Here is a 230686-nt window from a genome sequence, read left to right as displayed (position 1 = left end):
GAGCTGCTCGACCGTCTCGACCTCCAGACCGGCCGAAATCAGCTTGGCCTGGACGTCACGGCCGGTCTCGGTGGCCGGCAGGTCGACGTACTCCCGCAGCCAAGAAAGCGGGACCCGCATCAGATCTCCATCCCGAACGGCCGGGTGAACCGGACGTCACCCTCGACCATGTCTCGCATGTCCTCGACGTTGTGGCGGAACATCAGCATCCGCTCGATGCCGAACCCGAAGGCGAAGCCGCTGTACTTCTCCGGGTCGACGCCGCAGGCGGTGAGCACCCGCGGGTTGACCATGCCGCAGCCGCCCAGCTCGATCCAGCCCTCGCTGGAGCAGGTGCGGCAGGGCCGGTCGGGATTGCCGACGGACTCGCCCTTGCAGACGTAGCAGAGCATGTCCATCTCGGCGCTCGGCTCGGTGAAGGGGAAGAAGTTCGGCCGCAGCCGGGTCTTCATGCCCTCGCCGAACAGCGACTGGACCATGTGGTCCAGGGTCCCCTTGAGGTCGGCCATGGTCAGGCCCTCGTCCACGGCGAGCAGCTCGACCTGGTGGAAGACGGGCGTGTGCGTGGCGTCCAGCTCGTCGGTGCGGTAGACGCGGCCCGGGCAGATCACGTAGACCGGGAGCTCACGGTCGAGCAGCGAACGGATCTGGACCGGCGAGGTGTGCGTGCGCAGCACGACGCCGGACTCGGCGCCGCCGTCGGGCCCCTGGACGAAGAAGGTGTCGGCCTCACCGCGCGCCGGGTGGTCCGGGCCGATGTTCAAGGCGTCGAAGTTGAACCACTCCGCCTCGACCTGCGGGCCCTCGGCGACCTCGTAGCCCATGGCCACGAAGATGTCCTCGATGCGCTCCGAGAGCGTGGTCAGCGGGTGGCGGGCGCCGGCCGGGACGCGGTCGTACGGCAGCGTGACGTCGACGTCCTCCTCGACCAGCACGCGGGCGTCCCGTTCGGCCTCAAGCTCGGCCTGGCGGCCCGCCAGGGCCTTGTTCACGGCGCCGCGGGCCATGCCGACGCGCTTGCCGGCGTCGGCCTTGGCGTGCGGGGGCAGTGCGCCGATCTCGCGGTTGGCGAGGGCCAGCGGGGAGGCGGGGCCGGTGTGGGCGACCTTGGCCTCGTGGAGCGCGTCGAGGGAGTCCGCGGCGGCGAAGGCGGCGAGCGCCTCGTCCCGCATGCGCTCGATCTCTTCCGGTTTCAACGCCTCGACCTCGACAGGGTCGTACGACTTATTGGGTGCCGACATCTCTTCCCGTGCTTCCGATTGGCTGGATGGTCCCCGTGACCGACTCTGCGTACTGGCCTGTGAAGGACACAAAGGTGCCAAAGGCCGAGTCTAACGGGGTGGAGGTGTGCGAATGCGCCCGTGGGCCGTCAGGCGAGATACGCCGGGGCCGCCACGGGCAACGTAAATCGGAACTCGGCGCCGCCGCCTGCGGCCCGGCCGACCGTGATCGTGCCGCCGTGGGCCTCCACGATGCCCTTGACGATGTACAGCCCGAGGCCCGTGCCGCCGCGCTTGCTGCCCCGCCAGAAACGGGTGAAGACGCGGTTCATGGACTCCTCCGGGATGCCGGGCCCCTCGTCGCTCACGGTGACCGACGTGCCGGTCTCCTCGCCCTCGCGCGGGGACGGCGTGGGCGTGACGTCAATGGTGACGGTTCCCTCGCCGTGCCGCACGGCATTTTCGATGAGGTTGCTGAGCACCTGGTCGATCTTGTCAGGGTCGGCCCACAGCGCGGGCAGCGGCTGCTCGATGCGGAGCAGGAAGCGGTCGGCGCGCTGCCCGGCCGCGACGTAGGCCTGGATGTGCCGGGAGACGGCGGCTCCGATGTCCACGGGCTGGCGGCGCACCTCCAGCCGCCCGGAGTCGATCCTGGAGATGTCCAGCAGCTCGGCGATGAGGCGGGTGACCCGGTCCGCGTCGGCGTCGACGGTCTCCAGCATGAGCCGCTTCTGGTCGTCGGTGAAGCGTTCCCACTTGGCGAGCAGGGTGGCGGTGAAGCCCTTCACGGAGGTGAGCGGGGAGCGCAGCTCGTGGGCGACGGTGGCGATCAGCTCGGCGTGGCTGCGCTCGGTGCGGCGGCGGGCCTCGGTGTCCCGGAGGGAGACGACCACGCTGCGCACCGGCCCCAGCGGTTCGTCGCGCACGTAGCGGGCGGAGACCAGCACCTCACGGCCGCCGGGCAGCAGCAGATTGCGCTCCGGCTGCCGGACCCGGATGGCGAGCCCGCCGTACGGGTCGGTGAGCTGCCACCAGCGGCGCCCCTCCAGGTCCTCCAGGGGCAGCGCCTTCTCCAGGGACTGTCCGATGGCGTCGGCGGGCCGCACCGCGGTGATCCGCGCGGCGGCGGCGTTGAAGCAGGTCACGCGGCCGTGTTCGTCGGCGACGACGAGGCCGTCGGGCAGCTGGTCGGGATCGACGCTGGAGCCGGCGCACCGGGACGCGGGCGCGCCCCGCGCGTCCCGTCCTTCCGGCGCGGTGCTCGTGCCGGCCACACTCATCCCCGTACCCCACCTCTCAGACGGCGCAGGGCCCCGCGCTGGTCACCCTACTAGCTCTCGGTGACGGAGCGGCACCCTCCGGAGGCGCGCTGTGCACGGGCCGACGCGTAGAGACATACGGCGGCGGCGGTGGCCAGGTTCAGGCTCTCGGCCTTCCCGTGGATGGGGACGCGTACGACGGCGTCGGCGAGGTCGCGGGTCTCCTCGGGCAGCCCCCAGGCCTCGTTCCCGAACACCCAGGCGGTCGGCCCGCCCATGGTGCCCTTGTCCAGCTCCTCGTCCAGGTCGCGGTCGCCGGCCCCGTCGGCGGCCAGGACGCGTACCCCGGCCTCCTTCAGCGCGGCCACGGCCCGCTCGACGGGGACGCCGACGGCGACGGGCAGGTGGAAGTGCGAGCCGACGGAGGCCCGGACGGCCTTGGGGTTGTACAGGTCCACGGAGGCGTCGGTGAGGACCACGGCCTCGGCGCCGGCGGCGTCGGCGCAGCGCAGTACCGTGCCGGCGTTGCCGGGGTCCCGCACATGGGCGAGGACGGCGACCAGTCTCGGCCGGGCGGCGAGGACGTCCTCGAACGGGGTGTCCAGGAACCGGCAGACGCCGACCAGGCCCTGCGGGGTGACGGTGGTGGAGATGTCGGCGATGACCTCTTCGGACGCGAGGTGCACCCGGGCGCCGGCGTCACGCGCCGCGCCGATGATGTCGGCGTACCGCTCCGCGGCCTCCACGGTCGCGAACAGCTCGACCAGCGTCGCCTGTCCCCCGGCCCGGTGCCCGGCAGCCTCTCGCACGGCCTGCGGCCCTTCGGCCAGGAACAGCCGATCCTTGCCCCGGAAGTTCCGCTTGGCGAGGCGCCGGGCGGCGGAGACACGGGCGGACCTGGGGGAAATCAGCTCGGGAGAGACGGAGGGCATCCTTTTACCTTCGGCAACTGGTCGCGCCCCTCCAGGGGCGGGGGGCTCTGTCGGTATGCGGCTCCGCCGCGTGGGCGCGAGCAACGACGACGGGCCCGGCCGAACGACGTGCCGTGGGCCCCAACAACAGGACCCGCAAGCCATGACAGCCTGCGGGTCCTACAGTGAGCGTCGGCTCAGAGCCGGCGCAGCGTCACGCGGCCTTGGGGGCGTTCACGTCCGACGGCAGCGCCTTCTGCGCGACCTCGACGAGCGCCGCGAAGGCGCTCGCGTCGTTCACGGCCAGCTCGGCCAGGATCTTGCGGTCGACCTCGACGTTCGCGGCCTTCAGACCCTGGATGAAGCGGTTGTAGGTGATGCCGTTGGCGCGGGCAGCGGCGTTGATGCGCTGGATCCACAGCTGACGGAAGTCGCCCTTGCGCTTCTTGCGGTCGTTGTAGTTGTAGACCAGCGAGTGGGTGACCTGCTCCTTGGCCTTGCGGTACAGGCGCGAACGCTGACCGCGGTAGCCGGAAGCCTGCTCGAGGATCGCCCGGCGCTTCTTGTGGGCGTTGACTGCCCGCTTGACGCGTGCCACTTGTTAACTCCTTGTAGCGGGGTCGTGGTGGTACTCACACGACCCGGAATCGATTCGGTCCCGGTCCCGACGCACGGCGCTCAGAGCGCCGCCGCGTCACTTGCCGAGAAGCTTCTTGATCTTCGCGGCGTCGCCCGGGGCCATCTCGGCGTTGCCGGTGAGGCGACGCGTGACGCGGGACGACTTGTGCTCGAGCAGGTGGCGCTTGCCGGCGCGCTCACGGAGCACCTTGCCGGAGCCGGTGACCTTGAAGCGCTTGCTGGCACCGCTGTGCGACTTGTTCTTCGGCATAGCGCCGTTATCTCCTCGTCGGTGGCGCTCCGGTGCCCGGTCGTGAAACCGGGCACGATGGAGCGTCGCTCTCTTCTTTCGGTTACATCCTCGGGGACGTACGGCGACGTACATCCCCCGGGATCACGCCTCGGCAGGCTCCTCGGACGGCGCCTCAGCCTCGGCAGGGTTCTGCGACTTGCCGGGGTTCGCCTTCGCTTCGGCCTTGCGGGCCTCCTGCGCCTGGCGGGCCTCGGCCATCGCCTCGGTCTTCTTCTTGTGCGGACCGAGGACCATGATCATGTTCCGGCCGTCCTGCTTCGGGTTCGATTCCACGAAACCGAGGTCCTGGACGTCCTCCGCGAGCCGCTGCAGCAGTCGGTAGCCCAGCTCGGGGCGGGACTGCTCGCGACCACGGAACATGATCGTGATCTTGACCTTGTCGCCCTGCTTGAGGAACCGGACGACGTGACCCTTCTTGGTGTCATAGTCGTGCGGGTCGATCTTCGGCCGGAGCTTCATCTCCTTGATGACCGTGTGCGCCTGGTTCTTGCGCGCCTCACGGGCCTTCATGGCCGACTCGTACTTGAACTTCCCGTAGTCCATGAGCTTGCACACGGGCGGACGGGCGTTCGCCGCGACCTCGACCAGGTCCAGGTCGTACTCCTGCGCAAGCTCCAGTGCCTTCGCGAGCGGCACGATGCCGACCTGCTCGCCACTGGGACCGACAAGTCGCACCTCGGGAACGCGAATCCGGTCGTTGATGCGGGGCTCGGCGCTGATGGATCCTCCTCGGTAGCACCACACGGCGGTCTGGCGGACAGCCGCGTAACGTCTCTTTTCGTTAGACCTAACCGCGCCGAAGCACAAAAAATGCCCCGGACGATCACAGGCGGGGCTCCAAACAACCGGAGCACCGCCGCGATGCCGCGGGGCGCGCTTTCGGGCGACTCCATCGTCCGTACGGAACGATGGGGGCCGCCTGACCGGATGACCCGCCGTCCCGGGGGACGGTCAGGTGGGAGATCGGAGCCTCCACTTGTGGGCCGGACACAGTCATGTCCAGCCGGTCGTCCTCCAGATTAGCAGGGTCGCTTGACAAGGGCGAATTCAGGGGCGCCGGGCGCGACCACCTATGGTGTGGGGCATGAGTGACACCCCTGCCGAGTCTGCTGAGTCTTCAGAGGTCCCCGACTTCGACGCGATGACCCGGGACATCGCCGAGGTCCCCGCCGTCGAGGTGATCGTGACGGTCTCAGTCAACCTGATGAGCGCCGCCGCCGTGAAGCTCGGGCTGAGCGAGGAGGGCGAGAAGTACAAGGACCTGGACGAGGCCCGCAAGCTGATCACCGCGCTCGCCGGTCTGCTGGACGCGAGCGCGACCGAGATCAGCTCCTTCCACGCGGCTCCGCTGCGCGACGGCCTGAAGTCGCTCCAGCTCGCGTTCCGCGAGGCGTCGATCGTCCCGGACGAGCCGGGCCAGGGGCCGGGCGAGAAGTACACCGGCCCGATCTACGGCTGACCCGCTCCCTCACGACCGACCTGATCCTTCACGTACAAGGGCTCGCCCGGAGGCGTGGTCCCGGCCGGCAGCAGTGCCAGGTCGAGACCGCGCACCAGGCGGGCCCGCAGTGTTTCGTCGGCCGCCAGCCGCTCGGCGACAGCGCGGGCGGCCTCGGCGGGCGGCGCGGCCGGGTCGAGGACGAGGGCGAGGGTGCCGTCGGCCTGTCCGGGCCCGAGGTGGGCGCGCAGCACGGCGGGCTCCGCCGCCACCGCCGTACGGACGGCCCCCACCACGGCGGGGTCGGCGAGCGGGTCGATGCTGGTGCGGCCCTCGGCGAGGGCGAGCAGCGCCGGGCCGGTCAGTTCGAAGGGCACCGGTCCGGCGAGGTCGAGCACAACCGTGTCCGCCTTCTCGTGCGCCGCGGCCTGGAGGGCCTGGTGCAGGGGCACGGCGACCGGGCGGGCCGCGGGGTCCCAGCGGGCGAGGGAGTCGGTGGAGGTGAAGGCGGGCAGCGCGGTGCGGTCGCCGGCCTTCAGGGTGGGTACGGCCATGTCGCTGGTCTTCTCGCGGCGCAGCCCGTTCTCGTCCTCCTCGACCTCGCCGAGCACGGCGACGACGGGGACCAGCAGACGGGCTCCCCTGAGCGCCTCCAGGACGGGCCCGAGGGCGCTGCGGTCCTCGGCCCAGGCGGCCAGCGCCGCGCTCAGCCTGGGGTCGGCGGAGCCGTCGTCGTCGGAGAAGCCGGGGTCGGGAATGTTCTTGTTCGCCACGGTCCCCGACCCTATAGGGGGGAAACTGCTGGGCTTGTGCGGGGCCGGAAACCCCGGCGTCACCGCGTTCACAGGAATCTCAGTTTTCCCTGACCCGGCTCTAACCTTCGCCTAACAGGGCGCACAGCCCTGGCCCCGAGCATCGCGGCATGGAGTCCTCCAGAGCCCGCCGTGGCCGCCGTGCGCGCCCGTCCCGGCGCCGTGCCTTGCTGTGCACCGCGCTCGCCGTCGTCGCCGTGGGCGGGGTCACCGCCGGCGGCACGGTCTACGTGAAGGGCCGGGCGCGGGCCGGAGCCGGGGCCGTATCGTCGGCGGCGGCGCCCTCGGTCACCGCCTCGGCCGGGGCCGGAGAGGAGGCGTCCGTGCGGGAGCCGGCGGCGGTGGACCGGAAAGCGGTTCTGAGTGCCGCGATGGCGGGGGTCGAGGTGCCGTCGGGCGCGCGGGTGTCGGCGGCGGTGCTGGCACCCGGGTCCGGGGAGAGCGCCGTGTACGGCGACGCCTCCTTCGACACGGCGAGCATCGTCAAGGTCGACATCCTGGCCGCGCTGCTGCTCCAGGCGCAGGACGCGGGCCGACGGCTGACGGCGCAGGAGCGGGCGTACGCCACCAGGATGATCGAGAACAGCGACAACGCCTCGGCGACGGCGCTGTGGCACGCGATCGGGCGGGCGGCCGGGCTGGACGCGGCGAACGAGCGCTTCGGGCTGACGGACACCTCCGGCGGGGACGGTGAGCTGTGGGGGCTGACCCGGACCACCGCGTCGGACCAACTGGTCCTCCTCCAGCAGGTGTTCGAGGAGGACTCGAAGCTGAGCGCGGCCTCCCGGACGTATCTGCAGGGGCTGATGAAGTCCGTCGAGCCCGATCAGCAGTGGGGTGTGTCGGCCGCCGCCGAGGGCAACTCCTGGGCGCTGAAGAACGGGTGGCTGCCGCGCAGCACGACCGGGTTGTGGGACGTCAACAGTATCGGCCGGGTGACGGTGGACGGGACCGACTACCTGGTCGCGGTGCTGTCGGACGGCACGGCGAGCCAGGCGCGGGGGATCTCCCTGGTGGAGGAGGCGGCGAAGGCGGCGGTAGGGGCGTTTGGCGACAAATGATCCATCGCGTTCGGCCGTAAAAGGTCCAGTTGCCGTCGACCAAATGATCTAGCCTGCAAGGGACTTGACGATGAGCAGGCCCGGACGCCGGCCAATAGTCTGCCGAGCCGGCGTCCGGCCGCGGAAGGAGCCCGGTGCCTCCCGTACGCCCCACTCGCCGATCCCTCATAGCCGGTGGCCTCGGGGCCGTCGCAGCCGTCGCCGTTCCCCTGTCGGCTCCCGGACGCGCCTCGGCGGCCGGCCTCATCCCCATCCGGCTGGCCGGACCGACCGGGCCCGCACCGGTGGGCGCCGTGGAGCTGCACCTGGTCGACCGGTCGCGGACCGAACCCCGGTCGGACACGGGAGAGCCGCGTGAGCTGATGGTGACCGTGCACTACCCGGCCGCCGACGTACGTGGTCACGCGCCGCTGCCGTGGCTGCCGTCCGGTGCCGAGCGGGCGGTGAAGGCCCGCTTCGGCGGCGCGGTGGACGGTTACGCGCTGCCGTGGACGCACAGCGCGGACCGGGCGCCGGCCAGGCCGGGCCGCCGGCCGGTGCTGCTGTACTCGCCGGGCTACACCTCGGACCGCACGTTCAACACCCTCGTCGTCGAGGACCTGGTGTCCTGGGGGTACGTGGTGGTCACGGTGGACCACCCGTACGACTCGGGGGAGGTGGAGTTCCCCGACGGCCGCGTCGTGACCCGCCCCGAGCCGGATCCGGCCGGCCGGGCGGAGGCGGTCGCGGTGCGCGTCGACGACCTGCGGTTCGTGCTCGACCAGCTGGCCGTCGTGAACCGGGGCGGCAATCCTGACGCACAGCGGCGCCCGCTGCCCCGCGGTCTGTGCGGGAGCCTGGACCTCACGCGGACCGGCGCGTTCGGGCACTCCAGGGGCGGTGCCGCGTCGGCGGCCGTCATGTACCGGGACGAGCGGGTGCGGGCCGGCATCGACCTGGACGGCGCGCTGTACGGGCCGGTGGTCGAGCACGGTCTCGACCGGCCGTTCCTGCTGATGGACACAGCCGTGCACGACGGCATGGACCAGGACCCGACCTGGCACCCGTTCTGGGAGCGACTGCGCGGCTGGCGCCGCTGCCTGCGGCTCGCGGACGCCGACCACAACTCCTACACGGACCTCGTGGCCATCGCGCCCCAGGTCCCGGAGGTGGTGCGGCAGCAGCTGCAGGCCGGCACGATCCCCGCCGACCGGGCGGTGGCGGCCGTACGGGCCACGGTGCGGGCCTTCTTCGACCTCCAGTTGCGAGGCCGCCCCGACGCCGGGCACCTGCTGGACGGCGCCGCACCGCGCTACCCGGAGATCGGGTACATCGCCGGATAGCGGCTCAGGCCGCGTGTCGGCGGCCCCGCCACAGAATCACCCCGGCCACCAGCAGGACCCCGCCCGCGCCTCCCGCGAGCGGTGCCGCCCAGTCGGAGGGGCCGCTCGTGGCCCTGGGGGTGTCCGGGCCGGCGCCGAAGTACTTCTCGCCGTAGGACGCGGCCTTCAGGCCCCGGGGTTCGACCCGGGCGGCCGCCCTCAGGGCCGCCGCCGGGTCGATCATGCCGAACCCCCGGGAGTCGTCCCGGCCGCCGACCGGGGCGTCCCGCGCGGTGTCCTCCAGGAGCTTCTTGATCTGGGCGGGGGAAAGGCCGGGGTGGGCGGCCTTGACCAGGGCCGCCGCGCCGGAGACGAAGGCCGAGGCGGCGCTGGTGCCCCAGCCCGCGTAGTACTTGTGGTCGGGGTCGGCGATGACGACATCGACGCCGGGCGCGCTCACGGCCGCGTACCAGCGGCGGGTGGAGAAGGCGGCGCGGGTGCCGTACTTGTCCACGGCGGTCGCGGCGATGACGCCCGGGTAGGCGGCCGGGTAGGAGACGTGGTCGCCCTTGTCGCCGCCGTTGCCCGCGGAGGCGACGACGACCACGCCCTTCTTCAGGGCGTACTGCACCGCCTCGTCCTCGCCGGGTTCGGGATGGGCCGAGTTCGAGTCGTCGCCGAGGGAGAGGTTGATGACGTCGGCGCCGTGGTCGGCGGCCCAGCGGATGCCGTCGGCGAGGGCGCCGCCGCGGGTGGTGCGGGCCTTGGCGCGGGCGGGGTCACCGTCCTCCAGGATCACCCGGACCGGCAGGATCTTCGCCTCGGGGGCGACGCCCATGACGCCGTCGGTGCCGCCGGGACCGTGGCCGTGCCCCGCGATGATGCCGGCCATGGCGGTGCCGTGCCGGGCCCAGGTGCGGTCGCCGGGTCCGGCGCCGAAGCCGATCATGTCCTTGTCGGGCAGCACGTTGCCGTCGAGGTCCGGATGGCCGGCCTCGACGCCGGTGTCCAGGACGGCCACGGTGACGCCGCGGCCCTTGGTGGTCCGCCAGGCATCGTCCAGGTGGAGGGCGGTGAGGCCCCACTGCTGGGCGCGGATGCCGTCGGCGTGGGCGGCGGACGGCAGCAGGGCGAGGGGGACGGCGAGCAGCAGGCTCACCGCCGCCTTGGCGGCGTGCTGGGCCGGGTGCTTCATGAAGGCTTCTCCGTGGCCGTGCCGACGGTCTTGCGCAGGCGCCGTTCGATGCGGTCGGCCAGGCCCTGGGCCTCGTTGCCGAGGCCGGCCTGGGCCGGTGCCGTGGTGGCGCCGGAGCGGACGGCGTCCGCGGCGGGCTGGGGGGTGTCGACGGTACGGCCGTCGGCCCAGCCGGAGACGGCGTAGGCGACGACGGGGGCGTCGGTGAGGACCGAGACCGTCCACGAGGCCCGCTGCCGGTCGCCGAACCCGGCGGCGGCCGTGCCGGCGGCGGCGTACGGCCGGGGCATCAGGTCGGCGCGGCTGTCGAGGTGTTCGTCGCGGAAGCGGGCGGCGAGCGCGGACATGGCGGCGGGGTCGGCCTTGGTGAACAGCAGGCCGACGGTGGTGACGTAGGTCTGGGTGGCGTCGGTGTAGGTGGCGCGCAGCAGTCGCTGGCAGCCGACCGGGGCGAGGGCCTTGTGCAACAGCGGGTCGAAGGCGTGGGCGCAGCCGCTGTCCCGGGCGACGGCGATCCTGGTCCAGGTGCGGTCGGCGCCGCCGGGGCCGGCGCCCGTGCCCTCGACGGTGGGCGGGAACAGTTCGTCCACGGGCACGCTGTGCCAGAGGGTCCGGGCGGTGCCGAAGGCGTTCCCGGCGCCGTCCGTCCCGCCGTCCCCGGTGAGCCAACTGCCGGTCGCGGCACCACCGATGAGCCCGAGCCCGAGCACGAGGCAGGCAGCGGCGGCGACGGTGCGCGCCCCGACCCGGGGACGCGCCCGCCCCCCGAACCCCCCGAACCCCTCGGGCTCCCCGAACGACACGAGCGGCCGCCCGTCGGTTCCGGCCCCCCAGGAGTGAGCGGGGTCGGGAGCGGGACGCACGGGATGAGCGGGAGCCATGGGGGACCAGGCCCCGGCCACGGCCTGATCGCTCACCGGCCCGGGCGGCGGGACGACACCCCCCGCTGCCTGCCCGGGCGCGGACACCCCACCCATGCGGGGGTCCCCCGCCTGTCCAGGCAGCGGCACGCCACCCGTACCGGGATTCGCTGCCCGCCCGGACGCGGACATCCCACCCGCACGGGGGCCCCGCACCTGCCCCGGCGCGGACGCACCACCCTCGCGAGGCTCCCGCACCTGCCCCGACGCGGACACACGCCCCGCACGGGGATTCGCTGCCTGCCCAGGCGCCGGTGCGCCATCGGTGCGGCGGTCCGTCGGTGCTCCCGGGGAAGCAGCCGGAGCGGGGTCGGTGGGTGCCGAGTCGGGGTGGCGGGGAGCGGGTGCCGGAGGGCGCGGGGGCATCCGGCGTACGCGAGGACACCGGCGGAGTCGGGGACGTCGGCGCGGGCGAGGTCGACGGGCGGATCGGGCGCAGCCGTGCCGTCGTCTCCGACGGAGTTTCGGCCGGGGCCCCCTGTCCCCCGGGCTCCCTGCCCGGGCGGAGCCGGGCCGTGCCGGTCTCCGCAGCGGGCCCAGCGGTGGTCGCCGAAGGCGTCCGGGCCGGTGCGCCGATGGAGCCCGTGCTCGGCGGGGCGTCGGGGAAACGGGCCGAGGCGGGCGGTGGTGGCGGACTCACCGGGTCGGAGACCTCGGGTACGGCCGACGGGCGCGGGCGGTGGGCGCGCGGGACCGCGTCGGACGCGGGCCGTGCACCGCGCGGGGTGAAGACCGACGGCTCCTCGTCCGGGTCGTCGTCAAGGCGTGGCGGCGTGGAGGGCGTCGGCGGGCGCTGGGCCGGGGGCCCCGGGGGAGTCGACGGACGCCGTGGGACCGGGGCGTGGCGGGCTCCCGTGCTCATGCACCCCCCGTTTCCTCGTGCCCGGGCCGTCTCCTCGTACGCGGGCCGCTGTCGCTGCTCGGCCGCGCCCGGTGCGGAAGCTCCTTCCGGGCACGCATACCCGTACGGCCGGACCGGCATCCCGGTTCACGTGGTGGCCGGGCGGGTTCCGCCGTACGTGCGCGTCACTCTACGGGTTGTCCGGGAGAGAGGGAGAACCAGTCCACGCGCCGGGTGGCATCTGCCCGGAACGTCCCCCTACCCTGCGGTAATCCTGTCTGGCAGGCTTCCGTCATGACTGCGCGCGCCGCCGACCGGGCCCGTTACGACCGGGCCACCGCCCATCTCGACGCCCCTCTCGCGATCGTGGACCTGGACGCCTTCGACGCCAACGCGGACGACCTGGTCCGCCGCGCCGGGGGCAAGCCCGTGCGGGTCGCCAGCAAGTCGGTCCGCTGCCGGGCCCTGCTGGAACGCGTCCTGGCCAGGGACGGCTTCGAGGGCATCATGTCGTTCACCCTGGACGAGTCGCTCTGGCTCGCGCGTTCGGGGTTCGAGGACATCCTGCTGGCCTATCCGTCGGCGGACCGGGCCGGGTTCGCTGAACTGGCCGCCGATCCGAAGCTGGCCGGTGCCGTCACGGTGATGATCGACGATCCGGCGCACCTGGACCTCATCGACGCGGCCCGCGAAGGCGGACGTGAAGTGGTGCGGGTCTGCCTGGAGTTGGACACCTCGCTGAAGCTGCTCGGCGGCCGGGTCCGGGTCGGGGCCCGGCGTTCGCCGCTGCACTCCCCCGCCCAACTCGCCGAGCTGGCACGGTCCGTGGCCCGGCGGCCGGGCTTCCGGCTGGTGGGGATCATGGCGTACGAGGGGCACATCGCCGGGGTCGGGGACGCGGTCGCCGGGCGGCCCCTGCGCTCGCGGGCGGTCCGGCTGATGCAGGCCACCGCCCGGCGGGAGCTGGCCGAGCGGCGGGCCGCGGTCGTCCGGGCGGTCCGGGCGGTCGCCCCGGACCTGGAGTTCGTCAACGGCGGCGGCACCGGCAGTGTGCAGCACACCGCCGCCGAGGACGCGGTGACCGAGATCGCGGCCGGCTCGGGGCTGTACGTGCCGCGCCTGTTCGACAACTACACGTCCTTCACGGGCCGTCCGGCCGCCCTCTTCGCCCAGCCGGTGGTCCGGCGGCCCGGGGTGGGCGTCGTCACCGTGCTCGGTGGCGGCTATCCGGCCTCCGGCGCGGCCGGCCCCGACCGGCTGCCGGTGCCGTACCTGCCGGAGGGCTTGAGGTACGACCCGCAGGAGGGCCCCGGCGAGGTGCAGACCCCGCTGCTCGGCTCGCCCGCCGACGATCTGCTCATCGGCGACAAGGTGTGGTTCCGCCACGCGAAGGCGGGCGAGCTGTGCGAGCGGTTCGACACCCTGCACCTGATCGAGGGGGACACGGTGACGGCCGCCGTGCCCACCTACCGGGGTGAGGGGCGTACGTTCCTCTGAGTCCGCTGGGCCGCCCTACAGCGGCGTGACGTAGGCGCCGGCGATCCCGCCGTCCACCAGGAAGTCGGTGGCGTTGACGAAGGAGGAGTCGTCGCTGGCCAGGAAGGCGACGGCGGCGGCGATCTCCTCGGCCTCGGCGAACCGGCCGACCGGGATGTGGACGAGCCGGCGCGCGGCCCGCTCCGGGTCCTTGGCGAACAGCTCCTGGAGCAACGGGGTGTTGACCGGGCCGGGGCACAGCGCGTTGACCCTGATGCCCTCCCGGGCGAACTGCACGCCCAGCTCGCGGGACATGGCCAGGACGCCGCCCTTGGAGGCCGTGTAGGAGATCTGGGACGTGGCCGCGCCCATCCGCGCCACGAAGGACGCGGTGTTGATGATGGAGCCCTTGCCCTGGCGGCGCATGTAGGGCAGGGCGGCCTTGCAGCACAGGTAGACGGAGGTGAGGTTGACCTCCTGGACGCGCTTCCATGCCTCCAGCCCGGTCTCCAGGATGGAGTCGTCGTCGGGCGGGGAGATGCCTGCGTTGTTGAAGGCGACGTCGACACTGCCGTAGGTGTCGTACGCGGCCCGGAACAGCGCCTCGACCTGCTCGGGGTCGGTGACGTCGGTCTTCACGAAGAGCCCGCCGACCTCGTCGGCGGCGGCCTTGCCGCGCGCCTCGTCGACGTCCGCGCAGACGACGTGGGCGCCTTCGGAGGCGAGCCGGCGGGCGCTGGCGAGTCCGATGCCGCTGCCGGCTCCGGTCACGACGGCGGTACGGCCGACCAGGCGGCGGCAGACACTGTTGTCGGTCACGCTGTTGTCGGTCACGGTGCGGGGACCTCCGTGCTGAGGAAGACGTTCTTGGTCTCGGTGAAGGCGGTCAGGGCGTCGGGGCCGAGTTCCCGGCCGAGGCCGGACTGCTTGTAGCCGCCGAACGGGGTCCAGTAGCGGACGCTGGAGTGGGAGTTGACGGACAGGTTGCCCGCGCGGACGGACTGGGACACGCGCAGGGCACGGCCCACGTCCCGGGTCCAGATGGAGCCGGACAGGCCGTAGGGGGTGTCGTTGGCGAGGCGTATCGCGTCCTGCTCGTCGGTGAAGGGCAGCAGGACGGCGACCGGGCCGAAGATCTCCTCGCGGGCCGCCGGGCTGTCGTGCCGCTCGCCGGTGAGCACGGTCGGCGGGAACCAGAAGCCGGGGCCGTCGGGGGCCGTGCCGCGCAGGGCCGGGGCGTCGTCGGGGACGTACGACCGTACGCGCTCCAGCTGCCGGCCGGAGATGAGCGGGCCCATCTGGGTCTTCTCGTCGGCCGGATCACCCACGACCACGGCGGCCAGCGCGTCGGCGAGGAGGGCGCGGGCCTCGTCCAGCACCGCCTCCTGGACCAGGACGCGGGTGCGGGCGCAGCAGTCCTGGCCGGCGTTGTCCAGGAAGGAGAAGGGGTCGAGGGCGGCCTTGAGGTCGGCGTCGGCGAAGACGATGTTGGGGCTCTTGCCGCCGAGTTCGAGGGTGACCGGTTTGACCAGGCGCGCGCAGCGCTCCATGACCTCGCGGCCGGTGCGGGTGGAGCCGGTGAACACGATCTTGGCGACGTCCGGGTGGTCGACCAGGGCGCGTCCGGCGGTGGCGCCGTAGCCGGGCAGCACCTGGAAGAGGTGCTCGGGCAGATCCGCCTCCAGCGCCAGCTCGGCGAGGCGGAGCGCGGTGAGCGGGGTGGTCTCGGCGGGCTTGAGGAGGACCGCGTTCCCGGCCGCGAGCGCCGGGAAGGAGCCCCAGGCGGCGATCGGCAGGGGGAAGTTCCAGGGGGCGATGACGCCGATGACGCCCAGCGGTTCCTGGAAGGTGACGTCCCAGCCGCCGGGGACCGGGATCTGTCTGCCGACCAGGCGCTCGGCGCCGCCGGCCGCGTAGAGGAGCAGGTCGCGGGCGTTGCCGGCCTCCCAGCGGGCGTTACCGACGGTGTGGCCGGCCTCGCGGACCTCCAGCTGGGCGAGTTCCTCGGTGTGGGCGTCGACGGCGTCGGCGAAGCGGCGCAGCAGCCGGGCCCGGTCGGCGGGGGCGAGGGCGGCCCACCGGGTCTGGGCGCGGGCGGCGCGTACGACGGCGGCGTCGACGTCCTCGGCGGTGGCGGCCGGGACGGTGGCGACGACCTCTTCGGTGGCGGGGTCGAGGACCGTCAGCTCGTTCGGGTCGGACACGTGGTGACCTTTCACAGGCGTTCGAAGGAGCGGCGCAGCTCCCAGTCGGTGACCGCGGCGTCGAAGGCCTCCAGCTCGACGCGCGCCATGTTGCGGTAGTGGGCGACGACCTCGTCCCCGAACGCCGCCTGGGCGATCGGGCTGGTCCCCCACAGCTCGGCGGCCTCGCGCAGAGTGGTCGGCACCTGCGCGTAGTCGGCGGTGTAGGCGTTGCCGGGGCAGGGCTCGGGCAGCTCCAGCTTGTGCTCGATGCCGTACAGACCGGCCGCGACGAGCCCCGCGACGGCGAGGTGGGGGTTCACGTCCCCGCCGGGGAGGCGGTTCTCGAAGCGCAGGGAGCGGCCGTGACCGACGACGCGCAGGGCGCAGGTGCGGTTGTCGTGGCCCCAGGCGACGGCGGTGGGGGCGAAGGAGCCGGACTGGAACCGCTTGTAGGAGTTGATGTTGGGGGCGTAGAGCAGCGAGAAGTCGCGCAGCGCGGCGAGCTGTCCGGCGAGGAAGTACCGCATCACCTCGGACATGCCGTCGGGCCCGGCCATCGCGTTGGCGCCGTCGGCGTCGGCGAGCGAGAGGTGGATGTGGCAGGAGTTGCCCTCGCGCTCGTTGTACTTGGCCATGAAGGTGATCGAGACGCCCTCCTGGGCGGCGATCTCCTTGGCGCCGGTCTTGTAGAGGGCGTGCTGGTCGCAGGTGCGCAGGGCCTCGTCGTAGCGGAAGGCGATCTCGTGCTGGCCGGGGTTGCACTCGCCCTTGGCGGACTCGACGGTGAGGCCGGCGCCGGCCATGTCGTTGCGCAGGCGGCGCAGCAGGGGTTCGATGCGGCCGGTGCCGAGGATGGAGTAGTCGATGTTGTACTGGTTGGCCGGGGTCAGGCCCCGGTAGTTCGCGTCCCAGGCCTGCTCGTAGCTGTCCTTGAAGACGATGAACTCCAGCTCGGTGCCGACCTGGGCGGTGTAGCCGTGCCCGGCGAGCCGGTCGAGCTGGCGGCGCAGGATCTGGCGGGGGGCGGCGACGACCGGGGAGCCGTCGTTCCAGGCGAGGTCGGCGATGAGCAGCGCGGTGCCGGGGTGCCAGGGGACGCGGCGCAGGGTGGACACGTCCGGGTGCATGGCGAAGTCGCCGTAGCCGCGCTCCCAGGAGGACATCGCGTAGCCGTCGACGGTGTTCATCTCGGTGTCCACGGCGAGCAGGTAGTTGCAGCCCTCGGTGCCGTGGTGCAGGACCTCGTCGAGGAAGAAGCGGGCGGCGAACCGCTTGCCCTGGAGGCGCCCTTGCATGTCGGGGAAGGCCAGGACGACAGTGTCGATCTCACCGCTCGCGACCAGGGCGTGCAGTTCCTCGACGCCGAGCGGGGGTGTGCGGTCTGCCACGGAGAGCCTCCTTTGGCGCCATCGCGCTTTTTCGGCCGGGCCGGGAGCCATAAGGTATTGCTGCGAACCATTGCTTGGGAAGGGGGGTGGGCCCGGATGTCGCGGGAGACGGATGCGCGGACGGTGGCGGACCGGCTCGCTCCGGTGCTGCGGCCGGTGCGGGCGGGCAACGGCTTCGAGGAGGCGCTGGAGCAGGTCCTCCAGGTCGTACGGCTCGGTCTGGTGCCGGCGGGCGAGCGGCTGCCGGCCGAGCGGGAGCTGGCGGAGCGGCTCGGCATCAGCCGGGTGACGTTGCGTGAGGTGCTGAAGGTGCTCCAGGACCAGGGTCTGGTGGAGGCGCGGCGCGGGCGGTACGGCGGAACGTTTGTGCTGCCGCGCCCGGACGGGGGCGGCGAGGACGAACTGCGGCGCCGGATCGCCGAGGTCGACATCGAGGACGTGCTGCGCTTCCGCGAGGTGCTGGAGGTGGGCGCGGCCGGGCTGTGCGCGGCGCACGGGCTGACGGCGGAGCAGGCGGGGCGGCTGCGGGAGGCGCTGGACCGCACGCACGAGGCACCGCTGACGGACTACCGGCGGGCGGACACGCTGCTGCACCTGACGCTGGCCGAGCTGTGCGGTTCGCCGTCGCTGACCGCGCAGTACGCGGCGGTCCGGGCCACGGTCAACGACCTGCTGGACTGCATCCCGCTGCTGGTGCGCAACCTGGAGCACTCCCAGCGCCAGCACACCGCGCTGGTGGAGGCGGTGCTGGACGGGGACGCGGACGGGGCGCGGGAGATGACGCGCGAGCACTGCGCGGGTACGGCGGCGCTGTTGCGGGGATTTCTGGGGTGAGCGCTCCGCAAAGGTGATCGGATGAACCTTTGATGTCGAGGAGGGCAGCATGAGCGTACGGCCGCTGATCGGCGTGAGCACGTATCTGGAGTCCGGCGTGCGCTGGGGGGTGTGGGAGCTGGACGCGGTGCTGCTGGCGGCCGGCTATCCGCGGCTGGTGCAGCGGGCCGGCGGACTGGCCGCGCTGCTTCCGCCGGACGCGCCCGGACACGCCGGGGCGGCGGTGGCCCGGCTCGACGGGCTGGTCATCGCGGGCGGCCCGGACGTCGACCCGGCCCGGTACGGCGCCGAGCGCTCGCCGCGCACGGGGCCGCCCGCGCCGGAGCGGGACGCCTGGGAGCTGGCGCTGATCGACGCGGCGCTGGCGGCGGGCGTGCCGCTGCTCGGGGTGTGCCGGGGCATGCAGCTGCTGAACGTGGCCCTCGGCGGCACGCTCGTCCAGCACCTGGACGGGCACGCGGAGGTGGTCGGCGCCTTCGGCGAGCACCCGGTGAAGCCGGTGCCGGGGACGTTGTACGCCGGCATCGTGCCGGAGGAGCTGACGGTGCCGACGTACCACCACCAGGCGGTGGAACGGCTCGGCGAGGGCCTCGTCCCGTCGGCCTACGCGGCGGACGGCACGGTGGAGGCCGTCGAACTGCCGGCGGAGCGGGGGTGGGCGCTGGGGGTGCAGTGGCATCCGGAGATGGGCGAGGACCCGAGGGTGATGGCGGCGCTGGTCGCCGCCGCGGGCTGACCGCCGTTCCGCTTCCAGCCGCGTGTTCCCTGCGGGTTCCCGGTGGCTGGTCGCGCAGTTCCCGACGGGTCAGGGCTGAGCGCCGTTCCGCTTCCAGCCGCGTCTTCCCTGCGGGTCCCCGGTGGCTGCCCGCGCAGTCCCCGCGGGTCAGGGCTGACCGCCGTTCCGCTACCGGCCGTCTGTTCCCCGCAGGTCCCCGGTGGCTGGTCGCGCAGTTCCCCGCGCCCCTCCAGGGCGCTTCAGCCGCGGGTCAGGGACACGAGTCCCGCCGCGGGCCGAGCGCCGTTCCGCTTCCGGCCGCCTGTTCCCCGCCGCGGGTCCCCGGTGGCTGGTCACGCAGTTCCCCGCGCCCCTCCAGGGCGCTTCAGCCGCGGGTCAGGGACAGGAGTTCCCGGGCCGGGCCCGTGGGGCGGTGGCCCGTCGGCCATACCGCTCTCAGGTCCCGGCGCAGGGAGACGCCCTCGACCGGGATGCTGACCAGGCGCCGCATCCCCAGCTCCTCCCCCACCGCGAGTTCGCTGAGGACGGAGGGGCCCGCGCCGCTGACGGCGGAGGCCTTCACCGCCGTCGTGGAGGACAGCTCGATCAGCGGGCGGGCCAGGCCGCCGAGCGCCGCGTCCAGGACCTGACGGGTGCCGGAGCCCCGCTCGCGGAGGATCAGCGGGGTCTCGGCGAGTTCCGCCGCCGTCAGGGGCCGTCGGCGGCGGGCCCACGGGTGGGCGGGCGCGGTGACGACGATCAGCCGGTCGCGGGCGATGACCGTGGAGTCCAGGCCCGTGGGCACGGTCAGCCCCTCCACGAAGCCCAGGTCCGCCTCGCCGGCCAGCAGGAGTTCCGCGACCTTCGCCGAGTTCCCGGCGAGCAGCGAGACCGCGGTGTCGGGCCGCTCGGCGTGCAGGGCGAGGAGCCAGCCGGGCAGCAGGTACTCGGCGATGGTCATGCTCGCGGCGACGCGGAGCCGTGAGTCGCGCCGGTCCCGCAGCGCCCGCGCGCCCGCGTCGAAGGCCGCCGCCGCCTCCACCACCCGCCGGGCCCAGTCCGTGACCAGGGCGCCGGCGTCGGTGAGCCGGGAGCCGCGCGGCGAGCGGTCGACCAGGGCCACGCCCAGCTGCCGTTCCATGGAGCGGATCCGGCTGCTGGCGGCCGGCTGGGTGATGCCGACCTCGCGCGCCGCCGCGCCGAGACTGCCCAGCCGCGCCACCGCGAGCAGCAGCTCCAGCGCGGCGAGGTCCGGCACCCGGTGCGCCAGCGATTCCGTGGGGAGCCCCTCCGTCTCACTCATAAGACCAGCTTATGCCCTAGCCCCGTGGCCCCTGGTGGCGGCACCGCGCGCGGCCCGCTCAGCGGCGCGCTGCCCGAAGCGCTTCTGCCAGCACCCGTGGCGCTTGTGTCAGGGACGGGCCGTACCAGGTCAGATGCCGTCCGCTGACCAGGGCGCAGGGCAGCCCCGGGAACGCTTCCGGGCCGTCGTCGGCGGTGAAGCGGTACGGCTCGTCGGGCAGGACCACCACGTCCGGCTCTCGTGCGCGCAGCTCGTCGAGGGGGATCCGGGGATAGCGCTCGGGGTGGTGGGCGTACACGTGGTCCACGCCGAGGCGGGCGAGGACGTCACCCGCGAAGGTGTCCCGGCCGAGGACCATCCAGGGGCGCCGCCAGACCGGTACGACCGCGGTCCTGCGCTCCGCCGGCTCGGGCAGGGCCGCCCAGACGTCCTCCGCCTCGGCCAGCCAGCCGGGGCGGTCGGCCGCGCCGCACGCGGTGAGCACCCGGTCCAGCTCGGCGAAGGCCTGCGGCACGCTCCGCACCTCGGTGACCAGCACGTTCAGTCCGGCCGCGCGGAGGGCGTCGAGGTCGGGCGCGCGGTTCTCCTCCTCGTTGGCGATCACCAGGTCGGGGACGAGCCCGATGATCCGCTCCACCTCCGGGTTCTTCGTACCGCCGATCCGGACGACGTCCAGTTCCTCGGGACGACTGCACCAGCCGGTGGCGCCGACGAGGGCTCCGGGGAGGGTGACGGCCACTGCTTCGGTGAGCGAGGGGACGAGGGAGACGACGCGCACTACCCGGCTCCGGCAAGGGCAGCGCCCTGAAGGGGCGCGGGGAACCGCGCGACCGGCCCCGACGGCGCCGCGGACGGCGGACCGACCCGCACCATCCCGTGACCCTCCCTTCGAACCCTCAGCGAGACCTGTCGTGCATCGCCTCGATGTGCTCCGCCACCGCCACCACGATCACCCTCGTGTCCGGCACCGTCGCCCGCCACCGGTGCCGTACCCCGCCCGTCAGGTACAGCGTGTCGCCGCGCCCGAGCCGGTACGCGCGTCCCTCGGCCTCGATCTCCACCGCACCGTCGGCGACGTACATCAGCTCGTCGTTGCGGTGCTGGAACTCACGGCCGGCGTCGTGGTCGCCGGTGAACTCGGAGGCGTGCAGCTGGTGGTGGCCGCGCACCAGCGAGCGGGTCCGCGGGTCGTAGTCGCCGTCGGTGACGGCCTCGGCGCGGACGACGTCCACGCTGGCGGCCGGGTCGGCGGCGGCGAGGAGCTCGACGGCCGTGGTGCGCAGGGCGTCGGCCAGCTTCTCCAGGGAGGTACGGCTCGGGCGGGCCTTGTCGTTCTCGACCTGGCTGAGGAAGGGCACCGAGAGGCCGCTGCGCTCGGCCACGACGGCGAGGGTCAGTTCCAGCGCACGACGGCGCCGCCGGACGGCCGCGCCCACCCGCACGGGCTGCTGCTCTTTGTGGTCGCCCATCGCTCCGGCTCCCTCCCTCGCTCGTCGTGCCGCTCTCCGGGTGCCCGTTCCGGGGCACACCTCTTCCGATGACTTCTCTGCACCCTACGCATGTTCGGCAAACCGTTTCACGTGCCTGTCACATCCCTGACACTCCCGTGATCCCCGACCCCACGGTTCGCGCCAGCGCTCGGGGGCCGGGAGGCGCTCCCGGACCCGGTCACCCTGGAGGATGAACAGGCCGTCCAGCTGCGCCGGGCGTCCGGGCACGGGCCATGGCTCCTCACGGTGCGTGATTGGCCTGAACCTTCCGTGGGTGAAAGGCCGCGAGGGGCGGGCGGCACCGGACGCGTGTCGGCGTCCGGCGGCGCCCGCCCCTCGGGAGGCGGTCCGGGACGGTCAGGTCACCCGGCCGCCTGGCTCGTGGTGTCCTCCTTGGTGACCGGGGCCCACTTGTCGACGAGGCCGGGGTGCTGCCGCAGCCAGGCGCGGACGGCGTCCTGCTCCTTGCCCTTGCCGGCCTTCTGGATCCGCGCCTCCAGGCCGGTCAGCTCCTGCTCGGTCATCGAGAAGTCCTTCAGCCACTGGCCGACCTGCGGGTTGTCGGCGGCGAAGCCCTTGCGGGCGAGGGTGTGCACGCCGTCGCCCTCGCCCCAGGCGCCCCGGGGGTCCTTGAGCTTCTTCAGGTCGTAGTCGCTGTACGCCCAGTGCGGCGACCACAGGGTGACGACGACCGGCTGCTTCCTGGCGTAGGCGCGCTTGAGCTCGGCGAGCATGGCGGGCGTGGAACCGTCGACCACGTCGTACGTGCCCTGAAGGCCGTACTCCTTCAGCACCTTGTTCTTCAACAGGCCCGTCATGCCGGCGCTGGGCTCGATGCCGATGATCTTCCCCTGGAACTCGGACGCGTGGTCCTTCAGGTCCGCCAGGGAGTTCACGTCCTTCACGTAGGACGGTACGGTCAGCTCCAGGGACGTGGGGCCGTACCACTTGCCGAGGTCGTCCAGCCGCTCGCCGTACTTCGACCAGTACTCGGCGTGGGTCGTGGGCAGCCAGGAGTCGGTCTGGAAGTCGAGCTGGCCGGTGGCGAGCCCGGTGTAGAGCGGGCCGGCCGCGTACTGCGTGGTGGTCACCTTGAAGCCGCGCTCCTCCAGCAGCTCCTTCCAGAGGAAGGTGGAGGCGATGCCCTCGTCCCACGGGATGTAGCCGATCCGGATCTCCTTGCCCTTGCCGATGTCCGCGCCAGAGGCCTCGGAGGTGCCGACGGAGGAGCCGAAGATCCCGAGCCCGCCCGCGACCAGGGCGAGGACGACCACGCCGACGACGGCGACGGCAGGGCGCGGACGGTACGACCACGCGCGCGTGCGGGCCTTCGCGGCGGCCCTGCGGCCCAGCGGGGAGAGCTGGGTGCCGAGCGCGCCGGTGACGCGGTCCAGGTAGATGGCGAGGACGACGATGCCGACGCCCGCCTCGAAGCCGTAGCCGATGTCGAGTTGGCCGATCGCCTCGTTGACGGCGCCGCCGAGTCCGCCGGTGCCGACCATGCCCGCGATGACGACCATGGACAGGCCCAGCATGATCACCTGGTTGACGCCGGCCATGATGGTCGGCAGCGCGAGCGGGAGCTGGACGCGCCACAGGACGTCGCGCGGGGTGGTGCCGAACGCCTCGGCGGCCTCGACGAGTTCGGCGTCGACCTGGCGGATGCCCAGTTCGGTCATGCGGACGCCCGGGGCGAGCGCGAAGATCAGGGTGGCGACGACGCCGGCGGCGGTGCCCAGGCCGAAGAAGAGCATGGCCGGGATCAGCAGCACCATCGACGGCATGGTCTGGAGCAGGTCCAGGACCGGCCGTACGGCGGCGCTGACCGCCCTGGACCGGGCGGCCCAGATGCCCAGCGGGACCGAGATCACCAGGGCGATCACGGTCGCCACGAGCACCAGGGCGAGGGTGGACATGGCCCGGTCCCACAGGTCGAGCGAGTCGACCAGCGCGAAACCGGCGAAGGCGAGGGCACCGGAGAGCAGGCCGCGCAGCCACCAGGCGAGCACGGCGAGGATGCCGGCCATCAGCAGCGGCTCGGGGGCGGTGAGCACGGCGTCGATGCCGTCGTACATGCCCTCCATGACCGCCCGGACGGCGTCGAAGAGCCAGGAGAGGTGGTCGACCAGCCAGTTCACACCGGAGTCGACCCAGTCGCCGAGGTGGATCCTAGGCACGGCCGGCCACCTTTCCCCGCGGGTTGTCACAGGGCGCGGGACCGGCCGTCTCCTCGCCGAGGAAGCCGACCAGCCGCTGCCTGGGGACGACACCGACGACGCGACGCGCCTCGTCCACGACGGAGACGCGGTGGGACAGCCGGGCGCTGATCGCGCACAGCTCGGTGAACGGGGTCTCGCGGGTCGCGGTCTCGCAGCCGCACAGCGGGGCGTCGGCGGTGACCGAGGTGTCCATGAGGGCGCCCGCCGTCAGCACCCGGGACCGGTCGACGTCCTGGATGAAGGAGGCCACGTAGTCGTTCGCGGGGCGCAGCAGGACGTCCTCGGCGGTGCCGGTCTGGACGATACGGCCGTCGCGCATGACGGCGATGCGGTCGCCGAGCCGCATGGCCTCGTTGAGGTCGTGGGTGATGAAGACGATGGTCTTCCTCAGGGTCTTCTGGAGTTCCAGCAGCTGGTCCTGCATGTCACGGCGGATCAGCGGGTCCAGGGCGCTGAAGGACTCGTCCATCAGCAGCACGTCGGCGTCGGTGGCGAGGGCGCGGGCGAGGCCGACGCGCTGCTGCATGCCGCCGGACAGCTCGTCGGGCCAGGAGGTCTCCCAGCCGGCCAGGCCGCACAGGGCGAGCGCCTCGTCGGCGCGGCGCTCGCGCTCGGCGCGGGGCACGCCCTGCACTTCCAGGCCGTAGGCGGCGTTGTCGCGGACGCTGCGGTGCGGGAACAGCGCGAAGTGCTGGAAGACCATGCTGATCTTCTTCGAGCGCAGTTCGCGCAGCTCCCGGTCGGTGAGGGCGGTCAGGTCCTGGCCGTCGAAGCGCACGCTGCCCGCGGTCGGCTCCAGCAGCCCGTTGAGCGTGCGCAGCAGGGTGGACTTGCCGGATCCCGACAGCCCCATGACGACGAAGATCTCGCCGGCCTCGACGCGGAAGGAGGCGTCGATCACGGCGGCGGTCGTGCCGTCGGCGCGCAGTTCCGTCCGGTCGGCGCCCTCGCGCAGGCGTTCCACTGCTTCGTCGGGTCGTCTGCCGAACACCTTGTACAGGTGCTCCACCTCAAGCCTGGCTGACACGCGAACCTCTCGTCTGGCGGGGACAGGACAGAGGCCGCGCCTCCCCAGGCCGGGCCGGGTCAAACGCGCACGTGGCCGGGTTCACGGCGATGCGCGTGGCGCAACGCGTTCCGGCGGCGGGGGCCGCTGTCGGTGCCGTGCGGCATGATGCGTGCGTGACCGGACGACTCATGCTTCTCGACACCGCCTCGCTGTACTTCCGCGCCTACTTCGGCGTCCCGGACTCCGTGAAGGCGCCGGACGGCACGCCCGTCAACGCGGTGCGCGGGCTGCTGGACTTCATCGACCGGCTGGTCAAGGACCACCGCCCGGAGCACCTGGTGGCCTGCATGGACGCCGACTGGCGCCCGCAGTGGCGGGTGGACCTCATCCCCACCTACAAGGCGCACCGGGTCGCCGAGGAGCACGAGGGCGCGCCGGACGAGGAGGAGGTGCCGGACACCCTCGCCCCGCAGGTGCCGGTGATCGAGGACGTGCTGGACGCGATCGGGATCGCCCGCGTCGGGGTCGCCGGGTACGAGGCGGACGATGTCATCGGCACGTTCACCGCACGGGCCGGGGGCCCGGTCGACATCGTCACCGGCGACCGCGACCTGTACCAGCTCGTGGACGACGCGCGGGAGGTACGGGTGCTGTATCCGGTGAAGGGCGTCGGCACGCTCCAGCTGACCGACGAGGCGGCGCTGCGCGAGAAGTATGGCGTCGACGGGCGCGGGTACGCGGATCTGGCGCTGCTGCGCGGCGACCCGAGCGACGGGCTGCCGGGCGTGGCCGGCATCGGCGAGAAGACGGCCGCGAAGCTGCTCGCCGAGTTCGGTGACCTGGCCGGGATCATGGCGGCGGTCGACGACCCGCGGGCGAAGCTCACGCCGTCGCAGCGCAGGCGGCTCACCGAGGCCCGGCCGTATCTCGCGGTCGCGCCGAAGGTGGTGCGGGTCGCCGACGACGTGCCGCTGCCGGACGTCGACACGGCCCTGCCGCACACCCCGCACGACCCGGAGGCACTGGAGGCGCTGACGCACCGATGGGGCCTCGGCGGCTCCTTGCAGCGGCTGCTGACCACGCTCGCGGCGTGAGGCCGGTCCATATTCCGGCAAAGGGATCTCATCGAACGCCCATCGACGAGGTGGCGAATCGGCGCGAGGTGCTAACTTAGGTAACCCTAACCAACCCGCAGGAGGCCGTGATGGCAGAGCGTCCGGGACGAAAGCCGCGTAAGCCCCATACCGCCCAGGTGGTGCGCACCGAGCGGCTGACCCCGCACATGCAGCGCGTGGTGCTCGGTGGTGAGGGCCTGGCCGACTTCGCCGCGGACACCTGCACCGACCACTATGTGAAGCTGCTGTTCGGTGCCGCCGGTGTCACCTACCCGGAGCCCTTCGACCTGGAGCGGATCCGCGCCGAGTTCCCGCGCGAGCAGTGGCCGGTGACCCGGACCTACACCGTCCGCGCCTGGGACCCCGGGCAGCGGGAGCTGACCCTGGACTTCGTGATCCACGGCGACGAGGGCCTGGCCGGCCCCTGGGCCCTGCGTGCGCGGCCCGGCGACATCGTGCGCTTCATGGGCCCCGGCGGCGCGTACGCGCCCGACCCCGATGCCGACTGGCACCTGCTCGCCGGGGACGAGAGCGCGCTGCCCGCCATCGCCCGCGCCCTGGAGACGCTGCCCGCCGGTGCCCGTGCGCACGCGTTCATCGAGGTCTCCGGCCCCGAGGAGGAGCAGAAGATCGACACCGAGGTGCCGGTCGTCTGGCTGCACCGCGGGGACCGGCCGGTCGGCGAGGCCCTGCTGGAGGCCGTGCGCGGACTGGAGTTCCCAAAGGGCCGGCCGCACGCGTTCGTGCACGGCGAGGCGGGTTTCGTGAAGGAGCTGCGCCGGCTGCTGCGGGTCGAGCGCCAGATCCCGCGCGAGGACCTGTCGATCTCCGGTTACTGGCGGCTCGGCCACAACGAGGACGGCTGGCAGGCCTCCAAGCGGGAGTGGAACGCCCGGATCGAGGCGGAGCAGGAGGGCGGCCCGGCGGCGGCTGCCTGAGCGTGCGGAGGGGCGGCGGCACCCGGGAAGGGTGCAGCCGCTTCCGTACGCCCGGTTCCCCGTCCCCGCTCCCGCGGAGTCCCGCCGGGGTCAGTCACCCCGTACGCGCGCGTGCAGGTGCATGTCGTGCCAGCCGTCCTGGTGGAGGTAGGCACTGCGCTTGGTGCCCTCCAGGGCGAAGCCGGCCTTGCCGGCGACCCGGCAGGAAGCGGGGTTGGCGATCGCGTGCATGAGTTCCAGGCGGTGGAAGCCGATCTCCTCGAAGGCCCAGCCGGTCAGGGCCGTCGCGGCGCGCAGGGCGACGCCCCGGCCCCGCGCCCCCGCCACGGTCCAGTACGCGATCTCGGCGACGCCGTCACCGAGCACGATCTGGCGCAGCGCCACCCGGCCCAGCAGCTCGTCCGTGCCCTCGTCCACGACGGCCCACTGCGCCTCGCGCTCGTCCGCCCATCCCCTCCGCCACTGCGCGATCCATCCGGCGGCCTCTTCCGCGGAGTCGCAGGACCGGCCGTGCCAGTGGCGCAGCACCGGGTCTGTGAAGGCGGCGTGCACGGCGGGCGCGTCCTCGGCCCGCCACGGGCGCAGCAGCGTGCCGCCGCCGGCGGGGAGGGCGGGCTGCGGGGCACGGGCGAGGGCGCCGGGGGTCAGGACGGGGCTGGTGAGAAACGGCATGATCCCCATCCTGCCGAGTACGGGACCGGTGGACCGCCTCTTTCCGACGGCCACCGGGGTGACCGTGCCCCCGTACCCTTGACCCCGATGAGACGCCGTACCCCGCCCCCGCCCGCCCCGCTCCCCCAGCGCGAGGGCGTGGACCCCGTCCGCGTCCGGCTGCCCGCGGACGGGACGTGGGCCACCGTGCGGGAGCACCTGGTGCAGCGGCTGACGGGGGCTCCGGCCGGGGTGGTCGAGTCGATGTTCGCCGCCGGGCTGGTGGTCGGGGCCGACGGGCGGGCCGTGGCGCCGGACGCGCCGTACCGGCCGGGGATGTTCGTCTGGTTCCACCGCGAGCTGCCCGCCGAGGTGCCGGTGCCGTTCCCGGTGGAGGTGGTGTACCGGGACGAGCACATCGTGGTCGCCGACAAGCCGCACTTCCTGGCCACGACCCCGCGCGGTGCGCATGTCGCCGAGACCGCGCTGGCCCGGCTCCGGCGTGAGCTGGGCATTCCGACGCTGACGGCGGCGCACCGGCTGGACCGGCTCACCGCCGGGCTGGTGCTGTTCACGGTGCGGCCGGAGGAGCGGGGCGCGTACCAGTCGCTGTTCCGGGACCGGCGGGTGCGCAAGGAGTACGAGGCGGTGGCGCCGTACGATCCCGCGCTCGTCCTGCCCCGGACCGTGCGCAGCAGGATCGTGAAGGAGCGCGGGGTGCCGGCCGCGCGGGAGGTGCCGGGCGAGCCGAACGCGCAGACCCGGGTGGAACTGACCGGACACCGGGCCGGGCTCGGCCGCTACCGGCTCATGCCGGCCACCGGGCAGACCCACCAGCTCCGGGTGCACCTGACCGCGCTGGGCGTGCCCATCCTCGGCGACCCGCTGTACCCCGAGGTGACCGCCCCGGTACCGGCCGACGACTTCCGCCGCCCGCTGCAACTGCTCGCGCGCGGGCTGGAGTTCACCGACCCGGTCACCGGCAAGGACCACACGTTCACCAGCGCCCGCACCTTGCACGCGTGGACGTCACCCGAGACTTGGGCGAACGGGACCTAGCCCCGGCGGGGAAACCGCCCCACCGGCCGGCACGGACCCCGTGCTACGGACCTGGCCTCAGCGGGGCCCTGGGGTGGCACGGACCCATGAGACACGACCGGCGCCGCCGACGAACCCAAACCCTCGGACGCGGCCCGCCGGGGGGAACCGACCTGCCGAGGCGGCCGACCCCGCCGAACTGACCGATCCCACCGGCACGGCCCCCGCCGCACGAGACGCCGGTCCGCCGGGCGTGCGCCGGCGGGCTGAGGTGTCCCAGTCCGGCGGAGCCGTGCGGCACCGCTGTCACTCTCCGCGCCACCAGCGCAGCGCTCGCCCCCACAGACCCCGGGGGCGGGACGGTTCCGGGGCTGGAGGGGTGGGGGCCGGCGCGAAGGACGTACGGGCGGGTGCCGGGGTCGGCTCGGTGGCCGGGGCCGGGTCGCTGCCCAGGGTGCCGACCTGCCAGTCGGAGCGCTGCGGCGGGACCGGCATGGCACGCGGCGGCATGTCGACGTCCTGCTGCGGCTTCGGTTCGAAGCGCACCGGCAGGGCCACCAGGTGCCGGGAGGCGATGGACGACCGCCAGCGCAGGTCCTCCTCGGCGCAGTCGAGCTGGATGTCGGACAGCCGGGTGAGCAGCGCGTCGACGCCGACGTCGGCGATGGCGCGGCCGATGTCCTGGCCGGGACACTCGTGCGGGCCGCCGCCGAAGGCGAGGTGGGCGCGGTTGCCCTGCATGCTCGCGGACAGGTCGGGCCGCACCCGCGGGTCGATGTTGCCCGGTGCCGGCGCGAAGAGCAGCCCGTCGCCCTTGCGGATCCGCCGGCCGCCCAGCTCGGTGTCCTGCTTGGCGTAGTAGCCGAAGACCGTGCTGAACGGCGGCTCGTCCCACAGCGACTGCTCGATCGCCTCCGGCACGGTCATCTGGCCGCCGTTGAGCTGGGCCCGGAACCCCGGCTCGGTGAGGACCATGCGCAGCGCGTTGGCGAGCAGGTTCGCGGTGGCCTCGTAAGCGGCGAAGAGGACGACCCGCAGGTGTTCGCGGACCTCGTCGTCGCTGAGCCCGGCCGGATGGGTGAGGAGGTGGCTGGTGAAGTCGTCCTCGGGCCGGACCCGCCGCCGGGTGGTGAGCCGGCTGAGCGCGTCCATGACGTAGGCGTGGCTCTGGATGGCGGTCTCGGTGCCCTTGAGTGCGTCACGGGCGGCCTGCACCATCCGGTCGTTGTACTCCTCGGGCATGCCGAGGATCTCGCACATCACGGCCATCGGCAGGTGCTCGGCGAACTGGGAGACCAGCTCGGCCCGGCCCCGCTCGCAGAAGCTGTTGACCAGGATCTGGGTGTAGCGGCCGATGTGCCGGCGCACCCCGCGGTGGTCGATGGTCTCCATGGCCGCGGTGACCGCGCCGCGCAGCCGCTTGTGCTCCTCGCCCTCGGCGTGGGAGCAGATGGGCTGCCAGGCGATGTGCGGCATGAGCGGGTGGTCGGGCTTGACCATGCCCTCGCGCAGCGGGGTCCAGATCCGGCTGTCGCGGGTGAACTGCGAGGGGTTCCGCACGAGTTGCAGGTTCTCGGCGTGGCCGAGGACCACCCACATCGGTACGTCGTCGTGGAGCAGCACGGGTGCCACGGGGCCGTGCTCCTCCCGCAGGCGTTCGTAGAGGTCGCCGAGGTCCTCAGCGTCGGGGCCGTACAGCCGGCGCGGCATGCCGGGGCCGAGGCCGTGCGCGGGGCAGCCCGGTGGCGGACCGGAGAGGGTGTCGGGTGTCCCGGTCGGTGAGGGGGATTCAGGCGTCACAGTGGTCGCTCCGGGGCGGAAGGGGTCGGGGTCGGTGGGCTGCCGGTCAGGTGAGGGCGCCGGACATGGCGAGGGAGTGCAGGAAGCCCATCAGGGTCATCAGCACGTCCTTGCTGGAGGCCCGGCGCCGCACATCGCAGTCGATGATCGGGATGTCCGGGCTCAGGTCCAGGGCGGTGCGCAGTTCCTCGATCGGGTAACGGGGCGCGTCCGGGAAGGAGTTGACGGCGACGACGAAGGGCACACCGCCCTCCTCCAGCCGGCCCATCACGTCGAAGCTGACCTCCAGGCGCCGGGTGTCGACCAGGACGACGGCGCCGAGCGCGCCTTCGAACAGGCCGTTCCACAGGAACCAGAAGCGCTCCTGGCCGGGGGTGCCGAAGAGGTAGAGCACCAGTTTCTCGGTGATGCTGATCCGGCCGAAGTCCATGGCCACGGTGGTGGCCGTCTTGGACTCGGAGCCGTAGTCGTCGTCGACGCCGATGCCGGCCTGGGTCATGGTCTCCTCCGTGGTCAGCGGTCTGATCTCGCTGACCGAACCGACCATGGTGGTCTTGCCGACGCCGAAGCCCCCCACGATCACGATCTTCACCGCGGCCTGCGCGGTGTGCGGCAGGTGGTCCTCGGTGCGCGGGCCGGGGAGGGTGTCAGAGCCGTTGAAGTCCATGCATCACCGCTTCGAGGAGTGAACGGTCGGGGAGCGCCTGGCGGACGATGGGGGCGCGCGCCTGCACCAGTTCGGCCGTGATCAGCTCGGTGAGCAGGACGGTCATCGTGCTGAACGGCAGCCGGAGGTAGGCCGACAGCTCCGCCACGGACAGGGGGGTGTTGCAGAGCCGGAGCACCGCCGCCTGTTCCGGGGTGGCGGAGACCGGGGGCGCGGCGCGCGCCACGATCAGGGTCACCAGATCGAGTTCGGCGCGGGCGCCGTCGCCGGACCCGGTGACGGAGTACAGCCGTTCCGGGTTGTCGCCCGGCCCCTTGGCCTCCGCCGCCTCCGGCGACGGAGGCCGCGAGGGCTGCGGGGGCTGCGGCAGGCGCGGGGGCTGGGGAGCGGGCGGAGGCTGCGGCCGGCGCCGCGTGCGTCGTGGAGGGGTCATACGGTCTGCCCGTTCCGCCGGGGCGGACTGCTGAGATGGGCGCCGATCCGGACGACGAGGTCGCGCATCATGCCGCTCATCCGCCCCGGTTCGCAGGTCACGTCGGAGAGCACGGCGAGGTAGGCGTTGTCCCCCGCGTTCATGAGGTAGAAGTAACCGCCGTCGATCTCGAAGACGACGGTCTTCATGTCGCCGGCGCCGGGCAGCTCCTGGATGATGGCACTGGCCAGGCTCTGTACGCCCGCGCAGGCGGCGGCCACCCGGTCGGCGGCGTCGGGATCGCCGCCGTAGCGGGCGATGCGCAGCCCGTCGGCGGAAAGGACCACGATCATCTCGATGCCCGGCACGCCGTCGTTCAGCTGCTTGAGCATCCAGTCCAGGTTGCCTCGCTGCTGGATCACTTGAGGTCCCCCTCGTCGTCGGCCACAGTGGCGCCCTCGGCGGGGTCGGCCGGATCGTTGAGCAGATGCAGGTACTTGGTCGGGTGGAGCGTGAAGTCGGTCAGCTGGTGGGTGGGGGTGTCCGGGGGCATGCCCTCCCGCAGGCCGTCCCAGAAGGCCTCCATCCACATGCCCGGCGGCCGTTCCATGAGCTTCTTGCGCTCGGGGTCGATCTCGGGCTCGGGTTCCGGCTCCGCCTTCTTCTGCGACCAGATGGTCGGCCGGCCCTCGCGCTCGGCGCGTTCGATGGCGGCCTGTTCCGCGTACCGCTGACTGAGCGGGGTCTTGACCCGGCTGCGGCGCTGCGGGAGGCCGCCCGCGGTCCACTCGGTGACCTCGGGGACGTCGTCCTCCAGCGAGATCCCGGCGGGGATCTTGGGGCTGGTGGGACGGCGCTTCTTGGGCGGGCGCTTGGGGCCCTCGACGGCGTCCGCCGTGGGGATCTGGGCGGCGGCGGCCCCGATGCCGTGCGCGGCGCCGACGCCGGGTTCGGTGGTCGTCATGACCCGCGGCACCACGAGGATCGCGCGGACACCGCCGTACGCGGAGGAGCGCAGTGAGACGTCCATGTCGAACCGCTTGCAGAGGCGGCCGACGACGGCGAGGCCGAGGCGCGGGTTCTCGCCGAGGTTGTGCGCGTCCTCGCCGTTCTTGGCGTCCTCGATCATCCGCTCGATGCGGGCGCGGGACTCCTCGCTCAGGCTGACGCCGCAGTCCTCGATCTCGATGACGACGCCTGCCTGCACCTCGACGGCGGTGACGTGCACCTTGGTCGACGGCGGCGAGTAGCGCGTCGCGTTGTCGAGGAGCTCGGCGGCGGCGTGGATGACCGGCTCGACCGAGGTGCCCTTGATGTTGATGTTGACGATCGAGGCGAGGTTGATGCGGCGGTACTCCAGGATGCGGGACATCGCGCCGCGCAGCACGCTGTAGAGGGAGACCGGCTTGGGCCACTGGCGGCCGGGCCGGCCGCCGCCGAGGACGGAGATGGTGTCGGCGAGCCGGCCGATCAGCGAGGTGCCGTGGTCGATGCGCAGCAGGTCGTCGAAGACCTCGGGGTTGCGGCCGTGGTCCTCCTCCATCTCGCGGAGTTCGTAGGCCTGCTGGTGGACGATGGCCTGGACGCGCCGGGCGACGCTCACGAAGGAGCGCTCGGTGGCGTCGCGCATCGAGATCTCCTGGTCGGCGCCGCGCAGCGCGATGCGCACCAGCTCGCGGTAGCCCTCGGGCAGGCCGCGCAGTTCGGGGTCCGCGTCGAACACGTCGCGTACGACGTCCCGGAGCACCTGGCCGCGGCGCAGCCGGTAGAAGCCGGCGGGCAGGACGTCGGTGGCGAAGCGCTCCATCAGATCGTTGTGCGCGGCGATCCGCTGCTCCAGGTACGCGGTGTGCCGGGCGTGTTCGGCCCGTGCCTCGCGGAGCAGACGGCCGCGCCGGGCGGCCTCCCCGGCCGTGCCGAGGACCAGCAGGACGGCCAGTGCTCCGCACACGCCGACGGCGAGCCGGGCCGTGGGCGGTACCAGGGCGACGGCGGCCCCGGCCGCCGCGGCCATCACTATGGCCGGTGGCAACAGCACGCGCGCATAGGGACGTTCACGGCGACCGGGAGGCTTCTGAACACTCACCATGGATGCCTTCTGAGACGAATCGGCTGGGTTCGGGGGTGCTTGCGGGGGGAAGGTACACGGGGCTGAACGGGATGCATTCCGCATTTGGGAACAGACGCACGATTTACCTCAACTCGGTGCGCCGCGGGCGAGCTTAGTCCGACCGGATCATCGCCGTGTCATATTCGGCAAGCACCTGAAATCGCCCCGCGAGGGGAGTACTCTCAACTCCTTTTGCACGCTGGGCTTTTGCTCGCACACGAGGAGTAACCGCACACGGGTGTACGAAAGTCACTCACCGCGCGGAGTGAAATGACGACGGGGGCCGCACCTCGACGGGTGCGACCCCCGTTCCCTTCGCCGTGACCGCCATCCCCCGGTCACATCGAGCACCGCCTCCCCCGGCGACCACCGGGCGAAGACGGCCGGCACTCCGCGCCCGAGCAGGCTGCCACCCGCCGGCCGACGGGCAGCACGGTGATCCCGGCCCCGGTGGCGTTCCCCGCTCCCGACGCGGCCCTGGTACGCCGCGGGGCCCGGACCGCCCGGAGAGGACGGCCCGAGCCCCTGCCGGCGGGTCACCCCACGGACGAGTAGGCGACCACACCCCGCAGCAACTGATCGACGGCCTTGCGCGCGGCCTTGGCCACGGTCGAGCCCTCCACGGGAGCCGCCGCGGAGATCTGCCCGAGCACGTCGATGACCTGCTTGCACCACCGCACGAAGTCCCCGGCCGGCATCTCCGCCTCCCGCAGCACCTCGTCGAGCCCCTTGCCGGACGCCCACATGTACGCGGCCCAGGCGAACCCGAGATCCGGTTCCCGCTGCCCGACGCCCTCGCTCTGGTGGATCCGGAACTCCTCCTCCAGCCCGTCGAGCCGGCCCCAGATGCGGACCATCTCACCGAGCGCGGCCTTGGCCTTGCCGGAGGGCAGCTTCGGCGCCATGGCGTCGTCGCCGACGCGGGCCTCGTACACCAACGCCGAGACACAGGCGGCGAGTTCGGCGGGGGCCAGCCCCTCCCAGACCCGCTCGCGCAGGCACTCGCTGGCCAGCAGGTCCAGTTCGCCGTAGAGCCGCGCGAGCCGCTTGCCGTGCTCGGTGACCTCGTCACCGCGCAGGTAGTCCAGCTCGGTCAGCAGGGCCACGATCCGGTCGAAGGTCCGCGCGATGGTGTTGGTACGGCCCTCGATGCGCCGCTCCAGCTGCGAGGTGTCGCGCATCAGCCGGTGGTAGCGCTCGGCCCAGCGGGCGTGGTCCTCACGGTCGTTGCACCCGTGGCAGGGATGGGCGCGGATCGCCGTCCGCAGCCGTGCGATCTCCCGGTCGTCGGCGGCCTGGGACCGCTTCTTGCGCGCCCGCTCCGGCGGGATGTGCCCGGCCTTGGTCCGCAGCGCGGAGGCGAGGTCCCGACGCGACTGCGGCGAGCGCGGATTGAAGGTCTTCGGGATCCGCATCCGGTCCAGCGGCTCGACCGGCACCGGGAAGTCCATCGACGCCAGCCGCTTGACCTGCCGTTCGGCGGTCAGCACCAGCGGCCGCGGCCCGTCGTGGTGGTCGAAGCCGCGGTGGCCGTTGGACCGGCCCGCGGGCAGGCCGGGGTCCAGGACCAGGGCGAGGCCCGCGTACTTGCCGGTGGGCACATGGATGACATCGCCCGGCTTCAGCTTCTCCAGGGCGACGGCGGCCTCGGCACGCCGCTCGTTCGCGCCCTGCCGGGCCAGCTCGGTCTCCCGGTCCTTCAGCTCGCGGCGCAGCCGCGCGTACTCCTCGAAGTCGCCGAGGTGACAGGTCATCGAGGCCTTGTAACCGGCCAGCCCCTCCTCGTTGCGCTGCACCTGGCGCGAGATGCCCACGACCGACTTGTCGGCCTGGAACTGGGCGAAGGAGGTCTCCAGCAGCTCGCGCGAGCGGTGCCGGCCGAACTGCTCGACCAGGTTGACCGCCATGTTGTACGACGGCTTGAAGCTGGAGCGCAGCGGGTACGTGCGCGTGCCCGCGAGACCGGCGAGGTGCTCGGGGCTCATGCCGCGCTGCCACAGCACCACGGCGTGGCCCTCGACGTCGATGCCGCGGCGGCCGGCCCGGCCCGTCAGCTGGGTGTACTCCCCGGGTGTGATGTCGGCGTGCTGCTCGCCGTTCCACTTGACCAGCTTCTCCAGCACCACCGAGCGGGCGGGCATGTTGATGCCGAGCGCGAGGGTCTCGGTGGCGAACACGGCCTTGACCAGGCCGCGTACGAACAGCTCCTCCACGACCTCCTTGAAGGTCGGCAGCATGCCCGCGTGGTGGGCGGCGATGCCGCGCTCCAGGCCCTCCAGCCATTCGTAGTAGCCGAGGACGTGCAGGTCCTCGGTCGGGATGGAGGCGGTGCGCTCCTCGACCAGGGCGCGGACCTGCTCGCGTGCCTCCTCGTCGTTGAGCCGCAGGCCCGCGTACAGGCACTGCTGGACGGCGGCCTCGCAGGCGGCACGGCTGAAGATGAAGGTGATGGCCGGGAGCAGGCCCTCGGAGTCGAGCCGTTCGATGACCTCGGGGCGGCCCGGCGTCCACACGCGCGAGCGCTGTCTGCGCTCGCGCTCCCGGTCGGCCTCGCGCATCGCCCGGCCGCGCCTGCGGTCCTGGTACGACGGCCGGGTGGCCTCCATCCGGGCCAGTCGGACCAGGTCGGGATTGACGGCCTTCTTGTGGCCCTCGCCCTCCTCGAACAGGTCGTACATCCGCCGCCCGGCGAGCACGTGCTGGAACAGCGGCACGGGACGGTGCTCGGAGACGATCACCTCGGTGTCGCCACGGACGGTGTCCAGCCAGTCACCGAACTCCTCCGCGTTGGACACGGTGGCGGAGAGCGAGACCAGGGTCACCGACTCGGGCAGGTGGATGATCACCTCCTCCCAGACGGCGCCGCGGAAGCGGTCGGAGAGGTAGTGCACCTCGTCCATGACCACGTAGCCGAGGCCGAGGAGGGTCTGCGAGCCGGCGTAGAGCATGTTCCGCAGCACCTCGGTGGTCATCACGACCACCGGGGCGTCGGAGTTCACGCTGTTGTCGCCGGTGAGCAGGCCCACCTTGCCGGTGCCGTAGCGGCGGCACAGGTCGGCGTACTTCTGGTTCGACAGCGCCTTGATGGGTGTCGTGTAGAAGCACTTCTTGCCCTGCTCCAGGGCGAGGTGGACGGCGAACTCGCCCACGATCGTCTTGCCCGAGCCGGTGGGGGCGGCCACCAGAACGCCCTTCCCGGCTTCGAGCGCCTGGCAGGCCTCGATCTGGAAGGGGTCGAGGCCGAAGTCGTACATCTCGCGGAAGGAGGCGAGCGCGGTGGCCTGCTCGGCTGCCCGCCTGCGGGCTGCCGCGTACCGCTCGGCCGGTGAGAGGTCCTCTGTCATCGTACTTTCGAGCGTACCGGGCCCCACTGACAACAGGACGATCATTATCCGGATCACCCTGCGGACGACTGCCGGAGGGTGAGAAGAGCGGAAGAAACGCGACGGAGGGCCGGTGGGACACGGATGCCCCCGTCCTCGGGGGACGGGGGCATCGCGTGGCGGCTCGGTGAGGACTCAGGTCACGTCACGTCGTCGTATCCGTTGACCCGGTCGGTGCTCGTCTGCTCGGGCAGGGCCCGGGCGGCCGGGACGGGCTCGACGTCGCCGATGTCCTCGGGCGTGAGGTCCAGCTCGGAGGCCTCGTCGTCCGCCGGGCCCGCGGCCTCGCGACGGCGCCGACGCCTGTCGTTGAGCAGTGAGAAGGCGACCGCGCCGAAGTACAGCACCCAGATCGGCCCGGCGAGGGCCAGCATGGACAGCGGGTCGGTGCTCGGGGTGGCCACGGCCGCGAAGACCGTGATGCCGAGGATCATCGCGCGCCACCAGCCGAGCATGCGCCGGCCGGTCAGCACCCCGGTGAGGTTGAGCATGATCAGCAGCAGCGGCAGCTCGAAGGAGAGGCCGAAGACGACCACCATGCGGGTGACCAGCTGGAGCAGGTCGTCGAGCGGCAGGAAGTTCCTGATGGACCCGCTCGGCGTGAAGTCGATCAGCACCTTCGCGGTGGTGGGCAGCACCTTGTACGCGAAGAAGGCACCACCGAAGAACAGCGGGGCGCCGGTGAAGACGAAGGCGTAGGCGTACTTCTTCTCGTGCCGGTGCAGACCCGGCGCGACGAAGGCCCACAGCTGGTACAGCCAGATCGGCGAGGCCAGCACGACGCCCGCCATCAGGGAGACCTGCAGGGCCAGCGTGAACGGGGCGAGGAGACCGTTGATCGTGATCTCCGCGCACTGGTGCTTGCCGCTGGCCTTCGCCAGCTCCTCGAAGGTCTCCGGGCAACCGATCGAGTCGAGGATGGGCCTCGTCAGGAAGTTGATGATGTCGTTGTAGAAGAAGGCGGCGACGACCGTCACGACGACGATGGCCAGCATGGCCTTCGCGAGCCGGTTGCGGAGCTCACGAAGGTGATCCGCGAGGGGCATCCGCCCCTCGGGATCCTTCTCCTTGTTGCGGGCAGGCTTGAGCAACCCACGTCCTCATCTCGTGCGGCAGGCCGGGGGTTTCCGGCCGTGCGTCAGCGCTGGGTGGTGTCCGTCGGCTCGTTGACCGGCCGCGAGCTGGTCACGTCACCGGGGGCCGCCTGGATGGTGCGCTGCGCCGGAGGCTGCTCGCCCGTGGTGGGCGCCTGGGCGGACGCGTTGCCGCCCTCTTCCTTCATCGCCTTGGCCTCGCTCTTGAGGATGCGCGCGGACTTGCCGAGCGAGCGGGCCATGTCCGGAAGCTTCTTCGCGCCGAACAGCAGGATGATGACGACGAGGATGAGAATGATCTCGGGAGCTCCGAGCCTTCCGAACATAAGTCTTTACCTTCTCACCGAGGCGGCTGGGTGGGGTGCTGTCCGACCAGTCGGACATGTGTCCGATGGTCGTGCTGGCAGCGATCGTAACGCTCAGGGGTAAACGTGAGGCAATCCCCGTGCGTACTCCCGGTCCACGATGCGGGCCTCGTTCTCCACACCGCGACCAGCAGCGTACCTGTCCCCCAGGGCAGCATGACAGGGCGAAGTGACGCAAAGCGCTTGCGTCGCCGGTCTCACGGGCACCGTCCGGCACTGCTCACAGGGCGTCCACGGCGCGGGCCGCGCGCACGGACGCCCGCTCCAGATCCTCCGCAGCCCTGTTGATACGGCGTGCGGAGTCCGCGACCTGTTCCCCGAGGCGTCGCGCCTCCAGGAACACCCGCACGGCCAGCACCCCCAGGACGGCGACACCCAGGAAACCCATCGCTACCGCGAACATCGGCCAGAACATGACGCCGAGCCTAGACGCTCCGCCGACACGGAGCGCGGGCGGCTACACCGTGGAGTGCAGCCGCAGGGTCCTGACGCCGCCGCCGGTGAGCAGTTCCACGATCCGCTCCCCGGCGGGCTTGCGGACCGCGGCGCCGCAGTCGGGGCAGGTGAAGGAGTAGAACGTCGTCCGGCTGCTGGCGCCGATGGCGAGGCGCAGCGCGCCGGCGGCGAGCTCGAACCGGCCGCGGCAGTCCGGGCAGCCGGCCCTGAACATCACCGGGACCGCTCGTCTCATGCCGGCGAAGGCGGTCGCCACCGTCATCTCACCCGCACGCTCGCTCACAGGCCTCGCTCCTTCTTCCGGTCGTTCACCAGACGCGCCGCTGGGAGTGTGCCGCGTTGTGCCGTTCCACGTCCGCGGCGCCCCGGGGGCTTGTCGCGCGGTTCCCCGCGCCCTACGGACGCGCCTCACTGCCCGGAGCCGCCGGGGGCTCCGTGTCGTACGCCGCCAGCGCCTCCGCCGCCGCTCTCCGGGCGCTCTCGGCCAGCTCCGGCGGGGAGACGATCCGGCCGTCACGGCCGAGGCGCAGGGCGAGCCGGCGCAGGGAGGCCGGGTCGGGGGTGCGCAGAGTGATACGCAGCCCGCCGTCGGGAAGCTCATCGGCGCTGTCGTGCGGGTAGTACTCGGCGACCCAGCGACCACCGGGGCCGACCTCGACCACGACCTCGGGGTCCTCGGCGGCCGGGTGCACCAGCCCCTCGGAGAGGTCGCGCAGTTCTATCTCGGGCGGGGCCGAGGGCGCGTCGAGGATCCTGATCTCGGCGACCCGGTCGAGGCGGAAGGTGCGCCGGGCCTCGGAGCGGCGGCACCAGGCCTCCACATAGGTGTGGCCGACGCTGACCAGGCGGATCGGGTCGATCTCGCGCTCGGTGACCTCGTCCCGGGCCGGGGAGTAGTAGCGGATCCACAGCCGGCGGCGCTCGGAGATCGCCCGGTCGACGTCGGCGAACACACCGCCCTCGGACTCGAAGGTCACCGACAACCGGGAGCTGGCACCGGCGGCCTCACCGGCCGCGGCCTCCACCTTGGCAGTGGCCCGCAGCAGGGCCTGGCGGTCGCTCTCCCTGAGGCCGGGCAGGGTCGACACCGCGCGGGCGGCGACCAGCAGCGCGGTGGCCTCGTCGGCGGCGAGCCGGAGCGGTTCGGCCGCCTCCTCGCCGAGCGCGGCCGGGTTGTGCCACCAGATGCGCTCGCCGTCGGTGTCGATGTCCAGCAGGTCGCCGCCGCGGAAGCTCGTGCCGCACATGGGCAGCAGATCGAGATCGGCGACCAGCTCGTCCTCGGTGATGCCGAAGGCCCGCGCCACGTCGGCGATCCGGGCGCCGGGGCGCTCTCTGAGATACGTCACCAGGGAGAGCATCCGCCGCGTCTGGTCGATGGCGTTGACCGTCCTGGCCGGTTTGCCTGCCACAGTCCCGCTCCCCCTCAGCCCTTGGCCACGGCGCGCAGCCGGTCCACCACGTCGGCCCGCAGCTCGGCCGGCTCCAGGACCACCACGTCCGGCCCGAACTCCACCAGCCAGGCGTCCAGGCCGTGCCCGTACGGAATCTCCAACTCGTCCCAGCCGTCGCCGAGTTCCCGGACCTTGGTGGCCTTCGCCCGAAGGGGGTAACCGGCGCCGGAGCGCAGCCGGATCAGCGCCGAGCGGTCGGCTATCTCACCGGCCCAGCCCGCGACGGTCTCGCGCACGGTGACGACGTCCGGCACGGGCGCGGTGAAGCCCGTACCCCGGGAGCGGACCTTGCCGGTGATCCGGGAGAGCCGGAAGACGCGCTCGGCACCCCGGTCGCGGTCGAAGCCGGCCAGGTACCAGTGGCCGCGCCAGCACTCCAGCGCCCACGGCTCGACGTGCCGGGGCTCGGGGCGGGCGGCGGAGGCCTTGCGGTACTCGAAGACCACCGGGCGGCGGTCGCGGCAGGCCAGCATCAGCGGCTCGAAGGCGGCCTCGTGCACCGGGATGCGCGGCTCCAGGGCGCCGTGCGCCTCATAGGGGTCGACGTCCTCGGGGAGCCCGGCGGCGCGCAGCTTCTGCAGGGCGCCGCTGGCGGCCCCGGCCAGCCGGGCCTGCTGCCAGACCTTGGCGGCGAGGCCGAGGGCGGCGGCCTCCTCGGCGTCCAGGGTGATGGGGGGCAGGCGGTTGCTGTCGCGGCGGGCGAGGTAGCCGACCTCGCCGTCGAGGTTCTCGACGGTCTCGATGACCAGGCCCAGTTCCCGCAGGTCGTCCTTGTCCCGCTCGAACATGCGGTTGAAGGAGTCGTCGCTGCCCGCTTCCAGGTAGGCCTCGATGGACTCGCGCAGCTCCCGCTTGCTGAGCGGCCGCCGCGTCCCGAGCAGACACAGCGCGAGGTTCATCAGCCGCTCGGCCTTGGCAATGGCCATCGACGCCCTTCGCCTTCCCTATGGTGCTTCCGACCGATGACCGTACCGCTCCGCGGGGCGGTGACAAAAGCCGAGAGCCCATGCCCGAGCAGGCATGGGCCCCAGGTGATCGGTTCCGGTCGGACCCGGCCGGCCGATCGGGCGTGGATCAGACGCCGAGCAGGTCGACCACGAAGATGAGGGTCTCGCCGGGCTTGATCGCCGGGGTCGGGCTCTGGTTGCCGTAGGCGAGGTGGGCGGGGATGGTCAGCTGGCGGCGGCCACCGACCTTCATGCCCTGCACGCCCTGGTCCCAGCCCTTGATGACCCGGCCGGCACCCAGCGGGAAGCGGAACGGGGTGCCCCGGTTCCAGCTCGCGTCGAACTCCTCGCCGGTGCTGAAGGCGACGCCCACGTAGTGCACGGTGACGTTCTGGCCCGCCTGCGCGACCGGCCCGTCGCCCTCCCAGATGTCCTTGATCTCCAGGTCCGCCGGGGGCTCGCCGCCCGGGAAGTCGATCTCGGGCTTGTCGATGCTCACGTCAAAAGCTCCTGCTTGTGTACGACACGGAACGTGGACAGTCTTTCATCATCGCGGGCCTCCCGCCCGCCCCGGGCGCTACATCGCCGCGAGGATGTCCACCGTGAAGACGAGGGTGGAGCCCTTCTTGATGACTCCCCCGCTCGGCGGGTTGTCGCCGTACCCCAGGTCCGGCGGGACGACGATCAGGACCCGGCTGCCGACCTTCTTGCCGGTCAGACCCTGGGCGAGGCCCTTGACCGCCTGCTGCATCTGCTCCAGCGAGAACTGGCTGAGCCGGCCGGAGCCGTACGTCCGCTGGAAGGTCTTGCCGCCGTCCCAGACCAGGCCCTGGAACTGGCACAGGACCGTCTGGTCGGACTTCAGCTCGGGACCGTCGCCCTCCAGGACGTACTCCGACACGAGCTTCTTCGGCGGGTCTGCCTTGGGGACGGTGACCTTGGGCACCTGGCCGTCGGTGTTGGTGCCCACCTTCGGCAGGGCGGCGTCGTCCTGCGGGACCGGCGTGCCCTTGACGGAGCTCTTGGAGTTGAAGGAGTCGATCAGGTCGATGACGAAGACCAGCGTGTCGGTGCCCTTGATGCCCGCCTGTTCGTTGCCCTCCGTGCCGTAGCCCCAGGTGGGCGGCACGGCGATCTGGACGCGGCTGCCGGTCTTCTTACCCGCGAGGCCGTACCGCCAGCCGTCGATGATGCTGCCCTGGGCGAGCTGGATGACCAGGGGGCGCTTGCGGTCGTAGGAATTGTCGAAGACCTTGGCCGTGCTCCAGATCTGGCCGAGGTAGTTCGCCTGGATGAAGTCGTTCTCCGCGACCGTGCGGCCACTGCCCGTGATGAGCGTCTTCACCGCGAGGTTCTTCGACGGGTCGCCCGGTCCCTTGGCGACGGTCGGCTTCTCGCCGAACTTCGTCCCCGCCGTGACCGCCGGCAGCGGCCCGTCCACGATCTTGGGCGGGGGCGCGGACGACGCCGTGGCCGACGGTGAGGCGCCGGTCTTGCTGGAGTCGGACTTGTCGTCACCGCATCCGGCGAGCGTGACCAGTCCTGCGGGAACGGCGGCGAGGAGGAGTGAGCGTCGGCGCACGGAAGAGCCTCGTAATCGGTCGATCTTGCGGATGGCGTGCGCGCAACTCTACGACTTGAGCAGGGCGCCGTACGGGAAACGTACGGCGCCCGTGTGGCGTTCCGGCACGGGTGTGCCGGAACGCCTGACCCACCTCCCGATGACTACATTCCTGCGATGAGCTTCTCCACCCGGTCGTCCACCGAACGGAACGGGTCCTTGCACAACACGGTGCGCTGTGCCTGGTCGTTGAGCTTGAGGTGCACCCAGTCGACCGTGAAGTCCCTGCGCTGTTCCTGTGCCCGCCGGATGAAGTCGCCGCGCAGCCGGGCGCGAGTGGTCTGCGGGGGAACCGACTTGCCCTCGAAGATCTTCAAGTCGTTGCAGACGCGGGCGGCTTGGCCCTTCTTCTCCAGCAGGTAGTACAGGCCACGACGGCGGTGGATGTCGTGGTAGGCGAGGTCTATCTGGGCGACCCGCGGGTGCGACATCGTCATGTTGTGCTTGGCCCGGTACCGCTCGATGAGCTTGTACTTCATGACCCAGTCGATCTCGGTCTCGATGCGGTCGAGTTCCTCGTTCTCGATCGCTTCGAGGGTGCGGCCCCACAGGTCCAGGACCTGCGCGACCGTGCCGGTGCGGATGCCCCGGCGGTCGCAGAAGTCCACGGCCTTGTCGAAGTACTCGCGCTGCACCTCCAGCGCCGACGCCTCCCGGCCGCTGGCCAGGCGCACCTTGCGCCGGCCGGTGATGTCATGGCTGACCTCGCGGATCGCCCGGATCGGGTTCTCCAGGGTGAGGTCGCGCATCACGGTGCCGGCCTCGATCATGCGCAGCACCAGGTCGGTGGCGCCGACCTTGAGCAGCATCGTCGTCTCGGACATGTTCGAGTCGCCGACGATGACGTGCAGCCGGCGGTAGCGCTCGGCGTCCGCGTGGGGTTCGTCGCGGGTGTTGATGATGGGCCGGGAGCGGGTCGTCGCCGAGGAGACGCCCTCCCAGATGTGCTCCGCGCGCTGGCTGACGCAGTAGACGGCGCCACGCGGGGTCTGGAGCACCTTGCCGGCGCCGCACAGCAGCTGCCGGGTGACGAGGAAGGGGATGAGGATGTCCGCGAGCCGGGAGAACTCCCCGTGCCGGGCCACCAGGTAGTTCTCGTGGCAGCCGTAGGAGTTGCCCGCCGAGTCGGTGTTGTTCTTGAAGAGGTAGACGTCGCCTGCGATGCCCTCCTCGTGCAGGCGTCGTTCCGCGTCCACCAGGAGTCCTTCGAGAATGCGCTCGCCGGCTTTGTCGTGGGTGACCAGTTCGATCACGTTGTCACATTCGGGGGTCGCGTATTCCGGATGTGAGCCCACGTCGAGATAGAGCCGGGCGCCGTTTCGCAGAAAGACATTGCTGCTGCGGCCCCATGACACGACACGGCGGAAGAGGTACCGCGCCACCTCGTCAGGAGACAGGCGGCGCTGTCCCCTGAACGTGCACGTGACGCCGTACTCGTTCTCCAGCCCGAAAATGCGGCGGTCCATGAGGGAACATTACGCCCGATCCCCCGAGCTGAAACGGGGTTCGGCAGCACGATTTGGATCATTTTCCGATGAAGCCGCAACGATCCCGCCCCGCGCGGGAGCTGCGAGGACCCGTCCGGTGGCGAGCAGGACCAGCAGCGACACGGCCCCCGCGGCACCCGGCAGCGCAAAGCCCCACAGGGTGCCACCGGCCTGGACCACCGGCCCTGCCAGGCCCGTTCCCGCCGAGGCACCCACGGTGAACGTCGTCACGAGCCATGAGAACGCCTCGGTGACGGTCCCGCTCGGCGCGTGCCGGTCGACGATGATGAACGCGCAGGCGATGCACGGCGCCAGGAACACACCGGCGACCACGCTGAGCAACACCATGGCCACCGCGCCCGGCACCAGCATCAGCGGCAGGTAACACACCGCCAGAAGGGCCACCAGCACTCTGAGTCGCCGTTCGGGTGCGCCGCCCCACGCGCGGGCGCCGTAGACGGTGCCGCCGGCCAGCGCCCCGAGGCCCAGCCCTGCCATCAGCCAGCCGTACACCGCGTCGCCGCCGTGACCGTCCGCGTACGACACCGAGGCGACCGTGATGGAGCCCAGCGCGATGCCGACGAACAGGAAGGCGGCGAGCAGCACGAGCAGACCGGGCGAGCGCAGGGCACCCAGCCAGTGGGCCTCACGGGGGGCCGAGCGCCACGCGCGGGAGGGCGGCGAGAGCACGACGGAGAGCGCGCCGAGCACGCCCAGCAGGTTCAGCGCGAGCAGGGCGGCGCGCTCGTCCCACAGGGCCACGCAGAGGGTCACCAGCAGCGGGCCGACGGTGAACATGACCTCCTGCGCGATGGCGTCCATGGCGTACGCGGTGTGCACCTGCTCCTCGCGGCCCAGCACGGACGGCCACAGGGCGCGCAGGCCGCCCTCCAGGGGCGGGGTGAACAGGCCGGCCGCCGCGACGGCCGCATAGGCGAGCGGCAGCGGTGTGGTGCCGCAGAAGGCGAAGAGGGTCATGGCGAGGGCGGCGAGGACGGCCGCGGGCAGCTGGACGCGCGGCTGGCCGTACAGGTCCACGAGGCGGCCCAGCACGGGCTGGCCGACGGCGTTGGCGACCCCGTACACGGCGGCCAGGGCGCCGGCGAGGCTGTAGGTGCCGCCCTCGGCGCGGACGAAGAGCACCAGGGCGATGGCGGCGGTGGCGTTGGGCAGCCGGCCCACCAGGGTGCCGGTGAGCAGCCGCAGGGCGTGCCTCGCCCTCAGGATGTCCAGGTATCCCGTGGCCATGTCCTGCCCTCCGTGGCTCGCCGGGACGCCGTGACGGCCCGAAGTGTTACGTATAACGTCCCTCGTCATACGTACCATGTGCGCTGTTCGCACGTCCAGACGACGGGGAGTCAGTGGTGGCCCGCAGCAGCACGCGCCCGACCAGCCGGGACGTCGCCCGGGCGGCCGGGGTCTCCCAGGCCGCCGTCTCCCTCGTCCTGGGCGACAAATGGCGCGGCCGGGTGTCCGAGACCACCGCCGAGCGCGTCCGCGAGGCCGCGCGCGAGCTGGGCTACCGCCCCAACCTCGCCGCCCGCAACCTCCGCCTGGGCCGTACCCGTACCGTCCTGCTCGTGGTGCCCGCCCTGACGACGGAGTTCTTCGCCGGCGTCTACACCGGCGCCGCGCGCGTGGCCGCCGAACACGGCTTCGGCGTGGTGCTCTACCCCTCCCCCGAGGGCATCGGCCCGGCCCGCGACCCCTTCGCCTCCGCGCAGGCCGCCCTGGACGGCGTCATCGCCTCCTCCATGGCCGCCGACGCCCTCTCCGCGATCCGGGGCGACCAGCTGCCCCTGGTCATGCTCGACAGCGACCCGGCGGGCAGCCTGGGCGCCGCGACCGTGAACCTGGACATCGCCGACGGCGTACGGCAGGTCGCCGCCCATCTGCTGGACCTCGGCCACCGGCGGGTGCTGCACCTGGCCGCCGACGTGCCGTCCTGGACCTTCGAGGTGCGCGCGAGGGAGCTGGCCGCGCGCCTGGCCGCCGTGCCGGGCACCGAGGTCCGTACGGCCCGGGCCCCGATCTCCATCGAGGGCGCGCTCGCCGCCACCGAGGCCGCGCTCACCGCGCCGGGCCCCCGGCCGACGGCGGTGGTCTGCGACGACGACAAGCTCGCCGCCGGCGCCTACAAGGCGCTGCGCCGCCTGGGGCTGCGCGTCCCGGACGACATGTCCGTCACCGGCCTGGACGACCTCGCCCTGGCCACCGCCATCGACCCCGAGCTCACGACGGTACGGCTGGACGCAGAACTGTTCGGGGAACGGGGCATGCGGGCCCTGCTGGCGGTCCTGGAGGGCCGGGAGCCGGAGGGCGGGGACATCCCCGTCGAACTGGTCGTCCGGGGCTCCACGGCGCCGCCGCACGCGTCGGCGTGAAAAGCCGGGTGCCCCGGCCGGATCTCCGGCCGGGGCACCCGGCGACACGTGCCGCAGGCGGCTACTCCTCCTCGGAGTCCTCGGAGCCGTCCGCGCTCTCCGCCTCCGTGCTCGCGCCGTCCGCCGCCAGCAGACGGGCGAGCTGGCGGCCGACGATGCGCTTGAACTTGCGCTTCTGCGGGCGCGTACGGTCCAGTACGGCGACCTCCAGGCGCTCGGCGGGGATCTCCCGCTCGCTGCCGTTGGTGTCCCGGGACAGGGCCTGCACGGCCAGCTTGAGGGCCTCGGCGAGGCTCATGCCGTCGCGGTGGCGCTGGTCCAGGAAGCTGCTGATCTGCTCGGCGTTGCCGCCCACCGCGACCGAGCCGTGCTCGTCCACGATGGAGCCGTCGTGCGGCAGCCGGTAGATCTGGTCGCCCTCGGGGGTCTCCCCCACCTCGGCCACCACCAGCTCCACCTCGTACGGCTTCTCGGCCGCGGAGGAGAAGATCGTGCCCAGCGTCTGGGCGTAGACGTTGGCCAGGCCCCGGGCGGTGACGTCGTCGCGGTCGTAGGTGTAGCCCCGCAGGTCGGCGTAGCGGACACCGCCGATGCGCAGGTTCTCGTACTCGTTGTACTTGCCGGCCGCCGCGAAGCCGATCCGGTCGTAGATCTCGCTGAACTTGTGCAGCGCGCGGGACGGGTTCTCGCCGACGAAGACGATGCCGTCGGCGTACTGCAGCACGACCAGGCTGCGGCCGCGGGCGATGCCCTTGCGGGCGTACTCCGCCCGGTCGGCCATGGCCTGCTGGGGTGAGACATAGAACGGCGTCGACACCGGTTATCCGTCCCTTTCTGTCATGGTCACTGGATCACCTTCATAAGAACCGGGCCCGCGCTCAGAGCAGGGCGGCCTTGGGGCCGTCGGGCTCCTCCAGGCGCTTCTGGAGCACCGCGCGGGCGATCTCGGACGCCTCGTCCTCGGTGAGCCGGCGGAAGCCGTCCTCGGTGATCACGGTGATGATCGGGTAGATCCGGCGGGCGACATCGGGACCGCCGGTCGCCGAGTCGTCGTCAGCCGCGTCGTAGAGGGCCTGCACCACGAGGGTGGTGGCCTGCTCCTCGGTCAGGTCGTCACGGAACAGCTTCTTCATCGCACCGCGCGCGAAGATCGAGCCGGAGCCCGTCGCCGCGAAGTTGTGCTCCTCGGAACGGCCGCCCGTGACGTCGTAGGAGAAGATGCGCCCCTTCTCGCGGTCCAGGTCGTACCCCGCGAAGAGGGGCACCACGGCCAGGCCCTGCATGGCCATGCCGAGGTTGGAACGGATCATGGTCGACAGCCGGTTCGCCTTGCCCTCCAGGGACAGCTGGGCACCCTCGACCTTCTCGAAGTGCTCCAGCTCCAGCTGGAAGAGCTTGACCATCTCGACGGCCAGGCCGGCGGTGCCGGCGATACCGACGGCCGAGTACTCGTCGGCCGGGAACACCTTCTCGATGTCCCGCTGCGCGATCACATTGCCCATCGTGGCCCGGCGGTCACCGGCGAGCACCACGCCGCCGGGGAAGGTCACGGCCACGATGGTCGTGCCGTGCGGCGCCTCGATCACGCCCTTGGTGGGCGGCAGCTGCCGGTTGCCGGGCAGCAGCTCGGGCTGGTGCTCGGCGAGGAAGTCCATGAACGAAGAGGATCCTGGCGTCAGGAAGGCAGCTGGTAGACGCCCGGTGCCACGAGAGTTGGCTTCCACGAGTTTCCTTCCAGGTAGGCAACGGCACGACGGCCAACCTCGGGGTCGTCCCTCAATTTGCCGATGGCCGAGTTGCAGTTGAAGCACAATACGCCACGGACACTACCCGTCTTGTGGCAGTGATCCACATGCACGGGCGGGGCGTCCAGGCAGATCGCACACAGGCCCCGCTGAGAGGCGATCAACCTGTCACGCTCGGCCCCGGTCAAGCCGTAGTTGCGCTTCAGGTGGTGCTCTCGCCCCTTCGCCGCCTTGCATGTCCTGCAGAGCGTCGCCAGACCGTCTGAGGCACTGCGGTTCCGCGTCCACTCACTGTGCGGCTTGACCTGGCCGCACGTACGGCAGTACTTGTGCCCCGGGGGCGCATCCACTCTCGGGCGAACGTTGCGCCCCTTGGCCACCTGCCGTTGCTGGTGATAGGCAGCCGCGCACTCACGGCAATATGCCTGCCGCCCATCACGCATCGCCCTGTTCCGCGCGAACGCTGCTCGTGGCTTGTGTTGCTTGCACCGCGAGCAGCGCTTCACGCCTTCCTCGGTTGCCACCCCATTCCCCCCGCAACCTTCGATTCGAAGGAAGAACAGGCCTACTGGCCACCCTTCTGAACGAAACTCCGCACGAAGTCCTCTGCGTTCTCCTCCAAGACATCGTCGATCTCGTCCAGGACGGAGTCCACGTCGTCCGACAGCTTCTCGTGCCGCTCCTTGAGGTCCTCCGAGCCCTGCGCGTCCTGCGCCTGCTCCTCGACCTCCTCGGTGGACCGCGTGGCCTTCTGCTGGCCGCCGCCCGTGTCCTTGGTTGCCATAACCCTCACCCCGCTCAGTTCGCCTGCCGATCGGTGATGATCAGACCCTACAAGCCGGGTCCGACATCGGCCCCGCAGTTTCTGCAACGTACGGGGGCCACCCCGATGATTCCCGGGCGGTGGGGTTTCCACCCCGGCCGCCCGGGCGCACCGAGTACCCCCTGGCTCCGCTCACCCGCCGGACAGGACCCTGACCAGGTCTTCCGCGGTACGGCAGCGGTCCAGGAGCTCCTTGACGTGATTTCGCGTTCCGCGTAGCGGTTCCAGGGTTGGAACGCGCTGGAGCGAGTCGCGGCCGGGAAGGTCGAAGATGACCGAGTCCCAGGAGGCGGCCGCGACGTCGTCCGCGTACTGCTCCAGGCAGCGTCCGCGGAAGTACGCGCGTGTGTCGTCCGGCGGCTTCGTGCGGGCCCTGTCGACCTCGGACTCGTCCAGCAGCCGCTTCATGCGTCCGCGGGCCACCAGGCGGTTGTACAGGCCCTTCTCGGCGCGTACGTCCGCGTACTGGAGGTCGACCAGGTGCAGCCGGGCCGCGTCCCAGTCCAGGTTGTCGCGGCGGCGGTAGCCCTCCATCAGCTCCCGCTTGGCGACCCAGTCCAGCTCGCCGGCCAGGCTCATCGGGTCGTTCTCCAGCCGGGTGAGGGTGTCCTCCCAGCGGCTGAGGACGTCCTTGGTCTGGTCGTCGGCGTCGGCGCCGAAGCGCTCCTCGACGTACTTGCGGGCCAGCTCGAAGTACTCCATCTGCAACTGGACCGCGGTGAGGGTGCGCCCGCTGCGCAGGGTGACCAGGCGCTTGAGCGACGGGTCGTGCGAGACCTGGTGGAGGGTGCGCACAGGCTGGTCGACGGCGAGGTCCACGGCGATGAAGCCGTCCTCGATCATGGACAGGACCAGGGCGGTCGTGCCCAGCTTGAGGTACGTCGAGATCTCGGAGAGGTTCGCGTCGCCGATGATGACGTGCAGCCGCCGGTACTTCTCGGCGTCGGCGTGCGGCTCGTCGCGGGTGTTGATGATCGGCCGCTTGAGGGTGGTCTCCAGGCCGACCTCGACCTCGAAGTAGTCCGCGCGCTGGCTGATCTGGAAGCCGTGCTCGTGCCCGTCCTGGCCGATGCCGACGCGGCCGGCTCCGGCGAAGACCTGGCGGGAGACGAAGAAGGGCGTGAGGTGGCGCACGATGTCCGAGAAGGGGGTCTCCCGCTTCATCAGGTAGTTCTCGTGCGTGCCGTAGGAGGCGCCCTTGTTGTCGGTGTTGTTCTTGTAGAGGTGGATCGGCTGGGCACCGGGCAGCTGCGCGGCGCGCTCGGCGGCCTCGGCCATGATGCGCTCGCCGGCCTTGTCCCAGAGGACGGCGTCGCGGGGGTTGGTGACCTCGGGCGCACTGTACTCGGGGTGGGCGTGGTCGACGTAGAGACGTGCGCCGTTGGTGAGGATCACATTGGCCAGCCCGATGTCCTCGTCGGTGAGCTGGCTGGCGTCGGCGGCCTCCCGGGCGAGGTCGAAGCCTCGCGCGTCGCGCAGCGGGTTCTCCTCCTCGAAGTCCCAGCGGGCCCGGCGGGCCCGGTGCATCGCCGCCGCGTAGGCGTTGACGATCTGGGACGAGGTGAGCATGGCATTGGCGTTCGGGTGGCCGGGGACGGAGATCCCGTACTCCGTCTCGATGCCCATTACTCGCCGTACGGTCATGCGGCCCTCCTTGCCCGGCGGCACCCTCGGTCGTGGGCGCCGCTCACGTACCGCTGGCGCTCCGGTGCGTGTGCGGTGCCCGTCCCCGCACGGCGCGACTCGGCGGCAGGAACGAGCCTAGAACGCCTTTGCGCTGGTGGGGAGATCATTTGCGTCATTGGCTGCTCCGGTCGTGGCCCGAAAAACAGTCGGCTGCGGGTACCCACTGAGGGCACCCGCAGCCGCCCTGCCGTTACAGGTACTGACCGGTGTTCGCCACCGTGTCGATGGAGCGTCCGGTGTCCGCGCCCTGCTTTCCGGTGATGAGCGTACGGATGTACACGATCCGCTCGCCCTTCTTTCCGGAGATCCGGGCCCAGTCGTCCGGGTTGGTGGTGTTGGGCAGGTCCTCGTTCTCCTTGAACTCGTCCACGCAGGCCTGGAGCAGGTGCGAGACGCGGAGGCCCTTCTGGTTCTTCTCCAGGAAGTCCTTGATCGCCATCTTCTTGGCGCGGCCCACGATGTTTTCGATCATGGCGCCGGAGTTGAAGTCCTTGAAGTACAGGACTTCCTTGTCACCGTTGGCGTAGGTGACCTCCAGGAAGCGGTTCTCCTCGGATTCGGCGTACATGTGCTCGACCGCGGTCTGGATCATGCCCTGGACCGTGGAACCCTTGTCGCCGCCGTGTTCCGCGAGGTCGTCCGCGTGCAGCGGCAGACGCTCGGTGAGGTACTTGCCGAAGATGTCCTTCGCCGCCTCCGCGTCCGGACGCTCGATCTTGATCTTCACATCGAGCCGGCCGGGGCGCAGGATCGCGGGGTCGATCATGTCCTCGCGGTTGGAGGCGCCGATCACGACCACGTTCTGCAGGCCCTCCACGCCGTCGATCTCGGCGAGCAGCTGGGGGACGATGGTGTTCTCCACGTCCGAGCTGACGCCGGAGCCGCGGGTGCGGAAGAGGGACTCCATCTCGTCGAAGAAGACGATCACGGGGGTGCCCTCGCTGGCCTTCTCGCGGGCACGCTGGAAGACGAGGCGGATCTGCCGCTCGGTCTCGCCGACGTACTTGTTGAGCAGCTCGGGGCCCTTGATGTTCAGGAAGAAGCTCTTGCCCGCGGCCTGGCCGGTGACCTCGGCGACCTTCTTGGCCAGCGAGTTCGCCACGGCCTTGGCGATCAGTGTCTTGCCGCAGCCGGGCGGGCCGTAGAGCAGGACGCCCTTGGGCGGGCGCAGCTCGTGCTCCTTGAACAGGTCCGGGTAGAGGTACGGCAGCTCGACCGCGTCCCGGATGGCCTCGATCTGGTTGCCGAGGCCGCCGATCTGCTCGTAGCCGATGTCGGGGACCTCTTCGAGGACCAGTTCCTCGACCTCGCTCTTGGGCACGACCTCGTAGACGTAGCCGGAGCGGGGTTCGAGCAGCAGCGCGTCGCCGGCGCGGATGGTGACGTCCAGCAGCGGCTCGGCGAGCCGTACCACCCGCTCCTCGTCGGTGTGCCCGAGTACCAGGGCGCGCTCGCCGTCCTCCAGGATCTCCTTGAGGGTGACGATGTCGCCGACGCGCTCGAACTCCATGGCCTCGACCACGTTGAGCGCTTCGTTGAGCATGACCTCCTGGCCGCGCCGCAGCTCGTCGACCTCGACGCTGGGGCTGACGTTCACCCGGAGCTTGCGGCCGCCGGTGAAGATGTCGGCGGTGCCGTCCTCGTTGGCCTGCAGGAAGACACCGAAGCCGGCCGGCGGCTGGGCGAGCCGGTCGACTTCCTCCTTGAGGGCCACGATCTGGTCGCGGGCCTCGCGGAGGGTGTTGGCCAGTCGCTCGTTCTGGGCGGACACGCCGGCCAGGTTGGTCTGCAGCTCGACGATCCGCTCTTCGAGAATCCTCGTGTGGCGCGGAGAGTCGGCGAGCTTGCGGCGCAGGACGGCGATCTCCTGCTCAAGGTAGGCGATCTGCCCGGCCGGGTCGTCGGACCCGCGTCCCGGGCGGATGCCGCGGTTCATGTCGTCGTCGTGGGCTGCCACGGTCCTCACCTCCTCCAAGGGGAGCTGGACGCTTCCAGACCCTACCTGGGCTGGTGTCGATTGAAACCCCTAGATCACAAAGACTGTCAAGGTGTGTCGTCGGTCACCCGGTGCACACTCCCTCGCACGGAGGGGATACCCACTCAACGTGAAGGGAAAGCAGCTTGTTCCATGCATGGCGTGGTCGAATCCCTTCATTACTGACCGGAGTTGTCCGCACCCGACCGATCGGCCCGTATCCGGGCAGCACGCAGCGCGCTCGTACGATCATCACGCAGAGCGACGGCATCGGCGGATGGCGTCACCGCCGTGGCGGCCTGAAGTGATCGACCCGGCCGCCGGGGAACCCCTTTCCCGGTCCGGCGCTGGTACCCGAGCGGGCCGGGCCGGAAACCCCGCACCGGTCCCACACGGCAACAAACCGGGCGGAGGTAGGGTCGAGGGTGTTCAACAGCCGCTGGAGCGGACCCGGCTGGCCCTCGGGTGCCGGAACCGCCCGGCGAACCGACGGCAGGAGAGATGACCGTGCAGCAGGAGGCCCCGGGCGGCGAGGCGCTGGAGGTCTGGATCGACCAGGACCTGTGTACCGGCGACGGGATCTGCGCCCAGTACGCCCCGGAGGTGTTCGAGCTGGACATCGACGGGCTGGCCTATGTGAAGGGCGCGGACGACGAGCTGCTCCAGGCCCCCGGGGCGACCACGCCGGTGCCGCTGCCGCTGCTGACCGACGTGGTGGACTCGGCGAAGGAGTGTCCCGGCGAGTGCATCCACGTACGCCGGGTTTCGGACAAGGTCGAGGTGTACGGGCCCGACGCGGAGTGAGCCCGGTTCAGACGCTCTCGGTCCCGGCCGGGGTGGAGCGGAGGAAGGCGCTGCCGTTCCACCGCCACGAGGCCGGGGTCTTCACGTCCGGGCAGCAACTGGGCACGGCGTCCGAGGAGTAGCCGAGCAGCGTGGCGGAGACCGCACGCGCGCGGAGCGCGAAGTCGGTGACCGTGAGCCGTTCCTTCGGTTCGACGAGGGTGGCGACCACGCGGGGCTTGCCGCCGCCCGCGGAGCGGGTGAGGACGTAGACCCCGTCGGGCGGGGTGCCCATGGGGGCGTCGCAGTGCACCACCGCGACGGTCTCCGGCCTGCCGTCGCCGTCCAGGTCTCCGGTGGCCTTCTTGGCGACCACCGCCTTCACGGGGCCGCAGTCCAGCGGGAACCGCACACCCGCCGTGCCCGGCGGCGCCACGGCCGCGGCGGCGGACTTGCCCTTGGCGGCGGGGGCGGACTGGGCTGCCGTGGCCGATCCGGGCTGGATGACGGAGGAGAGGGCCACGACACCCGCGACGGCCGTGGCGGTGGCGACCCAGTGGATGGGCCGGGTCTGGGTGTGCGCGAGCTCCGGAACGGCGGATTGCTGCACGAGGAGCGTCTCCTGTGAGGGCTGTGCCGGTGGGATGGGCTGCATGGTGCCACACGTCACAGTGCGCGGGAACGGCGGGGTCCGGGATTCCCGGCCGGATCGTGCGCGGGCACACGCGCGCGTGGAGGGCATCGGTGCCGGTGCCGCGTCAACGAAAGGGCGCCGTGGCCGAGTTCCCGGATGCGGCCGGGAACTCGGGCACGGCGCCCTCGCGTTGTACCGGTGTGCGCCTGCCCGGTCAGCGGCCGGCGCCGCCGTCGGCGTTCGGTCCGGCGTAGTCCTCGCCGTAGGCGCCCTTCGCGGGGCGGCGGCGGCGCATGGGCGGCTCGACGCCGTCCGCGAGGCGGCGGGCGGTGAGCAGGAAGCCGGTGTGGCCGATCATCCGGTGGTCCGGGCGGACGGCCAGGCCCTCGATGTGCCAGTTGCGGATCATGGTCTCCCAGGCGGTCGGCTCGTTGAAGCAGCCGATCTCCCGGATGGACTCCACGGTCCGGGCGAGCTGGGTGGTGGTGGCCACGTAGCAGCACAGGATGCCGCCGGGGACGAGCGCCTTGGAGACGGCCTCCAGGCACTCCCAGGGGGCGAGCATGTCGAGGATGACGCGGTCGACGTCGGTGTCGGACAGGTTGTCCTGGAGGTCACCGACGGTGAGCTGCCAGGCGGGGTGCGGGCCGCCGAAGTAGCGCTCCACGTTCTGCCGGGCGATGTCGGCGAAGTCCTCGCGGCGCTCGTAGGAGTGGAGCATGCCCTGGTCGCCGATGGCCCGCAGCAGGAAGCTGCTGAGCGAGCCGGAGCCGACGCCGGCCTCCACGACGCGGGCGCCGGGGAAGATGTCGGCGAAGGCGAGGATCTGCCCCGCGTCCTTCGGGTAGACGACGGCTGCCCCGCGGGGCATGGACAGGACGTAGTCGGGGAGCAGGGGGCGCAGCGCGAGGTAGGCGACGTTGCCGGTGGTCCGGACAACGCTGCCCTCGGGAGCGCCGATCAGTTCGTCGTGCGGGAAGGAGCCCTTGTGGGTGTGGAAGTTCTTCCCGGCTTCGAGCGTGAACGTGTAGTGGCGACCCTTGGGGTCGGTCAGCTGTACCTGGTCCCCGACCTTGAAGGGCCCGCGCCTGCGGGCGGCACCGGTCGGTTCGGACATGTGACCAGCCTACCGGTTCCCTGCCGGGGGCTTGACCGGCGGAGGGGCGGTGCGAGCGTGCGTACCGCTGGTGCGGGCCGGGCGCGCGGTTCCCCGCGGCCCGCGCCGGGCGCCCCGGCTCCGGACCCTGTCAGGTCGGCCTTGCCATGGCCCTGACGAAGGCCCGTTCCACGTCGGCGGCGGACAGGACGCCGTAGATCTCGCCGGTCTCCTCCACCACCAGGTACTCGGTGGCCGGGGTGGCGCGCAGCACGTCCAGCAGTTCTTCGCCGGCCAGCTCGGCGGAGACCCGCATGCCGTCGGTCAGCTCCTGGGCGAGGCCGCTGACGGCGACCCAGGGGCGGCGGTGCTCGGGCACGCCGACGATGGCGGCCTCGCGGACCAGCGAGAGCGGGTTCCCGTCGGCGTCGACCACGACCAGTGCGCGGGCCCCGGCGGCGTTGGCCCGGCGCAGTGCCTCGGAGAGCGGGGTGTCGTTCTCCACCGGCACGGCCCGCCGGGTGAGGGTGCGGGCGCGCAGCTCGGGGAGGTGTTCGCGCAGCCGGGCCATGCGCAGGCTGTTGCCGGCGCCGGTCCAGATGATCGCGGCGAGGATGGCGGCGAGCAGGGCGTCGGTGACGGTGTCCATGCCGCCCACGTCCTCGCCGCTGCCGCCGAGGGCGCCGGACTGGTTGAGCAGGGGCAGGCCGATCAGGACGGAGACGGCGAGCGCGCGGCCGACCCAGGCGGCCGCGACCGTGCCGGTCATCGGCTTGCCGCTGATCTTCCACACGACGGCGCGGAGCATGCGGCCGCCGTCGAGCGGGAGGCCGGGAAGGAGGTTGAAGATCGCCACGATGAGGTTGGAGACCATCAGCCCGGCCAGCAGGACACCGGGTACGGTGCCGGGCTCCACGGGCCTCATGGCGAGGTAGAACAGGCCGGCCAGGGCGAGGGAGAGCAGCGGGCCGACGAAGGCCAGCACGAACTCCCGGCCCGGGGTCTCGGCCTCCTTCTCGATCTCCGAGACGCCGCCGAAGAACTGGAGCTGGATGCGGCGGACCGGGAGCTTGAAGCGGATCGCGGCGACCGTGTGGGCCAGCTCGTGGACCAGTACGGAGGCGTAGAAGGCGACCGCGAAGAAGAGGGAGACCAGGTAGCGGGCGGCGCCCAGCTCGGGCAGCACGCGGTCGAGCTGTCCGCCGAAGACCCAGGTGATCAGCGCGGCGACGAGGAACCAGCTCGGCGCGACGTAGACGGGGACGCCGAAGGGGCGGCCCATGAGAATGCCGCCGCCGGGTTCCTTGGGCCGCGGCTCGGGCGGCTCGCCCTTGGCGATGCCGGAGTGGGCGAGGGAACGGTGCTCGGGGGCGGCAGTGTGGTGCGTGGCGGCCGGGGCGGTGTCGGGCCGGGGGGTGTCGTCCGGGGCCCGGTGGTCCGGGGTCCGGTGGTCCGGGGTCCGGTGGTCCGGGGTCCGGTGGTCCGGGGTCCGGTGGTCCGGCTCGGCCGGGGTGTGGGCACCGGGAGCGCCGTCCGGACCGGGGGCACTGTCCGCTTCCCGCGCCCTGTCCGCGTCGGGCGTGCGGGCCGCGTCAGACGTGGGGGCCGCGGCCGTGTCGGTGGTGCTGCCGCTCGTACGGTCGTCCGTACTGTTTCGGCCGCCCGCCCCGCCGTTACCGCCGGTGCTGTCAGCGCCACCGGCACCGTCCGTACCGGGGCTGCTCGCCGTGGCCTCTTCCGTCGGCCGGTCGGCGGGGCCGGGGCGTCCGGTGGGCGCCGGTGCCGGCTCCTCGGTGCCGTGGCCGGCTCGGTCGGCGGGGCGCGGGGGTCCGGGCTCCGGGCCCGGGGGGTCGGTGGGTCCGGTCGCCGGGGCCGTAGGGTCAGCGGAGTGCTCGGCCGGCTCGTCGTTGCCGGACCGCGGCTGCCCGCTCCCGCCGCTCACGTCCACGGTGTCCCCTCGTTCGAAGCGTCCTTCCGCACCTGCCGGACGGAAGGGTCTCCTGTCGATGGTATGCGGCCGTGGTGGCACGTTCCGCCCCGGCACCCCCCGTGTTCGCCCCGGGGACGCGCGGTGGACGCGTGCGGCGACTGGGTCACTGTCAGTGGTGGGCCGTAAGGTCTGTGGACATGGACAGCAGCATCGACGAGGCGGCGGCGCAGCCGGGCGACGCCGTGCGGACGCCCCCGGCCACCCCACCCCGGACGCCGGAGCCCGCGATGCCCGCGGCCACGGAACCGGTGGGGGAAGCGGCGCCGCAGACGGCCCCGGTCCCGCCCCCGGCCGGTGCGGGCGAGGAGCGGAGCGCCATCGCGCCGACCTCCTTGTCGCCCTCCCGGGCCAGTGACTTCATGCAGTGCCCGTTGCTGTACCGGTTCCGGGTGATCGACCGGCTGCCGGAGAAGCCGAGCGAGGCGGCGACGCGGGGCACGCTGGTGCACGCCGTGCTGGAGCGGCTGTTCGACGCGCCCGCCGGGGAGCGGACCGCGCCCCGCGCCAAGGCGCTGATCCCGGGGCAGTGGGACCGGCTGCGCGAGAGCCGCCCGGAGGTGACCGAGCTGTTCGCCGACGACCCCGAGGGGGAGCGGCTGGCCGGATGGCTCGCCGAGGCCGAGCGGCTCGTGGAGCGCTGGTTCACGCTGGAGGACCCGACGCGGCTGGAGCCGGCCGAGCGGGAGCTGTTCGTGGAGGCCGAGCTGGAGTCGGGGCTGCGGCTGCGCGGGATCATCGACCGGGTGGACGTGGCGCCGACCGGCGAGGTGCGGATCGTCGACTACAAGACGGGCAAGGCCCCGCGCCCCGAGTACGCCGAGGGCGCGCTGTTCCAGATGAAGTTCTACGCCCTGGTGGTGTGGCGGCTGAAGCGGGTCGTCCCGCGCCGGCTCCAGCTCGTCTACCTGGGCAGCGGGGACGTGTTGACGTACGACCCGGTCCTCGCCGACCTGGAGCGGGTGGAACGCAAGCTGCACGCGCTGTGGGAGGCCATCAAGCAGGCCACACAGAGCGGGAACTGGCGGCCGCGGCCCACCAAGCTGTGCGGCTGGTGCGACCACCAGGCGCACTGCCCGGAGTTCGGCGGCACTCCCCCGCCCTACCCGCTGCCGGTCACGGCGCCCGGGCCCGGGACCGTGTGAGCCCGGAAAACGCCGGCAGGGCAGAATGGGGCCGGACTAGCGAAGGAGTGTCACGTGGCCATCCGCGTCCTACTGGTCGACGACCAGCCCCTGCTGCGTACCGGTTTCCGGATGATCCTGGAGGCCGAGCAGGACATCGCGGTCGTCGGCGAGGCCGGTGACGGTCTCCAGGCCCTCGACCAGGTGCGCGCCCTGCAGCCGGATGTCGTGCTGATGGACATCCGGATGCCGCGGATGGACGGCGTGGAGGCCACCCGGCAGATCACCGGGCCCGGCCGGGACGGCCCGGCCAAGGTGCTGGTGCTGACCACGTTCGACCTGGACGAGTACGTGGTGGAGGCGCTGCGCGCCGGGGCCAGCGGCTTCCTGCTCAAGGACGCGCCCGCCAACGAGCTGGTGCAGGCGATCCGGGTGGTCGCGGCCGGCGAGGCCATGCTCGCGCCGAGCATCACCCGGCGGCTGCTCGACAAGTACGCCACGCATCTGCCGTCCGGCGAGGAGCCGGTGCCGGACACCCTGCACACGCTCACCGACCGCGAGGTCGAGGTCCTGAAGCTGGTGGCGCGCGGACTGTCCAACGCCGAGATCGCGGCCGATCTGTTCGTCAGCGAGACGACCGTGAAGACGCATGTGGGTCATGTGCTCACCAAACTGGGGCTCAGGGACCGGGTGCAGGCCGCGGTGTACGCGTACGAGAGCGGTCTGGTGCGCCCCGGCGCGCAGTAGGACGGGGAAGACGGTACGACGGCGAAGCGCCCTCCCCCGCCGGGGGAGGGCGCCCTTTGCCGTACCGGCGTCAGCCCTTGCCGCGTCGCGCGGAGAACCGTCAGCCGCTCACACCGCGGCCGAGCTCCCAGAGCTGGAGCGTCGAGGAGGAGTTGAGGGCGTAGGCCACGCCCGTGACGTCGTCCCGGGCGGCGACGTACTGCTTGCCCTGCCACAGCGGAATGATCGGGACGTCGTCGGCGACCATGTCCTGAATCTCGGTCAGGCTCTTGGAGGCGCTGAGCCGGTCGGCCTCGCGGCGGGACTGCGGGATCAGCGTGCGCTGGATGGTGCCGTTGTTGTACGGCGAGCCGAGGGTGTTGTCCTTGTCGAGGAAGGGCGCGATGAAGTTGTCGGCGTCCGGGAAGTCGGGGAACCAGCCCATGCCGTAGACGTCGTACTTGCCCTTCTGCTCGGCGGGCCGGAAGGTCTTCCAGGGGTGGCCCTGGATGGAGGCGTCGAACAGGCCGCTGTCGTTGAGCTGCTTCTGCAGCACCTCGAACTCCTGCTTGGTGGCCGAGCCGTAGTGGTCGGTGGTGTAGTGCAGGGTCAGCTTCACCGGCGTGGTGACGCCGGCCTTGGTGAGCAGCGACTTGGCCTTGTCGACGCTGGGGTTGCCGTACTTGTTGAAGAACGAGTTGGAGTGGCCGGTGACGGTGGCCGGGACCAGCGAGTACAGCGGCTCGGCCTGGGTGCCGTAGACCTTGGAGACCAGCTCGCCGCGGTTGATGAGCTGGGCCATGGCCTGGCGCACGGCCTTGGACTTGACGCTGGAGGCGTCGGTGTTGAAGGCCAGGTAGCGGATCTCCAGGCCGGGCATGTCGACCAGGTCGACGTTCTCGTCGGTGCCGGCGTCCAGCTTCTGGATCTGCGCGGGCGACATGGTGCGGGTCATGACGTCGATGTCGCCCTTGTCGACCGCGGCGCCCATGGCGTCGGCGTCGGCGAAGGAGCGCAGCTCGACCTTGTCGTTGTTGACCGTCACGCTGCCCTTGTAGTTGGGGTTCTTGGTGAAGGTCGCGTCGACGATCGCGTTGTCCTTGACGTCGGCCTTGAAGGTGTACGGGCCGGAGCCGTCGACCTCGAAGCCGTCCCGCAGCTTGTCCTTCGGGTAGTCCTTCGGGCTGACGATGCCCGCGACCGGGGTGGACAGCTTGAACGGGAAGGTGGCGTCGGCCGTCTTGAGGTGGAAGATGACCTCGCGGTCGCCCTGTGTCTCGACGGTGTCGATGGTGTTCAGCAGGGCGGCCGGACCGCCGGCGACGTTGATGCGCAGCGCACGCTCGATGGAGTACTTGACGTCCTGGGCGGTCACCGGGTCGCCGTTCGCGAACTTCAGGCCCTCCCGCAGCTTGCAGGCGTAGCGCTCGCTGCCGCTGTCGGTGAAGGAGCAGCTCTCGGCGGCGTCCGGGACGGGATCGCCCTCGCCCTTGGGCTGGGCCATCAGGGTCTGCACGGACTGGCGCAGGATGTTCCAGGTGCCGACGTCGTAGGCGAAGGCCGGGTCGAGGGGCGCGGGGGCTTCCTTGGTGGCCGTGAACTGGTCCGTGGTACCGACGACGATGGCGTCCCCGCTCTTGCTCCCGCTGTCGGATCCGCCGCACGCGGCGAGAACCGGGGTGAGCAGGCCGGCCACCGCCGGCAGCACCAAAGTCTTGCGGTTCATGCGGGAGTTTCTCCAGAGCTGTTCGGGTCCGTGTATCCGGCATGCAGGGGTGACGCGGCGGATCACGGGGGTTCTCGGCGGTGTTCTCGCGATGAGATTAGTCCGCACCCGCAGCCGGGTTCGCAGCGGCGTAAGTCACTATCCATCACACAGCGGAACCGGTCGCGGACACACCGAAAACCCCGGCACCGACACGATCAGTGCAGCTTCCCATCAATCGGGACACAAGGGCGCACGGAATCACCACCAACAGGCCCGGACAGCACACTCGGCCATCGTTGTCGAGGCCCTTGGGTGTGAGGAACGTCACATACCCAACTGTGCGGCCAGTCAGCGGAATTCGGCCGCGCCGCTCCCGGTGAATTCTCCGCGGGTGTACTTCCCCGGAAATATGTCCAGCGCCGCCAATGGAGTTGGCACGCTGGGTGAACGGCTAGCGCATTTCCGTCATCAGACCCCGCAGAAATGCCAGGTCGACCTCTTCCAGGGAGGAGACGACGGTGCGTCCCTCGGCCGGGCCGATGGGGGCCACGGAGGGGACGGCGACCACCCGGCAGCCCGCGGCCTCGGCGGCGGCGACGCCGGTGGCGGTGTCCTCGACGACCGCGCATCTGGCCGGATCCGCACCGAGTCCGGCGGCGGCGAGCAGATACGGGTCCGGGAAGGGCTTGGTGCGGGAGACCTCGTCGCCGGCGATGGAGAGGGCGAAGTGGTGCGGCCCGAGGATGGTGAGCACACGGTCGATGATGCGCCGGTGGGAGGCGGAGACCAGGGCCGTGGGGACGCCGTGCAGGTGCAGTTCGGCGAGCAGCCGGGAGGCGCCCGGCATCAGCGGCAGCGTGCGGCCGATCCGGTCCTCGAAGCCCTCGTTGAGCAGCACGCTGAGCTCCGCGAGGGTGATGTCGGCGCCGGTCGCCTCGATGAGGAAGCCGGCGCTGCGGGTCATGGGGCCGCCGACCACGACGTGCCGCCAGGACTCGTCCAGCGTGTGGCCGAGGGCGGCGAAGACCTCGACCTCGACGTCCCACCAGAAGCCCTCTGTGTCCACCAGGGTGCCGTCCATGTCGAGCAGCACCGCCTGCAGGGCGGAGCCTTCGGCCGTACGGGTTCCGAGCGCGGGGACCGTACTGGTCATCCGGGCGCACCTCCTTGAGGGACGACCAGGCCGGTTCCCGGGCGGGGAACCGGCCTGCAGTGGACCGACCAGTGTACGACTTGTCCGATCAGTCTGCTGGGTGAGACACGCCTCACCGGGTGCGGGTGGGACACCCGTCCGGGCGTGCGGGGTGGGACACCCGTCACCGTGCGTTGAAGTACTTCGCCTCCGGGTGGTGGATCACGATCGCGTCCGTGGACTGCTCGGGGTGGAGCTGGAACTCCTCGGACAGGTGGACGCCGATCCGCTCCGGCCTGAGCAGTTCCGCGATCTTGGCGCGGTCCTCCAGGTCGGGGCAGGCGCCGTAGCCGAGGGAGAAGCGGGCGCCCCGGTACTTCAGGTCGAACATGTCCTCGATGGCGGCCGGGTCCTCGCCGCCGAAGCCGAGTTCGGCGCGCACGCGGGCGTGCCAGTACTCGGCGAGGGCCTCGGCCAACTGGACGGACAGGCCGTGCAGTTCGAGGTAGTCGCGGTAGGCGTTGGCCTCGAAGAGCTTCGCCGTCTCGGCGCCGATGCGCGAGCCGACGGTGACGACCTGGAGGCCGACGACGTCCGTCTCGCCCGACTCCTCCGGGCGGAAGAAGTCGGCCAGGCACAGGCGTCGGCCGCGGCGCTGGCGCGGGAAGGTGAAGCGGGTGCGCTCGTTGCCCTGTTCGTCCAGGATGATCAGGTCGTCGTCCTTGGACACACAGGGGAAGTAGCCGTGGACGACGGCCGCTTCCAGGAGGTTCTCGGTCTGGAGCCGGTCGAGCAGGCCGCGCAGCCGGGGCCGGCCCTCGGTCTCGACCAGTTCCTCGTACGTCGGGCCCTCGCCGCTGCGGGCCTGCTTCAGGCCCCACTGGCCCTTGAACAGGGCGCCCTCGTCCAGCCAGCTGGCGTACTCCTTGAGCTGGATGCCCTTGACGACCCGAGTGCCCCAGAACGGCGGCTCGGGGATCGGGTTGTCGGTGGCGACGTCGGAGCGGACGTGGCCCTCCTCCGGGCGCTCCTCGATCTCCACGGCGGCGGCCCGCACCCGGCGCTGCCTCAGCTCGGGCAGCTTCGCGCCGGGCACGCCCCGCTTGACGCCGATGAGGGCGTCCATGAGGCGCAGGCCCTCGAAGGCGTCGCGGGCGTAGCGGACCTCGCCCTCGTAGATCTCGTGCAGGTCCTGTTCGACATAGGCCCGGGTGAGGGCGGCGCCGCCGAGGATGACCGGGAAGCGGGCGGCGAGGCCGCGCTGGTTCAGCTCCTCCAGGTTCTCCTTCATGATCACCGTGGACTTCACCAGGAGCCCGGACATGCCGATGACGTCGGCCCGGTGTTCCTCGGCCGCCTCCAGGATCGCGGAGACCGGCTGCTTGATGCCCAGGTTGACGACGTTGTAACCGTTGTTGGACAGGATGATGTCGACGAGGTTCTTGCCGATGTCGTGCACGTCGCCGCGGACGGTGGCGAGCACGATCGTGCCCTTGCCCTCGGCGTCCGACTTCTCCATGTGCGGTTCGAGGTAGGCGACGGCTGCCTTCATGACCTCGGCGGACTGGAGGACGAAGGGCAGCTGCATCTGGCCGGAGCCGAACAGCTCGCCGACGACCTTCATGCCGTCGAGCAGGGTCTCGTTGACGATGTCGAGCGCCGGGCGGTCCTGGAGCGCCTGGTCCAGGTCGGCCTCCAGGCCGTTGCGCTCGCCGTCGATGATGCGCCGCTTGAGCCGCTCCTCCAAGGGCAGCGCGGCCAGTTCCTCGGCCTTGCCGGCCTTCAGGGACTTCGCCGTGGCGCCCTCGAAGAGCTGCATGAGCTTCTGGAGGGGGTCGTAGCCCTCGCTACGGCGGTCGTGGATGAGGTCGAGGGCGGTGCGGACCTCTTCCTCGCTGAACCGGGCGATCGGCAGGATCTTGGAGGCGTGCACGATCGCCGAGTCCAGGCCGGCCTTGACGCACTCGTCCAGGAAGACGGAGTTCAGCAGGATGCGGGCGGCCGGGTTGAGGCCGAAGGAGATGTTCGACAGGCCCAGCGTGGTCTGCACCGCCGGGTGGCGCCGCTTCAGCTCGCGGATCGCCTCGATGGTGGCGACTCCGTCCTTGCGGGACTCCTCCTGACCGGTGCAGATGGTGAAGGTCAGGGTGTCGATGAGGATGTCCTCCTCACGGATGCCCCAGTTCCCGGTCAGGTCGGCGATCAGCCGTTCGGCGATCTCGACCTTCTTCTCCGGGGTGCGGGCCTGGCCCTCCTCGTCGATGGTGAGCGCGATCAGTGCGGCGCCGTGCTCCCGCGCCAGCCGGGTGACCTTCGCGAACCGGGAGTCGGGACCGTCGCCGTCCTCGTAGTTCACGGAGTTGATCACCGCGCGGCCGCCCAGCTTCTCCAGGCCGGCCCTGATGACGTCGACCTCGGTGGAGTCCAGGACGATCGGCAGGGTGGAGGCGGTGGCGAAGCGGCCGGCCAGTTCCTCCATGTCGGCGACGCCGTCCCGGCCGACGTAGTCCACGCACAGGTCGAGCAGGTGCGCGCCCTCGCGGATCTGCTCCCGGGCCATCTCCACACAGTCGTCCCAGCGGCCCTCCAGCATGGCCTCGCGGAACTTCTTGGAGCCGTTGGCGTTGGTGCGCTCGCCGATGGCCAGGTAGGAGGTGTCCTGGCGGAACGGGACCGACTGGTAGAGGGAGGCGGCGCCCGGCTCGGGACGCGGGTCGCGCTCGGGCGGGGTGAGGTCCCGCACCCGCTCCACGACCTGGCGCAGGTGCTCGGGGGTGGTGCCGCAGCAGCCGCCGATGAGGGAGAGGCCGTAGTCGCGTACGAAGTTCTCCTGGGCGTCCGCCAGACCCTCGGGGTCGAGCGGGAAGTGGGCACCGTCCTTGGTGAGGATGGGCAGCCCGGCGTTCGGCATGCACAGCAGCGGGATGCGGGAGTGCCGGGTGAGGTAGCGCAGGTGCTCGCTCATCTCGGCCGGGCCGGTCGAGCAGTTCAGGCCGATCATGTCGATGCCGAGCGGCTCCAGCGCGGTGAGCGCGGCGCCGATCTCGGAGCCGAGCAGCATGGTGCCGGTGGTCTCGAAGGCCATCGAGCAGAGCAGCGGGACCTCGGTGCCGAGGCGCTCCATGGCGCGCCGGGCGCCGAGGACGGACGCCTTGGTCTGGAGCAGGTCCTGGGTGGTCTCGACGATCAGGGCGTCGGCGCCGCCGGTGAGCAGGCCCTCGGCGTTCGCCTGGAAGCCGTCCCGGATGGTGGTGAACCCGATGTGGCCGAGGGTGGGCAGCTTGGTGCCGGGTCCGATGGAGCCGAGGACCCAGCGGGGCCGGCCGTCGCGCGCCGAGAACTCGTCCGCGGTCTCCCGGGCGATACGGGCGCCGGCCTCGGAGAGTTCGTGGACACGGTCGGCGATGTCGTACTCCGCCATGGCCGCGTGGTTGGCCCCGAAGGTGTTGGTCTCGACGCAGTCGACGCCCACGGCGAAGTACGCCTCGTGGACGGAGCGGACGATGTCGGGGCGGGTGAGGTTGAGGATCTCGTTGCAGCCTTCGAGGTTCTGGAAGTCCTCGAGGGTGGGTTCCTGGGCCTGGAGCATCGTGCCCATGGCTCCGTCGGCGACCACCACACGGGTGGCGAGTGCCTCGCGGAGCGCGGACGCACGGGTCCGGCTGTCGGCGGAAGGGGACGTTGGCGACGAGGCCATGTAAGGGCTCCCTGGAGTGCGACGGCTGTCGGCTATGCGGCTGCCCGGCCCGGCCGGGTTGCCGCACGGCGTCAGAGTAACCGGGAGTCGGCTTGGATGGGCAGCGGCGTCCACGAGGCGGACGCCGGTGGCCCGCGTGCCACGCACAGATCACGTGTGATGTAACAGGTGCCGTCCGACCGTTAGCGGGAGGTCGGCATGGACCGGTAGTGTTCGACATTGCCGAACGGTGATTTTCAAACAGCGCCACGGCAGTCGAACGGGACGGAGGCAGGACGGCGATGGCACGGAACATCCAGTCGCTCGAACGGGCGGCGGCGATGCTGCGGCTGCTCGCGGGCGGCGAGCGGCGGCTCGGCCTCTCGGACATCGCCTCGTCACTGGGCCTCGCCAAGGGCACCGCCCACGGCATCCTGCGCACCCTCCAGCAGGAGGGGTTCGTGGAGCAGGACGACGCCTCCGGGCGCTACCAGCTGGGCGCGGAGCTGCTGCGCCTCGGCACGACCTATCTCGACGTGCACGAACTGCGCGCGCGGGCGCTGGTGTGGACCGACGACCTGGCCAGGTCCAGCGGGGAGAGCGTGTACCTGGGCGTCCTGCACCAGCAGGGCGTCCTGATCGTGCACCACGTCTTCCGGCCCGACGACAGCCGGCAGGTGCTGGAGATCGGGGCCATGCAGCCGCTGCACTCCACGGCCCTGGGCAAGGTGCTCTCCGCCTACGACCCGGTCGCGCACAGCGAGGCGCTGGACACCGAGCGGAAGGCGTTCACGGACCGCACGGTGTGCGACCCCGGCGACTTCGAGCACCTCCTCGACGTCACGCGCGCGCGTGGGTACGCGGCCGACGTGGAGGAGACCTGGGAGGGCGTGGCGTCGATCGCCGCGCCCATCCACGACCGGCGCCGGATGCCCGTGGGCGCGGTCGGCATCACCGGCGCCGTGGAGCGGCTATGCCGGGAGGGCGAGCTGCGCCCGGAGCTGATCGCCGCGGTGCGCGACTGTGCCCGCGCGGTCTCCCGCGATCTGGGCGCCGGGCGGTTCTGACCGCAGGGACGAGCGGGGAACGAACGCAAGAACCGGGACGACCGGGACGCCAGGCGGCGTTCCGGTCGTCGATCTACCCTGAAATCGGCAAAAACGGCCAGATCGTACGTCCGTGCACGAACGTTGATAACGCGCAGCGATCAATAACGATCCTGTTTTCGATAACAGAACTCTTGACTCACGTGTAACGCCGAAGCAAGACTCCCGTCCATCGGTCGGCATTGTCGAACACCTTCCGGCAATACGCGCTAGAGTGTGACAACGCCAAGGGCCGGCATCGCTCTCACCCCCGAGGGCGCCAGAACCCCCGCTGGGACCGGGGTTCGGCTTACCCCTGGACGAAGGACAAAGGAGTCGCGGGTGTCCAGCTCCGACATCTTCATCGGCGAGACCATCGGTACCGCCATACTCATCCTGCTCGGCGGCGGTGTCTGCGCCGCCGTGACGCTGAAGGCCTCCAAGGCCCGTAACGCCGGTTGGCTCGCCATCGCCTTCGGGTGGGGCTTCGCCGTCATGACGGCCGTGTACATCTCCGGACCGCTGTCCGGCGCCCACCTCAACCCGGCCGTCACCGTCGCCCTCGCCATCAAGGACGGCGACTGGAGCAACGTTCCGACCTACTTCGCCGGCCAGCTGCTCGGCGCGATGATCGGCGCGGCTCTGGTGTGGGTCACCTACTACGGCCAGTTCTACGCGCACCTGACCGACAAGGAGATCGTCGGCGGTCCGGGCGCGCAGGCCACGGCGGCCAAGGCGGTCGAGGCCGAGGAGCAGGCCGCCGGCCCGGTCCTCGGCATCTTCTCCACCGGTCCGGAGATCCGGAACGTGGTGCAGAACCTCGCCACTGAGATCATCGGCACGGTCGTGCTGATCCTCGCGGTCCTCACCCAGGGCCTGAACGACAAGGGCAACGGCCTCGGCATCCTGGGCGGTCTGATCACCGCGCTCGTGGTGGTGTCGATCGGTCTGTCGCTCGGCGGCCCGACGGGCTACGCGATCAACCCGGCCCGCGACCTCGGCCCGCGCATCGTGCACGCCCTCCTGCCGCTGCCCAACAAGGGCGGTTCCGACTGGAGCTACGCCTGGATCCCGGTGGTCGGTCCGCTGATCGGCGGCGCCATCGCTGCAGGCATCTACAACGTCGCCTTTGCTTGAGAAGCCTCTTGAGAAGCCTGACGAAGCACCGAGTCTTCGAGCACGCGCCGTACGTACAGCCCCATCACCACGGATCTTTCAGGAGCACACAGTGACCGACGCCCACACCGCAGGCCCCTTCATCGCGGCGATCGACCAGGGCACGACCTCCTCGCGCTGCATCGTCTTCGACCGGGACGGCCGCATCGTCTCCGTCGACCAGAAGGAGCACGAGCAGATCTTCCCGAAGCCGGGCTGGGTCGAGCACAACGCCAACGAGATCTGGACCAACGTCCAGGAAGTCGTCGCCGGGGCCATCGCCAAGGCCGGCATCACCCGGGACGACATCAAGGCCATCGGCATCACCAACCAGCGCGAGACCACCGTGCTGTGGGACAAGAACACCGGTGAGCCCGTCCACAACGCCATCGTCTGGCAGGACACCCGCACCGACGCGCTCTGCAAGGAGCTCGGCCGCAACGTCGGCCAGGACCGCTTCCGCCGCGAGACGGGCCTGCCGCTGGCCTCCTACTTCGCCGGGCCCAAGGCCCGCTGGCTGCTCGACAACGTCGAGGGCCTGAAGGAGCGCGCCGAGGCCGGTGACATCCTCTTCGGCACCATGGACACCTGGGTCATCTGGAACCTGACCGGCGGTGTCAACGGCGGCAAGCACGTCACCGACGTCACCAACGCCTCCCGCACCCTCCTCATGAACCTGCACACGATGCAGTGGGACGAGAAGATCTGCGAGTCCATCGGCGTGCCGGAGCAGATCCTGCCCGAGATCCGCTCCTCCGCCGAGGTCTACGGCGAGATCACGGGCGGCAAGCTCGGCGAGCTGCTCGGCGGGATCCCGGTCGCCTCCGCGCTCGGCGACCAGCAGGCGGCCCTGTTCGGCCAGACCTGCTTCTCCGAGGGCGAGACCAAGTCGACCTACGGCACCGGCACCTTCATGGTGATGAACACCGGCAGCAAGATCATCAACTCGTACGCCGGTCTGCTGACCACCGTCGGCTACAAGATCGGCGACCAGCCGACGGTCTACGCCCTGGAGGGCTCGATCGCCGTCACCGGCTCGCTGGTGCAGTGGATGCGCGACCAGATGGGCCTGATCTCCACCGCGGCCGAGATCGAGACGCTCGCGCTGTCGGTCGAGGACAACGGCGGCGCCTACTTCGTACCGGCCTTCTCCGGCCTGTTCGCCCCGCACTGGCGCTCCGACGCCCGCGGTGTGATCGCCGGCCTGACCCGGTACGTCACCAAGGCGCACCTCGCCCGCGCGGTCCTGGAGGCGACCGCCTGGCAGACCCGGGAGATCGCCGACGCCATGGTCAAGGACTCCGGCGACGAGCTGGTGGCCCTGAAGGTCGACGGCGGCATGACCTCCAACAACCTGCTGATGCAGACCCTCGCCGACGTCCTGGACGCACCCGTGGTGCGCCCGATGGTCGCCGAGACCACCTGCCTCGGCGCCGCCTACGCCGCCGGCCTCGCCGTCGGCTTCTGGTCCAGCACCGACGAACTGCGCGCCAACTGGCGCCGGGCCGCCGAATGGACCCCCCAGATGGACGCGGAGACCCGCGACCGTGAGTACAAGAACTGGCTCAAGGCCGTCGAGCGGACCATGGGCTGGATCGAGGACGAGAGCTGAGCGGCGCAAGACGGCTCAGACATCTCTGACGAGGAGTAAGTACCCGACATGACCAGTCAGTCCACCCTGCAGTCCGTGCCTGCCCTGGGGACGCACCCGGCCTCCGGCTCCAACCCGAGCCGGGCCGAGACCAGGGAGCAGCTCGCCAAGGCGTCGTACGACCTTCTTGTGATCGGCGGCGGCATCCTGGGCATCTCCACCGCCTGGCACGCCGCGCAGTCCGGCCTCAGGGTGGCGCTGGTCGACGCCGGCGACTTCGCCGGCGCCACCTCCTCCGCCTCCTCCAAGCTGCTCCACGGCGGTCTGCGCTACCTGCAGACCGGCGCGGTGAAGCTGGTGGCGGAGAACCACTTCGAGCGCCGTGCGGTCTCCCGCCAGGTGGCCCCCCACCTGGCGAACCCGCTCACCTTCTACCTCCCCGTGTACAAGGGCGGACCGCACGGCGCGGCGAAGCTCGGCGCGGGTGTCTTCGCCTACTCCGCGCTCTCCGCGTTCGGTGACGGCGTCGGCCACCTGCTCTCCCCCGCCAAGGCGGCGCAGGACGTGCCCGAGCTGCGCACCGAGAACCTCAAGGCCGTGGCCGTCTACGGCGACGACCAGATGAACGACGCCCGCATGGCGCTGATGACGGTCCGCGCGGCCGTCGAGGCGGGCGCGGTGGTCCTGAACCACGCCGAGGTCACCGGGCTGCGCTTCACCAGGGGCCGGGTCACCGGCGCCGACCTCAGGGACCGGCTGTCCGGCGAGGAGTTCGGCGTCAACGCCCGCCTGGTGCTGAACGCGACCGGCCCCTGGGTCGACCACCTGCGCCGGATGGAGGACCCGAACGCGGCGCCGTCCATCCGGCTGTCCAAGGGCGCGCACCTGGTGCTGAAGCGGACGTCCCCGTGGAAGGCCGCGCTCGCGACCCCCATCGACAAGTACCGCATCACCTTCGCCCTTCCCTGGGAGGACATGCTCCTGCTCGGCACCACCGACGAGGAGTACGAGGGCGACCCGGCGGATGTCTCGGTCAACGACAAGGACATAGCCCAGATCCTGGACGAGGCCGCGTTCTCCGTCCGGGACCAGCAGCTCCAGCGCGACCTCATCACCTACGCGTTCGCCGGTCTGCGGGTGCTGCCGGGCGGCCCCGGCGACACCGCCAAGGCCAAGCGCGAGACCGTGGTGACCGAGGGCAGGGGCGGCATGCTGTCCGTCGCGGGCGGCAAGTGGACGACGTTCCGCCACATCGGCCGGACGATCATGAAGAAGCTGGAGGCGCTGCCGGGGCACCCGCTCGGCGACGACTTCGAGCCGATCTCCTCGCTGCCGAAGAAGCTGCCGCTGCCCGGTGTCGCCAACCCGCGCGCGGTCGCCCACCGGCTGCTGGTCGACGGCCCGGCCCCGGGTCCGCGCATGGCCGCCGACACCGCCAGGCACCTGGCCACCCACTACGGCTCCCTGGCCTTCGACATCGCCCGCCTGGCGAACGAGAACCCGGAGCTGGCCGAGCGCGTCCACCCCGACGCACCGGAGATCTGGGCGCAGGTCGTCTGGGCCCGTGACCACGAGTGGGCCGAGACGCCGGACGACGTGCTGCGCCGCCGCACCACGCTGACCATCCGGGGCCTGGCCACGGACGAGGTCCGCGCCAAGGTCCAGGACCTGCTGGACAAGAAGTAGCGAGCGGGCGCGCAACACGCGGTGCAGGACAGCTGAGGGGCGGCCCCACGCCGACGGGGCCGCCCCTCCCGCTTCCCGTGCGCCGGAACGCGCTCCACGGCCCGGCAGCGCCGCCGCATAATGTGCTGACATCCGATGTCTGGGGCGACAGGAGGCCGGCCGTGGCAGTCACCGACGAGGCGATCGAGAAGATCAAGGGCATGATCGTCTCCGGTGCGCTGCGCCCGGGCGACCGGCTGCCGAAGGAGAGCGAGCTGGCCGCCGAGCTGGGCCTGTCCCGCAACTCCCTGCGGGAGGCCGTACGCGCCCTGTCGCTGATCCGCATCCTCGACGTACGGCAGGGCGACGGCACCTATGTCACCAGCCTCGACCCTCAGCTCCTGCTGGAGGCGATGAGCTTCGTCGTGGACTTCCACCGCGACGACACGGTGCTGGAGTTCCTGGCCGTGCGCCGCATCCTGGAGCCGGCCGCGACCGCACTGGCGGCCCCCCGGATCGACCCCGGGCAACTGGACGCGCTGGAGGCCCAGTTGGACGCGCTGGGCGCGGAACCGTCGGTGGAGCAGCTCGTCGCGGCCGACCTGGAGTTCCACCGGAGCATCGTGCAGAGCGCCGGGAACTCGGTGCTGTGCTCGCTGCTGGACGGGCTGTCGGGGCCCACCACGCGGGCCCGGATCTGGCGGGGGCTCACCCAGGAGGACGCCGTCGGCCGCACCCTGCGCGAGCACCGGGCGATCCTGGGGGCGCTGCGCGACCGGGACGCGGAGGCGGCGCGCTCCTGGGCGACCGTGCACATCGCGAGCGTGGAGCAGTGGCTGCGGTCCACGCTGTGAGCCTCCGTGCGGCCGGCTCTGCGAGTTGGCTGCTCGCGCGTGTTCCGCGGTGGTGAACGGGGCAGTGATCCGTTCACTCCCCCACGCAAGGGGGCTGCGGGCGCCCCCGCCGGACGCCGTAAGGTTGGTGAGTCAAGCGAGGGCACGTCGGAAGGAGGCACTGGGTGATCGAGCTGGAGGGGGTTCCCGAGCTGATCGACCCAGTCATGGTGGCCGCGTTCGAGGGCTGGAACGATGCCGGCGACGCCGCCTCCACGGCGGTCGCGCATCTGGAACGCGAATGGAAGGGCGAGGTCTTCGCGGCGCTGGACGCCGAGGACTACTACGACTTCCAGGTGAACCGCCCCACGGTGTTCATGGACGGCGGTGTGCGCAAGATCACGTGGCCGACGACGAGGTTGTCGGTGGTCCGCGTCGGCGGCGACAAGCCGCGCGACCTGGTGCTGGTCCGGGGCATCGAACCGTCCATGCGCTGGCGTTCGTTCTGCAACGAGCTGCTGGGCTTCGCGCACGAGCTGGGCGTGGAGCTGGTGGTCATCCTGGGCGCCCTGCTCGGGGACACCCCGCACACGCGTCCGGTGCCGGTCAGCGGGGTCACGTCCGACCCGGACCTGGCCCGCCGGATGGACCTGGAGGAGACCAAGTACGAGGGGCCGACGGGCATCGTCGGCGTCCTGCAGGAGGCGTGCACGCACGCGGGCGTCCCGGCGGTCTCGCTGTGGGCGGCCGTACCGCACTACGTCTCCCAGCCGCCCAACCCGAAGGCGACGCTGGCGCTGCTCAACCGCCTGGAGGACCTGCTCGACCTGCGCATCCCGCAGGGCGAGCTGCCCGAGGACGCGCGGGCCTGGCAGGTGGGCGTGGACCAGCTCGCCGCCGAGGACAGCGAGGTCGCCGAGTACGTGCAGACGCTGGAGGAGGCCCGGGACACCGCGGAGCTGCCGGAGGCGTCCGGCGAGGCGATCGCCCGTGAGTTCGAGCGGTACCTGCGGCGCCGGGACGTGGGCCCTCCGGGCGGGAAGCCGAGGCCTCCGGCGGCCGGGGGCGTGCCCAAGGACGAGGACGAGGACGGCCCGGAGGACTGAGGCCGCGGAAACCCGAGGGTACGGAAAGGGGCGGTTCCCGTGTCGGGAACCGCCCCTTTCCGTGTGGTGCCGGCGCGCTGCGGGCTGCCGCGGCAGGCCGTCGAGCGACTGGCAGCCCTCGTGGCTGGTCGCGCAGTTCTCCGCGCCCCTGGCGGTGCTTAGAGAGCCACTCCCAGCAGCGCGTCCACGGCACGCGTGACCACGCCCGGCGCACCTGTGTCCGTGCCGCCCTCCTGCTCCTGCTGGGCCGCCCAGCGGTCCACCGCGGTCAGGGCGGTGGGGGCGTCCAGGTCGTTCGCCAGGGCCTCGCGGATCTCCTCCACCAGCGCGTCGGCGGAGGGGCCGTCGGGGCGGGAGACGGCCGCGCGCCAGCGGGCGAGGCGGGCGACGGCGTCCTGGAGGACCTGGTCGGTCCACTCCCAGTCGGCGCGGTAGTGGTGGGCGAGGAGCGCGAGGCGGATGGCGGCGGGGTCGACGCCGTCACGGCGCAGCGCGGAGACGAAGACCAGGTTGCCCTTGGACTTCGACATCTTCTCGCCGTCCAGGGCGACCATGCCGGCGTGCACGTACGCCTTGGCCATGGGGAACTCGCCGGTGAGCACCTGGGCGTGCGAGGCGCCCATCTCGTGGTGCGGGAAGGCGAGGTCGGAGCCGCCGCCCTGGACGTCGAAGCCCATGCCGAGGTGGTCGAGGGCGATGGCCACGCACTCGATGTGCCAGCCGGGCCGGCCCCGGCCGAGGGAGCCGCCGTCCCAGCTGGGCTCGCCGGGCCGGGCCGCCATCCACAGCAGCGGGTCGACCGGGTTCTTCTTGCCCGGGCGGTCCGGGTCGCCGCCGCGCTCGGCGGACAGCAGCCGCATGGCGGCGGCGTCCAGGTTCGAGACCTTGCCGAAGTTCGGGTCGGACTCGACGGAGAAGTAGATGTCGCCCTCCAGCTCGTAGGCCGCGCCGAGGTCGCGCAGCCGCTCCACGAGCGGGACGATGCCGGGTATCGCCTCGACGGCGCCTATGTAGTGCCGCGGCGGGAGCATCCGCAGGGCGGTCATGTCCTCGCGGAAGAGGGCGGTCTCCTTCTCCGCGAGGGCGACCCAGTCGACGCCGTCCCGGTCCGCACGCTCCAGCAGGGGATCGTCGACGTCGGTGACGTTCTGGACGTAGTGGACCTGCCGCTTGGTGTCGAGCCACACGCGCTGAACCAGGTCGAACGCGTTGTAGGTCGCCGCGTGACCCATGTGGGTCGCGTCGTACGGCGTGATGCCGCAGACGTAGATACGGGCGACGGGACCGGGGTCGAGGGTGACCAGGCCGCCGGTCGCGGTGTCGTGGATCCTCAGGTCGCGGCCCTGACCAGGCAGGGCGGGGACCTCGGAAGCGGGCCAGGCATGCATGTACATGAGCCTAACCGGCGCCGAGCTGCGGATACGAACGGGATCGGGCTGGATGGCCGGTTCCGCGTTCTTGTGCCTCGGCGCCGGATGTGCTTACACGGGCGGCCAGGGGATGGCGGGCCACTCCCCGCTCGGCTCCGGATGCAGGCCCGAGGTGAGCAACCCGTCGACACGCGCGCGTGTGGCGTCGATCTCGGCCGCCGTGATCAGCGCGGCCAGCCGCCGGCCCAGCTCGCCCTCCAGGCCGTCCCGCAGCCCCTTGAGGACGTCGACGGCCTCCGGGGTGAGGGGTTCCCCGGCCCAGCCCCACAGCAGGGTGCGCAGCTTGTTCTCGACGTTGAAGGTGACGCCGTGGTCGATGCCGTACAGCCGGCCCTCGGCGGTGGGCAGCAGATGGCCGCCCTTGCGGTCGGCGTTGTTGATCACCGCGTCCAGGACGGCGAGCCGGCGCAGCCGCGCGTCGTCGGCGTGCACCAGCAGGGCGGTGCGGTCCTCGCCGACCTCGGCGAAGCCGATCGCCTTCCAGCCCGGCTCCGGCTCCTCGCCGTCGACCAGGGCGAGCAGCTCCGCCTCGGGGTGGACGTCGATCCACAGCTGGCACATGCCCTCGCCGTACGGCCCGTCGCGCAGCACGGTGGGCGGCACGAGCCCCCAGCCGGTGGCCTCGGAGACCTCGTAGGCGGCCACCTCGCGGCCCGCGAGGGTGCCGTCGGGGAAGTCCCACAGGGGGCGCTCCCCGGCCACCGGCTTGTACACGCAGGAGGCTTCCCGGCCGTCAAGGGCGACCGTGCAGAACAGCGCCGCGTTGGACGCCTCGCGGATCCGGCCGCGCACGGTCAGCTCACCCCGCGCGAGCAGCTCGGCGGGGTCGGGATCGGCCGTCACGCTCCGCGGCGGTATCCGTTCTGGCGCGGACATACATGTCCTTCCGGATCGAGCGGGAGGCTGCACAGCGGGCACGGTGGCCGCCCGGCGTTGACGATGTCGAGGGCGCGCTTGGCGAAGGCCCTGGCCTGCGCGCCGGTCAGCCGGACCCGCAGCATCGGGGGCCCGTTCTCCTCGTCCTGGAGCAACCGCTCCTCGGCCTCGGCCAGGTCCTCCTCGGTGTCGGCCTCCAGCTCCACGAGGGCCTGCGCCTCGACGATCATGCGCTGTTCCTCGCCGTCCCAGGCCAGGGCCATGGTGCCGACGCGGAACTCCTCCTCGATGGGGGTCTCCAGCGGCGCGGTGTCGGCGATCTCGGAGGGGGCCACGGCGGGGACCGCGGCGCTGCCGCCACTACGGCGTACGACCTCGTCGAGCAGTTCGTCCATGCGCTCGGCGAGCGCGGCGACCTGGGTCTTCTCCAGGACCACGCTGGTCACCCGGGGGCCTGCGGTGGCCTGGAGGAAGAACGTACGGCGCCCGGGCAGTCCGACCGTGCCGGCCACGAAGCGGTCCGGCTGGTCGTAGAGGAACACCTGACGGGACACGTCCTGTCTCCATTGATGTCGTGGTTTCGAGCGTTTCAGCGGTGCGGGCCGTGCGGACACGCGGTGGGGTGGGTCGCTTCACCCTACTGCGGCCGACGATCACGGTGCGCCCGCACCACCCCCGACCGGTGCGTCGCCCTCACCGGGTTCCTCGCGCGGGGCGAGCGAAGCGAAGTCCCCGGTGTCGCCGAGGCGGACGAGGAAGGGCCGCAGGCGGGTGTAGCGGATGGCGGTGACGGAACAGGGTTCCACGGAGATCCGCTGGAAGAGATCGAGGTGAAGACCGAGGGCGTCGGCGACGAGCGACTTGATGATGTCGCCGTGGGAGCACATCAGGTAGACGGCGTCGGCGCCGTGCTCTTGCTCCACGCGCGCGTTCCACTCGCGTACGGCCTCCGCGGCCCGGGTCTGCATGGCCCGCATGGACTCCCCGCCGGGGAAGGCGGCGGCGGACGGGTGGGCCTGGACGACCTCCATCAGCGGCTCGTCCTTCAGCTCGGCGAGCTTGCGGCCGGACCAGTCGCCGTAGTCGCACTCCCCGATCCGCTCCTCGGTGTGGACGGACAGGCCGGGGCGGGCCTCCAACAGGGGGCGTACGGTCTCCTGGCAGCGCTGGAGCGGGCTGGTGACGACCTCGGAGAGCGGCAGGCCGGCGAGCCGTGCGGGCAGCGCGGCGGCCTGCGCGGCGCCGCGCTCGTCCAGGGCGACGCCGGGCGTCCGCCCGGCGAGCACACCGGAGGTGTTGGCGGTGGAACGTCCGTGCCTGACGAGGATCAGCGTGGGCATGCGGACCAGGGTAGGTGCACGGAGGCGTGCGCCGGCGGCTGGGCGAAGGGAGAATGCGCAGCGTGATCGTGGACTGCGCCATATATCGGCACGGGCACCGCACCGAGGGGCCGGAGGACCTGTCCGACGCGCTCGCCGAGGCGCGGGCGGCCGGCGGCTTCGTGTGGATCGGGCTGCACGAGCCGTCCGAGCGGGAGTTCGACCTGGTCACCCAGGAGTTCGGACTGCATCCGCTGGCCGTGGAGGACGCCCTCAAGGCACATCAGCGGCCCAAGCTGGAGGTGTACGACGACTCGCTGTTCATGGTGCTGAAGCCGGTCGTGTACGAGCCCGAGAGCGACGCGGTCTCCGCCGGGGAGGTGATGGTCTTCATCGGCGACTGTTTCGTGGTGACGGTCCGGCACGGCGAGTGTTCGCCGCTGGCGGCGGTGCGGCACCGGCTGGAGGAGGAGCCGGAGATGCTCGACAAGGGTCCCACCGCCGTGCTGTACGCCATCGCGGACGCCACCGTCGACCACTACCTGGAGGTGGCGACGGAGCTGCAGACCGACCTGGACGAGCTGGAGGCGGAGGTGTTCCAGCCGGAGACCGGCGGTTCCCGCAACACCGCGTCCCGGATCTACACCTTCAAGCGGCAGGTCCTGGAGTTCCGCCGGGCCACCGGGCCGCTGGCGCTGCCGCTGGCCCGGCTGGCCGGCAACGGCCCGATGGGCGGCACGGTGCCCTTCGTGCACGACAAGGCGCGGCCGTTCTTCCGGGACGTGGGCGACCACCTCACGCGCGTGAACGAGTCCGTGGAGGCCCTGGACCGGCTGGTGTCGGACATCCTCTCCGCCCACCTGGCGCAGATGAGCGTGCGGCAGAACGACGACATGCGGAAGATCTCCGCGTGGGCGGCGATGGCCGCGGTCCCCACGATGATCGCGGGCATCTACGGCATGAACTTCGACCACATGCCCGAGCTGCACTGGCTGTGGTCGTATCCGGCGGTGATCCTGGTGATGGCCGTGCTGGAGGTGCTGCTGTACCGGCAGTTCAAGCGGCGCGGCTGGCTGTGAGCGCGGCTCAGGCGAACTCGGGGGCGGGTGCCGCCGGTCCGCCGAGGGCGTCGCGGCGCTCGGGCATGGTGAGGGTGACCATGCGGTGCCAGCCCGCGAGGCGTTCGTACGCGTACTGGGCGTGGATGCCGGCCGCGAGCAGCGCGGACCTGGTCCTCGGCCAGCGCAGGATGCGGCCCATGTGGGCCATGACGGCGAGGCTGACGTCCCGGTGGACGCGGATCTCGGTGAGCGCGCACGCGCGCAGGGTGCGCTGGATCAGCCGGCCGTGCCCGGCGGCGGCGAGGCGCAGCAGTTCCTCGTGGGTGTAGGCGAGGTGGTTGTCCTCGTCGTCGGAGATCATGCGGACGGCCCTGCCGATCTCCGGGTGGTCGGCGAAGTGCGTCCGGAGCAGTCCCAGCTGCTCGGCGGCGCGCTGTTCGGTGACCCGGCTGTGCGCGAGGTAGACGATGACGTCCCGCACGGTCAGCGGCTCGTCCCGGCGCAGTTTGTCGTGGGCGAGGCCGATGCCGTACCGCTCCAGGAGCATCGTGTAGTCGGTCTCGGGCGGGACGGGGACGGGGCTGAGGCCGCGCTTCTTCAGCAGGGCGGCGAAGATGCGCCCGTGCTTGTCCTCGTCGGCGCCGTGCCGGGCGATCTTCGGGGCCAGCGCGCGTTCGCCCTCCGGCACCAGCGCGGCGATCCGCCCGTTCTCCCAGCCGCCCTGGGCCTCCCCGCTGGCGGCGATGGAGCAGAAGAGCCGGAAGGACTCGTCGTTGTCGAGGATCTCCTGGAACAGGCTCTTGGCCGACAGCATGGCAGGCCCCTCTCCGCAGCTCCGCCGGACTCCGCGAGAACGGATCCCGCGAAACACGAGTCAAATGCGGCGTGGAGGGGGCCGCAACAGGGGTGCGGGCGCACTGACCCGAACGGAGGACGGCGCCCGCCGGGCGGGGCGCCGGGGGCGTGGACGGGGGGCGGGGTCGGCCGGCCCTCGGTGGGGTGGCGGGGGCGGCGGGCGTGTGGCGCTGGAGGCGGGACAGTACGGGGCGTGTGCCGCTGGAGGCGGGAAAGTGCGGGGCGCGGTCGTAACCGGGCGGTGCCGAGCGCGTTGTTCTGCGTGACGGCCGTGGCGGGGAAGACCCCCGAGCCCCCACCACGGCCGCTGACGTCCCTCAGGCGAGCCCGGCGCGCTCCAGGGCCTCGCTGCCGGCCCGCAGGGAGGCGATCCGCTCCTCCAGCGTGAAGCCGGCCGGGGCCAGGCTGAGGGTGGTGACCCCGGCGGCGGCGTATGCCTTCATCCGGTCGGCGATGCGGTCGACCGAACCCAGCAGCGTGGTCTTGTCGATGAGGTCGTGCGGGATCGCGGCCGCGGCGCCCTGCTTGTCCCCGGACAGGTACTTCCGCTGGATCTCGGCGGCCTCCTTCTCGTACCCCATGCGCTGCGCGAGCCTGTTGTAGAAGTTCTGCTTGGCGCTGCCCATGCCGCCCACGTAGAGCGCGGTGTACGGCCTGAAGGTGTCCGCGAGCCGGGGCACGTCCTTGTCGTCGCCGACCGCGAGCGGCAGGGTCGGGCACACGTCGAAGCCGTCGAGCGTCAGGCCCGCCTTCTCGCGGCCGGCGCGCAGATGGGTGATCGTGGTCTCCTCCAGGTGCTCGGCGGAGGGGAAGATCAGCAGCGCCCCGTCGGCGATCTCACCGGTCTGCTCCAGGTTCTTCGGGCCGATCGCGGCGATGTAGAGCGGGATGTGCTCGCGCTGCGGGTGCACGGTCAGCTTGATCGGCTTGCCCGGGCCGCCCGGCAGCGGCAGCGTCCAGTGCTCGCCCTCGTACGTCAGCCGCTCCCGGGTCATCGCCCTGCGGACGATCTCCACGTACTCGCGGGTGCGGGCGAGCGGCTTGTCGAACTTGACGCCGTACCAGCCCTCGGAGACCTGCGGGCCCGAGACGCCGAGGCCGAGCCGGAACCGGCCGCCGGAGAGCGAGTCGAGCGTGGCCGCGGTCATCGCGGTCATCGCGGGCTGCCGGGCCGGGATCTGGAAGATGGCCGAGCCGACGTCGATGCGCTCGGTCTGCGCGGCGACCCAGCTGAGCACGGTGGCCGCGTCGGAGCCGTAGGCCTCGGCGGCCCAGCACACCGCGTAGCCCAGCCGGTCGGCCTCCTGCGCCACGGCCAGGTTGTCGCCGTCCATTCCGGCACCCCAGTAGCCGAGGTTGATCCCGAGCTGCATGGCCGAATCCCCTTACCCATGAGTAACGTCCCTGTGCGGCAGACCTTAGCGCGGGGGTGGGTGCCGGGGGCAGGGTGCCCGGCTCCGGCGGTTCGCCGGTGGTCCCTGCGGTGGCACCTCGGTGATCCCTGCGGTTGTTCCTCGGTGGTCCCTCCGGTGGTTCGTCGACGGTTCCCCGGCTGCGGACCGGTGGCGGCCGGTCACGCAGGTCGCCGGGCGTTCGGAGCGCTCCGAACGGGTTGTCCACAGGCAACCCACCGCACCGGTTCTGGCCAGTAATCTCGCGGGCATGGAGCAGAGGCATCTCGGCCGGACCGGCCTGCGCGTGTCCCGGATCGGACTCGGCACCCTCACCTGGGGCCGGGACACCGACGAGCACGACGCCGCGGACATGCTGAAGGCGTTCTGGGAGGCCGGCGGCACCCTGGTCGACACCGCGGACGTGTACGGCGACGGGGAGGCGGAGTATCTGCTGGGCCGGCTCATGGACGGGCTGGTGCCGCGCCGTGACCTGGTCATCTCCACCAAGGCGGGCAGCGTGCCCGACCCCGACCGCCGCTTCGACGGCTCCCGCGGCCATCTGCTCGCCGCGCTCGACGCCTCCCTGGCCCGCCTGGGCACCGACTACGTCGACCTGTGGCACATCCACGCTTACGACCCCGACACCCCGCTGGAGGAGACGCTCCACGCCCTCGACCTGGCGGTCGGCAGCGGCCGGGCCCGGTACGCGGGAGTGTCCAATTTCTGCGGCTGGCAACTGGCCAAGGCGGCCACCTGGCAGCTCGCCGCGCCGGGCGCCCGCACCCGGCTGGCCAGCACGCAGATGGAGTACTCGCTGCTCCAGCGGGGCGTGGAGCGCGAGGTGCTGCCCGCCGCGCTCGACCTCGGGGTGGGCCTGCTGCCCTCCTCGCCGCTCGGCCGGGGCGTACTGACCGGAAAGTACCGGCACACCACTCCCCCGGACTCGCGTGGCGCCTCCGAACATCTGGCGCCGTTCGTGGAGCCGTATCTGGACGACACGGCGACCCGCATCGTGGACGCGGTGACGACGGCCGCCGACGGGCTCGCGGTCACCCCGCTCCAGGTGGCCCTCGCCTGGGTGCGGGACCGGCCCGGGGTGGCCGCGCCGATCGTCGGCGCGCGCAACGCACAGCAGCTCACGGCGGCGTTGTCAGTGGAGGCCCTTAGTCTTCCTGACGAGATCTGCCGGGCGCTGGACGATGTGTCGGCGCCCGTGCACCGCTATCCCGATCACGACTGGAGCACGCTGTGAGCACGGAGCCGGAGACCACGGAGGAAGCCGGGCCGGGGACGCCGGACACACCGGGGACCACGGAGCAGGGCACCGACGGGGCCGTCACGGCCAAGGGCACGACCGACACCGGCGACGCGGGTGCCGTCGGCGACTCGGGTAGGGCGGACGCCGTCGGCGGCTCCGGCGATGCCGAGGGTGGCGCCGCCGCTGCCGAGGGTGGCGCCGCCGAGTTGTCCGAGGCGGAGGCCGAGTTGGCCGCGCAGCGGGTCGAGCGGGAGCGGATCGAGCGGCGCAAGGCCGAGAAGGGGGGCCCGATCGACAGCGGCGCCAAGCTCAGCGGCAAGGCGGCCGACCTGCTCGCGGCGGTCCGGGCCGTGGAGAGCGGCGAGAAGCCGGTGGCCACGGTGTTCGCGGAGCCCGCACCGGCACCGCGCCGCCCCGCCCCGGAACCGGTGCGCAGGCCCCAGCCGGCCCCCGCCCCCGTCGCACCCAGCGGCCCCGCGCCGCAGACCGTCGACGCCGTGCGCGGCGTACTGGCCGAGGGCGGCGCGCCCGACACCCTGGCTCCCCAGGTCGCCGCGGCCCTCGGTGAGGGCGCCGACAGCGCCCTCCGGGAGGACCCCTGGCAGCTCCTCCGGGTCGGCGGCGTACGGCCGGACCAGGCCGACGGTTTCGCCCGGGCGCTGCTCGGCGCGGCCTGCGGCCCGGACGACGAGCGGCGGGGCCGCGCGCTGACCGTCTGGCTGCTGGAGCAGGCGGCCGTGGCCGGGCACACCGCCCTGGAGCTGCCCACGCTCACCGCGGCGCTCGGCAAGCAGGGCGTCCCGGACCCGGACGCGGCGGTGCAGGTGGCGCTCGCCGAGGGCGAGGCGCTGGTGTTCCAGGACGCCCTGGAGGAGCCCGGCGCCGCCGCGCCCCGGACAAGCGACGAGGACACCGACGAGGAGCGGGAGCGGCCCGTCCGGGTCCTCGTCGGCCTGGAGCGGTACGCGCTGGCCGAGGAGAGCCTCGCGGACGGCCTCGCCCGGCTGGTCAACTCCGTGGCCAAGGAGGCCGGGCAGGCCTGGGAGGCGACCGCGGCCGGGTTGTCCGGCGGTGCGGCCGAGCTGGCCCGCGCGGTCGCCGGCCACGGCCTGGTGCTGCACACCGGCGGGGAGGCGGCCCGCGCCGAACCGGCCGCGTTGCTCGGTGCGGCCCGTGCGGCGGGCCTGCGGGCCTTCGCCGCCTGCCACACCCCGGACGGGCGCCGGCGTCTGGCCGAGCGGCTGGGCGGGGAGCCGGCGGAGCACGGCGTGGGCACGGTCGCGGGGCTGCTGTCCGGGGCCGAGGGCCCGGGCCGCGACGCGGACGGCGCCCTGGAACTCGATCTGCTGATCGTGCCGGACGCGCCCCAGCTCGACGTGGAGAGCGCCGCGATGCTGGTGGAGTCGCTGCCCGACGGGGCGCGGCTGCTGCTCGCCGGCGACCCCGGGGTGCTCTGGTCGGCCGGTCCGGGCCGGGTCTTCGCCGACCTGCTCGCGGCCCGTGCCTGCCCGCAGATCGCCTCCCGCGTCCCCGACCCCGGCCCGCTCGGCGAGCTGGTCTCCGGCATCGGCGTCGGAGAGCTGAACCAGGTCGCGGCGCCGGGCAAGGAGATCGTCATCGTGCCGGTGCGCGACGCGGGCGAGGCCGTGCACCGGACGGCGCAGTTGGTCGCGGACTCGGTGCCACGGGCGATCGGCGTCCCGGCCGACCATACCGTGGTGATCACCCCGGGCCACGGCGGCGCCGCGGGCACCCGCGCCCTCAACGCCGCCCTGAAGGAGCGTCTCAACCCCGGCCCCGGCCGGTTCGGCGGCTTCGACCCCGGCGACCGGATCGCCTACTCCCCCGCTCCGGGGCGCACGGTGCCGGGTGTGGTGGTGAAGGCCGACGCCGACGGGCTGCACCTGTCGTGCGCCGGCGCCCCCGTTGTCGTACCGCGCGAGCGGGTGGAGGGCGGCGTCCGGCACGGCTGGGCGCTGACCGCGCACCAGGCGGTGGGCACCCGCTGGCCGGCGGCCGTCGTCGTCCTGCCCGGCGATGCCGCGCAGGCCCTCAGCCGCCCCTGGGTGTACACGGCGTTCGGCCGGGCGGAACGGCATCTGTCCGTCGTGCACGGCGTGGAACAGGCCCTGCCGAAGGCGGTGGCGGAGGTCCCGGCCAAGCCACGCACGACCCGCCTGCAGACGCTGCTGCGCACGCAGCTCCCGGCGACCTGAGGCTTCGCCCGCGCGCCTTCCGCGGCTGGCCTTCCGCAGCGGACCTTCCTCCGCACGTCGTCCTCCGCCGCGACCGGCGATCAGTCACGGCGGCGGAGTCCGGCGGTGCCGTACCGGCCCCAGGCCCACGGCACCGCCGCCCCGGTCACGTCCGCCCTGTCACTTCTCGACCTTGATCGGCTCCAGCTCCCCGTCCCCGTCCTCTTCTTCCTCGTCCTCGTCCTCATCGACGAAGTCGATGTCGTCCTCGTCGTCGGAGACCTCGTCGTCGAACACCGCGCTCACATCGAACCGGCACACCACCTGCTGCGGATCGATGTGTTCGAACGGCGCCTCCAGCCACTCCCCGGCCTCGGGCGCCTCCTCGGCCGCGGTGACCCAGAGCGTGGAGTCGCCCTCCTCCAGGCCGAACTCCTTGTGCCGGGAGGCGATCTCGTCCGGTTCGAACTCGCCAAAGAGGATGCCCAGCGCCCCCGGGACCGTCCCGGCGGCATCGTCTTCGTCCACGACGTCGTCGTACTCCGCCGCCTCGACCCGCTGGGCCTGGGCCAGCAGCCGCTGGGGTTCCGCCACGGTGTAGTCGCGGCGGATCAGCACACTGATCGCGTTCGGTTCCTCCGGGCCCGCGTACGGCGGCAGCGCTTCCTCGGCGCTGGGGATCTCGAAGGGGGTGACCTCGTCGTAGCGGTCGTAGAGCAGTTCGTCGTACGCCTCGGCGGCAGCGGCCAGCTGGTTGAACGCCTCGGACACGGCCGGGTCGTCCTCCCCCGACCTGCGTTCGACCGCGGCGAGATGACGGTCGAGCGCGGTCTTGACGGCCTCGGCGGCGGCGCGTACCTCGGCAGCGGTGGGCTGCGCAGCATCAGACATAGTGCAGACGCTATCCGTACCGGGCACCAGCCCGCACAATAGATGCGATGCCGGAATACGAATTTGTCGACGTGTACGTACCTCGCGGGGTCTCCCGCAAGGAGGCCACACGTCTGCTGACGGACCATGCCGAGTACGGACACTGGGAGTTGGACCGACTGAGCCTGTTGCGCGACGGCAGCCGCAGGGTGCGGTTGCGCCGACGGATCATCCGCCAGGTGCGCGCGACATGGTGACCGTGATCACAGGGTGAGTGTGGACAGCTGAACGGAGCGGGCCCCGCCGGCATGGCGGGGCCCGCTCCGTTCCGGGTCAGGCCCTGGCGCGCGCCTTGCGGTAGAGCACCGCGCCCGCGAGCAGCGCGCCCGCGCCGGCCGGGAGGGCGACGCCGAGCGGCACCTCGCTGCCCGTGTGGGCGAGCTGGGCCGTGCCCAGGGGCTGGCCGGATCGGCCCACCTGGGCCTCGACCTGGGACGTACCGTGCGTCCCGGAACCGCCGTTGCCGGTCTGGGAGCCGGTGCCGGTGCCGGGGTGGCCCGGACTGCCGGGCTTACCCGGCTTACCGGGCTCCCCGGGATGACCCGGCTGCCCAGGCTCTCCCGGCTTCCCTGGCTGGCCAGGCTCTCCCGGCTTCCCCGGATGCCCGGGCTCCCCCGGGTGACCGGGGTGCCCCGGGTGACCGGGGTGACCGGGGTGCCCCGGTTTCCCGGGCGGATTGCCGTACCCGCCTTCATTGGCGCAGTCGTTCCCCACCGCGGCGTTCCCCACCCCGATGACGTCGACGCTGTTGCCGCACACGTTCACCGGGACGTCGATCGGCACCTGCACGGTGTTGCCGGAGCCGACACCCGGCGATCCGCCGGTGTGGCCGCCCGCGTGCGAGCCGCCGGAGCCGCTGTGGTGACCCCCCGGTGCGCCGCCGTGGTTGGCGCACTTGTTGCCCGCCGACGGGTTCAGGAGCCCGACGACGTTCACGGTGTTGCCGCAGATGTTCACCGGCGCGTGCACGGGCGCCTGCACCGTGTTGCCGGACAGTACGCCGGGTGAGCCCCCGGCGGAGCCCGCCGCGCCCGAGTCGGCGTGTGCGTAGCCGCCCGCGGCGGCGATGACACCGGTCGCGGCGGCCATGGTCATCAGGCTCTTGCGCGTGCCCTGTCGCATGCTGAGATCCCCCCTGCCTTCCCTGTCTTCGATCCGTGAAGACCGGTCGGCCCCGGAGCGCATGGCGCGCGCTCCGAGGCCGACGGCTCGTAAAAGACGCCCCTCAGGGAGCCGGCGTCACTTGTTGACGCAGGCGTTGCCGAAGGCGGGGTTCAGGAGCCCGATCACGTTGATCGTGTTGCCGCACACGTTCACCGGGACGTGCACGGGCACCTGGATGACGTTGCCGGAGACGACGCCCGGGGAGTGCACGGCGGCACCCTGGGCACCGGAGTCGGCGACGGCCAGGCCCGCGCCCGCGAGAACCAGCCCACCGGTGGCAGCCGCAGCAGCGACGACCTTCTTGATCATTCTTCCTCCTAGTTGGCAATGCGACCCCAAGGCGCGGGGTCACATCGGATGTAACGAGGAGGGACTGATGAAGCTACGAGCCTATCGTCGCATTCACCCTTCTCAGTCGATCTCGTACGGCTGCCCGATTACCCGGGTGCGCGCCCGGCCCCGGCCCCGGGTGCGCGCCCGGGGCCGGGGCCGGGACTCAGGACGCGTCGATGAAGCGGTCGAGCACCCGCACGCCGAACTGGAGGCCGTCCACCGGCACCCGCTCGTCCACGCCGTGGAACATGCCGGCGAAGTCCAGCTCCGGCGGCAGCTTCAGCGGTGCGAAGCCGAAGCCGCGGATGCCGAGGTCGTCGAAGGACTTGGCGTCGGTGCCGCCGGAGAGCATGTACGGGATCGCCTTGGCGGTCGGGTCCTCGGCGAGCAGGGCGGCCTGCATGGCCTCGACCAGGGCGCCGTCGAAGGTGGTCTCGACGGCCTTGTCCGCGTGCACGTCCTCGCGGCGGACCTTCGGGCCGAGCAGTCGGTCGAGGTCGGCGAGGAACTCCTCCTCGTGGCCGGGCAGGAACCGCCCGTCGATGTGCGCGGTGGCCTCGCCCGGGATGACGTTGACCTTGTAGCCGGCGGTCAGCTGGGTGGGGTTGGCGGTGTTGCGCAGGGTCGCGCCGATGAGCTTGGCGATGCCGCCGAGCTTGGCGAGGGTGGACTCCATGTCCTCCGGGTCAAGCTCGGTGCCGAGCGCGTCGCCCAGTTCGTCGAGGAAGGCCCGGGTGGTCTTGGTGACCCGGACCGGGAACGTGTGCCGGCCGACCCGGGCGACGGCCTCGGACAGCTCGGTGATGGCGTTGTCGCGGTGGATCATCGAGCCGTGCCCGGCGGTCCCGGCCACGGTCAGCTTCATCCAGTGCATGCCCTTCTCGGCCGTCTGGATCAGGTAGAGCCGCCGCTGCTCGTTCACGGTGAAGGAGAAGCCGCCGACCTCGCTGATCGCCTCGGTGACGCCCTCGAACAGCTCGGGGTGGTTGTCGACCAGGTAGCGGGCGCCGTACGTGCCGCCGGCCTCCTCGTCGGCGAGGAAGGCGACGACGACGTCCCGCGGGGGCCGGCGCCCGCTGCGCAGCCGGTCGCGGACGACCGCCAGGGTCATGGCGTCCATGTCCTTCATGTCGACGGCCCCGCGTCCCCACACACAGCCGTCGGCGATCTCGCCGGAGAACGGGTGGTGGGTCCAGTCGACCGCGTTGGCCGGTACGACGTCCAGGTGGCCGTGGATGAGCAGCGCGGGCCGGGACGGGTCCTCGCCCTCGATGCGGGCCACCGTGGAGGCGCGGCCGGGGTGGGACTCGTAGATCTTCGGCTCCAGCCCGACCTCGGCGAGCTTCTCGGCGACCCACTCGGCGGCCTTGCGCTCGCCGGGGCCGGAGTGGTCGCCGTAGTTGCTGGTGTCGAACCGGATCAGCTCGCGGCAGAGGTCCACGACCTCGTCCTCGCCGGTGACGGTCCTGGCCGTGTCCGTCTCGCTCACGCTGCTTCCTCCCACTGTCACTGCTGGTGGTCCCTGTCATCCTCTCTCCGGTGCCGCCCCGGGCCCAAGACCGGTCCCGGCCCGTCACACGCCGTTCACGCGCGAGCGGCCCCGGGACCGGGGGTGATCAGGCACCCTCGAAAGCCTGGTAATGTTTCCTTCGTCGCCGCGAGGGAAACCCCGCCGGGGGAACCTCGCACGACAGACACCTTGTCCGGGTGGCGGAATGGCAGACGCGCTAGCTTGAGGTGCTAGTGCCCTTTATCGGGCGTGGGGGTTCAAGTCCCCCCTCGGACACCAGTGAGGCCCCTGCTCAGCAGGGGCCTTTCGCGTGCCCCGGCGCCGCTTCCTAGACTTGAGGGGTGGCCCGTCGCAACGACGAGGTCGAGGCACTCCTCCAGGAGTACGCCGATCTCATCGCGATCACCGGAGGCGACGCGTTCAAGGCGCGTGCCTACGAGAAGGCGGCGCGGGCGATCGGCGGGTATCCGGTGGACGTCTCGACGCTGGACGCGGACGGGCTGCGGGAGATCCCGAGCGTGGGCCGGTCGATCGCCGAGAAGGTGGTCGAGTACCTGCGCACGGGCACGATGGCCGTGGTGGAGGAGCGCCGGGCGAAGATCCCGGCGGGGGTGCGGGAGCTGATCACGATCCCGACCCTCGGGCCGAAGAAGGCGCTGCGGCTCTACGAGGACCTGCACATCTCCTCGGTGAGCGAGCTGGCAGCGGCCATCGAGGCGGACGCGCTGGCCGATCTGAAGGGCTTCGGCGAGAAGACGCAGGAGAACATCCGGCACGGGATCGAGCTGCTCCAGCGGGCGGGCGCGCGGGTGCCGCTGTCGCTGGCGCTGGACACCGCCGAGGAGATCGTCGCCGAGCTGTCCGCCGTGACGGGCTGCGAGCGCTGCGCGTACGCCGGTTCGCTGCGCCGGATGCGGGAGACCGTCGGCGATCTGGACGTGCTGGTCTCGGCGCGGCGGTCGGCACCGTTCATGGACGCGCTGTGCGAGCTGCCGGTCACCGCGGAGGTGATCGCGCGGGGCACGAAGAAGACGTCGGTGCGCACCGGCAAGGGGCTCCAGCTGGATCTGCGGGTGGTGCCGCCGGAGTCGTGGGGCGCCGCGTTGCAGTACTTCACCGGGTCCAAGGCACACAACATCCGTACCCGGACCATCGCCGTGCACCAGGGGCTGAAGCTCTCCGAGTACGGCGTGTTCGACACCGGGAGCGGGGAGTCGGTGGCGTCCCGCACCGAGGAGGAGGTGTACGCGCGGCTCGGCCTGCCGTGGATCCCGCCGACGCTGCGCGAGGACCGCGGGGAGATCGAGGCGGCGCTGGGCGACGGGCTGCCCGCGGTGGTGACCGAGCGGGACATCCGCGGCGACCTGCACACGCACACCGATCTCACGGACGGCCTGGCCTCGCTGGAGGCGATGGTGGAGGCCGCCGCCGGGCGCGGTCACGCGTACTACGCGGTCACCGACCACGCGCCCAACCTGTATATGCAGCGCATGACGGACGAGAAGATCCTCGCCCAGCGGGAGCGGCTGCGGGAGCTGGACGGCACCCGGCACCGGATGCGGCTGCTGCACGGCACCGAGCTGAACATCGGTCCGGACGGGGAGGTGGACTGGCCGGAGGAGTTCCTGGCCGGTTTCGATCTGTGCGTGGCCTCGCTGCACTCCCACTTCGACCTGGGCCGGGCGGCGATGACGCGGCGGCTGGTGCGGGCCTGCGAGCATCCGTACGTCAACATCATCGGGCATCCCACGACCCGGCTGATCGGCAAACGGCCGGGGGTCGACGCCGACTGGGACGAGGTGTTCGCGGCCTGCGCGCGCACCGGCACCGCGCTGGAGGTCAACGCCCAGCCGGACCGGCTGGACCTGCGGGACGAGGACATCCTGCGGGCCCGGGAGCACGGGGTGAAGTTCGCCGTGAACACCGACGCGCACTCCGTCCCGCACCTCGCGCAGCTGCGCTACGGCGTGGCCACCGCGCAGCGTGGCTGGCTCACCGGGGAGGACGTGATCAACACCTGGTCGCTGACCCGGCTGCGGAGGTTCCTGCGCAAGGGCGGGCGCGCCTGAGCGTCCGGGGTCACCGCAGGGCCCGTACCGTGAGCGTGCCGCCGTCGCCGTGCTCGACGCGGGTGCCGAGGGGGCGGGCGTAGCCGTCGAGGACCGTGCGCAGCCAGGCGGTGTCCTCGGCGGAGGCGGGCTCCAGGCGCAGCCGGCGCGACTGGAAGGGCACCATCCGCAGACCGGTCAGCCGGCCGGTGCCGGGCTCGGCCGACGCCAGGTACAGCAGCCGCAGGTCGTCGCGGTAGCGCTCGTAGCCGCCGATGCCCTCGTAGTCGTCGACGAGGTCGCCGCAGCCGTACAGGACGAGCCGGTCCCGGTAGACCTCCGGTGGGCGCGGGTGGTGGGCGGAGTGCCCGTGGACGACGTCGATGCCCGCGTCGATCAGCGCGTGGGCGAAGCGGATCTCGTCGCGGGAGGCGGTGTAGCCCCAGTTGGGGCCCCAGTGGACGGACGCGACGACGAGGTCGCCGGGCCGCCGCCCGGTGCGCCGCAGGCGGTCGGCGATGTCCTTCGCGGCGGCGGTGGTCGGCGCGGTGACGAGGGCCACGCCGGGGCGTTCGGCGGTGGCGGCCCAGCTGTGCGGGATGCCGCTGGACGGCATGCCGAAGGCGAAGACCAGGACGCGTCCGCCCTGGCGCAGCGGGACGGTCGCCGGGCGCCAGGCCGCGTCCGCGTCCCGGCCCGCCCCGGCGGTGCGCAGGCCGGCGGCGGCGAGGGAGTCGAGGGTGTCCGCGAGGCCGGGCGGACCGAAGTCGAGTACGTGGTTGTTGGCGAGGACGCAGACGTCGGGGCGGACGGCGGCGAGGCAGGGCAGGTTGTCCGGGTGCATCCGGTAGTGGACGCCTTTGCCGGGCGCGAAGTCACCGTCCCGGGTGACGGCGGTCTCCAGGTTGACGACCCGTACGTCCGGGGCGGCACGCTCCAGGACGGGCAGTGCCTCGCCCCAGGGCCAGGCGGGGTCCACGGGCCGGGGTACCGGTCCGTTCGCGGTCTCCGCCAGGGCCACGTAGTCGCGGGCGTCGCGGACGCAGTCCTCGCGCAGGGCCGCGTCGCCGGGGTGCGGGAGGATCTGGTCGACGCCCCGGCCGAGCATGACGTCACCGGCGAGGAACAGGGTGACGTCCTTGTCGCCCATGGCGCGGGGCCTACACGTGCGCGGGTGCCATGTGGTCCGTGAACCAGTCACGTGCCAGCTCGGTCACCCGTTCCAGCGTGCCGGGCTCCTCGAAGAGGTGGGTGGCGCCGGGGACCACCTCCAGCCGGTTCTCGCACCGCAGTCGTGCCTGTGCGTCCCGGTTGAGCGCGAGGACCTGCGGGTCGGCGCCGCCGACGACGAGCAGGGTGGGTGCCGTCACGGCGGCCAGCCGGGGTCCGGCGAGATCGGGCCGGCCGCCGCGGGAGACGACGGCGGCGGGGCGGGCGCCGGGGTCGGCGGCGGCCCACAGGGCGGCGGCCGCGCCGGTGCTGGCGCCGAAGAAGCCGATGGCGAGCCCTTCGGTGCCGGGTTCCTCGCGCAGCCAGCGGGCGGCGTCCAGCAGCCGTCCGGCCAGCAGGGCGATGTCGAACACGTTGCCCCGGTCGGCCTCCTCCGCGTCGGTGAGCAGGTCGAACAGCAGGGTGCCGAGGCCGGCCCGGTGCAGGCCCTCGGCCACGAACCGGTTGCGCGGGCTGTGCCGGCTGCTGCCGCTGCCGTGCGCGAAGGCCACGACGCCGGTGGCGTCCTCGGGCACCGTGAGCCGTCCGCCCAGCCGGGCGCCGCCGGCGGTCACCGTCACCTCCCGGTCGGTGGAGCCGGCGCCCGCGGTGTGCCGGTGCCGGCTCGCGGCCCGGCGCAGACAGGCGGTGACCTCCTCGTCGTCGACCTGGGCGAAGTCGGCGTAGAACTGGCCGACCGCGGCGAAGTGCCACGGGGTGTCCAGGCAGACGAGTTCGTCGGCGTCCCCGCCGAGGCGCCGGGCGAAGTCCCGGGGGGCCACGGGGACGGCCAGCACGATGCGTGCGGCGTCCCGGGCGCGGGCGATCCGGCAGGCGGCACGCGCGGTGGAGCCGGTGGCCACGCCGTCGTCCACCACGACGGCGGTCCGCCCGGCGACCGAGACGGGGGGTGCGGCGCCCCGGTAGCGCGCGGCCCGTTGCTCCAGCACCCGGCGCTCGCGTTCCTCGACCCGGGCGAGGTCGTCGGTGGAGACCCCGGTGCCGCGCAGCACCTCCTGGTTGATCACGCGTACGCCGTCCTCGCCGATCGCGCCCATGCCGAGTTCGGGCTGGTACGGCACGCCCAGTTTCCGCACCAGGCAGACGTCCAGGGGCGCGTCGAGCGCCTCGGCGACCTCGGCGGCGACCGGCACCCCGCCCCGTGGGAGCCCGAGCACCACGACGTCCTGGCCCCTGAGGTACTCCAGGCGTTCGCCCAGTCTGCGTCCCGCTTCGAGGCGGTTCGTGAAGTGCACGGTGAGCTCCTTCACTCCCGTGGCTGCCACAGCGGCGCCGGGGCGTCCGTGTCGGCGGCCCCGGTCGCCTTCATGTCGCCGTCGGCGGCGCGCAGCAGCATGCGGCCCATGGCGATGAGCGCGCGCCCGGCGGCGAGTTCGTCGCCGATCTCCGGCATCGCCCGGTCGTAGGGGTTGCGGCGGGCCTCCGCATGGCTCTCGATGACGTTGTCGCCGGTGTCGAGGATGATCCGGGCCGTGGTGTCGGGATCATGCTCCGACAGATACAGGTTCAGCCGCCATTCCTTGACGGCGGGACGGCTGTTCAGGGGTCCGGTCATCGTTCCGCCACCTCGCTCCGCGGATCGTGCCGCCGACGGGCCGCCGGCCGTCCGCCGGTCCGTCGTGGCTGGTCGCGCAGTTCCCCGCGCCCCCTGAGGGGCGCTCAAGTCCGGCACTTCCACTGTGCACCCGACCCGCGGCGGACGCCTCCCCTGCCGCGGGCAGAATGGGGGCCATGACCTCGCGCACCTGCCCCTGCGGGCTCCCCCGGTCCTACGACGCCTGCTGCGGCCGCTTCCACGCGGGCCCGGCGACCGCGCCGACGGCCGAGTCGCTGATGCGCTCGCGGTACAGCGCGTTCGTCAAGGGGGACGCGGGGTATCTGCTGCGCACGTGGCATCCGCGGACCCGGCCCGCGCGGCTGGACCTCGACCCGCGGATGCGGTGGACGGGGCTGGAGATCCTGGACACCGCCGACGGATCCGCCTTCCACAGCACCGGCACGGTGACGTTCCGCGCCTCCTACCGGGGCGGCTCGCTGTACGAGCGGAGCCGGTTCGAGCGGGTGGACGGGGCGTGGGTGTACGTGGACGGGGAGTTCCTGGGCGAACAGCCCGGCTAGGGCGCCAGGATGTCCAGTTCCTGGAGGGCGCCCACGGTGATCTGCCGGGTCAGTTCCTCCGCGCGGTGCGCGTCGCGGGCGCGGACCGCCTCGGCCACCTGGACGTGCAGGGTGACGGCCGCCGGGTCGGGGTCCTCGAACATGACCTCGTGGTGGGTGCGGCCGGCCAGCACCTCCGCGACGACGTCGCCGAGGCGGGCGAACATCTCGTTGCCCGAGGCGGTGAGGACGACCCGGTGGAAGGCGATGTCGTGGACCAGGTACTTCTCCAGCTTGTGGCCGCGTGAGTTGGCCACCATGCCGAGCGCGCACTCGGTGAGCTCGGCGCACTGCTCGGCGGTGGCGTGCTGCGCGGCGAGGCCGGCCGCGACGGGTTCGATCGCGGAGCGCAGCACGGTGAGGGAGCGCAGTTGGTGCGGGCGGTCGGCGCCGGCCAGGCGCCAGCGGATGACCTGCGGGTCGTAGACGTTCCACTCGGCCTTGGGGCGGACCGTGACGCCCACCCGGCGGCGGGACTCGACCAGGTGCATGGATTCGAGCACGCGGACGGCCTCGCGCATCACGGAGCGCGACACCTCGAAGTGCTGTGCCAGCTCGTCGGTGCGCAGAACACTGCCCGGCGGGTACTCGCCCGCGGTGATCGCGGGGCCGAGGGTGTCCAGTACGCGGCCGTGCAGCCCCCGGCCCGGTGTGGTCATGCACTCAGCGTACGGCGTGGATCACTGCGACAAAAAGTCAGACTTATATGTCACAGGCTCTTGAATTCGTCGTACCTAATGGGTTTCAGTGTGGCGACGCCGCAGTGGCGTCGATGTCGAGGAAGACAGCGAGGCAGTGATGCGAACCCCCCAGGTCGTCGTCGTGATGGGCGTCGCGGGGACGGGCAAGACCACGATCGGTCCCTTGCTCGCCGCGCGGCTGGGCGTCCCGTACGCCGAGGGCGACGACTTCCACCCCCAGGCCAACATCGACAAGATGTCGGCCGGGATCCCGCTCGACGACGCCGACCGGTGGCCGTGGCTTGAGGCCATCGGGCACTGGGCGCACGGCCGGGCCGGACTGGGCGGGGTGGTCAGCAGCTCGGCGCTGAAGCGGTCGTACCGCGACCGGCTCCGGGCCGTGGCCCCCGGGATCGTGTTCCTGCACCTCACGGGCGACCGGCGGCTGATCGAGGAACGGATGTCGCAGCGTCAGGGGCACTTCATGCCCACCGCGCTGCTGGACTCCCAGTTCGCGACGCTCCAGCCCCTGGAGCCGGACGAGGCGGGAGTCGCCGTGGACGTCAGCGGCAGCCCCCAGGAGATCACCGAGCGCGCCGTACAGGCACTCGACCTGCTTCCCGACACCGCGGGCACCGCTCAGTAGCGCCCGTCAGAACACCCCCGTAACCGCAAGGGAACCCCCGTGACCAGACTCAGCGTCGAGATGCTGGCAGCGGACGCGCCTCCGCCGATCACCTCCGCCGGACACGCCCAGCTGGGCATAGCCGTCCTGGTGGGCATCGCGGTGATCGTCCTGCTCATCACCAAGTTCAAGCTCCATGCCTTCCTGGCGCTGACCATCGGGTCACTGGCGCTCGGGGCGGTCGCCGGGGCACCGCTCGACAAGGCCATCACCAGCTTCACCACCGGGCTCGGCTCCACCGTGGCCGGCGTCGGCGTCCTGATCGCGCTCGGGGCGATCCTGGGCAAGCTGCTCGCCGACTCCGGTGGTGCCGACGAGATCGTGGACACGATCCTCGCCAAGGCCGGCGGGCGCGCCATGCCCTGGGCGATGGTGCTGATCGCCTCCGTGATCGGTCTGCCGCTGTTCTTCGAGGTCGGCATCGTGCTGCTGATCCCGGTCGTGCTGATGGTCGCCAAGCGCGGCAACTACTCCCTGATGCGCATCGGTATCCCGGCGCTCGCCGGCCTGTCCGTGATGCACGGCCTGATCCCGCCGCACCCCGGCCCGCTGGTCGCCATCGACGCGGTCAAGGCCAACCTGGGCGTGACCCTGGCGCTCGGCATCCTGGTCGCCATCCCGACGGTGATCATCGCCGGTCCGCTGTTCTCCAAGGTCGCGGCCCGCTGGGTGGACGTGCCGGCACCCGACCGGATGCTGCCGCAGCGCGCCTCGGAGGAGCTTGAGCGCCGTCCGGGCTTCGGCGCGACGCTGGCCACCGTGCTGCTGCCGGTGGTGCTGATGCTGGCCAAGGCGCTGGTGGACATCGTCATCGACGACCCCGCGAACACGACCCAGCGCGTCTTCGACGTCGTCGGCTCCCCGCTGATCGCGCTGCTCGCCGCCGTGATCGTCGGCTTCTTCACGCTGGGCCGGCCCGCCGGGTTCACCAAGGACCGGCTCCAGCAGACCGTCGAGAAGGGCCTCATGCCCATCGCCGGCATCCTGCTGATCGTGGGCGCGGGCGGCGGCTTCAAGCAGACGCTGATCGACTCGGGCGTCGGCCAGATGATCCTGGACGTCTCCAAGGACTGGTCGATCCCGGCGCTGCTGCTGGCCTGGCTGATCGCGGTGGCGATCCGGCTGGCGACCGGCTCGGCGACGGTGGCGACGGTCTCGGCGGCCGGCCTGGTCGCGCCGCTCGCGGCCGACATGTCGACCACGCACACGGCCCTGCTCGTCCTGGCCATCGGCGCGGGCTCGCTGTTCTTCAGCCATGTCAACGACGCCGGTTTCTGGCTGGTGAAGGAGTACTTCGGGCTGAGCGTCGGGCAGACCGTGAAGACCTGGTCGGTGATGGAGACGATCATCTCGGTGGTCGCCGGCGGCCTGGTCCTGCTCCTCTCCCTGATCATCTAGGGGTACGACGGTGACGGCTCACCCCCTCTTCGACATCAGCGGTCGTACGGCGCTGGTCACCGGGTCCAGCCGGGGCATCGGCCTCGCGCTGGCCCGGGGCCTGGCCGAGGCCGGCTGCACGGTGGTCCTCAACGGGCGCGACCCCGCTCGGCTGGCCGAGGCCGCGGCGGGCCTTCCCGGTGCGGTGCGTACGGCGGTGTTCGACGTGACCGACGGGCCGGCCGTGGCCGCCGGGATCGCGGACGTCGAGGAGCGGGTGGGCCCGCTCGACATCCTCGTCAACAACGCGGGCATGCAACTGCGCGCCCCCCTGCTGGAGTTCGCGGACGCCGACTGGCACCGCATCCTGGACACCAACCTCACCAGCGCGTTCCTCGTCGGCCGGGAGGCCGCCCGGCGGATGACGGCGCGCGGTCACGGCAAGATCATCAACATCTGCTCGCTGCAGAGCGAGGTGGTCCGCCCCGGGATCGCGCCGTACGCGGCGACCAAGGGCGCGCTGAAGATGCTCACCAAGGGCATGTGCGCCGACTGGGGGCCGTACGGCGTCCAGGTCAACGGCCTCGGCCCCGGCTACATCGAGACCGAGTTGACCCGGCCCCTCGTCGAGGACGAGGAGTTCAGCGCGTGGGTGCGCCGCCGCACCCCCGCCGGGCGCTGGGGCCGCACCGAGGACCTGGTGGGCGGGCTGCTCTTCCTCGCCTCGCCCGCGGCGGACTTCGTCGGCGGGCAGGTGCTGTACGTCGACGGCGGCATGACGAGCGTGCTGTGAAAGGGGCGGCGGGCGTGCTGGGGTGTGTGATCCACGGAGCCGGCGATCTGCGGGTGGAGGAGCTGACACCGCCTCGGCCCGGGACCGGCGAGGCGCTGGTGGCGGTCCGGTACGGCGGGGTGTGCGGGTCCGATCTGCACTACTGGCGGCACGGCGGGGTCGGGGACTTCCGGCTCCGCGAACCGATGGTGCTCGGGCACGAGGTGGTCGGCACGGTGGTGTCCTACGGCCCCGGGGCCACCGGTCCCGCTCCGGGTACGGCGGTCGCCGTGCACCCGGCCACGCCGTGCGGGACGTGCCCGGAGTGCGCCGGCGGACGGGCGAACGTGTGCCGCGACACCCGGTATCTGGGCAGTGCGGCGCGGTTCCCGCATGTGCAGGGCGGTTTCGCCGGCCGAGTGGCCGTTCCCGCCGGCCAGTTGAGGGCGCTGCCGGACGGGCTCGGGCTGCGCCGGGCCGCGCTGGCCGAGCCGCTGTCGGTGGCGCTGCACGCGGTGCGGCGGGCCGGGGAGGTGGCCGGACGTCATGTGCTGGTCACCGGGGCCGGGCCGATCGGGTGCCTGGTCGTCGCGGCGGCCAGGGCGGCGGGCGCGGCGCGGGTGACGGTGACCGACCTGGTGCCCGAGGCGCTGGGGTACGCGGCCGTCGCCGGTGCCGACACGCTGGTGCGGGCCGACGATCCGGACGATCCCGGGTGGCCGGCGGAGGTGGACGTGGCCGTGGAGGCGTCGGGGGTGGCCGCCGGCCTGGACACCTGTCTGCGGCGGGTGCGCCGCGGGGGTGTGGTCGTCCAGCTCGGGATGCTGCCGGCCGGGCGGACGCCGTTCGCGGGGAACCTGGTGGTGAGCCGGGAGATCGAACTGCGGGGCGCGTTCCGGTTCGACGCCGAGTTCGACGACGCGCTGGAACTGCTCGCCGGCCGGGGCGAGTTCGACGGGCTGATCAGTTCAGTGGCCCCCGTGGCAGCAGCGGAGTCCGCGTTCGCGCTGGCCGCCGACCGGGGGCGGTCGTGCAAGGTGCTGTTGGAGTTCTGAGCGGGACAGGGGCTACGGGCGCCAGAGCGGGTGTTCCCGGTTCGCCCACTGCTCGCTCACCGTTCCCGTCCGCAGCCCCCGCCTCGCCTCCGGGTCGCCCAGGGCCATGCCGATGTGGCCGGCCAGGACCACGCCGATCGTCAGGGCCAGCCAGTCGTGGACGAAGGTCGCCGAGGTGCGCCACATCAGCGGGGTGAGACGGGTGAACCACATCATCAGGCCGGTGCCGAGCATGACCAGGGTCGCGCCGGCGATCCACGCGGCGTAGACCTTCTGGCCCGCGTTGAACTTGCCCGCGGGGCGCGAGCCGTGACGCCGGTCGCGGCGCAGCGCGGCCCGCAGCCAGACCCGGTCGTGCGGGCCGAAGCGGTTGAGGAAGCGCAGGTCGGCGCGGAAGGCGCGGGAGACCAGGCCCAGCAGGACCGGCGCGGGCAGCGCGAGCCCCGCGCACTCGTGCACCCGGACGACCAGTTCCCGGCGGCCGACCAGGACCGCCAGTTGCGGGATGTAGAGGACGGCCGCGGTCACCACGCACACGCCCATCAGCGCGGCCGTCGCGCGGTGCACCCAGCGTTCGGCGGGGGTGAAGCGGTGGACGCGGGTGCCCGGCGGGGCCGGGGTCTCAGCTCGTAGGCTCATCGTCGCGTCCGTTCGAGCGGCCGACCCAGGCGTCGACGTCGTAGCCGAGGTCCTCCCAGTAGCCCGGCTTCACCCGGTCGGTGACGGTGATGCCGGAGAGCCACTTGGCGGACTTGTAGAAGTACATGGGGGCGACGTAGAGGCGGACCGGGCCGCCGTGGTCGTGGCCGATGTCCTCGTCCTGCATGCGCAGGGCGACCAGCACGTCCGGGCGGCGCGCCTGGTCGAGGGTGAGGCTCTCGGTGTAGGTGCCGTCGAAGCAGGTGAAGCGGAGCGCCTTGGCGGAGGAGCGGACGCCCGCGGCGTCGAGCAGGTGGGACAGGCGTACGCCCTCGAACGGAGTGCCGGGGACCCGCCAGCCGGTGACGCACTGGACGTCCTTGACCAGCCGGGTCTGCGGCAGGGCGCGCAGCTCGTCGAGGGTGTAGCCCCGCGGGTGGTCGACCAGGCCGTCGATGGTGAGGCGGTAGTCGGCGGCGGTCTTGTGCGGCACGGACGCGGCGACGGAGTAGTAGCGGAAGCCGCCGCCATTGGGCAGCAGACCGGTCAGGCCCGTGGGGTCCTTGCCGGCGACACCGCCGAGGAACCCTTCGACGCCGCGTTGCAGCGCGGGTGCCGCGACCACGCCGAGCGCGCCCAGGCCGAGGGTGCCGAGGAAGACCCGGCGGCCGATGGGCCGGCCGTCCCGCTCAGGTGCCTGTCCGCCGGATTGTTCAGAGTTCACGTGTTCATTCGAGCACTCGGGGCCGCACGGGGCCAGGCGATCGGGCCACTGGTCAGATTTCCGTAATCACTTCTTACGTGCGTCACTTCTCGGCGTACGGCGTCCGGGCCCCGGTCTCTCAGTGCCCGAGCGCGCGGGCGCGGGCCGCGTGGAAGGCCGCGAGGGGATCGGGGTGCGCGTACGACCAGGGCGCCGGGGTGGCGTGCGCGCCGATGCGCTGGAAGAGGGCCGCCGCCTCGGCCGGGCGGCCGGCGCAGGACAGGGCGAACGCGAGGTGGTTGAGGTCGACGTGGCGGCGCGGGTGTTCGTCGTGTTCCCACTCCAGCCACCAGTCGAAGCAGGCGCGCAGGATGCGCCGGGCGCGCGGGCCGGACCAGTGCCCGGAGGCGGCCGGGTCGGCGGGGGCGAGGCCGGTAACGGCCAGGACCCGGTAGCGCTCGGCGTAGGCGACGACCGGCAGGACGGCCAGCGGGGAGTCGGCGGGGGCCTCGGCGGCGGCCAGCTCGGCGAGGTCGTACACCTCGTGGGCCTCGGCCCGGCCGCCGGCGGGCCGTTCGGCGAGGCGGGCGATCAGCAGGTGGTGGGCGTGGTGGTGCTCGGGGTGGCGGCGGCGCAGTCCGGCGAAGGCCGCGAGCACCTCGCGCTCCGGGCCGAGGGCGCGGGCGAGCAGCAGCCGGCCGAGCCAGGGGGTGGGGTCGTCGGGGGCGAGCGCGGCGGCCGTGTCGCAGGCCTCGCGGGCCGGGCCGGGTTTCTCCGTGCCGCGTAAGGCGCGGTGCACCAGGGCCAGGGCGAGCAGGGTGGTGGCGTCGGCGGAGCCGGGCTCGGCGGTCAGCCAGTCGCTCGCCCAGGCGGCGGCGCAGGGGTTCTGGGCGAGCGCGGTGAGGCGGTGGCCGCGGCGGTCCCAGTCATCGCCGGTGTGCACCAGCAGGGAGCGTGCGGCCTGCCGCCGGCCCTGGGCCAACGCGGCCCGGGCGGTGCGCAGTTCCGCGTCGTCCAGGGCGGCGTCGAAGGCCCCGGAGGCGTCCTCGGCGGTCTCGCCGGACGGTTCCGTGTGGGCCCGGCGAGTGCCGAGCAGAGGCGGGAGAGGGGGCACCGCGGGACTTCCTGTTTCTCGGGCTGCCATCGACCGATCACGCACAGCAAACCCTCAGCCAAGGTTTGCGTCAAGCGGAACGGTGATGGTACGAGCTTCAACTTCCTTACGGGCAACGGAACTTGATCGTCCCGATGCAGGTGGGCCGGGTCGCTCGAAGCCCGGGCCGGGAAGGTTCCTGTGGCGTATGCCATCCCGTTTCCGGGCGCACGCCCCGGCTTCTGTGGCGTACGCCATGGCGCCGCGGGTCCCGGCCCCGGACCATGGCGAGTCAGGCCCCGGACCACGACGAGTCAACCGCCCGGTTCCGGGTACTTCCGGGGCAATGCCGTCCCGGGAGCGCTACAGTCGGCCACTACCGCCCGTGGTACGGCCGGATGATCGAGGTACACAGCGTGTCGGTTCTGGTTCTCCTTCTCGCCGTGAGCGCGGCCTGCTGTCTGGGTTTCGGATTCGTGCTCCAGCAGAACGCGGCGCAGAAGGCCCCGCTCAGCGACTTCCTCTCCTTCCGACTGCTGCTCGACCTCATGCGGATACCACGCTGGCTGGGCGGTCTCGGGCTGATGGTGGCCGGCATGGTGCTCGGCGCGATCGCCCTCGGCAAGGGCGAGATCTCCCTGGTCGAGCCGCTGCTCGCGACCAACCTGCTGTTCGCCCTCGCCCTCTCCCGGCACCAGACCGGGCAACCGCTCGGCCGCCAGGGCTGGGCGGGGCTGCTGCTGCTCGCGGGCGGGGTGAGCGCGTTCATCGTCGCGGGCGAGCCGCGCGGCGGCACGGCGGTCACCGATCCGCTGCGGCACTGGCTGATCATCGGAGCGGTGGTGGGCGCGGCCCTGGTCCTGACGACGTACGCCAAGCGCTCCCGGCTGAGCTGGGGCCCGGTGCTGCTGGCCCTGGCGGCCGGGCTGCTCTACGGCGTCCAGGACGCGCTGACCCGGGTGAGCGGCACCCGCTTCTCCGACGGCGGCCTCACCGAACTGTTCACCGGCTGGCAGCCGTACGGCGTGGTGGCCTGCGGGGTCACCGGCCTGGTCCTGGTGCAGAGCGCGTTCGAGACGGCCCCGCTGCGCATGTCGCTGCCCGCGCTCACGGCGGCCGAGCCGCTCGCCGGGATCCTGTGCGGCGTGGGCTTCATGGGCGACCGGCTGCGCACCGACACCGGGGCGCTGGCCGGGGAGGCGGCCGGGCTCGCGGCGGTGGTGGCGGGCATCGTGCTGCTCGGACTGCATCCCGCGATGCCGTGCGGCACTGCGGAGACAGAACCGGGCACCCGGGACCTCCAACGCCGCTGAGCGTGCCGCGCCCGGGCGGGGCGGCCCTGCCCGGACCAGGCGCCCCTTGCCCGGCCGGGGGGCAGCCTGCCCGGGCGGGGCTGCCCTGCCCGCACGAAACGGCCCCGCCCGAACCAGGCGACCCGGCCCCCGCACGGGACACCCCGGCCCGAACCAGGCGACCCTGCCCGGCCGGGGGCAGCCCTGCCCGGCCGGGGGCAGCCCTGCCCGGACGGGGCAGCCCTGCTTGGACGAGGCGGCCCGAGCCCGAACCAGGCGACCGGCCCGCACGAGACCCCGCGCCCGATCGAGGCGCCCCCGCCTGGTCAAGTCGGCCCTGCTTGGATGACGGGCATGAATCCTGCTGACGAGATCCTCGACATCGTCGACGAGCACGACCGGGTCGTCGCCCAGTGCCCGCGCGGCGAGGCCTATGCCCGAGGGCTGCGCCACCGCTGTGTGTTCATCGAGGCCCGGGACGCGGCCGGCCGGCTCTTCGTGCACCGGCGCACGGCGACCAAACTGGTGTTCCCCTCCCTGTACGACCTGTTCGTCGGCGGGGTCGTCGGCGCGGGCGAGTCCTACGGCGAGGCGGCGCTGCGGGAGGCCGAGGAGGAGCTGGGCGTGACGGGCCTTCCCCGGCCGGAGTTCCTCTTCAAGTTCCTCTACGACGACGGCGCCGGGAACACCTGGTGGTCGGCGGTGTACGAGGTGCGCTGCGAGCTGCCCGTGCGACCGCAGGCGGAGGAGGTCCAGTGGCACGCCTTTCTGCCCGAGGAGGAGGTCGAGCGGCGGCTCGGCGAGTGGGAGTGGGTACCGGACGGGCTGGCGGCCTACGAGCGGCTGCGGGCGTTCCGGGCGGGCCGGTGACCGCCGGGTAGGGTCGGCCGCGTGAGCGAATTCGTGCGGAACATCCGGCTGTGGTTCGCGCCGGAGCGGGTGCGGGACGAGGGCGGAACTCCCGACTACCGGTTCTCGCTGGCCAACGAGCGCACCTTCCTCGCCTGGCTGCGCACCGCGCTCGCGCTGATCGGCGGCGGATTCGCGGTGGACCAGTTCCTCCCGGACCTGCGCTGGGCCTGGCGGGTCGGGCTCGCGCTGGCCCTGCTCGCGGCCGGCGCCCTGTGCTCCCTGCGCGCCGTGAACCACTGGGTGCGCTGCGAGCGCGCGATGCGCCGCGGCGAGGACCTGCCCACGTCCCGCTTCCCCGCGCTGCTGAGCCTGGTCGTGGCGGTGGTGGCCGTAGCGATGGTGCTGGTGGTCCTGGTGGGGTGGGAGGGGTGAGCGCCGGGGAGGCGGGCGCCGGGCGGGACCCCGGGCTCCAGCCGGAGCGCACCCGGCTGGCCTGGCGGCGTACGACCCTGTCGGCGGCGGTGGCCGCCGTACTGGCCGTGAGGACGGCGCTGCACGGCGGCGCCTCGGCCACCGGGATCGTCCTGTGCGCGCTGTGCTGCGGGCTGTGCCTGGCCTTCCTCCGGGTCGCCCACCTCCGCATCCACGCCCTGGCGGCCGGCACCCCACCGCCCGCCTTCGCCCCGCGCCACGCGACGGCGGCGGTGCTGTGCGCGGTGGCGATGGCGGTGTGCGCGGCCGTACTGGTGGTGGTCTAGGGCCGGCCCGACTCCCTGCCCGCCGCACGCCATTCGTCCTCGGGGACGCCGCGGCGGCAGCCGGTGCCCTTGGTGTCCTCAGCTCTGCGGGGTACTCGTGCGCCACGCAACCGGGATGTCCCGATACGCGGCTTTCGCGTGGCAGTCTGCGGACGTCAGGCATCCCGTACCCCCCGAAGGTGAGCACCATGACCGCCCTCCACCAGGAACACACCGAGCACACGACGCACCGCCACGGGCCGGACTGCGGACACCACGCCGTGCCGCACGGCGACCACGTCGACTACGTCCACGACGGCCATCTGCACCGGGAGCACGAGGGCCACTGGGACGAGTGCGAGCCGGCCGGGCACTCCGTCCACGAGGGCCATGAGCACGTGCACCACGACGAGTGCGGACACGCCCAGGTGCCGCACGGCGACCACGTGGACTATCTGCACGACGGGCACCGGCACGCCGAGCACGGGGACCACTGGGACGACCACTGACCCACCGCGGGCGAGGGCCGACGGCTCCCGGGCAGCGCACCGGGGGGCCGTCGGCCTATCGTGGCTCCGGTCACGTTCCGCCCGATCTTCACCCCGCGCACTGGACGGCATACCGACCGGTCGGCATCATGAGTCCAGTCTTGTTCGCCGGTTCGTAGGAGTGATGAATGAGCGCCGACCACCCGCCCGGTCTCGACCTTGACCGGCTGCGCGCCCTGCTCGACCGCGAGCGCCCCGGCCTGGTGAACGGCCCCCTGACCGGACGGCTGATCGAGGGCGGACGGTCGAACCTCACCTACGCGCTCTCGGACGGCACGTCCCAGTGGGTCGTCCGCCGGCCGCCGCTCGGGCATGTGCTGGCCACCGCGCACGACATGAGGCGCGAGCACCGGGTGATCAGCGCGCTGCACCCGACCCGGGTGCCGGTCCCGCGCCCGCTGCTGCTGTGCGAGGACGAGGAGGTGCTCGGGGCGCCCTTCTACGTCATGGAGTTCGTTCAGGGTACGCCGTACCGCACCGCCGACCAGCTCGCCCCGCTCGGCGCGGAGCGCACCCGGAACGCGGTGCTGTCCCTGGTGGACACGCTGGTCGAGCTGCACGCCGTGGACCCCGCCGAGGTGGGTCTCGCCGACTTCGGCCGCCCGGAGGGCTTCCTGGACCGCCAGCTGCGCCGCTGGGGCAAGCAGCTGGACGCCTCCCGCAACCGCGAGCTGGCGGGCATCGACGAGCTGCACGCCGCCCTCGGCCGCCAACTGCCCGCCTCCCCCGCCCCGACGGTCGTCCACGGCGACTACCGCCTGGACAACGTCCTCATCGGGGACGACGACAGGATCAAGGCGATCCTCGACTGGGAGATGTCCACGCTCGGCGACCCGCTCACCGACCTGGGCCTGCTCGTGATGTACAGCCTGCCGCTCGGGATGCCCGACTCGCCCGTCTCCACCACCGCCGAGGCGCCGGGGCACCCCGAGCCGCGGGAGCTGGTCGAGCGGTACGCCGCCCGCTCCGGCCGGGACGTCTCGGCCGTCTCCTGGTACACGGCGTTCGCCTGGTTCAAGCTCGCCGTGATCCTGGAGGGCATCCACTACCGGTACACGCTCGGCCAGACGGTCGGCCGTGGTTTCGACCGCATCGGCGACCTCGTGCCCGTCTTCATCCACCACGGACTGACCACTCTTCAGGAAGGCTGACCGGCATGGACTTCGCGTTCGACGCGCGCACCGAGGAGCTGCGCGCCAGGCTCCTCGCCTTCATGGACGAGTACGTGTACCCCGCCGAGGCGGTCGCGGAGGAGCAGCGGGCCGCCCTCGCCTCGCCCTGGGACACGCCGGCCGTTGTCGAGGAACTGAAGGCCGAGGCCCGCAGGCAGGGTCTGTGGAACCTCTTCCTCCCGGACGCCGAGTACGGCGCCGGGCTGACCAACCTCCAGTACGCGCCGCTCGCCGAGATCACCGGCCGCTCCCCGCACCTCGCGCCGATCGCGACCAACTGCGCCGCGCCCGACACGGGAAACATGGAGGTGCTGGCGCAGTTCGGCACCGAGGAGCAGAAGAAGCAGTGGCTGGAGCCGCTGCTGGCGGGTGATATCCGGTCGGCGTTCGCGATGACCGAGCCGGAGGTGGCGTCCTCGGATGCCACGAACATCACGACGCACATCGAACGAGCCTCCGACGGCACGGACGAGTACGTCATCACCGGCCGCAAGTGGTACATCTCCGGGGCGATGAACCCGGACTGCAAGATCTTCATCGTGATGGGCAAGACGGACCCGGACGGGGCGGACATCCGCCGCCAGCAGTCCATGGTCCTGGTCCCGCGCGACACCCCCGGTGTCACGGTCAAGCGCGCGATGCAGGTCTTCGGCTACGAGGACCACTCGCACGGCGGCCACGCCGAAGTCGTCTTCGACCACGCGCGCGTGCCCGTGGCGAACCTCGTCGGCGAGGAGGGCGGCGGCTTCGCCATCGCCCAGGCCCGGCTCGGCCCCGGCCGGATCCACCACTGCATGCGGCTGATCGGGATGGCCGAGCGGGCGATCGAGCTGATGTGCCGGCGGGCCGTGAGCCGTACCGCGTTCGGCAAGGCGCTGGCCCAGCAGGGGGTGGTCCAGAACTGGATCGCCGACGCCCGGGTCACCGTCGAGCAGCTGCGGCTGCTGGTGCTGAAGACGGCCTGGCTGATGGACACCGTCGGCAACAAGGGCGCCCACACGGAGATCCAGGCCATCAAGATCGCCACCCCGCGCGCGGTGGTCGGCATCCTGGACCGGGCGATCCAGCTGCACGGCGCGGGCGGGGTGAGCCAGGACTTCCCGCTGGCCGAGCTGTACGCGAGCGCCCGCACGCTGATGCTCGCCGACGGCCCGGACGAGGTCCACCAGCGGTCGCTGGCCCGCCGGGAGCTGAAGAAGTACCTCTGAGGTTCCCCCGTACCCCTCGGGTACATCCGGGGTCCCTACGGCCGCAGGGCCCGCAGGAGCAGGTCGGCCAGGTGGTCGGCCACCTCCTGGGGGCCCATCGGGCCGTCCGGCCGGTACCACGTCGACAGGTGGTGGACCGAGCCGAAGTGGTAGTCCACGACCAGGTCGGCCGGGGTCGCCGTGGAGAAGACGCCCGCCTTCTGGCCCTCCTCCACGAGCGCGCGGAAACGCTCGTGGTAGCGCCGGCGCTCGGCGCGGACCTGCTTGTTCTTCTCCGGGCTCAGGTGGTGCATGGACCGGAAGAAGATCATCGCGTCGTCGAGGTTCTCGATCGTGGTGACGACGACGTCGGCCGCCGCGTCCCTGAGCCGCTTCTCCACCGGCTCGTCGGCGTTCGCGAACGTGTCCAGCCGCTCCTGCTGGAGGCGCAGCACGCGCGCGTACACCTCGTGCAGCAGGTCGTCCTTGGAGCCGAAGTAGTGGTACAGCGCCCCCTTGGTGACGCCGGCCGCCTCCACGATCTCCTGCACGGAGGTGCGGTCGTAGCCCTGCTCGGCGAAGAGCCGGGTGGCGGCGGCCAGCAGCCGCTGCGGGACGGGCGTCCCGTCTCCGTCCGTCGTCCTGGGCACTGCCGCCACCTGCCTTTCCATGAGGTCACTCGCTGTCGCGGGAACGCAGTTCCCGCCGGAGGATCTTCCCACTCGCCGTCTTGGGCAAGTCGGGCAGGACCTCCACCTGCCGCGGGTACTTGTAGGCGGCCAGTCTCTCCTTGCAGTACACCGCGAGTTCATCCGGGTCCGCCTCGGCCCCCGGACGGAGGCTGACATAGGCCTTGACGGTCTCGCCACGGTACCCGTCGGGGACACCGACGACGGCCGCCTCGCGCACCGCCGGGTGGGTGTAGAGGACGTCCTCGACCTCGCGCGGCCACACCTTGAAACCGGACGCGTTGATCATGTCCTTCTTGCGGTCCACGACGTACAGCCACCCCTGCTCGTCCATGAACCCGATGTCGCCGGTGCGCAGCTCGCCGTCCGGAAAGGTCTCGGCGGTGGCGTCCGGCCGCCGCCAGTACCCGGGCACCACCTGCGGTCCCCGGACGACGATCTCGCCGGGCTGCCCGAGGGGCACCTCCGCGCCGTGCTCGTCCAGGATGCGCACGACCGTGTCGGCGCCGGGCAGGCCCACGGAGAGCGTCCCGGAGACCGGGTCCACGGGAGCTTCCAGGTGGGGCGGGACGGAGGCGCAGGGGGCGGTGCACTCGGTGAGGCCGTAGCCGACGCGGATGTACGGCCCGAAGCGCTCCCGGAACGCCTCCACCAGGGCCGGCGGCACGGGGGCGCCGCCCGACGACAGGTTCACGAACGAGGCGAAGTGCTCGCGGGTGGCCTCGGGGCGGGCGGCGAGCGCCATGTAGGCGGTGGAGGGGCCGACGGTGTAGTGCGGGCGGTGCTCGGCGAAGGCGTCCAGGACGACGCCGGCCTCGAAGCGGTAGGTGAGCACGAGGGTGCCGGCGCCGGCCAGGCAGGCGCCGAACTGGCAGACCATGCCGGTGATGTGGAACAGCGGCGCGAGCGCGTAGTAGACGGGCGCCTCGGGCAGGCCGAGCCCGGTGACCTGCCGCTCGACGTTGTGCATGACGTTCGCGTGGGTGTTGGTGGCGCCCTTGGGCGTGCCGCTGGTGCCCGAGGTGTAGCTGATCAGCGCGATGTCGTCCGGGCGCGGCGAACGGCCCTCGGGGGCCCGGCCGCCCTGCCGGGCGACGGCCACCAGGTCGTCGGCGTCCGGCGCCTGGGGCAGCCGCTCGAAGCCCAGCACGCGCGGGTCGTCGCGGGTCTGGAAGTCCCGTTCGCAGGCGGTGAGCACGATCCGCACCGGCGAGCCGGCGGCCGTCTCCCTCAGGTACGCCTCCCAGGCCCGGTCGGAGCAGATCAGCGCGGCCACCTCGCCGTCCCGCAGGACGTGCGCCACCTCCCCCGACTTGTACATGGGGTTGACCGGGACGACGGTCGCGCCCGCCTTCCAGGCGCCGAGCACGGCGAGCACGAAGTGCGGGGAGTTCTGCAGCAGGACGGCCACCCGGTCGCCGCGCTCCAGACCGCGCGCGACGAGGTGGGCGGCGACGGCGTCGCTCAGCTCGTCGGCCTCCCGGTAGCCGATCCGGGCGTCGAAGTAGGCGAGGAAGGTACGGTCGGGGGCCTGGGCGACGGCATCGCGCAGGGCGTGCACGAGCGAGTCGGCGGGGTCGACCGGGGTGCGCTGGGCCTCGGTCAGCAGCGCGAGCCAGGGCCGGGCCGCGTACGGGGAGGCGGTCACCGGGCGGCCTCCCACTTCTGCTGGAGGTGGTTCATGTTGGTGAGCCAGCGGTCGGGCTCGCCGGCCCGCGCCTGGTAGAAGCCGGCGACCTCGGGGTGCGGCAGGATCAGGAAGCGGTCCTCCGCGATGCCCTGGAACAGGGCGTCGGCGACGGCCTCGGGGGCGATCGCGGTCGGCTGGAGCACCAGGTCGCCCGCGCTGCCGGTGGCGGCCAGCATGTCGGTGCGGACGCCCTGCGGGCAGATCGCGTGGACCTTGATTCCCCGGTGCCGGTACGTCAGCGACAGCCACTCGGCGAAGGCGTAGGCGCCGTGCTTGGTCACGCTGTAGGAGGGCGCGCCGATCATGGTGAGCAGCCCGGCGGCGGAGACGGTGGAGACGAACCGCCCGCGGCCCCGCTCCAGCCAGTCGGGCAGCAGGGCGTGCGCTGCCCGGACGTGGGCCATCAGGTTCACGTCCCACGACGTGGCCCAGGTCCTCTCGTCGAGGGTGGTGCCGAGGTCGCCGTCCTCGAAGGCGACGCCCGCGTTGGCGCAGTAGACGTCCACCCTGCCGCCGAGCGCGTCGCGGGCCTCGGCGACGATCGCGGAGGCGTCACCTGGCACGGCGGTCCCGCCGATCTCCTCGGCCACCGCCTTGGCCTTCCCGGCGTCCAGGTCGTTCACCACGACCCGCGCCCCCTCGGCGGCGAACCGCCGGGCCAACGCCGCCCCGATCCCCCCGCCGGCTCCGGTGACGATCACTCCCGCATCCTGCACGGCTTCCACCATCGGTCTCCTTCGACACGGTGCGACTCGGCTCAGCGGTCGTCAGACTAACCGGTCGGTATGTGTAAAAGAAAGGGTGACTGCACCAACCTCTAGGGGCGCGGGGAACTGCGCGAGCAAGCAAGGACGGCCTGCACGTGCCCACTGACCGGAGGACCCCATGCACCTCTCCAGAAGAAACCTGCTCGCCTCGGCCGCGCTGTCGGCGACTCCCCCGGCGCCCCCGCACCACGAACGCCTCCGCACCGGCTTCGAAAGACTGGCGGCCGACGGTTACTCACTCCTCTCCGGCCAAAAGGTGGGTGTCGTCACCAACCCCACCGGCATCACCAGGGACGCCGAGCACATCGTCGACGTCATGCACCGGGACCCCCGCGTCAGGCTGACGGCGGTCTTCGGCCCCGAGCACGGCTTCCGGGGCACCGCGCAGGCGGGCGGCTCCGAGGGCCGCTACGACGACCCCGCGACCGGCCTCCCGGTGTACGACACGTACCTGAAGAGCGGCCGCCCGCTCGCCGACGTCTTCACCGCCTCCGGCGTCGACACCGTCGTCTTCGACATCCAGGACGTCGGCGCCCGCTTCTACACGTACATCTGGACCCTCTACGACTGCATGGAGGCGGCCCAGCTCGCCGGCAAGCGGTTCGTCGTGCTGGACCGCCCGAACCCGGTGACCGGACGTGAGGCCGAGGGCCCGGTGCTGCACAAGGAGTTCGCCACCTTCGTCGGCCGGCAGCCGGTCGCGCAGGCGCACGGGATGACGGTGGCGGAGCTGGCCCGCCTGTTCAACGGGGAGTTCCTGGCCACACCCGTCCCGCTGGAGACCGTGCGCATGTCGGGCTGGAAGCGCTCCGGGTTCTACGACGCCTCCGGTCTGCCCTGGGTGCCGCCGAGCCCCAACATGCCGACGCCGGACACCGCGTTGGTGTACTCCGGGACCTGCATGTTCGAGGGCACCAACCTCTCCGAGGGGCGCGGGACGACCCGGCCCTTCGAACTGCTCGGTGCCGAGGGCCTCGACGGCCGCTGGGCCGCCGCCGCGAACGAGGCGGGCCTGCCGGGCGTGCGGTTCCGGGAGGCGTACTTCACGCCCACGTTCTCCAAGTTCCAGGGCAAGACCGTCGGCGGGCTGCAGATCCATGTGACCGACCGGGCCGCCTACGACCCCGTACGCACCGGAATCGCGCTGCTGGTGACCGCCAGGAAGGCGTGGGGCGGTTTCGCCTGGCGGTCCGACAACTGGATCGACAAGCTCACCGGTTCCGCCCAGGTCCGCACGATGATCGACGCGGGCGCCGGCACCGACGAGGTGACGGGCGCGTGGCAGGAGGAGCTGGCCGCGTTCCGGCGGGTCCGGAAGGGGTATCTCCTGTACAAGTAGCGCTCCTCCTCACGGGGATGTGGGGGTCTGGCATGGCGGATCCTGGGACGGATGTGACTCCCTACTGGGAGCTGACCTTCGACGCCGACGGGGACGCCGACGGCCCCGAACGCGACCGGCTGCTGACGCAGGTCACGGACCACGGCGTCCGTGACCTGATCGTCTTCTCGCACGGCTGGAACAACGACCGTTCGGGCGCGACCGCGCTGTACCGCCGCTTCTTCGCGCCGGTCCCGCAGCTGGCCCCGGAGGCCCGGCTGGGGTACGTCGGCGTGATCTGGCCGTCGATGCGGTTCAGCGACGAGCCGATCCCGGACTTCCCGAGGTCCGTGGCGGCCGTGGAGGCGGAGGCGGCACCGCGCCCGGCGCTGGACAAGCACACCCGGCGCGCCCTGCCGGCGGCGTTTCCGGGCCGGACGACCGTGCTGGACGAGTTGGCCCGGATGCTGGACGACCGGCCGGGCGGCACCGAGGGGCTGACCGAGTTCGGGCGGCTGGTGCGGCTGCTGCTGGACGACGACCGGCAGGGGGTGGTGGCCGACACGGACGAGGACGGCGGACCGGCGGTGTTCAGCGACGACCCGGTGACCGCGTGCGAGCAGTTCGCCGAGGCCCTGGCCGCGCTCGACGCGTCCGGCGGCGCCGCCCGGTTCGCCCTTCCGAACCCGTGGGACGGCGCGAAGGAGTTGCTGCGGCAGGCGACGTACCACCAGATGAAACGGCGGGCCGGGACGGTCGGTGAGCGGGGACTCGGCCCGCTGCTGGGGCGGTTGGCGGGGGCGGCGCCCGGGGTGCGGGTGCATCTGGTCGGGCACAGCTTCGGCGGCCGGCTGGTGGCGTTCGCGCTGCGCGGCCTGCACGGCGGCGTGCGCACGGTGAAATCGGTGACCCTGCTCCAGGGGGCGTTCTCGCGCTACGCGTTCGCGGCCCGGCTGCCGCACGCCCCGGACCGGTCGGGCGCGCTCAAGGGCCTCCACGGGCGCGTCGACGGCCCGCTGGTGTGCTGCTACTCGCACTTCGACGCGGCCCTCGGCACCTTCTACCCGCTGGCCTCCCGGCTCGCCGGGGACGACCGCGCCTGCGCGGGCAACGAGATCGCGGCGGTGCTGGGACCGCGCTGGGGCGCCCTGGGGCACGACGGGGTGCAGGCGGTTCCGGGTACCGCACGGCTCGACCTGGCGGCGGCTCTCGGTGGCCGGCTGCCCGGGTCGGGGTGCGTGAACGTGGACGCGGCGGCCGTGGTCCGGCGCGGGGGCCCGCCGTCCGGGGCACACAGCGACATCGTGCACCCCGAACTGGCACGGGTGGTACTGGCGGCGGGCCGCATCGCCTGACCCGCCGCCCGTGGCACCTCAGCGGTGCGAGGTGTACTCCACGACCTGCTGGAAGGTCGGCCGGTTCTGCCAGCTGATCCGGCCGTGCTTGATGCCGCCCAGGGTGCGCTGGACGATCGAGTCGGCACACCACTGGTCGCCCGCCGAGCACTGGTCGTCGCCCGGGTAGACCTGGGCGGCGGTCAGGCCGGCGGCCTGCTTCAGGGTGCTGATCAGGGTGTCCCGGCAGGCGGTGAGGCTGCCCCCGCCGCAGTACTTCCGGGCGAGGCCGCCCCGCACGGACTCCCCGAGCACCGTCCGGATGTCCTTGTCGACGTAGGACCACCAGCCGTACTGGAAGGAGCTGCCTGCGTGCGAGCCGGTCGGGCCGTGACCGGCGGAGGGTGCCTCGTCGACCGGCAGGCTGCCGGTGACCGCGGTGTAGAGGTCGCTGCCGAGACCGGGCTCGAACTCGGCCTTGACCAACAGCGGCCACCAGGCGTCCAGGATGCGGATCGCGTCGGCGTCGGCGTACTTCTTGGAACCGGCCGACGTCTCGGTGCGCTTGGCGCCGGCGGTCACCCACGCCTGGAGCTTGCTCACCGCCGCGGCGGCCGTGGAGTCGGTCACCGGCGAGGAGGTGACCACCTTGAGCAGCTTCGGCAGCACGTCCTCGGCACGCAGATCGGCGAGGCCCGCGTCCGCCATGGCCTGCACCAGCTTGGCCCGGGTGACCCCGCCGGCCGCGACCAGCTTCCTCACCCGGTCGTCCAGCAGGTTGCCGCGGTGCACGGAGCCGTTGCCCCAGGGCGCGGCCGCGTAGTCCTCGGCCTGCTTGTTGTTCCAGGAGATGTAGTAGTCCTGGTCGACGGAGTTGGGGTGCGCGGAGGGCGGGGTGTAGTCGGCGGTGTTGGTGGCCGGGTCCCAGTTCCGCCACTCGTAGGCCGGCTGCGCCCACACCGGGAACTCGCTGTCGACACCGCTCGCCCGGACGGGGTTGTCACCGCTGTTGTAGTAGGCGGTGTGCTGGGAGTCGGCGTAGAACCAGTTGAAGGTGAAGTTGATGTGCTGCGCCGCGCTCTGGAAGTCCTCCGGCCCCTTGACGTAGTCGGGGTCGTTGAGCATCTGGAAGCCGATGATCGAGTCGGCCTCGTGCAGGTAGGAGGAGCGCAGGGTGGTGTACGCGACCTTCTTGCCACCGATGGTCGCCCGGTACTCCACCGGACCGTACTTGGTGCGCCACGCGCGCATGGTGTACGACCCCGCGGCCGTGCCGTCGGCGGTCGTCGGCTTCCAGGCGTTCTTCTGCTCGATCTTCTCCATGGCCGTGCAGGTGCCGTGGTACAGGTAGTGGTAGTCGTCCTGGCACAGCTCGACCGCGTAGGTGTCGATGATGTCCTGGCCGGAGGTGGTGGCGCTCCAGGAGTAGTCCTGGCCACGGCCGAGTTCGACGTACATGCTCAGGCCCGCGAAGGAGGCGCCGCGGGCGCTGATGCCCGGGCCCTGGATCTCCTGGAGCATGAGCAGCTGCGGGGCGAAGTAGCCGGTCTGCGGCCCGAAGACGGCGATGGGGTGGCCGCCGGCGGTGTACTTGCCGCTGACCACGAGGGCGTTGGACATGCCGCGGCGGGCGGAGCCGAGGACGGTCTTCGCGGCGGAGGCCGAGGCGCCCGTGGCGCCGGCGGTGGCCGCGCTGCCGGTACGGTCGTGGACCAGCGGTTCCTGGGTCACCGAGCCGGCGTCCGGCAGGGCCTCGCCCTGGGCGTCGGCGGGCTTGGCGCCGTAGGGGAAGCTCTGGCCGTCGTGGACGGTGAGGACGGCCTCGGGGTCGTTGCGTTCGCGGAAGGACTCCCAGACCTTGGTGCCCTCCTCGACGCCGTACCTGGCCTGGGCGGCGAGCAGGGAGAGCGCGTTGTTCACCTCGCCGCCACCGCCGGAGCCGAACAGCGAGCCGATGACGGAGGCGAGCGCCACGAGGTCGGTGACCTTGAAGTGCTCGATGGTGCCGGCGTTGGTGATCGAGTCCTTGTGGCCGGTCAGGACGTACTCGCCGGGGAAGTAACGGCCGCTGTCGGAGGCGTCGATGTAGGAGTTGACGCCGTCGAGATAGGCCTTGACGTCGGCGAGTGCCTGCCGGCCGCGGGCGCCGTTCTTCGCGACCGCGTTGTCGATCTGCGCCTGGAGGTCGGCCTCGGTGTAGGGCGCGTTGCGGTAGAACTGCTGCTCAAGGCCCTGGTTGGCAGGTGCGCCGCCGGCGAAGGAGGTCAGCTGGCCGCGGCCCACGTGCCGGAAGACGTCCATGAGCCACAGCCGGTCCTGGGCCGCCGCGTATCCGGCGCCGAACTCGGTGCCGTAGCGGGTGGTGCCCGTGATGTGCGGCACACCGGTCTTCTTGTCGCGGACGATGGTCACGTCACCGCGGCCGGCCGGCTTCTCGGTGGAGGCGACCTGGTCGGCGGGGACACCGAACGAGGCGTCGTTGAAGAAGCTGTTGATCGTCGTGTCGGTCAGGCCCTTGTAGCCGGAGGCGAGGTTGGCGTACGGGCCGAGCTGGTCCTCGGCGTGCGCGGGCTGTGTGCCGAAGACCTGGTTGAGCAGGATCTGGGCGAGCGTCGCGTTGCCGTTCTCGCCGGGCGGCAGGATGTCCGAACACTGGCCGCCGCAGTAGTCGTTGGCGACCGTGGCGTCGGCCGCCGCCACCGCCGCCTGGGTGAGGGGGGAGAGAAGACCTGCGACGAGGACGCATACGGACGCGGTCTTCAGGAACCCGGAGAGTCGGCGGGACGTTCTCAGTCTGTCAAGGGCGGTACGTGGGGTTCGCCGTGGCATGGCAGCTCCTAGCGACAGAGGTGGCCGAACGTTACCGCCGGTATCCCCAGCTTTAAAGATGAACATGCGTCACTTTCTGGAGTCTGGAGACAGATCCCGAGAAGAGATGGAGCCGAATCGCCTGTCGATACGTCTATTCGACGACGTCCGTGCGACGACGCCGAAGTGACCGGAGTACAGGTGCAGGTGTGACGGAGGTGCAGGGCGATGGCAGGTTTCCGGAGTCTGGCGAGACAGGTACGCGATCCGGGCTGTGATCTGGCGCTGCGGCGGTACTCGCTGCGCAAGTGCCTGGAGAAGTTCGCCCCTTACGGGCATCGGGCGACCTGGGACCATCTGTGCTCCCGGGCGGGGTTCGGACCCGAGGACCGCTCCCCCGATCCGGCGCGGCTCGTGGCCGCGCTGGAGGAGTTGGAGGAAGCCCGTGACGTCTGGCTCGCCTACGAGACCGACTTCACCGAACGCCGCAGGAAGGAGAAGCACGACGGGCTGCGCCGGCCGGGCAGTGTGGACGACTGGCACCGGCTGACCTGGGGCGGCTTCGGGGTCGCCTGGTGCGACGACCCGCGGGTGCACCCCGACGAGCCGCTGGCGGTGGTGCTGCGCCGGCTGATCGCCGCGCTGGAGCGGGAACCGGGCTCGTCGTGCCCGGTGTGCGGCGGCGAGCGCCTGGTGTGGAAGTACGGCCTGGACCACGAGCCGTCGTCCGGCCCGGTCTGCACGGACTGCGGCATCCTGGTGCCGCGTCCGGTCCTCGGCCCGCGGGCTCTTGAGTACGCCCGCCGGGGACGCGTGCTGATGTCGGCCTGAGCCGATGGCGTTCCCAGGGGCGTGCTGACGGGGGGCGCGCAGGGGATGCCGCGCCCTCTGCCGCGGGTGTGCGGCACCATCGAGTCATGGTGCAGGTGTGTCTCAACGGGCGTCGTACGGCCGCCGACGGTGTCGCCGTGCCGATGTCCCCTCAGGATCTGGCGCGTTCCGCCGCCGAGGCGGTGGCGGCCGGTGCCACCTCGGTCCACGTCCACCCGAAGACGCCGTGCGGCCACGACAGTCTCTCCCCGCGCGTCCTGGCCCCGGCCCTGGAGGCGATCCGGGCGCGGGTGCGGGTGCCGGTCGGGGTGACCACCGGCGCCTGGGCGGAGCCGGATCCGTCCGCGCGGCTCGCCCGGGTGCGCTCCTGGTCGGTGCTGCCCGACTTCGCCTCGGTCAACTGGCACGAGCCGGGCGCCGAGGAGGTCGCCGGACACCTGCTGTCGATCGGTGTGGCCGTGGAGGCGGGCATCTGGTCCGGCACCGAGGGCGTACGCCGGTTCGCGGCCTCGCCGCTCGGGCCGAGGGTGCTGCGGGTGCTGGCCGAGGTGACCGACCCGGACCCGGCCACCGCCGAGGCGTCGGCGCGGGTGCTGCTGGCCGAGCTGGGTACGGCACACGGCCGGCCGGTGCTGCTGCACGGCGAGGAGGGCGGGACCTGGCCGGTGCTCCGGCTTGCGGGCCGGCTGGGCCTCGCCACCCGGATCGGCCTGGAGGACACCCTGCTCCTTCCGGACGGGCGACGGGCCCTGTCCAACGCCCGGTTGGTGACGGAGGCGCGGGCGCGGTACGCAACGGCCGAAGGCGGTGCGGGCGCCCCGGACGGCGACGGCAACCGCGACGGAGCACACGGGAGTTCGTCCCCGTCGTGAGCTACGGCGCGGGGCACCGCCCCGGCCCGGTCAGGGCTGGTCCGAGGCGGCCGCGGTGAGGCGCGCCCCCAGCTCCGCGACCGCGGCGCGCAGTTCCTCCCCGCCCTCGACACGGAAGGCGAACGGCACGCGCGCCAGCCACTCCTGCGCGTACGCGGCCGGGTTGCGCGTGCTGCCGACCAGCACACAGCCGTCCCCCGAGGGTTCGAGCCGCCCCATGGGCGGCTGGATCCAGGGGGCCACCTCGGTGAGGGGTGCGGCGAACACCACGCGGGTGGGGAACACCCATCCCAGGCCCAGGTTCTCCTCCAGCACCGCCACCGGGTCGAGGTCCTCGGGCGGTGCGAACCGTTGCGCGGTCGGCCGGACCGCGCGGACCCGGTCGACCCGGTAGGTGCGGATCGCGCCCGCGCGGTGGGAGTGGCACAGCAGGTACCAGCGTCCGTGACGGACGACGACGGACCAGGGATCCACCTCCGCCTCCCACTCGTCACCGGCCTCGGCGCGGTAGGCGACCGACACCCGGCGCCGGGCCGCGACGGCGGCGACGAGTTCGCTGGTGACGGCCGGGTCCGGGCGCACCGCGTACGGGTCCGGCGCGGCCGCCGCGTACTCCCGCAGCAGGGCCGCCTGCCGACCGACGCTCTCCGGCAGCGCCTTGACGACCTTTCCCAGGGCGGTGCCGACCAGGTCGTCGGCACCGGCCGCGGCCGGCCGCCCGGCGAGGACCGCCATCACCAGTCCGAGGGCCTCGGACTGCGTGAAGTGCACGGGCGGCAGCCGTGTTCCGCGCCCCAGCCGGTACCCGCCGTACGGCCCCCGGGCCGACTCCACGGGGATGCCGGCCTCGCGGAGGATGCCGACGTACCGGCGCGCGGCCCGCTCCGTGACGCCCAGCCGCACGGCGAGTTCACCGGCCGTCGTACCGGGGCGGGCCTGGAGGATCTCCAGGGCGCGCAGCGCTCGCGCGGTGGGGCTGAGATCGTTCGGCACCCGTGCAGGCTAGTCCGCTCCGCCCGTGTCACGGTGGTCGCGCGACGAACCGGCAGTGGATCGTCCGGAACCCCTCCTACGGTGGCCTCCACGACCTGGGAGAAGGGGAACCGACCATGGACATCCTGCTCATCGGCGGCCTGTGGCTGGACGGATCGGTGTGGGGCCGCGTGGCGTCCACGCTGGAGTCGCTCGGCCATCGACCGGTGCCGCTCACCCTGCCGGGCCAGGGGGACGGCTCGGCGTCGGCCACACTGGAGGACCAGCTGGCGGCGGTGCTGGCCGCGGTGGACGCGGCGCCGGACAAGCCCGTGGTGGTGGGGCATTCCGCCGCCTGCACACTGGCCTGGCTGGCCGCCGACCGGCGGCCGGAGCGGCTGGCCGGGGTCGCCCTGATCGGCGGCTTCCCGTTCTCCGACGGCCATACGTACGCCGACTTCTTCGAGGTGCGCGACGGCGTCGTGCCCTTCCCGGGCTGGGGCCCCTTCGAGGGGCCGGAGATCGCGGATCTCGACGACGAGGCCAGGCGCGAACTGGCGGCCGCCGCGATCCCCGTACCCGCTGCCGTGACCCAGGGCGTGGTGCGGCTGGCGGACGAACGGCGCTTCGACGTCCCGGTCGTGGTCGTGTGCCCGGAGTTCACGCCCGCACAGGCGCGGGAGTGGATCGCCGGCGGTGACGTCCCGGAGCTCGCCCGGGCCAAGCACGTCGACTTCGCCGACATCGACGCGGGCCACTGGCCCATGGTCTCCCGGCCCGCGGAGCTGGCCCGGATCCTGGCCGCGGCGGCCGACGCGGTCTGACGGGCGCACCGCCGGGCACGAGCGGGACACCGTCCGGCTCTCGCCCCCTCAGCGCCGCTCCGCCATCAGCCGTGATCCGGTGAGCCGCGCGCCGAACACGTCGTCCGGGTTGGACAGCACGCACGTCTCCAGCGACAGGCAGCCGCATCCGATGCAGTCGGTGAGGTGGTCGCGCAGGCGGTTCAGCTGCTGGATGCGCTCGTCCAGTTCCGAGCGCCACTTCTCGGACAGGCGCGCCCAGTCCTCCCTGGTCGGTGTCCGTTCCTCCGGCAGTTCGGCCAGGGCCTCCCGGATCGTGGCGAGCGGTATGCCCACCCGCTGGGCCGCGCGGACGAAGGCGACCCGGCGCAGCGTGTCCCGGCTGTAGCGGCGCTGGTTGCCGGGGGTCCGCCGGCTGGTGATCAGTCCCTTGGACTCGTAGAAGTGCAGGGCGGACACCGCGGCTCCGCTGCGGGCGGACAACTGGCCGACGGTCAGCTCGTGGATCTTCTCGGGAATCTGGGGCACTCCCCAGAGATTACCCACCCCGCCGGTCCGTGGTCCGTTGACATCGACCGCCCGCCCGACCATGCTAAGCAGTTGCTTAGAGACGCGAGCGAGAGGCCGGGAACATGGCAGAACCGAGGACCTTCACCTCCCCCGACGAGCTGCGGGCGGCCGTGGGCGAGGAGCTGGGCCCCACCGACTGGGTGGAGATCGACCAGAAGCGGATCGACCTGTTCGCCGAGGCGACGGGGGACCACCAGTGGATCCACGTGGACCCGGAGAAGGCCGCCGCCGGACCGTTCGGGACCACCATCGCCCACGGCTACCTCACCCTGTCCCTGCTCCCGCTGTTCGGGCCGCAGCTCATCCAGGTCGAGGGCGTGAAGATGGGCGTCAACTACGGCACGAACAAGGTCCGCTTCCCCGCCCCGGTCCCCGTCGGCTCCCGGCTGCGCGCCACCGGCAGGATCACCGGCGTCGAGGACGTCACCGGTGGTGTGCAGGTGACGGTCGCGTTCACCGTGGAGCGCGAGGGCGGCGACAAGCCGGTGTGCGTCGCCGAGTCGGTGTCCCGGTACTACGTGTAGGCCAGGGGGCTACCCGGCCCCGACCATGCGCAGCACGAGGTCGGCGTAGAGCGCGCCGACCTCCTCGGGGGTGCGCGGGCCGTTCACGTTGAACCAGCGGGCCACGTCGATGCACAGCGACAGCACGGCGAGCGTGGTGCCCTGGACGTCCGGCACGTCGAACTCGCCCGAGGCCACGCCGTCCTCGATGATCCCGCGCACCTCCGCGTCCACCTGGCGGCGCAGCGCGACGATCTCCGCGCGGGCCTCCGGGCCGAGGGCGTCGAGTTCGTACTGGACGACCCGCGCGGTGGTGCGGCGGCCCGCGTGCCAGCGGACGAAGGAGCTGACCGCGTCGGCCAGCCGCTCGGCCGCGGTCCCCTCCCGCCGGGCCGCGGTGCGCAGGATGTCGAGGGCCTTGTCGTGGCCGATGCGGCTGATCCGGTGGAGCAGCTCTTCCTTGGTCTTGTAGTGGATGTAGAGCGCGGCCGGGCTCATGCCGGCGCGGCCCGCGATGTCACGGGTCGTCGTCGCGTGGTAGCCACGCTCGGCGAAGGCCTCCACGGCCGCGACGAGCAGCCGCCGGGCCGCGTCAGGGGTGACCTCTTCCCACGGCTCCACTTCGCCGCCGGTCGTCTCCTGCGCCGTACTCATCGCTCGCTCGCCCCTCTCGGTGACAGGAGCACCACCATACCGCCGACGGTGAGCGGGCGCTTAGCGGAGCCGCTCAGAGCTTTTCGAAGGGGTCGTGCTCGGCGAGCAGCTTCTCCAGCCGGGCCTGGTCGACCCGGCTGACGATCTGCCCGGCCTCCTGCCGGTCCCGGATCACCTTGGCGAGGGTGAAGGCGGAGGTGACGAGGTACAGGACGGCGATCGCCAGGAAGCCGCGGACCCAGGCGCTGGCGTCGAGCCGGGCGATGCCGATGGCGGTGGCCGCCATGGCGACCGCGAAGGAGGCGACGGCCTGCCCGTAGAACGCGGCCGTGCTCTGCTGCTTGACCGGTGTGTCACTCATGGGTCCCAGCATCGGCGGACGTGGCCCGCGCCACATCCGCCGGGATACTCAGAACCGGCGGCGGCAGGTACTCAGAAGGCCGAGACCCCGGTCAGGGAGCGGCCGATGAGCAGCTTCTGGATCTGGCTGGTGCCCTCGTAGAGGGTCATCACGCGGGCGTCGCGCAGGAGCTTGCCGGCCGGGTACTCGTCGATGTAGCCGTAGCCGCCGAAGACCTGGAGGGCGTTGTTGGCGGCGCGCACCGCGGCCTCGGAGGCGAACAGCTTGGCCTTGGAGGACTCCACGGCGAACGGCTCGCCGCGGTCGATGAGGTCGGCGACCCGCCAGGTCAGCAGCCGGGCCGCGTCCACGTCGACGGCGATGTCGCTGATCAGCTCCTGCACCAGTTGGTGGCGGGCGATCGGCTTGCCGAACTGCTCCCGCTCACCGGCGTACTTCACGGCCGCGTCCAGCGCGGCCTGGGCTATCCCGACACAGCCGGCGGCCACCGACATCCGCCCCTTGGCGAGCGCGGACATGGCGACGGAGAAGCCCTTGCCCTCCGCCCCGAGCATCGCCGAGGCGGGCACCCGCACGTCCTGGAGGACGAGTTCGGCGGTGGCCTGGCCGCGCAGGCCGAGCTTGCCGTGGACGGTACGGCGGGTCAGGCCGGGGGTGTCGGTGGGCACGAGGAAGGCGGACACGCCCTTGTGGCCGGGGGCGTCGGTGGAGCGGGCGAAGAGCAGGACGACATCCGCCCAGGTGCCGTTGGTGATGAACATCTTGGTGCCGTTCACGACGTAGTCGTCGCCGTCGCGCACGGCCCGGGTGGTGAGGTTGCCGGCGTCGGAGCCGGTGCCGGGCTCGGTGAGGCCGAAGCAGCCGACGTACTCGCCCGCGGTCAGGCCCGGGAGCCAGCGCCGCTTCTGCTCCTCGCTCCCCCAGGCGGCGATCGTCTTGGCGACGAGCCCCAGGGAGACGGAGACGATCCCGCGGACCGAGGAGTCGCCGCGCCCCAGCTCCTCGGTGACCAGGCAGTAGGCGAGGTGATCGCCGCCGGAGCCGCCGTACTCCTCGGGCACGGTCAGGCCGAGGAAGCCGACCTCGCCGAGCTTCTTCACGATGCCCCGGTCGACCTCCTCGGCGCGGTCCCAGGCGACCACGTGCGGGGCGATCTCGCGCTCCACGAAGTCCCGGGCGAGCCGTCGTACGGCCGTCTGCTCCTCGCTGAGCCCCAGGCTCACCATGAGATCACCTCTGTCACCATGGATCTTGAAAGCCGGACATTTAAATTAGCACTGCTAGTTTCCAGTCGCAGCCCTACTATGTGCGCCATGGCCCGACCGCGCAAGCCCCTCCTCAGCACCGACCGGATCGTCGAGACGGCCCGGGACCTCGTGGACCGGGAGGGTCTGGCGGCCGTCTCCACGCGCCGGCTCGCCGCCGAGCTGGGAGTGAGCGGGCCCTCGCTCTACAACCACTTCCGCACCAAGGACGAGATCCTGGAGGCGGTGGCGGACTCGGTGAGCGCCCAGGTCGACCTGTCGATGTTCGAGGACGGCCGGGACTGGCGGACCGCGCTGCACGACTGGGCCGTCTCCTACCGGGCCGCCCTGCGCGACCACCCGAACATCGTCCCCGTCCTCGCCCGGGGCCCCGGCCGCCGCCCGGCCGCGCTGCGGCTGGCCGACGCGGTCTACGGCGCGATGGTCGACGCGGGCTGGCCGCCGGCGCAGGCGACCTCCATCGGCGCGCTGATGCGGTACTTCATCATGGGCTCGGCCCTCGGTTCCTTCGCCGGCGGCTTCGTGGACGACGCGAGCGCCTACGACCCCGCCGACTACCCCCACCTCGGGCAGGCCCATCTGCTCGCCGAGCAGCAGGAGAAGATCGACGAGCGGGCCTTCGAGGCGGGGCTCGCCGCGCTGCTGGACGGGCTGGCGCAGCAGTACCGGCAGGTCCGGGTGTGAGGACGCTTCGGCCGCCGCCGAACCGACGGTCCCGCATGCTGGGGGCATGAGCACCGAGAACCCCCAGGCGGCGGCGCTGGCGGCGATGGCCGGGCTGATCGCCGACCGGACCCGGGCCGCGTGTCTGCTGGCGCTGCTGGACGGGCGGGCGTGGACGGCCGGTGAGCTGGCCCGGCACGCCGGGGTCGCCGCCTCCACCCTGAGCGAGCACCTCGGCAAGCTGGTGGCCGGCGGGCTGCTCGCGGAGGAACGGCAGGGCCGGCACCGGTATGTGCGGCTGGCCGACGCGCGGGTGGCGCAACTGGTCGAGGACCTCGCCGCGCAGGTGCCCGCGGCGGTGGTACGGCGCCCCCCGCGCACCCTGCGGGAGGCGAGCGCCGGTGCCGCCATGGCCCGGGGGCGGACCTGTTACGACCATCTCGCCGGGCGGCTCGGGGTCGTGCTCACCGACGCGCTGACCCGGCGCGGGCTGCTGCGGCAGGACACCGGGTTCGCGCTGACGGACGCGGGGGTGGAGTGGTTCGGTGCGGCGGGTGTGCCCCTGGACCCCGGCGGCCGGCGCCCACTGGCCCGCGCGTGCCTCGACTGGACGGAACGGCGACCCCATCTCGCCGGGGCGGCGGGCGCGGCGTTGTGCCGTCGGGCGCTGGAGGCGGGGTGGTGCGTGCGCGTGGGGTCGGGGCGGGCGGTCGCGGTGACCGCGTCGGGGGAGCGGGTGTTCTCCGACCTGCTCGGGATCTCCGGGCGGCCCTGGCTGGAGACCGGCTGAGGGGGCGGGGTCCGCGCCGAGTGCGGGTGCGTCGTGGCCGGTCGCGCGGTTGCCCCCACCCCCTCGGGGCGCCCACCCTCAGAACACCACCAGCGCGCGTCCCCCCTTCCCCGCCAGCATGTTCGCGAAGGCCGCCGGGATGTCCTCCAGGGTGATCCGGTCGGTGACCAGGGCGGAGAGGTCCAGGCGGCCCTCCCTCACGTGCTCGGCGAGGAGCGGTACGTCGCGGGACGGGTCGCTGTTGCCGTAGACGCAGCCGGAGAGGGTGCGGCCCCAGTGGAAGAGCTCCAGGGCGTTGAAGGTGACCTGCTGGTCCTTGCCGCCGATGCCGACGACCGTCGTACGGCCGCCCCGGCGCGTGGACTCCCAGGCCGCCCGGATGGAGACCGCGCGGCCCACGCACTCCACGGAGACGTCGACGCCCTGCTTGCCGGTGAGGCCGCGGATCTCGCGGGGGGTGTTCTCGGAGGCGAGGACGTAGTCCGTGGCGCCGGCGGCGCGGGCCAGCTCCTCCTTCCCGGGGGAGACGTCGACGGCGATGATCCGGGACGCCCCCGCGATGCGGGCCGCTTGCAGCGTGGCGAGGCCGACTCCGCCGACGCCGAACACGGCGACCGTCTCACCGGCCCGGACCCGCGCCGAGTGGTGCACCGCGCCGTAGCCGGTGAGGACGGCGCAGCCCAGCAGGGCGGCGTCCACCAGCGGCACACCGTCCGGCAGCGGCAGCACGCAGGACGCGGCGACCACCGTCTCCTCGGCGAACGCGGCCACGTTCAGACCGGGGTGCAGGTCGGTGCCGTCGGCGGTGCGGGCGTGAACGTCGGCCGCGCCGTTCAGCGCGTTGGCGCACAGCCAGACCTCGCCCAGCGCGCAGGCGTGGCAACTTCCGCAGGACGGCGCCCAGTTGAGGACGACCGGGGACCCGGGTGAGACATGGGTGACGCCCTCCCCGACGGCGACGACCGTGCCCGCGCCCTCGTGGCCGAGGACGGCCGGGACCGGCACCCGCATGGTGCCGTCGGACAGGGACAGGTCGGAGTGGCAGACGCCGGCGGCGGCGAGGCGGACCCGGACCTGTCCGGGACCCGGGTCGGGCAGCTCGATGCCGGTGATCTCCAGCGGGGCGCCGATGGCGGGCAGGACGGCGGCTCGTACGGCCATGGGTGACGGAACTCCTCAGAACTGGAGGGACTTGGTCTGGAGGTACTCGGCGAGTCCGTGCGCCCCGAGTTCCCGGCCGACTCCGGACTGCTTGTAACCGCCGAAGGGCGCGAGCGGGTTGAACCGGCCGCCGTTGATGTCGACCTGACCGGTGTCCATGCGGCGCGCGAAGGCCACCGCCTCGGCCTCCTCCGCGGCCCACACGGCGCCCGCGAGGCCGTACACCGTGCCGTTGGCGATGCGCAGGGCGTCGTCCTCGTCGTCGTACCTCAGGATCGACAGGACCGGGCCGAAGATCTCCTCCTGGGCGATGGTCATGTCCGGGGTGACGTCCGCGAAGACCGTCGGGCTGACGAACCAGCCGCGCTCGCGCGGGGATTCGGGGCCGCCCGCGACGAGCCGGGCGCCCTCCGCGACGCCCTTCTCGATGTAACCGCGCACCCGGGCCTGCTGTCCGGCACTGACCAGCGGTCCGATGCGGTCGCCGTACTTCGCGGCGGCAGTCGCGGCGAGTTCGACGGCCTCGGCGTAGCGGTCGCGGTGGACGAGCATGCGGGTCCAGGCGCTGCAGGTCTGCCCGGAGTTGGACATCACGTTGGCGACACCGACGTTCACGGCCCTGGCGAGGTCGGCGCTCGGCAGGATGACGTTGGCGGACTTGCCGCCGAGTTCCAGGGCGACCTTCTTCACGGCCGCGCCGGCCACCGCGCCGATCCGCCGGCCGACCGCCGTGGAGCCGGTGAAGGAGACGAGGTCGACGCCCGGGTGCTCGGCGAGCGCCTGTCCGGCGACCGGGCCGAGACCGGTGACCAGGTTGAACACGCCGGCGGGCACGCCCGCCTCGTGCACCGCCTCGGCGAACAGCTGGGCGGTGAGCGGGGTGTCCTCGGCGGGCTTGACGACGATCGTGCAGCCGGCGGCGAGGGCCGGGGCGACCTTGGCGACGATCTGGTGGAGGGGGTAGTTCCAGGGGGTGATGGCGCCGACCACGCCGATCGGCTCGTGCAGGACCGTCGAGTTGCCGACCCTCTCCTCGAAGGAGTGGCCGGCGGCCAGCTCGGCGTAGGAGCCCGCCACCGCGATCGGCACGGCCGCGTGCACGGCCTGGGAGAACGGCAGGGGCGAGCCGAGTTCCGCGGTGACCGTCGCGGCGATCTCGTCCTTGCGGGCCACGAGCGCGTCCCGGAGAGCGGCCAGGCGCGCGGCGCGTTCGGCCGGGGGCGTGGCGGCCCACGCGGGGAGCGCGGCCCGCGCGGCGCGTACGGCGGTGTCGACGTCCAGGGCCGAACCGGCCGGGACCCGGGCGATGACCTGCTCGTCGGCGGGGTTCACGACCTCGATCTCGTCCCCGCTCCCGGCGGGGCGCCAGGCGCCGTCGATGTAGAGGCCGTCGTGTGCCTTCATTGCTGTGTCCTCCCGGCGGGTCCGCGTCGTCCGGCACACAAACTAGCGATGATAGTTTTCCTGCGCCAGACGTTCCCGGACAGCGGATGTTCCGGGACCTCATCGCGAAGGGGCCGGCCGGCGCGGGCGCGCTGCCCGCACCGGCCGGTCCACCCGTCACCTGGTCGCGGTCAGATGGGCGAAGACCACCACGTTGCTGGTGTAGCCGGTCCGCCGGCTGAACAGGCCGCCACAGGTGAGCACGCGCAGTTCCGGGCGCCCGGTCGGGCCGTAGACCTCCTTGTCAGGGAAGCCGGCCTTGTCGTAGACCTTCACCCGGTCGACGGAGTAGACGGCGACGCGGCCGTCCGCCCGCCGGACCTCCACCGGCTTGCCGGGCTTGACCTGGGCGAGGCCGGCGAAGACGGCGGGTCCGGTGCGGGTGTCGCGGTGGCCGACGGCGACGGCGGTGCCGGCCTCGCCGGGCGTGGGGCCGCCCTGGTACCAGCCGACCAGCCGCGGTCTGTCGACGGGCGGTGTCTCCAGCTCCCGGTTCCGGTCGAGGCGGAGCGGGGTGATCGGGGCGTCGATGCCCAGGGAGGGGACACGGAAGGACGTCGGCCGGGACCGGGGCAGCGGGCGGGGCGGCGGCGCCGGAGGAGCGGTCGGCTCGACGCGGGCGGAGTCCGTACCGGCCGCCACGGCGTGCGGGCCGGTCCCTGCCGCTCCGCCGCCCGACCCGCAGCGCGACCCCACCGTCACCAGGACGAACACCAGCAGGGCCGTCCTGGCGAGACGGTAGGCGCGAGTGCGGTACCAGGGCCTGCGCCGGTACCTACGCGGCGCCATGGGGCCGCCGGCGGATCAGCCGGATGTACACGACAGCACAGACGGCGATCAGACCCACGGCACCCGCGGCGGCCACCGGGGAGTAGGCGGCGGCCCTGTCGATGAGACCGCCGCCGCCCGCGTGCACCCCGCCCCTGGGGCCGTTCTGGTCGTCCTTGCCCCAGGAGGCGTCGCCGTCGTGCCGGCCGTCGGAGTTGTCGTGCTGACCGTCGGAGATCTGCCCGCCCGGCCCGTGCTCGCCCTCGTGGCGCCCGTCCTTGCAGTTGACGCGGAAGACCTTCTCCTTCAGGGCGGCGGGCGTGCCCACGATCCAGCTGATCTTGTACTGACCGTCCGCGAGGCCGAGCGGATCGGTGTGCCCGGCGCCCCCGGCGAGCTGGATGGTCCCGGCGACGGTGGCGGCGGTGGGGAGCGGGGGCTGCGGGGTGATGGTGTAGGCGATGCTGGTGAGCGTGTCGAAGTTGACGGCCTCCAGATAGAACCGGCAGACCACGGGATCGTCCTTGGCCGACCCCACGAGCGGCGTTCCGTGCAGGTGACGCTCGTCGTGAATCCTGATGTCGCCGTTCTCGCCCTGGGCCACCGCGCTCGGCGCCGCCACCCATGACGCGCCCGCCGCGGCGAGGGCGGTGAGGACGACTGTGGCGCCCGCGCGGGGGCCGACGGCACGTGGGGTCATGGTGGGCATGCGCGCTCCTCCGAGTTCAGACGATTTTCATACAAATCGCTCGTTCGCCTGGACTCTCCTTCATGGGCCGCGCGGCCCATGGCACCGACGCCCGACGCGCCGTCAGAGATCGCTCGTGCGGCGCAACCCCGGGCGCCTCGGCCGCTTCCCGGTCACCCGTCCGGACGACCCCTCGGGCCGGCCCGGCGAGCGCAGCGCCACTGCCGACGACACCAGCAGCAGACCCCCCAGCATCACGAACGGCGCAGCCACGCCCGCCAGACCGGCGACCAGACCCGCGGCGGCCGGGGCGGCGACCTGGCCCAGCCGGTTGCCGGTCAGCCGCAGGGCGAGCGCGGTGGAGCGGGCCTCGGCCGGCGCGGCCTGCACCACCGTCGTCATCGACAGCGGCTGGCCGACGCCCAGGCAGAAGCCGAGGACCGTGAGCATCGCGCCGAGCGTCCACACCGGCACCGGCAGCGCCACCCCCGCGCACAGCAGGGCCGCCAGCAGGCAGGTCACGGTGAGCAGCGCGGGCCGGCCGAGCAGCCGCAGCAGCGGGGTGAGCACGAGCCGGCAGGCGATGGTGGCGCCCGCCCGGAGACTGAGCAGGACGCCGATCACCGAGGGCGCGATCCCCCGGTGTTCGCCGACCACCGGCAGGTAGGCGGTGAGGATGTCGGTCGCGGACAGCACCGACAGGCTGATCAGCATGCCCGCGGGCACGCCCCGGGCGCGCAGGATGCCACCGACCGGCACCCGTCCGCCGCCGCGCGGACGGGAGCCCACGGCCGTACGGTCCTCGATGCGCCACAGCGAGGTGAACGCGACCGCCGCGCCCGCGCCCGCCACCACGAGGGCGAGCGCGCTGCTGCGGGCCATGTCGGGGCCACCGATGAGGGCCCCCGCGGCGACGGGACCGATGAGCTGGCCGAGGGAGGCGCCGATGGTGAAGTGACCGAAGTTGCGGTCCTGTTCGTGCGGCGCGGACTGACGGGCCACCAGCGACTGGGCGCCGATGACGAAGCACAGGTGGCCGAGTCCCATCACCCCGCTCCACAGGGCCATCGCCCACAGCGAGCCGGCGAGCCCGCTGAGCGCGCAGCCGGCCGCGATGAGGACGACACCGGCCGGCAGCAGGGGCGCGCAGCGGCCGTGGTCGGTGCGGCGGCCGAGCGGTACGGCGGCGAACAGCGGCAGCAGCGCGTAGACACCGGCGATGACACCGACCGCCCGTTCGTCGGCGCCCAGCGCCAGAGCCCGGTAGGAGACGGCGGGCCGGGCCATCGACACCGCCCCCTGCGCGCAGCCGAAGGCGATGACGAGGCGGAGCAGCCAGCCGCGGTTCCCACCGGGCCCCATGACGTCCTCCAGGGGGTCAGATGATGCCGAACAGGATGCCCGCGCCGAGGACCACGAGCGAGGTGAGGGCGGCCCACTTGACCACGAACCGGGTGTGGTCGCCGAACTCCACCTTGGCCATGCCGACCAGGACGTACACGGCCGGGACGAGCGGGCTGGACATGTGCAGGGGCTGGCCGATGATCGAGGCGCGGGCGATCTCCACCGCGGAGACGCCGTGCGCCTGGCCCGCCTCGGCGAGCACCGGCAGGACACCGAAGTAGAAGCCGTCGTTGGACATGAAGTAGGTGAGCGGGATGCTCAGCACGCCGGTGACGAGGGCCATGTGCGGGCCCATGCCGTCGGGGACGTTGTCCACCAGCCACTTCGCCATGTGGTCGACCATGCCCGTGCCCTGGAGGACGCCGGTGAAGACGGCGGCGGCGAAGACCATGCCGGAGACGTTGAGGACGTTCTCGGCGTGGGCGGCGATCCGGGCCTTCTGGTCCGGCATGTGCGGGAAGTTGACGGTCAGAGCGAGGGCGGCGCCGAGCAGGAAGAGAACCGGGATCGGCAGCCACTCCATGATCATGGCGGTGAGCAGCGCGACCGTGAGCAGCGCGTTGAACCAGTAGAGCTTGGGGCGCAGGGTGGGGCGGTCCGGGTCCAGGCCCTGGAAGCTCTCGTCCTCCGGCCCGTCGGGCAGGTCCACGCCCGGGCCGGAACCGCCGGCCTTCGTGACGTCCTTGCCGGCACCGGCGCCGACCAGCACCGTCTCGGTCTCCTCCACCAGCACCTCGTCCAGCGTCAGCACACCGAGCCGCTTGCGCTCGCGGCGGCCGAGGACGTAGGCGAGGGCGAAGACGAACAGCAGGCCCATGGCGAGGGCCGGGATCATCGGCACGAAGATGTCACTGGCGTCGAGCTTCAGCGCGGTGGCGGCGCGGGCGGTGGGGCCGCCCCACGGCAGCGTGTTCATCACGCCGTTGGCCATGGCGGCGACGCCGGTCATCACGACCAGGGACATCTTCAGGCGCTTGTACAGCGGGTACATCGCCGAGACGGTGATCATGAAGGTGGTGGAGCCGTCGCCGTCCAGGGAGACGATCGCGGCGAGGACCGCCGTGCCGACCACGATCCGCAGCGGGTCGGCCTTGCAGAACCTGAGAATGCCCCGCACGACCGGGTCGAAGAGGCCGACGTCGATCATCACACCGAAGTAGACGATCGCGAACATGAGCATCGCCGCGGTGGGGGCGAGGCCGGTGACGCCGTCGATGACGTAGTCGCCGAGCTTGGCGCCCTTGCCCACGAACACGCAGAAGAGCGCGGGTATGAGCACGAGCGCCGCGATCGGCGACATCTTCTTCAGCATGATCAGGACCAGGAAGGTCGCGATCATGGCGAAGCCGAGGATGGTCAGCATGAATGGATACCTAACGTTCGCCCTTGAACATCCCACCTGGGGGTCGGCGGTGCGATGACGTTAGGTCCGTTCAAACGGCGTTAACAAGATGTTGACGCGCGAGCAATAAGCGCGAAAGTCCAGGTCACGGCAGTGCTACGACCGCTGCGAGCTCGACGGGGACGCCGTTGAGGACCGCGTTGCCCGACAGCGGGTCGAGCAAACTGCCGTCGAGCAGCTGGTTGACGTTGACGCCGGGGTCGGTGGAGGCGTGGCGCAGCCGGGTGCCGGGGCGGTCGTGGCCCCAGCCGTGCGGCAGGCTCACCACGCCGGGCCGGACGCCGTCGGTGACCTCCGCGGGGGCCACCACCTCTCCCCCGGCGCCCTTCACCCGGACGTCCGCGCCGTCCCGGACGCCGAGGCGGGCCGCGTCCTCCGGGTGGATGTGCACCGTGCAGCGGTTGCTGCCGCCGGTGAGCGCGGGCACGTTGTGCATCCAGCTGTTGTTGGAGCGCAGATGGCGGCGGCCGACGAGGACCAGGCCCGCGGACCGCTCGCGCAGGGCCGCCCGGAGCCGGGGCAGGTCGCCGGCGATGGGCCCGGGCAGCAGCTCGACCCTGCCGCTGCGGGTCTTCAGCGGCTGCGGCAGGCGCGGGCGCAGCGGGCCGAGGTCGATGCCGTGCGGGTGGGCGAGCAGCTTCTCCAGGGTCAGCCCGTCGGGGTGGGCGCCGAAGCCGTCGCCGTACGGGCCGAGGCGCAGCATCATGTCGAGCCGTCGCTCGGGGCCGTTGTCGCCGGTCAGCAGGGCGGCGAGTTCGTGCGGGTCACGCCCGTGCACCGGCCCGTGCGCGTCCTGGACGGCCTTGCCGAGGGTCTGGTCGATGACCGTGGCGTCGACGGCGGCGGGGTCGGCCCCGTGCATGCCCGTGGCGGCCAGGACCAGCCGGGCGAGGATCTCGGTCTCCGCCATGCGGCCGGGCTCCAGCGGGACGGCGGGGCGGGTGTAGCGGACCTGGTTGCGCACGGCCAGGGTGTTGAAGGCGAAGTCGTGGTGCGGGCTCTGCGAGGGCGGCGGCGGGGGCAGGACGACATGGGCGTGGCGCGAGGTCTCGTTGAGGTACGGGTCGACGCTGACCATGAAGTCCAGGGACTCCAGGGCCTTGTCGAGCCGGTCGCCGTCGGGCGCGGAGAGCACGGGGTTGGCGGCGACGGCGATCAGCGCGCGGACCGCAGTCCCCTCGTCGGTCGCGGTGTCGATCTCCTCGGCGAGCGCGGCGAGCGGCAACTCCCCCTTCGCCTCCGGGTGCCGGCTCACCCGGGAGTGCCAGCGGCCGAGCGCGAAGCCGCGGCCGGGGCCCGCCGGGCGGGGCGTCCGGTCGGTGGCGGCCTGCGGGAAGAGCGCGCCGCCGGGCCGGTCCAGGTTGCCGGTGAGGATGTTCAGGACGTCGACCAGCCAGCTGGCCAGGGTGCCGTGCGGGACGGTGCAGCTGCCGATGCGGGCGTAGACGGCGGCGGCCGGGGCGGCGGCGAGCTCGCGGGCGAGGGTGCGGATGACACCGGCGTCCAGGTCGCAGGCGGGCGCCACGGCCTCGGGGGTGAAGTCGGCCAGCGCGTCCCGTAGTTCGTCGAGCCCCTCGACGTGCGGGGCCAGGTGGCGGAGGTCGACCAGGTCCTCCGTGAAGAGGGTGTGGGCCGTCGCGGCGAGCAGCAGGGCGTCGGTGCCGGGACGTATCGCCAGGTGGCGGTCGGCGAGCTTCGCGGTGCGGGTGCGGCGCGGGTCCACGACGGTGAGGCGTCCGCCGCGCGCCTTGAGGGCCTTGAGCCTGCCGGGGAAGTCGGGGGCGGTGCACAGACTGCCGTTGGACTCAAGGGGGTTGGCGCCGATGAGCAGCAGGTGGTCGGTGTGGTCGAGGTCCGGCACCGGGATGGCGTTGGCGTCGCCGAACAGCAGCCCGCTGGAGACGTGCTTGGGCATCTGGTCGACCGTGGAGGCGGTGAACAGGCTGCGGGTGCGCAGGGCCCCGAGCAGGACCTGCGGGTAGAGGGCACCGGCCATGGTGTGCACGTTGGGGTTGCCGAGGACCACGCCGACGGCGTCGGGACCGTACCGCTCCACCACCGGGCGCAGACCTGCGGCGACCGCGTCGAAGGCCTCCTCCCAGGTGGCCTCGCGCAGGCTGCCGTTCTCCCGGACGAGCGGGGCGCGCAGCCGGTCGGGGTCGCCGTCGACGGCACCGAACGCGGCGCCCTTGGGGCAGATGAACCCCTTGCTGAAGACGTCGTCCCGGTCACCGCGGGCGCTGGTGACGCGGGTGCCCTCGATGGTGAGGCTCAGCCCGCAGGTGGCCTCGCACAGGGGGCAGATTCGCAGGGCGGTGCGGGACACGGGTCCTCCCGGAGGGGTCGGCGACGGGGTCACCCGCGCAGCAGCGGGCGGACCGGCTGGGCCGAGCATACCGACCGGTATGCACGGAGGGGAGGCCCCGCGCGCACCCCGTCCACCCGGACGCACGCCGCGGCCGACGGACGCGCCGGCCGCCGGTTGACGTGTCGGCCGGCGGGCACCGGCCTTGCGGGGACACTCCGGTCGGCCCTCGCCGGCCTGGACGGCGGGCACCCCGGTCGGCCCAGGCCGGCCTGGCGGGGACACCCCGCTCACCTTCGCCGGCCGTCGGGTGACATGCCGGTCGGCCCTCGCCGGCCTTGGGGACACACCGGCCGGGCCACGGCCCTGGAGGGACACACCGGTCGCCCCCCCCGCCGGCCGCCGTCGGGTGACACGTCGGCCGGCGCCGGTCCGGGTCTCAGTCCAGTACGCGCCCCAGATACGCCCGGAGCAGCTCCCGGGTCTCCGTGATGATCGCCTCGTCACCCTGCGGATCGATCCGGAAGGCGAGCTGGACGAGGGTGTCGGCGCTCTCCACGGCGACCAGGAAGACCCGCCGCAGGTCCGCGTCCGGGGTACGGCCGAGATAGCCGGCGAGCAGGTCCGTGAGCCGGTCGGCGACCCGGGTGTTGGGCTCGGCGTGGCGGGAGCCGACCGGGATCTGGTTGCCGAAGTCCACCAGGGAGAAGCCGGGCGCCGTGCGCTTCATGCCCAGGTACTCGTCCAGGACGGCGTCCATCGCGGCCCGCCAGTCCCCCTTGCCGGCCTTCTTCAGCCGCTCGGTGACACGCTCGACGTACCGCTCCAGGTTGCGCTGGGCGAGGGCGTCGGCCATCTGCCGCTTGTTGCCGAAGAAGCGGTAGACCGAGCCGATGGGCACGCCGGCGCGCTGGGCGACCGCGCGCGTGCTCAGGGCGTCGTAGCCGACCTCGTCGAGGAGTTCGGCGCAGGCGTCCAGGATCCTGGTCAGCCGTTCGGCACTGCGCCGCTGGACGGGCGCGCGGCGGAGCGATGTCGCTTGGGGCACGGGCTTCATGATGCCTTTCCGCCGGGGTCCGGTGAACCTCCCCCCACAGTACGGAGACAGGTGGCCCTTGCACTCATTCACCGGCGGCACAGAGAACCGTGGCCCTCATCCACCGGTGACGCAAAGGGCCATGCTCCTCATCCACCGGCGGCACACGGAACCGGTGGCCCTCATCCCGCCGGCACACGGGACCGTGACCGTCATGCGCCCGTGAGGTCGGCGTTCCGGGCGGCGCTCACCCCGTGCCCGTCTCCGCGTCGGACACCGTGATGTCGGCGGTGCTCTGGACCGGCTTGCCGCGGACGGCCCACACCGTGCCGTCGTCGGCGTAGAGGCGGACGGTGATCTGGTGGGTGCCGTGCGGCACGAGACCGGCGGCCAGGTGGTACGTGGGTGTGCGCAGCCGGGCGACCCGGTGGCCGTCGACGAACAGATGGGCGAGCCCGCGGCCGATGGCCGCCGCCGGCCGGGTGCCGGGCGCGGAGAGCCGGAAGTGACGGAGGGTCAGCCGTACGTCCCAGCCGCCGGCCGAGTCCGGGGTGACCTCCACGGCGACCTCGGGGGCGTTCCGCTGGGCCACCTCGCGCAGGTTCCGGCCGGTCTCGTCGGTGTCGTCCAGCACCTTCCCCACGGGCGACGGCGAGACGGTCGTCCCGCCGTGCGCCTCACCGCTGGTGCAGGCCGCCGCTCCGAGCGGCAGCAGGACGCCCGCCGCGAGCGCGGCGAGGGCTCCACGCGTCCACTTCGTCCACGACATGACCGGGAGCGTAGAACAGCACCGGGGCGCTCCGGATCCCCCTGAAGTCTGGTTCCCGCTCTACCCCGCGGGGAGGACCACGACCCCTCTTGCGCGGACCCCCACTCATTCCTACGGTGATGCATAGGAATCGGGAGCACAAGGAGCGATCATGAGCGATGGGGGCACCTCCCGCGCGAGCGTGTTCGAGCGCGGGGGAGCACGGAAGGCCGCCGAGGGGCTGTCGTATCTCACCGGGTTCGGCAACGAACACGCCTCGGAGGCGGTGCCGGGCGCCCTGCCCGAGGGCCGCAACTCACCGCAGCGCGCGCCGCTGGGCCTCTACGCGGAGCAGTTGAGCGGTACGGCGTTCACCGAGCCGCGTGCGCACAACCGGCGCTCGTGGCTCTACCGCATCCGCCCCTCGGCCGCGCACCCGGCGTTCACCCGCACCGGCAACGGCGCGATCCGCACGGCTCCCTTCACCGAGGCGGTGCCCGACCCCAACCGGCTGCGCTGGAACCCACTGCCGGAGCCCCCGGCCGGCACCGATTTCCTGGCCGGTCTCTGGACGCTGGGCGGCAACGGCGACGCGACCCAGCGCACGGGCATGGCCGTGCACCTGTACCACGCCAACGTCTCGATGGAGCGGGTCTTCTCGGACGCCGACGGCGAACTGCTGATCGTGCCCGAGCGCGGCGGGCTGCTGCTGCACACCGAGTTCGGCCGGCTTCATGTGGAGCCGGGCCATGTGGCGCTGATCCCCCGTGGAGTGCGCTTCCGTGTGGAACTGCTCGATGAGTCGGCCCGCGGCTATGTGTGCGAGAACTACGGGGCTCCGTTCAGGCTGCCCGACCTGGGCCCGATCGGTGCCAACGGGCTCGCCAACCCCCGGGACTTCCGGGCCCCCGTGGCGGCGTACGAGGACGTCGAGGGGCCGGTGGAGGTGGTGAACAAGTTCTGCGGCAACCTCTGGACGGCGACCTACGACCACAGCCCCCTGGACGTGGTCGCCTGGCACGGCAACCATGTGCCGTACATCTATGACCTGCGCCGATTCAATGTGATCGGCACCATCTCCTACGACCACCCGGACCCCTCCGTCTTCACGGTGCTGACCTCCCCGTCGGACACCCCGGGGCTGGCGGGCGTGGACTTCGTGGTCTTCGCGCCGCGCTGGCTGGTGGGCGAGGACACCTTCCGGCCGCCGTACTTCCACCGGAACGTGATGAGCGAGTACATGGGCCTGATCGAGGGCGCCTACGACGCCAAGGCGGAGGGCTTCGTGCCCGGCGGCGGCTCGCTCCACAACATGATGTCGGCGCACGGCCCGGACCGGGAGACGTTCGACCGGGCGAGCGCGGCCGAACTGAAGCCGCAGAAGCTCGACGACGGACTGGCGTTCATGTTCGAGACCCGCTGGCCGGTGACCCTCACCCCCCAGGCGGCGGGCGCCGACCACCTCCAGCGGCGCTACGACGACGTGTGGCAGGGACTGGAGCGGCACTTCAGGGGCTGACCGCCTCCGTTGCGCCGGACGTTCTCCGCCAGGTACGGATAACCGCGTGACCTCCTTCGCCCCGGATTCGATCGTCCTGAACCGCAAGCTGCCGCTGTGGTACCAGGTGTCGCAGTCGCTGCGCGCCTCGATACTGGGCCGCTCCCCCGAGGACCCGCTGCGCCTGCCCACCGAGGAGCGGCTGGCGGAGCACTACGGGGTGAGCGTGCTGACCATGCGGCAGGCGTTGAAGGAGCTGGAGGACGAGGGTCTGATCAGCCGGCACCGACGGCGCGGCACGTTCATCGAGCCCGGAGCGCGGCGCGGGGCCCCGGTCCGGCTGCTGGGCTCGGTGGACGCGATCGTGGCCCAGCAGTCCGGGATGACGACCGAGCTGCTCGGCCACGGTCGCGTGCCGGTGCCGGCCGGGCTCGCCGAGTACTTCCCGGATGTCGCGGAGGTGGCGACGTACCACCGGCTGCGCAGCGACGAGAAGACCGGCGAGCCGACCAACCACGCCGTCAACCACATCCGACCGGAACTGGCCGAGGGCATCGACCCGGAGGACCTGGTCCGCTGGCCGATGACCAAGGTGCTGCGGGACATGGTGAAGGCGGACATCAGCCGGATCACGGACACCGTGGAGGCCCGGCTCGCCGACCCGGAGACGGCCCGGCTGCTCGAAGTCCCGCTGCTCAGCCCGATCCTGCACTACACCGGGGTGACGTACGACAGCGAGGGCCGGGTGCTGGACGTGGCGGTCATCCACTACCGGGGCGACCGCTTCTCGTTCACCGTCACGCTCGACGCGTGAACGCTCCGCCGGCTCAGCCGGGTGAGCCGTCCGTCGTCCGCGGGGCCCGTCGTGGTGGGTCGCGCGGTTCCCCGTGCCCCTTCGGGGGCGCTACCCGCTGTCGTAGCATGCCGTGCGTGACGCACGACGACGCTCCGCTGCTGGCGGACCTCATGCCGTGGTCCGTCGCACCGCTGCGGCCGGGCCGCGCCTGGCCGACGGCACCGGACCCGGCCTCGCTGAGGGCCCGCTGGGACGCGCTGCTGAAGGCCCAGGGCCCGGACCGGGAGGCATTGTTCGAGCCCACCCGCGCCCGTACGCTCCAGTCGGCGGTGGGCCAGTTGCCCGGTTCACCCGCCGGCACCGAGCGGCTCGTGCGCGCCGAGGGACCCTGCCCGGAGCCGGTGCGGGTGCTGGCCGCCCCCTTCGACGAGCAGTGGCTGATCCCGGACCACCGGCTGATCGACACGGCCCGCCCGGAGCTGTGGCGGGTGGCGGACGCGCACCAGGTGTTCACGGTCGAGACGGGTGACGCCGGCGCCCCGCTGCTGGCGACCGGGCTCCTGCCCACGCTGCGCCCGGGCCGCGTCCGTCCGCTCTACCGCCGCCTCGGCGGCACGGAACCGAACCTCGCCCCCGGGCTGCTGGACCACCTGACGGCCCGTCTGGGCACGCGCCCCTCGGCACCGGACGTGCTGGCCTGGATCCTGATGACGGCCGGCCCCGGCCTCACCGTCCCGCTCACCGGCGACCCCGGGCTGTGGGCGTCCGGCGTGGAGACGGGCCGCCGGGCCCTGTGGCTGATGCGGCGGGACGGCGAGCGCCCCAAGCTGCCGGGCGGGCGGCGCCCCTACGTCCGCGCGCCCCTGCCGAACCGCCCGCTCGCCCTCCACTACGACCGCGACGAGGAGACCCTGCACCTGGACGAGGGCCGTATCTCGCCCGTCCCGCCCGAGGCCTGGGACTACGAGGTGGCCGGGGTGCGGGTCCTGGAGAACTGGTTGGCGGTGCGCACCGCGCCGGCCGAGCCGGGCACGCTCGCCGCGATCCGTCCCGCGGTCTGGCCCCAGACCTGGACGTCGGAGCTGCTGGAGCTGATCACGGTCCTCGCCCTGCTGGCGGAACTGCGCTCGTCCCGCGACGGGTTCAAGGTGACGTCACCGGTCACGGCGGCCGAGCTGCGGGAGGCGGGCGTCCTGCCGGTACCGGAGTCCTCCCGCCGCCCCGCCTCGGTCCTCGACCACCACGAGGAGGGCCCGGACGGACAGGTCCCGCTGCTCTAGCCGCCGTCCATCCGTACGCCCGGATCGACGACCGGCGCCTCACGCCACCCCTGGTCCACCGCGCGGCCGGCCACCCACGATCCGCACCCGCCGCATCCGCCCGGCTAGCGCGGCGCGAACGCGTGGATGACCCTCTCCACCATCCGCTCGAACACCGCACCCTGCCCCGCCTGGTGCGCGAACTCGACGCGGCCGGCGTGCCGTTGCTGGACGCCGGCATCCGGCCGCCCACCCTCGACGACGTCTTCCTGCGGCTCACCGGTGAGTCCGCCGACAGTGAGGAGCGTGCCGCGTGAGCGCGTCGGCGTACGACGGACTGGCGATGACGGGCCGGCAGCTGCGCCGGGTCCGCAACAACCCGGGCCTGGCGGTCCTGACCCAGCTGATGCCGGTCAACATGCTGCTGTTCTTCGGCTACGTGTTCGGCAGCGCCCTGGCGGTGCCCGGCCGCGAGTACCGCTCCTTCCTGGTGCCCGGGCTGCTCGTCGCCAGGGCCGCCGGCGGGCTGATGAACGGCATGTTCCAGGCCGCCCAGGACACCCACCGGGGGGTGAAGGACCGGTTCCGCACGATGCCGGTGAGCCGGGCCGCCGTCCCCCTCGGGCAAGCCGTCGCGGACCTGCTCGTCACCACCGTCGGGGCGGTGCCGCTGCTGCTCACCGGGCTCGCGGTGGGCTGGCGGATCGAGGGGTCCGCAGCCGGGGCGGCCGGTGCCGTGGGGCTGCTGCTGCTCTTCCGGTTCGCCTGCACCTGCGCCGGGATCCTCCTGGGCCTGCTGTCCCGCAGCGAGGAAGCCGCCGGGCAGCTCGGCGCCGCCTCCTTCGTGCTGCCGCTGCTGTCGAACGCGTACATCCCCACCGGCAACCTGCCGGGCTGGCTGCGCACGCTCGCCGAGTGGAACCCGATCAGCGCGGTGACCACCGCGCTGCGGGACCTCTTCGGCAACGCGCCCGTCCCGGAGGGCGCCGCCTGGCCGGTCGCCCACCCGGTCGCGGGGTCGCTGGCCTGGAGCCTCGCCCTCACCGCGGTGTTCCTGCCGCTCGCCGTCCGCAGGTACGCCCGGGCCGAATGAGTCCGCACTGCTGACAGAGCCGCCGGTCAGGGGAGATCATCCACCTCATGGATCATCTCCCGCTGCCCCTGGACGGCATCACCGTCGTCGCCGTCGAACAGGCCGTGTCCGCGCCCTTCGCGACCCGGCAGCTCGCCGACCTGGGGGCCAGGGTCATCAAGGTGGAGCGGGTCGACGGCGGCGACTTCGCGCGCGGCTACGACACCGCGGCCCGCGGTCTCGCCTCGCACTTCGTGTGGTGCAACCGCGGCAAGGAGTCCATCGCGCTGGACCTCAAGGACCCGCGTGCCCTGGACGTCGTACGGCGGCTGGTCGCGGACGCGGACGTGTTCGTGCAGAACCTCGCGCACGGCGCGGCGGCCCGGCTCGGCCTGGACGCGGCCACGCTGTGCGCCGCCCACCCGCGGCTGATCGCCGTGGACATCTCGGGCTACGGCGGCTCGGGGCCGTACTCGGACAAGCGGGCCTACGACATGCTCGTGCAGTGCGAGGCGGGTCTGGTGTCGGTGACCGGGACACCGGAGCAGCCGGTGAAGGCGGGCATCCCGGCCGCGGACATCGCCGCGGCCATGTACGCGTTCTCCGGTGTGCTGGCCGCGCTCGTACGGCGCGGGACGACCGGGCGGGGCGGGCCGGTGGAGGTGTCCATGCTGGAGGCGCTCGCCGAGTGGATGGGCCATCCGCTGCACCACGCGCTGCACGGCGGGGAGCCGCCGGCCCGCACCGGGCTGGCGCACGCCGTGATCGCGCCGTACGACGCCTATCCGACGGCGGACGGCGGGCGGGTGCTGCTGTCGGTGCAGAACGACCGGGAGTGGCGACGGCTCGCCGAACAGGTCATAGGACGCCCGGAACTGGGCACCGATCCGGCGTACGCGACCAATGCGGCGCGGGTGGCGCACCGGGAGCGGACCGACGCCCTGGTCGCGGGGGCGCTGGCGGTGCTGGACGCGGAGGAGGCGTTGGCCCGGCTGGAGAAGGCGGGCATCGCCTGCGCCCGGCTGCGGGACGTGCGCGAGCTGGCGGAGCATCCGCAGCTGGCGGCCCGGGAGCGGTGGCGTCAGGTGGGGTCGCCGGCCGGGCCGCTGAAGGCGCTGCTGCCCCCCATCACGCTGCCGGGCGGGGACGAGACACGGATGGGTGACGTGCCCGCACTCGGACAGCACACCGGAGCGCTGCTGCGTGCCGTGGGGATGACGGACGACGAGATCGCAGCGCTGCGCCGGGACGGTGTGGCGGCCTGAGCGCGGGCATCCCTGCTCGGGTCAGGGGCCCTGCGGTGCGGTCAGTGACCGCCGAACAGCGAACGGCGCAGCCGGCGCAGCGGCGCGAAGAGGGAGACGCGGCCGATCCGCGTGCCCCGGTCACTGCGCTGGTGCACGGAGTCACGCGCCGTCAGTTCACGCATCAGCGACGTCGCCTCGACCGTCTCCCGCTGCGGTATGGCGGGACCCGCCAGCACCGACAGATGGCGGTCGAGCCGCGAACTGGTCGCACTGCTCCCGCAGGTGATCGCAGGGATCCTGGCCCTGCTGCGCACTGTTATCTGCTCCATGTCACTCCCCACCCGTACGAGTCCACCCGGCCCGGGCAGGGTAACCCTATCGCCCCGTTGGGGCACGCGTGTATCTCGGCCACAGGATTCACCTTCCCCGTAAGGTGGTTGATCATCCACCTTTGACTACTCTCCGAATCCGACCGATTTCAGGGTGAGTTGGACAATGGGCTGACCAGTGGGCTGTGCTGATCCACCGTCAGGCTCGACGGTCACGGCGAGTGACGTCGAGGAGGCGTCGAGACCCTTGGCGACCAAGGGCGTGTCGCCCGCGAGGAGGCCCAGGGAGCGCGGTTGCACCCGGGGACGCATGAGCCAGAGCTGGTGCACGCGCCCGCCGGACGGCGTGCCGTACCCGCTGAGGGTGACGACGGCCTCCCGCTCGGAGGCGGAAGCGATTACTCCGATACTGCGGCCGCGCGCGTCCTCGCTGCTCACCGCGCGGGCGTCCGGAGCGGCCAGAACGTGGGCGATCTCACGTGCCCGGACCCGCTCGGCGGCGAGCCGGTCCTCGGTGCGGTGCGCCTGGACCGCGAAGAGGGAGGCGACGACGAGTGCCGCGGCGGCCGTGACCGTGGCGAACGGGACGAAGAGGGGGCGGCGCGCCCGGGACGTCCGGGCGCGGCCCGGCGGGGGCTGGGTGCCCCAGACGTGCGGCGGAAGCTGGGGCGCGCGCTCCCGGGCCGGCGCCTGGTCCCGTGCGCCCGCGCGGCCGCGCGCCGGCTCCTGCGGGGTGGTACGGACGGCGGCCAGCACCCGCTCGCGCAGGGCGGGGGGCGCCGGGGCCGCCGTCGACCAGGCGAGGCGGACCGCGTCCTCGGCCAGCTCCCGCACCTCGGCGGCGCAGCGGTCGCAGCCCGCCAGGTGCTTCTCGAAGCGGCGCCGCTCGCCCGGTTCCAGCGCGTCGAGCGCGTAGGGCGCGGCGAGGGAGTGCGGGTCCTCGCGGCGCAGCAGCTTGCCGAGGATGCTCATGCGGCGCCTCCCAGGCACTGGCGCAGCCGGGTGAGTCCGTCGCGCATCCGCGTCTTGACCGTGCCGAGCGGCAGCGAGAGCCGCTCGGCCACCTCACGGTAGGTGTACCCGTCGTAGTAGGCCAGGGTCACCGACTGGCGTTGCAGGGCCGTGAGCCGGTTCAGGCAGCGGCGTACCCACTCGCGTTCCAGGCCGGCCTCGACCTCCTCGGCGACGTGGTCGAACGCGGGCTCCCCGGCGCGCAGGGCCTCGCGCTGCTCGCGTTCGCCGGCCGCGCGGGCGCTGCGCACCCGGTCGACGGCGCGACGGTGGGCGAGGGTGAGGATCCAGGACAGGGCGCTGCCCCGGCCGGGGTCGAACCGGGCCGCGGAGCGCCACAGTTCGAGCAGCACCTCCTGGGCGACCTCCTCGGACTGGGCGGGGTCCCGCACCACCCGTCGCACCAGTCCGAACACCGGCCCGGAGACCAGTGCGTACAGCTCCTCGAACGCCCTGTGATCGCCGCCGGCCACGAGCACCAGCAGCTCGTCCGCCTGCATGCGGGCCCCCTCTCCGTGGCCGCAGCCGGCTCTTCCTCGCGCACCGCGCATCCGCACCGTGACACACCTCCCCGAGGGGGTACGGATCAGCGGGCCGAAAACGCGGGTCCGAGGGCGGCGAAAAGTTTTTCCCGTCCGACCAATCCGATCGGCGTCCCCGCTCCGTATACCCGTCCGTCAAAGGCAAGTCGGCACTGAGGACGGACGGCATGACACCTCTCTTCTCCAGGGGCGCCCTCGCCAGGAGGGCGCACTCCGGGCGCGGCACCGGACGCACGGGCCTGGTCACGCTCATCTGCGGCGCGCTGGCCGCCGGAGGGCTCACGGCCGCCGGCGTCGCCACGCTGGAACCCGGGACGGCCGCCGCCTCCTCCCACCGGGAGGCGCCGCTGATCTCGGGCACCCCGCAGTACGACAACACGGACCTGTACGCGTTCGTGAGCCCGGACAAGCCCGACACGACGACGATCGTGGCGAACTGGATCCCCTTCGAGGAGCCGGCCGGCGGACCGAACTTCTACACGTTCGCCGACGACGCCCAGTACGACCTGCACATCGACAACAACGGTGACGCGCAGGGCGACCTGGTCTTCCGCTACACCTTCAGGACCCGTACGAAGAACGGGAACACGTTCCTGTACAACACCGGCCCGGTCACCAGCCTGGACGACCCCGACCTCAACGTCACCCAGACCTACGACATCGATCTCATCAGGCTGCGGGGCGGGCACGAGATGTCGAGGACCAAGCTGGCCGACGACGTGCCGGTGGCGCCGTCGAACGTCGGCAAGGCGTCCATGCCGGACTACGGCAAGCTGCGCGCGCAGGCGGTGTACAAGGCGGCGGGCGGCGCCGCCACCTTCGCCGGGCAGGCGGACGACCCGTTCTTCCTGGACCTGCGCGTCTTCGACCTGCTGTACGGCGGGAACCTCACCGAGGTCGGCCGGGACACCCTCAAGGGATACAACGTCAACACCATCGCCCTCCAGGTGCCGAACGAGCTGATCCGCGAGTCCGCCCACCAGCCGGTCGTGGGCGTCTGGTCGACCACCCAGCGGCGCAACGCGCAGGGCTACTACAGCCAGGTCTCGCGCCTCGGCAACCCGCTGGTCAACGAGGTCGTCAACCCGCAGAAGGACAAGGACAGGTTCAACGCGTCCCAGCCCGCGTACGACGCGCAGTTCCTGAAGAACGTCACCAACCCGGAGCTGCCGAAGCTCATCGAGTCGATCTACAAGATCAAGGCACCCGCCGAGCCGCGCAACGACCTGGTCGACGTCTTCCTCAAGGGCGTCAAGGGCCTCAACCAGCCGCCGAACGTGCGGCCTTCGGAGGAGCTGCGGCTGAACACCTCCGTCAAGCCGAGCATGCACCCGAAGCGGCTGGGGGTGCTGGACGGCGACAACGCGGGCTTCCCGAACGGCCGTCGGCTCACCGACGACGTGATCGACGCGTCCCTCCAGGTGGTCGAGGGCGAACTGGTCGGCTCCAAGAACGACTTGGGCGACGCGGTCGACAAGAACGACAAGAAGTTCGAGAACTACTTCCCGTACGTCGCCCAGCCCACGTCCGGTTCGCGCGGCTCGCTCGCCAAGGGCACGACGGCGGGGGCGGACGTGCGCAGCCAGCTCGGGGACGCCCTCCGGCCGGCCGGGGCCTCCGGCGGCTCCGGCGACACCGTGCTGATCGCCGCGTCGGCGGCCTCGGGTGCGGCCGGGATCCTGCTGATCGGCACCGCCTTCGCCTGGTGGCGCCGGCGCATGCAGCGCCCGTACTGACCCGCACCCACCGAGACCGGCGCGGCCCGTGTTCCTCTCCCCCACGGCGGGCCGCGCCTCCCATACGACCGACGGAGGAGAAGGCATGGGCCCGCGCGGGCACGACGACGAGCAGGACGGGCAGAGGGTGGCGGAGCCGGAGGACGGGCAGAGGGTGGTGGGTGACGAGGAGGACGGGTCGAGCACGGGTCCGGCCGAGGACGAGTCGCCGGCACCGTCCGCACCGGCGCCCACGCCCTCCAGCACTGCGGCGGCCACACCCTCCGGGGCGACCTCCTCGTGCGGCGGCGACGACCGGGTCGCCGCCGTGCGACGGGTCGGCGCTCTCGGGCGGCTGTGGCGGGGGCGGGCTCGACCGACGCTGAGCGCGGCCCTGTTGGCGGTGGCGCTGACCGGTGGTGCGATCGCGCTCGGTGCGGACCGGGTGCCGGCGTCCGCGCCGGTATCCGTCGGCGCCGTCGACCCGGGTGTCCTCGGCGGGGGCGATCTGGACGCGAGCGTCACCGCGCTCCAGGCGCATCTGCGGTCCCAGCCGAAGGACGCCGGCGCCTGGGCCACCCTCGGTCTGGCCTACGTCGAGCAGGCGCGGACCAAGGGCGACCCGTCCCGGTACCCACGGGCGGAACAGGCGCTGCGGCGGTCCCAGTCGCTGGCGCCGGACGGCGACCAGGCCCTGGCCGGCCGCGCCGCCCTCGCCGCCGCCCGGCACGACTTCAAGGACGCCCTGGCGTTCGCGGACGCGGCCCTGCGCCGGAACCCGTACAGCGAGCGCGCGCTGTCCTCCCGGATCGACGCCCTGGTCGAGCTCGGCCGGTACGACGACGCCGCCGAGGCCGCGAGGACCGCCGACGCGCGCAAGCCGGGCGTACCCGTCTTCACCCGGTACGCGTACGTGCACGAGCTGCGCGGGGACGTGACCACGGCACGCCGGGTTCTGGAGCAGGCGCTGTCCGCCGCCGGTTCGCCGGGCGACACCGCGTACGTGGCCACACAGCTCGGCCAACTCGCCTGGAACCAGGGGGACCACAAGGCGGCGCTCACTCACTACGCGCGTGCCCTGGCCGCCGACGACGGCTACCTGCCGGCGCTGGAGGGCCGGGCCCGCGCACGGGCGGCGAGCGGTGACCGCGCCGGGGCGATCACGGACATGGAGACGGTGGTCGCCCGCTCCCCGCTGCCCGGTCCGCTGGTCGAACTCGGCGAGCTGTACGAGGCGCGCGGCGCGGCCGGCGACCGGGCGCGGGCCCGGCGGCAGTACGCCCTGGTCGACGCCTGGACCGCGCTGGCCCGCGCCAACGGCGTCAACGCCGACCTGGACACCGCGCTGGCCGCCGCCGACCACGGCGACAAGCGGGCCGCCCTGCGCGCGGCCCGCGCCGAATGGGCCCGCCGGCACACCGTGCACACCGCCGACGCCCTCGCCTGGGCGCTGCACGTGAGCGGCCGCGACGCCGAGGCCCTGCCCTACGCCCGCCGGGCCACCGCCACCGGCTACCGCAGCGCCGCCTTCCGCTACCACCGGGGCGCGATCGAGCTGGCCACCGGCCACCGGGCGGCCGGCCGCGCCTGGCTCGCCTCGGCCCTGGAACTGAACCCCGGCTTCTCCCCGCTGGGTGCGGCGCGGGCCCGCGAGGCGCTGGAGGGAGCCGAGTGACACCGCGTCCACGCCCGTCAAAAACGCGTCCGCGCCGGGTGACACCGCGTCTGCTGTGCGTGCTGATCGCCGTGTGCGGCCTGGCCCTCCTCCCGGCCGGCACCGCGAACGCGCACCCCCTCGGCAACTTCACCGTCAATCGCTACGACGGCCTGGTCGCCGCTCCCGGACAGCTCCGCGTCGACCATGTGGAGGACCTCGCCGAGATCCCGGCGACCCAGGCCAAGGCCGACATCGAGCGGCTGGGGCTGGGCGCCTGGGCCCGGCAGCGGTGCGCACGGGCCGCCGCCGGCAGCGCCCTCCGGGTCGACGGGCGCCCGACCGCCCTCACGGCCGTCCGCGGCAGCGCGCGCACGCGTCCCGGCCAGGCCGGCCTCGACACCCTGCGCGTGGAGTGCCGGCTGACCGCCCCGCTGCCCCGCGCGAGCACGGTCACCCTCGACTTCCGGGGCGCGGGTGCCGCCGGCGGGCCCGGCTGGCGGGAGATCACGGCGCGGGGCGACCGCATGACGCTCACCGCCACCGACGTGCCGACGGAGTCGGTGTCCCGGGAACTGACCGCCTACCCCCAGGACCTGCTGTCCTCCCCCGCCGACACCGGGACCGCCTCGCTGCGGGTGCGTCCCGGTGGCCCGGCGCTCGCGGCGGACACGGAGCGGCAGGCGGCCCCGGGCGCCGGTGTGCTCCCCCGGGGGGCCGACCGCTGGACCCGGGCCCTGGAGGACCTCGTGGCCCGGCAGGACCTCACCGTCGGCTTCGCCGGTCTGGCCCTGCTCATCGCCGTCGCCCTGGGCGCGCTGCACGCGCTCGCGCCGGGCCACGGCAAGACCCTGATGGCCGCGACGGCTGCGGCGCGCGGGGGCCGGGCGCGGCCACGGGACGTGCTGCCGATGGCCGCCTCGGTCACCGTGACCCACACCCTCGGTGTGGTCGCCCTGGGCCTCCTGGTCACGGCCGGTTCGGCGGCCACACCGGCGGTGATCTCCTGGCTGGGTCTCGCCGGCGGCGTCCTGGTGCTGGCGGCGGGCGTCACCCTCGTCCGCCGTGCCTGGCGCGACCGTGTGCGGGCGACCGTCGCGGTCCAGGAACCGGTGGAACAGCGGGAACTGGCGACTGTGGGCGGCGGACACAGTGCCGCCCCCCACCATCACCACCACGACAGTGTGGAACACACCCATGGGGACCACGCACACCCCCACCCGCACAGCGACGGTGACCACACGCACACCCACGACGGGCACAGCCATGGCGGGCACACGCACACCCATGGCGGCCTCACCCACACCCACCCGACCGCGCCCACACTCCGCGGCACGATCCTGCTCGGGTTCGCCGGTGGGCTGGTGCCCAGCCCGTCCGCCGTGGTCGTGCTGGTCGGTGCCGCCGCGCTCGGCAAGGCCTGGTTCGGGCTGCTGCTCGTCGTGGCGTACGGAGCAGGTCTCGCGCTGACCCTCACCACCGCCGGGTTCGCCGTCGTACGGCTGGGGGCGGGGGCGGTGCGGGTGCTGGAGCGGCGCCCGCGCTGGAGCGCCCATCCGGTGGCCGTCCTGGTCCGCCGGGCCCTGCCGCTCGGGTCGGCCCTGGTCGTGCTCGCGCTGGGCATGGGACTGGTGCTCAGGGGGGCCGCATCCGCGCTGGGCTGAGCTACCTTTTGGGGAGGATTCGCACGAGATGCCTTGGGGGGCGCCCGTGTCCGAGGAGCCGGGCCCGGAACGTGTGATCGCGGGCCGCTACCGTCTGCTGTCCCCGTTGGGCGAGGGCGGCATGGGGACCGTGTGGCGCGCCCGGGACGAGGTGCTGCACCGCGAGGTGGCCGTCAAGGAGGTGCGGGCACCGGCCGGGCTGCCCGGCGACGAGGTCGAGCGGTTGTACGCGCGCCTGGAGCGCGAGGCGTGGGCGGCGGCCCGGGTCGCGAACCGCAACGTGGTCACGGTGTACGACGTGGCACTGGAGGGCGGCCGGCCGTGGATCGTGATGGAGCTGGTGCGCGGGCTGTCCCTCGCCGACCAGTTGGAGGCGGAGGGTCCGCTGCCACCGCGGCGGGCCGCGCACATCGGCGCCGAGGTGCTGTCCGCGCTGCGCGCCGCGCACGCCGCCGGGGTGCTCCACCGGGACGTGAAACCGGCCAACGTGCTGCTGGCGAACGACGGACGGGTGGTGCTGACCGACTTCGGGATCGCCACGGTGGAGGGCAGTTCCGCGCTGACCATGACCGGTGAGGTGATCGGTTCGCCCGAATACCTGGCGCCGGAGCGGGCCTTGGGGCGGACTCCGGGTCCCGAGTCCGATCTGTGGTCGCTGGGGGTGCTGCTGTACGCGGCCGTCGAGGGCGCCTCCCCGTTCCGGCAGGACACCCCGCTCAGCACGCTGCGCGCCGTCGTGGACGAGGAGTTGCCACCGCCGCGGTGGGCCGGGCCGCTCGCGCCCGTCGTCGAGGGGCTGCTGCGCAAGGACCCGGCCGAGCGGCTGCCGGCCGAACAGGCGGGGCGGGAGCTGCGGCTGGTCGCGGCGGGCGGGTCGGTGCCGGCGGACACCGCGCCCGGTGTGCCGCCGTACGCGCCGGTGGCGACCGCCCCGCCCCCGGAGCCGTCCCGGACCCCGCCGCTGCCCACCGGCTACCCGGATCCGGGCACCACGGCCGCCGCCGGGCCGGACCGGCGGCCGGAGCGGGACCGCCGGGCCGGCGTCGTGCTGGTGGCGGGTGTGCTCGCGGTCGTCCTGGCGCTGGCGGGGCTGACGTACGCGCTGCTGGATCGCGACGACGGGGGCGGACACGGGACCGACAGCGCGAGCACCGGCCGGACCAGCGGCCCTGCGCACTCCCCCACGCCGGGCGGCAGCACGGACACGGGCACCAGGACTCCCTCGCCCTCACGGAGCAGCGCGTCGGCGAGCAGCGGGCCGGCCCAGTCGGTGCGCGTCACCCTCACCGGTGCGCACACGGAGTACTCCGGGACCTGTCCGCCACCTGCCGCGCAGGCGCCCGCGTTCACGGCGGAGTTCACGGTGGGCCGGTTGCCCGCCCGAGTGGAGTACCGGTGGGTGCCGGCGCACGGATCGGTGTCGGACCCGGGGTGGAAGACGCTGTCGTTCCCGGCGGGCGGTGCGCGTACGCGGCAGCAGCGGGTGACGGTGACGGCGGACGCCGGGGGCGGGACGGCCGGGAACGAGATGGGCGTCGAGGTGCGCCGTCCGGTGCGGGCGACGTCGAACTCGGTGCCGTTCTCGGTGACGTGTACGACGGCGGCGGAGACCCCGTCGTCCGGGACCTCCGCCTCACCTTCGGCCTCACCCTGAGAACGTCACCCTGAGCACGTCACCTGAGCACGTCACCTGAGCACGTCACCCTGCCGGGTGAGCCGAACGGGTCATGCCGCGTTGTTCAGCACCGGCAGGTAGCCGCCGGACTGGCCGGACGCGGTCGGGTGGTACGACTCGCCTATGTTGAGCCAGTTGACGCTGTGCAGCCAGGAGTCACCGGAGCAGATCTCGTGGCCGGAGAACGTGGTGCGGACGTCGCCGAAGACGAAGTTGTGGGCGGTGGCGCGGGCCTTGATGGTGTTGTCCATGTAGTCGGCGGCGTCGTTGATCGCGGACCGCTTGGTCTCGGAGAGGCCGAGGCAGGTCTGGCCGAGCAGGTAGAAGCGGGGATAGCCGATGACGACCACCCGGGCGGACGGGGCTTTGGCGCTGATCGCGTTGTAGACGGTGTCCAGCTTGCCGGGGAGCGTGTTGGCGACGTACGCCCTGGCGGTGTTGATGCGGGACAGGCACGTGCTGTCCGAGCTGGTCACACAGGTGGTCATCACGTCGGCGAAACCGGCGTCGTTGCCGCCGATGGTGATGGACACCAAGGAGGTCGAGGAGTTCAGCGAGCCGAGCTGGTTGGCGAGCACGTCGTCCGTCTTCGCGCCGGAGCAGGCGTTGAAGGCGAACGAGGAGGGGCTGTGGGCGGCGTTCCACAGGTAGGGGTAGGCCTTGGTGCTGCGGTCGCAGTCGCCGCTTGAGCTGATGTAGCTGCCGGCGCCCACCCCGGAGGAGTAGGAGTCACCGAGCGCGACGTAGCCGCCGGTCGCGGCGGTCGAGGACGCCTGCGCCGAAGCGGCCCCGGTGAGACCGAGGCCGGCGGCGAGGAGGAGCGAGGTCACGAATCCGGTAAGTCGGGAACGTCTCATGGAACCTCCCTTTAGCAGGATCTCTGCCTCAACTGTGGTACCAGCTACGCGTGTTGACAGGAAGTGTCCATGCCAAGACTTTTGTCATCTCAACGAGATCGACCCAAGACGTTCACCGCTCATCTCTTGCCCGTGCGGTCCCTGTCGGTTGACGCCTCGTCAGCGTCAAGCGACGGAAATGCCGTGCGAGGAGTGCATCCGTGGCGGATCATGGCGGCATGTCTGCCAACCCACACGACGCTCTGCCGATCCGGCTCCACGTCGACGACTCCGACTCGCCGTCCGACGTCGTCGACGCGCTGTTCCTCGGCCGCTTCGCGACGGGCGAGCAGCCGTACTCGCACGCCGCGAACATCGACCGGGTGCGCTCGGGCGCGACCCTGCTGCCGGAGGGCGCCCGGGTGCTGCGGACGGCCCGCGACGACGACCGCAGCGCGACCCTCGCCGAGGGGGACGGCTGGACCCTGCTGGTCTCCCGCTGGAACCGGGGCGCGGACGTCACGGTCACCGCGACCAGCGCCGAACTGGCCGAGCGGATCCTCGGCCAGGCCACGGACGGCGCGGCGGACGAGCCGGAACCGCAGCCGGAGAACGTGACGATGGGGTTCTGGTACGTCTCCCCCAGGCGCGGCCCGCACCGCACCACCCGGCAGATCTCCGCGGGCACCTGGGACGAGGTCCGGCCCAACTACACGGCGCCGGTGGCGGACGCGATGGACCGCCTGATGAAGACGACCCCGGAGGACATCGCGGGCCGGCTGCTACTGCTCCACGGCCCGCCCGGCACCGGCAAGACATCGGCCCTGCGCACCCTCGCCCGGTCCTGGCGCGACTGGTGCCAGGTCGACTGCGTCCTGGACCCGGAGCGCCTCTTCTCCGACGTCGGCTATCTGATGGACATCGCCATCGGGGAGGACGACGGCGCGGGCAAGGGCCGCTGGCGTCTGCTGCTGCTGGAGGACTGCGACGAGCTGATCCGGGGCGAGGCCCGGCACACGGCGGGCCAGGCCCTGTCCCGGCTGCTGAACCTCACCGACGGCCTGCTCGGCCAGGGCCGCAACGTCCTGGTCGGCGTCACCACCAACGAGGACCTGGAGCGGCTGCACCCGGCAGTGGTCCGCCCCGGCCGCTGCCTGGCCCGGATCGAGGTCGGCCCGCTGACCCGCCCGGAGGCGGTGAAGTGGCTCGGCACCGAGGAGGGCGTCGGCCGGGAGGGCGCGACCCTCGCCGAGCTGTACGCGCTGCGCCGGGGCACCGCGCCGACCTCGGTGCCGGGGGCCCGGGAGGGCGCGGACGCGGGCCTGTACCTGTAGTGCTTTCATGAGGGTATGACCCTGTTCGTCGGCACGTCGGGGTGGCAGTACAAGGACTGGCGGGACCACGTCTACCCGGCCGGGGTGCCGGCGCGGCTGTGGCTGGAGGAGTACACCGGGCTGTTCGCGACCGTGGAGATCAACAACGCGTTCTACCGGCTGCCGTCGTACGACACCTTCGCCGCCTGGCGCGGGCGCGTCCCGCCGGACTTCGTGGTCACGGTCAAGGCCAGCCGGTACCTCACCCACATCAAGCGGCTCAAGGACCCGGAGGAGCCGGTGCACCGGCTCATGACCCACGCGGCGGGCCTCGGCGACCGCCTGGGCCCGGTCCTCCTCCAGCTCCCGCCCACCCTGCGCGCCGACCCGCCGCTGCTGGACGCCTGCCTGGCCTGCTTCCCGGCCGGTACGAGGGTCGCGGTGGAACCCCGCCACGACTCCTGGTGGACGGACGAGGTGCGCAAGGTGCTGGTGTCCCGTGGCGCGGCCCTGTGCTGGGCGGACGTCCTGGCCCGCCCGGTCACCCCGCTGTGGCGCACCGCCGACTGGGGCTACGTCCGCTTCCACCAGGGCCGCGCCCAGCCCTGGCCGCGCTACGGCCGCCGCTCCCTGGACACCTGGGTGGACCGTGTCGCGACGACCTGGTCCGACGCGGAGGACGTGTACGCGTACTTCAACAACGACCCCGGGGGCGCGGCGGTCCAGGACGCGGTGACGTTCGCCCGGGCGGCGCGGCGGGCGGGCCTGAGGGTGACGAGAACACCGGAGCCGGCGGAACTCTGACACGTGTCCCGCTCGTCGTTCCCACCGCGACGGCGCCCGGCCACGGCGGCGGCCGGCGGTGCCCGACCCGCCTCAGCCCTCCCCGTAGGCCGCCCGCAGGGCATCGCGCACGGCCCCCAGTGCCTCGTCCTCGGCGAGCCCGAGCCGGCGTACCCGCTCGACGTACGCCTGGGCGGCCAGGGACGCCTCCCGCACCGCGGCCGAGCCGGCGGCGGCCACGAACGTGCCGTTGCGCCCCCGCGTCTCGATCACCCCGTCGCCCTCCAGCGCCCGGTACGCCTTCGCCACCGTGTTCACCGCGAGCCCCAGGGACTCGGCCAGCCCCCGCACGGTCGGCAGCCGGTACCCCACCGGGAGCGCGCCGGACCGCGCCTGCTCGGAGATCTGCGCCCGCACCTGCTCGTACGGGGGCGCGCTGTCATCGATGCGGATCTTCAGGCTCACACGGCCGATTGTCCCGCACCTGCCGGAAAATGAGAGGCACCCGGCCCTCCCGGCCCGTACGGTGCCTCCTCATGACAGTCCTCGTGCGCCCCCTGCGCCCCGACGTCCCCGCGGACGCCGAGGGATTCGCCCGTGTCCGCCGCCTCGCTCTGCCGTACATCCTGTTCACGCCGGACTCGGTCCGGCACACGGTGGCCCACACGCACCCGGACGCCCGGTTCCGGCCGCTCGTCGCGGAGGAGGACGGCGAGATCATCGGCACGGCACAGGTGCATCTCATCCCCGAGAGTCCCGACCCGGGGCAGGGCGCCCTCAACGTCTACGTCCGCCCGGACCGGACCCGCCGCGGTGCCGGCCGGCTGCTGGTGCGGGCCGCCGAGGAGTACCTCGCGGAGGTGGGCGCGACCAAGCTGTTCGCCTGGGCCCTGGACGAGCCGGCCAACCAGGCCTTCGCCGAGCGACGCGGCTACCGGCGGGGCCGTACCGCGCACTTCCTCCGCCTGGACCTGGCCGACGGCACGCTGCCGCCGCTCCCGGAGATCCCGCCCGGCGTCGAACTGCGCACGGCCGCCGACTTCGCGGACGACCCCCGGCCGCTGTTCGAGCTGGACGCGGAGACGGTGCTCGACGAACCGAGCGACGTGGACTACGAGTTCACCGACTACGACGCCTGGCTCGCGCAGAGCTGGCACCACCCGCTGCTGAACCGGGAGCTGACCACGGCCGCCTGTGCCGACGGCCGTCCGGTCGCCTTCACCGTGGCCTACACCGACGGCGACGGCCGCTACTCGACGGCGATGACCGGCACCGCCCGCGCCCACCGCGGCCGTGGCCTGGCCAAGCTCGCCAAGATCCACTCTCTGCACCGGGCCCGCGCCGCCGGCGTCACCGAGGCCTTCACGGGCAACGACACCGGCAACGCCCCCATGATCGCGATCAACAAGTGGCTCGGGTACCAGGTCTGCGCGACGGAGGTGCGCTATGTCCGCGAACTCGGCTGAGCCGGCCCGGCTGGAGGTCGTCCTGGTGAAGGCGGGCCGCACGAAGATCCGTTACCCGGCGGAGCTGCTCGCGGACGACGGCAACCGGATCGCCGTACGCGCGCCCTGGGCGGGCTCGGGGGTCCGGGACTTCGGGTTCGTGCGGTTCGAGCCCGGTGACGTGTTCACCGAGTACTACTGGCGCGACCGGTGGTACTCGGTGAAGGAGGTCCGCGCGGCGGACGGCTCGGTCAAGGGCTGGTACTGCGACGTCACGCGTCCCGCGGTCAGCTCCGGCACGCAGCTGGTCGTGGAGGATCTCGACCTGGACCTGTGGCGCTCCGCGGACGGGCGGGACGTACGGCGTCTGGACGAGGACGAGTTCACCGAGAGCGGCCTCACGGAGACGGACCCGCAGGCCGCGTCCGCCGCGGTGGCGGCCCTCGACGCGCTGGAGGCGCTGGCGGTCCGCCCCGACGGGTTCGCGGAGTTGCTGGCCTGACCGCCGCCCCGGCACCCCGGGGTCACACGGTGGCCACCACCGCGTAGCGCTCGTCGTCCACGTCCTTGCCCCACAACCGGGAGTCGCCGGACAGTCGCTCCAGGTGCACGTCCCGGCTCAGCGGCTCCAGCAGGGCGGTGAGCCGGGCAGCCGGTACCCCGACCGGGCCGAGAGTCCCCCACACACCCTCGACCAGCACGAACCGGCCTCCGGGGCGGAGCAGCTCCCGCCAGTGCCGCAGCGCCCCGGCCGGGTCCGGCAGCGCCCACAGCACATGCCGTACGAGGACGACGTCGAAGTGTCGCTCCCCCACCGGCGGGGCCGCGGCGTCCCCGCACAGGATCGTGACGGGGTGCCCGGCGAGCTTGGCCCGGGCCCGCTCGGCCATCGCCGGGGACCGGTCGACACCCGTCACCCGGTGCCCCTGCTCGACGGCGAGGAGTGACAGGCTGCCGGTGCCGCAGCCGAGGTCGAGGACGTCCGCGGGGTGTCCGGGGAGCCAGGTCCGGAGCCGGTCCGCCCAGGCCGCGCGCACTTCGGGGTCGCGCAGGCCGTGGTCCGGCTCGTCGTCGAAGGAGGCGGCCTGTGCATCCCAGTCCGCTTCCGGGGCAGCCGCACCTCTGTGCGCGTTCTCGCTCGTCATTCCCAGAGAGTGACACACGCCACTGACAGTGGGGACGTGACAGCCGCCACTGACAAACCGGCACCGATGAGGAACTCTCGCCGAAAGCGTCTACCTCCGTGACAACACGGAACCCGGTGGGCACTGAAGGAGGCAGTCATGCGCCGTACGACCGTGCAGAAGCCCCTGAAGAGGACGGACAGCCGCCGGATCCGCGACGAGGCGGAGGAGCGCCCGGCGGGACGCCCCGAGGTGCGCAAGGACATCGCCCGCACCTGGTGGCCCGACGGCTGACACGGCGGCGTCTCAGCGCAGCCGCTTGCGGTAGTGGATCCGGTCGTAAGGGCCGTCGACCCGGCGCGCCACGACCTCGTAGCCGTACCTCGGATAGATTTTCCGGTTCTCCCACATCATCGCGTTCGTGTAGAGCCTGATCTCGTCCAGTCCCTGTTCACGCGCGCGTGCGTCGACGAAGCGGAGCAGCCGCCGTCCGACGCCCGTGCCGTGGGCGTCGGGGTGGACGGCGATGCTGTCCAGGAAGAGGTGGTCGGCGAACGCCTCGATCACCACCAGCCCGACGACGGGCTCGCCGGTGACGAACACCTTGCCGGCGGCCACGTCCGCCATGTGGTCCGCCTCCATGGGCTGGGGCACCACACCGATGCGCGCGATGTAGGGGTGATAGGCCGCGTCCGTCACCGCTCTCACGGCCGGTACGTCGTCGGCGACGGCCGGCCGGATCCGTTCCGTGTCGTTGTCGATCATGTCGGCACGTTATCCACCTGAGCGCAGTCTGAGCGCTTCCTTAAGCGGACCATAAGGATCCTCCCCGCCCGCTCCGAGCAGGCCGTCGCGCGGTCTTCCCGGGTTAGCTTCGGATCACCCCACGGGATCCGAGCGGGCCCCACGGACCGTCAGGAGGAGTCGCGCATGCCCGCACGCGCGGGCAACGAGGAGTTCGAGGGGCTCGACCTGACCCGTGCCGACGGCGGCGGTCACCGCCGGTGAGGGTTCCGGGGCCCGTCCGGCGGCTCAGACCGGACGGGCCCCGGCGCACGTCAGCTCAGGGCGGAAGCGCAGGTGGTGGCGGTGGCGTGGGCCGGGTCGAGCGCGTTGGCCACCTCGTGGAAGGCGATCCGGTCGAACAGGCCGATCGCGAGGTGCTCGGAGAGGTCGAGCGGGCACAGGTCCTGGAGCAGGACGTTGTGGACGTCGGAACCGCTCAGGTACTGGGTGCGCCAGGGGGTGACCACCTCGTCGTACCGGGTGGCGATGACCGTGTAGCGCACCCCGGGGACGGTGTCGCCGCCCGCGTTGAGCTTGGTGAGGAAGGCGGAGCCGGTGATCTGGTCGGCGAGGCCGGGGGTGGTGGCCTTGAGCAGGTCCTCGGCGCCGGGGAAGTACGGCAGCAGGTGGGTGAGGCCGTCCAGGTCGGTGCCGTGGTTGTCGGGGGCGATGCCGACGAGGGCGTTCACCTTGGCGGCTCCGCCGAGGAACTTCAGGTAGTAGCGGGGCATCATGCCGCCCTGGGAGTGGCCGACCAGGTCGGCCTCGGCGGCTCCGGTGGCGGCGAGCACCTTGTCGACGAAGGCGGCCAGTTGTCCGGCCGACTTGTCGATGGGGCCGAGGCCGTGGAAGAGGGGGACGCCGGGCAGTTGGCCGTAGTCGAGGGAGTAGACGCAGTATCCGCGGGTCTGCAGATAGGGGGCGAGGCCGAGCCAGTTGTCGACCGAGTTGCCCAGGGTGCCGTGGACGAGGACGACGGGGCGGGGGTGGGCGGCGGAGGGCTTGCAGGTGTAGTCGTTCCAGCCGGAGCTGGGGGCGTCGGAGGCGCCGGCGGTGGCGGCCGGTACGACGGCGACGGCGGCGGTGAGGAGCAGCGCGGCGAGGGGTCTGAGCACTCGTTTCCAGGGCAGCATCGTGTGATCTCCTTGCGGCTCACGGGAGGTGCACGGCCTGACCCTGTGATCCGGATCACGGGATGCTGTTCACTCGTCAAGTTACGAGCGAGTAGTGCAAGTGTGAAGTTACGCGTCAGTAAAAACTTCCAGTGATAACCGGCGAGGTACCTGGAGGTTGACGAGCCGTCACCAGGCCGGACGGATCGGGCCCTGGGGGGCGATCCGCGCCAAGTGGTCGCGCAGAACGCGCACTTCACTCTCACCCAGCAGCTCGGCCCATCCCCCGACCACCTCGGCCGCCGCCTGTTCCGCCGCCCGGGTGCAGGCCCACCCGCGCTCGGTCAGCACGACCAGCCGGGCTCGCGCGTCCCCGGGATGCGGCCTGCGCTCGGCGTACCCCTTGCGCACGATCTCGTCCACCAGCTGACTCGCCGCCTGCTTGGTCACCCCGAGGTGCGCGGCCAGGTCGGTGACGGTGGCGCCGCCCGGGGCGAGCCGCGCGAAGGCGAATCCGTGGGCGGGCCGGACGTCCGTGAAGCCACGGGCCACCACCCCGTCGTTGATGCGTTGCGTGAGGTCACCCGCCACGGCGAGCAGGGCGGCGGACAGGGCCAGGGCATCGGAGTTGTGCACTCAGGCATTGAACACCCTTGACGGGACGGTCAAGCCGCTTGACCATATAGTCAAGCAGCTTGACCACTTGCCCTTCGAAACTCGTCTGGACGGAGAACATCGCCATGCCCGTCGTCCGCTCCTCGGAAGCCGTCACCCACGAGATCCACGGCGCCCGCTTCGTCTCGTACGCCACCCCGCTCTCCGGAAGCAAGGAACTCTGCGCCTGGCGCGGTGAGATCCCGCCCGGGACGAAGGCGCCCGCGCACACCGTCAACCGGGAGGAGATCTTCCATCTGCTCGTCGGGGAACTGCTGATGACGCTCGACGGTCACACCGAGCGGATCGCGGCGGGCGACACGGTGATCGTCAGCCCCGGTGCCACCCTGGCCGTCGAGAATCCCACCGGCCACACCGCGATCTCCTGGGTCACCACCTCGATCGGCCTGGAGGCGCACCTGGCCGACGGCACCCGTCTCACGCCGCCCTGGGCCAACTGAGCGCGCACGCCAGGGCGAGTGTCCCCGGCATCACCGCCCGCGGCCCGAACTTCGCCCGCGCGCGGTCCGCGACCTCCTCCACGCGGCGGACCTTCTCGTCCACGGGGTCGAAGGTGAGCTGGTGGGATGCCTGGCCGGCGGCGGTCAGGCCCTCGGCGCGCAGGGCGAGCGCGCGGACCCGGGCGCGTTGCAGGCCGAGCGCCTCGTACATGCCGTAGGCCGCCCTGGTCAGGTCCGCGGAGTGCGCGGTCGGCTCCCGCAGGGTGCGGCTGCGGGTGGTCGAGGAGCGGTCGGCGTAGCGCACGGTGAGGGTCAGGGTGCGGCAGACCTTCTCCACCGCGCGCAGCCGGGAGCCGATCTCCTCGGCGGCCGACAGCAGCGCCCGGCGGTGCCGGTCGGGGTCCAACTCGTCGATCCCGAAGGCCCGTTCCGTCACCAGCGACCGCGAGACGGCGTTCGGGACGACCCGGCCGCGGTCGATGCCGCTCGCCTTCTCCCGCAGCTCCCGCCCCGCCTTGGCACCGATCAGCCGCTGGAGCGTGGACAGCGGCGCGGCGGCGACCCGGCCCAGGGTGTCCAGGCCGTACTCGTCCAGGGTGCGGGCGGTCGCCGCGCCGACGCCGGGCAACGCGGCGACGGGTTTGTCGGCGAGGAACTCGGCGACCGCGTCCTCGGGCACCGCGCAGGTCACACCGGGCCGGGCGTGACGCAGCGCCACGCGGGCCAGCATCGGGCCCGGCCCGGCGCCGATCGCGCAGTCGACGCCGTACCGCGCGAGGGCCCGCACCCGGATCACCGAGGCCAGCTCCACCGCGCTGCGCCCGAAGTACCGCTCGGCGCCGCGCAGATCGGCCAGCGCCCCGTCCGGCGGCAGCGCCTCCACGACGGGGGTGAACTCCTCCAGCAACCCGAGCAGTTCCGGCAGGGCCGCCTCGTACGCCGGCGGCAGCTGGAAACGTACGCAGAGAATGGTCATCCCGCACTCCCCGGACTCTGGTGCCACAACTTCCGTATCGACGCCGGTCCTTGCGCGGCGTCCTGACCTGCGGGCCGCAGGTCGGCCCAGGGGTGCATCTCGTACCCCGTGGGCATGCGGATCGTCCGGCCCGCCATCGGGTCATGGGCCGCGGAGCCGGCCGGCGCGGGCAGCCCCTCGGAACCGGCGAGCCGGGCCCGCAGCGCACCGCCGTCGTCCCCGGCCGGGGAGCCGTCCGCGCCGGACGGTCCGGCCAGCCGGGCCGCGACCCCGTCGAGTCCCTCCTCCTGCCGCACCTCCACCAGTTCGGCGAGGTTCCAGGCGGCGGAGCCCACCACGCTCAGGCTGCGCGGGCCGCGCCGCTGCACCACTCCGCGCACCAGCAGCAGCCAGGAGTGGAAGACGGTGTGGGCGCAGGCGTCGTGCGAGTCGTCGAAGAACGCCAGGTCCACCAGTCCCGTCCCGTCGTCCAGGGTGGAGAAGATGACCCGCTTGCCGGAGCGGATCGGCGGGGTCTGGGTGGCCGCCTTGGCGCCCGCGACCAGCACGGTCTCGCCGTGCCGGGCCTCGCGCAGCCGGCGCGCGGAGACCACGCCCAGCTCCGTCAGGAACTCCCGGTGGTCGTCCATCAGATTGCGCGAGGCGTCCATGGACAGCACGCCCAGCTCGGCGCTGAGCCGCTCCGCCGAGGTCAGGTCCGGCAGCCCGGCCGGCGCGGTCTTCCGTCCGCCGGCCAGCGGCAGTTGGCCACCGCCACCGCCCCGGGCGCCACGGTGCAGCTCGGTCAGGTGCAGTTGCAGATCACGCCGGTTGGCGCCGAAGGCGTCCAGCGCACCCACCTGCGCGAGCCGCCCGGCGAGCGGCCGGCTGGGCCGGGCCCGCTCCCAGAAGTCCACCAGCGAGGAGTACGGCTGCCCGTCCGCGATCCGCCTCGCCTCGGCCTCGCTGATGCCGTGGACGTCGGAGAGCGCGAGCCGCAGCCCCCACACCACCGGTGATTCAGACACCAGTTCGATCCTGTGTGCGACCCCGGAGACGTTCACGTCCAGCGGCAGGATCGGCACCCCGCGCCGCCGCGCGTCGGCCAGCAGCAGCCGCTTCGGGTACATCCCGGGGTCGTGCGTGAGCAGCCCGGCGTAGAAGGCGGCGGGGTGATGGGCCTTCAGCCACGCCGACTGGTAGGTGGGTACGGCGAAGGCGACGGCGTGCGCCTTGCAGAAGCCGTAGGACCCGAAGGCCTCCACGATCTCCCAGGTCCGCCGGATCGTCTCCGCGTCGTACCCCTTGGCCGCCGCCTGCTGGGCGAACCACACCCTGATCCGCCCCTGCGACTCCGGGTCGGACAGCCCCCGCCGCACCCGGTCGGCCTCGCCGCGCCCGCAGCCGGTCATGATGGAGACGATGTCGATGATCTGCTCGTGGAAGACGACGACCCCGTACGTCCCCTTCAGCGGCTCCTCCAGGTCCGGGTGCGGGTAGCGCACCGGCGCCCGCCCGTGCCGCGCCTCGATGAACGGCCGCACCATGTCGGCGGCGACCGGGCCGGGCCGGAACAGCGAGATGTCGACGACCAGGTCGTGGAAGCCGGCGGGCTGGAGCCGCCCCACCAGGTCCCGCTGCCCGGGCGACTCGATCTGGAAGCACCCCAGGGTCTCGGTGGACCGGATCAGCCGGTAGGTCTCCGGGTCCCCCGGGGGCACCGCGTCCAGGTCGATCCGCTCCCCGCTCACCCGCTCCACCTCGGCGACCGCGTGTGCCATCGCCGACTGCATCCGCACGCCCAGCACGTCCAGCTTGAGCAGCCCGAGGTCCTCCACGTCCTCCTTGTCGAACTGCGACATGGGCAGGCCCTCACCGCTGGTCGGCACCACGGGCGTACGGGCGAGCAGGGAGGCGTCCGACAGCAGCACCCCGCACGGGTGCATGGCGATCCCGCGCGGAAGCGCGTCGAGCGCCTCGACCAGCTCCCACAGCCTGCCGTACTTCTCCCCCTCCCGCTGAAGCTCCCTCGCCAGCCGCTTCAGCTCGGGCAACTCCTCCAGCGCCGCGCGGGCGTCGCGCGCCCGGATGTGCGGGAAGGACTTGGCGATCCGGTCGATCTCGGCCGGGTCCATGGACAGCGCGGCGCCCACGTCCCGGATCGCGTGCCGGACCCGGTAGGTCTCCGGCATGGAGACGGTGGCGACCCGCTCGGTGCCGAACCGGCTGATGATCGCCCGGTAGACCTCCAGCCGGCGCGCGGACTCCACGTCGATGTCGATGTCCGGCAGCACCACCCGCTCCTTGGACAGGAAGCGTTCCATCAGCAGCCCGTGCTCGACCGGGTCGGCGTGCGCGATGCCGAGCAGATGGTTGACGAGCGACCCGGCCCCGGAGCCGCGGGCGGCCACCCGGATCCCCATCTCCCGGACGTCGTCGACCACCTGGGCCACCGTCAGGAAGTAGGAGGCGAAGCCGTGGTGGGCGATGATGTCCAGCTCCTGGTGCATCCGCTCCCAGTACGCGCGCCGCCCGCCGTACCCGAGCCGCAGCATCCCCTCCGCCGCCCGGGAGGCGAGCGCCCGCTGCGCGGTGCGCCGGCCGGCACCGACGAGGTGCGCCTCGGGGAAGTGGACGGTGCCGATGCCGAGGTCGCCCTCGGGGTCGACGCGGCACTCGGCGGCCGTCGCCAGGGTCTGCTCCAGCAGCCGGTGGGCGGTGTCCCGCCGGAACCCGGCGGCCTCCACGACCCGCTCGGCGACGCCCAGCATGGTCTGCGCGTCCTTCAGCCACGCCTCGCCGGAGTCCAGCCCCCCCCGGGGGTCGATCGGCACCAGCCGCCGCGCGGCGTCCAGCACATCGGCGACCGGCCCCGTCCCGGGATCGGCATAGCGGACGGCGTTGCTGAGCACCGGCCGCACCCCCTGCTCGGCGGCGAACCCGACGGTGCGGGCCGCCAGCCGCAGGGAACCGTCCCCCGTGCCGGTCCGGCCGTGCCAGACGGCCTCCAGCCGCAGCGCGTCGCCGTGGATCTCGCGCCATGGCACGAGCAGCTCGGCCGCCCGGTCGGGCCGCCCGGCGGCGAGCGCGCGCCCCACGTCCGACCCCGGCCCGAGCAGCACCACCAGACCGTCGCCGTGCTGGCCGGCCCAGGGCAGCAGCGGAGTGCCCTCACCCGCGTGCGCCGCGGTGACGAGCCGGCACAGACCGGCCCACCCACGGGCGCCGTCCCGGGCGAGGAAGGTCACGCGGGGGGCCGACTCGTCCACGAAGGCGCCTCCGCGCACCGGCGTCCGCCGCCGGTCACGCCGTACGGACTCCGCCGTCGCCACCGCCAGGTCCACCCCGAAGAGCGGACGGACCCCCACGCCGGCGCAGGCCTTGGCGAAGCGCACCGCCCCGGCGAGGGTGTCGCGATCGGTCAGGGCGAGGGCGTCCATCCCCCGCTCGGAGGCACGCTCGGCCAGCCGCTCCGGGTGGGACGCCCCGTACCGCAGGGAGAACCCGGAGACGGTGCGCAGATGCGCGAAGCCCGGCACGCACACCTCCCGCACTCGTGAGCCCCGAACGGCTCTCGAACATCAGTTCCCAGTTTCCCCACCCCCACCATACCTCCATTCCCGAACATGTGTACGACACTCGTTCGAGCGGCCCTCACCTGCGCAAACGCACCAGGAAGCCCCCGTACGCATGCGCGCGCGGGGGCTTCCCGGTGTCGTCCGTCAGCGGAGGTGAGCCGTCAGTAGACGTGCACCCCGTAGGCGCTCAGCGCCTCGGTGACCGGCTGGAAGAACGTCGTGCCGCCGGAGGTGCAGTCACCGCTGCCGCCCGAGGTCAGACCGTAGGCCGTGGTGCCGCCGTACAGCGGGCCGCCGGAGTCGCCGGGCTCGGCGCAGACGGTGGTCTGGATCAGGCCGGAGACGATGTCGCCGCCGCCGTAGTTGACCGTGGCGTTGAGCGCGGTGACGCGACCGCTGTGCGTACCGGTCGTGGACCCGCGGCGGTAGACGGTCGTGCCCACGGAGGGCGTGGCCGCGCTGGTGATGTCCTGGCTGCCCACGGCACCGGACTTGGTCACCGAGCTGTTGGTGTACCGCACGATGCCGTAGTCGTTGCCGGGGAAGCTGGAGCCGGCCGTGGTGCCGAGCGTGGTGCTGTGGGAGGAGTTCGACCACCAGGTGCCCGCGCCGTCGGTGCAGTGCCCGGCGGTCAGGAAGTAGTAGTTGCCGCTGGAGTCCTGGACGTTGAAGCCCAGCGAGCAGCGCCAGCTGCTCGCGTAGATGGCGTCGCCGCCGGAGATCAGCTTGTTGAACTTGCCCGGCGTGTGCTTGACGACCAGGGCGTCGGCGTTGGCGCCGGCCTGCTTCTTGATCTTGGCGATCTCGGCCTGGGACACCGTGCTGTCGACGGTGACGACGACGCGGCCGGACTTGCTGTCCACCGCCCAGGCGGTGCCGGGGATGTCGGCCTGGCGGACCGAGTCGCTCGCCTTGGTGAGCTGGGTGGCGCTGAACGTGTGGACGTCGCTGGCGTTCGCGGTGGGGGCGGCGAACGCGGCCGCGGCCAGGAAGCCGGTGGCCACGGCGGTCAGCCGGACCCGTCTCGCCGTACCGCCACGGGGAGTGGTGCGCTTGATCCTCACTTGTTCGTTCCCTCCTGGGGAAGTCGGGGGCCCGCGTGGGGTCGGGGCCCGTGAGGCGCAGCCAGGGTCGACCGGATTCGAATATGCATGCCCCTGACAAGCGCTGAAGGGGAGTATTCGGCCGAACGGCCGGTCGGCACAAGGGTGCCTTTCGGCCGTCGGACCTGTCCCACACGTCCGGCCGAGGCCGGCTACGCCGACCGCGGCCCGCTCAGGTGGCGCTCCCCCGCCCCGATCGCCACGTCAAGCGTGTTGCCGGGGGGCGGGAAGGGGCAGATGAAGTGGTCGGCGAAGGCGCACGGCGGGAGCTGGGCGCGGTTGAAGTCGACGGTCGTGCGTCCCTCGGCGTCCGGGGCCGGCGAGAAGAGGAAGCGGAACCGGAAGCTCGTGTCGCCGCTGGTGGCGTCGGCGAACACCGCCCACAGCAGCCCGTCCCCCTGCCGCGCGACCTTCAGCGTCCGCTCCTGTCCGGCCAGGGTGAAGGTGAGCTCCCCGGCGAGGTCGAAGCCGCGCTCGCGGCCGTCCGCGTTGCCGAGCCGGACGGTCCGCGTGCCCTCGTACGGCGTGAACCGCCCCGGCACCGACCAGCGGGGGTCGTAGGGCCCGGCCTCGATGCCACGGAAGGCCTGCCGGGCGGCGGAGCCGGGGTCGTACACCCGCACTCCCCAGACGCCCTCGCGCACCAGCACGACCAGCCGCTTCCCGCCGAGCGCGACCCGCGCCCGCGCCTCCGGACCGCGGTCGGCGGCCAGCCTGACCTCACCCGCGAAGGGCCGGCCGTCCACGGTCAGGCCGTCGGTCCCGGCGGCGGTGAGCACCACCCCGCCCTCGTCCGCCACCCACTTCCCGGGAATGTCCGGAATTCGACCATCCGGATAGTCCTCGATCCAGTGCGTCGCGGTCAGCGCGAGCGGCCCGTAGGGCGCCGAGACCTGCTCCACGCGCCGCTCGTGCCACTGCTTCCAGGCGTCGGACGCGTCCGTCGTCATGCCGTCGGTTCCTTTCATCGATGATCAGCGTTCCCCTGCCGGAGGTACCGGCGAGGACAGCCCGAGATGGGAGCGGAGTGTGCCGCCCCGGTATTCCGTGCGGAACGCGCCGCGCTCCTGGAGCAACGGCACCACCCGGTCCACGAACTCCTCCAGTCCGTCGGCCGGGACCTGCGGGACCAGGACGAACCCGTCGGCGGCCCCCTCCCGGACGTACCGGTCGAGGTCGTCGGCGACCGTGCCGGGCGTGCCGACGAAGGACTGCCGGCCGCTCGCCTCGATCACCGTCTCCCTCAGGGACAGCCCCTTCTCCCCGGCCAGCGCCCGCCACTTCTCGGCGAGCGCGCGCGTGCGGCCGTCCCGGGTGCGGGGGGCGGTCTCCGGGAGCGGTCCGTCGGGGTCGTACCCGGACAGGTCCGTCCCCCAGATCCGCTCCAGCGCGTACAGCGCGTACCGCGGGGTGATGCGCTGCCGCCGGATCCCGGCGGCGCGTTCCTGCGCCTCCGCCGCGGTGTCCCCGAGGACGACGGTGATCCCGCACATGACCTTCAGGTCACCCGGGGTACGGCCGTGTGCCGCGAGGCGTCCCTTGAGGTCGGCGTAACGGGAGCGGGCCGCCTCCAGCGGGCCGTGCCGGACGAGCAGTACGTCGGCCGAGGCGGCGGCGAGCTCCCGGGCCCGCTCGGACTCCCCCGCCTGGATCACCACCGGCCGCCCCTGGGGCGAGCGGGGCAGCCCGAACTCGCCGGCGATGTCGAAGTGCCGGCCGCGGTGGGCGAACGGCCGGGGCACCCCCTCGGGACTCCACGAGTCCCACAACCGGCGCGCCGCGCGGAGGAGTTCGGCGGCCCTGCCGTACGGGTCGGGCGAGCCGCCGGAGCGGACGTCCGCCGCCGCGCGGGGGTCCGCGGGGACCGCCACCCGCCAGCCCGCCCGGCCGGCGCTGAGGTGGTCGAGGGTGGCCAGCCTGCGGGCGAGGTCGTACGGCTCGCCGAAGACGGCGTTCACGGTGGCGGCGAGCCCGAGCCGCGCGGTGACCCCGGCGAGCGCGTTCAGCACGGCGACCGGTTCCGGGCCGCCCACCGCGTCCAGTTCGTGCAGCCGTCCCCGGTGCTCCGGCAGCGGCGGCTCCTCGTCGAGCAGGAGGAAGTCGAACAGGCCGCGCTCGGCGGCGCGGGCGAGCCGCTCGAAGGAGGCGAACGCGAGCCGCGTTCCGACGGGCGCACCGGCCCATACTTCGGTACCGGGTGCTACGACCGGATCGGTCCCTTCGGCGTCGTGGGCCCCCGGGGGCGCGACCGCCAGATGCAGTCGCCGCCGTACGGTCATGACGCACCCCCGGTCGCGGCCGTCGCCCCGGGCACGGCGTACTGGTTGGCGGGCCGGGTCAGGCCCAGGTGCTCGCGCAGGGTGCTGCCCGGGTAGAAGGTGCGGAACTGTCCGCGGTGCTGGAGCAACGCCACCGTGCCGTTGACCAGCCGCTCCAGATCGCGGCGCGGCTCGACGGGGACGAGGTGGAAGCCGTCGGTGACCCCGTCGGCGTGCCAGACGGCGACCAGCTCCGCGAGGTCGACCGGGCCGCCCCGGTACAGCGGGCCCCGCCCGGTGGGCCGCGGGCCGCCGCCCCCGTGTCCCGGCTCGGCCGCGTGCTCGCCGTCGCCGAGGTCCACCAGCAGGCTCACCAGGACCCGCAGCGCGTCCGGGTTCCGCCCGGCCGCCCGTGCCCGCTCCCGCAGTTCGTCCCGGACACCGGCGGCCTGTGCGGGGGCGGCGACGCGCACCAGGGCCACGTCCGCGTACCGGGCGGCGACCGCGCGGGCGGGGCCGTCGGTGGCGTCGACCACGCGGACGGGGTGGCCCTGCGGCGGCCGGGGCACGGTCGACGGGCCCCGGACGGAGAACGCGGTGCCGGTGAAGTCGACGCGGTGCAGCCGGTCCCGGTCGAGGAAGCGGCCGGTGGCCACGTCCCGGATCTCGGCGCCGTCCTCCCAGCTGTCCCACGACCTGGCGGCCACGTCGGCGACTTCACCGGCCTCCTGCCAGAGCGCCTCGGCCGGTGCGGTGTGCCGGCGGCCGAACAGCCGGGCCTCGCCCTCGGTGGTGGACACGTCGATCCGCCAGCCGGCCCGTCCCCGGCTGACCCAGTCCAGGGTGGCCACGGCGGCCTGCACCTGGAAGGGCTCGGTGTGCGTGGTGGTGACCGTCGGCACGAGCCCGATCCGCCGGGTCGCGGGCGCCACCCGGCACAGGACGCCGAGCGCGTCGGGCCCCGGCCGCGCGAAGGAGTCGTCCAGCGTCACGAAGTCCAGCCCCCCGCGCTCGGCGAGCCGGGCCAGCTCGACGTAGGCCCCGGCGTCGGGAATCCCGGGCAGATCGAGAGCGGCGGCAAGATGCAGCAGACTGCTCATACCGGACACCTCCGCGCCCCCGGGCACCGCCGCGCACCTCGTCGCCCCCAGGACTCCGGGCACCACCGCACGATGTGTTGCCGCCGCGACGGCGGGCCACCACGCCGGCGCGCGCCGGCGGTGCCGAACCCACCGCCTCCCACGACCACGGCCCCCACCCTCACAGCACCTTCGCCAGGAACGCCCGGGTCCGCTCCTCCCGCGGAGCGTCCAGCACCTCGTCCGGCGCTCCCCGCTCCACGATCCGTCCTTCGGCCATGAACACCACCGTGTCGGCGACCTCCCGGGCGAACGCGATCTCGTGCGTGACGACGATCATCGTCGTCCCCTGCGCCGCCAGGTCCCGGATGACGTCGAGCACCTCCCCCACCAACTCGGGATCGAGCGCCGACGTCGGCTCGTCGAACAGCAACAGCTTCGGCTCCAGCGCGAGCGCCCGCGCGATGGCCACCCGCTGCTGCTGTCCGCCGGACAGCTGCCGCGGATAGACGTCGGCCTTGTCCCCGAGCCCGACCCGTTCCAGCAGCCGGTGCGCGCTCTCCACCGCCGCCTTCCGGGGCCGCTTCAGCGCGGACACCGGCGCCTCGACGACGTTGTCCAGGACGGTGAGGTGCGGAAAGAGGTTGAAGTTCTGGAAGACGAACCCGATCCGGGTCCTCTGACGGAGCACCTCGCGCTCGGGCAGCTCGTACAGCCTGTCCCCGGCCCGCCGGTACCCCAGCAGCGCGCCGTCCACGCTGATCTCGCCCCGGTCCACCTTCTCCAGGTGGTTGACGGTGCGCAGCAGCGTGGACTTGCCGGAGCCGGAGGGGCCGAGCACGACGGTGACCTCACCGGCGCGCACCTGGAGGTCGATGCCCCGGAGCACCTGGAGCGAGCCGAAGCTCTTGTGGACCGACCTGATGTCGACCATGACACTCATCGCGCGAGTTCCTTTACGAGTGAGCCGCTGAGGAAGGCCAGCACCGCCCGGGCGGTCGCGTCGTTCTGCCGGAACGCGGGCCCGCCGGTGCGGGGGCGGGTGAAGGCGCCGGGGGCGCGGGTGTCGGTGTACGGGCCGAGCGCGAAGCGCCGGGGGTGCGGGCGTCCGGTGCGGTCGAGGACGCGGCCGTCGCCGGGGTCTACGCGGAGCAGCCCGTCGGGGGTCTCGGCGGCGCCGTCGGCGTGCAGTTCGCGCAGCAGGCTGTCGCGGGCGCGCCGGACGGTGGGCGCGGGCAACCGCGCCTCCACCAGCGCCCGGGCCTCGACGGAGAAGCCCGGCACGGTGGGGCTGGTGGCCCGGAACACCCCGTCCTCGGCGGTGACGGCCATCCCGGCCCCGACGAACCGGAGCAGTCCGGCCCGGGACAGCGCGAGCATCTGCCGCAGCCGGGGCCCGGGCGGCCCGGACGCCAGGTAGCTGAAGAACCCGTGCCACCAGGACCCGATGTCCCCGAGCCGCACCAGCTGCCCGTAGACGGAGAGCAGCCCGAGGAACACCCCGAGGTCCGGGCTGTGGGCGGGATCGTGGCGGCGTCGCAGGTCGTCCTCGATGTAGTCCCTGAGCCCGTCCTGGAAGTCGTCGTGCGAGGCGTACCGCACGCCCTCCAGGGGGTGGTCGAGCGCGGTGAGGTCGAGCCGGTCGGCCGGATCCGGTACGGCGGCGGCGACCAGCGCCCGGGTCTCGGCGGGGTCGCCGGCCGCCGCGTACTTCTCCTCGAAGTCGGCCCAGGCCATCGCCGTACGCCCGGGGTGGGCGGTGAACAGCCGGTGGTAGTGGGCGAAGCCCAGCTCCTTCTCGACCAGGGGCCACACATCGCGCCGGAAGTCGAAGCCCCCGGGCCGGGCCAGCAGCTCCGCCACCTCGGCCGGGCCGAGGAAACGGGGCAGCGGGGGCCGGTCGCCGGTCCAGTCGTAGCCGATCTTCGAGTGGTACGGCACCCCGCGCCGGGAGCCGACGTAGAGCACCGGCTCCCGCCCCGAGGGACGGTACGTCTCCCCCTCGTACCGTCCGCCGCGCCCCTCGGTGAGCAGCACCATCAGGTCGACGAAGGCCAGCCCGAAGCCGCGCACGAGGACGGGTTCGCCGGGCGCCAGTGCGGACAGGTCGCTGTCGGCGGTGAAGTCGGGCGGCAGGTGCACCAGGCCGTGCTCGCGGGCATAGGCGGCCAACTCGGCCTGCTCGGCATCGAGTTCACTGTCCAGATGACCTACCGCCAGGATCACCAGGTCGGCCGGGAGCGGGTGCGGACGGCCCTCCAGCCACACCCGCTGGCGGCCCTCGCGGGGCCCGTCGACCCTGAGGGCGCGGTGGGGGTGGTGGTGGACGGTGACGTTCGGGGGCAGGTCGGCGACGGCCCGTTCGTACACCCAGCGCAGATAGCGGCCCTGGAGCTGCCGGTCGGGGAAGGTACGGCCGTCCAGCCGGGCCCACTCGTGAAGGGTGGGGCCCTCGCGCACCGGGCCGGCCATGGCCACCGTGTCGTCGGTGAACATGGTGACGTCCTCGGCCTGCGAGTTCATCCACAGCAGCGGCGACTGCGCCTGCCGCCATATGCGCCCGCCACCGGGCGGGTGGGGGTCGACCAGGTGGATGTCGAGGCCCGGACCGGCGTACAGCTCGGGCGCGTTGGCGGCGAGGCGTTCGAGGAGGCCGGTCCCCCGCGGCCCGGCTCCGACGATGACCAGTTGCTGCCTCATCGGGCGTTCTCCGTACCGCGCGCGTAGTGCTTCTCGACGAACGTCTGGGCGATGCCCAGCAGGGTGGTGACGACGGCGTACCAGAGGGTGGCGACCATCAGCAGCGGGATCACCTGATAGGTGCGGTGGTAGATCAACTGGGCGGAGAACAACAGGTCGTTGACGGCGATGACGCTGACGATCGAGGTGCCCTTGAGGGTGCCGATCAGCATGTTGCCGGCGGGCGGCACGATGGCGCGCATCGCCTGCGGCAGCACGATCCGCCGCCAGCGCCGCCACCGGCTCAGACCGAGTGCCTGGGCGGCCTCGATCTGCCCGCGGTCGACGGAGAGGATGCCGCCGCGGACGACCTCGGCGGCGTAGGCGGCCTCGTGCAGGGTGAGGCCGATGACCGCGACGGCGACCGGGCTGAGCAGGTCGACGGTCCTCACCCCGAACACCCGCGGGTACAGCGCCCCGATGTTGAACCACAGCAGCAGCTGCACCAGGATCGGGATGGACCGGAACAGCCACACGTATCCCCAGCTGACCGCCCGCAGCACGGGGTTGGCGGAGAGCCGGAACGCGGCGAGCAGGGTGCCGAGGGCGAAGCCGAGGACCATCACGACCGCGGTCAGCCACAGCGTCAGCCACAGCCCGCGCAGGACGGAGTCCGAGGTGAAGTAGTCGCCGACCACGTCCCACTGGAACGCCTTGTTGCGCAGGACGGAGTTGACGGCGAACCCGAGCAGCGCGAGGACGACGACGGCCGCCGCCCACTGGCCGTACCGGCGCTGCGGGACGATCCGCGGGGCGTCCGCGGGCTCGGGCGTGTCGGGGACGGTGGGGATCTTGGCGAGGGTGTCCGATGACATGAAGGCTCCGTGACGCGCGTCGCCGAGGACGCGCTGAGTCGTCAGAACGGGTGGTGCCTTCACACGGGAGCGCGCCGCACGGCGCGGACACGGCCGAGCCCCTCAGCAGGGCCGTACACCGAGAGTACGGGGCCGTTTCCGTGCACTGTCAAGGTTGTCCATACTCTGAGCAGTACATCTCAAGTCGGTTGACGCGGAACCGGATGCCTGTTCCACTTGGCCCATGCATCCACAGCAGTGGCTGGTCACCCGCTCCCACATCGACTTCGGTCGCGTGTGGTCCTCGTCCTGTTGAGCTGACCCCCTGCTCCCGCCTGCCCTCCGGGCGGGCCTGCTCGCGTTCTCCCGCCGGTTCCCGGCGTGTTCTCCGCCTTCACACGCGCACCCCTCCCCTCGCGCTTCCGCACACCTTCCGCCTCAGGAGACCGCTACCCGATGCGCACGCCCGCTTATCGCCATTTCATGCCCTTTGCCGCCATTACCTCGGCCGCGCTGCTCCTCACCGCCTGCGGCTCCGGCTCCGACGGCTCGGGCGGCTCGGACGCCTCCGGGGTGGCGGCCAAGGCCGACGAGGTGCCCACCACGGACGTCGTCTCCGCCGTGCGCGAGGACGACGCCGCGGCGAAGCTGCTGCCCGCCGGCACCACGAGCCTCACCGTCGCGGTCAGCGTCGGCGGCACCCCGCCCGGCACCACCTACCTCGCCGACGGCAGGACCCTGACCGGCCAGGACGTCGACTTCACCAAGGCGGTCGCCCGGGTGCTCGGCATCAGGCTGAAGATCGAGCAGGCGAGCTTCGAGGCGATCCTGCCCGCCCTGGACAGCGGCAAGTACGACTTCGGCGCGAGCAACTTCGGCGTCACGGACGAGCGCCGCAGGACCATCGACTTCGTCACCTACGTCAACGACGGCCAGGGCTTCGCCACCCGCAAGGACAGCAAGCTCTCGAAGATCACCGACCTGAAGCAGTTGTGCGGTCTGAACGTCGCCACGGGCGCCGGCACGACGTTCGAGGCCACGCTGGAGGCCGGCAAGCACGTGTGCACCGACGCGGGCAAGAAGCCGTACCAGGTGCAGACGTACGCCGAGCAGAGCGCGATCTGGTCCTCGCTCCAGCAGGGCCGCAGCGACGTCGTGATGTCCACGATCAACGGCCTGCGGTACGCCGTGGCGCACCAGCAGGGCCTGAAGTTCCTCAACGAGTACCACCGCCTGGACGTCGGTTTCGCCTTCAAGAAGGGCACGAAACTGGCGCCGGCGTTCCAGGCGGCGGTGAACAAGCTGCTGGCCGACGGCACCTACGACAGGATCCTGAAGAAGTGGGGCACCACGGGTTCAGCGATCGAGAAGTCGCGGATCAGCCCGCCGGAACTGAAGAACTGACGTCTCCCGCTCCCAGGCGTCAGACGAGCAGGTCCTTGTAGTAGAAGCTGGCCTTCTTGTCGGTCTGGGTGAGGGACTCCTCGGAACCGAAGCCGAGGTGCAGGCGGGCGACGGCCGGGGTGCTCATGTCGGGGATCTGGATGGCCAGCCCTTCCGGCTCCCGGTAGAACAGGCTCTCGCCCGCCTTGCTGAGCCGGCGCTCGACGACGGTGCCGGTGTTCCAGTCGATGGACGTGACATAGGTGTTGCTGGTGCTGGTCCGGTTGCCGTCGGCGTCGTAGGTGTAGGCGGTGCCGTCCATGGTGTACAGGTACTGGCCCATGCTGGTGTAGCCCTGGAAGGTGGGGCCGGTGAGCACGGCGGGCTGGGTGATGGTGGCCAGCGGGGTGAACGTGCCGGCCTTGAACGTGGCCAGGTCGTACAGGCCGTACTTCCAGGTGCCGCTGACGCGGTGACGGTGGGCGATCCGGTTGGTGACCGGGTCGATGGCGACGGTGTTGTGGTCCGAGCCCGGAACCGGGGTGAACCGGGTGACCTGCGCGGAGTCGGGCTGGATCACGGTGCCGTTGGCGAACTTGAACCGGGCGATCCGGGTGCCGTAGCCGTTGTTCTCGCTGTCGGGCACGGAGTCGCACTCGGTCCACAGGTACGCGCTGTTCCCGGAGGGCTCGACGCCGATCGACACCCCGTGCCCGAAGCCCTTCAGGTACATCCGGCCGATGATGTACCCCTGCCAGTCGAGACGGGTGATGCACAGATCGCCGTTCTTCGACCGGTCGGCGCCGCTGTAGGCCTGCGTCTCCCCGGGCAGGATGCGACCGCCCTGCACCAACTGGGCCGTGTACAGGTGCTTGTTGGTGTTGTCGAAAGCGAACGACTGGAGGATCCGGGTCTCGTTGAGCGGGATCTCCCGGAACCATTCGTCGGACCCGTCGGTGAGATCGAAGCGCTTGGACGTGGTGACGGCCGCGGACGCGGTGCCGGCCTGGTCGAGGACGGCGGACCCGACGACGGCCGCCGCCGTCAACCCGCCGACACGCAGCAGTATCTGGCGCCGGCTCGGACCTCCGGACGTCTCGCGCTTCATGTGATCTCCGGGACGTTTCGTCGGCCCGGGACCGGGCCTTGATGTGTGCACGATGTGTGCGACGCAGGATTGAACCATGCCGGCCGGGCCCGCGCCAGCCTCGTCCGCCCAGCTCCGGGGCCTCGTTGAGACCACGACAGCAAACGTGATTCAGAACACAACTGTAAACGTAACGTGAAGAGCGGGTTGTGGCTCATCGGTCCGATTTGAGGGGCTGTTCGCTGCAGCCATGTCCTGCTTAACGTGCAGCGTTGGCCTGGCCTCACGCGGCTTTCACTCCACCGACAGCCCGACGCCATGTGGCCTTCGCCTTGCACACGCGCCGGGACGGGGTCCCGGCCTTCTTCGGGTTGGGGATGGTCCGTGCGACGCGCGCACAGACAAGGAAGAGGCGCCCCTTGGGCGTTGGCCATGGCGCTGGCGGCATCGTTGCTGGCCGCGCCCGCGGCCCAGGCCGCGGGGACGGCCGAGGCGACCGCGGCCGGGCGCAAGCAACCGGTCGACGTGCCCGCGCAGGCGGCCGGCGGCGTGCCGCGCGACGGCGCCGAGCCGACACAGACCAAGCCGGTCCGGCCGGTATGGCCCAAGGCGGCGCATGCCCGCCTCGCCCTGTCCGGTCTGAAGCCGGGCAGGACCCTGCCCGTGACACCGGCCGGCGACACCTCGGACGCGGCCGCCGTGCACGTCGGACCCGCTCCCGCGACGACCCTGGCCACGCAGCGGTCCGCCATCGCGGTCCCCGCCCCGACGGACGTCGACGTCAAGGTCCTGGACCGGACCGGGCTGAAGCGGACGAACGGCATCGGCATGGGCGTCCAGCTCACGCGGCGCGACGGCCGCGGCACGCCCGGCCCGGTGAACGTCACCTTCGACTACTCGAAGTTCAAGTACGCCTACGGCGGCAACTTCGCCGCCCGTCTGCACATCGTCGCCCTGCCGGCCTGCGCGCTGACCACACCGGAGGCGAAGGGCTGCTCGACGGCCGACCCGCGGCCCGTGCCGGTCCACAACGACGTGGCCAAGGGCACCATCACCGCGACCGTGCAGGCCGACGGCGACCCCAAGCCGGCCATCTCGGTCATCCAGCCGGACCGGACGGCGAGGTCCGCGTTCCCGTCCTCGACGCTGAGCGCCGCCACGACATCGGGTGCGACGGTGTACACGCTGGCGTCGACGTCGTCCTCCGATGCCGGTGACTACCGGGCGTCCTCGCTGAAGCCGTCCGGTTCCTGGAACGTCTCCACCGGTTCCGGCGCCTTCTCGTACAGCCTGCCCTTCGACGTGCCCAAGCCGCCCGCGGGCCAGGCGCCGTCGCTGGCACTGTCGTACAACTCCCAGTCGGTGGACGCCCTCACCTCCGCCCAGAACACCCAGGCCAACTGGACCGGCCTCGGCTGGGACCTGAGCGGCATCGGCTTCATCGAGCGCCGCTACCGGGGCTGCCAGGACGACGGCACGGGCACCGGCTGGGTCGGCGACCTGTGCTGGGACTCGCCCAACTCCACCAAGGAGCCGGACGGGGCCGTCTACGTCATCAACTTCAACGGCGTCACCTCCAACCTGGTCCAGGACGACAACGGCACCGGCTCCTACCACGTGCAGGACGACCCGGGCTGGCGGGTGCAGCACCTGACCGGTGGTCACGGCGCGGACGACGAGTACTGGGTGGTGTCCACCCAGGACGGCATGCGCTACTACTTCGGCTGGGGCCGCTCCGAGCGCACCGACGCCGCCACGGACTCGGTACTGACCGTCCCCGTCTTCGGCAACAACCCCGGAGAGCCCGGCTACGACGGCGGTGTCGGCGTCAGCACCCAGGCATACCGCTGGGGCCTGGACCGGGTCGTCGACCCAGACGAGGTGGAGACCGCCTACTTCTACGACAAGGAGCAGAACCACTACCGCTCCGTGCTGCTCGCCGACCAGGCGCGCGTCTACGACTCCGCCGCCTATCCGGTGCGCATCGAGTACGGCTGGGCCGCCCAGATACCCGGCGCGCAACTGCCCGCCAAGGTGGACCTGCGCTACGTGGGCCGCTGCGTGGAGCGGATGGCGGACAAGGACCCGCTGGCGAGCGAGCCGGCGGACTGCCCCGGCATCTCCGACCACCCGGACTCCTACCCGGACGTGCCGACGGACCTGATGTGCGACGGCACGAGTGCCGACGACGGCTGCAGGACGATCAAGGGTGAGACGTACTCGCCGACGTTCTTCGCCACGAAGATGCTGTGGGACGTCAAGACCTTCGTCCGGGACGACGACAGCTCCGCCTGGGACCCGGCGATGCAGTACCAGATGAAGTACGGGCTGCCCAACCCCGAAGGCACCGTCGACAACACCCTGTGGCTGGACTACATCCAGCGCAGGGGCTACGGCGACGGCACCGACATCACCCTGCCCACCATCAACATCAACGGTGAGTGGCGGGACAACCAGCTCGGCGGCGGTGTGCTCAACTTCCGCCGGGTCACCCAGATCCACCAGGACCTCGGCTCGTTCGTCAACGTCACCTACCGCAACTACGACGCCCAGGACGCCTGCGACATCGACAACCCGCCCAGCGAGTCGAACAACACCCAGGCCTGCTTCAAGCAGCGCTGGGTGCCCGAGGGGGCCACGGACGAGAAGACGGGCTGGTTCAAGAAGTACGTCGTCGCCAAGGTCAGCGTCGACCCCGGCCCCGGCTCGGGCTCGGGCAACGACGGCGACCCGGTGATGACCACCACCTACGACTACGTCGGCAAGCCCGCGTGGGCGTTCCCCAACGACCCGCTGACCAAGGACAAGGACGAGTCCTGGACCGACTGGCGCGGCTACCAGCAGGTCGAGGTCCACACCGGTACCAAGTCGAACGCGGCCTCCACCTACTACTGGCTGTACCGCGGCATGGACGGCGACCGCACCGACAAGGACGACCCGTCCAAGACCCGCAGCGTGACCGTCGACGACGGTGACAGCGGCCGCCCGGCGGTGACCGACTCCCCCTGGCTCAACGGCAAGGTGCTGGAATCGAGCAACCGCGACGGCTCCGGCCAGTCGCACAAGCGGGTCTGGCACGAGTACTGGGCCTACGACACCGCGCAGTACGAGGGTCTGCCCGACGCCCGCTTCGTCCGCGACTCCAAGACCACCACGGACGAGCTGACCTCCAGCGGCTGGCGCGAGCACACCGTTAAGAACGAGTTCGACGACACGGAGCCGGCCAGCACCAAGTACGGCCTGCCGATGCGCACCAACGACTGGGGCCTGTCGGACACCGACGACAACCGGTGCACCACCTTCGGCCGTGCCTACAACACCGACTACTTCCCCGACTCGCAGGTCCAGCGCTGGATGGTGCTGCCCGACGAGACCCGGCACTACGCCGCCGACTGCGCGGCCAGGTCCTCGGCCAACCAGGACGCCTACGCCGTCACCCTGTACGACGACGCGACCTCGGTCGACACCGACAAGCCGACCGACGGGCACCCCACCACGGTGCGCGCCTACACGGACGCCACGCACTACCGCGAGACCAAGGCGAAGTTCGACCAGGCCGGCCGGCAGATCTCCACGACCGACGGCGAGCAGAACACCACCACGACGACCTACCAGCCCGCCACCTCCTGGCCGGTCGACGGTGTCAAGGTGACCACGCCCGACCCGGACGGCAGCGGCCCGGCCACACCGCAGACCACCACCACCTGGTACTCCCGCCTGTGGGGAGCGCCCTACCGCATCCAGGACCCGAACAACCAGACCACGCGTATCGTCCTGGACTCCGTGGGCCGCGTCTCCAAGGTGTTCAAGCCCTCGCAGATCTCCGCCTACCCCGACGGCACGCCCACCCTCAAGTACCAGTACGACATCACCACCTCGGACAACAGCGAGGGCGTACCGGACCTGGTCTCGACCGTCCCGACCAAGGTCACCACGACCACGCTGCAGTCCGCCGGGAAGGTCCTGACCAGCTACGACTACCTGGACGGCCTCGGCCGTGCCCGCGAGACCCAGGTCCCGGCGCCCACCGGCACCGGACGGACCGTGATCTCGACCCGCTACGACACGTCGGGCAACGTCACGGGCACCAGTGCCGCGTTCTACAACTCCGGCGCGGCCGGGTCGGGCATGGTCCTGCCCACCGTGGACAGCCTGCCATCCTACACCGATGTGGTCATCGACTACGCCGGCCGCACCACCGAGTCCCGGATCATGGTGAACGGCGATCCGCAGGCCCAGGGCCGGACGATCACCAACTACCACGGTGACTACACCACCACGGTGCCTCCCGCCGGTGAGCGCACCAACACCTACACCGACGTGTTCGGGCAGGTGAGCAAGGTCGTCGAGTTCGGTCCGTCCACGTACACGACGTATTACGACTACAACCGCAGCGGTCAGCTCTCCAAGATCACTGACTCCAAGGGGAACATCACCACCTACACCTACAACTGGCTCGGTGAGCACACGGGCGGCAAGGACCCCGACGCGGACCTCAACGGCACGGGCGTCATCACCTACGACGACAACGGCAACGTCGAGACGGTCAAGGACGCGGGCGGCACGGTCCTCACCTACACCTACGACCACCTCAACCGTCCGCTGACCGTGCAGAACGGCACCAAGGTGCTGACCCGCAACACCTACGACACGGCTGCGGGCGGCATCGGCAGGCCGGCCACCTCCACGTCGTACGCGGGTGGTTACGCCTACACCGACAAGATCAACGCCTACGACGCCGACGGCAACGCCACCGAGGCGCAGACGACCGTCCCGGCGGACGGCACGGGCTTCGAGAACACCTACACGACGAAGTCCGCCTACAACGCGCTGGGCCAGCAGACCAGCATCACCTACCCGGCCGTCGGCGACCTGCCGCAGGAGACCGTCACCACGCAGTACGACGGCTTCGGCAACCCCGAGAAGGTCACCAGCGACCTGAACAACACGGTCTACGTCGACTCCACCGGCTTCGACAGCCTGGGCCGGCTGACCGACCGCACCTACGGCACCACGGCCACGACCACGACCACGGCCCGCCGCTCGTACACCTACGACGACGCCGACGGCACCGGCTGGCTGAAGAACATCACCACCACCAGCAGCACGAAGGGCACCGTCCAGAACGACGACTACCTCTACGACAACGCCGGCCAGACCACCGACCTGGCCGACAGGATCACCGGACAGCACCAGTGCTCCACGTATGACGAGCTGAACCGCCTCAGCCGTGCCTGGACCACCGGGGCGAGCACCGGCTGCGCCGGTCCCTTCTCCCCCGACCTGGCCACCGGCAAGGACCCCTATCAGCTCGACTACACCTACGACGGCATCGGCAACCTGCAGAAGGTCACCAACACCACCGCCACGGGCGCCCAGGTCAACGACTACGTCTACCCCGGCTACTCCGCCGACCAGTCGACGTACACCGCCGGCGCCGCCCACCCGCACGCCGTGACCTCGGTGAAGACCCCGACGGGCACCGACCTCTACGACTACGACGACGACGGCCAGATGAAGAGCCGCACCGTCGGCGGGAAGCAGACGACCCTCGTCTGGAACGAACTGCACCAGGTGACGTCCGTCTCCGGCGCCGCCACCACGGGCTACGTCTACGCCGCGTCCGGTGACCTCCTGGAGCGGAAGTCCACGGACGAGACCGTCCTGTACCTCACGGGCCAGGAGATCCACAAGGCACCCGGCGCCGCTCCGAAGGCCACCCGTTACTACGGCGACGGCACCACGACCGTGGCGATGCGCACCGCGGTGGACAAGACCAGCAGCAAGCTGAGCTGGCTCATGTCCGACACCCAGGCGTCGGCCCAGCTGACCGTCGACGCGGGGACGGGCGCCGCGCAGCGCCGGCGCTACCTGCCCTTCGGCGCCCAGAACGGCGGCACCGCCCTGCCGTCCGGCTCGGACCGGGGCTTCCTCGGCAAGACCGAGGACGACGCGACGGGCCTGTCCATCCTGGGCGCCCGCATGTACGACCCGAAGCTGGGCCGGTTCCTCAGCCCGGACCCGCTCAACTCGCCGTACGACCCGCAGTACCTCAACGCCTACTCGTACTCCCTCAACAACCCCGTCACCTACAGCGACCCCGACGGACTGCGGCCCATCACGCCGTGCGAGTACGGCTGCGACCACGGTGACCAGTCCTACCGGGACTGGATGACCCCGAACGGTGACGGCACCTGGTCCTACCACTACGAGTACTCCAACTACGTCTACAACGGACAGGGGGAGCTGCACAGCGTCGTCAAGACGGGCAGCGACCTGCCCCCGCTCGGCAAGAAGATCGTGTACAAGCCCCTGGACATCACCGCCCAGGTGACGGTCATCAAGGCGCTCGCCTCGACCTTCCTGCCCGACCCGAAGGCATGGAAGGACTGCCTCTCGGGTTCGGGGGTCTCCAGCTGCCTCATCGCCGGCACCGACCTGCCCCTGGGCAAGGCGCTGAAGCTGGTGCCCGACTCCGTGCTGAAGAAGGGCGCCAAGGCCGCCGAGGAATGGATCACCAAGCTCACCAAGGGGTGCAACTGCTTCCTCGCCGGCACGGACGTCCTGCTGGGCGACGGCAGGACGACCAAGGACATCGAGGACGTCAAGGTCGGTGACAAGGTCCTCACCACCGACCCGGAGACCGGCAGGACCACCTCGCAACGGGTGACCCGCCGCATCGTCACCGACACCGACAAGCACTTCAACGAGCTGTCCATCGCCACCGAGGACGGCATCGAGAAACTGACGGCGACCCACGAACACCCCTTCTGGTCCCCGTCACAACACGACTGGGTCCAGGCCGGCGACCTCAAGCCGGGCATGACCCTGCGCACGGACGACGACCGCACGGTCATCATCACCGCCAACCACCCGTTCACGACGCACGCCCGCACGTACAACCTCACGGTCGAGAACGTCCACACGTACTATGTGCTGGCGGGTGGGACGCCGGTCCTGGTGCACAACAGCACGTGCACGAAGGCGCTCAACCTTCCCGGGTGGCGGAAGGTGGACATCGATATGGACCATGTCCTTGACCGACACACCGCCGCAGGCAAGACCTACAAGCAGAGCGGGATCAAGACGAAATTCCCGGACTACATGTCCCGAGGGGAAATCGAGTCCACGATTCGCCAGGCATACAGGTCGTCCTCGGTCGCCGGGCGTTCGCAAGGAGACCGGGTCTTCCTGCGGGGATCGGCGAACGGACTCGATATCGAGATGTGGGTGAACAAGGCAACCCGCACGATCGAGACCGCCTACCCGGTTTGGAGGTGACGTTGATGGAGTTCGAACTGTTCTGTGACCTGGAGTCACTCGACCTCGCCAGGTCGGGCTCCATCTGGGGTGACGTCTGGATCGAGATCTCCGGTTCGCCCTTCCCGGAGGCGAACTGGAACGACATGCCGGTCGCGTTCCTCGCAGAACTGATCGACGCGCTTGCCTTTGCGCGCCAGGCTGCGGGCAGAAGCACAAGAGTAAGATTCTTCGACGGTCCTTTCTGGATCGATCTGGTCGGTCGCGGCGATGATTCCGTGAGCGTTTCAGCCAATTCCCACGGCGCAGGCGAAGAGGCAACGGTCAGCGCTCAGGACATGGCCCGATCATTGGCGGCGGTCCGGGAAAAGCTGGTCCGCGCGTGCCTGGAGCGGGGCTGGGGTGAGCAGATGGACGTCCGCCGTCTGCAAAACCGGTAACAGCCCGTCGACGAGCGCCAGAGGCTCGACGAGTGCACTGCGAAGGCCCCGTCAGGCACGTCCTGGCGGGGCCCCCGCCGTGTGGACGGCAGGTCGTCGGCGGCTCGATGCCGGCGCCGGTCCGGGCCTCGCCGACCTCTCAGCAACCGTCGCACGGGCAGCAGCAGTCGCAGCCGTCGCAGGGACAGTCGCAGTTCCGGCAGCAGCCCTCCCGCTTCTTCCGGGACCACGGCCCCTCGTATTCCTCGGCGCAGCACATCCTGCAGGTGCAGCACAGCGCGAAGAACATCCCGCAGCCCGCCCAGAAACCGCGTCGGCCCTTGACCGGCTCGGGCGGCGGCCCGAAACCGCCGTCGAATCCGCCACCGCCCCCGCCGAAGCCGCCGCCCCCGCCGGGAGAACCGCCGCCGGCGTACGGATTGCCCGGAAGGGGAGCGCCGGCGCCGTACGGGTTCCCACCGCCGTACGGCTGTTGCGGCCCTCCGGCTCCGTACGGCCCCGGCTGCGTCCCCGCGTCGTAGGACCCCCGCGGCCCCCCGTGCCGATCGGCGGCGCACACCGGTGCCGCCCCGAAGGCCCGGTCCACCGAGCGGCGCAGTTCGTGGACGAGGAGGAGATGGACGAGCCGGCCGTCGCGGAACTCGGTGTCCCGCAGGGCGAGCCGGATGCCGTGCAGGGCGTCGTCGGCGAGCCGGCGCGCCTCGGTGAGGGGTGTGCCGGTGGCGGTGAGCGGGTTCCAGGCACCCGACGCGGCGTCAGCCCCCCGGTCCTCCACGGCGTCCAGCAGGTGCGCGAGCCGGCCGAAGAGGCGGCCGGCCTCGGCCAGCGGTCCGGCGTTGTCCGGCCGTCCGGCCAGCAGCGCGGTGTGCGCGAAGGCCGCGGCGGTCGCGGTCTCGGTCGGCTCGGTGACCGTGAGGACCGGCGTGCCGGGCCCGGCCAGGGCCTCGACGCCGGGTTGCCGGTCGACGGCGTCGACGAGGACACCGGTGTCGAAGCCGACCGCCGCCCCGCCGCGCTCCCCGGCCCGGCCCCAGTTCACGGCGAGCCGGCGCGCGGCGGCGGCGACCGGCGCGCGGGCCAGCAGTCCGTCCCGGTCGGCGACATGGTCGCGCACCTTCGCGGAGGCGAGCACGAGGGAGACGGCGGCGGCGAGCCGGGCGCCCTCACCCTGTGCGACGGACGCGGTCCGCATGCCACGCAGCGCGCACGGCCCGGCCGTCCGGCGGGTACCGCTGAGCGGGCCGGTCTGCGCCTCTGTCAGTACCGATATGAGAAGCCCGTCGTAATTTGTCACGATCCGTGCGAACTGACCGTGGTCGCGACGCAGGGCAAGGCACAGCCCGCACAAGTGCGCCATCCAGTCGGCCCTGAACCGCTCACCGAGCCGGTGGGCGCAGGGCCTGACGATTCCGAACACAACATCCCCCGTACTGTGATACGACGTTGGCGTTCACCCGTACGCACCGTGCATCACCCGTCCGCCGCAGACAATCATATTTCACTCTCAGTCAGCAGCCGTATGAGTCTCGCCCCTTGGGGCACAAGGACTCTCGACGGATCCGCTGTGCACCAGTACCGTCACAAACCCCCCGCGCGGCGTCTATCCACTTGGCGCGCCGTCCGCATCATGGATGACCATAGGGATGCGGAAAGCAAGAAAGACCGCTGTGAGAGGAGGCGTCCATGGGATCGGTACGCAAGGCGAGTGCGTGGCTCGGCCTCGTCGACGACAACGATGACGAGCGCTACTACGACGACGACTACTCCGAGGGCACCGAGTCCGGGGACGCCTGGGTCACCGACCCCCGGGTGAAGGTGGCCACGGACACGGCCGAGGACAAGGGCCGCCGGATCGGCACGGTGACCCCGGACAGCTTCCGGGACGCCCGCGCCATCGGCGAGCTGTTCCGGGACGGTGTCCCGGTCATCATGAACCTCACCAACATGGAGCCCGGCGACGCCAAGCGGGTCGTGGACTTCGCGGCGGGGCTCATCTTCGGTCTGCGCGGCTCGATCGACCGCGTCTCCAACCGGGTGTTCCTGCTCACCCCGGCCGACACCGAGATCATCAGCGGCGAGGCGTCCGCCCACCGCTCGGACGGCTTCTTCAACCAGAGCTGAGGCGGGGCCGCCGCACCGGCCCCGCCTCCGCACCGCGGCTCACCGGAAGGCGTCGAGCCCGGTGAGCGCCTTGCCCAGCACGAGCTGGTGCATCTCGACGGTGCCCTCGTAGGTGAGCACCGACTCCAGGTTGGTCGCGTGCCGCATCACCGGGTACTCCAGGGAGATCCCGTTGGCACCGAGGATCGTCCGCGCCGTACGGCAGATCTCGATGGCCTCGCGGACGTTGTTGAGCTTGCCGAAGCTGACCTGCTCGGGACGCAGGCGGCCGGCGTCCATCCGCCGCCCCAGATGGTGGGCGAGCAGAATCCCCTTGTGCAGCTCCACCGCCATGTCGGCGAGCTTGGCCTGGGTGAGCTGGAAGCCGCCGATGGGCCGCCCGAACTGCTCCCGTGACCTGGCGTAGTCGAGGGCCGCCTCGAAGCTGCTGCGCGCCGCGCCCATCGCGCCCCAGACGATGCCGTAGCGGGCGTGCGACAGACAGCTGAGCGGTCCGCGCAGCCCGGTGACCTCCGGCAGCACGGCCGTGGCGGGCAGTCGTACGTCGTCCAGGACGAGTTCGCTGGTGACGGAGGCGCGCAGGGACCACTTGTGCTTGATCTCCGGTGCCGAGAAGCCGGGACTGCCGGTGGGGACGACGAAGCCGCGGATGCCCTCCTCGGTCTGCGCCCAGACGACGGCGACCCCGGCGACCGAGCCGTTGGTGATCCACATCTTGCGGCCGTTCAGCACCCAGTCGTCGCCGTCCCGCTTGGCGTGGGTGCGCATCGAGGCCGGGTCGGAGCCGTGGTCGGGCTCGGTCAGCCCGAAGCAGCCGATCACCTCGCCGGCCGCCATGCGCGGCAGCCACTGGAGCTTCTGCTCCTCGCTGCCGAACCGGTGGATGGCGTACATCGCGAGGGACCCCTGCACGGAGACCAGCGACCGGATGCCGGAGTCGGCCGCCTCCAGTTCGAGGCAGGCCAGGCCGTACTGGACTGCGCTCGCGCCCGCGCAGCCGTAGCCGGTGAGGGACATGCCGAGGGCGCCGATCGAACCCAGTTCGCGCGCGAGGTCCCGGATGCCGGGCAGTTCGCCCTTCTCGTACCAGTCTGCGACGTACGGCAGCACACGGTCGGCCGCCCACGCGCGGACGGTGTCCCGGACGGCCAGGTCCTCCGGCTCCAGCAGGTCGTCGATCCCGAGCGGGTCGGCGGCGTCGAACGGGGGCAGCTTCGCGGACGCGGACATGGAACACCCTCCGGAACACGGGACGTCACACGGGACGTCGGCAAAACTAGCAGCGCTAGTTACGACTCTCCGGCCGACGTTACGGTGCAGTGTCCCGCACGTCCAGAGGAGGTCAGGCGGTGACCCGCGGCTTCCCGGCCGCCGCCTCCGCCCCGCGCGGCGACGGCAGCGCGGGCTCACCGCCCACCGGCTCCTCACCGCACTGCATGAGCCACGGCAGCCGCAGCGCCATCGCCGCGCCCAGCAGCAACAGGCCCGCGCTCACGAGCAGCGTCACATGCAGCCCGTGCACGAAGGAGTCCCGCGCCGCGCGGCGCAGCGCGGCCCCGGCCGTGCCGCCGAGCCGTCCGGCGACCTCGTACGCCTCGCCGAGAGAGTGTCCCGCCGCGGTCGAGGCGGGCCGAGGCACGCCCGGCACCGACCGCAGCCCCGGCGTGTAGGCCGCGTTCATCACGCTGCCCAGCAGCGCGATGCCGATACCGGCCCCGAGCTGGTACGACGTCTCGCCGATCGCCGCCGCGCCGCCGGCCTGGTCGGCCGGGGCCTCGCTGAGCATCGACTCGTAGGCCCCGAAGAGCGTGGTCTCCAGGCCGAAGCCCAGCAGCACGAAGCCGGCCAGCAGCAGCGTCGGGTCGTCGGTGCCGCCCATGCCCGTCAGCGTCAGCACCGCCGCCGCCGTCAGGCAGAAGCCGAAGCACACCATGCGGCGCGGTCCGAAGCGGCGCAGCATGCGCGCGCCCGCCAGGCCGGCCGCCATCGCGGCGAGGGTGAGGGGCAGCAGCCTCAGCCCGGTCTGCAGCGGGGACAGGCCGAGCACCAGTTGCAGGTACTGGGCGGCGATCAGCTCCAGGCCGACCAGCGCCAGCATGGCCAGCACGATGCAGCCCACCGAGGTGCTGAACGCGGGCCGGCGGAACATGCGCAGGTCCACCAGCGGATGCCGGAGCCGCCGCTGGCGCCGTACGAAGAGGAAGAGGAGGGCGGCGCCGGTCAGCAGCGGCAGCACGGTGAGGGGGCTCGCGACCGCCTCCCCGCCGCCGAGCCGCTTCACGCCGAAGACCACGCCGAACAGCCCGGCCGCCGCCATCAGCGCGCCGGTCACGTCCCAGGGGCCCTCGCGGTCACCCCGGGACTCGGGCAGCAGCATCCGGCCCACCGGCAGACTCACCAGCATCAGCGGGATGTTGACCAGGAAGACCGCGCCCCACCAGAAGTGCTCCAGCAGGAAGCCGCCGAGCAGCGGTCCGACCGCCGCGCCGACCGCCGCGACGGCACTCCAGACGCCGATGGCGAGGGCACGCTCGCGCCGGTCGGGGAAGACCTGACGCAGGATCGACAGGGTGGCCGGCATGATCATGGCGCCGCCGACGCCGAGCAGCGCGCGGGCGACGATGAGCATCTCGGCGGTCGGCGCGAACGCGGCCACGGCGGAGGCGACCCCGAAGAGGGTGTAGCCGAGCAGCAGGACGCGTCTGCGGCCGACCCGGTCGCCGAGGGTGCCGAAGAGGATCAGCAGCGAGGCACAGACCAGCGGGTAGACGTCGACGATCCAGAGCAGTTCGATGGCGCCCGGCTTGAGGTCCTCGGTGACGGCGGGGACCGCCACGTGCAGCACGGTCGCGTCGAGCGCGACGAGCAGCAGGCTGACACAGAGCACGACGAGGACGACCCAGCGGTTGGCACCTGCCCCGGGCGCCCGACGGCGCGGCCGTACGGCAGCCGTGGTCGTCCCGGACATGTACGTACCTCCCAGATGATCCCTCGTACGGGGCGGACCGACGGGGCGGGGACCCCCTGTCGTACGGCCGGAGAGGAGCGGTGTCTCCGGCCCGCGCGAACCCACGCGAGTGACTCGTCAGCGTACGCGAGTCCGTCGCGCGGTCACGTGGCGGACCTCTCACCCGCCGGAGGGAACCCGTGTGGCGTACGCCACGTCACCCGCTCTTGACCCTGACCCGGCGAGAGGTCCGGTGGAGCGCGCGGTCGATAATCGAGCCCGTGACCGATCTTGCGACGCGTGCGGCCCCGCCCCACCCCCCTCTTCTGCGCCGGGCGGCCCCGGCCCTCCTGGGCTACGCGGCGGTCCGCGCCCTGGGGCTGGTGGTGCTGGCGGTGTGGAGCGCCGCGCGCGGCAAGAGCGCGTTCACCTTGCTGACCGCGCGCTGGGACTCGCTGTGGTACACGCGGGTCGCCGAACTGGGGTACGGCTACGAGGTACGGCTGCCGAACGGGGACGTCCACTCCAACCTCGCGTTCTTCCCGTTGCTGCCCTGGCTGGAGCGGCTGCTGCACGCGGTCACCCCGCTGTCGTACGCGGCGGCCGGGTTCGTGGTGAGCCTGGTGGCCTCGCTCGCCGCCGCGGCCGGGATCTTCGCGGTCGCGGACCGGGTGTACGGCCCCCGCGTCGGGACGTGCGCGGTGCTGCTGTGGGCGGTGCTGCCGGTCGGGATCGTGCAGTCGATGGCGTACAGCGAGTCGCTGTTCACGGCGCTGGCGGCCTGGTCGCTGTACGCGGTGCTGACCGGGCGGTGGGTGAGCTCGGGCGCGCTGGCGGCCCTGGCCGGGCTGACCCGGCCGGTGGGGGCGGCGGTGGTCGCGGCGGTGTGGGTGGCGGGCGCGGTCTCGTTCTGGCGAGAGCGCGGCGCGAAGCACACGCCGGACGCGGTCTCGTTCGGGCGAGAGCGCAGCGCGAGCCACACGCCGGGCGCGCGTGATGAGGAACACGCGCCCGCGCTCACCCCCGGCGCACCCGTCACCCCGTACGCCCCCGGCCGACGGCGCGCGCTCGGCATGCTGCTCGCTCCGCTCGGGGCCGCCGGCTACGTCCTCTGGGTCGGCCACCGCACCGGCAAGGGCCCGCTCGGCTATCTGGACGTACAGGCCGGATGGCGCAACGGGTTCGACGGCGGCTACGCCTTCGCCCGCTTCGTGGCCGACAAGTTCACGTCATTCCCGTCCGCTCTCGCCGGCCTCGGCCTGATCGCCGGGGTGGCCCTGCTGATCTGGCTGTACGTCACCGGGGTCCGCGCGCGCCAGCCGGTCGAACTGCTGGTCTACACGGGGGTCGTGCTGGCCCTCGCCCTCTGCGCGTCGAGCTACTTCGGCTCCAAGCCGCGGCTGCTGATGCCCGCCTTCCCGTTGCTGCTGCCGCTCGCCCGTGCCCTGGCCCGGCCGCGCACCCCCCGATCGGCCCTGCTCACGGCGGGGTTGGCGGTCGCGGCGGCGGTCTACGGGGCGTTCTGGCTGAACGGTTCCGGTCCACCATGATCCACCGGGCCGCCCGATGACGCCCCGGAGAATTCCGCGCCAGGACCGGGTTAACACATTCATAAGCGCCATATAAACAACACCCGGCATGATCAAAGGAATTGGCCCGATCGGACTCACAGGATTGCGGAATCCCGGGAATTCGGGCCGCCCTTGAGAGGTTTCCCACATCACATCGTCATCACAAAGACGCTGTTTCGACCGGGAACACCGCTCACTCGCTGTAACGTCGATTGGGTGCGTACCGAACGAAACCTCACCCGGCGTCTGGACCGGGTGTTCGCCAGACTGGACCGTGAGCCGGAACGACCGGCCCACATCGATGTGCCGAGGATGAGCCGGCACCGGGTCGTTCTGTTCTCCGCGACCCTGGCTTTCTACCTGGCGATCGTGTGGGCCGTGGTGACGACCTCGTGGCTGGTCCGGCTGGACTGGCAGGTCATGTTCTTCCGGCCGTACCAGCAGTGGCCCGAGATCCACGCGTTCCTCGACTACTACGTGGTGCTGGGCCAGCGCGGCCCCACCGCCGTGATGGTCGCGGCCTGGCTCGGCTGGCGCTCCTGGCGGCAGCACACACTCCGCCCGCTGCTCACCCTGGCCACCTCGTTGCTCCTGCTGAACATCACGGTCGGCGCCGCCAAGCTCGGCATGGGGCGGCTCGGTCCGCACTACGCGACCGTGATCGGCTCGAACGAGATGGGCCTGGGCGGCGATATATTCCCCAGCGGCCACACCGCCAACGCGGTGGTGACCTGGGGAATCCTGGCGTATCTGGCCTCCACCCCGACGGCGCGCCGCTGGCTGTCGGCCCTTTCCGCGGTCACCTCGCTCGGCGTCGGCCTCACCACCGTCTACCTCGGTACGCACTGGCTGAGCGACGTGCTGCTGGGCTGGGCCGCCGGTCTGCTGATCCTGCTCGCCCTGCCCTGGTTCGAGCCGCTGATCGCCAGGGCCGAGCTGTGGCTCTTCGACCTGCGCGACCGTTGGCGCGCCCGCCGCGGCCTGCCCGCGCCCGAACCGGCCGTGCCGGTCACGCCGGTGCTGCTCAAGCCGCGCAACCTGCCGGCCGAGCAGCCGACGCCGGCCCGCGAGCCGGTGGCCTCCACCCGTTCCTCCAGGGGCCTGGCGCACCTCGCGCCCGGACCGCACACGGCCCGTTCGGAACGCACCCCGGTCACCCCGGCGGGCAGCCGCCGTCCGCCGCACGCCGACCGCCTCCCGCGCGGCACGTCCCAGCCGGCCCGGCCGCTGACCGGCGGCTGACAGCCCGCACCGGCACGGGGTTCGGTACGCACCACCGCCCCACGCCACGCCGCAGGCCCCGCTCCCGTTCCTGGAGCGGGGCCTCGCGCGTATCCACGGGAACGGGCGGTCAGCCCTTCCAGGCGCGGGCCACCCGGCCGTCCCGCACCTCGAAGTTCAGCCGTCCGGCCCGGTACTCCATGGTGATGATCGCGCCCGGCGGCAGCGACCGCACCGTCGACCAGCCGCGCTGCCGCGCGAGCCGTTCGGCGTGCGTCGCGTCGAGGCCGACGTACCCGTCCGGGCTGTCCTGGGGCTCCGCTGACGGAGTGGGAATCGGTGCCATGCGGCCACGCTAGGCCGCGACCGGCGGTGACGGAAGCCGGGCACAGACGGGTAAGAGCCGTATCCGGCTCCCGTCACACTTCTGTCACAGCCACCGCGATCCCGTTTCGGCCGCGGTCACATCATCGGCTGCCACGACGCGTGTCACACGAACGGGGGTTTCCGTTCGGCTCACCGGGGTAATCGAGCAGAATTCACGCGTGTCGGAGGGCCACTCCGAATTACCCGGCGGAAAGTGCCGCAGTGGGGATCGGGGCGGGCCCGGGGCCGCGATTCCCCGCGCAATCCGCAGTGGCGCGACGGCGGCTGACACCACATAGGAAATTCACGGATTCAGCACACAACCGCCGGACGCCCTGACGGGGCGCACGCCCGGCGAGTCTCCGGACGACAGCTCGCGGCGCGCGTGCCGCGGGCCGCCGCGGGCCCGGGCGCGACGATGCGAAGGGGCGAGCGAGCGATGGGGACCGAGACCGCAGGGGCGCCGACGCGACCGGTGCGTCGGGCCGGGGCCGGCCGGCTGGTGGTGGACTGGCTCACCACCACCGACCACAAGAAGATCGGCCACCTGTACCTGATCACGGGCTTCGGGTTCTTCCTGGCGGGCGGGGTCATGGCGCTGCTGATGCGCGCGGAGCTCGCCCGGCCGGGGCTTCAGCTCATGGGCAACAACCAGTACAACCAGCTGTTCACGCTGCACGGCACGATCATGCTGCTGCTGTTCGCGACCCCGAGCTTCGCGGGCTTCGCCAACGAGCTGATGCCGTTGCAGATCGGCTCGCCGGACGTGGCCTTCCCCCGGCTGAACATGCTCTCGTACTGGCTCTTCGCGTTCGGCGGCCTGATCGTGCTGGGTTCGCTGCTGGTGCCCACCGGGCCGGCCGCCTTCGGCTGGTTCGCCTACGCGCCGCTCAACGACGCCCGGCACTCCCCCGGCGTCGGTCCGGACCTGTGGATCATGGGCCTGGCGCTGGCCGGCTTCGGGACGATCCTCGGCGCGGTCAACTTCCTCGCCACCATCATCGGGATGCGGGCCCCGGGCATGACCATGTTCCGGCTGCCGATCTTCACCTGGAACACGCTGTTCACGTCGATCATGATCCTGATGGCGTTCCCGGTGCTGGCGGCGGCGCTGCTGGCCCTGGAGTCGGACCGGCGGTTCGGCTCGCAGGTGTTCCAGGCGCCGAACGGCGGGGCATTGCTGTGGCAGCACCTGTTCTGGTTCTTCGGGCACCCCGAGGTGTACATCATCGCGCTGCCGTTCTTCGGGATCATCACGGAGATCATCCCGGTGTTCAGCCGCAAGCCGATCTTCGGCTATCTGACGCTGGTCGGCGCGACGATGGCGATCACCGGGCTGTCCATGGTGGTGTGGGCGCACCACATGTTCGCCACGGGCGCGGTGCTGCTGCCGTTCTTCTCCTTCATGTCGTTCCTGATCGCGGTGCCGACGGGGGTGAAGTTCTTCAACTGGACCGGCACGATGATCAAGGGCTCGCTGTCCTTCGAGACGCCGATGCTGTGGGCGATGGGCTTCTTGGCGACGTTCCTGCTCGGCGGGCTGACCGGGGTGATCCTGGCGTCCCCGCCGATGGACTTCCACGTCACGGACTCGTACTTCGTCGTCGCGCACTTCCACTACGTGGTCTTCGGCACGGTCGTCTTCGCGGTCTTCGGCGGCTTCTACTTCTGGTGGCCGAAGTTCACCGGCAAGATGCTGGACGAGCGGCTGGGGAAGATCCAGTTCTGGACCTTGTTCGTGGGCTTCCACGCCACGTTCCTGGTGCAGCACTGGCTGGGCGCCGAGGGGATGCCCCGCCGGTACGCCGACTACCTGGCGGCCGACGGGTTCACCACGCTCAACACGGTGTCGACCATCGGCTCCTTCCTGCTGGGCCTGTCGACGCTGCCGTTCCTCTACAACGTCTGGAAGACCGCCGTGTACGGGGACAAGGTGGACACCGACGACCCCTGGGGTTACGGCCGCTCCCTGGAGTGGGCCACGTCCTGCCCGCCGCCCCGGCACAACTTCGTCACCCTGCCCCGGATCCGCTCGGAGTCCCCGGCGTTCGACCTGCACCACCCCGAGTACGCGGCCCAGGCTCCGCAGCCCGAGCCAAAGCGCCATCAAGCCGGTCCCGAAGCCTCCTGACGGCGTCGGTCAGCTCGGCGGGCTCGATGACCTCGAACGGCAGGCCCAGCATCAGCAGGTGAACGACCATCACGTCGAGGTTCGCCGCGCCGGAGCGCAGCAGGCACGCGTCCGCCCCGTCGGACTCCAGCGTGCCGGAGGACGGCGAGACGTGCTCGGCGGCCTCGTGCAGGGGCACCAGCAGCCGGACGGTGGAGTGCGTGGGGTAGGCGCCCGTGGAGACGCCCCGTGACACGTAGGCGGCGAGGTCCTCGGCGGGCGGCTCGCGGGGGGTGAAGCGCGGCCCGTGCGGCGGCCTGGGGGTGATCCGGTCCACCCGGAAGGTCCGCCAGTCCGCCCGGTCGACGTCCCAGGCGACCAGGTACCAGCGCCGCTCGGTGCACACCAGCCGGTGCGGTTCGACGGTACGGCGGCTGCTCGCGCCCTCGTGGGTGCGGTACTCGAACCGCAGCCGCTCGGCGTCCCGGCACAGGTGGGCGAGTTCGGTGAGCAGGGCCGGGTCGACGGGGGTCGTCGGCGGGCCGCCGCGCAGCATGGGCACGGTGAAGGCGTTGAGGGCGCTCACCCGGCGGCGCAGCCGGTGCGGCAGCACCTGCTCCAGCTTGGCGAGGGCCCGTACGGAGGTCTCGCCGATGCTCTCGATGCCCTGTCCGGCGGCGGTGCGCAGGCCGACGGCCACCGCGACGGCCTCGTCGTCGTCCAGCAGCAGGGGCGGGAGTTCGGCGCCGACGCCCAGCCGGTAGCCGCCGCCGGTGCCGGGGCTGGCGTGGACCGGGTAGCCCAGCTCGCGCAGCCGGTCCACGTCCCGGCGGACGGTGCGCGGGGTGACGTCGAGCCGTTCGGCCAGCTCCGGTCCGGACCACTCGCGGTGGGCCTGGAGCAGCGAGAGCAGGCGCAACAGGCGTGCCGAGGTCTCCAACATGGGCCCGAGTCTGCCAGGGGACGCGGACAGCCGCTGTCCTCATCGGGACAGCGGCTGCCCGCCGGTGTGCCGGGCTCAGAGCGCGAGGCGCTGCCCGGGCACGATCAGGTTCGGGTCGTCGCCGATGACGGCCTTGTTGGCGGCGTAGATCCGCTGCCAGGTGGTGCTGTGCCGGGCAGCGATGGTGCTCAGGGTGTCTCCCTGGCGGACGGTGTAGTCACCGTGCCGGGCACCACGGCGGGTGGTGGTCGCGGGACGTTCCGGCGCCTTCGCCGGGGTGGACCGGACGGGCGCGGACCTCGTCGTCGCACCGCTGTCGTGGGTCGCCGTACTGGAGGAGCCGGTGCGGGCCGCCGCCGGGGCGGCGCCGGAGGCCCCGGCCCGGCCCGAGCAGACCGGCCAGGCGCCCCAGCCCTGGGCCTGCTGGACCCTGGTGGCGACGGCGATCTGCGCGCTCCTGGAGGCCTGGTCGGCCGTCGGGGCGTAGGCGGAGCCGCCGTACGCGCGCCAGGTCGAGGCGGAGAACTGGAGTCCGCCGTAGTAGCCGTTGCCGGTGTTGATGTGCCAGTTGCCGCCGCTCTCGCACTGGGCGATGCGGTCCCACACCCCGTTGTCGGCCGCGGCGGCGTTGCCGGTCGCTGCCAGCAGTCCCAGCGGGGCCAGCAGGGCGGCTCCGGCGAGCGCGGCCGTCGTACGGCCCTTGCGGGCGCCCTCGGGACGGGCGGTGTTGCGGGTGGTATCGGCACACTCGGACATGTAGTTCCCTCTCCACGAACCCGGGCTCCCCCAAGGCGGAGCGCGTCTCACCGCGTAGGACCGCGGTTCCTCGCGCCCGCCCCGCCCGCCGTGACCGGAGTCGGCGATGCAGCTCTGCCTGTGCCGGTCGGCGGACGTACCCGAGCGGTGCTCGTTGCACACGGCGGAGGAATGTAGGGAGGGTGAGCGGCGGGAATCAACCAACTCGCCGTCGGTCCAGGCCACTTGCCCGTTACCCCGGGTATCGGCGAATTTCGGCCACCCACTACATGCGCGGATTTCCTGATTTGTCGACCACCAGCCGACGCGATCTGTGACCCACTTCACCTCGTCAAGTTCCTTGACGCGGAACGGAGTTGACAGTGAGTGTTCGATTCCGCACCCGAGGTGACCGTGCGCGGCGGAAGGTGCGAACCGGTCGCCCCCGGGGCGTGACCACCACCACAGGACGCCCGTTGTCTTCTTCATGAGCCCGGAACCCCGGGGCTCATCGGCCGGGAGCCACCCGGCCGACCCAGCACCGCATCCCGAGGGAGCCACCCGTGCCGCGCATGCTCGACGTCAGCGACGCCGTACGCGCCGAGATCGGCGACGAAGAAGCCGACCGGCTGCTCGCCGGAGAGAACGCCCCGGGCAGTTACGACTGCACGTCCTGTCGCACCCCGGGCGACTCCGAGCAGGAGCGCACCAGCACCGTTCTGTTCGTCGGCGACGAGACCGCCGTCCTCGCCTTCGCCCACGCCAGCTGTCTGCCCTCGCAGGTCGTCCAGGTGACGGAGGAGCAGCTCCAGGGCGCCGTGCGCTCCATCGGCGCCGTCGGCGGCGACCCGGCCGGCGGTGAGCCGCGCACGTCCGTTCCCGAGCAGGCGGTGCTCGGCGTGACCAGCGGACTCGTCCTGGTCGACGGGGAACTGCACCCCGCGCTCGTCGTCGAGCCGACCTCGCCGATCGTCCGTCCGGGCACCACCGGGGCGGGTGACGACTTCCTGCCGCTGCTCATCGAGCAGGGCTTCATGCCGGTGACCGAGCTGGCGTCCGTCCCCCCGGTGCTGCACGGCTGGTCCGTCCTGCTGGCCGTGGGCCAGTTGCACGCGGTGCTCCAGCCGTCGGCGGTCGGCGGGCAGCCGGTGGCGTGGTGGCAGGCGCACCAGCCGCTCCAGGTGACCGACAGCTGGCGGGCCGCCGCGAACAAGCACCAGCAGGTGCTGATGTTCGCCGCGCCGGTCGGGTCGATCGGGCGTCAGCCGCGGGAGGACCTGCTGCGGGACGCGCTGGACAGGGCCGCCGCAGGCGGCAAGCTGGTCGCCGCGGCGCTTCCCCTCGCGGGCACCTGAGCCCCCGTGAACCGTCCGGCCGCATCTCTTTCCGGTCACGGTCGTTTGGAGATACGTGCACGCATATGACACTCCTCCCCGCCGGTCCTTCTCCTCCGTGCCGTCCGCCCGGGCGGCGCACGAGCCGTCCGGCGGGTCCTCGGCCACGCCGATCTACGACTCGCTCTACGCGGAGTGGGTCAGGACCTTCCGCACACTGCCGGGGGACCGCAGCGGCGAGGAGGAGCTGGGGTTCAGCGCCTTCGGGGACTTCCCGGACGGTTCGGGCACGTACGGCGGGCACCGGGCGGGCACGTTCAGCAGCTCCTACAGCGCCTACAGCGCGGGGGCCTACAGCGCCCGGCAGCAGTCGCAGTGGCAGCGGGTCGGCACGCTGGGCCGGCAGCACGAGACGGGGATGCACCACGTGCCGGCCGCGGCCGCCCTGCCGCCGGGGCCGCGCCGGAGTGCGTGACGGGCACACGGACGAGGAGGGCGGCCCTGGAACACCAGAGCCGCCCTCCTCGTCGTACCGCCGTTACTTCTTCTTCGCGCCGCGCTTCTCGCGCACCCGCACCGAGATGTGGATCGGGGTGCCCTCGAAGCCGAACTCCTCGCGCAGACGGCGCTCGATGAAGCGCCGGTAGCCCGCCTCGATGAAGCCGGAGGCGAAGAGCACGAACCGCGGGGGCTTGGTGCCGGCCTGGGTGCCGAACAGGATGCGCGGCTGCTTGCCGCCCCGGACGGGGTGCGGGTGGGCCGAGACCAGCTCGCCGAGGAAGGCGTTCAGCCGGCCCGTGGGGACGCGCGTCTCCCAGCCGGCCAGCGCCGTCTCGATCGCCGGGACCAGCTTCTCCATGTGCCGGCCGGTGCGCGCCGAGACGTTGACCCGGGGCGCCCAGGCGACCTGGCCCAGCTCGGTCTCGATCTCCCGCTCCAGGTAGTAGCGGCGCTCCTCGTCCAGCGTGTCCCACTTGTTGAAGGCGATGACCATCGCGCGGCCCGCCTCGACGGCCATGCTGATGATCCGCTGGTCCTGCACGGAGATGGACTCGGCGGCGTCGATCAGCACGACGGCGACCTCGGCCTTCTCCACGGCGGCGGCCGTGCGCAGCGAGGCGTAGTAGTCGGCGCCCTGCTGGAGGTGGACGCGCTTGCGGATACCGGCGGTGTCGACGAACTTCCAGGTCTTGCCGCCGAGTTCGATGATCTCGTCCACCGGGTCGCGGGTGGTGCCCGCCAGCTCGTTGACGACGACGCGCTCCTCGCCGGCCACCTTGTTCAGCAGCGAGGACTTGCCGACGTTCGGGCGGCCGATCAGGGCCACGCGGCGGGGGCCGCCGATCGCGGTGCCGAAGGACTGCTCGGGGGCGTCCGGCAGGACCTCCAGGACGGCGTCGAGCATGTCGCCCGTGCCGCGGCCGTGCAGGGCCGAGACCGGGTGGGGCTCGCCGAGGCCCAGGTTCCACAGGTAGGCGGCGTCGGCCTCGCCGCTCGGGCCGTCGACCTTGTTGGCGCACAGCACGACCGGCTTGCCGGCCTTGCGCAGCAGCCGGACGACGGCCTCGTCGGTGTCGGTCGCGCCGACCTTGGCGTCGACCACGAAGACCACCGCGTCGGCCGCCTCGATCGCGTACTCGGCCTGGGCGGCCACGGAGGCGTCGATGCCGAGGACGTCCTGCTCCCAGCCGCCGGTGTCGACGACCTTGAAGCGGCGGCCGGCCCATTCGGCCTCGTAGGTGACGCGGTCGCGGGTGACGCCGGGCCGGTCCTCCACGACCGCCTCACGGCGGCCGATCATCCGGTTCACCAGTGTCGACTTGCCGACATTGGGGCGGCCGACGACGGCCAGCACGGGCAGCGGACCGTGGCCCGCCGCCTCGATGGCGCCCTCGACGTCCTCGATGTCGAAGCCCTCTTCCGCGGCGAGCTCCATGAACTCCGCGTACTCGGCGTCGCCGAGAGCCCCGTGCTCGTACTCGTGCTCGGCCGAGCCGTCGGGCTGGATGTCGTCGTTCATGAAGTCCGTACCTCGTCGTTCATTCGTGGTGATCGGTGGAAGGAGCCCCCGCGGGGGCTGATCCACTACTCAAGTGTCGCCCGGCGCCCGGTCAGGCGCCTGGCGTTTTCCAGGTGGCTGGTGAGCTGCTTCTGGATGCGCTCGGTCGCCTCGTCCAGCGCCTTGCGCGTACGCCGCCCGTTGCCGTCGCCCGCCGGGAAGGGGTCGCCGAAGACGACGTCGACGCGGGAGCGCAGCGGCGGCAGTGCCTTTATCAACCGGCCGGGCCGCTCCGCGCTTCCCAGGACGGCCACGGGGACGATCGGCGCCCCGCTGCGAACCGCGAAGTAGGCCAGCCCGGCGCGCAGCGAGGCGAAGTCGCCCTCGCCCCGGGTGCCCTCCGGGAAGATGCCCAGCACTCCCCCGGCCGCCAGCACGTCGAGGGCCTGGCCGATCGCGGTCCGGTCGGCGGCGGCGCGGTCCACCTTCAGCTGGCCGATACCGGTCAGGAAGGGGTCCAGCGGGCCAGTGAAGGCTTCCTTCTTGATCAGGAAGTGCGTCGGCCGGGGTGCCACGCCCATGACCATCGGGCCGTCGATGTTGTGGGAGTGGTTCACCGCGAGGATCACCGGGCCGGTGGCCGGCACCTTCCAGGCACCGAGCACGCGCGGCCGCCACAGACCGTACATCAGGCCGACGCCGATGCGCCGCCCGATCTCGGCGCCCCGCTCCGACGCGACCGGCGGACGGCTCACTTCCCGGCCCGCTTCTCCTCGACCAGGGTGACGACGCACTCGATGACCTGGGCGAGGGTGAGCTCGGTGGTGTCCACCTCGACCGCGTCGTCGGCCTTGGCGAGCGGCGAGGTCTTGCGGCTGGAATCGGCCGCGTCCCGCTTGATCAGGGCCTCGCGGGTGGCGTGGACGTCGGTGCCCTTCAGCTCGCCGCTGCGGCGGGCCGCGCGGGCCTCCGGGGAGGCGGTGAGGAAGATCTTCAGGTCGGCGTCCGGCAGGACGGTCGTACCGATGTCCCGGCCCTCGACCACGATGCCGTTCTCCGCGCCGGCGGCCAGGGAGCGCTGCAGCTCGGTGATCCGGGCGCGCACCTCGGGCACCGCGCTGACCGCGCTGACCTTGGAGGTGACCTCCTGGGTACGGATCGGGCCGGCCACGTCGACGCCGTCGACCGTGATGGTCGGGGCGGCCGGATCCGTGCCGGAGACGATCTCGGGCTTGCCGGCGACGGCGGCGATCGCGGTCGGGTCGTCCAGGTCGATGCCGTTGGTCACCATCCACCAGGTGATCGCCCGGTACTGGGCGCCGGTGTCCAGGTAGCTGAGGCCGAGGTGTGCGGCCACGGCCTTCGACGTGCTCGACTTGCCCGTGCCGGAGGGACCGTCGATGGCGACGATCACGGGCTTGGCGGTCGGGGCGGCGCCGTTTTCCACGGGAGGGCACCTTCCTGGTGAAGGGTGGGAGCGGGGTCCGGGGCGCGAGGGCGCCCCGGACAAGGTTACTGGCTCGCGGGAGGCGCCCTCACCGGGTGTTACTGGCGCAGTGCCCAGCCCCGCTCGCGCAGTGCCTCCTCCAGCACGGGAACCGCCTTCGGTTCGACGCTCAGCTGGACCAGACCGGCCTGCTGCCCGGTCGCGTGCTCGATCCGGACGTCCTCGATGTTGACCCCGGCCCGGCCCGCGTCGGCGAAGATGCGGGCCAGCTGGCCGGGCTGGTCGTCGATGAGGACGACGACGGTCTCGTACGCGCGCGGGGCGCTGCCGTGCTTGCCGGGTACCCGCACCTGGCCCGCGTTCCCGCGGCGCAGCACGTCCTCGATCCCGGCGGTGCCCTCACCGCGCTTGGCCTCGTCGGAGGACTGCAGGGCGCGCAGCGCCCGGACCGTCTCGTCCAGGTCGGCGGCGACGTCGGAGAGCAGGTCGGCGACCGGTCCCGGGTTCGCGGACAGGATGTCGATCCACATGCGCGGGTCGGAGGCGGCGATCCGGGTCACGTCCCGGATGCCCTGCCCGCACAGCCGTACGGCGGCCTCCTCGGCGTGCTCCAGGCGCGCGGCGACCATGCTGGACACCAGGTGGGGCATGTGGGAGACGAGGGCGACGGCGCGGTCGTGGGCGTCGGCGTCCATGACGACCGGTACGGCCCGGCAGTGCGAGACCAGCTCCAGGGCGAGGTTGAGCACCTCGGTGTCGGTGTCCCGGGTCGGGGTGAGCACCCAGGGGCGGCCCTCGAAGAGGTCGCCGGTGGCGGCCAGCGGGCCGGACTTCTCCCGGCCGGACATGGGGTGCGTGCCGATGTACGCGCTGAGGTCCAGGCCGAGCGCCTCCAGCTCACGGCGGGGGCCGCCCTTGACGCTGGCGACGTCCACGTAGCCGCGGGCCACGCCCCGGCGCATGGCGTCGGCGAGGACCCGGGCCACATGGGCGGGCGGGGCCGCCACGATCGCCAGGTCGACGGGGCCCTCGGGGGCCTGGTCGGTACCGGCACCCAGTGCGGCGGCCGTGCGGGCCTGCTCGGGGTCGTGGTCGGCGAGGTGGACGGTGACACCGCGCTGGGCGAGGGCCAGGGCGGCGGAGGTGCCGATGAGGCCGGTTCCGATGACGAGTGCGGTTCTCACTGGGCGATGTCCTTGCGCAGGGCCGCGGCGGCGCCGAGGTAGACGTGGGCGATGTCGGCGCGGGGCCGGTCCGACTCGATGTGCGCGAGGATCCGCACGACGCGGGGCATGGCGCCCTCGATGTCCAGTTCCTGCGCGCAGATCAGGGGGACGTCCACGATGCCGAGCTTGCGGGCGGCGGCGGCCGGGAAGTCGCTGTGCAGGTCGGGGGTGGCCGTGAACCAGATGCTGATCAGGTCGTCGGCGGTCAGCCCGTTCCGCTCCAGGACCGCGGTGAGCAGGGCCCCGACCCGTTCCTCCATGTGACCGGCCTCGTCCCGCTCCAGTTGGACGGCCCCCCGGACCGCTCGTACCGCCACGGCGCTGCTCCTCGCTGACGTGCGTGTTCCGTTCTTGGTCCGTCCAGCGTAGTCAGCCCGCGCGGGACGGGCGTGGGCCGCTCGCTCGCTGAGACGATGCGAGAGTTCCGGTATCCACCGATATGCACATCTGTACGGAGGTCTGACATGACCCAGCCAGCGACACGGCGGACAGTCCTCGCCACGGGCGCCGGTGCGCTCGCCCTGGGATGCGTGGGGTGCGGCGCCGAAAAGGGCGGTGAGGCCGCGTCGGCATCGTCGGCGCCGGCGTCGGCGGCGGCGTCGTCCCCGGCCGCGCAGGAGGCGGCCGCCGACGGGAAGGCGCTGGCGCGGACGAGCGACATCCCGGAGGGCGGCGGCAAGGTGTTCAAGGAGGAGAAGGTGGTGGTCACCCAGCCGAAGAAGGGTGACTTCAAGGCCTTCTCGGCGATCTGCACGCACCAGGGCTGCACGGTGAACACGGTGGCGGACGGCACCATCGACTGCCCCTGCCACGGCAGCAGGTTCCGCATCGAGGACGGCTCGGTGGCCCGCGGTCCCGCGACCAGGCCGCTGCCCAAGCGGTCGATCAAGGTGGACGGGAAATCAATCCGCCTGACCTGAGGGTGCCGCGTACGCTCCGGGGATGCAGCCGCAGGATCTCGTACGCGACCACACGATCTACGCCTGTGTCATGGGCTCCCGCGCCTTCGGCCTGGCGACGGACGCCAGCGACACCGACCGGCGCGGGGTGTTCCTCGCCCCGACCCCGCTGTACTGGCGGTTCGAGAAACCGCCGACGCATGTGGAGGGGCCGGGCGAGGAGCGGTTCTCCTGGGAGTTGGAACGGTTCTGCGAACTGGCGCTGCGCGGCAACCCGAACATCCTGGAGTGCCTGCACTCCCCGCTGGTGGAACACGTGGACGACACCGGCCGCGAGCTGCTGTCCCTGCGCGGCTCCTTCCTGTCCCGGCAGGCGTACGACACCTTCACCCGGTACGCCCTCGGCCAGCGCAGGAAGCTCGACGCCGACGTCCGCACGACGGGCGCCCCGCGCTGGAAGCACGCGATGCATCTGCTGCGCCTGCTGATGAGCGCCCGGGACCTGCTGCGCACCGGGGAGCTGCGGATCGACGTCGGTGAGCGGCGCGAGCGCCTGCTGGCGGTGAAGCACGGCGAGGTGCCGTGGGCGGAGGTGGAGGCGTGGATGGCCCGGCTGGCGGCCGAGGCCGAGGAGGCCCTGCGGGGCAGCCCGCTGCCACCGGAGCCGGACCACGCGCGCGTGACCGCGTTCCTGTACCGGGTGCGCCGGGCCTCAGCCCTTGAGGCGGAGCCGGACCACCAGGTCGTGCAGGGCGTCCTGGGCACCGCACGCCTCGGGCAGGGCTGAACCGGCCTGCGCCTCGTCCAGCACGGTGCGGGCGCTCCACGTCGGCCTCCACGCGCGCGTGGTCGACGCCGGCCCCGCCGCGCTCCCGGTCCTTGCTCGGCGGCGACACCGGGGCCGGGACGGCCGGCTCCCGGTGGGCGTCGTCGATCGTGGGCCTAGGCGTCCCAGAGCGCTCCCAGGGCCAAGAGGTCGCCTCGGTACTCGATCCGCTCGGCCCAGTCGGCGGGCCAGGCCCCGGCGCCCAGCCAGGCGCCCGCGAAGGCGCCGGTGAGGCAGGCGATGGAGTCGGAGTCGCCGGCGGTGCAGGCGGCCCGGCGCAGGGCGGTGACGGGTTCGTCGGGGAAGAGCAGGAAGCACAGCAGCCCGGTCGCGAGGGCCTCCTCGGCGATCCAGCCCTCGCCGGTGGCAAGGCACGGGTCGGTCTCCGGGGAGACGGCCCGCGCGGCCTCCTGGAGCCGGCCGAGGATCTCCAGGCACTCGTCCCAGCCGCGCGCGATGAACTGCTCGGGGCCGGGGTCCTGCGAGCGGGTCCACAGGTCGCCGAGCCAGGTGTGGTGGTAGCGGGTGCGGTTCCGAAGGGCGTAGGAGCGCAGGTGCCCGACCAGTCCGGCCGGGTCGGTGCCCTGGGCAAGCAGGTGGACGGCGTGGGCGGTGAGGTCGGAGGCGGCCAGCGCGGTGGGGTGGCCGTGGGTGAGCGCGGCCTGCAACTGGGCGGCACCGGCCCGCTGTTCGCCGCTCAGCCCGGGGACGAGCCCGATCGGGGCGACCCGCATGTTGGCGCCGCAGCCCTTGGAACCGACCTGGCTGGCGTCCTGCCAGGCCCGGCCCTCCGCCTTGAGCAGCTCGCAGGCCCGCAGACAGGTGGTGCCGGGGGCGCGGTTGTTCTCGGGCGACTCGTACCAGTCCACGAACTCCTCGCGCAGGGGCCGCTCCAGCCGCTTGGGGGCGAGGGGTCCGCGCTCCATGGCCGTGCGCAGGGCTCGCCCGAGGGCGAGGGTCATCTGGGTGTCGTCGGAGACGAAGGCCCGCTTCGGCAACTCCATCTCCCGCCAGGGCCCGCACTTGGCGAGGATCGACGGCACGTCGTTGAACTCGGTCGGGAAGCCGAGGGCGTCCCCGAGGGCGAGGCCGAGGAGTGCTCCGGTCGCCGGCTGCTTGGGCATATGCGTCATCCCCCTTTATCGTCACCATGACAATAAAGGGGGACGGTGATCACGGCAAGGCGATTTAGAGGTCGACTTCCTTCATCAGCATGCCGACCTCGGTGTTGGACAGGCGGCGCAGCCAGCCCGACTTCTGGTCGCCGAGGGTGATCGGGCCGAAGGCGGTGCGCACCAGCTTGTCGACCGGGAAGCCCGCCTCGGCCAGCATGCGGCGCACGATGTGCTTGCGGCCCTCGTGCAGGGTCACCTCGACCAGGTAGTTCTTGCCGGTCTGCTCCACCACGCGGAAGTGGTCCGCGCGCGCGTAGCCGTCCTCCAGCTGGATGCCGTCCTTCAGCCGCTTGCCCAGGTCGCGCGGGATCGGTCCGACGATGTGCGCGAGGTAGGTCTTCTTCACGCCGTACTTGGGGTGCGTGAGGCGGTGGGCCAGCTCACCGTGGTTGGTGAGCAGGATGACGCCCTCGGTCTCGGTGTCCAGCCGGCCGACGTGGAAGAGCCGGGTCTCGCGGTTGGTCACGTAGTCACCGAGGCACTGCCGGCCCTCCGGGTCCTCCATGGTGGAGACCACGCCCGCGGGCTTGTTCAGCGAGAAGAACTGGTACGACTGGGTCGCGACCGTCAGGCCGTCGACCTTGACCTCGTCCTTCTCGGGGTCGACCCGCTTGCCCTGCTCGGTGACGATCTCGCCGTTCACCTCGACCCGGGCCTGGTCGATCAGCTCCTCGCAGGCGCGCCGGGAGCCGTAGCCCGCGCGCGCGAGGACCTTCTGCAGCCGCTCGCCCTCCTGCTCGGCGCCCGGGAAGGTCTTGGGCAGCTTGATGTCCTTCTTGCCCGCGTACCGCTCCCGGTTGCGCTCCTCGACCCGCGTCTCGTACTCACGGGAGCGCGACGGGGCTGAACGGCCGCCCTGCTGGGGCCGCTTCGGGCCGCCCTTGGCGCCTCCCCGCGCGGCACCGCCGCGCCCGGCCTTGGGGCCGTCCTTGGTGGCCCCCGGGCCCACGTCGTAGCGGCGCTCCTCGGGGCGGGGCTTGCGGGGCCGGCCCTGCCCCTGCTTCTGATCCCTGTCGTTGCCGGCACCGCGGTAGTTACCGCGCCCGCCGCTCTTGCCGCTGCCGCTGCTTCGCATCAAGGTTTCCGTCTTAGTCGTCTGCGTCCTGACCGCCGGGCGCGTCGGGCGCGTCCGGGTCGAACGACGGGACTCCCTCCTGGGTCTCGGCCTCGATCGCCTCCGCCTCGGGGAGGAAGGGCGCGAGCTCCGGGAGCTCGTCCAGGCCACGCAGGCCCATCCGCTCCAGGAAGTAGTTCGTCGTCCTGTACAGGATCGCACCTGTTTCGGGTTCCGTGCCCGCCTCCTCGACCAGACCGCGCTGGAGGAGGGTGCGCATCACGCCGTCGCAGTTCACCCCGCGCACGGCGGAGACCCGGCTGCGGCTGACCGGCTGGCGGTAGGCGACGACCGCCAGGGTCTCCAGCGCGGCCTGGGTGAGCCGGGCGGTCTGACCGTCCAGGACCAGCCGCTCGACGGCGGGGGCGTAGGCGGCGCGGGTGTAGAAGCGCCAGCCGCCGGCGACGAACCGCAGCTCGAAGCCGCGGCCCTGCACGGCGTACTCGTCGGCCAGCTCGCGCAGGGCGTCCGCGATCTGCCGCTCGGGCCGCTCCAGGATCCTCGCCAGGTGCCCCTCGGTCGCGGGCTCGTCCACGACCATGAGCATCGCCTCCAGGGCGGGCTTGAGGTCGAGTTCGGCGACGGTCCGCGGTCCGGCCGGGACCTCGGCGGTCTGGTCGCTCATGGCTTCTTCTCCTCCTCGGGCGGCTCGGGCGGCCGGTCGAACTCGTCCGTGACCATCGGCGCCGCGTCCGTGTCGCCGCCGGTCCAGCGCACGGTCAGCTCCCCCAGCGCGTCCTCCTGCTCCAGGGCCACGGCCTTCTCCCGGTACAGCTCCAGCAGGGCGAGGAACCGTGCCACGACGGTGAGCGTGTCGTCGGTGTCCTCGATCAGCGCCCGGAAGCCGGCCTCGCCCAGCTCGCGCAGCCGGGCGACCACGATCCCGGCCTGCTCCTGCACGCTGACCAGCGGGGCGTGGATGTGGTCGACGTACACCTGCGGTCTGGGCTTGGGCTGCATGGCCTTGACGGCGAGCCTGGCGAAGCCCTCGGGGCCGATGCTGATGACGACCTCGGGCAGCAGCTCGGCGTGCTGCGGTTCGAGGCCGACGGTACGGGGATGGCGCCGGGCCTCGTCGTCGAGCCGCTGGTCGAAGATGTCGGCGACCTGTTTGTAGGCGCGGTACTGGAGCAGCCGGGCGAACAGCAGGTCCCGGGCCTCCAGCAGGGCCAGGTCGGCCTCGTCCTCCACCTCGGCGGCGGGCAGCAGCCGGGCGGCCTTGAGGTCGAGCAGCGTGGCCGCGACGACCAGGAACTCCGTGGTCTGGTCCAGGTCCCAGTCGGGTCCCATGGCCCGGATGTGCGCCATGAACTCGTCGGTAACCTTGGACAGGGCGACCTCGGTGACGTCCAGCTTGTGCTTGGAGATCAGCTGGAGGAGCAGGTCGAAGGGGCCCTGGAAGTTCGCGAGACGGACCTTGAAGACGCCGTCGGAAGCGGGCTCGGAGTCAACGGGATCGGACTCAACAGGCTCGGACTCAACAGGCTCGGACTCAGTGGGCTCAGGCTCAGCGGGCTCAGGCTCGGGCTCGGGCAGCTCCGGCCCGGGCAACCCGTGCTCCGGCTCCGGCAGCTCCGGCTCGGGAGACTCGACGGGTACGGCGGCCGGCTCGTCCGGCGCGGCTCCCGGCCCTCGCCCCAGCGCACGCCGACGACCGGCGGATGCGCCGGGGGCAGGGGCTCCGTTCGAGGTCATGGCCCCCGCAGGCTACCGCTACCGCCCGCGCAGCCGTCGCACGAGGATGCTCGCGTCACCACGGGACTCCAGGTCGGCCAGGACCACGGCCACCGCCTCGCGGACGATCCGCCCGCGGTCCACCGCGAGCCCGTGCTCGCCGCGGAGCACCAGCCGCGCGTGCTCCAGGTCCATCAGCTCCTCGGCGGAGACGTAGACGGTGATCTTCTCGTCGTGCCGCTCGCGCCCGCTGGGCCGCCGGGCCGCCGACCGTCCGCGCTTGCGCGGCTGCGCGGCTGCAGGACCTTCCTGCGCCGCCTGCCGGCGCGCCGGGCGGGTGCGGGACTCGCCGGCCTCGGCCGGCTCGGCCTCCACCGCCACGTGCTCCGCCCCCTCTCCGTCACCGCTCTGGACGGGCACCGACTGCGGTGCGTCCTCGGCGGCGGCCGCCTCGTCGCTCTCCCCCGCGGGAGCCGGCACCCGGGCCTCGCCGTTGGCCGCGCGGCGGGGCGTGGACGGCTGGAGCGCCATCCCCCCGGTCGTGCGGAACAGTTCGTCGGCCCCGGGCAGACTCACTCGGCGTGACACCGGGCGAGCACCTCCCTGGCGAGCTGGCGGTAGGCGGCGGCACCGACGGAGTTGGAGGCGTACGTGGTGATCGGCTCACCGGCGACCGTGGTCTCCGGGAAGCGGACCGTGCGGCCGATGACCGTGTGGTAGACGTGGTCGTCGAAGGCCTCGACCACGCGGGCCAGCACCTCGCGGCTGTGCACCGTGCGCGAGTCGTACATCGTGGCGAGGATGCCGTCGAGCTCCAGCTCGGGGTTGAGCCGCTCCTGGACCTTCTCGATGGTCTCGGTCAGCAGGGCCACACCGCGCAGGGCGAAGAACTCGCACTCCAGCGGCACGATCACCTTGTGCGCGGCCGTCAGCGCGTTGACGGTGAGCAGGCCGAGCGAGGGCTGACAGTCGATGACGATGTAGTCGTAGTCGGGCAGCAGCGGCTTCAGGGCGCGCTGGAGCGTCGACTCGCGCGCGACCTCGGAGACCAGCTGGACCTCGGCGGCCGACAGGTCGATGTTGGACGGCAGCAGGTCCATGTTGGGGACCGCCGTCTTCAGCAGGACCTCGTCCGCGGACATGCCCCGCTCCATGAGCAGGTTGTAGACGGTGAGGTCCAGCTCCATCGGGTTGACGCCGAGACCGACCGACAGCGCGCCCTGCGGGTCGAAGTCCACGAGCAGCACGCGCCGGCCGTACTCCGCGAGCGCGGCACCCAGGTTGATGGTCGACGTCGTCTTGCCGACGCCGCCCTTCTGGTTGCACATCGCGATGATCGTCGCGGGGCCGTGGTCGGTCAGCGGGCCCGGGATCGGGAAGTACGGCAGCGGGCGTCCGGTCGGGCCGATGCGCTCACGGCGCTGGCGGGCCGCGTCGGGCGCGAGCGTGGCCGCGTACTCGGGATCGGGCTCGTACTCGGCGTCGGGGTCGTAGAAGTGCCCCTCGGGCAGTTCGTCGTAGTCGGCGAAGTGGTTGTGGGGCGCGCCACTTCCGTCGCCGGCCATGGCGTTCACGTGATGGCCATCCATGCTCTGGTGTGCTGTCCCGGCCGCCTGCGGACCGGAACTCTGGTGGGCTGCGAAGGTGCGCACAGCTACGGAGCCGACAGCCTCGAATCCCGCGGGGCCCTGGCCCCGTGCAGGCATTCCTGGTTGACCACCCCCGGGAGAAAATGTCGACTCATTCACAAGTCGTCTTACCTCCTTGGTGACCAGGAAACTTCTAGACAAGGTCAGCGTGGCACCATGCCGACGGTTGGCGACTCTATGGCGTGTCGGGCGTCCGCAGCAACACAATCCGCCGGACCCGGCCCGATGTGTCGGCAATGAAACATCCCGCTGTCAAGGGCGTACGGCCGTCGCACCGCAGGTTTCACCGGTGTGCGAATCGGTCGAAGGGTTACGTTCGAGGCGAGTTGACCGAGAGCCGCAAAGTGACCATACACACACCCGGCCGGACCTTGTCGGGCAAGGTCCGGCCGGGTGCGCGCTGTTGACGAGCCGTGTTGACGAATCGCCTTTTGGGTCAGCCGAGAAGGCTCTCCAGCTCCACGTGGTCCAGGCCGTGGGCCTCGGCGACCTCCTTGTAAACCACCTTGCCGTCATGGGTGTTGAGACCCTTGGCGAGCGCGGCGTCGCGGCGCAGCGCCTCCACCCAGCCGTTGTTGGCCAGCGAGACGATGTACGGCAGCGTCGCGTTGGTGAGGGCGTTGGTGGAGGTGTTGGGCACCGCGCCCGGCATGTTGGCGACGCAGTAGAAGACCGAGTTGTGGACCCGGAAGGTCGGCTCGGCGTGCGTGGTGGGACGGGAGTCCTCGAAGCAGCCGCCCTGGTCGATCGCGATGTCGACAAGGACACTTCCCGGCTTCATGCGGGACACCATCTCGTTGGTGACCAGCTTCGGGGCCTTGGCGCCCGGGATGAGGACCGCGCCGATGACGAGGTCGGCGTCGAGGACGGCCTTCTCCAGCTCGAAGGCGTTCGACATGATCGCCTTGACCTTCGTGCCGAAGATCCGGTCGGCCTCGCGCAGCTTGTTGATGTCGCGGTCGAGCAGGGTCACCTCGAAGCCCATGCCGATGGCGACCTGGGTGGCGTTCCAGCCGGAGACACCGCCGCCGATGACGACGGCCTTGGCCGGGGTCACACCCGGCACGCCGCCCGGCAGCACGCCGCGGCCGCCGGCCGCGCGCATCAGGTGGTAGGCGCCGACCTGCGGGGCCAGCCGGCCCGCGACCTCGGACATCGGGGCGAGCAGCGGCAGGGCGCGGTTCGGCAGCTCGACGGTCTCGTAGGCGATGGCCGTGGTGCCGGACTCGATCAGCGCGTCCGTGCACTCCTTGGACGCGGCCAGGTGCAGGTAGGTGAAGAGGATCTGGTCCTTGCGCAGGCGGTGGTACTCCTCGGCGATGGGCTCCTTGACCTTCAGCAGCAGGTCGGCGGCGGCCCACACCTCGTCGGCCGTGTCGAGGATGGCGGCACCCGCCGAGACGTACTCCTCGTCCGTGATGGAGGAGCCGAGGCCGGCGCCCCGCTCGACGACGACCTGGTGGCCGTTGCGCACCAGCTCGTGCACACCGGCGGGGGTGATGGCCACCCGGAACTCGTTGTTCTTGACCTCGCGGGGGATGCCGACCTTCACGTCGATCACGGTCCTTGGCTCAGAGGGTAGAGGGGTGCATTTACAGACGTACCCAGACATGCGGGGGCATACCGGGAGACACCGCAGGAGAACGAGCGGCAGAGCCAGTCTAATGAAGGTGTTCCGGCTGTCTAGCCTTTCATTGCATCAATCTTCACTGGGCGCACTACGGATTTCGCAGGCGTTAGCGTCGTGTTCCAGCCTTGCGTCCTCTTCCGGCGGCTCCTCACCCAGCATGCGCTCCGCCGCAGCGCGGTGCAGACGGGCCGACGCGGGGTCGCCCAGCCGGTCCAGGGTGTCGGCGAGCCGTAGCTGCAGCGCGGCCTGCAACCGCGCGTCCTCGGCGCGCCGCGCCCACTCCACGGCTTCCTGGCAGGTGCGCAGCGACTCCTCGGGCCGCCCCGCGTACTCCTGCACCCGGGCGATCTCGCTCAACGCCCGCGCGCTGGCGGCGACATCGCCGCTCCTGCGGTAGCCGGCGAGGGCGGCCCGCCAGTTCCGCAGCGCCTCCCCGTACCGGCCGGCGTAGGTGTGGGCGGTGCCGATACGGCCGTACAGCCGGGCCGCCTCCGGGTGCTCCCCCCGGGCCAGCCGCTCGGCCAGCGCCCGGCCGAACCAGTCGGCGGCCCGGTCGTGGTCCCCCAGCTCCTGGTAGGCGCCGCCTACGGATTCCATCGCGCGGCCGGTCGCGTACGGGTCGTTCGCCTCGCGTCCGGCGTCCAGGGCGGCCCGGTAGCGGACCAGCGCCTCCCGGGTCCGGCCGGTCTGCGCATCCAGATCACCCAGGTTCAGCAGGGCCGCGGCCTTCTCCCTGGGCAGCCCGCGCCGCTCGGCGACGTCCAGGACGAGGCCGTGCAGGCCGTAGAGGTCGGCTGCGGCGGCCTGGGTGCCGACATGCGCGGCCAGGGCCCTGACGAGCTGGGACATCAGCCGCCGGGCGAGGGTGTCCAGCTCGCCGTCGGCCACCGCGAGGCGCGCCGACGCCAGCAGGGCGGGCCGCCGGATGCGCAGCCAGTCGGCGGCGGCCCGCGGGGTCGGGAAGCGCAGCGCGGGGGGCAGGCCGCTCAGCTTCTCCCGGGCCTGCGGGCTGTCCGTCTCGGTGATCGCCCGGCAGGACTGCAGCAGCCGCACCGTCCGTTCCAGCATCCGGGCCCGGGCCAGCTGCAGCTCCGCGGGCCGCTCCTGGGCCTCGGCCAGGGCGCGCAGCAGCGGGTGCAGACAGCCGGGGACCTCGTACTGGGGCAGCGGGGAGTCCAGCGCGCGCAGCAGGCCGAGGGCGACCAGGTCGTCCAGGGTGGCGCGGGCGGCGTCGAGCGAGCAGCCGGCGAGCGCCGAGGCGGTGTGCGGGTCGGCCAGGCCGGCCGGGGCGAGGCAGAGCAGTCGCAGTATGCGGGCGGCCGGGCCGGGCAGCTGGTCGTACACGAGCCGGAAGACGCGGGCCAGTGGGGTGCCGTCCGCGCCGCCGTCGGCGTGCAGCCGCTTGGCGAGGTCGGAGACGGCGGCCTGGGGGCGGGCGGCGAGCCAGCCGCCGGCCAGCACCAGCGCGGCCGGGTGGCCCTGGCATGCCTCGACCAGGCTCTCCGCCGAGCGCGGGTCTACGGTGACGCGGACGGAGCCGGCGTACCCGGTGAGCAGTTCCACCGCGGACTTGGTGTCGAGGCCGCCGAGCGTGCAGGGGCGGACGTCCGCGATGCCGGTGAGCGGTCCCCCGGAGACGGCCACCACCAGGCAGTCCGGGGCGTCCGGGAGCAGCGCGTCGACCTGCTCGGCGCCGGCCGCGTCGTCGAGCAGGAGCAGCATCCGGCGGCCGGCGAGGGCGGCGCGCAGGGCCGCGGCCAGGTCGTCCTCGGCGGCTCCGGCGGGGGCGGGCAGCTCCAGTGCGGCGAGCAGGTCGCGGGCTGCCTGCTCCACGGGCACCGGCGTGCCGCCGGGCTCGCTGAGCCTGGCCCGCAGCACTCCGTCGGGGTAGCGGCCGGCGACCTGCCGGACGAGTTGCTCGGCGAGACGGGTACGGCCGGAGCCGGGGCGGCCGGCGATGAGGAGCACGCGCGCGCGGGGGGCCTTGCGGCCGGAGAGGGTGTCCAGTCCGGCGCGCTGGATGTCGGCGCGCAGCTCCTTCAACTCCCGTGCCCGGCCCAGGAATCGGTCCTCCCTGGCCTGGTGCGCGGTCCGCTCCGCACCGTCTGGGTCCACCGCCTGATCCGTCACGGGCCACACTCCCGTCCCACCGCACGCGCAAGCCCGCCGGTGTCTTCCGATGCGGGCGTTGAAGAGCCTAGTTCACGCTCTGCGACGTTCCGGGAAGAGCGCGGCGGAGGGATCGCCCGATCGGATCAGGCGATCGTCACACCGGCATGCCGGACGGGTCCGGCCGGGTCGCGGAGGGGACGGGCCGGGCCCCGGGCGGGGCGGGCCGGAGCCTGGGACGGGGCCGGGCCGGGTCCCAGGCGCGCCGGTCGCGTCCCAGGCAGGCCGGGTCGGGTCCCGGACGGGTCGGGCCAGGCCCCAGACAGACCGGGCCGGCCCCCAGACGAGGCGGGTCAGATCCCGGACGGGACAGGCCGCGCCCCAGACAGGCAGGGCCGAACCCCGACAAGGTCGTGCCGGACCCAGACACGTCGGTCACGGCTCAGACGAGCCGGGTCAGGTCCCGAACGGGTCGGGCCAGGCCCCAGACAGCCCCCAGACGAGGCGGGTCAGATCCCGGACGGGACAGGCCGCGCCCCAGACAGGCAGGGCCGAACCCCGACAAGGTCGTGCCGGACCCAGACACGTCGGTCACGGCTCAGACGAGCCGGGTCAGGTCCCGAACGGGTCGGGCCAGGCCCCAGACCGGGCCCGGACGGGGCGGGCCGGGCCTCAGACGCGTCGGTCAGGTGCCAGACGGGGCGGGCCAGGTCCCAGACGTGTCGAGTCGCACCCCGGACAGGCCGCCAGGCCCCCGGCGGGACCGGGTCAGCTTTCGAAGGGGCGCGCCGGCCAGGGCGCGTCGGCGGGGCGCAGCGCGTCCAGGCCGTCCCCGTCACGGGCGGCGACCAGGGAGAGCACGCCCACCACGAGGCAGTTGTTGTGCAGGTCGCCGGCCAGGACGCGGCGCACCAGTTCCTCGACCGGCACGCGCGCGAGCTGCATGTCGGTCTCCTCGTGCTCCGCCGCGAAGCGCTCGCCCTCGGCCTCGGACAGGCCCCGGGCCAGGAAGATCCGTACGGCCTCGTCGCAGCCGCCCGGGGTGGTGTACACGTCGGTCAGCACCCGCCAGTCCTCGGCCTTGACGTGCGCCTCCTCGTACAGCTCCCGCTGCGCGGCGTGCAGCGGGTTCTCGCCGGGAACGTCCAGCAGCCCGGCCGGGATCTCCCACAGCTTGTGCCGCACCGGGTGCCGGTACTGGTTGATCAACAGCACCCGGTCCTCCTCGTCCAGGGCGAGGACGGCCACGGAGCCGGGGTGGACCTGGTAGTCACGGCGGGCCACCGACCCGTCGGGCATGACCACGTCGTCCGTGCGGACGGAGGTCTTGTTGCCCACGAAGGGGGTGTCCGTGGCCCGGATCTCCCACTCCTCGGGGGTGTCCTTGATCGTCATGCCCTGTCCTTCCACGTGCTGTTCCGAAACTCCGGCCGACGAAGAAAGCCGGGGCGCTCACCTTTGAAGGTTCGCACCCCGGCCACCGTACAACTGGTGTGTTACTTCGAGTTCTTCCGCTCCACCGCGGCCTTCACCAGGCCGACGAAGAGCGGGTTCGCGCGGGTCGGCCGCGAGCGCAGCTCCGGGTGCGCCTGCGTGGCGACCAGGTACGGGTGGACGTCACGCGGGTACTCCACGTACTCCACGAGCTTGCCGTCGGGGGAGGTGCCGGAGAAGACGATGCCGGCCTTCTTCTCCAGTTCCGCGCGGTAGGCGTTGTTGACCTCGTAGCGGTGCCGGTGGCGCTCCTCGACGTACTCCTTGCCGTCGTACACCTCACGCACGATCGAGCCCTCGGCCAGCTTGGCCGGGTACATGCCCAGCCGCATGGTGCCGCCCATGTCGCCCTCACCGGCGACGATGTCGAGCTGCTCGGCCATGGTGGAGATGACCGGGTGGGCGGTGGCCGGGTCGAACTCGGTGGAGTTGGCGTCCGGGATGTCGGCCAGGTTGCGGGCGGCCTCGATCACGATGCACTGCAGGCCCAGGCACAGGCCGAGCAGGGGGATCTTGTTCTCCCGGGCGTAGCGGATCGCGCCGACCTTGCCGAGCACACCCCGGTCGCCGAAGCCGCCGGGGATGCAGACGCCGTCCACGTCCGCGAGCTGGGCCTTGGCACCGGCCGGGGTCTTGCAGTCGTCGGAGGTGACCCACTTGATCTTCACGCGGGCCTTGTTGGCGAAGCCGCCCGCGCGCAGCGCCTCGGTGACCGACAGGTAGGCGTCGGGCAGGTCGATGTACTTGCCGACCAGCGCCAGGGTGACCTCGTGGTCGGGGTTGTGGACGCGGTCGAGCAGGTCGTCCCAGGTCGTCCAGTCCACGTCCCGGAAGGGCAGGTCGAGCTTGCGGACCACGTAGGCGTCCAGGCCCTCGGTGTGCACGACCTTGGGGATGTCGTAGATGGAGCGGGCGTCGGGGCAGGCGACGACGGCGGCCTCGTCGACGTCGCACATCAGGGAGATCTTCCGCTTGATCGCGGTCGGCACCTCCCGGTCGCAGCGCAGCACGATCGCGTCCGGCTGGATACCGATGTTCCTGAGCGCGGCCACCGAGTGCTGGGTCGGCTTGGTCTTCAGCTCACCGGACGGGCCGATGTAGGGCAGCAGCGAGATGTGCACGACGAAGACGTTGTCCCGGCCGACCTCGTGGCGGACCTGGCGGACGGTCTCCAGGAACGGCAGCGACTCGATGTCGCCGACCGTGCCGCCGACCTCGGTGATCACGACGTCGACCTCGTCGGTGGCCATGCGCCGGATGCGGTGCTTGATCTCGTTGGTGATGTGCGGGATGACCTGCACCGTGTCGCCCAGGTACTCACCGCGGCGCTCCTTGGCGATCACGGTGGAGTAGACCTGCCCGGTGGTGACGTTAGCGCTGCCGTCCAGGTCGCGGTCGAGGAACCGCTCGTAGTGGCCGATGTCCAGGTCGGTCTCGGCGCCGTCGTTGGTGACGAACACCTCACCGTGCTGGAAGGGGTTCATCGTGCCCGGGTCGACGTTCAGGTACGGGTCGAGCTTCTGCATCACGACACGCAGGCCCCGCGCCTTGAGCAGCATGCCCAGGCTGGAGGCGGTCAGGCCCTTGCCGAGCGAGGAGGCGACACCCCCGGTCACGAAGATGTGCTTGGTCGTCGTGGTGTTGGGCGGCATGGCCAAGAGGGGGCTCCCGTGGTCGCGGTCTGGGGGTGCGATACGGCGACCCTCCCGGGTGTCTCCGGAGGTGCCGTCGCTGCGGTTCGGGGGTTTTCTCCCACCGGTCCACGGGCTACCAGCGTATCAGCGCCTGGGCGAGATGGCTCCCGGCCACTCTTCGCACTCGCCCGGGCACAGCGGGTCGCCACAGGGGTCACCAGGGTCACTCGGGTCATCTCGCGGACACATGGTCCTCACCCGGTGCTCACTCGTTCGGCCCACACAGGTTGCCCGGAGCGGCACGCAGATCATCTACGTGCGTCGTATCCTGCTCGGACATTGGCTGCCGAGCCCGGCCGGAACGACGGCACACCCCCGCCAACATCACCCGGAACAACGAGAGCGCGGCAGTTCGTTGAGCAAAGACTGTCGTGTTTGCCTCAGGGCTCGGCGGGCTGCTTTGCTTCACCGCTCAACGACGCTTAACAACGATCCCTTGACCGCACTAGCGACAGCCCCCTGCGCGGGGGTGTGACGTGGCCGTTCGACTGGAGTTGCACGTGGCCGGGCGCATCGAAGACTACGCACTCATCGGAGACATGCAGACAGCGGCGCTGGTCTGCCGGGATGGCACGGTGGACTGGCTGTGCCTGCCCCGCTTCGACTCGCATGCCATCTTCGCCGGCCTGCTGGGCACCGAGGAGCACGGCTTCTGGCGGCTCGGGCCGGCGCACGCCGCCGACGCCAAGCCGCCCACGGCCGCCCGGCGCAGCTACCGCGGCGACTCGCTGATCCTGGAATCCGAGTGGGACACCCCGCGCGGCACGGTCCGTGTGACCGATTTCATGCCCCCGCGTGACGGGGCCCCGCAGCTCATCCGGATCGTGGAGGGCGTCACCGGCCGGGTCCCGATGCGCTCGGCCCTGCGGATGCGGTTCTCCTACGGCCGGGTGGTGCCGTGGGTGCACAAGCACGAGGGGCGCACCGTGGCCGTCGCCGGACCGGACTCGGTGTGGTTCGACACCGAGGCCGAGACCTACGGCAAGGCGCTGACCACCTACGCCGACTTCACGGTCGCCCCGGGTGACCGGATCGCGTTCACCATCTCCTGGCAGCCGTCGCACAAGCAGCCGCCGCCGCTGCCGGAGCCGGAGGCCTCGCTGGAGGCCACGGAGGACTTCTGGCGCGAGTGGGTCGAGCACTGTACGTACCACGGGCCGTACCGCGAGGCGGTGATCCGCTCGCTGATCACCCTGAAGGCGCTGACCTACGCCCCCACGGGCGGCATCGTCGCGGCCCCGACGACCTCCCTGCCCGAGGACATCGGGGGCGTGCGCAACTGGGACTACCGCTACACCTGGCTGCGGGACGCGGCGATCACCCTGTCCTCGCTGCTGCGCACGGGCTACCGCGAGGAGGCCCGCGCCTGGCGCGAGTGGCTGCTGCGCGCGGTCGCCGGCGACCCGGAGAACCTGCAGATCATGTACGGCATCGCGGGTGAGCGCGAGCTGGGCGAGGCCGAGCTGGACTGGCTGCCCGGCTACGAGTGCTCGGCCCCGGTCCGGGTCGGCAACGGCGCCGCGCACCAGCTCCAGCTGGACGTGTACGGCGAGGTCACCGAGGCCCTGCACCTGGGCCACATGACCGGTCTCGCCCGCAACGACTACGCCTCCCTGCTCCAGCTGAAGCTGATCCGCTACCTGGAGGACCACTGGCAGGAGCCGGACGAGGGCATCTGGGAGGTGCGCGGCCCGCGCCGGCACTTCGTGCACTCCAAGGTGATGGCCTGGGTCGCCGTCGACCGCACGATCAAGCTGATCGAGTCCGGCGACGCGGACGGCCCGCTGGAGCGCTGGAAGGAACTGCGCGACGACATCCACCGGGACGTGTGCGAGAAGGGCTACGACAAGGAGCGCAACACCTTCACCCAGTCCTACGGCTCCCAGGAGCTGGACGCCTCCCTGCTGCTCATCCCGCAGATGGGCTTCCTGCCGCCGGACGACAAGCGGGTGATCGGCACCATCGAGGCCATCCAGCGCGAGCTGTCCACCCCGGACGGGTTCATCCTGCGCTACCCGACGGAGGGCGACCGCGCGGGCGTCGACGGCCTCCCGGGTGACGAGGGCGCGTTCCTGGCCTGCTCGTTCTGGATGGCGGACGACCTTGCGATGATCGGCCGCGTCGACGAGGCCCGCAAGCTGTTCGAGAAGCTCCTCGCGCTGCGCAACGACCTCGGTCTGCTCGCCGAGGAGTGGGACCCGCGCCTGAAGCGCCAGGTGGGCAACTTCCCGCAGGCGTTCAGCCACGTCCCGCTGATCGACACGGCTCTGCGGCTGACCGCGTCGGGCGCGTACGGCGGCTAGACGCCCCGCCAGGGGCGCCGTGCGGGCTCTCCGTCCGGCTGCGGGCGCGTCGGGGCTCGTCGCGCAGTTCCCCGCGCCCCTTCCGGGGGCGCCGTCCGCCTACCCTGGAACCGGACAGATGCCCCTTTTCCGGAAGGGGGCGGCCATGGCTCCCCTCTCGAAGGCGGGCGCGGCCCTCGCCGCGCTGCGCGAGGATCTGGTCGGCGATGTGCTCGCCCCCGGGGACCTGGGCTACGAGGAGGCCCGCGCGGTCTTCAACGCGATGGTCGACCGGCGGCCCGCGGTGATCGCGCAGTGCGCGGACGCGACCGACGTGGTGCGGGCCGTGCGCTTCGGCAGGGAGCTGGACCTGCACATCGCGGTGCGCGGCGGCGGCCACGGCGTGGCAGGTACCGCGCTGGGCGACGGCGCGCTCGTGGTGGACCTGCGCCGGATGCACCAGGTGACCGTCGACCCGGCGGCCGAGGCGGTCCGCATCGAGGGCGGTGCCACGATGAGCCACCTGGACCGCGCCACCCAGCCGTACGGTCTCGCGACCACCGGCGGGCGGACCTCCACCACCGGCGTCGGCGGCTTCGTCCTCGGCGGCGGCACCGGCTGGCTGGACCGCGCCTTCGGCCTCGCCGTGGACAACCTCATCGCCGTGGAGCTGGTGACCGCCGACGCCGAGCGGGTGCACGCGAGCGCCGACGAGAACCCCGAGCTGTTCTGGGCGCTGCACGGCGGGGGCGGCAACTTCGGCGTCGCCACCGCGCTCACCCTGCGGCTGCACGAGCTGCCGGAGTTCTCGATCGTCCTGCTGCTGTTCCCGCCGGACGTCGGACCGGACGTGCTCCGCACCTTCCGCGAGATCTTCCGCACCGGGCCGGACGAGGTGGGCGGCGCGGCGCTGTACCTCACCGGGCCGCCCGCGGAGTTCACCCCGCCGGAGCTGGTGGGCACGCCGCTGTGCGCGGCCCTGCTGACGTACGCCGGTGGCGAGGACGAGCTGCGGGGGCTCGCCGAGCCGCTGCTCGCGCTGCCGCACGAGGTCGAGCTGGCCGGTGACATGCCGTACGCCGATGCGCAGTGCCTGCTCGACCAGCCGGCGGGGCTGCGCAACCACTGGTCGGCGGAGTATCTGACCGGGCTGCCGGACGAGGCCGTGGACGCCTTCTGCGCCCGTGCGGACGGCATGCCGGTGCCGAGCCCCACCTTGCACCTGCTGTTCCCGCAGGGCGGGGCCGTCGCGGCCGGTCCGCACGAGTACCCGGTTCCGTACCGGGACGCGCCCTGGGCGGCGCACCCCCTCGCGATCTGGCCGGACCCGGCCGACGACGAGCGGGCGATCGGCTGGGTGCGGGACGTGCGCGCCGGCCTGCGGCGGTGGAGCACGGGGGCGGTGTACCTCAACTTCATCGGCGACGAGGGCCCCGAGCGGGTCCGCGCGGGCCTGGGTGCCGGGAACACCCTGCGCCTGGCGAAGGTGAAGCGGCGCTACGACCCCGACAACGTCTTCCGCTTCAACCACAACATCCGGCCGGTGTAGACGGCAGCCGTTCGCCGGTAGCTGTCCTGCGGGCGTCGTCGCAGGTAGCGTCGCCGCATGGACAGCCGTACGGACCACCGATCCGACACCCAGGGCGCCGGGATCACCGTGCAGCGGGCGCTGGAGCTGCCCGGACTGCGCAGCGGGCTGCCGGAGGTGCTGGCGGGCGCCGACCGGCTCGGCCGCACCGTGCGCTGGGTGCACGCGGGCGAGGTCCCGAACATCGCCTCGCTGCTCAAGGGCGGCGAGCTGCTGCTGACCACCGGCTACGGCCTCGGCACCCGGCCGGCCGAGCAGCGGGCGTTCGTGCGCACCCTCGCCGAGCGCGGGATCGCCGCCCTGGTGGTGGAGCTGGGCCCGCGCTTCACCCGGCTGCCCGCCGCCCTGGTGGACACGGCCCGGACGGCCGGGCTGCCGCTGGTCCAGCTCCACCGCGAGGTGCCGTTCGTGACGGTGACCGAGGAGATCCACACCGAGATCGTCAACGGCCACTACGCGCTGCTCCAACGCGCGGAGGAGGTGCACCGGCGCTGCACCGAGGCCCTGCTGGGCGGCGGCGGGGTGCCGCAGGTGCTGGACATCCTGGCCGGCTTCGGCGACAACCCGGTGTTCCTGGAGACCGCCGACGGCCGGCTGCTGTACGCCGCCGGTGCCGGGCCGGAGGGCGCTGACCCGCTCCAGGTGTGGGAGGGGCTGCGCGGCCCGCACAAGCAGGCCCCGCCACCCGCCGGGTCGGTGGTGGTGGACGTGCCCGGCGGCGGGCCCGGGACCGCCGGTGCCGTGCGCGCCCGCCTGGTGCTGCTGCCGGTCCGCTCACCGCTGGCCCCGGTGCACCGGATCGCCGCCGAGCGGGCCGCGGGCATCCTGGCGGTGGTGCTGATGCAGGCCCGGCAGGAGGAGGAGCTGGCGGCGCGCGGGCGCGGTGACTTCCTCACCGATCTCGCCGAGGGCCGGATCGCGGCGGAGGACGCCCCCGCGCAGGCCCGGGTGCTCGGCTTCAAGCCCGGCGACAGCCCGCTGCTGCCCGTGGTGATGCGGATCGGGGACAGCCTCTCCCCCGGCGGGGGCTGGGCGGTGCTGGCCCGCGCCGTCTCCGAGGAACTGGCCGCGGTGGGGGTGCCGGTGCTGCTGGGGGTGCGGCCGGTGGAGGGCCGGGTGCTGGTGCTGCTGGGGCTGCGCTCGGAGTCGGAGCGGGCGGCGGTCGCGGACCGGGTGGCGGCGGCGCTGCGGGCGGGGGTGGAGCGGGCCGCGATGCGCCGGCCGGGCTCACCGTCGCCGGTGGTGGTCGTCGGGGTGGCGGGCGGCTGGGCGGCGGCCTCGGCGGGGCTGCGGCACGCGGCGGAGACCGCGACGGCGGCCCAGGGCCTGACCGACCGGCCCTGGTACGACGCCCGGCGCCTCGACATCGACCTGCTGCTGTGGCGGCTGCGCGACCACCCGGACCTGGCCGCCTTCGTGGACCGGGCGATCGGCCCGCTGCGCGATCACGACCACCGCTCCAGGCCGCCGCTGCTGCCGACCCTGGAGACCTATCTGGCGCACGCCGGCCGCAAGGCGGAGACGGCCCGCGAACTGCATCTCAACCGGCAGACGCTGTACAACCGGCTCGCCCGGATCGGGGAGTTGCTGGGCACCGACCTGGACGACCCGCAGACGGTACTGGCGTTGAGCCTGGCCCTCAGGGCGCGCCGGCACGTGCCCTGAGGCCGCTCAGGCCAGTGGTCTCGGCTGGGTCAACTCGTCGTACACGCTGAGCACTTGGGCGACGGTCTCGTCCTCGGTCGGCCAGGTGGCGGCCTGCCGCGTCCCGCGCTCGCGCAGCGCCGCGCAGCGCTCCGGGTCCGCGAGGAGCCGTACCACGGTGTCGGCGAGGGCCTCCGGGTCGCCGTACGGGACGAGTTCGGCCGCGTCGCCGACGAGGTCCGGGATGCCGCCTACGCGGGTGGCGACGAGCGGTACGCGCGCGTGCAGCGCCTCCTGGGCGAGGACGGACCGCGACTCCCAACTGCTGGTCAGCAGCGCGAGGTCGGCGGCGGCGAGCAGCTCGGGGACGTCCTCGCGGTGCCCGATGAGCCGCACCGGCAGCTCCTCGTCCTCGATCCGCCGCTGCAGCACCGGCCGCAGCGGCCCCTCCCCCGCGACGACCACCAGCGGCACCGGGTCGAGGTGGCGCCAGGCACGGGCCGCGTCGAGCAGGACGTCGTAGCCGCGGTGCCGGTCCAGGGAGCCGACCGCGATGAGCAACGGGCGTCCGGTGGCGCCGAGTTCGGCCCGGGTCTTGGGCCGCAGCCGGTCGGGGTCGTCGCGGTCGTCGCGGTCGGGGCCGTCGAAGGCGTCCAGGGTGCCGAGGTCGGGGGCGTCGGCGTCGAGGAGGCCGCCGGTGCGGTGCCGGCCCGGCAGGGCGACGGCCGCGAGCCGGGCGTCGCGCGCGCCGGTCCGCCGGGCCCGGTCGACCAGGTCGGGGCTGGTGCCGAGGACCACGGCCGCGGTCCTCATCACGCGCCGTTCCAGCAGCCGCAGCAGATGCGCCCGCGGGCCCTGCGCGTGAGCCCGGTTGTGCCAGGTGACCACCAGCGGGGTGGTGCGCCCGCTGAGCGCGAGCACGGTCCGGAAGGAGGCGTGCAGGCCGTGCGCGTGCACCAGGTCGGCGTTCGCGCAGGCGGTCCGGAGCGCGGCCACGGAGACGGGGTCGCTGCTGCGCGGCACGTGCACGTGCTCGGCACCGACCCCGATGAAGTCGTAGGCGTGATCGGCCTCGACGGGGGCGCACACGGTCACCCGCACGCCCCTCGCCACCAGTCCCTCGGCCAGGGAGCGCACGTGCGCGCTGCTGCCGGCGTTGCCTCCGCCGAGCACCTGCACGGTGCGCAGCGGCGACTGGCCGTGCGGTGCGTTGCTGCTCAGGGGGCTCACGGGGCCGGGGCTCCTGGTTCACGGGGACGGGCAAGAGGTTCACGTGGGGTGGTCACGAGGAAACGTACAGAAGGTAGCGGGCTCAGGGGGGCGGAAGGACGCACCCCGCGCGCCTCCCGGGCGGACCCTCCGTACCCGCTGCCCGCCCCGCGTTCCCTGCCAAGCATGCCAGGGCGTACGGCCGTTCAGGGACATCCAGGAGGGCGCACCGTGCGGCGGGCCGGGGCAATGCGCCGGAGCACATCACCCACACGGGTGAGGGAACGCCTGCCGCGGCCGAACGGTGTGCAAGGGCATCCGACGAGGTCAGCCGCTCACGGGGCCGGCGCCCAGACGCCGGCCCGGTCCCCGTACCGGGCCACGGTCCCCAGAGCGACGGCGTGCGCGAGCAGCCCCGCGCGCCGGTTTCCCGCCGCCACGAACGCCCCCGACGCGGCACCGAGGGCGTTCGCCCCGAGTCCCTGACGGCGTACTACTCCCCACCGGCGCCCGGCCGTTGTCGGTGCCGCCTGCCACGATGCCCCGGCTCTCCCTGTGCAGCCCCGCGAGCACCACCCGGACCTGCCCGGGACGCGGCCCACGGTGCAGGCCATCGTCGACCACCTGGGGATGGAGGCCGCCTGCCTCGTCTGCTGGCGGACCCCCGTGGAGCGTGCTCATGTCGTCCCCACCCAGTTGGGCGGCTCCCACGACGTACGCGACTTCGCCCTGCTGTGCGCGGACCACCGTGCCGAGGCCGCGGACGTCGCGGACGCCGAGAAGGTGTCGACCCACGCCTGGGCCTGTCACATGGCGCGGCAACGCATGAACCGCCCAGGAGTGACACCGCGGGCCGGGCGAGCGGCACAGCCCACCCGGCCGGCTCCTAGAGGTCCGCCCTGGCCGTCGCCAGGAGTTCCTCCGCGTGGGCGCGGGCCGTTTCGGAGTCCTCCTGGCCCGCCAGCATGCGGGACAGCTCTCGGACGCGCTCCTCGCCCTCCAGGACCTTCACCCCGGAGCGGGTCACGGAGCCGTCGTTGGTCTTCTCCACCAGCAGCTGACGGTCGGCGAACGCGGCGACCTGGGGCAGGTGGGTGACCACGACGACCTGCGCGGTCCTGGCGAGCTTCGCCAGCCGCCGGCCGATCTCGACCGCCGCCTTGCCGCCGACACCCGCGTCGACCTCGTCGAAGAGGTACGTCGGCACCGGGTCGGTGCCCGCGAACACCACCTCGACGGCCAGCATCACGCGGGAGAGCTCACCGCCGGACGCGCCCTTGGCGATGGGCCGCGGCGGGGCGCCCGGGTGCGGGGCGAGCAGCAGCTCGACCTCGTCCACGCCCGAGGGGCCGTAGGCGACCGTCCGCCCGCCGACCTCGACGCCCTCCGGGTCCTCGGTCTGGCGGATGTCGAAGGACACCCGCGCGTGAGGCATCGCCAGCGAGGCCAGCTCGGCGGTCACGGCGGCGGCGAACCGCTCGGCGGCCTCCGTCCGCGCGTCCGTCAGCGCCTGCGCGAGCCCGCCCAGCTCGGTGCGCAGCGCGTCCCGCTCGGCCGTCAGCTCCTCGATCCGCTCGTCGTCGCCGTCCAGCTCGGTGAGCCGCGCGGCGCTCCGCTCGGCCCAGGCCAGGACACCGGCGACGTCGTCCCCGTACTTGCGGGTCAGCGCGTTCAGGGCGGCCCGGCGCTCCTCCACCGCGGCCAGCCGCAGCGGGTCGGCGTCGAGATCGTCGGCGTACCCCGCCAGCTCACCCGCCACGTCACCGAGCAGGATGCCGATCTCCCCGATCCGGTCGGCGAGCGCGGACAGTGCCGGATCGTGCGACCGCACGGCCTCCAGGGCCCGGTGTGCGCCCGCGACGAGGGTCGAGGCGTCGATCCCCTCGGGGTCCTCCGGATTGCCCGCGAGAGCGGCGTGCGCGGCCGTCGCGGCGGACGACAGCGCCTCGGCGTGCCCCAGCCGCTCGGCTTCCTCGGCCAGCTCCACGTCCTCGCCGGCCCGCGGCTCCACGGCGGCGATCTCGTCGAGCCCGTACCGCAGCATGTCGGCTTCCTGCGCCCGCTCACGCGCGCGCGTGGTGATCTCCTCCAGCTCGGCGGAGACGGCCCGCAGCCGCTTGTACGCCTCGCCGTACTTGGCGAGCGGCACGGCGACGGCGTCGCCCGCGTACCGGTCGAGCGCCTGCCGCTGCCGGGACAGCTTCAGCAGCCCCTGCTGGTCGGTCTGCCCGTGCACGGCCACCAGGTCGTCGGCCAGCTCGGCGAGCAGCCCGACGGGCACGCTGCGCCCGCCCAGGTGCGCCCGGGAGCGGCCCTCGGCGGAAACGGTACGGCTGATCAGCAGGGCCCCGTCGTCCAGCTCGGCCCCGGCCTCCTCGGCACGCACGACGGCGGCGGCGCCGGGGGGTACGGCGACCCGCCCCTCCACCACCGCCTTCTCCGCCCCGATCCGCACGAGCGCCGGATCCGCCCGGCCGCCGAGCAGCAGCCCCAGGCTGGTGACCACCATGGTCTTGCCCGCACCCGTCTCACCGGTGACGGCGGTGAACCCCGGCGACAGCTCGACGACGGCATCGTCGATGACCCCGAGCGACCGTATCCGCATCTCCTCCAACACGGAACAGACCATACGAGGTCCGGGGCCGGGAACGCACATGGCCCGCCTATGTCACTCCGAGGGGTGGTGGGGCGCGCCCCGCCATCCCGTGGTGGGCAGCGCGAACTTCGCGACAAGACGGTCGGTGAAGGACGAATGGTGCAGCCGGGCCAGCCGTACCGGCACGGCTCCCCGCCGCACCTCGACCCGCGCCCCCGGCGGCAGCTCCACGGTCCGCCGCCCGTCGCACCACAGGACCCCCGGCGGGATGTGCGGCAGCACCTCCACCGCCAGCACCGAGTCCGGCGAGGTGACCAGCGGCTTGGCGAACAGGGCGTGCGCACTGATCGGCACCATCAGCAGGGCCTCCACCTCCGGCCACACCACCGGCCCCCCGGCGGAGAAGGCGTACGCCGTGGACCCGGTCGGCGTGGACAGCACGACGCCGTCGCACCCGAAACCCGTGACCGGCCGCCCGTCGATCTCCAGGACGACTTCCAGCAGCTTCTCGGCGCCGGCCTTCTGCACGGCCGCCTCGTTCAGCGCCCAGTCGGTGTGCACGATGTCGCCGTTGCGGTGCACGACGACGTCGACGGTCATCCGCTCCTCGACCTCGTACGAGCGCGCCACCACCCGGTCCACGACCCGGTCGAGGTCGTCCCGCTCGGCTTCCGCGAGGAACCCGACACGCCCGAGGTTGACGCCGAGCATCGGCACCCCGGAGGCCCGCGCGAACTCGGCGCCGCGCAGCAGCGTGCCGTCACCGCCCAGCACGATCAGCAGCTCGCACCCGTCCAGGCACTGCGGGGTCGCCTCCTTGACGAGGGCCACCTCGTCCGGGAGCGGCAGGTCGCGCGCCTCCTCCTCCAGCACCCGCACCCCGATGCCATGCCGCAGCAGGCCCTTGACGACGAGTTCCGCACTGCGGATCGCCGCGGGCCGCCCGGTGTGGGCGAGCAGGAAAACAGTACGCGCCAGGTTCTGTGTCAACGCGGCCCCTCCGCCACTGCACGGTCGACGTCGGCCGGGTCCACCTGGGGTGCCCCCGCCCGCAGCCAGAGAAAGTACTCGACGTTCCCCGAGGGGCCGGGCAGCGGGCTGGCGGTGACACCCTGCACCCCGAGCCCCAGCTGCCACGCCCTCTCGGCCACTCCTCGCACGGCCTCCGCCCGCAGCTGCGGACTCCGTACGACTCCCCCGCTGCCGAGCCGCTCCTTCCCCACCTCGAACTGCGGCTTGACCATCATCACCAGGTCGGCGTCCGGCGTCACGCACCGCTTCAGAGCGGGCAGCACCAGCCCGAGCGGGATGAAGGACAGATCACCCACGACAAGATCCACAGGTTCCCCACCGATCGCCTCAAGCGTCAACTCGCGTACGTTCGTACGGTCCTTGACGGTGACGCGTTCATCGTTCTGCAGGGACCAGGCGAGTTGTCCGTAGCCGACGTCCACCGCGACGACGTGGGCGGCGCCCGCGCGCAGCAGGACGTCGGTGAAGCCGCCGGTGGACGCGCCGGCGTCCAGCGCGCGCCGGCCCTCGACGACGAGCCCCCGCGGTACGAAGGCCGCCAGCGCGCCGGCGAGCTTGTGCCCGCCCCGGGAGACGTAGTCGGGATCGCTGTCGTCGGCCTGGACGACGATCGCCGCCGCGGTCTCCACCTGCGTGGCCGGCTTGGTCGCCACGGTCTTGCCGACGGTGACCCGCCCGGCGGCGATCAGCTGGCTGGCGTGCTCGCGCGAGCGGGCGAGCTTCCGGCGGACCAGCTCCGCGTCGAGACGGCGGCGTGCGACTCCTGCCACGTTCGGTTCAGCTCCTGCTCTGGTGGTACGACGGTGAGGGGGCCGCAGGTCCCGGGCGGGCGTCGAGCGCGGTGAGCGCGTCGCGCAGCCCCCGGTGCACATCCTCGTACACCTCGACATGGCCGTCGGTGGCGAGGTGGTCGGCGTCGGCGAGCCGGTCGAGCTGGGCGTCGACGTCGGCGTTGCCGGTGGGGGTGCGCGGGACGTTCAGGGGGGCGGGCGCCGCGGGGTCGTACGCGGGCGCCGCCTCGGTGTCGATGTCGGCCTCGGACACGGACTCGCTCATGCCCAGACGCTACCCCGAACCGCTGGGGTACCGTCGTGGGCGATGGCCACGATCGAGGAATGCCGCACCGCACTGGGGAAGCTTTCGGACAACATGCAGGGGGCCGATGGCGACGTCCGCGCGGCCGCCGCGCTCGACCGCTCGGTGAGCTGCCACATCACCGATCTCGACGTCACCTTCGCGGGCCGGATGACCGGCGGCCGGATCGAGGTCGACGAGACGCATCCCGGCCCGCCGCGCGAGAAGGCGCAGATCAGGCTCGCGATGGCCGGGGACGACCTGGTGGCCCTGGTGGGCGGCGAGCTGAACTTCGCGACCGCTTGGGGCTCGGGCCGGGTGAAGCTGGAGGCGAGCCTGCTGGACCTGTTCCGGCTCCGGAAGCTGCTGTAGGCGCCCGCGTCGTCAGGAGGCCGCCGTGGCCCTCTCCGACACGTGCCGTCCGGAGGCCGCCGTGGCCTTCTCCGCGCACGTCGTCAGGAGGCCGCCGTGGCCCTCTCCGCGCGCGCCTTCCGGGCTGCCGGCACCACCAGCGGGGTGCCCGTCTCGGGGTCGTCGATGATCTGGCAGCGCAGCCCGAAGACCTCCTCGACCAGCTCGGCCGTGACGATGTCGTTCGGGGCGCCCTCGGCGATCACCGTGCCGCCGCGCAGGGCGATGAGGTGGGTGGCGTAGCGGGCGGCGTGGTTGAGGTCGTGCAGCACCGCCACCAGCGTCCGGCCCTGCTCCTCGTGCAGCTCGGCGCACAGGTCGAGGACGTCGATCTGGTGCTGGATGTCCAGGTAGGTGGTCGGCTCGTCCAGGAGCAGCAGCGGGGTCTGCTGGGCGAGCGCCATGGCGATCCACACCCGCTGCCGCTGCCCGCCGGACAGCTCGTCCACGTACCGCTCGGCCAGCTCCGCCACACCGGTCTGCCGCATCGACTCCCGCACGACCCGCTCGTCCTCCGCCGACCACTGGCGCAGCAGGCCCTGGTGCGGGTAACGGCCGCGGCCGACGAGGTCGGCGACGGTGATGCCGTCGGGCGCGACGGACGACTGCGGCAGCAGGCCGAGGGTCCGCGCGACCTTCTTGGCGGGCATCGACTGGATGGCCTGCCCGTCCAGCAGCACCCGACCCTGGCTGGGCTTGAGCATCCGCGACAGCGCCCGCAGCAGCGTCGACTTGCCGCACGCGTTCGGGCCGACGATCACCGTGAAGGAGTGGTCGGGGATCTCCACCGACAGCTGCTCGGCGATGACCCGCTGGTCGTAGGCGAGGGTGACGTTCTCCGCGGACAGGCGGTTCACAGTGCTCCTAGGGGTGTTCGGGTGCGCGCCGCTTCCGTCCGGCCCCTGCGCGCGCTTCATATCCGGCCCGCCCGGCGCTCGGTCACCAGCAGCCACAGCAGGTAGGCACCGCCGAGGACGCCGGTGACCACGCCGACGGGCAGCTGGTCGGCGCCGAAGGCGCGCTGGGAGGCCCAGTCGGCGGCGACCAGCAGGGCCGCCCCCATGCACAGCGAGGGCATCAGGTTCGGCCCCGGCGAGCGGGTGAGGCGGCGGGCGAGCTGCGGCGCGGTCAGCGCGACGAAGCTGACGGGGCCCGCGGCGGCCGTGGCGGCGGCGACGAGCAGGACGGCGCAGACCATCAGCACGAGCCGGACGCGCTGCACCCGCACGCCGAGCGCGTTCGAGATGTCGTCGCCCATCTCCATCATCCGCAGGCCGCGCGCGTTGGCGAGGACCAGCGGGACGAGGACGGCGCACAGCCCGAGCAGCGGCCACACCTGGTCCCAGTCCCGGCCGTTCAGGGAACCGGTCATCCACACCACCGCCCGGGTCGCGTCGACCAGGTCGGCCTTGGTGAGCAGATAGCCGTTGACCGCCGTCATGACCGCGTTGACGCCGATGCCGACCAGCACCAGCCGGTATCCGTGCACGCCCTGCTTCCAGGCGAGCGCGTAGATGGCGAGACCGGTCGCCAGGCCGCCGGCCAGCGCGCCCACGGTCACCTGGGAGGCGCTGCCGGACATCAGCACGATCACGACGAGCGCGCCGGCCGTCGACCCTTGCGACAGGCCGAGCACGTCCGGGCTGCCCAGCGGGTTGCGGGAGACCGACTGGAACAGCGCCCCGCCGAGGCCGAGCGAGGCACCGACCAGCAGGCCGACGAGGACCCGCGGCAGCCGCAGCTCGTTGACGATGAAGTCCTGGTAGGCGGTGCCGTTCCCGGCGAGCGTCCGCAGCACGTCGGCCGCCGGGATCCTCGCCTCGCCGGTGCCGATCAACGCCACACCGGCGGCGCAGGCCGCGGCGAGCAGCAGCACGACAACGATCAGCGCACGCGGGTCCAGGCGCAGCGAGAGCCCGCCGGGGGTGCGTACGGCACGGCTCCTGGAGTGTGTCTTCACAGCTGGGCCGTCCTCCGCCGTCGTACGAGAAAGATGAAGACCGGGCCGCCGATGATCGCGGTGACGATGCCGACCTGAAGCTCGGCGGGGCGGGCCACGACCCGGCCGATGACATCGGCGCCGAGCAGCAGCACGGGCGCCAGGACCGTGGCGTACGGCAGGATCCAGCGCAGGTCGGGGCCGGTGAAGGAGCGCACGACGTGCGGCACCATCAGGCCGACGAAGACGATCGGGCCGCAGGCGGCGGTCGCGGCACCGCACAGCACCACGGCGGCCAGCATGGCCAGCGCCCGGGTGCGGTTGAGGTTCGCGCCGAGGGCGCGCGCGGTGTCGTCGCCCATCTCCACGGCGTTCAGCGGCCGGGCCAGGGCGAGCGCGAGGACCGTGCCGACCGCGAAGAACGGCAGGACCTGCGCGATGGTCGAGTTCGTGGCCGAGACCAGTGAACCCACCGTCCAGAAGCGCATCTTGCCCAGGGCCGCGCCGTCCGTGATCATCACGGCCTGGAGGTAGCCGTACAGGGCCGCGCTGATCGCCGTGCCGGCGAGCGCGAGCCGTACCGGGGTGGCGCCCCGGCTGCCGCCCAGGAACCACACCAGCGCGCCGACCGCCGCCGCGCCGAGGAAGGCGAACCACACATAGCCGGTGAGGCTGGTGACGCCCAGGTAGGTCATGGCCGTCACGACGGCGGCGGAGGCGCCCGCGTTCATGCCGAGCAGCCCGGGCTCGGCCAGCGGGTTGCGGGTCAGTGCCTGGAGCACCGCGCCGGACAGGCCGAGCGCGGCACCGGCCAGCAGACCGAGGGCCGTGCGCGAGAGCCGCTCGTCGACGACCACGTCGCCGTACGTCCCCGTGTCGTGGAACAGACCGTGCCAGACCTGGTCCAGCGACAGCGCTTTCGCCCCGATCGCGATGCTCGCCAGAGCGACGAGCACCAGGAGCACGACCGAGAGCAGGAGCCCAAGGGCCCTCGCCGCCCGGCGGGTTGGGGGCGCGGGGGCGGTCTCCGCGCGCTGTTCCGGAGGACTGTCGACCAACACGAGGTTAGGTTAGCCTACCCTCGCATCCGATCTCGATCCCCGGTTCACGCGACCTCCGCCCGCCTCGCGCTGGGGGACCGTCAGAGCCCCAGCCGGGCCAGCGCCTTCTCCCCGTCCAGCGCGCAGGAATCCTCCCCCGCCGCCGTCCAGGCCGCCGCGCACAGCGCCCGCAGCCCGTCCAGCGGCTCGCCGTCACCCGTCAGCTCCAACCGGTCCGCCCCGGCCGCCGCCGTCCACCCGCCGCAACGGAAACCGTCACCTTCCCGGGTGATCTCCGGCTGCCCGGTGAGCAGCCCGCGCAGATCCGCGTCCACATACGTCGGCCGGTGCTGCGGCGGCGCGGCGAGGAGCTGTGCCCCGTCGGTGACCCCGGTCAGCACCAGCAGCGAGTCCACCCCGCCGTTGAACGCGCCCTCGATGTCCGTGTCCAGCCGGTCCCCGACCACCAGCGGCCGCTCGGCCCCGGTCCGGATGATCGTCTCCCGGTGCATCGGGGGCAGCGGCTTGCCCGCGACCTGCGGCTCCGCGCCCGTCGCGATCCGCACGACCTCCACGGCCGCCCCGTTGCCCGGAGCGATGCCCCGCCCGCTCGGAATCGTCAGGTCCGTGTTCGACGCGAACCACGGCACACCCCGCCGGACGGCGTACGACGCCTCCGCGAACCGCCCCCAGGGCAGATCCGGCCCGCCGTAGCCCTGCACGACCGCCGCCGGGTCGTCGTCCGCCGACTCCACCGGCGTCAGACCCCGCTCGCGCAGCGCCACCCGCAGCCCCTCACCACCGATCACCAGCACCCGCGCCCCGGCCGGCACCTGCTCGCTGATCAGCCGCGCGACGGCCTGCGCGGAGGTGATGACATCGTCCGCTCCCGTCGGTATGCCCAGCTCCGTAAGATGCCCGGCCACCGCGTCCGGGGTCCGCAGCGCGTTGTTGGTGACGTACGCGAGACGCATCCCACCCGACCGGGCCACCGCCAGCGAGTCGACCGCGTGCGCGATCGCGCTCCCGCCCGCGTACACCACCCCGTCCAGATCGAGCAGCGCCGTGTCGTACGCCTCGCTCAGGGGCTGCCCACTGCCCTCGGGCCTCGTCCTGACGCCCTGGCTCATGTCCACATCGCTCCTCGTTCACTCGCCTTTCCCCCGATCATCCCGCATGCCACTGACACACGTACGATGCCGGGATGAACACAGCAGGTCACTGGGAGGCGACACCGCGTCGAGGCCTGGAACTCACCCCGTTCCGAGGCCTTCGTTACGACCCCGACCGGGTCGGCAGCCTCGCCTCCGTCACCTCCCCGCCCTACGACGTCGTCGTACGCCCCGACGGCCTGCACCACCTCCAGTCGGCCGACCCCTACAACATCGTCCGGCTGATCCTGCCCCAGGCCGGCACCCCCAGCGCCCGCACCGAGCAGGCCGCCGACACGCTGCGCCGCTGGCTGGACGAGGGCATCCTCACCGCCGACCCCGAGCCGGGCCTCTACGTGTACGAGCAGCGGCACGGCGACGGCATGCTCCAACGCGGCATCATCGGCACCCTGCGGGTCACCGAGCCCGCCGAGGGCGTGGTGCTCCCGCACGAGGACGTCATGCCGCCCGTGGTCGCCGACCGCGCGGCCCTCATGCGGGCCACGCGCGCGAACCTCGAGCCGCTTCTGCTGACCTACCGGGGCGACGGCGCGGCGGCCGAAATCGTCGAGCGTACGGCGGACCGCCCGCCGCTGCTGGCCACGACCACCGAGGACGGTTTCCGGCACCGCCTGTGGTCCATCACCGACCCCGACGAACTGGCCCGCGTCCAGACCGACCTCGCCGGCCGCCAGGCCCTCATCGCCGACGGCCACCACCGCTGGGCCACCTACCGCCGGCTGCGCCTGGAACACCCCTCCCCCAGCCCCTGGGACTACGGCCTGGTCCTCCTGGTCGACACCGCCCGCTACCCGCTGCGCGTCCGCGCGATCCACCGGCTGCTCCACGGCCTGCCGGTCGCGGACGCGCTGGCGGCCGTGCACGGCCTGTTCCGGGTACGACACCTCGACAAACCCCTTCCCGAGGCCCTGGAGACGCTGGCGGACGCGGCCTGCGCCGGCAACGCCTTCCTGCTCGCCGGCGACGGCGCCTTCCACCTGCTCGACCGCCCGGACCCCGACCTTCTGGCCCGCACGGTCCCCGCCGACCGCCCGGCCGCCTGGCGCGCCCTGGACGCGACGGTCCTGCACGCCACGCTGCTGGACCACGTCTGGCACATCCCCGAGGACTCCCCGGCCCACATCGCCTACATCCACGACACGGCCGCGACGGTCGAGAAGGCGGAACGCGACGGCGGTACGGCCGTCCTGATGCACCCGGTCCGCGAGGAGGTCGTACGCGACCTGGCCCGGCAGGGCGTGACCATGCCCCGGAAGTCGACGTCGTTCGGCCCGAAGCCGGCCTCGGGGCTGGTGCTGCGGGCACTGGAGATCTGAGCCGGCGGCGGACGTCAACGCACGGGCCGCCGGCACACCGAAGAGGGCAGACTCCGCCGGGAGCCTGCCCTCTTCCAGGTGACCGACGTCAGTCCTTGTCGCCGTCCTCCGGGGAGGCGTCGGTGGACCCGTCGGCCGCGTCCTCGCTGTCCGCGCCGTCCTCGTCGTCCTCGTCGTCCTCGGACAGGGCGTCGACGAACTCCACGCCGTCCAGCTCGGCGAGCCGGTCGGAGGCGTCCGTGCTGCCGTCCCGGTCGGCCTCGACGGCCTTCGCGAACCACTCCCGCGCCTCCCGCTCCCGGCCGGCGGCCAGCAGGGCGTCCGCGTACGCGTAGCGCAGGCGAGCGGTCCACGGCTGGACCGAGTTGGAGGCCAGTTCGGGGCTCTGCAGGGTCACGATGGCGGCGTCCAGCTGGCCCATGTCACGCCGGGCACCCGCGGCGACGAGCCGCATCTCGACCTGACCGGCCTTGTCCAGCTTGTGCACCTCGGGGGCGCCGGCCATGTCCAGCGCCTTCTCCGGCCGACCGAGCCCGCGCTCGCAGTCGGCCATCACCGGCCACAGGTCCACGGTGCCGGTCATCCGCCGTGCGGCCCGGAACTCGGCGAGCGCCTCGCCGTACTTCTGGTTCGCGTACGCGGCGAATCCCGCGGCCTCGCGCACGGCGGCCACGCGGGACGCCAGGCGCAGGGCCACCTTGGAGTAGCCGTAGGCACCCTCGGGGTCCTCGTCGATGAGCCTGGCGACCATCACCAGGTTCTTGGCGACGTCCTCCGCGAGCGTCTTGGGCAGGCTCTGCAGCTCCTGCCGGACGTCCCTGTCGATCTCGTCGCCGGTGACGTCCTCCGGGATCGGCAGCCGCTTGATCGGCTCCCGGTCCCGGTCCCGCTCATCACGGAACCGGCCCCCGCCACGGCGGTCGTCCCGACGGTCGTCCCGGCCGTCACGCCCCCGGAAGCCACCGGGGCGACCACCGCGGTCCCCACGGTCGTCCCTGCGGGGCCCACGGCCTCCACGGTCGTCCCGGCCCTCACGGCCACGGAAGCCGCCGCGCTCACCACGGCTGTCGTCCCGCCGGAAGCCGCCGCGCTCACCACGGTCGCGGTCGTCACGGCGGTCGTCACGCCGGTCATCACGACGGAAGCCACCGCGGTCGTCGTCACGGCGGTCATCACGACGGAATCCGCCACGGTTGTCGTCGCGCCGGTCGTCACGACGGAAGCCACCGCGGTCGTCGTCACGGCGGAAGGAGGGGCGGTCGCCTCGGTCACCGCGGTCGTCACGCCGGAAACCGCGGTCCCCACGGTCGTCACGGCGATCGTCACGGCGGTCATCGCGACGGTCGTCACGCCGATCGTCCCGACGGAAGGCCGGGCGCGAACCACGCTCGCCCTCACGGCGGTAGCCACCGCCACGGCTGTCATCCCTGCGGTCGTCCCGACGGTCATCGCGGCGGTCGTCCCGCCGGAAGCCACCGCGCTCACCACGGTCGCGGTCGTCACGGCGGTCGTCCCGCCGGTCGTCACGGCGGCCGTAGCCACCACCACGGTTGTCATCGCGCCGGCCGTAGCCACCACCACGGTTGTCATCGCGCAGGCCGTAGCCGCCACGGTCGTCGTCCCGACGGAAGGACGGGCGGTCGCCCCGGTCACCGCGGTCGTCACGCCGGAAACCGCGGTCCCCACGGTCGTCACGGCGGTCGTCGCGACGGAACCCGCCACGCTCACCCCGGTCGCGGTCATCCCGCTGGAACCCCGGACGGGTGCCCCGCTCGCCCTCGCGGCGGAACCCGCCACCACGGCGGTCGTCACGACGGTCGTCCCGGCGGTCATCACGGCGATCGTCACGACGGCCGTAGCCACCACGGTCGCCACCACGCCGGTCGCTGTCGCGCCGGTCGTCGTCGCGACGGAAGCCGCCACGGTCACCCCGGTCACCACTGTCCCGTCGCCGCTGGTCGCGCTCCGGTCGGTCGTCGGGAGAGTTGGTGGACATGGTGACTCCTGTCTTCGGTACCACAAGCATTGTAAAAACAAAAGGACCCCCGGTCCCAGCTGAACGCTGGTGACCAGGGGTCCTCCAAAGATT

At 72.4% G+C, this 230686-nt stretch carries 208 protein-coding genes, 1 tRNA gene and 1 pseudogene (1 of these 210 cut by a window edge); 77 read left to right on the top strand and 133 right to left on the bottom strand.

Annotation, left to right across the window (positions count from 1 at the left end; translation table 11 throughout):
• From pheT to infC, 7 genes are all read right to left on the bottom strand, one after another.
• On the bottom strand, window positions 1–120 hold the beginning of the coding sequence (gene pheT, locus C3492_RS16025; protein WP_103812430.1) for a phenylalanine--tRNA ligase subunit beta. It extends 2403 nt beyond the left edge of the window; only the first 120 of its 2523 coding nucleotides appear in the window; its start codon is at window positions 118–120; its stop codon lies off the left edge, out of view.
• The gene (gene pheS, locus C3492_RS16020; protein WP_103812429.1) at window positions 120–1241 is read right to left on the bottom strand and encodes a phenylalanine--tRNA ligase subunit alpha; all 1122 of its coding nucleotides are present in this window, start codon (window positions 1239–1241) and stop codon (window positions 120–122) included. Before pheS ends, pheT begins: the two co-directional genes overlap by 1 nt.
• Window positions 1242–1369: 128 nt before the next feature.
• Window positions 1370–2500 (bottom strand): ATP-binding protein, encoded by a 1131-nt coding sequence (locus C3492_RS16015; RefSeq protein WP_103812428.1) that lies wholly within the window; start codon window positions 2498–2500, stop codon window positions 1370–1372.
• Window positions 2501–2550: 50 nt separating this feature from the next.
• Window positions 2551–3411: an RNA methyltransferase gene (locus tag C3492_RS16010; RefSeq protein WP_103812427.1), complete on the bottom strand. Its 861-nt coding sequence runs from the start codon at window positions 3409–3411 to the stop codon at window positions 2551–2553.
• 193 nt (window positions 3412–3604) lie between these two features.
• Window positions 3605–3988, bottom strand: coding sequence for a 50S ribosomal protein L20 (rplT, locus tag C3492_RS16005; protein ID WP_014671645.1), 384 nt, complete (start codon window positions 3986–3988; stop codon window positions 3605–3607).
• A gap of 96 nt (window positions 3989–4084) precedes the next feature.
• The gene (rpmI, locus tag C3492_RS16000) at window positions 4085–4279 is read right to left on the bottom strand and encodes a 50S ribosomal protein L35 (protein ID WP_004933563.1); all 195 of its coding nucleotides are present in this window, start codon (window positions 4277–4279) and stop codon (window positions 4085–4087) included.
• A 123-nt stretch (window positions 4280–4402) separates the two neighbouring features.
• Entirely contained in the window at window positions 4403–5065 is a 663-nt protein-coding gene (gene infC / locus C3492_RS15995) for a translation initiation factor IF-3 (protein WP_030654735.1), read from the bottom strand.
• Window positions 5066–5405: 340 nt separating this feature from the next.
• Here infC and C3492_RS15985 point away from each other — a divergent pair, with 340 nt between their 5' ends.
• Window positions 5406–5780 (top strand): DUF1844 domain-containing protein, encoded by a 375-nt coding sequence (locus tag C3492_RS15985; RefSeq protein ID WP_103812426.1) that lies wholly within the window; start codon window positions 5406–5408, stop codon window positions 5778–5780.
• On the opposite strand, the gene C3492_RS15980 is transcribed toward C3492_RS15985, so the two are convergent.
• Window positions 5771–6532 (bottom strand): SseB family protein, encoded by a 762-nt coding sequence (locus C3492_RS15980; RefSeq protein WP_103812425.1) that lies wholly within the window; start codon window positions 6530–6532, stop codon window positions 5771–5773. The genes C3492_RS15985 and C3492_RS15980 overlap by 10 nt on opposite strands.
• Before the next feature lie 149 nt (window positions 6533–6681).
• Between C3492_RS15980 and C3492_RS15975 the strand changes: the two genes are divergently transcribed.
• Window positions 6682–7632, top strand: a complete 951-nt coding sequence (locus tag C3492_RS15975) for a serine hydrolase (RefSeq protein ID WP_103812424.1) — start codon at window positions 6682–6684, stop codon at window positions 7630–7632.
• Between the two features lie 134 nt (window positions 7633–7766).
• Window positions 7767–8954, top strand: coding sequence for a lipase (locus tag C3492_RS15970; RefSeq protein WP_258055729.1), 1188 nt, complete (start codon window positions 7767–7769; stop codon window positions 8952–8954).
• A 4-nt stretch (window positions 8955–8958) separates the two neighbouring features.
• Here C3492_RS15970 and mycP read toward each other — a convergent pair whose 3' ends face one another.
• Both mycP and C3492_RS15960 read right to left on the bottom strand, forming a co-directional pair.
• Entirely contained in the window at window positions 8959–10128 is a 1170-nt protein-coding gene (gene mycP / locus C3492_RS15965; protein ID WP_103812423.1) for a type VII secretion-associated serine protease mycosin, read from the bottom strand.
• On the bottom strand, window positions 10125–10931 hold the full coding sequence (locus C3492_RS15960) for a hypothetical protein (RefSeq protein ID WP_258055728.1): 807 nt from the start codon (window positions 10929–10931) through the stop codon (window positions 10125–10127). The genes mycP and C3492_RS15960 overlap by 4 nt, the downstream gene beginning before the upstream one ends.
• Window positions 10932–12183: 1252 nt before the next feature.
• Between C3492_RS15960 and C3492_RS15955 the strand changes: the two genes are divergently transcribed.
• Window positions 12184–13386, top strand: a complete 1203-nt coding sequence (locus C3492_RS15955; protein ID WP_103812422.1) for an amino acid deaminase/aldolase — start codon at window positions 12184–12186, stop codon at window positions 13384–13386.
• A gap of 15 nt (window positions 13387–13401) precedes the next feature.
• Here the strand turns inward: C3492_RS15955 and C3492_RS15950 are convergent, their stop codons facing one another.
• The 3 genes from C3492_RS15950 to C3492_RS15940 are packed head-to-tail and all read right to left on the bottom strand — an operon-like array spanning window position 13402 to window position 16939.
• Window positions 13402–14184 carry a 3-oxoacyl-ACP reductase gene (locus C3492_RS15950; protein ID WP_103812470.1) on the bottom strand — a complete coding sequence of 261 codons (783 nt, stop codon included), beginning with the start codon at window positions 14182–14184 and terminating at the stop codon, window positions 13402–13404.
• An 11-nt stretch (window positions 14185–14195) separates the two neighbouring features.
• Window positions 14196–15569 carry an aldehyde dehydrogenase gene (locus tag C3492_RS15945; RefSeq protein WP_103812421.1) on the bottom strand — a complete coding sequence of 458 codons (1374 nt, stop codon included), beginning with the start codon at window positions 15567–15569 and terminating at the stop codon, window positions 14196–14198.
• A gap of 11 nt (window positions 15570–15580) precedes the next feature.
• Window positions 15581–16939, bottom strand: a complete 1359-nt coding sequence (locus C3492_RS15940; protein WP_103812420.1) for a glutamine synthetase family protein — start codon at window positions 16937–16939, stop codon at window positions 15581–15583.
• A gap of 96 nt (window positions 16940–17035) precedes the next feature.
• On the opposite strand from C3492_RS15940, the gene C3492_RS15935 reads away from it, so the two are divergent.
• A complete protein-coding gene (locus tag C3492_RS15935) occupies window positions 17036–17773 on the top strand; it encodes a FadR/GntR family transcriptional regulator (RefSeq protein ID WP_103812419.1) in 738 nt (245 codons plus the stop codon).
• Window positions 17774–17822: 49 nt separating this feature from the next.
• Window positions 17823–18509, top strand: a complete 687-nt coding sequence (locus C3492_RS15930; RefSeq protein ID WP_103812418.1) for a gamma-glutamyl-gamma-aminobutyrate hydrolase family protein — start codon at window positions 17823–17825, stop codon at window positions 18507–18509.
• 364 nt (window positions 18510–18873) lie between these two features.
• On the opposite strand, the gene C3492_RS15925 is transcribed toward C3492_RS15930, so the two are convergent.
• From C3492_RS15925 to C3492_RS15905, 5 genes are all read right to left on the bottom strand, one after another.
• The gene (locus tag C3492_RS15925) at window positions 18874–19791 is read right to left on the bottom strand and encodes a LysR family transcriptional regulator (RefSeq protein ID WP_103812417.1); all 918 of its coding nucleotides are present in this window, start codon (window positions 19789–19791) and stop codon (window positions 18874–18876) included.
• A gap of 58 nt (window positions 19792–19849) precedes the next feature.
• Window positions 19850–20569, bottom strand: a complete 720-nt coding sequence (locus C3492_RS15920) for a helical backbone metal receptor (protein WP_103812416.1) — start codon at window positions 20567–20569, stop codon at window positions 19850–19852.
• A 118-nt stretch (window positions 20570–20687) separates the two neighbouring features.
• Window positions 20688–21260, bottom strand: coding sequence for a helix-turn-helix domain-containing protein (locus C3492_RS15915; protein WP_103812415.1), 573 nt, complete (start codon window positions 21258–21260; stop codon window positions 20688–20690).
• Between the two features lie 383 nt (window positions 21261–21643).
• Window positions 21644–23458 carry an ABC transporter permease/substrate binding protein gene (locus C3492_RS15910; protein ID WP_103812414.1) on the bottom strand — a complete coding sequence of 605 codons (1815 nt, stop codon included), beginning with the start codon at window positions 23456–23458 and terminating at the stop codon, window positions 21644–21646.
• Window positions 23451–24527 carry a glycine betaine/L-proline ABC transporter ATP-binding protein gene (locus C3492_RS15905; RefSeq protein ID WP_181140385.1) on the bottom strand — a complete coding sequence of 359 codons (1077 nt, stop codon included), beginning with the start codon at window positions 24525–24527 and terminating at the stop codon, window positions 23451–23453. Before C3492_RS15905 ends, C3492_RS15910 begins: the two co-directional genes overlap by 8 nt.
• A gap of 155 nt (window positions 24528–24682) precedes the next feature.
• On the opposite strand from C3492_RS15905, the gene C3492_RS15900 reads away from it, so the two are divergent.
• Both C3492_RS15900 and C3492_RS15895 read left to right on the top strand, forming a co-directional pair.
• A complete protein-coding gene (locus C3492_RS15900; protein WP_103812412.1) occupies window positions 24683–25603 on the top strand; it encodes a 5'-3' exonuclease in 921 nt (306 codons plus the stop codon).
• 110 nt (window positions 25604–25713) lie between these two features.
• Entirely contained in the window at window positions 25714–26562 is an 849-nt protein-coding gene (locus C3492_RS15895) for a siderophore-interacting protein (protein ID WP_103812411.1), read from the top strand.
• Between the two features lie 90 nt (window positions 26563–26652).
• Here C3492_RS15895 and C3492_RS15890 read toward each other — a convergent pair whose 3' ends face one another.
• Window positions 26653–27234, bottom strand: coding sequence for a GNAT family N-acetyltransferase (locus tag C3492_RS15890; RefSeq protein WP_103812410.1), 582 nt, complete (start codon window positions 27232–27234; stop codon window positions 26653–26655).
• An 87-nt stretch (window positions 27235–27321) separates the two neighbouring features.
• Here C3492_RS15890 and C3492_RS15885 point away from each other — a divergent pair, with 87 nt between their 5' ends.
• Window positions 27322–28272 (top strand): RluA family pseudouridine synthase, encoded by a 951-nt coding sequence (locus C3492_RS15885; protein WP_103812409.1) that lies wholly within the window; start codon window positions 27322–27324, stop codon window positions 28270–28272.
• A gap of 285 nt (window positions 28273–28557) precedes the next feature.
• Here the strand turns inward: C3492_RS15885 and C3492_RS15880 are convergent, their stop codons facing one another.
• The 16 genes from C3492_RS15880 to C3492_RS15805 form a co-directional block, all read right to left on the bottom strand.
• A complete protein-coding gene (locus tag C3492_RS15880) occupies window positions 28558–30051 on the bottom strand; it encodes a cytochrome P450 (protein ID WP_103812408.1) in 1494 nt (497 codons plus the stop codon).
• Between the two features lie 46 nt (window positions 30052–30097).
• Window positions 30098–30718, bottom strand: coding sequence for an ATP/GTP-binding protein (locus C3492_RS15875; protein WP_103812407.1), 621 nt, complete (start codon window positions 30716–30718; stop codon window positions 30098–30100).
• The gene (locus tag C3492_RS15870; RefSeq protein WP_103812406.1) at window positions 30699–31151 is read right to left on the bottom strand and encodes a DUF742 domain-containing protein; all 453 of its coding nucleotides are present in this window, start codon (window positions 31149–31151) and stop codon (window positions 30699–30701) included. The genes C3492_RS15875 and C3492_RS15870 overlap by 20 nt, the downstream gene beginning before the upstream one ends.
• Window positions 31148–31552 carry a roadblock/LC7 domain-containing protein gene (locus C3492_RS15865; protein ID WP_103812405.1) on the bottom strand — a complete coding sequence of 135 codons (405 nt, stop codon included), beginning with the start codon at window positions 31550–31552 and terminating at the stop codon, window positions 31148–31150. Before C3492_RS15865 ends, C3492_RS15870 begins: the two co-directional genes overlap by 4 nt.
• On the bottom strand, window positions 31549–33219 hold the full coding sequence (locus C3492_RS15860; RefSeq protein WP_258055727.1) for a sensor histidine kinase KdpD: 1671 nt from the start codon (window positions 33217–33219) through the stop codon (window positions 31549–31551). The genes C3492_RS15865 and C3492_RS15860 overlap by 4 nt, the downstream gene beginning before the upstream one ends.
• Window positions 33220–33776: 557 nt before the next feature.
• The gene (locus tag C3492_RS15855; protein WP_103812403.1) at window positions 33777–36629 is read right to left on the bottom strand and encodes an RNA helicase; all 2853 of its coding nucleotides are present in this window, start codon (window positions 36627–36629) and stop codon (window positions 33777–33779) included.
• Between the two features lie 134 nt (window positions 36630–36763).
• A complete protein-coding gene (gene tatC, locus C3492_RS15850) occupies window positions 36764–37714 on the bottom strand; it encodes a twin-arginine translocase subunit TatC (protein WP_103812402.1) in 951 nt (316 codons plus the stop codon).
• Between the two features lie 47 nt (window positions 37715–37761).
• Window positions 37762–38043: a Sec-independent protein translocase subunit TatA gene (gene tatA, locus C3492_RS15845; RefSeq protein ID WP_103812401.1), complete on the bottom strand. Its 282-nt coding sequence runs from the start codon at window positions 38041–38043 to the stop codon at window positions 37762–37764.
• Between the two features lie 259 nt (window positions 38044–38302).
• Complete coding sequence (locus C3492_RS15840; protein WP_103812400.1) at window positions 38303–38497, bottom strand: hypothetical protein; 195 nt, start codon at window positions 38495–38497, stop codon at window positions 38303–38305.
• A 42-nt stretch (window positions 38498–38539) separates the two neighbouring features.
• Window positions 38540–38800: a hypothetical protein gene (locus tag C3492_RS15835; RefSeq protein ID WP_037630432.1), complete on the bottom strand. Its 261-nt coding sequence runs from the start codon at window positions 38798–38800 to the stop codon at window positions 38540–38542.
• A gap of 133 nt (window positions 38801–38933) precedes the next feature.
• Window positions 38934–39950 carry a YafY family protein gene (locus C3492_RS15830; RefSeq protein WP_103812399.1) on the bottom strand — a complete coding sequence of 339 codons (1017 nt, stop codon included), beginning with the start codon at window positions 39948–39950 and terminating at the stop codon, window positions 38934–38936.
• 14 nt (window positions 39951–39964) lie between these two features.
• Window positions 39965–40918 (bottom strand): YafY family protein, encoded by a 954-nt coding sequence (locus C3492_RS15825; protein ID WP_103812398.1) that lies wholly within the window; start codon window positions 40916–40918, stop codon window positions 39965–39967.
• 148 nt (window positions 40919–41066) lie between these two features.
• Window positions 41067–41438, bottom strand: a complete 372-nt coding sequence (locus C3492_RS15820; RefSeq protein ID WP_103812397.1) for an FKBP-type peptidyl-prolyl cis-trans isomerase — start codon at window positions 41436–41438, stop codon at window positions 41067–41069.
• 78 nt (window positions 41439–41516) lie between these two features.
• On the bottom strand, window positions 41517–42521 hold the full coding sequence (locus tag C3492_RS15815) for an FKBP-type peptidyl-prolyl cis-trans isomerase (RefSeq protein WP_103812396.1): 1005 nt from the start codon (window positions 42519–42521) through the stop codon (window positions 41517–41519).
• A gap of 143 nt (window positions 42522–42664) precedes the next feature.
• Window positions 42665–44026: a Pup--protein ligase gene (pafA, locus tag C3492_RS15810; protein ID WP_030653997.1), complete on the bottom strand. Its 1362-nt coding sequence runs from the start codon at window positions 44024–44026 to the stop codon at window positions 42665–42667.
• Between the two features lie 9 nt (window positions 44027–44035).
• Window positions 44036–45295, bottom strand: a complete 1260-nt coding sequence (locus C3492_RS15805; protein WP_103812395.1) for an MFS transporter — start codon at window positions 45293–45295, stop codon at window positions 44036–44038.
• A gap of 116 nt (window positions 45296–45411) precedes the next feature.
• Here C3492_RS15805 and C3492_RS15800 point away from each other — a divergent pair, with 116 nt between their 5' ends.
• Window positions 45412–46431, top strand: a complete 1020-nt coding sequence (locus C3492_RS15800; RefSeq protein WP_103812394.1) for a LacI family DNA-binding transcriptional regulator — start codon at window positions 45412–45414, stop codon at window positions 46429–46431.
• A 61-nt stretch (window positions 46432–46492) separates the two neighbouring features.
• Here C3492_RS15800 and prcA read toward each other — a convergent pair whose 3' ends face one another.
• From prcA to arc, 6 genes are all read right to left on the bottom strand, one after another.
• On the bottom strand, window positions 46493–47248 hold the full coding sequence (prcA, locus tag C3492_RS15795; RefSeq protein ID WP_103812393.1) for a proteasome subunit alpha: 756 nt from the start codon (window positions 47246–47248) through the stop codon (window positions 46493–46495).
• Between the two features lie 61 nt (window positions 47249–47309).
• A complete protein-coding gene (gene prcB / locus C3492_RS15790) occupies window positions 47310–48155 on the bottom strand; it encodes a proteasome subunit beta (RefSeq protein WP_103812392.1) in 846 nt (281 codons plus the stop codon).
• Window positions 48107–48619 (bottom strand): endonuclease VII domain-containing protein, encoded by a 513-nt coding sequence (locus tag C3492_RS15785; protein WP_374938352.1) that lies wholly within the window; start codon window positions 48617–48619, stop codon window positions 48107–48109. Before C3492_RS15785 ends, prcB begins: the two co-directional genes overlap by 49 nt.
• A gap of 122 nt (window positions 48620–48741) precedes the next feature.
• Window positions 48742–48960 carry a ubiquitin-like protein Pup gene (locus C3492_RS15780; RefSeq protein ID WP_058079921.1) on the bottom strand — a complete coding sequence of 73 codons (219 nt, stop codon included), beginning with the start codon at window positions 48958–48960 and terminating at the stop codon, window positions 48742–48744.
• A 171-nt stretch (window positions 48961–49131) separates the two neighbouring features.
• Window positions 49132–50643: a depupylase/deamidase Dop gene (gene dop, locus C3492_RS15775; protein ID WP_374938351.1), complete on the bottom strand. Its 1512-nt coding sequence runs from the start codon at window positions 50641–50643 to the stop codon at window positions 49132–49134.
• A gap of 232 nt (window positions 50644–50875) precedes the next feature.
• Window positions 50876–52642: a proteasome ATPase gene (arc, locus tag C3492_RS15770; protein WP_103812389.1), complete on the bottom strand. Its 1767-nt coding sequence runs from the start codon at window positions 52640–52642 to the stop codon at window positions 50876–50878.
• Between the two features lie 519 nt (window positions 52643–53161).
• Between arc and C3492_RS15760 the strand changes: the two genes are divergently transcribed.
• Window positions 53162–53464, top strand: a complete 303-nt coding sequence (locus C3492_RS15760; protein WP_041665048.1) for a ferredoxin — start codon at window positions 53162–53164, stop codon at window positions 53462–53464.
• Between the two features lie 7 nt (window positions 53465–53471).
• Here the strand turns inward: C3492_RS15760 and C3492_RS15755 are convergent, their stop codons facing one another.
• The 3 genes from C3492_RS15755 to C3492_RS15745 all read right to left on the bottom strand — a co-directional run bounded on the left by C3492_RS15755 (window position 53472) and on the right by C3492_RS15745 (window position 57121).
• Window positions 53472–54053, bottom strand: coding sequence for a hypothetical protein (locus C3492_RS15755; RefSeq protein WP_103812388.1), 582 nt, complete (start codon window positions 54051–54053; stop codon window positions 53472–53474).
• Between the two features lie 238 nt (window positions 54054–54291).
• Window positions 54292–55194 carry a tRNA (adenine-N1)-methyltransferase gene (locus C3492_RS15750; protein WP_014671696.1) on the bottom strand — a complete coding sequence of 301 codons (903 nt, stop codon included), beginning with the start codon at window positions 55192–55194 and terminating at the stop codon, window positions 54292–54294.
• A 130-nt stretch (window positions 55195–55324) separates the two neighbouring features.
• Window positions 55325–57121 carry a site-2 protease family protein gene (locus C3492_RS15745; RefSeq protein ID WP_103812387.1) on the bottom strand — a complete coding sequence of 599 codons (1797 nt, stop codon included), beginning with the start codon at window positions 57119–57121 and terminating at the stop codon, window positions 55325–55327.
• Between the two features lie 179 nt (window positions 57122–57300).
• Here C3492_RS15745 and C3492_RS15740 point away from each other — a divergent pair, with 179 nt between their 5' ends.
• On the top strand, window positions 57301–58305 hold the full coding sequence (locus C3492_RS15740) for a PD-(D/E)XK nuclease family protein (protein WP_374938350.1): 1005 nt from the start codon (window positions 57301–57303) through the stop codon (window positions 58303–58305).
• A gap of 54 nt (window positions 58306–58359) precedes the next feature.
• Window positions 58360–59031 (top strand): response regulator transcription factor, encoded by a 672-nt coding sequence (locus tag C3492_RS15735; protein WP_014671700.1) that lies wholly within the window; start codon window positions 58360–58362, stop codon window positions 59029–59031.
• Between the two features lie 100 nt (window positions 59032–59131).
• On the opposite strand, the gene C3492_RS15730 is transcribed toward C3492_RS15735, so the two are convergent.
• The 3 genes from C3492_RS15730 to metH all read right to left on the bottom strand — a co-directional run bounded on the left by C3492_RS15730 (window position 59132) and on the right by metH (window position 65547).
• Complete coding sequence (locus tag C3492_RS15730; protein ID WP_103812385.1) at window positions 59132–60736, bottom strand: ABC transporter substrate-binding protein; 1605 nt, start codon at window positions 60734–60736, stop codon at window positions 59132–59134.
• Between the two features lie 433 nt (window positions 60737–61169).
• On the bottom strand, window positions 61170–61871 hold the full coding sequence (locus tag C3492_RS15725; protein WP_103812384.1) for an HAD family phosphatase: 702 nt from the start codon (window positions 61869–61871) through the stop codon (window positions 61170–61172).
• Between the two features lie 163 nt (window positions 61872–62034).
• Window positions 62035–65547: a methionine synthase gene (metH, locus tag C3492_RS15720; RefSeq protein ID WP_103812383.1), complete on the bottom strand. Its 3513-nt coding sequence runs from the start codon at window positions 65545–65547 to the stop codon at window positions 62035–62037.
• A gap of 281 nt (window positions 65548–65828) precedes the next feature.
• Here metH and C3492_RS15715 point away from each other — a divergent pair, with 281 nt between their 5' ends.
• The 6 genes from C3492_RS15715 (at window position 65829) to C3492_RS15690 (ending at window position 72961) form a co-directional block, all read left to right on the top strand.
• The gene (locus C3492_RS15715) at window positions 65829–66593 is read left to right on the top strand and encodes an IclR family transcriptional regulator (protein ID WP_103812382.1); all 765 of its coding nucleotides are present in this window, start codon (window positions 65829–65831) and stop codon (window positions 66591–66593) included.
• Between the two features lie 360 nt (window positions 66594–66953).
• Window positions 66954–67748: an MIP/aquaporin family protein gene (locus C3492_RS15710; RefSeq protein WP_103812381.1), complete on the top strand. Its 795-nt coding sequence runs from the start codon at window positions 66954–66956 to the stop codon at window positions 67746–67748.
• A gap of 91 nt (window positions 67749–67839) precedes the next feature.
• Window positions 67840–69378, top strand: a complete 1539-nt coding sequence (glpK, locus tag C3492_RS15705) for a glycerol kinase GlpK (protein ID WP_103812380.1) — start codon at window positions 67840–67842, stop codon at window positions 69376–69378.
• 48 nt (window positions 69379–69426) lie between these two features.
• Window positions 69427–71043, top strand: a complete 1617-nt coding sequence (locus tag C3492_RS15700) for a glycerol-3-phosphate dehydrogenase/oxidase (RefSeq protein ID WP_103812379.1) — start codon at window positions 69427–69429, stop codon at window positions 71041–71043.
• 161 nt (window positions 71044–71204) lie between these two features.
• A complete protein-coding gene (locus tag C3492_RS15695) occupies window positions 71205–71876 on the top strand; it encodes a FadR/GntR family transcriptional regulator (protein WP_103812378.1) in 672 nt (223 codons plus the stop codon).
• Window positions 71877–72040: 164 nt separating this feature from the next.
• A complete protein-coding gene (locus tag C3492_RS15690; RefSeq protein ID WP_103812377.1) occupies window positions 72041–72961 on the top strand; it encodes a PAC2 family protein in 921 nt (306 codons plus the stop codon).
• A gap of 158 nt (window positions 72962–73119) precedes the next feature.
• On the opposite strand, the gene mshC is transcribed toward C3492_RS15690, so the two are convergent.
• The 4 genes from mshC to C3492_RS15670 all read right to left on the bottom strand — a co-directional run bounded on the left by mshC (window position 73120) and on the right by C3492_RS15670 (window position 76607).
• Entirely contained in the window at window positions 73120–74349 is a 1230-nt protein-coding gene (gene mshC / locus C3492_RS15685; protein WP_103812469.1) for a cysteine--1-D-myo-inosityl 2-amino-2-deoxy-alpha-D-glucopyranoside ligase, read from the bottom strand.
• A gap of 93 nt (window positions 74350–74442) precedes the next feature.
• Window positions 74443–75267: an SCO1664 family protein gene (locus tag C3492_RS15680; RefSeq protein WP_181140384.1), complete on the bottom strand. Its 825-nt coding sequence runs from the start codon at window positions 75265–75267 to the stop codon at window positions 74443–74445.
• Entirely contained in the window at window positions 75231–75821 is a 591-nt protein-coding gene (locus C3492_RS15675; RefSeq protein ID WP_103812375.1) for a DUF3090 domain-containing protein, read from the bottom strand. Before C3492_RS15675 ends, C3492_RS15680 begins: the two co-directional genes overlap by 37 nt.
• Window positions 75822–75920: 99 nt before the next feature.
• The gene (locus C3492_RS15670; RefSeq protein WP_103812374.1) at window positions 75921–76607 is read right to left on the bottom strand and encodes a histidine phosphatase family protein; all 687 of its coding nucleotides are present in this window, start codon (window positions 76605–76607) and stop codon (window positions 75921–75923) included.
• 62 nt (window positions 76608–76669) lie between these two features.
• Between C3492_RS15670 and corA the strand changes: the two genes are divergently transcribed.
• Window positions 76670–77665, top strand: coding sequence for a magnesium/cobalt transporter CorA (corA, locus tag C3492_RS15665; protein WP_181140383.1), 996 nt, complete (start codon window positions 76670–76672; stop codon window positions 77663–77665).
• A 7-nt stretch (window positions 77666–77672) separates the two neighbouring features.
• Here corA and C3492_RS15660 read toward each other — a convergent pair whose 3' ends face one another.
• Window positions 77673–78461, bottom strand: coding sequence for a hypothetical protein (locus C3492_RS15660; protein ID WP_103812372.1), 789 nt, complete (start codon window positions 78459–78461; stop codon window positions 77673–77675).
• 358 nt (window positions 78462–78819) lie between these two features.
• A complete protein-coding gene (locus C3492_RS15655; protein WP_103812371.1) occupies window positions 78820–79875 on the bottom strand; it encodes an LLM class F420-dependent oxidoreductase in 1056 nt (351 codons plus the stop codon).
• Window positions 79876–80164: 289 nt separating this feature from the next.
• On the opposite strand from C3492_RS15655, the gene C3492_RS15650 reads away from it, so the two are divergent.
• Both C3492_RS15650 and C3492_RS15645 read left to right on the top strand, forming a co-directional pair.
• Entirely contained in the window at window positions 80165–81148 is a 984-nt protein-coding gene (locus tag C3492_RS15650; protein WP_103812370.1) for an aldo/keto reductase, read from the top strand.
• Window positions 81145–83370, top strand: coding sequence for a helix-hairpin-helix domain-containing protein (locus C3492_RS15645; protein ID WP_103812369.1), 2226 nt, complete (start codon window positions 81145–81147; stop codon window positions 83368–83370). Before C3492_RS15650 ends, C3492_RS15645 begins: the two co-directional genes overlap by 4 nt.
• Window positions 83371–83529: 159 nt before the next feature.
• On the opposite strand, the gene C3492_RS15640 is transcribed toward C3492_RS15645, so the two are convergent.
• Window positions 83530–84240: a hypothetical protein gene (locus C3492_RS15640; protein WP_103812368.1), complete on the bottom strand. Its 711-nt coding sequence runs from the start codon at window positions 84238–84240 to the stop codon at window positions 83530–83532.
• 47 nt (window positions 84241–84287) lie between these two features.
• Here C3492_RS15640 and C3492_RS15635 point away from each other — a divergent pair, with 47 nt between their 5' ends.
• The gene (locus C3492_RS15635; RefSeq protein ID WP_014671721.1) at window positions 84288–84476 is read left to right on the top strand and encodes a DUF5703 family protein; all 189 of its coding nucleotides are present in this window, start codon (window positions 84288–84290) and stop codon (window positions 84474–84476) included.
• Between the two features lie 76 nt (window positions 84477–84552).
• Here C3492_RS15635 and C3492_RS46650 read toward each other — a convergent pair whose 3' ends face one another.
• The 3 genes from C3492_RS46650 to C3492_RS15620 form a co-directional block, all read right to left on the bottom strand.
• Window positions 84553–85401: a chaplin family protein gene (locus tag C3492_RS46650; RefSeq protein ID WP_103812367.1), complete on the bottom strand. Its 849-nt coding sequence runs from the start codon at window positions 85399–85401 to the stop codon at window positions 84553–84555.
• 117 nt (window positions 85402–85518) lie between these two features.
• On the bottom strand, window positions 85519–85752 hold the full coding sequence (chpH, locus tag C3492_RS15625; protein WP_014671723.1) for a chaplin ChpH: 234 nt from the start codon (window positions 85750–85752) through the stop codon (window positions 85519–85521).
• 187 nt (window positions 85753–85939) lie between these two features.
• On the bottom strand, window positions 85940–87265 hold the full coding sequence (locus tag C3492_RS15620) for a M20/M25/M40 family metallo-hydrolase (RefSeq protein WP_103812366.1): 1326 nt from the start codon (window positions 87263–87265) through the stop codon (window positions 85940–85942).
• A 212-nt stretch (window positions 87266–87477) separates the two neighbouring features.
• Here C3492_RS15620 and C3492_RS15615 point away from each other — a divergent pair.
• A tRNA-Leu gene (locus C3492_RS15615) sits at window positions 87478–87565 on the top strand.
• A gap of 62 nt (window positions 87566–87627) precedes the next feature.
• Entirely contained in the window at window positions 87628–89355 is a 1728-nt protein-coding gene (polX, locus tag C3492_RS15610) for a DNA polymerase/3'-5' exonuclease PolX (RefSeq protein WP_103812365.1), read from the top strand.
• Window positions 89356–89365: 10 nt separating this feature from the next.
• Here polX and C3492_RS15605 read toward each other — a convergent pair whose 3' ends face one another.
• The 3 genes from C3492_RS15605 to C3492_RS15595 are packed head-to-tail and all read right to left on the bottom strand — an operon-like array spanning window position 89366 to window position 92119.
• A complete protein-coding gene (locus C3492_RS15605) occupies window positions 89366–90484 on the bottom strand; it encodes a CapA family protein (protein WP_103812364.1) in 1119 nt (372 codons plus the stop codon).
• A 10-nt stretch (window positions 90485–90494) separates the two neighbouring features.
• Window positions 90495–91799, bottom strand: a complete 1305-nt coding sequence (locus C3492_RS15600) for a phosphoribosyltransferase family protein (RefSeq protein WP_103812468.1) — start codon at window positions 91797–91799, stop codon at window positions 90495–90497.
• 11 nt (window positions 91800–91810) lie between these two features.
• Window positions 91811–92119: a dsRBD fold-containing protein gene (locus tag C3492_RS15595; RefSeq protein WP_103812363.1), complete on the bottom strand. Its 309-nt coding sequence runs from the start codon at window positions 92117–92119 to the stop codon at window positions 91811–91813.
• A gap of 176 nt (window positions 92120–92295) precedes the next feature.
• Between C3492_RS15595 and C3492_RS15590 the strand changes: the two genes are divergently transcribed.
• Window positions 92296–92682 (top strand): YchJ family protein, encoded by a 387-nt coding sequence (locus tag C3492_RS15590; protein WP_103812362.1) that lies wholly within the window; start codon window positions 92296–92298, stop codon window positions 92680–92682.
• Here C3492_RS15590 and C3492_RS15585 read toward each other — a convergent pair.
• Window positions 92679–93380 (bottom strand): FadR/GntR family transcriptional regulator, encoded by a 702-nt coding sequence (locus tag C3492_RS15585; RefSeq protein WP_103812361.1) that lies wholly within the window; start codon window positions 93378–93380, stop codon window positions 92679–92681. The two genes, C3492_RS15590 and C3492_RS15585, sit on opposite strands and share 4 nt — an antisense overlap.
• Before the next feature lie 139 nt (window positions 93381–93519).
• Between C3492_RS15585 and C3492_RS15580 the strand changes: the two genes are divergently transcribed.
• The 4 genes from C3492_RS15580 to C3492_RS15565 are packed head-to-tail and all read left to right on the top strand — an operon-like array spanning window position 93520 to window position 97290.
• Window positions 93520–94047, top strand: coding sequence for a gluconokinase (locus C3492_RS15580; protein ID WP_103812360.1), 528 nt, complete (start codon window positions 93520–93522; stop codon window positions 94045–94047).
• Between the two features lie 39 nt (window positions 94048–94086).
• On the top strand, window positions 94087–95484 hold the full coding sequence (locus C3492_RS15575) for a GntP family permease (protein WP_103812359.1): 1398 nt from the start codon (window positions 94087–94089) through the stop codon (window positions 95482–95484).
• A 10-nt stretch (window positions 95485–95494) separates the two neighbouring features.
• Window positions 95495–96256 (top strand): SDR family oxidoreductase, encoded by a 762-nt coding sequence (locus C3492_RS15570; RefSeq protein WP_103812358.1) that lies wholly within the window; start codon window positions 95495–95497, stop codon window positions 96254–96256.
• Window positions 96257–96270: 14 nt separating this feature from the next.
• Complete coding sequence (locus C3492_RS15565; protein WP_103812467.1) at window positions 96271–97290, top strand: L-idonate 5-dehydrogenase; 1020 nt, start codon at window positions 96271–96273, stop codon at window positions 97288–97290.
• A gap of 12 nt (window positions 97291–97302) precedes the next feature.
• On the opposite strand, the gene C3492_RS15560 is transcribed toward C3492_RS15565, so the two are convergent.
• From C3492_RS15560 to C3492_RS15550, 3 genes are all read right to left on the bottom strand, one after another.
• Window positions 97303–97929: a cytochrome b/b6 domain-containing protein gene (locus tag C3492_RS15560; protein ID WP_103812357.1), complete on the bottom strand. Its 627-nt coding sequence runs from the start codon at window positions 97927–97929 to the stop codon at window positions 97303–97305.
• Window positions 97913–98653 (bottom strand): molybdopterin-dependent oxidoreductase, encoded by a 741-nt coding sequence (locus C3492_RS15555; protein WP_103812356.1) that lies wholly within the window; start codon window positions 98651–98653, stop codon window positions 97913–97915. Before C3492_RS15555 ends, C3492_RS15560 begins: the two co-directional genes overlap by 17 nt.
• A 118-nt stretch (window positions 98654–98771) precedes the next feature.
• Window positions 98772–99746 carry a hypothetical protein gene (locus tag C3492_RS15550; RefSeq protein WP_103812355.1) on the bottom strand — a complete coding sequence of 325 codons (975 nt, stop codon included), beginning with the start codon at window positions 99744–99746 and terminating at the stop codon, window positions 98772–98774.
• A 395-nt stretch (window positions 99747–100141) separates the two neighbouring features.
• Here C3492_RS15550 and C3492_RS15545 point away from each other — a divergent pair, with 395 nt between their 5' ends.
• The 7 genes from C3492_RS15545 to C3492_RS15515 all read left to right on the top strand — a co-directional run bounded on the left by C3492_RS15545 (window position 100142) and on the right by C3492_RS15515 (window position 105534).
• On the top strand, window positions 100142–101038 hold the full coding sequence (locus C3492_RS15545; RefSeq protein WP_103812466.1) for a DMT family transporter: 897 nt from the start codon (window positions 100142–100144) through the stop codon (window positions 101036–101038).
• 333 nt (window positions 101039–101371) lie between these two features.
• Window positions 101372–101887 carry an NUDIX domain-containing protein gene (locus C3492_RS15540; RefSeq protein ID WP_103812354.1) on the top strand — a complete coding sequence of 172 codons (516 nt, stop codon included), beginning with the start codon at window positions 101372–101374 and terminating at the stop codon, window positions 101885–101887.
• Between the two features lie 21 nt (window positions 101888–101908).
• Window positions 101909–102301 carry a YidH family protein gene (locus tag C3492_RS15535; protein WP_103812353.1) on the top strand — a complete coding sequence of 131 codons (393 nt, stop codon included), beginning with the start codon at window positions 101909–101911 and terminating at the stop codon, window positions 102299–102301.
• Window positions 102298–102627 carry a DUF202 domain-containing protein gene (locus C3492_RS15530; protein WP_103812352.1) on the top strand — a complete coding sequence of 110 codons (330 nt, stop codon included), beginning with the start codon at window positions 102298–102300 and terminating at the stop codon, window positions 102625–102627. The genes C3492_RS15535 and C3492_RS15530 overlap by 4 nt, the downstream gene beginning before the upstream one ends.
• Window positions 102628–102815: 188 nt before the next feature.
• Window positions 102816–103115, top strand: coding sequence for a hypothetical protein (locus C3492_RS15525; RefSeq protein WP_103812351.1), 300 nt, complete (start codon window positions 102816–102818; stop codon window positions 103113–103115).
• Between the two features lie 167 nt (window positions 103116–103282).
• Window positions 103283–104305, top strand: a complete 1023-nt coding sequence (locus C3492_RS15520; RefSeq protein ID WP_103812350.1) for a phosphotransferase family protein — start codon at window positions 103283–103285, stop codon at window positions 104303–104305.
• 5 nt (window positions 104306–104310) lie between these two features.
• On the top strand, window positions 104311–105534 hold the full coding sequence (locus C3492_RS15515; protein WP_103812349.1) for an acyl-CoA dehydrogenase family protein: 1224 nt from the start codon (window positions 104311–104313) through the stop codon (window positions 105532–105534).
• A 35-nt stretch (window positions 105535–105569) separates the two neighbouring features.
• On the opposite strand, the gene C3492_RS15510 is transcribed toward C3492_RS15515, so the two are convergent.
• The 3 genes from C3492_RS15510 to C3492_RS15500 are packed head-to-tail and all read right to left on the bottom strand — an operon-like array spanning window position 105570 to window position 108620.
• A complete protein-coding gene (locus C3492_RS15510; protein WP_041665058.1) occupies window positions 105570–106163 on the bottom strand; it encodes a TetR/AcrR family transcriptional regulator in 594 nt (197 codons plus the stop codon).
• Between the two features lie 25 nt (window positions 106164–106188).
• Complete coding sequence (locus tag C3492_RS15505) at window positions 106189–107850, bottom strand: class I adenylate-forming enzyme family protein (protein ID WP_103812465.1); 1662 nt, start codon at window positions 107848–107850, stop codon at window positions 106189–106191.
• A complete protein-coding gene (locus C3492_RS15500; protein WP_181140382.1) occupies window positions 107847–108620 on the bottom strand; it encodes an SDR family oxidoreductase in 774 nt (257 codons plus the stop codon). The genes C3492_RS15505 and C3492_RS15500 overlap by 4 nt, the downstream gene beginning before the upstream one ends.
• 157 nt (window positions 108621–108777) lie before the next feature.
• Between C3492_RS15500 and C3492_RS15495 the strand changes: the two genes are divergently transcribed.
• Window positions 108778–109998, top strand: coding sequence for an exo-beta-N-acetylmuramidase NamZ domain-containing protein (locus C3492_RS15495; RefSeq protein ID WP_103812348.1), 1221 nt, complete (start codon window positions 108778–108780; stop codon window positions 109996–109998).
• Between the two features lie 32 nt (window positions 109999–110030).
• Window positions 110031–111332 (top strand): serine-threonine protein kinase, encoded by a 1302-nt coding sequence (locus C3492_RS15490; RefSeq protein WP_181140381.1) that lies wholly within the window; start codon window positions 110031–110033, stop codon window positions 111330–111332.
• An 18-nt stretch (window positions 111333–111350) separates the two neighbouring features.
• Here the strand turns inward: C3492_RS15490 and C3492_RS15485 are convergent, their stop codons facing one another.
• Window positions 111351–114140, bottom strand: a complete 2790-nt coding sequence (locus tag C3492_RS15485) for a penicillin acylase family protein (protein WP_103812346.1) — start codon at window positions 114138–114140, stop codon at window positions 111351–111353.
• Window positions 114141–114347: 207 nt separating this feature from the next.
• On the opposite strand from C3492_RS15485, the gene C3492_RS15480 reads away from it, so the two are divergent.
• Window positions 114348–114950, top strand: coding sequence for a hypothetical protein (locus C3492_RS15480; RefSeq protein WP_103812345.1), 603 nt, complete (start codon window positions 114348–114350; stop codon window positions 114948–114950).
• Between the two features lie 86 nt (window positions 114951–115036).
• The gene (locus C3492_RS15475) at window positions 115037–115822 is read left to right on the top strand and encodes a 3-keto-5-aminohexanoate cleavage protein (protein ID WP_258055726.1); all 786 of its coding nucleotides are present in this window, start codon (window positions 115037–115039) and stop codon (window positions 115820–115822) included.
• Between the two features lie 30 nt (window positions 115823–115852).
• Here C3492_RS15475 and C3492_RS15470 read toward each other — a convergent pair whose 3' ends face one another.
• Window positions 115853–116815 carry a YafY family protein gene (locus C3492_RS15470; RefSeq protein WP_103812344.1) on the bottom strand — a complete coding sequence of 321 codons (963 nt, stop codon included), beginning with the start codon at window positions 116813–116815 and terminating at the stop codon, window positions 115853–115855.
• 116 nt (window positions 116816–116931) lie between these two features.
• On the opposite strand from C3492_RS15470, the gene C3492_RS15465 reads away from it, so the two are divergent.
• Window positions 116932–117618 carry an alpha/beta fold hydrolase gene (locus C3492_RS15465; protein ID WP_103812343.1) on the top strand — a complete coding sequence of 229 codons (687 nt, stop codon included), beginning with the start codon at window positions 116932–116934 and terminating at the stop codon, window positions 117616–117618.
• Between the two features lie 48 nt (window positions 117619–117666).
• On the opposite strand, the gene soxR is transcribed toward C3492_RS15465, so the two are convergent.
• Entirely contained in the window at window positions 117667–118125 is a 459-nt protein-coding gene (gene soxR / locus C3492_RS15460) for a redox-sensitive transcriptional activator SoxR (protein ID WP_103812342.1), read from the bottom strand.
• 104 nt (window positions 118126–118229) lie between these two features.
• Between soxR and C3492_RS15455 the strand changes: the two genes are divergently transcribed.
• Window positions 118230–118691, top strand: coding sequence for a MaoC family dehydratase (locus tag C3492_RS15455; protein ID WP_103812341.1), 462 nt, complete (start codon window positions 118230–118232; stop codon window positions 118689–118691).
• A gap of 9 nt (window positions 118692–118700) precedes the next feature.
• Here C3492_RS15455 and C3492_RS15450 read toward each other — a convergent pair whose 3' ends face one another.
• From C3492_RS15450 to C3492_RS15440, 3 genes are all read right to left on the bottom strand, one after another.
• The gene (locus C3492_RS15450) at window positions 118701–119324 is read right to left on the bottom strand and encodes a TetR/AcrR family transcriptional regulator (protein WP_103812340.1); all 624 of its coding nucleotides are present in this window, start codon (window positions 119322–119324) and stop codon (window positions 118701–118703) included.
• A gap of 73 nt (window positions 119325–119397) precedes the next feature.
• Complete coding sequence (locus C3492_RS15445) at window positions 119398–119685, bottom strand: YiaA/YiaB family inner membrane protein (protein ID WP_041665905.1); 288 nt, start codon at window positions 119683–119685, stop codon at window positions 119398–119400.
• 71 nt (window positions 119686–119756) lie between these two features.
• The gene (locus C3492_RS15440) at window positions 119757–120908 is read right to left on the bottom strand and encodes an acyl-CoA dehydrogenase family protein (protein WP_103812463.1); all 1152 of its coding nucleotides are present in this window, start codon (window positions 120906–120908) and stop codon (window positions 119757–119759) included.
• Between the two features lie 90 nt (window positions 120909–120998).
• Here C3492_RS15440 and C3492_RS15435 point away from each other — a divergent pair, with 90 nt between their 5' ends.
• The gene (locus C3492_RS15435; protein ID WP_014671760.1) at window positions 120999–121634 is read left to right on the top strand and encodes a TetR/AcrR family transcriptional regulator; all 636 of its coding nucleotides are present in this window, start codon (window positions 120999–121001) and stop codon (window positions 121632–121634) included.
• Between the two features lie 46 nt (window positions 121635–121680).
• Entirely contained in the window at window positions 121681–122403 is a 723-nt protein-coding gene (locus C3492_RS15430) for a helix-turn-helix transcriptional regulator (protein WP_103812339.1), read from the top strand.
• Window positions 122404–122481: 78 nt separating this feature from the next.
• Here C3492_RS15430 and C3492_RS15425 read toward each other — a convergent pair whose 3' ends face one another.
• The 9 genes from C3492_RS15425 to C3492_RS15385 all read right to left on the bottom strand — a co-directional run bounded on the left by C3492_RS15425 (window position 122482) and on the right by C3492_RS15385 (window position 133379).
• On the bottom strand, window positions 122482–123564 hold the full coding sequence (locus C3492_RS15425; protein ID WP_103812338.1) for a Zn-dependent alcohol dehydrogenase: 1083 nt from the start codon (window positions 123562–123564) through the stop codon (window positions 122482–122484).
• Window positions 123565–123579: 15 nt separating this feature from the next.
• A complete protein-coding gene (locus tag C3492_RS15420; RefSeq protein WP_103812337.1) occupies window positions 123580–124968 on the bottom strand; it encodes an aldehyde dehydrogenase family protein in 1389 nt (462 codons plus the stop codon).
• A 156-nt stretch (window positions 124969–125124) separates the two neighbouring features.
• On the bottom strand, window positions 125125–125796 hold the full coding sequence (locus C3492_RS15415) for a class F sortase (RefSeq protein WP_103812336.1): 672 nt from the start codon (window positions 125794–125796) through the stop codon (window positions 125125–125127).
• Window positions 125783–126484: a hypothetical protein gene (locus C3492_RS15410; RefSeq protein WP_103812335.1), complete on the bottom strand. Its 702-nt coding sequence runs from the start codon at window positions 126482–126484 to the stop codon at window positions 125783–125785. Before C3492_RS15410 ends, C3492_RS15415 begins: the two co-directional genes overlap by 14 nt.
• 102 nt (window positions 126485–126586) lie before the next feature.
• Window positions 126587–127825: an MFS transporter gene (locus tag C3492_RS15405; protein WP_103812334.1), complete on the bottom strand. Its 1239-nt coding sequence runs from the start codon at window positions 127823–127825 to the stop codon at window positions 126587–126589.
• 16 nt (window positions 127826–127841) lie between these two features.
• Window positions 127842–129230 (bottom strand): CitMHS family transporter, encoded by a 1389-nt coding sequence (locus C3492_RS15400; RefSeq protein ID WP_103812333.1) that lies wholly within the window; start codon window positions 129228–129230, stop codon window positions 127842–127844.
• Window positions 129231–129354: 124 nt separating this feature from the next.
• On the bottom strand, window positions 129355–131595 hold the full coding sequence (locus tag C3492_RS15395) for a molybdopterin oxidoreductase family protein (RefSeq protein WP_103812332.1): 2241 nt from the start codon (window positions 131593–131595) through the stop codon (window positions 129355–129357).
• A 418-nt stretch (window positions 131596–132013) separates the two neighbouring features.
• Window positions 132014–132631: a TetR/AcrR family transcriptional regulator gene (locus C3492_RS15390; protein WP_103812331.1), complete on the bottom strand. Its 618-nt coding sequence runs from the start codon at window positions 132629–132631 to the stop codon at window positions 132014–132016.
• A 226-nt stretch (window positions 132632–132857) separates the two neighbouring features.
• On the bottom strand, window positions 132858–133379 hold the full coding sequence (locus C3492_RS15385; protein WP_103812330.1) for a hypothetical protein: 522 nt from the start codon (window positions 133377–133379) through the stop codon (window positions 132858–132860).
• A 151-nt stretch (window positions 133380–133530) separates the two neighbouring features.
• On the opposite strand from C3492_RS15385, the gene hmgA reads away from it, so the two are divergent.
• The 6 genes and pseudogenes from hmgA to C3492_RS15355 all read left to right on the top strand — a co-directional run bounded on the left by hmgA (window position 133531) and on the right by C3492_RS15355 (window position 139248).
• Window positions 133531–134877 (top strand): homogentisate 1,2-dioxygenase, encoded by a 1347-nt coding sequence (hmgA, locus tag C3492_RS15380; RefSeq protein WP_103812329.1) that lies wholly within the window; start codon window positions 133531–133533, stop codon window positions 134875–134877.
• 46 nt (window positions 134878–134923) lie between these two features.
• On the top strand, window positions 134924–135670 hold the full coding sequence (locus C3492_RS15375) for a GntR family transcriptional regulator (RefSeq protein WP_103812328.1): 747 nt from the start codon (window positions 134924–134926) through the stop codon (window positions 135668–135670).
• Between the two features lie 107 nt (window positions 135671–135777).
• Window positions 135778–136932, top strand: coding sequence for a type ISP restriction/modification enzyme (locus C3492_RS15370; RefSeq protein WP_103812327.1), 1155 nt, complete (start codon window positions 135778–135780; stop codon window positions 136930–136932).
• Window positions 136933–137090: 158 nt separating this feature from the next.
• Window positions 137091–137228: pseudogene (locus C3492_RS15365) on the top strand (daunorubicin/doxorubicin resistance ABC transporter ATP-binding protein DrrA); the annotation flags it as partial.
• Complete coding sequence (locus tag C3492_RS15360) at window positions 137225–138004, top strand: ABC transporter permease (RefSeq protein ID WP_103812326.1); 780 nt, start codon at window positions 137225–137227, stop codon at window positions 138002–138004. The pseudogene C3492_RS15365 and the gene C3492_RS15360, both read left to right, overlap by 4 nt.
• Before the next feature lie 47 nt (window positions 138005–138051).
• Window positions 138052–139248, top strand: a complete 1197-nt coding sequence (locus tag C3492_RS15355; protein ID WP_103812325.1) for a CaiB/BaiF CoA-transferase family protein — start codon at window positions 138052–138054, stop codon at window positions 139246–139248.
• Between the two features lie 41 nt (window positions 139249–139289).
• On the opposite strand, the gene C3492_RS15350 is transcribed toward C3492_RS15355, so the two are convergent.
• From C3492_RS15350 to C3492_RS15340, 3 genes are all read right to left on the bottom strand, one after another.
• Window positions 139290–139559, bottom strand: a complete 270-nt coding sequence (locus tag C3492_RS15350) for a hypothetical protein (protein WP_103812324.1) — start codon at window positions 139557–139559, stop codon at window positions 139290–139292.
• Between the two features lie 126 nt (window positions 139560–139685).
• Window positions 139686–140531 carry an anti-sigma factor domain-containing protein gene (locus tag C3492_RS15345; protein ID WP_103812323.1) on the bottom strand — a complete coding sequence of 282 codons (846 nt, stop codon included), beginning with the start codon at window positions 140529–140531 and terminating at the stop codon, window positions 139686–139688.
• Window positions 140528–141070, bottom strand: a complete 543-nt coding sequence (locus C3492_RS15340; protein ID WP_103812322.1) for a sigma-70 family RNA polymerase sigma factor — start codon at window positions 141068–141070, stop codon at window positions 140528–140530. The genes C3492_RS15345 and C3492_RS15340 overlap by 4 nt, the downstream gene beginning before the upstream one ends.
• Before the next feature lie 209 nt (window positions 141071–141279).
• Here C3492_RS15340 and C3492_RS15335 point away from each other — a divergent pair, with 209 nt between their 5' ends.
• From C3492_RS15335 to C3492_RS15320, 4 genes are all read left to right on the top strand, one after another.
• A complete protein-coding gene (locus C3492_RS15335; RefSeq protein ID WP_103812321.1) occupies window positions 141280–142848 on the top strand; it encodes a DUF4331 domain-containing protein in 1569 nt (522 codons plus the stop codon).
• Window positions 142849–142933: 85 nt separating this feature from the next.
• Window positions 142934–144502 (top strand): lipopolysaccharide assembly protein LapB, encoded by a 1569-nt coding sequence (locus tag C3492_RS15330; RefSeq protein WP_258055725.1) that lies wholly within the window; start codon window positions 142934–142936, stop codon window positions 144500–144502.
• A 38-nt stretch (window positions 144503–144540) separates the two neighbouring features.
• Window positions 144541–146145 (top strand): nickel transporter, encoded by a 1605-nt coding sequence (locus tag C3492_RS15325; RefSeq protein ID WP_103812320.1) that lies wholly within the window; start codon window positions 144541–144543, stop codon window positions 146143–146145.
• Between the two features lie 28 nt (window positions 146146–146173).
• A complete protein-coding gene (locus C3492_RS15320; RefSeq protein WP_103812319.1) occupies window positions 146174–147799 on the top strand; it encodes a serine/threonine-protein kinase in 1626 nt (541 codons plus the stop codon).
• A gap of 71 nt (window positions 147800–147870) precedes the next feature.
• Here C3492_RS15320 and C3492_RS15315 read toward each other — a convergent pair whose 3' ends face one another.
• Window positions 147871–148677: an SGNH/GDSL hydrolase family protein gene (locus C3492_RS15315; protein ID WP_103812318.1), complete on the bottom strand. Its 807-nt coding sequence runs from the start codon at window positions 148675–148677 to the stop codon at window positions 147871–147873.
• Window positions 148678–148895: 218 nt separating this feature from the next.
• Between C3492_RS15315 and C3492_RS15310 the strand changes: the two genes are divergently transcribed.
• Both C3492_RS15310 and C3492_RS15305 read left to right on the top strand, forming a co-directional pair.
• Window positions 148896–149990, top strand: coding sequence for a DUF5925 domain-containing protein (locus tag C3492_RS15310; RefSeq protein WP_103812317.1), 1095 nt, complete (start codon window positions 148896–148898; stop codon window positions 149988–149990).
• A 15-nt stretch (window positions 149991–150005) separates the two neighbouring features.
• Window positions 150006–150773, top strand: a complete 768-nt coding sequence (locus tag C3492_RS15305) for a DUF72 domain-containing protein (protein WP_103812316.1) — start codon at window positions 150006–150008, stop codon at window positions 150771–150773.
• Window positions 150774–150845: 72 nt separating this feature from the next.
• Here the strand turns inward: C3492_RS15305 and C3492_RS15300 are convergent, their stop codons facing one another.
• Window positions 150846–151217 carry a GntR family transcriptional regulator gene (locus C3492_RS15300; protein WP_014671788.1) on the bottom strand — a complete coding sequence of 124 codons (372 nt, stop codon included), beginning with the start codon at window positions 151215–151217 and terminating at the stop codon, window positions 150846–150848.
• A 71-nt stretch (window positions 151218–151288) separates the two neighbouring features.
• Between C3492_RS15300 and C3492_RS15295 the strand changes: the two genes are divergently transcribed.
• Both C3492_RS15295 and C3492_RS15290 read left to right on the top strand, forming a co-directional pair.
• A complete protein-coding gene (locus C3492_RS15295; RefSeq protein WP_103812315.1) occupies window positions 151289–152218 on the top strand; it encodes a GNAT family N-acetyltransferase in 930 nt (309 codons plus the stop codon).
• Complete coding sequence (locus tag C3492_RS15290; RefSeq protein WP_103812314.1) at window positions 152199–152699, top strand: DUF402 domain-containing protein; 501 nt, start codon at window positions 152199–152201, stop codon at window positions 152697–152699. Before C3492_RS15295 ends, C3492_RS15290 begins: the two co-directional genes overlap by 20 nt.
• Window positions 152700–152721: 22 nt before the next feature.
• On the opposite strand, the gene C3492_RS15285 is transcribed toward C3492_RS15290, so the two are convergent.
• Entirely contained in the window at window positions 152722–153342 is a 621-nt protein-coding gene (locus C3492_RS15285) for a bifunctional 2-polyprenyl-6-hydroxyphenol methylase/3-demethylubiquinol 3-O-methyltransferase UbiG (protein ID WP_103812313.1), read from the bottom strand.
• Between the two features lie 138 nt (window positions 153343–153480).
• Between C3492_RS15285 and C3492_RS45795 the strand changes: the two genes are divergently transcribed.
• On the top strand, window positions 153481–153615 hold the full coding sequence (locus C3492_RS45795) for a hypothetical protein (RefSeq protein WP_014671792.1): 135 nt from the start codon (window positions 153481–153483) through the stop codon (window positions 153613–153615).
• Between the two features lie 12 nt (window positions 153616–153627).
• Here C3492_RS45795 and C3492_RS15275 read toward each other — a convergent pair whose 3' ends face one another.
• The 3 genes from C3492_RS15275 to C3492_RS15265 all read right to left on the bottom strand — a co-directional run bounded on the left by C3492_RS15275 (window position 153628) and on the right by C3492_RS15265 (window position 155855).
• Complete coding sequence (locus C3492_RS15275; RefSeq protein WP_103812312.1) at window positions 153628–154086, bottom strand: GNAT family N-acetyltransferase; 459 nt, start codon at window positions 154084–154086, stop codon at window positions 153628–153630.
• Between the two features lie 293 nt (window positions 154087–154379).
• Entirely contained in the window at window positions 154380–155240 is an 861-nt protein-coding gene (locus tag C3492_RS15270; protein WP_103812311.1) for a triacylglycerol lipase, read from the bottom strand.
• A gap of 168 nt (window positions 155241–155408) precedes the next feature.
• A complete protein-coding gene (locus tag C3492_RS15265; RefSeq protein ID WP_103812310.1) occupies window positions 155409–155855 on the bottom strand; it encodes a MarR family winged helix-turn-helix transcriptional regulator in 447 nt (148 codons plus the stop codon).
• 104 nt (window positions 155856–155959) lie between these two features.
• On the opposite strand from C3492_RS15265, the gene C3492_RS15260 reads away from it, so the two are divergent.
• Entirely contained in the window at window positions 155960–156334 is a 375-nt protein-coding gene (locus tag C3492_RS15260) for a cupin domain-containing protein (protein ID WP_103812309.1), read from the top strand.
• Here the strand turns inward: C3492_RS15260 and C3492_RS15255 are convergent.
• From C3492_RS15255 to C3492_RS15215, 9 genes are all read right to left on the bottom strand, one after another.
• On the bottom strand, window positions 156312–157310 hold the full coding sequence (locus tag C3492_RS15255; protein ID WP_103812308.1) for a hypothetical protein: 999 nt from the start codon (window positions 157308–157310) through the stop codon (window positions 156312–156314). The two genes, C3492_RS15260 and C3492_RS15255, sit on opposite strands and share 23 nt — an antisense overlap.
• Window positions 157307–160828 (bottom strand): DNA polymerase III subunit alpha, encoded by a 3522-nt coding sequence (locus tag C3492_RS15250; protein ID WP_103812461.1) that lies wholly within the window; start codon window positions 160826–160828, stop codon window positions 157307–157309. The genes C3492_RS15255 and C3492_RS15250 overlap by 4 nt, the downstream gene beginning before the upstream one ends.
• A 200-nt stretch (window positions 160829–161028) precedes the next feature.
• Window positions 161029–161931, bottom strand: a complete 903-nt coding sequence (locus C3492_RS15245) for a S1 family peptidase (RefSeq protein WP_103812307.1) — start codon at window positions 161929–161931, stop codon at window positions 161029–161031.
• 191 nt (window positions 161932–162122) lie between these two features.
• Complete coding sequence (locus C3492_RS15240) at window positions 162123–162920, bottom strand: DUF1684 domain-containing protein (RefSeq protein ID WP_103812306.1); 798 nt, start codon at window positions 162918–162920, stop codon at window positions 162123–162125.
• 24 nt (window positions 162921–162944) lie between these two features.
• Window positions 162945–164249 (bottom strand): NtaA/DmoA family FMN-dependent monooxygenase, encoded by a 1305-nt coding sequence (locus C3492_RS15235; protein ID WP_103812305.1) that lies wholly within the window; start codon window positions 164247–164249, stop codon window positions 162945–162947.
• Window positions 164246–165328, bottom strand: a complete 1083-nt coding sequence (locus tag C3492_RS15230) for an LLM class flavin-dependent oxidoreductase (protein WP_103812304.1) — start codon at window positions 165326–165328, stop codon at window positions 164246–164248. The genes C3492_RS15235 and C3492_RS15230 overlap by 4 nt, the downstream gene beginning before the upstream one ends.
• 160 nt (window positions 165329–165488) lie before the next feature.
• Window positions 165489–166250: an amino acid ABC transporter ATP-binding protein gene (locus tag C3492_RS15225; RefSeq protein WP_103812303.1), complete on the bottom strand. Its 762-nt coding sequence runs from the start codon at window positions 166248–166250 to the stop codon at window positions 165489–165491.
• Window positions 166247–168007, bottom strand: coding sequence for an FAD/NAD(P)-binding domain-containing protein (locus tag C3492_RS15220; RefSeq protein WP_103812302.1), 1761 nt, complete (start codon window positions 168005–168007; stop codon window positions 166247–166249). The genes C3492_RS15225 and C3492_RS15220 overlap by 4 nt, the downstream gene beginning before the upstream one ends.
• Window positions 168004–168861: an amino acid ABC transporter permease gene (locus tag C3492_RS15215; RefSeq protein ID WP_103812301.1), complete on the bottom strand. Its 858-nt coding sequence runs from the start codon at window positions 168859–168861 to the stop codon at window positions 168004–168006. Before C3492_RS15215 ends, C3492_RS15220 begins: the two co-directional genes overlap by 4 nt.
• A 462-nt stretch (window positions 168862–169323) precedes the next feature.
• On the opposite strand from C3492_RS15215, the gene C3492_RS15210 reads away from it, so the two are divergent.
• Entirely contained in the window at window positions 169324–170244 is a 921-nt protein-coding gene (locus C3492_RS15210) for an ABC transporter substrate-binding protein (protein ID WP_103812460.1), read from the top strand.
• A 19-nt stretch (window positions 170245–170263) separates the two neighbouring features.
• On the opposite strand, the gene C3492_RS15205 is transcribed toward C3492_RS15210, so the two are convergent.
• Window positions 170264–171331 (bottom strand): Tat pathway signal sequence domain protein, encoded by a 1068-nt coding sequence (locus C3492_RS15205; protein WP_103812300.1) that lies wholly within the window; start codon window positions 171329–171331, stop codon window positions 170264–170266.
• Between the two features lie 411 nt (window positions 171332–171742).
• On the opposite strand from C3492_RS15205, the gene C3492_RS15200 reads away from it, so the two are divergent.
• Together C3492_RS15200 and C3492_RS15195 are read left to right on the top strand one after the other, a co-directional pair.
• Window positions 171743–178591 (top strand): RHS repeat-associated core domain-containing protein, encoded by a 6849-nt coding sequence (locus C3492_RS15200; protein ID WP_103812299.1) that lies wholly within the window; start codon window positions 171743–171745, stop codon window positions 178589–178591.
• A 5-nt stretch (window positions 178592–178596) separates the two neighbouring features.
• On the top strand, window positions 178597–179010 hold the full coding sequence (locus C3492_RS15195; protein WP_146075692.1) for a hypothetical protein: 414 nt from the start codon (window positions 178597–178599) through the stop codon (window positions 179008–179010).
• Between the two features lie 139 nt (window positions 179011–179149).
• Here the strand turns inward: C3492_RS15195 and C3492_RS15190 are convergent, their stop codons facing one another.
• Complete coding sequence (locus tag C3492_RS15190) at window positions 179150–180427, bottom strand: DUF5685 family protein (RefSeq protein WP_181140379.1); 1278 nt, start codon at window positions 180425–180427, stop codon at window positions 179150–179152.
• Between the two features lie 266 nt (window positions 180428–180693).
• On the opposite strand from C3492_RS15190, the gene C3492_RS15185 reads away from it, so the two are divergent.
• Window positions 180694–181131 (top strand): cell division protein SepF, encoded by a 438-nt coding sequence (locus tag C3492_RS15185; RefSeq protein WP_103812297.1) that lies wholly within the window; start codon window positions 180694–180696, stop codon window positions 181129–181131.
• A gap of 39 nt (window positions 181132–181170) precedes the next feature.
• Here the strand turns inward: C3492_RS15185 and C3492_RS15180 are convergent, their stop codons facing one another.
• Both C3492_RS15180 and C3492_RS15175 read right to left on the bottom strand, forming a co-directional pair.
• Window positions 181171–182361, bottom strand: coding sequence for an acyl-CoA dehydrogenase family protein (locus C3492_RS15180; RefSeq protein WP_103812296.1), 1191 nt, complete (start codon window positions 182359–182361; stop codon window positions 181171–181173).
• Between the two features lie 112 nt (window positions 182362–182473).
• Entirely contained in the window at window positions 182474–184099 is a 1626-nt protein-coding gene (locus C3492_RS15175) for an MFS transporter (RefSeq protein WP_103812295.1), read from the bottom strand.
• Between the two features lie 260 nt (window positions 184100–184359).
• Between C3492_RS15175 and C3492_RS15165 the strand changes: the two genes are divergently transcribed.
• Together C3492_RS15165 and C3492_RS15160 are read left to right on the top strand one after the other, a co-directional pair.
• Window positions 184360–185628, top strand: a complete 1269-nt coding sequence (locus C3492_RS15165) for a glycosyltransferase family 39 protein (protein WP_103812293.1) — start codon at window positions 184360–184362, stop codon at window positions 185626–185628.
• A 237-nt stretch (window positions 185629–185865) separates the two neighbouring features.
• Complete coding sequence (locus tag C3492_RS15160) at window positions 185866–186891, top strand: phosphatase PAP2 family protein (protein WP_103812292.1); 1026 nt, start codon at window positions 185866–185868, stop codon at window positions 186889–186891.
• A 109-nt stretch (window positions 186892–187000) separates the two neighbouring features.
• Here C3492_RS15160 and C3492_RS15155 read toward each other — a convergent pair whose 3' ends face one another.
• Complete coding sequence (locus C3492_RS15155; protein ID WP_103812291.1) at window positions 187001–187216, bottom strand: I78 family peptidase inhibitor; 216 nt, start codon at window positions 187214–187216, stop codon at window positions 187001–187003.
• 459 nt (window positions 187217–187675) lie between these two features.
• On the opposite strand from C3492_RS15155, the gene ctaD reads away from it, so the two are divergent.
• Entirely contained in the window at window positions 187676–189367 is a 1692-nt protein-coding gene (gene ctaD / locus C3492_RS15150) for a cytochrome c oxidase subunit I (RefSeq protein ID WP_146075691.1), read from the top strand.
• Here the strand turns inward: ctaD and C3492_RS15145 are convergent.
• Together C3492_RS15145 and C3492_RS15140 are read right to left on the bottom strand one after the other, a co-directional pair.
• Window positions 189249–190289 carry a YafY family protein gene (locus C3492_RS15145; protein ID WP_103812290.1) on the bottom strand — a complete coding sequence of 347 codons (1041 nt, stop codon included), beginning with the start codon at window positions 190287–190289 and terminating at the stop codon, window positions 189249–189251. The genes ctaD and C3492_RS15145 overlap by 119 nt on opposite strands.
• Window positions 190290–190364: 75 nt before the next feature.
• Window positions 190365–191045: a transglycosylase family protein gene (locus C3492_RS15140; protein WP_103812289.1), complete on the bottom strand. Its 681-nt coding sequence runs from the start codon at window positions 191043–191045 to the stop codon at window positions 190365–190367.
• 542 nt (window positions 191046–191587) lie between these two features.
• Here C3492_RS15140 and C3492_RS15135 point away from each other — a divergent pair.
• Both C3492_RS15135 and C3492_RS15130 read left to right on the top strand, forming a co-directional pair.
• Complete coding sequence (locus C3492_RS15135) at window positions 191588–192379, top strand: hypothetical protein (RefSeq protein WP_103812288.1); 792 nt, start codon at window positions 191588–191590, stop codon at window positions 192377–192379.
• 55 nt (window positions 192380–192434) lie between these two features.
• Window positions 192435–192833: a hypothetical protein gene (locus C3492_RS15130; protein ID WP_103812287.1), complete on the top strand. Its 399-nt coding sequence runs from the start codon at window positions 192435–192437 to the stop codon at window positions 192831–192833.
• Window positions 192834–192896: 63 nt separating this feature from the next.
• On the opposite strand, the gene der is transcribed toward C3492_RS15130, so the two are convergent.
• The 5 genes from der to aroH form a co-directional block, all read right to left on the bottom strand.
• Entirely contained in the window at window positions 192897–194378 is a 1482-nt protein-coding gene (gene der, locus C3492_RS15125) for a ribosome biogenesis GTPase Der (RefSeq protein WP_103812286.1), read from the bottom strand.
• A 65-nt stretch (window positions 194379–194443) separates the two neighbouring features.
• Window positions 194444–195151, bottom strand: coding sequence for a lysophospholipid acyltransferase family protein (locus C3492_RS15120; RefSeq protein ID WP_374938349.1), 708 nt, complete (start codon window positions 195149–195151; stop codon window positions 194444–194446).
• Complete coding sequence (gene cmk, locus C3492_RS15115; protein WP_103812284.1) at window positions 195109–195804, bottom strand: (d)CMP kinase; 696 nt, start codon at window positions 195802–195804, stop codon at window positions 195109–195111. The genes C3492_RS15120 and cmk overlap by 43 nt, the downstream gene beginning before the upstream one ends.
• Window positions 195805–195902: 98 nt before the next feature.
• Window positions 195903–196988 carry a prephenate dehydrogenase gene (locus tag C3492_RS15110; protein WP_103812283.1) on the bottom strand — a complete coding sequence of 362 codons (1086 nt, stop codon included), beginning with the start codon at window positions 196986–196988 and terminating at the stop codon, window positions 195903–195905.
• Window positions 196985–197347, bottom strand: a complete 363-nt coding sequence (aroH, locus tag C3492_RS15105; RefSeq protein ID WP_059248520.1) for a chorismate mutase — start codon at window positions 197345–197347, stop codon at window positions 196985–196987. The genes C3492_RS15110 and aroH overlap by 4 nt, the downstream gene beginning before the upstream one ends.
• Window positions 197348–197494: 147 nt before the next feature.
• Here aroH and C3492_RS15100 point away from each other — a divergent pair, with 147 nt between their 5' ends.
• Window positions 197495–197950: a Rieske (2Fe-2S) protein gene (locus C3492_RS15100; RefSeq protein ID WP_103812282.1), complete on the top strand. Its 456-nt coding sequence runs from the start codon at window positions 197495–197497 to the stop codon at window positions 197948–197950.
• A gap of 22 nt (window positions 197951–197972) precedes the next feature.
• Entirely contained in the window at window positions 197973–198716 is a 744-nt protein-coding gene (locus tag C3492_RS15095; protein WP_103812281.1) for a DNA polymerase beta superfamily protein, read from the top strand.
• Between the two features lie 155 nt (window positions 198717–198871).
• On the opposite strand, the gene C3492_RS15085 is transcribed toward C3492_RS15095, so the two are convergent.
• The 10 genes from C3492_RS15085 to C3492_RS15040 form a co-directional block, all read right to left on the bottom strand.
• Window positions 198872–199879 carry an ADP-ribosylglycohydrolase family protein gene (locus C3492_RS15085; RefSeq protein WP_103812280.1) on the bottom strand — a complete coding sequence of 336 codons (1008 nt, stop codon included), beginning with the start codon at window positions 199877–199879 and terminating at the stop codon, window positions 198872–198874.
• A 64-nt stretch (window positions 199880–199943) separates the two neighbouring features.
• Entirely contained in the window at window positions 199944–201005 is a 1062-nt protein-coding gene (locus C3492_RS15080) for a pseudouridine synthase (RefSeq protein ID WP_103812279.1), read from the bottom strand.
• A 13-nt stretch (window positions 201006–201018) separates the two neighbouring features.
• Window positions 201019–201669, bottom strand: a complete 651-nt coding sequence (gene scpB, locus C3492_RS15075) for an SMC-Scp complex subunit ScpB (RefSeq protein ID WP_103812278.1) — start codon at window positions 201667–201669, stop codon at window positions 201019–201021.
• Window positions 201666–202739 carry a ScpA family protein gene (locus C3492_RS15070; RefSeq protein ID WP_103812277.1) on the bottom strand — a complete coding sequence of 358 codons (1074 nt, stop codon included), beginning with the start codon at window positions 202737–202739 and terminating at the stop codon, window positions 201666–201668. Before C3492_RS15070 ends, scpB begins: the two co-directional genes overlap by 4 nt.
• 18 nt (window positions 202740–202757) lie before the next feature.
• On the bottom strand, window positions 202758–203306 hold the full coding sequence (locus C3492_RS15065) for a hypothetical protein (protein WP_103812276.1): 549 nt from the start codon (window positions 203304–203306) through the stop codon (window positions 202758–202760).
• A complete protein-coding gene (locus C3492_RS15060; RefSeq protein WP_078629566.1) occupies window positions 203291–204424 on the bottom strand; it encodes a ParA family protein in 1134 nt (377 codons plus the stop codon). Before C3492_RS15060 ends, C3492_RS15065 begins: the two co-directional genes overlap by 16 nt.
• 379 nt (window positions 204425–204803) lie before the next feature.
• Window positions 204804–205919, bottom strand: coding sequence for an alanine dehydrogenase (gene ald, locus C3492_RS15055; protein ID WP_181140393.1), 1116 nt, complete (start codon window positions 205917–205919; stop codon window positions 204804–204806).
• A 147-nt stretch (window positions 205920–206066) separates the two neighbouring features.
• On the bottom strand, window positions 206067–208127 hold the full coding sequence (locus C3492_RS15050; RefSeq protein ID WP_103812274.1) for a tetratricopeptide repeat protein: 2061 nt from the start codon (window positions 208125–208127) through the stop codon (window positions 206067–206069).
• Window positions 208128–208874: 747 nt separating this feature from the next.
• The gene (locus tag C3492_RS15045; RefSeq protein WP_103812273.1) at window positions 208875–209501 is read right to left on the bottom strand and encodes an NUDIX hydrolase; all 627 of its coding nucleotides are present in this window, start codon (window positions 209499–209501) and stop codon (window positions 208875–208877) included.
• Between the two features lie 101 nt (window positions 209502–209602).
• On the bottom strand, window positions 209603–211252 hold the full coding sequence (locus tag C3492_RS15040) for a CTP synthase (RefSeq protein ID WP_103812272.1): 1650 nt from the start codon (window positions 211250–211252) through the stop codon (window positions 209603–209605).
• Window positions 211253–211794: 542 nt separating this feature from the next.
• Here C3492_RS15040 and C3492_RS15030 point away from each other — a divergent pair.
• From C3492_RS15030 to C3492_RS15020, 3 genes are all read left to right on the top strand, one after another.
• Window positions 211795–213597 (top strand): glycoside hydrolase family 15 protein, encoded by a 1803-nt coding sequence (locus C3492_RS15030; RefSeq protein ID WP_103812271.1) that lies wholly within the window; start codon window positions 211795–211797, stop codon window positions 213595–213597.
• 145 nt (window positions 213598–213742) lie between these two features.
• Complete coding sequence (locus C3492_RS15025) at window positions 213743–215125, top strand: FAD-binding oxidoreductase (RefSeq protein WP_103812270.1); 1383 nt, start codon at window positions 213743–213745, stop codon at window positions 215123–215125.
• A 57-nt stretch (window positions 215126–215182) separates the two neighbouring features.
• Window positions 215183–216829 (top strand): PucR family transcriptional regulator, encoded by a 1647-nt coding sequence (locus C3492_RS15020; RefSeq protein ID WP_103812269.1) that lies wholly within the window; start codon window positions 215183–215185, stop codon window positions 216827–216829.
• A gap of 6 nt (window positions 216830–216835) precedes the next feature.
• Here the strand turns inward: C3492_RS15020 and C3492_RS15015 are convergent, their stop codons facing one another.
• The 5 genes from C3492_RS15015 to C3492_RS14990 form a co-directional block, all read right to left on the bottom strand.
• Window positions 216836–218038 (bottom strand): glycosyltransferase family 4 protein, encoded by a 1203-nt coding sequence (locus C3492_RS15015; protein ID WP_103812268.1) that lies wholly within the window; start codon window positions 218036–218038, stop codon window positions 216836–216838.
• 865 nt (window positions 218039–218903) lie between these two features.
• Window positions 218904–220646, bottom strand: coding sequence for a DNA repair protein RecN (gene recN, locus C3492_RS15005; RefSeq protein WP_103812266.1), 1743 nt, complete (start codon window positions 220644–220646; stop codon window positions 218904–218906).
• 39 nt (window positions 220647–220685) lie between these two features.
• Window positions 220686–221603 (bottom strand): NAD kinase, encoded by a 918-nt coding sequence (locus C3492_RS15000; protein WP_014671839.1) that lies wholly within the window; start codon window positions 221601–221603, stop codon window positions 220686–220688.
• The gene (locus tag C3492_RS14995; RefSeq protein WP_103812265.1) at window positions 221600–222415 is read right to left on the bottom strand and encodes a TlyA family RNA methyltransferase; all 816 of its coding nucleotides are present in this window, start codon (window positions 222413–222415) and stop codon (window positions 221600–221602) included. The genes C3492_RS15000 and C3492_RS14995 overlap by 4 nt, the downstream gene beginning before the upstream one ends.
• 7 nt (window positions 222416–222422) lie before the next feature.
• The gene (locus C3492_RS14990) at window positions 222423–222701 is read right to left on the bottom strand and encodes a hypothetical protein (RefSeq protein ID WP_030650275.1); all 279 of its coding nucleotides are present in this window, start codon (window positions 222699–222701) and stop codon (window positions 222423–222425) included.
• Window positions 222702–222743: 42 nt separating this feature from the next.
• Between C3492_RS14990 and C3492_RS14985 the strand changes: the two genes are divergently transcribed.
• The gene (locus tag C3492_RS14985; protein WP_103812264.1) at window positions 222744–223091 is read left to right on the top strand and encodes an SCP2 sterol-binding domain-containing protein; all 348 of its coding nucleotides are present in this window, start codon (window positions 222744–222746) and stop codon (window positions 223089–223091) included.
• 83 nt (window positions 223092–223174) lie between these two features.
• Here C3492_RS14985 and C3492_RS14980 read toward each other — a convergent pair whose 3' ends face one another.
• The 4 genes from C3492_RS14980 to C3492_RS14965 all read right to left on the bottom strand — a co-directional run bounded on the left by C3492_RS14980 (window position 223175) and on the right by C3492_RS14965 (window position 227239).
• Window positions 223175–224047, bottom strand: a complete 873-nt coding sequence (locus tag C3492_RS14980) for an ABC transporter ATP-binding protein (RefSeq protein ID WP_181140377.1) — start codon at window positions 224045–224047, stop codon at window positions 223175–223177.
• On the bottom strand, window positions 224044–225090 hold the full coding sequence (locus C3492_RS14975; RefSeq protein WP_103812262.1) for an iron chelate uptake ABC transporter family permease subunit: 1047 nt from the start codon (window positions 225088–225090) through the stop codon (window positions 224044–224046). Before C3492_RS14975 ends, C3492_RS14980 begins: the two co-directional genes overlap by 4 nt.
• Window positions 225087–226130, bottom strand: a complete 1044-nt coding sequence (locus C3492_RS14970) for an iron ABC transporter permease (RefSeq protein WP_103812261.1) — start codon at window positions 226128–226130, stop codon at window positions 225087–225089. The genes C3492_RS14975 and C3492_RS14970 overlap by 4 nt, the downstream gene beginning before the upstream one ends.
• A gap of 80 nt (window positions 226131–226210) precedes the next feature.
• On the bottom strand, window positions 226211–227239 hold the full coding sequence (locus C3492_RS14965) for an HAD hydrolase-like protein (RefSeq protein ID WP_103812260.1): 1029 nt from the start codon (window positions 227237–227239) through the stop codon (window positions 226211–226213).
• A 74-nt stretch (window positions 227240–227313) separates the two neighbouring features.
• Between C3492_RS14965 and C3492_RS14960 the strand changes: the two genes are divergently transcribed.
• The gene (locus tag C3492_RS14960) at window positions 227314–228597 is read left to right on the top strand and encodes a DUF1015 domain-containing protein (protein ID WP_103812259.1); all 1284 of its coding nucleotides are present in this window, start codon (window positions 227314–227316) and stop codon (window positions 228595–228597) included.
• An 88-nt stretch (window positions 228598–228685) separates the two neighbouring features.
• Here C3492_RS14960 and C3492_RS45115 read toward each other — a convergent pair whose 3' ends face one another.
• On the bottom strand, window positions 228686–229456 hold the full coding sequence (locus tag C3492_RS45115; RefSeq protein ID WP_219822075.1) for a tetratricopeptide repeat protein: 771 nt from the start codon (window positions 229454–229456) through the stop codon (window positions 228686–228688).
• The coding region (locus C3492_RS45110) for a hypothetical protein (protein WP_308461150.1) at window positions 229348–230686 on the bottom strand (1339 nt) is incomplete at its 5' end. The genes C3492_RS45110 and C3492_RS45115, both read right to left, overlap by 109 nt.

It is taken from the genome of Streptomyces sp. Ru62 (genome assembly GCF_002920615.1).
GTDB lineage: Bacteria > Actinomycetota > Actinomycetes > Streptomycetales > Streptomycetaceae > Streptomyces.
Note: the sequence above shows the minus strand (reverse complement) of the source record. Positions and strands in the feature narration are given on the sequence as shown.

Bases quoted from the DNA above. Each gene is read 5' to 3' on its own strand.
- chpH (WP_014671723.1), bottom strand. From the start codon at position 85,752: ATGATCAAGAAGGTCGTCGCTGCTGCGGCTGCCACCGGTGGGCTGGTT.
- C3492_RS15670 (WP_103812374.1), bottom strand. From the start codon at position 76,607: ATGCCCACGCTGATCCTCGTCAGGCACGGACGTTCCACCGCCAACACC.
- C3492_RS15500 (WP_181140382.1), bottom strand. From the start codon at position 108,620: ATGGTGGAAGCCGTGCAGGATGCGGGAGTGATCGTCACCGGAGCCGGC.
- C3492_RS15885 (WP_103812409.1), top strand. From the start codon at position 27,322: ATGAGACGCCGTACCCCGCCCCCGCCCGCCCCGCTCCCCCAGCGCGAG.
- C3492_RS15070 (WP_103812277.1), bottom strand. From the start codon at position 202,739: ATGACCTCGAACGGAGCCCCTGCCCCCGGCGCATCCGCCGGTCGTCGG.
- C3492_RS15220 (WP_103812302.1), bottom strand. From the start codon at position 168,007: ATGAGGCAGCAACTGGTCATCGTCGGAGCCGGGCCGCGGGGGACCGGC.
- C3492_RS15295 (WP_103812315.1), top strand. From the start codon at position 151,289: ATGACAGTCCTCGTGCGCCCCCTGCGCCCCGACGTCCCCGCGGACGCC.
- C3492_RS15080 (WP_103812279.1), bottom strand. From the start codon at position 201,005: ATGCGAAGCAGCGGCAGCGGCAAGAGCGGCGGGCGCGGTAACTACCGC.
- C3492_RS15155 (WP_103812291.1), bottom strand. From the start codon at position 187,216: ATGGCACCGATTCCCACTCCGTCAGCGGAGCCCCAGGACAGCCCGGAC.
- C3492_RS15465 (WP_103812343.1), top strand. From the start codon at position 116,932: ATGGACATCCTGCTCATCGGCGGCCTGTGGCTGGACGGATCGGTGTGG.
- C3492_RS15175 (WP_103812295.1), bottom strand. From the start codon at position 184,099: ATGTCCGGGACGACCACGGCTGCCGTACGGCCGCGCCGTCGGGCGCCC.
- C3492_RS15385 (WP_103812330.1), bottom strand. From the start codon at position 133,379: ATGTCGTGGACGAAGTGGACGCGTGGAGCCCTCGCCGCGCTCGCGGCG.
- C3492_RS15515 (WP_103812349.1), top strand. From the start codon at position 104,311: ATGGACTTCGCGTTCGACGCGCGCACCGAGGAGCTGCGCGCCAGGCTC.
- C3492_RS15350 (WP_103812324.1), bottom strand. From the start codon at position 139,559: ATGGAGCAGATAACAGTGCGCAGCAGGGCCAGGATCCCTGCGATCACC.
- C3492_RS15895 (WP_103812411.1), top strand. From the start codon at position 25,714: ATGGCAGAGCGTCCGGGACGAAAGCCGCGTAAGCCCCATACCGCCCAG.
- C3492_RS15215 (WP_103812301.1), bottom strand. From the start codon at position 168,861: ATGTCATCGGACACCCTCGCCAAGATCCCCACCGTCCCCGACACGCCC.
- ctaD (WP_146075691.1), top strand. From the start codon at position 187,676: ATGGGGACCGAGACCGCAGGGGCGCCGACGCGACCGGTGCGTCGGGCC.
- metH (WP_103812383.1), bottom strand. From the start codon at position 65,547: ATGGCCTCGTCGCCAACGTCCCCTTCCGCCGACAGCCGGACCCGTGCG.
- C3492_RS15405 (WP_103812334.1), bottom strand. From the start codon at position 127,825: ATGGGGCCCGGTGGGAACCGCGGCTGGCTGCTCCGCCTCGTCATCGCC.
- C3492_RS15310 (WP_103812317.1), top strand. From the start codon at position 148,896: ATGTCTGCCAACCCACACGACGCTCTGCCGATCCGGCTCCACGTCGAC.
- C3492_RS15750 (WP_014671696.1), bottom strand. From the start codon at position 55,194: ATGTCCGAACCGACCGGTGCCGCCCGCAGGCGCGGGCCCTTCAAGGTC.
- C3492_RS15095 (WP_103812281.1), top strand. From the start codon at position 197,973: ATGCAGCCGCAGGATCTCGTACGCGACCACACGATCTACGCCTGTGTC.
- C3492_RS15650 (WP_103812370.1), top strand. From the start codon at position 80,165: ATGGAGCAGAGGCATCTCGGCCGGACCGGCCTGCGCGTGTCCCGGATC.
- C3492_RS15835 (WP_037630432.1), bottom strand. From the start codon at position 38,800: ATGACGGTGGCGACCGCCTTCGCCGGCATGAGACGAGCGGTCCCGGTG.
- C3492_RS15485 (WP_103812346.1), bottom strand. From the start codon at position 114,140: ATGCCACGGCGAACCCCACGTACCGCCCTTGACAGACTGAGAACGTCC.
- C3492_RS15870 (WP_103812406.1), bottom strand. From the start codon at position 31,151: ATGACCCCTCCACGACGCACGCGGCGCCGGCCGCAGCCTCCGCCCGCT.
- C3492_RS16010 (WP_103812427.1), bottom strand. From the start codon at position 3,411: ATGCCCTCCGTCTCTCCCGAGCTGATTTCCCCCAGGTCCGCCCGTGTC.
- C3492_RS15275 (WP_103812312.1), bottom strand. From the start codon at position 154,086: ATGATCGACAACGACACGGAACGGATCCGGCCGGCCGTCGCCGACGAC.
- recN (WP_103812266.1), bottom strand. From the start codon at position 220,646: ATGGTCTGTTCCGTGTTGGAGGAGATGCGGATACGGTCGCTCGGGGTC.
- C3492_RS15305 (WP_103812316.1), top strand. From the start codon at position 150,006: ATGACCCTGTTCGTCGGCACGTCGGGGTGGCAGTACAAGGACTGGCGG.
- hmgA (WP_103812329.1), top strand. From the start codon at position 133,531: ATGAGCGATGGGGGCACCTCCCGCGCGAGCGTGTTCGAGCGCGGGGGA.
- C3492_RS15595 (WP_103812363.1), bottom strand. From the start codon at position 92,119: ATGACCGGACCCCTGAACAGCCGTCCCGCCGTCAAGGAATGGCGGCTG.
- C3492_RS15410 (WP_103812335.1), bottom strand. From the start codon at position 126,484: ATGCCCACCATGACCCCACGTGCCGTCGGCCCCCGCGCGGGCGCCACA.
- C3492_RS15285 (WP_103812313.1), bottom strand. From the start codon at position 153,342: ATGACGAGCGAGAACGCGCACAGAGGTGCGGCTGCCCCGGAAGCGGAC.
- C3492_RS15370 (WP_103812327.1), top strand. From the start codon at position 135,778: ATGCCGTGCGTGACGCACGACGACGCTCCGCTGCTGGCGGACCTCATG.
- C3492_RS15140 (WP_103812289.1), bottom strand. From the start codon at position 191,045: ATGTCCGAGTGTGCCGATACCACCCGCAACACCGCCCGTCCCGAGGGC.
- C3492_RS15445 (WP_041665905.1), bottom strand. From the start codon at position 119,685: ATGAGTGACACACCGGTCAAGCAGCAGAGCACGGCCGCGTTCTACGGG.
- C3492_RS15805 (WP_103812395.1), bottom strand. From the start codon at position 45,295: ATGGCCACGGGATACCTGGACATCCTGAGGGCGAGGCACGCCCTGCGG.
- C3492_RS15180 (WP_103812296.1), bottom strand. From the start codon at position 182,361: ATGTCCGCGTCCGCGAAGCTGCCCCCGTTCGACGCCGCCGACCCGCTC.
- C3492_RS15345 (WP_103812323.1), bottom strand. From the start codon at position 140,531: ATGAGCATCCTCGGCAAGCTGCTGCGCCGCGAGGACCCGCACTCCCTC.
- C3492_RS15100 (WP_103812282.1), top strand. From the start codon at position 197,495: ATGACCCAGCCAGCGACACGGCGGACAGTCCTCGCCACGGGCGCCGGT.
- C3492_RS15640 (WP_103812368.1), bottom strand. From the start codon at position 84,240: ATGTCTGATGCTGCGCAGCCCACCGCTGCCGAGGTACGCGCCGCCGCC.
- C3492_RS15590 (WP_103812362.1), top strand. From the start codon at position 92,296: ATGACCTCGCGCACCTGCCCCTGCGGGCTCCCCCGGTCCTACGACGCC.
- C3492_RS14965 (WP_103812260.1), bottom strand. From the start codon at position 227,239: ATGAGCCAGGGCGTCAGGACGAGGCCCGAGGGCAGTGGGCAGCCCCTG.
- rpmI (WP_004933563.1), bottom strand. From the start codon at position 4,279: ATGCCGAAGAACAAGTCGCACAGCGGTGCCAGCAAGCGCTTCAAGGTC.
- C3492_RS14980 (WP_181140377.1), bottom strand. From the start codon at position 224,047: ATGAAGCGCGCGCAGGGGCCGGACGGAAGCGGCGCGCACCCGAACACC.
- C3492_RS15840 (WP_103812400.1), bottom strand. From the start codon at position 38,497: ATGTTCTGGCCGATGTTCGCGGTAGCGATGGGTTTCCTGGGTGTCGCC.
- C3492_RS15680 (WP_181140384.1), bottom strand. From the start codon at position 75,267: ATGTCCGCGCCAGAACGGATACCGCCGCGGAGCGTGACGGCCGATCCC.
- C3492_RS15240 (WP_103812306.1), bottom strand. From the start codon at position 162,920: ATGACGACGGACGCGTCCGACGCCTGGAAGCAGTGGCACGAGCGGCGC.
- C3492_RS15355 (WP_103812325.1), top strand. From the start codon at position 138,052: ATGGATCATCTCCCGCTGCCCCTGGACGGCATCACCGTCGTCGCCGTC.
- C3492_RS15975 (WP_103812424.1), top strand. From the start codon at position 6,682: ATGGAGTCCTCCAGAGCCCGCCGTGGCCGCCGTGCGCGCCCGTCCCGG.
- dop (WP_374938351.1), bottom strand. From the start codon at position 50,643: ATGACCGTACGGCGAGTAATGGGCATCGAGACGGAGTACGGGATCTCC.
- C3492_RS15455 (WP_103812341.1), top strand. From the start codon at position 118,230: ATGGCAGAACCGAGGACCTTCACCTCCCCCGACGAGCTGCGGGCGGCC.
- C3492_RS46650 (WP_103812367.1), bottom strand. From the start codon at position 85,401: ATGCGACAGGGCACGCGCAAGAGCCTGATGACCATGGCCGCCGCGACC.
- C3492_RS15660 (WP_103812372.1), bottom strand. From the start codon at position 78,461: ATGCTGTCGGCCAAGAGCCTGTTCCAGGAGATCCTCGACAACGACGAG.
- C3492_RS15605 (WP_103812364.1), bottom strand. From the start codon at position 90,484: ATGGGCGACAAGGACGTCACCCTGTTCCTCGCCGGTGACGTCATGCTC.
- C3492_RS15315 (WP_103812318.1), bottom strand. From the start codon at position 148,677: ATGAGACGTTCCCGACTTACCGGATTCGTGACCTCGCTCCTCCTCGCC.
- C3492_RS15925 (WP_103812417.1), bottom strand. From the start codon at position 19,791: ATGAGTGAGACGGAGGGGCTCCCCACGGAATCGCTGGCGCACCGGGTG.
- C3492_RS15255 (WP_103812308.1), bottom strand. From the start codon at position 157,310: ATGACCATTCTCTGCGTACGTTTCCAGCTGCCGCCGGCGTACGAGGCG.
- C3492_RS15430 (WP_103812339.1), top strand. From the start codon at position 121,681: ATGAGCACCGAGAACCCCCAGGCGGCGGCGCTGGCGGCGATGGCCGGG.
- C3492_RS15890 (WP_103812410.1), bottom strand. From the start codon at position 27,234: ATGCCGTTTCTCACCAGCCCCGTCCTGACCCCCGGCGCCCTCGCCCGT.
- C3492_RS15725 (WP_103812384.1), bottom strand. From the start codon at position 61,871: ATGACCAGTACGGTCCCCGCGCTCGGAACCCGTACGGCCGAAGGCTCC.
- C3492_RS15330 (WP_258055725.1), top strand. From the start codon at position 142,934: ATGGGCCCGCGCGGGCACGACGACGAGCAGGACGGGCAGAGGGTGGCG.
- C3492_RS15205 (WP_103812300.1), bottom strand. From the start codon at position 171,331: ATGAAGCGCGAGACGTCCGGAGGTCCGAGCCGGCGCCAGATACTGCTG.
- C3492_RS14990 (WP_030650275.1), bottom strand. From the start codon at position 222,701: ATGAGCGAGTCCGTGTCCGAGGCCGACATCGACACCGAGGCGGCGCCC.
- C3492_RS15085 (WP_103812280.1), bottom strand. From the start codon at position 199,879: ATGCCCAAGCAGCCGGCGACCGGAGCACTCCTCGGCCTCGCCCTCGGG.
- C3492_RS15875 (WP_103812407.1), bottom strand. From the start codon at position 30,718: ATGGACTTCAACGGCTCTGACACCCTCCCCGGCCCGCGCACCGAGGAC.
- C3492_RS15935 (WP_103812419.1), top strand. From the start codon at position 17,036: ATGTCGCGGGAGACGGATGCGCGGACGGTGGCGGACCGGCTCGCTCCG.
- C3492_RS15915 (WP_103812415.1), bottom strand. From the start codon at position 21,260: ATGGGCGACCACAAAGAGCAGCAGCCCGTGCGGGTGGGCGCGGCCGTC.
- C3492_RS15525 (WP_103812351.1), top strand. From the start codon at position 102,816: ATGACCGCCCTCCACCAGGAACACACCGAGCACACGACGCACCGCCAC.
- C3492_RS15450 (WP_103812340.1), bottom strand. From the start codon at position 119,324: ATGAGTACGGCGCAGGAGACGACCGGCGGCGAAGTGGAGCCGTGGGAA.
- C3492_RS15425 (WP_103812338.1), bottom strand. From the start codon at position 123,564: ATGGCCGTACGAGCCGCCGTCCTGCCCGCCATCGGCGCCCCGCTGGAG.
- C3492_RS15060 (WP_078629566.1), bottom strand. From the start codon at position 204,424: ATGCCTGCACGGGGCCAGGGCCCCGCGGGATTCGAGGCTGTCGGCTCC.
- C3492_RS15200 (WP_103812299.1), top strand. From the start codon at position 171,743: ATGGCGCTGGCGGCATCGTTGCTGGCCGCGCCCGCGGCCCAGGCCGCG.
- pafA (WP_030653997.1), bottom strand. From the start codon at position 44,026: ATGGACCGCCGCATTTTCGGGCTGGAGAACGAGTACGGCGTCACGTGC.
- C3492_RS15560 (WP_103812357.1), bottom strand. From the start codon at position 97,929: ATGAGCCTACGAGCTGAGACCCCGGCCCCGCCGGGCACCCGCGTCCAC.
- C3492_RS14985 (WP_103812264.1), top strand. From the start codon at position 222,744: ATGGCCACGATCGAGGAATGCCGCACCGCACTGGGGAAGCTTTCGGAC.
- C3492_RS45795 (WP_014671792.1), top strand. From the start codon at position 153,481: ATGCGCCGTACGACCGTGCAGAAGCCCCTGAAGAGGACGGACAGCCGC.
- C3492_RS15520 (WP_103812350.1), top strand. From the start codon at position 103,283: ATGAGCGCCGACCACCCGCCCGGTCTCGACCTTGACCGGCTGCGCGCC.
- C3492_RS15400 (WP_103812333.1), bottom strand. From the start codon at position 129,230: ATGCTGACCATCCTCGGCTTCGCCATGATCGCGACCTTCCTGGTCCTG.
- mshC (WP_103812469.1), bottom strand. From the start codon at position 74,349: ATGCATGCCTGGCCCGCTTCCGAGGTCCCCGCCCTGCCTGGTCAGGGC.
- C3492_RS15230 (WP_103812304.1), bottom strand. From the start codon at position 165,328: ATGAGCAGTCTGCTGCATCTTGCCGCCGCTCTCGATCTGCCCGGGATT.
- C3492_RS15225 (WP_103812303.1), bottom strand. From the start codon at position 166,250: ATGAGTGTCATGGTCGACATCAGGTCGGTCCACAAGAGCTTCGGCTCG.
- tatA (WP_103812401.1), bottom strand. From the start codon at position 38,043: ATGTTCGGAAGGCTCGGAGCTCCCGAGATCATTCTCATCCTCGTCGTC.
- scpB (WP_103812278.1), bottom strand. From the start codon at position 201,669: ATGAGCGACCAGACCGCCGAGGTCCCGGCCGGACCGCGGACCGTCGCC.
- C3492_RS15540 (WP_103812354.1), top strand. From the start codon at position 101,372: ATGAATCCTGCTGACGAGATCCTCGACATCGTCGACGAGCACGACCGG.
- C3492_RS14960 (WP_103812259.1), top strand. From the start codon at position 227,314: ATGAACACAGCAGGTCACTGGGAGGCGACACCGCGTCGAGGCCTGGAA.
- C3492_RS15270 (WP_103812311.1), bottom strand. From the start codon at position 155,240: ATGCTGCCCTGGAAACGAGTGCTCAGACCCCTCGCCGCGCTGCTCCTC.
- C3492_RS15415 (WP_103812336.1), bottom strand. From the start codon at position 125,796: ATGGCGCCGCGTAGGTACCGGCGCAGGCCCTGGTACCGCACTCGCGCC.
- C3492_RS15335 (WP_103812321.1), top strand. From the start codon at position 141,280: ATGACACCTCTCTTCTCCAGGGGCGCCCTCGCCAGGAGGGCGCACTCC.
- C3492_RS15435 (WP_014671760.1), top strand. From the start codon at position 120,999: ATGGCCCGACCGCGCAAGCCCCTCCTCAGCACCGACCGGATCGTCGAG.
- C3492_RS15420 (WP_103812337.1), bottom strand. From the start codon at position 124,968: ATGAAGGCACACGACGGCCTCTACATCGACGGCGCCTGGCGCCCCGCC.
- C3492_RS15020 (WP_103812269.1), top strand. From the start codon at position 215,183: ATGGACAGCCGTACGGACCACCGATCCGACACCCAGGGCGCCGGGATC.
- C3492_RS15825 (WP_103812398.1), bottom strand. From the start codon at position 40,918: ATGGCCATTGCCAAGGCCGAGCGGCTGATGAACCTCGCGCTGTGTCTG.
- C3492_RS15195 (WP_146075692.1), top strand. From the start codon at position 178,597: ATGGAGTTCGAACTGTTCTGTGACCTGGAGTCACTCGACCTCGCCAGG.
- C3492_RS15480 (WP_103812345.1), top strand. From the start codon at position 114,348: ATGGCAGGTTTCCGGAGTCTGGCGAGACAGGTACGCGATCCGGGCTGT.
- C3492_RS15260 (WP_103812309.1), top strand. From the start codon at position 155,960: ATGCCCGTCGTCCGCTCCTCGGAAGCCGTCACCCACGAGATCCACGGC.
- C3492_RS15930 (WP_103812418.1), top strand. From the start codon at position 17,823: ATGAGCGTACGGCCGCTGATCGGCGTGAGCACGTATCTGGAGTCCGGC.
- C3492_RS15235 (WP_103812305.1), bottom strand. From the start codon at position 164,249: ATGACCGTACGGCGGCGACTGCATCTGGCGGTCGCGCCCCCGGGGGCC.
- C3492_RS15290 (WP_103812314.1), top strand. From the start codon at position 152,199: ATGTCCGCGAACTCGGCTGAGCCGGCCCGGCTGGAGGTCGTCCTGGTG.
- C3492_RS15320 (WP_103812319.1), top strand. From the start codon at position 146,174: ATGCCTTGGGGGGCGCCCGTGTCCGAGGAGCCGGGCCCGGAACGTGTG.
- C3492_RS15390 (WP_103812331.1), bottom strand. From the start codon at position 132,631: ATGAAGCCCGTGCCCCAAGCGACATCGCTCCGCCGCGCGCCCGTCCAG.
- C3492_RS15040 (WP_103812272.1), bottom strand. From the start codon at position 211,252: ATGCCGCCCAACACCACGACGACCAAGCACATCTTCGTGACCGGGGGT.
- C3492_RS15490 (WP_181140381.1), top strand. From the start codon at position 110,031: ATGGCGGATCCTGGGACGGATGTGACTCCCTACTGGGAGCTGACCTTC.
- C3492_RS15855 (WP_103812403.1), bottom strand. From the start codon at position 36,629: ATGATCGTCCTGTTGTCAGTGGGGCCCGGTACGCTCGAAAGTACGATG.
- C3492_RS15740 (WP_374938350.1), top strand. From the start codon at position 57,301: ATGGACAGCAGCATCGACGAGGCGGCGGCGCAGCCGGGCGACGCCGTG.
- C3492_RS15985 (WP_103812426.1), top strand. From the start codon at position 5,406: ATGAGTGACACCCCTGCCGAGTCTGCTGAGTCTTCAGAGGTCCCCGAC.
- C3492_RS15585 (WP_103812361.1), bottom strand. From the start codon at position 93,380: ATGACCACACCGGGCCGGGGGCTGCACGGCCGCGTACTGGACACCCTC.
- C3492_RS15785 (WP_374938352.1), bottom strand. From the start codon at position 48,619: ATGCGTGATGGGCGGCAGGCATATTGCCGTGAGTGCGCGGCTGCCTAT.
- C3492_RS15210 (WP_103812460.1), top strand. From the start codon at position 169,324: ATGCCCTTTGCCGCCATTACCTCGGCCGCGCTGCTCCTCACCGCCTGC.
- C3492_RS15340 (WP_103812322.1), bottom strand. From the start codon at position 141,070: ATGCAGGCGGACGAGCTGCTGGTGCTCGTGGCCGGCGGCGATCACAGG.
- C3492_RS15780 (WP_058079921.1), bottom strand. From the start codon at position 48,960: ATGGCAACCAAGGACACGGGCGGCGGCCAGCAGAAGGCCACGCGGTCC.
- C3492_RS15655 (WP_103812371.1), bottom strand. From the start codon at position 79,875: ATGCAGCTCGGGATCAACCTCGGCTACTGGGGTGCCGGAATGGACGGC.
- mycP (WP_103812423.1), bottom strand. From the start codon at position 10,128: ATGAAGCACCCGGCCCAGCACGCCGCCAAGGCGGCGGTGAGCCTGCTG.
- C3492_RS15730 (WP_103812385.1), bottom strand. From the start codon at position 60,736: ATGAACCGCAAGACTTTGGTGCTGCCGGCGGTGGCCGGCCTGCTCACC.
- C3492_RS15635 (WP_014671721.1), top strand. From the start codon at position 84,288: ATGCCGGAATACGAATTTGTCGACGTGTACGTACCTCGCGGGGTCTCC.
- C3492_RS15145 (WP_103812290.1), bottom strand. From the start codon at position 190,289: ATGTTGGAGACCTCGGCACGCCTGTTGCGCCTGCTCTCGCTGCTCCAG.
- C3492_RS15955 (WP_103812422.1), top strand. From the start codon at position 12,184: ATGACTGCGCGCGCCGCCGACCGGGCCCGTTACGACCGGGCCACCGCC.
- C3492_RS15495 (WP_103812348.1), top strand. From the start codon at position 108,778: ATGCACCTCTCCAGAAGAAACCTGCTCGCCTCGGCCGCGCTGTCGGCG.
- C3492_RS15475 (WP_258055726.1), top strand. From the start codon at position 115,037: ATGGTGCAGGTGTGTCTCAACGGGCGTCGTACGGCCGCCGACGGTGTC.
- C3492_RS15860 (WP_258055727.1), bottom strand. From the start codon at position 33,219: ATGGTGAGTGTTCAGAAGCCTCCCGGTCGCCGTGAACGTCCCTATGCG.
- C3492_RS15025 (WP_103812270.1), top strand. From the start codon at position 213,743: ATGGCTCCCCTCTCGAAGGCGGGCGCGGCCCTCGCCGCGCTGCGCGAG.
- der (WP_103812286.1), bottom strand. From the start codon at position 194,378: ATGAACGACGACATCCAGCCCGACGGCTCGGCCGAGCACGAGTACGAG.
- C3492_RS15700 (WP_103812379.1), top strand. From the start codon at position 69,427: ATGACCAGTCAGTCCACCCTGCAGTCCGTGCCTGCCCTGGGGACGCAC.
- C3492_RS16015 (WP_103812428.1), bottom strand. From the start codon at position 2,500: ATGAGTGTGGCCGGCACGAGCACCGCGCCGGAAGGACGGGACGCGCGG.
- pheS (WP_103812429.1), bottom strand. From the start codon at position 1,241: ATGTCGGCACCCAATAAGTCGTACGACCCTGTCGAGGTCGAGGCGTTG.
- C3492_RS15045 (WP_103812273.1), bottom strand. From the start codon at position 209,501: ATGACGATCAAGGACACCCCCGAGGAGTGGGAGATCCGGGCCACGGAC.
- C3492_RS15760 (WP_041665048.1), top strand. From the start codon at position 53,162: ATGACCGTGCAGCAGGAGGCCCCGGGCGGCGAGGCGCTGGAGGTCTGG.
- C3492_RS15580 (WP_103812360.1), top strand. From the start codon at position 93,520: ATGCGAACCCCCCAGGTCGTCGTCGTGATGGGCGTCGCGGGGACGGGC.
- C3492_RS15185 (WP_103812297.1), top strand. From the start codon at position 180,694: ATGGGATCGGTACGCAAGGCGAGTGCGTGGCTCGGCCTCGTCGACGAC.
- C3492_RS15715 (WP_103812382.1), top strand. From the start codon at position 65,829: ATGGCACGGAACATCCAGTCGCTCGAACGGGCGGCGGCGATGCTGCGG.